Raw genomic sequence first — 230,686 nt, 5'->3', positions numbered from 1 at the left:
GGATATTCCTTTATATCTCATGTTGGAATTTATTTAGCTAAAACATCCAAAACTAAGCAAGTTGTAAGAGATTTGAAGAAAATTCCAAACATTACAATTGCTTATATTACAGCAGGTAAATACAATATATTTTGTAAAATAAGAGCAAAAGACACCAATCATGCAAAAGAAATAATTTTTGAAATAGATGACATTGATGGAGTTTCAAGAACAGAAACGATGATTTCATTAGAAGAAAGTATTAATGATAAAACACGTTTAATGCATTCCATTTTTAGAGAAATCTAAGCATCTTATTTTTAACGATTAAATACCTTATCATTTTTTATGATAAGGTATTTTTGTTTTAACGCTTTATTAGTACATTTGAGTTTATTTAAAATCTATGAAATCAACCCAAAATAACCCTTCATTGGTTTTCAATAGAAAGGGATACACAGATAAGCAGCTAATAGACCTCTATAAAGCAATTTTAAAACCTCGATTAATTGAGGAAAAGATGTTGATTCTTTTAAGACAAGGTAAAATTTCCAAATGGTTTTCAGGCATTGGTCAAGAAGCAATTTCTGTTGGTATAACTAAAGCCTTAAATTTTGATGAATATATTTTACCAATGCATCGAAATTTGGGTGTTTTTACAACTCGAAATATTCCATTGCATCAACTTTTTTCACAGTGGCAAGGTAAAAAGGGTGGGTTTACCAAAGGAAGAGATCGTTCTTTTCACTTTGGAACGCAAAAACACAAAATTATTGGAATGATTTCTCATTTAGGGCCTCAATTAGGTATTGCTAATGGAATTTCTTTAGCCAATTTATTACGTAATGAAAAAAAATTATGTGCCGTTTTTTCTGGTGAAGGAGGTACTAGTGAGGGTGATTTTCATGAAGCACTAAATGTTGCAGCAGTTTGGAGTTTACCCGTTCTTTTTTGTATTGAAAACAATGGTTACGGTCTTTCTACCCCTTCAAACGATCAATTTAAATGTAAAAACATTGCAGATAAAGGGATAGGCTATGGCATGGAAAGCCATATTATTGAAGGAAACAATATTTTAGAAGTTTATTCAAAAGTAAATGAAATAGCTAAAAGTGTTCGCAAAAGTCCTAGACCCGTACTTTTAGAGTTTAAAACCTTTAGAATGCGTGGGCATGAAGAAGCAAGTGGTACTAAATACGTTCCAAAAGAAATGTTAGATTTTTGGGCTTCAAAAGATCCTATTGAAAATTACCATGCCTTTTTAAAAGATGAGCAGATACTTTCTGAAAAATTAGACGTAATTATTAAAGAAGAATTGCTTCTAGAGATTAGCGAGAATTTAAAAGAAGCCTTTTCAGAGCCTGAAATACATTCAACAATTGAAGAAGAACTTGCTGATGTTTACACGCATACGAACTTTATAGAAATTACTCCTTCAAATAAAACTTCAAATATTAGATTTGTTGATGCCGTTTCTCAAGGACTTAAACAGTCTATGGAGCGTTTCAATAACTTGGTGGTTATGGGACAAGATATTGCTGAATATGGTGGGGTTTTTAAAATTACTGATGGCTTTTTAGAAGCATTTGGAAAAGAAAGAGTTAGAAATACTCCCATTTGTGAATCTACCATAATTGAAACTGCATTTGGATTGTCAATCAACGGCTATAAATCGGTTGTAGAATTACAATTTTCAGATTTTATAACTTCTGGGTTTAATCCTGTTATTAATTTATTGGCAAAATCTTATTACCGTTGGGGTCAAAATTCTGATACCGTTTTAAGAATGCCTTGTGGAGCAGGTGTAGGAGCAGGGCCATTCCATAGTCAAACCAATGAAGCTTGGTTTACTAAAACTCCAGGGTTAAAAGTTGTATACCCAGCGTTTCCATACGATGCAAAAGGTTTATTAACAACTGCAATTGAAGATCCTAATCCGGTGTTATTTTTTGAGCATAAAGCCTTGTACAGATCTATATATCAAGAAGTTCCTGAAGATTATTATACCATTCCGTTTGGTAAAGCTGCAATTATAGAAAAAGGTCTCGATTTAACAATTATTACTTATGGAGCAGGAGTTCATTGGGCACTTGATGAAGTTAGCAAACACCATATTTCTGCAGATATTATTGACTTAAGAACCCTACAGCCTTTAGATACAGAAACGATTTATACTTCTGTAAAAAAAACAGGTAAAGTATTAGTTTTACAAGAAGACACTGTATTTGGAGGTATAGCTTCAGATATCTCTGCTTTAATAACTGAAAATTGTTTCCAATTTTTAGACGCCCCAGTTAAACGCGTTGGCAGTATTGAAACTCCCATTCCATTTGCTAAAAACTTAGAAAATTTATATTTAGCTAAAAGCAAACTTTACACTGAAATTTTAGATTTATTGAATTATTAAACTTTTATTTTTTTAGGCTGATTAAAATCATATAAAACATAATGGAGAAGTTTTAATTTTAACATAAGATGTTAAAAGAAAAAAAAGAATTTTATAAAGTTTGTTTCGATACCATGCAAGTTGGGATACTTGTTTGTAATGAGCAAAAAGAAATTGTACTAGAAAACAACCCTTTAAATAGTATTTTCGGCTATCAAAATAATGAACTACATGGATTAAGTACTACCGATATACTTAAAGACATTGCGTTGTTTAATGACTTTATACAACATCCTAAAAATCAGAAATATAAAGTTCCAATTGAATCAATAGGAGTTAAAAAGAATGGTCAAGAAATTCCTATAGAACTTACTTTTGGAAAATTAGAATATGAAAATCAGTTTTATTATAAAGCTTTGATTTCAGATATTAGTGAACGAAAAGAAAAAGAAAAAAAAATAACCACCTTAAACTATCAATTAGAAGAGGAGGTTAAAAATCGTAACAATGAGCTTGAAAAAGTTGTAGAGCAACTAAAAAAATCTTTAAACAAAGAAATTGAACTAAATCATCTAAAAACTAAATTTATTGCGCTGGCTTCACATGAATTTAAAACGCCGTTAAGTGCTATTTTGTCATCTACAGAATTAATTGTTAAATATACAGAATTAGAAAAGTATCATAAACGAGATACTCATGTAGCTAAGGTTAAAAGTATGATCCATCATTTAAATGGAATGTTAGATGATTTTTTAACTTTAGAAAATATAGAATCAGGAAATATAAAACCTTGTTACACTCCCCTAAATTTAAATAAGTTAATTAAAGAAATTACCAAATTTACCAAACCTTCATTAAAAAAGGGACAGGTTTTGATTTTTGAAAATCAAATTGATGAAGAAATATATCAAGACCCAAAATTATTGAAAATTATTTTAACAAACTTATTGTACAATGCCATTAAATATTCTGATGAAGAAAGTGAAATTCATGTAAAAATTAGTCAAAATAAAAATAACATTTATTTCAGTGTAAAAGACTATGGTATAGGAATCCCTGAAGCAGAACAAAATTTAATATTTAATCGTTTTTTTAGAGCTAAAAACGTGTTGTATTATCCAGGAACTGGGATAGGGCTAAATATTGTAAAAGGATATGTTACAAGTTTGAAAGGTACTATTTCATTTGTAAGTAAAGAAAATAAAGGAACTAGCTTTAAAATTCAATTACCAAAAATTACGATTCAATGAATAAAAAAGTATTATTAATTGAAGACGATCCTGCTGTTAGAGAAAATACAGCAGAAATATTAGAATTAGCTAATTTTTCAGTCCAAACGGCTAACAATGGTAGGGAAGGAGTCACAGTCGCTAAATCTTTTATTCCAGATATTATAATTTGCGATATTTTGATGCCTGAATTGGATGGGTTTGGAGTGTTACAAATACTATCTAAAACACCAGTTTTAGAACATATTCCTTTTATTTTTTTAACTGCAAAAACAAACCATGAAGATTTAAGGAAAGGCATGGAGTTAGGCGCTGATGATTATATAAAAAAACCTTTTGAAGAATCTGAACTTTTAAGAGCCATAGACAGTAGATTAAAAAGAGTTGAAGCCTTTGAAGTTAAAAAAAAGTTTAAGTTTTCAACAAATAACACAAAATATAAAAGTTTAGGGAATATTAAAAACATTGAACATTACTTAGCTAAGAAAAAAGTATATACATATAAAAAAAACGAAACTATTTATTGTCAAGGAATCCAAAGCAATCATTTATATTTAATTAAAAATGGTTTGGTTAAAACCTATAAATCTAATGAACTAGGAAAAGAATTTATTACAAGTTATTATACAAATATGCAGTATTTTGGCTACGCATCATTTGTAAAGCACACTCCTCATTTTGAAAATTCTAAAGCCATTGTAAATACTCAATTATATAAAATTAGTAAAGAAGAAATTATTGCTGTAATAAATGACAACAACCATATACTTTACAATTTTATTGATTTGTTAGCTAGTGATTTAATTGATATAAAAAAACAGTTAATTACAACTGCTTATAGCTCTGTAAGAAGAAGAACAGCTTTAACCTTAATTAAATTATTAGATAAATATCCTACAAAAAGTACTAATGAAATTAGTATAAGTCGAATTAATTTGGCCAATTCTATTGGTATAGCAAAAGAATCATTGATAAGAACTTTGCATGATTTTAAAGAAGAAAAACTAATAAAAGTAACTGCAAAAAGTATTACCATTATTGATATTCCTAAGCTTCTTAAAGTAAATTAATCAAATTTATATTGATGAAAATCATTTTTTATATTGATGTGCATCATTGCAATTTGAACTATCCACCCGTAATTTTGATTAAATAATTAAAGCCACTTTTATATAAAAGAAAAAGAAGTGATGCTATTATAAGTGAGCCTAAAAAAGGTTTATGCTAAAGAAAACTTTAAAAAGATTTTTTAAGAATTAAAAAATGTTTGAAAACAAAAATTAAAAAATCTTTTTTATTAAAATAAAATCTAATAAAGTGAAAAGGTTAATCCCAAAACAAAATAAATTAAAGCCTAATTGCAGTATTGAGCATTTACATAAAAACACCCTAAAATGGATTTCCGAATTTCAGTTTATAAAAGTAGAAGAGGAGTTCTTAAAAGAGTTGTTAGCTGAACACATTATTGAGTTTTGTTCAGAAAAACATTATAGTAAAGCAAAATTACTGTTTAACGGAATAAGTCATGAAACTGTTCTTAGAGAAGAATTGATTAATGATATTAAAGAACATAAAATAAATTTAGCCTTATTATTAGAAAATATTTATCTAAAAAAAGAAGGTGTTTTTAGAAAAACACATGAAATATTAAAAAAAGAAGTACAAAATTATTTTGAAAATTTTAAATATATAAAACTAGAAATATTTGAACTGGTATTAACTATTTTGAAAAATGAAAAGCAAAAAAGATTAGTTATAAATATTTAAATAAATCTAAATTTTTATATACAGAATTAAGTTGTTTTATTGGGGGTAAAATGCTTAGCAAATTAAATATATTTATAATAAATTTTAAAAGATTAATTAGGTATTTGTTTTATATATAACTAAAAAGTTCAATTATTTCACCGTTTTCGAATTATAGTTCTTTCATATTTTGTATGATATCATAAATTGTAATTGATCAACCATTACAAATAAAATATTGTGGACGTGACAATTTAAATGGGAGGTTGCTCAATTGTAAAAGAAAAAGTTTTAATAAAAACTATTTATTTTGAGGTGAAAGTGGTTTTTATTTAACCAAATCGTATTTATCATCATATAAATATTTAAATTCAGCAAAAAATAGCTTAACTATAATTCGAAAACGGTGTTTTTAAAATTCAAATTGCCAACTAAATTTTTCAAATATTTTCAACCAATTGAGTGGTAAATCAGCATATAAATCTAATTTTTCTTTTGTTAATGGGTGCTCAAAATGTATGGAGTGTGCATGCAAAAATAAATTATCACAATTCAATTCATTTTCAAACATCCTATTATGAAACCGATCTCCGTATTTATAATCACCCACAATAGGATGACTAATTTTATTCATATGAATTCTAAGCTGATGCATTCTTCCTGTTGCTGGCTTTAATCTAACTAAACTATATCTTGATGTTTGGTAAGGATGAACAGCAATATCTAATTGTTTGTTAAGTATTGGTTCACATAAAGTTTCTGCATCTTTATAAAGTTTAGTATCAGGGTGTTTTACAGGAGACTTAATTGTACAGGGAGTTTCAATAAAACCTCGAACAATGCCTAAATATTTTTTTTGAATGCTATTAGAATTAAATAATTTTTGAAAAACAGCTACATATTTCTTTTGTTTAGCCAAAACCAATACACCAGAAGTTTTGCGATCTAACCTATGAATTGGATAGTAATTTTCTTGAAACTCTTCCTTTAATAAATCAAGTAAAGTAGCTTCTTTTATATTTCTAGCATAGTATGAATTATGAATTAAAATCTTATTGGGTTTATTAACAACAATAATGTAATTATCTTCAAAAAGAATCTCAATTTTCATGCCGCAAATATACTTTTTTTATTATTCTAGGTTAAAGTAAACTCTAAATAATTTAATTGCTAATCTTATAAAATTAGTAGGTCTTTTTTATATCTTTGAATAAAAAAATAATTATATTTAATACTTACAGCTAAAATCAATTAAATAACTTAAAGCTTAAAAGAAAATGAAAAAACTATGCATGTTTGCTGTGGTAATTTTTACCATAATTTCTTGTGGAACTCCCAAAACAGTGATTCAGTCCAAAAAAGTAATCAAAGGCTATTGGAACTTAGATATGGTTACTTATAGTGAATCGGGTGATTTTAAAACGCTACTTCTAAATGACGCTTTAGCAACTTGTTTTGAAGGAAGTACTTGGAGGTTTATACCTAACAATAATACTGGTAATTACACCATTAATAATCAAAATTGTGTGCTAGGAGAAAGATATTTTATTTTTACCATTCAAGAAATTGATCCTAACACTGGTTTGTATGATTTCTTATTAAAACCTACTAACGAAAAGGAGAAATCAGAAGATAATAAAGGTTTTAGATTGAATTTAACTCAATTATCAGAATCTACCATGCAATGGCAACAAACGGTATTATTAGGTGGACAACCTTTAAAAATTAATATGAACTTTTCAAAAATCAATGAATAATGAAAACACTTATAAAAAAAATAACGATAACAATATTTTCAACTATTTTAGTAGTTAACCTAAGTAGCTGTGAAGCAACAAAAAACGCTAGTAATACTCAAAAGGGAGGAGCAATTGGTGCTGCTGGTGGAGCTATTTTAGGAGCCATTATTGGTAATAATGTTGGTAAAAAAGGTGATGGTGGTGAGCTAGGAGCTGTAATTGGTGGAGTAGTAGGCGGGACTGCTGGAGTTCTTATTGGTAAAAAAATGGACAAACAAGCACAACAAATTGAAGAAGAAATTCCTGGAGCTGTGGTAGAACGCATTGATGATGGTATTGTAGTAACCTTTGATGAAAACAGCGGAGTTTATTTTGATACTAATAAATACAATATTAATGATGCTTCGGATGCTTTATTAAATAAATTAGCGAATATTTTAAAAGAATATCCAGATACCAATGTTTTAATTGTTGGGCATACAGATAGTACAGGTGCTGATGCTTATAATATGACCTTATCAAAAAACAGAGCCTATGCAGTAACTAATTTTTTCATTCACAATAAAGGGTTGAATTCTTCGCGATTTACTACAAATTGGTTTGGTGAAGAACAACCTGTTGCTGATAATACTACCGTAGAAGGGCGATCAAAAAATCGTAGAGTAAATATTGCGATTGTTCCTAACGATAAAATGAAAGAAGATGCAAAGAAAGAAGCAGAAAATTAAAAAATAAAAGATCATTTTAAAAAGACTGTCTTAAGACAGTCTTTTTTTATAAAAAAAATTAAAATTTAATGGTGAATTACCTACAAGATTTTACCATACTACCAAAACTAACAATGTTAAACTGGTTTTTTGCAATTCTTGGTGCCTTTTTGTTAGGGGTTGGAAAAGCTGGAATTAAAGGAATAGGAGTTGTTATTGTAACTTTAATGGCCATTGTTTTTGGAGGGAAATCTTCAACGGGAGTACTAATACCTATGATGGTTTTTGCAGATATTTTAGCCGTTATTTATTATCATAGACATACTCAATGGAAATATTTAGGAAAGCTTTTACCAACCATGATAATTGGAGTATTGATAGGAGTGTGGTTGGGAAACGATATTTCCGACGAACTTTTTAGACGTTTAATGGGAGCTTTAATTCTTGTGATTGTAGTTATTATGATTGTAATGGACAAACATACATCTACTCATATTCCTCAAAATAGCGTTTTTTCCAACAGTATGGGATTATTATCTGGATTTACCTCTATGATTGGAAATTTAGCAGGCTCTTTTTCAAATATCTACTTTTTAGCAATGCGCTTACCTAAAAATGAATTTATTGGCACTGCAGCTTGGTTGTTTTTTATTATAAATGTATTTAAACTTCCTTTTCATATGATTGTTTGGAAAACCATATCAATTCAAAGTATTTCAATTAATCTAATTTTATTACCCATAATTATCTTCGGATTTTATACTGGAATTAAGTTGGTAAAACTCATAAATAATCAATTGTACAGAAAGTTTATTATTTTAGTAACTGCTGTAGGAGCTTTGTTAATTTTATTTAAGTAAAAATTATACTAAATGTTAGAACATTTTTTTCAATGTCCATATTGTTGGGAAACAATTTCTATGTTGTTAGATAGTTCAATTGTTGATCAAATTTATATTGAAGACTGTGAAACCTGCTGTAACCCTATTGAAATTCATGTCACTTTTGAAAAAACAAACCTTGTTTTGTTCAAAATCAATAATAATGAATAGAAAGTTTAAATAAACCAAATTAACATATTGATATTCTATTCTTTATATGTTTTAATTTTTTAATGAATTTCTTTTTAAATACATTAAAATTAAGATAGAAGACAAACTACAAACTAAAAACCCAATAAATAGAGGAAGTGCTGTAGAAGTTACAAAGCGACCAATAAAAGTGCTAATAGGGACTGCCATAATTGTAGAAATAAATCCAGTAATCGCAGCACCAATTCCAGCAATATGTCCTACAGGTTCCATTGCTAAGGCTCTTAAATTTCCAAATAAAAATCCAATGGCAAAAAATTGCAAACCAAAAAATACCAATAAAATTTCAATAGGTGGATTGGTATTACCATTAAACAACATAATATAAAGTAATGAAACACTAAAAAATGTTAGGAGTGAAGTAGTTACTAATTTTTCCATTCCAAATTTTAAAACCAATGCACCATTTAAAAACGTTGCTGAACCAATGGCAATGGCCAACCCAGCAAATATAAAAGGAAATTCTTCTTTTAAATCGTATTGAAACTGAAATATTTGTTGCGCTGTACTCAAATATACCATAAATGATCCAGTTACAAATCCTGAAATTACCGTAAAACCAATAGTGCGTTTAGATTTTTTAATTTCTTTTAAACCATCAATAAAAATATGACTTGAAAATTTAACACGCTTTTCAATAGCTAAAGTTTCTGGTTGTCTTAACCAAAACCATCCACTAACTAACACGCTAAATAACAATTGAATATAAAAAATGGCTTGCCAATTATAGTGATCTAACACAAATTTTCCCATGGCTGGTGCAACAATTGGTACTAAGATAAAAACAACAGTTATGAACGACATAATTCTAGCCATATAATCACCACTATAAGTATCTCTAACCATTGCTATACTAATGGTTCTTGGTGCTGAAAGTCCAATACCTTGTAAAATTCTGCCAAAAACCATCATTTCTAAACTTTCAGAATACACACAAATTAAACTTGCAATAATAAACAAACCAAAACCCATATATACAATTGGTTTTCTGCCTAAACTATCAGAAATAGGTCCAAAAAATAAAGGACCTAAACCCAGTCCCAAAAATATCATTGTAATTAGCAGTTGATTATCAACCGTTTGTGTAGTTCCTATAGAAATTCCTATAAAATCAAGTGCTGGTAATAAGGCATCTATAGCTAAAGCAACTATAGACATAAGTGAAGCCATTAAAGCTATAAATTCAAACTGTGATGATTTTTTTTCTAGCATTTAGCAAATGTACTATAATTTATTATTGGGATGTATAGAGTGGAATTTAAAATTCACTATTTAACATAATATAAATTATAGTACAAATGTTCATTTATGTTGTTTAGCCATTGTTTCCATTTGATAGCTATAATGTAGTATTATGTAAAATATCCCAGAAGCATTAGTTTTCATAAGAATAATTTGAACTTGGGTCATTAAACTAATAAGCGGTTTGCTTCGCAGCGTTTAAAAAACATTATGTATCTATAATTAGCCGTTATGTAAAATAGCCGCTAACAAGCGCTCGATTGTTTTATAAAATCAAATTGCTCTGGCAATTTATTTTACACACAATTATCCAACGCTTGCCAACGCCAAAATAAAAGCTAACCTTTTTACTCTTATTAAAAATCGCGTATTCGATAAAATGTACGTAATAAAAAATTTTAGACGATTCTCGTGGATTGCCACAAGAGCATAAATTTTATGAAATCGACTTTTTAGGAGATTCACGAACACCTTTGAAGTTTTTGCAAATAATTAAATATGTGAGTAAAAATAAAATTCTATGCACTTGTTATATTTAGAACTCCAATTAATCTTTTTTTAATGATTCATTATCTTTTGTCTTGAAACAAAAGAAACAAAAATTCAAGGCTGCATATAATTTTGGAAACAATTAACGGTTCATTCGCTATATTTTAGGAAACATTCGAACTCGTTAACATTGCTTTGAAATCCTATATATAATTGAAACTCTTAAGAATATTTATTACTAAACCCCTAAAATATACACGCTCATTTCTCCTATTGTTTTAACCAAAATTTTATGAGGCCAAGTTTAACATCGAAATTCTATTTTACATAATATTTATGAAACTGGAATTAATCTATTCTCAATCATCCAATTATGAGCATTAACTATATTAGTTCTAGTAAACTTCTTTTTTTTCTCTACAGACCAATCAAAAACTTTTTCAATTAGTATTTCAGTAGAAAATTCTTCGTTTTCTTTAATAAATTCATCCAGGCAAGAATATATAGTTGCAACAAGCTCAACTTTTTTAGTTGGCGGTTTTCCAAAAGTTTTTATCAACCATTCTATTCCATTAATGTCATTACTATAGTACTTGTTAAAATACGTTTTATATGACATGATTTTTTCATCTGGAATATATTCATAAGTATTAAAGTTTATTCCAGATTTTACTTTTACATCAAACCATTTAAGCCTTTTAAATTCTCTATCTATTGAATGCATAAATTTAGCATCGAATGGTCCAGCTGCTTGTTTTACATATCTTACAGATAATTCCATATTGGAAACTTGTTCGCACAAGTACATAAGTTTCATAAACTTCACATGGCCAAAGGTTCTTTCATTATGTAAATTATATACTATTTCAGCGCCTAATACTACTCTTTTAAAAAAAAAGGCTTTACTCATTTGCATTTCTTTCTTCTTAAACGAAGATTGGATTTGCTTAAGCCCCTTATTTATAAATTTCTCTACATCAACTCCATTTTCTTCTAAATAATCTCTGGCAGTATCTTCGTTAAAACTAACGGAATCAGCAAAGTCTTTTTCAAATTGCTTTATTTTATTTAGCTTCCTATCTTTATGCATCACTTACTTTTAAGTAATATTTTGATTTCATTATCTAAAAGACGTTTTAGTCTTCTATATCTATTATCGAATTCACTTAATGGAATATCTAAGTCACTACATATTTCAGCTCGCTTTGAATCTTTATAATATAGCAAATCAAAAATTTCTTTCAGATCTGATTTATTCTTAAGTTTTTGCTCCATTTTTTTTACAAAAACCTTCTCATCAATATTATTTTCTATGTATTTATCTTCTTCGTATAAATGCTCCAATGAGAACTCTGAATTAGTTTCGTTTTCATCATTTGTCTTTTCGAAAATAACTCTTTTTCTAATTCCTGCCGAATTCTCAAAATTAGAAATTAGTTGTCGCAAGATATTATATTTTAAATAATTGATTAAATCAGGGTTTCTACTTGGATTAAATTTATCTTTATTCTCAAGATATTTTGTAATTGTCTCCATTGCAAAATCATAAGCAAGTTGGTCTCTCCTATTTGTGAATTTCTTATTTCCTAGTAAACTATACGCAAATGCCATAAGGACAGGAATTACTCTCTCCCACTCTACTTTGTCGTAGTTGTTTTTAATTTCTAGTTTACCAGAATGTATTACTCTCATTAATTAATGCTAATTAAAAAATAAAAATTACCATTCGCATGGTAATTAATTGCATTTGCTTAGCATATATAAATGTAAGCAATGGGTTACAAGGTAATGATAATATAAATTTTAATAGTAAAAGTTATGGCAAAAAACAAGCCGGTTGGAGACAACGCAAGAAAAGGGGCAGTAAAACAACGCTCGCAAGTGTTAAACACTAAAACAAATCTTTATGTAAAGAGAGATACAGAAACTGGAAAGTTTATGGATGTAAAAACATCTGGAGGTAAATTTAAAGGAGTTAGAAAAGAAAAATAATTTTAAATAAATAAGTATGATTAAAAAATTACAATTGAATTCCCAATTATATCCAGCTGATGTAATTGTAGCAAAAAAAAGAAATGGATTAGGTAGAATACTTAATCATTATGTTGTTTATGTTGGAAACGAAACATTTATAGGCAATCTTCAAGATGGCGTTAAAGTTTTATCTGAATCAGAATTATCTGATTTACTAGTAGACTATGAACCAGTAAGAATAGAACCATTTGAAGGTACAGATTTTCAAAGAAACCAAGCGATAAATAGAGCATATCATAAATTAGGTCAAAAATACAGTTTGCTAAATTTTAACTGTGAGCATTTTGCTAATTGGGTACAAAAAGGCAAAGAGAATAGTGTTCAAGTCACAATTTTATTTTCTGTTTTGGTTTTAGGTCTAACATATAAATTAATAAAAGTAAATAATGGGAAAAGAAGGTAAACGACTTCTAGTATACTTTGTAATTCTCATTGTATCTACAATTTATCTTTTTGTTAGATATTTTGTTTTAACTAATGTTTCTGATTTTCACAAAGAAACTCTTGTTGGATTAGCAGTAGCAGGTGTTACATCATCTGTTGTTGGTTTTTATGAAATCATTAATTCATATGGACGTTATTTTTGGAAAGCTTTGAACTGTTCTGTTTTCATTCCTAATAAAAAAGTATATGTGTCATTAAGCTACCTTTTACGAATAAAACTTCACGGAAGTGAAAAGTATTTATTGGTAAGAGGTAGTAAAATTGATCAGTATCAACCAGTTGGTGGTGTATACAAATTAGTAGGTAATAAATGCATTATTAAAGAATGGGAAACTGAACCAAAATCGGATAAGAAAAACCAAAAAGACTTACGCTTTTTTGTTAAAGCTAAATATTTACCGAAAATCATTAAGTGGTTTAAATCTGGGAAAGACAGAGAAGTTGGAATTTGGAGAGAATTTTTTGAGGAACTTGTAGAAACTAAAATTGTTAGTAAAAAGAATTTCATCACTATAAATGCTGAACAAATAAAAACTGTAGATAAGCTATTAGTTAAGGAAAATCGCTTTAAAGATGAAACTTACCATACTTTAATCTATAATATTTATTCGGTTGAATTAAATAATAAGCAGACTAAGGAATTAGTGAAATTAATGACGAGCAATCCTATCACAAATGATTACGCTTTTGTGACTAGAGATGAAATTAAGAAGGAATGTTTTAATAATAATAAAACAAGAATTGGACAACACACTAAATACATTATATAAAAATGAATTTACAACAATATTTACATGATAATGGTCTTCAAAGAGAAGATATATTAACGCGAATTGCAGTTTCATTAGAATTAGATGAAACGAGAAAACAGAGAATGGAATCGGCTTACAATGCTGTATATGATATACTTGAAAAAGATGAATTATTTTTTTCAAAAGTTGATTTTTTAGTATATCCTCAAGGGTCAAAAGCAATAGGAACAACAGTAAAACCAAGAGGTAAAGAAGAGTTTGATTTAGATATAACTGTTGAAATAAGAGATCCTTATTATAACTATACTTCATCAGAGATATATAATCACTTAATTCGAGTTTTAAGTAATAATGATATTTATAAAGAGAAGTTAGTTAAGAAAAATAGATGTGCACGTATTGATTATGTAGGAGATTTTCATATGGACGTGCTTCCTGGTTGTATTGTAATTAATGGTGATAGCAAAATTATGGTTCCAGACAGAGAATTAAGTTCTTGGACATCGTCAAATCCAAAAGGCTATGCAAATTGGTTTACTCAAAAAGCAGAAACAATATCTAGTTCAAACCTTAACAAAGCGTTTAGAACATTCTCCGCTTTAAATGAGGCAAAAGCTGAGCAAGAAGAATTACCAAATGATGATATCTATAGCAAAGAACCTCTTAAAAGAGCTGTACAGTTAACAAAGAGATATCGAGATATCTATTTTGAAAAAAATCCAAAACATAAAACTTCAAGTATTGTTTTAACTACAATTTTTGGTGAATTATATGATGGAGAACCATCAATTTATCAAACTATAGATAGTATTTTAAATAAAATAGTAAAGCGATATACAGATTATCAATATTTATTTGAAAGTCAAGGTGTATACAAAAGAATAAAAGTTTTAAACCCAGTAAATTCAGATGAAGATTTTACTGAAAAATGGGACAAAGAGAAAGAATATTACAATCAATTTATTGCTTTTGCTAAAAGCTATAAGGAGAAATGGGAAAAGCTAAAAAATGGAAATTTTGGAGTTGCTGAAGAATTATTTGGAAGTGATAGAATTAAAGGAATCCTTACAGAGCAATTAAAAGAGTTATCAAAAAATGAAGGAAATCAATTGGAAGCTGCTGGTGTGACAATAATGTCTGGAAACACTTTTGTAGATAAATCTGGAAATGTAAATAATTCTACAGGATATAAAAGCAAAGAAAATAGAAATTTTGGAGGTATTGAGTAGTATTAATATAAATAAAAAATATAGACTGCCAGATATAGCAAAAGACCTCATTAGTGCACACATTCAGCAAAACTTAATTGAGGATAACTTTGATTGGATTAAATCATTTGTTAAAGACGGAAAACTTATTGGAGGTGGAAAAATTAAGCCTAAAGGTTGCAAAAACAATTATGAAATAGTTTTCGAGTATGACCCAAACAAAAAAGGCAGAAAAGAAAACATTTTTGTGATAGATAAGGCAATTAAATTTGGGAAAGTTCCACATTTATACAATAACCATAGCCTTTGTTTATATCATCCAAGTGATTTGTCTCCATATATGCAATTTAATTTTGTAGATGCAATTCCTTGGATTTCAAAATGGCTTGTTACTTATGAATTGTGGTTAAAATATGGTATTTGGTTGGATAAAGAAGTTAAGCATTAAATAAAAAACATTAAAGCCTTTACATTTCTATTTATTAAAGTATATTTATAAGAAGTAAGATCTTTTCATAGACCTTGATTTAGGGTTATTAGTAATTAGGTCACTAGTTGCAAGTGTTATCAGCTATTTAGTAGAATTATTATCAAAATTAAAAAGCAATATTATGAGAACATATGTAATTACATTATTCAAGTCGTTTATTGTGCAAACAGTTTTATTTGCACTAACATGTTTAATTCAGTTTGTCGGAGGAGAGCCCAACTTCCTTTCCGCCTGATGCTCCCGAGTTAATTGGTGACTTTTACTACCTAAATCAAACTATGTTTTAAAAAGGGAAAAGGGAGGTTCGACTCCTCCGTCAGGCTCTAAAAAACCAGCTCTTTAAAAGCTGGTTTTTATTTTGTCTAAAACTTATATTCTTTAATTGTAGAGGTAATTTTTGTCAATACAAACCTTTTGCCTTTATCATAGCTAAGTGTTTTTTTAAATTTTTATCATCTTTAAAATGAGGATGCTTTTCCAACTTTTTATATTCATCAATGACATTTTTTGAAAAACCTTCCTTTTCTACCATTGAAAAAACTCGTTGCATCTCTTCTGCTCTATATTTAGCCTTTTCAAAAGTCTCTTCTCCATTTTTATCATCCGCATAATAGTCTTGTATTTTAAAATGAATATCTATATGTCCTGATTTGCTTAATATCCAGTTTTCAGCATTGGATTGTGTTATTTCATTTGTAGTAAATGCGAAATCTTTGTCGTGTATTAATCTATTTATAACAGTATCTCCATCTTCGTAAGTATTAGGATGAATCTCTAAAAAATGATATGAATCTAATGGTAGTGTTATTACTGAATCGACATCAAAAAGACCTGCAAACTGATTAGTTTTCATATGTCTGATAGAAACAGGATTATCACAAGTTATTAAAGGTGCAGTTTTATCTTCAATTTCAATTACGTTAATTACACAACCATATTTGAAATGAACAAATTTCATCCATTGTTCAAGATGCCTAACGTGAAATATAGTTTTATTCTCTTTTTGAAAATCCTTTTTAATACTTTCAATTTCATCTTTATGAAATTTTACTTGCTTACCAAAATAATTTAAGGTTACAACTCCATTTTTATCTGCATAAGGAATGGCGTTATCAAAGATTTCATCAGTAATTTTATTATGTTGATTTAGATAATGTGGTGTTCTAAAATATAAAGATAAGCAGACGTATAATATTTGAAACTTCTGATTTTTATCAACTCTTTTTATAGATTTGTCAGTAAGGATTTTATAGACATTAGGATATTCAGAATCTACATTATCAGCATAATACGTTTCTAAAGCAAATTTTTTTGATTCATCATTGGTTTCTATGGTATAGATATGCTTCTCTAGACAAATATCTTTAGTACTTAAATCCTTTAGTAAAACTTCATCATCTAATCTGTAACCGTCAACAACAAAAGTTTTTTTTCCTTTTTCCGTAGCAAAGTTCTTTAAGTATGAACGAGGTATATAGTGTTGTCTTACGGGTTTTGACATTATTATAATTTTTTAAGAATATGGTAATAATAATTCATTCTTTAAATTTAATTTTAGATATCAAAGATAATATTATTAGTATTAATCCATTTCACACACATTCCACTACTTTCCTACCGTCGCTTCGTAAAAAGAGTGTTCCATTAACATTGTAAAAGAAACTTTTTAGAATAAATTTTTTAAAGAAACTGTAGTAATAACTTTCGCTTTTAACCAAAGCTCAAGTTACATAACGCAGAACATTATAGTACAAATGTCAATATTTATTATTGTTGTATCTTTTATTTGTACTTCCTCAATTAAAACCATATATGACACCAATCTAAATTCTAAAAGTGTAAAGCATTTATAATATTATCATATTATTTAAATTGCTACCAAATGTATTGATTACTTTTGCAAGGCAATTAATATAGCTAAGCATCCATAAAAAATGAATCAACTTTTCAACTATCTTAATATATCATGGTACAAATCTTTTAGAAATACGTTTTTAAGCGATCCAGATAGATTGTTGGCTTTTAAAGCTACCTTTGTTATTGGCACACTTGTTATTTTAATGGTGATTTTTGGCTATCCGTTTTATGGAGTAAGTTTGGGTTTAGGTGCTCTGGCTGGTACTTTATCTGAAACTGATGACCACCCTAATGGACGTTTAAAATCAATGGTACTAAAAGTTTTAAGTTTTGCCATTTCAAGTTTTTCTGTAGAGTTATTACAACCTTATCCAATATTACTAGCTATAGGACTCTCATTTTCTACCATTATATTTATTTTAATAGGCGGAATTAGTGAACGATTTAGAGGTGTAACTTTTGGAGCGCTACTTATAGGTATCTATACCATGATTGGAGCTGACATAAGTCCTAATTGGTATGTTCAGCCTATTTTATTAACCACTGGAGCATTTATTTATGGTGTTTTATCCTATATTTTATTAAGCTTAAAGCCATACAGTTTAATTGAAGAGCAATTAGCAAGAGGCTTTACAGCTCTTTCGTTGTATTAGAACGAAAAATCTAAATTATTTCCAAGTGATGAACCTACAGAAAAAGAAATACGTGCCAAGCTAGCCTTACTAAATGTACAAACTGTTGAAGCCTTAGATAAATGTAAAGCAGTATTGAATAGTTATGGAGAGTCACTTTCTAATCAGCAACCGCTTCAACCATACCTACATTATTTTATGGTATTACAAAGCTTGCATGAACGGGCTGCATCAAGCCATGACCCTTACAATTTATTAAGTGCAAATCCTCTAAATAATGAATTAATTGGTGGAATTCGTCAATTATTACATGAATTGGCTCATGCCACCCAAAATTTTTCTAAAAGTTTACTTACTGGCATTTCTTACAAACATCCAATTGCGTTAGATTGGTTGGTGAAAACTACCAATAGTTTATTACAAAATAATAAATTAACAATATCTCAACCTATTAAATTGCTCATCCTTAATTTAAGTAAATCTCATATCACTTTAAAAAATATTCATCAAAATAACCTGTCTAATTTACTTCCAAGATTAGAAAAAGATTCACGCACTTATTTTGAACGTTTAAAAGCACAGTTAAATATAAATCATCCAAGAATGCGGCATGCTTTAAGGTTAAGTGTTTCTTTTTTAATTGGTTTTACCTTGTCAGAATATTTTCATATTGCTAAAGGAGAATGGATTGTGCTTACCATTTTATTTGTTTTACAACCTAGCTATAGTGAAACAAGAAGAAGGCTATTTCAAAGAACTGTTGGTACATTGGCTGGTGTGATAATTGGTGTCTTAATTATACAACTATTTTCATTTTCAGGACAAATAGTTTTAATGTTAGCTTCCTCTTATTTATTTTTAATTTGGATGAAGCGACGCTATTCTATCAGTGTTATTTATGTTACAATTTTTGTACTTTGTGCCTTTAATATTATTGCTAATAAAGGAGTTGATGTAATGGCTCCTCGTTTAATAGATACAATTATTGGAGCAATTATTTCATTTGTGGTAGTTCGATTTTTATGGCCGGAATGGCAATATAAAAAATTACCAAACTTGTTGAGTGAAGCCATTCTTAAAAATACAACTTACTTTAAGGCAATTTTAGAAGAATATAAAAAACCAACAACTGATGATTTAGAATATAGAATTGCTAGAAGAGAAGCACATAGAGCTGACAATGCGTTAGTTACTGCCTGGCAAAATATGCAGTTAGATCCTCAAAAACAACAACAATTAAAAAAAGTAGCATTTAAACTAACTTATTTAAATCACGCTTTACTTTCTTATGTTTCTGCATTGGGTGCACATAGAAATCAAAATCAACAAGAAAAACTATCCCATCAAGTCTTTGAAATTCACATTTTAAAAGCATTAGAAGAATCGCATCATTGGTTGATAACCCAAAGCAATAACAAAATTGAAAACATTGAAGATACTTTAGAAAAAATTAGTAATCAATTGCTAAATACGAACAAAGAAATCACACAAATTCAATATATTTTACTATTTAATATTGCTGAAGTAACTTTACAAATTCTTGAGCAAGCTAAACTTTTTAAACTAACATCAGTTGCTACAAAACCTTTAAAATAGTATAAAATATTATAATTATGAATTGTAAACAACTGTAACCATATTTTTTAAAAAATAATTTTTTTATTTATATTCAAATATTTCTTTTATACATCTTATTTCTGCAATAGTTCTAAACCTTGGTTGACTCCTTTTTCTATTGCTGGAACACCTTTTTCCATCCATACAGGTTTTGGAGCGTTTTTTAAATAATAATCAAAAAATTGTTGCATTCTAATATTAAAATCCTTCCTATTTTGGAGTTTTAATGGCCAATGTGGCTCTCCGTTATAATTTAAAAACCAAGATGGTTTACCCAATCTTCTTAAAGCGGTAAAAAATTCAATACCTTGATACCAAGGCACATGCCCATCTGCATCATTATGCATTATCAACAGCGGTGTGTTAATTTTGTCAATTGCAAAAATGGGTGAATTTTCTATATATCTCATTGGAAATTCCCAAGGAGTTCCCCCTATTCTGCTTTGAGTATGTTCATACTGAAATTGTCTACTTAAACCTGTCCACCATCTAATTCCTCCATAAGCACTAATCATATTTGGTACAGGTGCACCAGATTCTGCAGCCTTAAAAATATTTGTTTTAGTAACTAAATAAGCAATTTGATAGCCTCCCCAACTATGTCCTTGCACACCTATATTGTTTTTATCGACAAATCCTTTTTCAATAAGAGATGTAACTCCAGGAATAACGCAATTATAAGCGCTTTCTCCTGGATATCCAACTCTATAATAAATATCTGGATTAAAAATTATATAGCCTCTGCTAGCATAAAAACTATAGTTAATAGTGGATCTTCCAGCTGATGGAGCCTTATGATTATGCAATCCATCAGAACTAGTTTCATAAAAATTAACAATCATTGGGTACTTTTTTGAAGCATCAAAGTTTTCAGGTTTAATAAGCATTCCTGTTAATTTAATACCATCTAATGAAGTCCAATGAACTAATTCGGCTGTTCCCCAGTTGTAGTTTTTTTGTTGAGGGTTTGCATTGGTGATTTTAATTGGCGATTTAAAATTTAAATTTGAGAGCCATAAATCTGGAAATTCTTCAAAAGACTGTCGTGTAAATAACAGTTGATTTTCATTTACTGCTTTAAGGGGTCTTGAAAATTTAAAGTCTCCATTTAACAACTGTTCACCTTTATTATTTTTTGGATTATACTCGTAATAACCAGCACTTTTATCTATTTCATTGAACGTGCTTAACAGCCATTTTTTATCTTTATTTATTGAAACTTCTTCTGCATCTAATTTAAGATAACGATAAACCGTTTTAGTTTTTCTTCCATTGGTTAGTTGTTTACTCTCACCATTGGAAGGGTCAAATTCCCAAATATCATACCTATCATATAAAATAACTGTTTCATCATTATTTGTCCAACCTGCAACTCCATAAGATCCTGGATAATTTGGGCTATCATTTAATTCATCATAAAAAACTCTATTTTTTGTTAAATTAATTAGTTTATTAGTTAAAATATGGTAAGAAAACCAAGTACTATCAACTAAGTTATAACCATAAACATAATTAGCTTTTGGACTTAAGCGTACCCTGCCCTTTACATTAGTAAGCATGTTTTTGGTTTCTCCAGTTAGGGCATTTACAAGTGCATAATCACGAGCTGTACTTCCCTCCCATTGACTTTGAAGTTGGTAAGGCTTTGGGTTATTTACTAATGCATAATTAGCATCTCCTTTAGCACCAATTTCTGTATTAGGATATTTTTTTGAAGCTAATTGAACCAGTTTATTATTGTTTAAGTGTAAAACGGCTGTATATGATTTTTTAGCATCATTTTTAGCTTGCATTTCTTGAACTGTATACAATTGAGGCTCATTATAAGTCCAAACTTCTACATTTACAATATCTTCATCAAGTAACGTCGTATCTTTCACAATTGGTGGTAATGACAAACCAAAATATAATTTAGAATTATCTTCAGAAAATGAAATTTTAGCATCAGAAGAAACCAAAAAACCCTTTGGTGTAGTTGTGTTGTCTATTAATTTAGTAGCTTTTTCTTTAGTTGTATTCCAAGTGTAAAGTTCATTGGGTCTAATTTGTGCTTTTGTTGTATCAGCATCCACAACAAAAGCTGCCTTTTGTCCATTATTACTGAATGTAAAATTATAATAATTTCCTTTTTTAGTTGAATGAATATTTTTTAAACCACCTGTTTCTATATCATAAATATAAACTCCAGATTTAAAAATATCCTCTACACCAGTTGAAATAAATGAAAGCTTTTTTCCGTCCTTTGCAAACGAATAATTGGTAACAAATTTGAAAGTATCTTGTTTTGAAGTTAATAAGTTTCTAAGGATTAAATGGTAGCCATTTTTTTTACTTACTTTTTTACTTTTTTTAGAGATAGATTTTTTAGCTAAAGAATCCGATTTTTTATTAGAATTTTCTTTTGGTGTTTCATCTAATACATAAGCGACTACACCTGACCATTTTTCTGGTATTTTATACGATTTAACATTTCCAATTTTAATAAAATCATTGGTGTTTAAATTAAAAATGCCCAAAGTATCTTTTGGTAGTTTATCTTTTTTTACTTTCTTTCTTTTTAATTCTTTAATACTGTCTTTCCATGGCTTTATTGAAAAAAAGGCATTATTTGAATCGTAAGAAAACTGACCATATTCGGCTCTTTCATATTCTAAAACTAAAGAACCATTAGAATTCTTAATTTTTAAATAACTATCTTTCTCTCCCTGCTTCAAAGAGTAAATTATAAAATCTCCATTGGAAGAAATACTAGGTTTTTCAATGGTATTCCAAAGATCAACATCTTTATGATCCAGTATTTTTTTTTGAGCAAAAACGCTTATTGTACATAAAATTAAAAAAGTAGTAAAAATAGCTTTCATTGTTAAATGATTAAATTAAGCTATAAATATACTTGAATTGAATGAAACCTTTTTAAGAATTTACATAAAATGGCTATTTTCTTTTAAACCTATAGAATCTAGAATATAACGTAAGTTTTTTCTTAGTATTTATAAAATAAACACCTGTAAGTAAAATTATTGCTGCAATTATTGATTGTAACGAAATTTGCTCATTTAAAAAATACCAACCCAACGCCAAGGCAATTATTGGGTTTACATACGTTGAAGTAGCCACTTTTTCTGGTGAAACAACTCTTAATAAGTAATTAAATGAAGTAAACGCTACAATACTTCCAAATACTATTAGAATAATCATTGAAAATTGTACAGATTGTGTCCAATTTGCTGGAGACGTCCAAACTTCACCAAAAGTAAAACTTCCTATTAAGAGAATAATACCTCCAGTTAACATTTGATAACCTGTGTTAATAAAAAAATTTGATGGTAGGTTTGCTTTAGAAACAAAAATACTTCCATAACTCCAACTAACCATACAAACAAACACCATTAACATTCCAATTACTGTATTTTCATCTCTTATCAATTCTTTTTGACTTACCAATAAAAAAATACCAATAAAGCCTAGTAAAATTCCAATTAAAGACATTGCGTAAATCTTTTTTCTTTCAAATACACGCATCATTAATAAAACAACTAATGGTTGTGCAGAAATTTCTAAAGCGGCTAATCCACTATCTACATATTTTAAAGCCCAAACTACAACACCATTTCCAAAAGCTAAAAATAAAAATCCTGCTATTGCAGTGTTTAGCAATTGCCTTTTTGTAATACGCAAACTAATTTTTAAAATTCGAGCAATACTAAAAATTAAAATACTGGCAGAAATAAATCTAATGGAAGCCAACATTAAAGGTGGTAACTCCGTTACTGCAATTTTGTTTAATAAATAAGTAGATCCCCAAATTACATAAATGGAAAAAAAGGCTAAAACAATTAAAATAGGATTGGGTGTTTTTTCCATTGTAAGGTAATAAAATTAATAGGCCAATGTTATGAAAAATATTTTACATAGAAATGTGCCTAATGCTACATTTCCATAATTTTAAATTCTAAAAAATAATTCAATAATAAAACTTTGTTAATCAATACATTATAATGGTTTATGGGAAGTTAAAAATCAATAACAAAGCCAATACTTGGAATTAATTTTCCGTTATCAGTCTTAATTTCTACTAGGTTTTTAGGAGTAACTTGTTCGCCTTTGTCATTTCTCTCTAAACCATATTCTGGAGGTTGTGGTGCATTATGTGTTAAAAGATTTTGAAATTCAATATATAAATCAATTGCATATTTTTTTAGATTCCATTTTTTATCAATTCTAACATCTAATTGATTAAATGTTTTTAGTTTAAGCTCTCCTAACCTACTATAATCAAGCACAATATTAGGATAGCTATTTAGTGTTTCTTCTTTATTTATAGGAACGTAGGGTGTTTTTCCTGAAAATCTAAAGCGTGAACTTAACTCCCAATTTTTTTTCAATTTATATCCTCCTGTAAATGATATTAAATGCCTGCTATCCCAAACTGAAGGAACATACTTTGAAGTTTGAAAACCAGTAAATTCACTATAAAAAAATGTGTACGAAAAAATTCCATAAAAATTATTTGTTAATTTCTGTTGGTACAACAGCTCTGTACCAAAAGTACGTCCTTTTCCAATGGTTTCAATTTCTTCATTACCCAATACTTCAAAACCTGCTCCTTTATTTGCTAGCGATATTCCGTCTAAAACTGAAATGGGATACTTATCATATTTTTTATAAAATCCTTCAAAAGTAATTGAAGAAGCTGGGCCAAGAATACGTTCAATTCCAACTACGTAATGAATGCTTTGTGTATAATCTGCGTCTTTATTTATTAAATTATTTGAAGCATCTCTAAATCCTAAACTTGTATAAGGCAAAATTTTATAATAGATACCTAAGGATGCATTTAATTTCCAAACCTCATTTAAATTGTATGATAATGACATCCTTGGAGAAAAGTTGGCACTACGTGAATTATTTTTTGTAAATGTATCAGCATCTAACCTAAAGCCAAAAGAAAAATCTAATTTATCATCAAAAAAAGAGGTAGTTGTATTGGCAAAATATCCATATTTATAAAAATTTATTTTAGTATTATAGTCAATATTTGAACCTACATCAATAGTAGAATTTGAATAGTTAGAATATTGTGTATTAACACCTGTAGAGAATTTCCAATTACTTAAAAATTTTGTATACTGAAATCTAAACTTTGTTTCAGTTTCTTTAGAATTATTACTAAAATACACATTGCTTTTAGTTTCATTATCTTGATAACGAGTAAATTGATTGGTTAAGGAGTTGGTACTTAATGTTGTTTGAAAAAAACCACTTCCATCTTTAAATCTACGTTTCCAAGAAACACCCATAGTATTGGTTTGCTGTTCAATAATTGGAACTTGTTCTAATGTAGCCTGTTGCTCTTCATCATATTCTTTGGAAGCTTCTATAGAAAAATCATCAACTGACCCAATTCCTAAAACAGAAATTTCATTATAGTCATCAACTTTATGAGCTATTTTATATTGATAATCCCAATAATCTGGTCTAATTGGCAACCCTATCAATTCAAACAAAAATTTCAAATAACTTCTTCTAGCGGAAACAATAAAACTTGTTTTACTTTCTTTGGCATTATTTTTAAATAAAGGCCCTTCTAAGGTTAATGCTGTTTCACTAGCTCCTAATCTAAAATTTCCATTAAACTTTCTATTATTACCCTTGCGCTGTTTAAACTGTAAAACACCTGATAAAGGATTGTCATATTGTGCACCAAAAGACGAAGATGACAAAGTTACATCATCAATAAAAGCTACATTGAGCATACCAACAGGACCGCCAGAACTACCTTGTGTACTAAAATGATTAATGTTTGGAATTTCCATTCCATCCAAATAATAAACCGTTTCATTAGGGGCTCCACCGCGAATAATTAAATCGTTTCTAAAACCTCCAACTGACGGAGAAACACCAGGTAAAGATTGTGCTACATTAACTACATCATTATTTCCTCCAGGATAAGTAGCTATTTCATTTGCTGATAAAGTTTGGGTTGACAATGGAGTTTCTTTTGGCCTGCTAATTTTTCGATTCGTAATTACAATTTCTTGCAGTTTTTCTGAAGCTACAGTTAAAAAAAAATTATATTGTTGGTTTCCTTTTGATTTAACAATAATATTAAATTTGGTTTGTGGTTGAAATCCTAAATAACTAGCAGTTAAATTATAAGAATCTGGTTCAATCCCTTTTAAAATAAAAAAACCATCTTCATTTGTAGTTATTCCTATTTGTGTATTTTCTAAATAAACGGATGCTCCAAATAATGGAGTGCCCATTTCATCTTTTACATACCCTGTTAACTCACCAAAAACTTGAGCTTGAATAGTTATTGAAATAAATGTTAAAATTAATAGGAATCTATTTTTCATAAAAAGAGTTATGATTACAAATATAAAAAAAGCCACCTTATTGAAAGTGGCTTTTAAAGCTTGATTAACTAATAATTGTCTATTCTTTTAATCTTATTTATTTAAGTACATTTTAACAGCTCCTAATTTACTATTTACATGAAGTTTTTTATAAATATTTTTAGCATGAAATCTTACAGTGTCTATAGTTATAAATAATTTATTGGCTATATTTTTAAAAGGCAAACCTTCAGAAAGTGCTTGTAAAACTTCAATTTCTCTAGCTGATAGTTTTTCAAAACCATCAACTTTATGTGATTTTTGAGGATTAAAGTAATGAATTATTTTTTTAGCTACTACAGGAGAAATTGGCGCACCTGCTTCTAAAGTTTGTAACACTCCATTTTTTATAGATTTTAATGGCGTATTTTTAAGTAAATAGCCATCTGACCCAGCTTTTAAAGCATCAAAAACATGTTTATCATCTTTATAAATAGTCAACATTATAATATAAACATCAGGATATTGATGTTTGATATGATGAATTCCTTCTATACCAGACATGCCTGGAAGATTTATATCTAAAAGTATCACCTTTAAATCTGGGCTGTTACCAATGCATTTTAGAAATTGTTCAACAGAATCGACAGCAATTTTACAAGAAAAGTTAGGATCACTATTAAAATATAATTCAATTCCTTCTCTTATAATTTTATTGTCTTCAATTATGGCAACATTTAAAACTTCCATTTTTTTAAAATTACATTAAATTTAAATATCTAAAAATAGTAAACAACTACATTTTCATGTAGTTATTTATTTAAATAATCTATCCAAAGTTCTATTGTAAACCCATCCTTTGTAAAAATTTCAAGATGAGATTTCATTTTAACTGCACGTAGGCGCATATTATTTATACCGTTTCCATTTAATTTATCTCTAGTCAAACTGATATTTTTACCATTATCCTGTATTCTTAATCTTATACTTTTTTTGTCTTTAAAAAAAGAAACTGAAACATGTGTTGCGTTAGAATGTTTAATAATATTTGTAATGGCTTCTTTAAATATTAAAAATACATGTTGCCTATAATCTTGTTTCAATAAAATTGATTTTTTTTCTTCAATAGCATCTAAATTAAATGTAATATTTTTTGGTGTTAACAACAAGTACATCACATTATTCATTCGGTCAGATAAGTTTTGTAGGCTATTATTCCTTGAATCTATTGCCCAAACTATATCACTAAGGGTATCAACTGCTTCTCTGCTTTGAATTGAAATTTGACTTAATACTTTATCTTTAGCTTTTATTGTTAGCTTCTCACTTAATAATTCTGCTCTTATTGCAATCCCTGTTAAAGCACTACCTAATTCATCATGTAAATCTCTTGAAATTCTTAATCTCAACTCTTCCATTTTTTTGATGTGTCCTAACTCATACCTCCTTATAGAAAACCCTATTAGAACCATAAACCCTCCTAAAAAAGTTATAAACCACCATCTTTTATAATATATTTGCTTTACTGTAATTGGGATTTTGATACTTTGTTTACTCCATTTTCCATAGTTTGTAGAAGCCATAACTTCTAAATTATACTCTCCAGGAGGTAAATTTGTAAAAGATAAAACATTTGTTTTACTCAATAGCCTCCATTCGTTTTGTAAACCTGAAAATTTATATTTGTACTTATTATTTTCTGGCTGTAAATAATCTGAAACAGAAAATTCGAAATTAACAAATGTATTATCATATGGTAAAGTTAAAGATTTAAGGTTATTATTATCAACATTAATAACCATTGTTGAATCTTTTGTTGAACTGTACCAACTTACTTTTGTTATATTTAATTTGAAGTTGGTAATATCTGTATCAAAATCTTCTGGAAAAAAACTAGAAATCCCATTTTGACCTCCCATAAATAACTCACCGTTTTTAGACTTTAATTGCGATGATGAATTGAACTCATTATCTGCTAAGCCATTAAAATCATAAAAATTAACAAATAAATTATTTAAGGTATCTAAACGAGAAAGCCCATGTAAGGTTCCAACCCAAATATCATTTTTAAAACCAGGCAATATAGAATAGGTAGTATTATTACTTAATCCTTGAAATTCATTAAATATTTTAATCCTATGAGTATTAATATCATATTTTAAGATTCCATTAGATTGTGTTGCCAACCATAATGTTCCCTTGTTTATTAAAATTGTGCGAATCTCATAGAAAATACTTCTTATTTTTGAAACGTTAACCATCATTAAGTCATTGTTATTGTTATAGATAACCTTAAGATGAAACAAACCTGTACTAGTTCCTATCCATAAACTTCCTTTTTTGTTACTTTTAATATCGTAAATTATATCTTTATTTAAATTATCATTAGCTAAACTTTCAATCTCTCCTTTTTGGGAATTGTAATATTTTAATCCATTTCTTGTTCCAAACCAAACAATATCATTTTCATCCTTAAATATTTTAAAAATATGATTGTTGTAATTGTTAAATTTATTTTTTTTAAAATAAGGCCTTAGAACATTTGTTTTTTTATTATAAATTCCTAATCCTCCTCCTTGTGTACCAACAAAAAGATTTAAAGAGTCTAATTCTAATAATGAAAAAGGGCTTGAATTTATTTTGTTCGTCCAATTTAAATTTTTAAAAGTTTTAGATATTGAATCATATTTAAATAAATCAGTTTGATTTACCGTATAAATATCATTATTCACATCTTGAATAATAGACCTAATTTTATTGGCTTTTGAAAGTTCTAAAGAGTGTAAATGATTTCTAAATAAATTTTGCTTTTGCTTAAATTTATATAGCCCTGTTGCAGTTGCAATCCATAATAAACCTGTACTATCTACAAAAAAAGAATTTATCCAGGTTTCACTTTTTCCAATATTAATTTTTAAAAAAACATTATTTGTTTCTAAACTAAATAGATAAAAAGTACCGTTATTTGTTCCTAAATAAACTTTATTATTTTTATCAGTAAATGCTAGACCTTGCAAATTTTCTTTTTCATTAAATTTAATACCTGCATCAACAAAGCTTTGTGTAGTTAATTGGTATTTTAAAATTTTATTTTCTGTCGCTAAATAGGTTACAGAGTTTTGCTGGAATAATGTTTGAGGGCTTTCTTTTGATGTTCTAATTATTTTTACTGCAGATGAATTTATAAGTGCTATTTTTTTTATATTAGATTCTAACTCTGTAGCCTCAATAATTAAATTATTATTTGGCATCTCTAAAATTTCATTAATTGTTGAATTTGTTGAAACATCTTTTATTTTAAAATTTTGAAAATGATTATTCCCTAAATATTTACTTATTGAATTGGTATTATAACCTATCCAAATAGTATTATTTTTATCTTTAAATAATTTTGTTACATAGTTGTTTGGAATAGATCGTTTATCATTTTCCAAATGAATATAACTTTGCATTACTTTTGTATTTAAGTTTAATACATTAATCCCTCCTTTAGAGGCAATCCACAAATTATTATTATCAATTAATAGGCTTCTTATATTATTATCTAAAAGGGATGGATTTGAAGTTATATTATATGCTATAAAATTGTAGCCATCATATCTGTATAAACCTAAATTTGTTCCAATCCATAAAAACCCATTTGAGTCTTGCTCAATACTTATAATATTATGGTTTTGGAGTTTAGTGCTAATCGTTACATTATCAATAAAACTAAATTCTTGAGCTTTTAAATTTATAAATGAATTTAAAAACAATAAGAAAAATAGTAAATATCTAATAATCAACATCACGGTAAAAGTTTAATAAGTAACAATTATTTAACTTCTATGAAAGGTACTATATTTTTTTACACACAAATATAAAACATCTAAAAAAAAAGTCTATTTAATTGAAAACTACATTATTATGTAGTTGTACTCACCTCTATTAAGGTGTAGTTTTACAAAACTAATTATGATATAGCTATAAAAGTTAGTAAAACCAATAATCAAACAATTACTAAAATTTAAATTAAAAACTATCAATTATGAAAAATGTTAAAGTATTATTACTAGCCTTCGCCTTTACTTTTGGAACACTTGCTTTATTCGCTTTTGAAACTACACCTGACATACCAGTAAAAGAAATTAGAAGCCAAATTATTGAACTTTTTGATACTCCTGAATTTTATGTTGCTGAAGATATCAATGTTCAAATTAAATTTTCCTTTGATTCTGAAGGTAAAATAGTCATTTTATCTGTAGATTCAAAAGATCCAGAAATTTTAAAATATGTTCGTAAAAGTATGAATCATAAAGTTATATATACTCCAGGAGAAACGGATAGAGTATTTACAATGCCGTTGAGAATAACCAAATAACAACCACTAATTAAAACAAAAAAACTTAAGCTGATAAAGTTTAAGTTTTTTGTTCTACTAACTAAAAACTACATTTATATGTAGGTGACTTATAAAATTACTATTGTAACTTTATATGACCAACGAATTAAAATCTATTATTATGAAAAATATTAAACTATTATTATTGATTCTAGTCTTTGGAACTTCAAGTATTTACGCTTTTAATTCTGATTCAAAAAAACCTAAAGATAAATTTAAACCAATGACTCAAATTATAGTTTCATACTCCAACGGTTTTAGCGGAATGGAAGGAAATAATATATTATATTTTAATCACAATTTCAAAGGGCATTTATTCACTGAAAAAGTGGTTTCAAAAAAATATTCTGTATTAACAATTATAAAAGAAAAATTGAATTATAAAAAGTTTGAAAAGCAAGCAATAAAAAATTATTCTTATTTACTACCTGAAATTGTTTTAAAAGAATAAAAACTATGAAAAAAAACTTAATTAAAACTTAAAAAGACTCAAATTTATTGGTTTGAGTCTTTTTTAATTTATATTTTCTCAGCGGATTATATTTTTTTAACACGAACAGCATTCATCCCTTTTAAACCCTTTTCTAATTCAAAAGAAACTTTATCATTTTCTTTAATTTCTTCAGTTAAACCGCTCACGTGAACAAAATATTTTTCTTGCGATTGGTTATCAATTATAAATCCAAAGCCTTTAGAAGTATCAAAAAATGAAACTTTACCTTTATAATCAGTAGCTTCATCCTCTCCTCTATCTTCTTTCTTAGGAATTCCAATTTCTATACTTGAAGCATCCACTTTTACTTTTTTGGAAGGATCTGGAGGTGTACTTGTAAGTTGTCCGAATTCATCAACATAAATAAATTCACTATCTTGACCGCTTGCTTTTCGTTCCTCTTTTCTAAGAAGTTTATCTTTCTTTTTCTTTAATCGTTTTTTTTCTCTTTCTTTTTTCCCAAAGGTTTCTTGTGATCCTGCCATTAATTTAAGTAAATTATATTTTTAGTTATACTACCAAATTTTTATTAAGGTAATTTAGTTGTTATTATAACACTAATAAAATGTTTGCTAACTTAATTTATTTAACTTAAATTTTACAAAAACAAACCAAGTGAAGGTAATAACTTGTTTCAACTTTATACATTGAAAATAAACGCTTCTAAGTGAAACTTTTGCAAATATAGTATTTTAATTTATTAAACATTTAAATTATTTTAACGACTTTAACAAACCTTTTTGCTTTATTAAACTTTAGAATCTTATTTTTGCTGACTAATTTATAAAATTAACAAATGTCATTTTTAACTATTTTTAGATCAATCGCATTTTTAGAAGGTCTATCCTATCTATTACTTTTATTCATTGCAGTCCCTATTAAATATTCTATGGGCAATGAAAGTTATGTTAAAATGTTAGGTATGCCTCATGGTTTTTTATTTATTGGTTATGTTGTAGTAGCATTTTTAATAAAATCTGATTATAAATGGACTAATAAAGAGTTTTTATTTGTATTGGCAGCTTCAATAATTCCTTTTGGCACATTTTATATTGATAAAAAATATTTGAAATAATTTATTTGCTACTTTTAGGTTTTACCTAAGTTTTATATAACTTTAAAACTTTTTATAGGTCATTTATATGCAAAATTTAAAAAGTAAAGAAGCATTAATTAAGTTATTTAATAATCAGCAAAAAAATCAATTTTATGTTGGAAATTCCACATATAAACAACGTTTAAAAAAATTAAACGTCTTAAAAAAAGCTATTGAAAAAAAGTATAGAACAAAAATACAAGAAGCCTTGTATGCTGATTTTAAAAAGCCATTTACTGAAACCGATTTAACCGAAATTTATCCTATTATTAGTGAAATTAAGCATGTAAAATTTCACTTAAAATCTTGGATGAATAAACAAAGAGTTGCAACTCCAATTGCACTTTTAGGTGCTTCATCTTATGTAAAATACGAACCAAAAGGTGTGTGTTTAATTATTTCTCCATGGAATTTTCCTATCAATTTAACATTTAGTCCATTAATCTCTGCTATTGCTGCTGGAAATACGGTAATCATTAAACCATCAGAACTTACACCAAATACTTCGCATTTAATGAAGGAGATTGTTGAAGAGCTATTTGATGAACAAGAAATTGCCTTAATAGAAGGTGAAATAGAAACTTCTCAAGAGCTTTTAAAATTACCATTTAACCATATTTTTTTTACAGGCTCTCCATCTGTTGGAAAAATAGTTATGAAAGCAGCAGCAAAAAATCTAAGTTCTATAACTCTTGAATTAGGTGGTAAATCTCCAACTATAGTTGATAAAACTGCCAACATTAAAACAGCCGCTAAAAAAATCATTTGGGGAAAATTTATAAATAACGGACAAACTTGTATAGCTCCTGATTATATTTTAGTACATCAAACCGTAAAAAGTGAACTTTTAAAAGAGTTGAAAAAACAAATCAGTAATTTTTATTCAAACAATCCAGCTGCTTCAAGTTCCTACTGTAGAATTGTAAATGAAAAACACTTTAATAGGTTAAAAGATCACATTTTAAAAGCTAAACAATCAGAAGCTTCCATTGAATTAGGTGGAAATTTTAATAAGGATGAAAATTATATAGAACCCACAATAATTAGCAATCTACCTATAAATTCAGATTTATTACAAGAAGAAATCTTTGGACCCATTTTACCAATTATTAGTTTTCAAAATTTGAATGAAGCTATTAATTATATAAATTCTAAAGAAAAACCTTTAGCACTTTATATTTATACTAAAAGCAATAAAACAGCCAATTTTATTATTCATAATACAAGAGCTGGTGGTACGTGTATCAATCATAATATCATCCATTATTCAAATCACAACCTCCCTTTTGGTGGATCAAATAATAGCGGAATAGGTAAAAGTCATGGGTTTTATGGTTTTCAAGAATTTTCTAATAAAAGAGCCATTTTAAAACAACACACAAAAGGAAGCATTGAGTTTTTATTTCCCCCTTATTCAAAACTTAAACAGAAACTTATTAATTTTACAATTAAATGGCTTTAATTTTAATAAATGTATAATTAAATATGTTAATTTTATGAATAGTAATTTATTTTAATTAATTTGGTTGTCATATAATCATCTAACTTTTAAACTATTTATTATGACAAGTTCAAAAAAACCAACAACTGTATTTTGGATAATTAGTGTTTTAGCCCTTTTTTGGAATATTATGGGGGTGGTTGCTTATTTAGGGCAAGCTTATATGACTGATGAAGTTTTAACAATGTTGCCCGAAGCTGATCAAGCATACCACAATGGGGTTCCAGCTTGGGTAACAGCTGCATTTGCTTTAGCTGTCTTTTCTGGTTTACTCGGATGTGTAGGATTATTAATGAAGAAAAAATTTGCCACTACGCTTTTTATGTTATCACTTATAACAGTTATAATTCAATTTATTTACAATGCATTTATCCAAAATTTTGTAGAAGTCACTGGATCAAAATTAATGATGCCTATTGCAATAATTGTAATTGCAATATTTTTAGTTTGGTTTTCCAAAGACGCTACTAAAAAAGGTTATTTATCCTAAATTAATGAAAAAGAGTAACTCAAAAAGCTTGAAATAAATTTCAGGCTTTTTTTATCCTTAAATTCAAATTTAAAATACAAATTGTTTATACATTTGAATTTGTATGAAAAAAATAATAATTATAGGATTTGTATGGCCAGAGCCTAATTCAACAGCAGCAGGTAGTAGAATGCTCCAGCTAATCCAGCTATTTTTAAGTAATAATTATAAAGTTACATTTGCTAGTGTAGCTTCACAAAATGAAAAATCGTATAAATTAGAAGCATTAGGAATTGAAACTAATTCTATTCAACTCAACAGTGCTAGTTTTGATACATTTATAAAAAAAATAAACCCTGAAATTGTTTTATTTGATAGATATATAACAGAAGAACAATTTGGATGGCGAGTAGCAGAAAATTGTCCTAATGCACTTAGAATTTTAGATACTGAAGATTTACATTTTCTTAGAAATGCACGTTTTGTATCCTATAAAAAGAAATGCGAACTCACACCAAACTTGCTAATTAATGACATTACTAAAAGAGAAGTCGCTAGCATTTATAGATGTGATTTAACACTAATTATTTCAAAATATGAATTGAAATTGTTAAAAAAAACATTTAATATTCCTAAGCAATTACTGTTTTATATTCCTTTTCTATTAGATTCCATCTCTGAAAAAGCATTTAAGCTCTACCCTTCATTTGAACAAAGAATAAACTTTATGACTATTGGAAATTTTAAGCATGAGCCAAACTGGAATGCAGTTGTATATTTAAAAGAAACTATTTGGCCATTGATCAGAAAAGAACTTCCTAAAGCAAATTTAACTATTTATGGGGCATATAGCTCTCAAAAAGTAGAACAACTCCATAATAAAAAAGAGGGTTTTTTAATTGAAGGCTGGGTTGAATCTACTGAAAAAGCATTTTCAAATGCTAAAATTTGCTTAGCCCCATTGCAATTTGGAGCTGGTTTAAAAGGTAAATTAATTGATGCTATGAAGTATGGAACTCCAAGTATTACGACTACTATTGGAGCTGAAGCAATGCATCAAAAATTACAGTGGAATGGTTGTATTGAAGATGATCCAAAGAAATTTGCTGAAAGAGCAGTTGAGTTTTATAAAAATAAAATGTTGTGGAAACAAGCACAGCAAAATGGTGTTAAAATAATTAACCAGTGCTATCTAAAAGAAAAATTTGAATCTAAATTTATAAACCAACTTGAGTATGTACTAAAAAATATTGAGTTACATCGGTTGAATAACTTTATAGGAGCTATGCTAACACATCATACATTAAAAAGTACTAAATATTTATCTAAATGGATTGAAGAAAAGAATAAGATTTAAATTATTTTTTTACTTCGTTTAATATTTTTAGTATTTCTTTTGGAATTCGTATGGGCTTCATATTTTTCTTATCTAATAAACACCAAATAGTTTTAGCTTTTGCAATTACTGTTTCATTTCTAAAAATCTCCACAAATCTCTCAGACTTTACTCCGTATGAATCGCCCACCCAAGTAGTTATCTCTATTTTATCATCTAATACTGCTGAAGCTAAATAATCTATTTCATGTCTTAATACTACCCATACAAAACTATTTTCAAAAGCGTTGTTTGTTAAAAAACTCCAATGTTTTTCAGATGCTTTTTGAACCCATTTTACATAATTTATGTTATTTACGTGATTCAAATTGTCTAATTCTTCTTCTTTCACAAAAAATAAAAAACTGTAAATATTTTTCATAAAATACATTTTTAAATCATTTATTAACAATAAATTACAAATAAAATAAAAATAATACTATAATATTTATTGTTTTTATTAATCTTATATTATAAATTTACTGACCTTAAAAAGTTCAAAAATATTTTAAACTTTTAACATTATTCTCAAATATGGTTAAAAGATTTACAGTCGTAATGCTTGTATTTAAAAAAATTTTCGTGGGGACGACAGTTTTTTTCAAGATTTTGCGGCTGTTTTAAAGTAAACACATGTGTTATCTAAAAACAGTTGTAAATTAAAATCTTACTATACTACCGTTGTGGGGACGACAATTAAAAGATTTTTTACAACTGTTTTTTTGTGGGAACAACAGTTTTCTTCAAATTGTTAGAGCATTACGCAACAATTTACCGGCTTTATTAATTTCCCTTTTTTGCTTTCAAATTCAAAATAAGGAGTTAATGTATTTACATAAATTCTTTTTAATTTTTTTGAAGATTTATAACTTCTAATTTGTTCAATTTTTTCTTTGAATGATTTCATAATTCATTTTTTTATCGTTTAATGAATATTTGTGTAAAATAATTTTTCCCACTAGCATTTTTAGCGGTTGAAATTCCAAAATGTGTAAAACTTGCATTCTCAATTAAAGCCCTATGAGAATCACTATCTAGCCAACTTGCTAAAACTCCTCTAATAGTGTTATATCTATAAGCAATATTTTCTCCAACAATTTTGGCATTAGCTAATGAAGGCAATTGTTCTTGCCTTTCATTAAAATAAAGACCTTCTTCTTCTTTTGAACATGAGGTCAAAATAATTGCCGTAAAGACTAGCAATATCATTCTAATTTGAATAATTTTCATTGGGGTTAGGGTTTTATTAATAATATTTTCAATAAAATACAGCCGCAACAATTATCTTCTTACTAACCGTTGTGGGGAGGTTGGGTGTTGATAAATATGCTGCGACTGATTTTATAAATACTTATAAATTCAACTAATTTTCGTTTATTCATAATAAAATAATTAGTTAAATCGATAGTATTTATCTTTACCATAGATTTTGATAAAACTCTATGATAAAACCTACTATAGAACATAGCAGAGTAGGAAATAATTATTAATAGGGTTAATAATAGGGAGTTCATGCTTTTGGGGTTTTGGGCTTGTTTGGGTTGATTTATTTACTCTTCAATATGTCTTTAATTTTTAAAAAAAGAGGTAGAATCAAGGGTCTTACTAACCATCTAACTTTTATATAAAGCATTTTCGGATTGCTTTATTGAAGTATGTGATTCCAGAGAAACTACCTCCTAAGGGTTGATTTACTTTTTCATAAATTCTTACTGTTCTTACTATTTTTAATTTAAAACTTACTTAATCACTAATTATGGGGTAATAATTAGATGTTTAAAATAAATTATCTTTTGTCTTTGGGCGTTGATTTTATTTATTCCTTATTTTTTCCAATAATTTATTGAGTGTTAAAATTTCATTATTTGATAAATTTTCAACAACACTATTTTCAAAATCTGTGTGTATTGCATCAATCTCATCTAATAATTTTAAACCTTCTTCAGTAATGCTAATATCAACCTGCCTCCTATTCTCTTCATTTTGCACTCTTGATATCAATCCTTTTAATCGTAATTTTTCAACTAAACGTGTTGTATTACTGTTTTTACTAACCATTTCAGCTGATAACGCTAAAAGATTTGTTGGTTTACCATTTAACTTTCTCAAAGAACGTAAAACTTGATATTGTTGAATAGATAAGGCATATTGTTTTAAATGATCTGAAAATTTCTCATTCATCCAGTTACCTGTATGCAATATGTTATCAATTGTATAAGCAGGTAAGTTTAACTCATCCTTTTTATCATTTTTATTCAACTTCGGGGGGACAACAATTATCTATACTACTATTGTATAGACATCAAATGTATATACAATTATTTTAACAAACAAATTTTTTGATAAAAAAATTAAAATAATTACTTCATTTTTAATTCAATATTTTATTGATTTTAAGTAATTTAGAATCTTAAAACCTTTTAAACACTAGGGATTTAAAAGGTTTTAAGTAATTTTAATTAGAAAATTAAAATTTTAAAAATTGAATTATAGATTCAAAAAAAGAAAGCTTTCTGTACATATAAATTTTATTAATAAATGGAATTTAATTATAAAATTAAGTATATTTTTATTGAAAAGCGTACTATAAACAACCCAAAAAGCTCTTCCAATTATTTTGAAAGAGCTTTTTATATTTTTGATATTAGATAATTATCTAAATGTTATTTTACGCATACGTAAACTTTGTGGAGTTACTTCTAAATATTCATCCTCTTTAATGTATTCCATACATTCTTCTAATGAAAAATCAACTTTAGGAGCAATTTTAACACTATCATCTGTACCTGATTTACGTACATTTGTTAGTTTTTTTCCTTTAATAAGATTAACAGACATATCTTCTTGCTTATTATTTTCACCAACAACCTGTCCTTTATAAATTTCTTGATTTGGGTCTATAAAAAATCGACCTCTATCTTGAAGTTTATCTATGGAATAAGCAGTCGCTTTTCCTGTTTCAGCTGAAATAATAGCGCCATTATTTGAAGTTGCAATTTCACCTTTAAAAGCATCAAAACCACGTAATCTATGATTAATAATAGCTTCTCCTGCAGTTGCAGTTAATATTTTATTTCGTAAACCTATTAAACCTCTAGATGGGATATCAAATTCTAAATGCTGTAAATCTCCTTTTGGTTCCATTACTAATAAATCCCCTTTTCTAAGACTTACTAAATTAATGGCTTTGCTTGCTGATTCTTCAGGCACATTAATTACTAAAGTTTCATAAGGCTCACATTTCACTCCTTCAATTTCTTTAATAATAACTTGTGGACGTCCAACTTGTAGCTCATACCCTTCTCTCCTCATTGTTTCAATAAGAACAGACAGATGAAGAATTCCACGACCAAATACATTAAATTTATCTTCAGTATCAGTTTCTTCAACTCTTAAAGCTAGATTTTTTTCGATTTCTTTAAATAATCTATCACGTAAATGACGAGATGTAACGTATTTACCTTCCTTGCCATAAAATGGTGAATTATTGATGGTAAATAACATACTCATTGTAGGTTCATCAACTTTTAATCTAGGTAATGCTTCTGGATTTTCTATATCGGCTATGGTATCCCCAATGTCAAATCCTTCAATTCCAGTAATAGCACAGATATCGCCACTTCTTACTTTAGCGGTTCTATCTTTCCCTAAACCTTCAAAAGTGTGTAACTCTTTGATACGAACCTTTTTAGTACTCCCATCTGCCTTACAAAGCATATAGTCTTTTCCCTCCTCTAAATCTCCTCTGTAAACACGTCCAATTGCTATACGACCTACAAATGATGAGAAATCTAACGATGTTATTTGCATTTGAGGAGTTCCTTCTTTATATGGGGCTTCTGGAATATTTTCTAAAATAGAATCTAATAATGGAATAATATTATCTGTTTCTTCGTTCCAATCATAATTCATCCATCCATTTTTAGCTGAACCATAAATAGTCTTAAATTCTAATTGTTCTTCCGTTGCATCTAAAGCAAACATAAGATCAAAAACTTTTTCATGAACTAAATCTGGTGTACAGTTTGGTTTATCAACTTTGTTTACAACTACTATTGGAGTTAAGCCAAGTTCGAGAGCTTTCCCCAAAACAAAACGAGTTTGCGGCATTGGACCTTCAAAAGCATCAACTAGTAATAACACTCCATCTGCCATTTTTAAAACACGCTCTACTTCTCCACCAAAATCCGCGTGACCAGGGGTATCAATAATATTTATCTTAACGTCTTTATATTTTACTGAAACATTTTTAGATAAAATAGTAATACCTCGTTCACGTTCTAAATCGTTATTATCTAATAATAAATCGGTACGCTCTTTACGCTCGTCTAATAACTGAGCTTGGTCAATAAGTTTGTCAACTAAAGTAGTTTTTCCGTGGTCAACGTGCGCTATAATAGCTATATTTCTGATAGATTGCATGTTCTGATTTTTAAAGCGCTGCAAAAGTAGTTGTTTTATTTTGTTTTACACTATAAAAAATAAAGAAACATTCTTACTATAATTAATTGATTTACAGTTAAATAAAAAAAGAGCTGTTAAATAGCTCTTTTTAAATGAAAATTTTAAGTTTTAAATTTTACGCCTTTCTCTTTCTGTTTTAAGTAAATTAAGCTCTCGAGTTGTTTGTCCAGCAACAGAAGTATTTTCTTCTGCTCTTCTAATTAAATAAGGCATTACATCTCTAACAGGTCCAAAAGGAAGGTATTTTGCAACATTGTATCCATGAGCGGCTAAATTATAACTTATATGATCACTCATGCCATATAATTGTCCAAACCAAACTCTAATGTCATTTTTATCTAAACCAGATTTTGCTATTAAATCCATTAATAAATAACTACTTTCCTCATTATGAGTTCCAGCAAAAATAGCCATATCATCAATATTTTTATACATATAGGTTAAAACATCATTATACATTTTATCGGTAGCAGCTTTATTTTCACAAATTGGATCTTTATAACCTTTTTCTTCAGCTCTTTCTCTTTCTTTTTCCATATAAGCTCCTCTTACTAGCTTCATACCAATTTTAAAACCTTCTTCTTTAGCTCTTTTATGTAAATTTTTAAGATAATCTAATCTATCCCAACGATACAACTGTAAAGTACCAAATACAATCACTTTTTCTTTATTGTACTTTTTCATCATTTCTTCAATCAAGTCGTCAGCAGCATCTTGCATCCAGGTTTCTTCTGCGTCAATTAATAATGGAACGTCTCTTTCGTAAGCTGCTTTACTAACAATATTGTAGCGTTCTTTAATTCTTTTCCATTCAATTTTTTCATGAGCATCTAATTCTTCACCTTCCGTGATTTTTTGATAAATTTTAAATCGTCCAAACCCTGTTGGTTTAAAAACCGCAAATGGAATACTTTCTTTTTCTGTGCCAAATTTTATGGTATTTAGCGTTTTTTCCATAGCTAAATCAAATTGTTCTTCAACTTCTTTTCCTTCAGCTGAATAATCTAACACAGAATGTACATTTTTAGTATACATTTTATCAATTGTAGGCATACAATCTACCTCTGTAACTCCACCACAAAAATGATCAAAAACTGTGGCTCTAATAATACCTTCAACAGGTAAGTGGGTTTTCAGTGCAAATTTGGTAACTGCTGTACCAATTTTAACTAATGGTTCTCTCTTAATCATTTCAAACAAATAATAAGCTCTATCTAGCTCAGCATTTGTCTTTAAAGCAAAAGCAACCTCTGTATTATCAAATATTTTTTCCATTGTAAATTTGTTGTTTAGACAAAGATACTTCCTAAGAGTTTATTTTTTCATTATTTTACCTTTAATTTGCACATCAAAATTATCCAAAATGCAACCAATTTTATCCAATAATTACTTTGTTCAATTTGAAGCTCAATCTTATATTGAATTAAACCGCTATTTATCTGAAAATTTACCATCAACCATTTTTATTTTAGTTGATGAAAATACTAATAAATATTGCTTACCAATTTTATTACAAGAAATTGAAACTACCAGTAATATTGAAATTATTGAAATTGAAGCTGGGGAAATTTATAAAAATTTAGATACTTGCATTGGTGTATGGGAAGCCTTAACTGAATTAGGGGCTGACAGAAAAAGTTTGCTTATAAATTTAGGAGGTGGAGTAATTACAGATTTAGGTGGCTTTGTAGCTTCGTGTTTTAAACGTGGTATTTCATTTATAAATATTCCTACAACACTTTTAAGTATGGTGGATGCTTCTGTTGGAGGAAAAACAGGTGTAGATTTAGGAGTGCTAAAGAACCAAATTGGATTGTTTTCTGATCCTGAAATGGTACTTATTGATCCTAGATTTTTAAATACCGTTATAGTTCGTGAAATTAAATCTGGTTTGGCTGAAATTATTAAATACGGCTTAACTTATGATGTTAAATTATGGAGTGAAATAAAAGATTTTAAAGAATTGAATATTAATAATATAAGCAATCTAATTTATCGCTCTATAGAAATTAAAAATGAAGTGGTTACCACCGATCCAAAGGAACAAGGTTTACGGAAGGTTTTAAATTTTGGACATACTTTAGGACATGCAATTGAATCTTTTTTCTTAGAATCTGAAGACAAAGAGAATTTAACACATGGTGAAGCTATTGCAATAGGAATGATTACAGAAGCTTATCTATCAAACAAACTTCTTAATTTTTCAGAAAATAAAGTTCAAGAAATTAAAGAAACATTATCAACTATATACGATAAAGTAGCTATTAATCCATCTGATTTTGAAGCGATACTTGCTCTTTTAATTCATGACAAGAAAAATATAGGCGGTCAAGTAAATTTTGTGTTACTTACTGATTTTGAAAAATTTAAACTTGACTGTAAAGTTGATAAAGCCTTATTAATTGAAGCTTTAAATTTTTATAATAATTAACAACAGTCAGCAATTACTTCTCTATACACTTCTTTGTAAGAAGGAAGGATGTTTTTTAAACTAAATCGTTTTGCTTGTTTTAACGCATTTAGTTTAAATTGTTGCAACCTATCCAAATCTTCCAAAATATAGACTCCATTTTTTGCCATATCATCCGTATCCCCTACATCGCTTAAAAAACCTGTAACGCCTTGTATATTAACTTCAGACAACCCTCCTGCATTGGTTGATATTACAGGGGTTCTAGCTGCCATAGCTTCTAAAGCCGCTAATCCAAAACTTTCTGTTGCTGAAGGAAGTAAAAATAAATCAGAATAACATAAAAGCTTATTGACTTCATTACTATTTCCTAAAAACAATACTTTGTTAGAAATACCCAATTTTCTAACTTGTATTTCTAAATGTTCTCTATCTGGTCCTTCACCAACTAATAACAGCTTAGATGGTACTTCTTGTTGAATTTTATAAAAGACATCTATTACGTCAGAAGCTCTTTTTACGGGTCTTAAATTACTTACATGTGCAATAATCCGCTCATCTTCCCTTGCAATAGTATGTCTTTGACATTCAGGTGATTTAATTTCGGGATATTTTTCAAAATCAATAAAATTATGAATTACTTTAATCTCCTTTGTTATATTAAACAATCTTAAAGTATCTTTCTTTAAGCTTTCAGAAACTGTTGTTACTACATCAGAATTATTAATACTAAATTCAACTGCTGTTTTATAATTAGGATGACTCCCAACTAAGGTAATATCTGTTCCATGCAACGTGGTTACTACCTTAATATCTATTCCTTTTTCTTTTAACATTTGCTTTGCCATGTAAGCTGCATACGCATGTGGAATGGCGTAATGCACATGTAATATTTCTAAATTATACTGTTGCACAACTTCAACCATTTTACTCGACAAAGCCAATTCATAGGGTTGAAAATGAAATAATGGATACTCTTCTACAAATACTTCATGGAAGTGAATATCGTTAGATATAAAATCGAGACGCACTGGTTGTTTATACGTTATAAAATGAACATGATGCCCACGTTGAGCTAACGCCATTCCTAACTCTGTTGCCACTACTCCGCTTCCTCCAAAAGTTGGATAACAAACAATTCCTATTTTCATTTAATTAGTTTAAATTATTTTTTTGAACAGACGTAAAGATAAATGTAATCTTACAAATTATTAAATGTAAAACAATAAATAAATCATAAAAAAATCCTGCATAAAGCAGGATTTTGTTTTTTAATAATCTCCTAAAGTTTCAGGATTTTGATTTAAAGCACTTTCTAATTGAGCATCACTTGGTGGTTTTCCATGCCAAGCGTGGGTATGCATCATAAAATCAACTCCATTACCCATTTCAGTATGTAATAATATACAAACTGGTTTTCCTTTACCAGTAATTGCTTTAGCTTCTTTTAAGCCTTGTTTTATAGCTTCAATGTCATTCCCCTTTTCAACTTCTATTACAATCCACCCAAACGCTTCAAATTTTGCTTTTAAATTACCTAATGGTAATACATCATCAGTTGCGCCATCAATTTGCTTTAAATTGTAATCTATAGTTGCTATGTAGTTATCAATATTTTTACCAGCAGCGTACATTGCCGCTTCCCAAATTTGACCTTCTTGCATTTCACCATCTCCATGTAAAGAATAAACTAATTTATCATCTCCATTTAACTTCTTTGCTTCAGCTGCTCCAATTGCAACACTCATACCTTGTCCTAATGAACCTGAAGCAACTCTTACTCCTGGTAAATTTTCATGTGTAGTAGGGTGTCCTTGCAAACGTGTATTTAATTTTCTAAATGTAGCTAATTCACTTACTGGGAAAAAACCACTTCGTGCCAATACACTATAAAAAACTGGAGAAATGTGTCCGTTAGACAAAAAGAATAAATCTTCGTTTTTACCATCCATACTAAAATTAGTAGAATAATCCATGACCTCTTGATATAGAACCGTTAAAAATTCATTACAGCCTAATGAGCCTCCTGGATGCCCAGACTGTACATCATGCACCATACGAACGATATCTCTTCTTACTTGTTGTGCAAAATCTTGCAGTTGTTGTGTAGTTGACATTTTTAATTATTTAATTTTAAAGTTGCAAAAATACTGTTTTTGATAGTTGAAACCATAAAAAAAGTTGGGAAAGTTATTGAACTGTTATTAACAGCTTAGGTTTTTTGCTTTTTTTTCTTTGCGGCTGGAAACAATACGTTGTTTAATATCAATCTATATCCTGGTGAATTAGGGTGTAAATCCAACTCGGTTTTAGCATCTCCTACTCTATGCTGATAATCTTCGGGATCGTGTCCTCCATAAAAGGTAAACATACCTTTTCCTTTTACTCCATGAATATAACGTGCTTCTTTATTGGTTTTATTTTCGCCCATTATTAATACACTTGATTTTATTGCTAGTCTATCAAATGAAGTAGTTTGCCCCATAAATCCTTTAATTAGCTGAGTATGATTTTGACAGAGCATAGTTGGTATTGGATCCCATTTTGCTGAATATTCTTGTAATGAAAAATAATCGGAAGTACGTTTAATGCTTTGGCGCTTACGAGTCATATCAATAGATGAAAACTCATATTCCATAGGGTTTCTAACCAGCGTAAAGTCTTTAAAAGCAAACGTTTTATTATAATCAATTTTTTGCTGATAATTGATTTCTGAAGGATCTCCATCAAACATGACTTCACAAATATCAACTCCTTCAGCAGCTAAAGCAATATCAAAACTATCTGTAGCTGAACACATTGCAAACATAAATCCACCTCCTATTACAAAATCTCTTATTTTTTTGGCAACTTCTAGTTTCTCTTGTGAAACTTTTGAAAACCCTAATTTATTAGCTAATTCTTCAGCATCATTTTTTTGTTCTATGTACCAAGGAGCCGTTCTATATGCACCGTAAAATTTTCCAAATTGACCAGTAAAATCTTCATGATGAAGATGCAGCCATTCGTATAACAATAATTTTTCTTCTAACACTTCGGTATCGTACACTACATCGAAAGGAATTTCAGCATAGGTTAATACCATAGTAACAGCATCATCCCAAGGCATTTTATCTTTTGGCGAATAAACTGCTATTTTTGGTGCTTTTTCTAAATCAATAGCTTCCATATTTTTTGATGGACTGCTAATTTCTTTTAAAATAGTTTCAGCTTGTGTATCTGAAATTATTTCAAAAGTTACCCCTCTTATTTTACATTCGTTTCGTGTAGCTTCATTATCTTCTAATAAAAAAGAACCGCCTTCATAGTTAAGTAACCATTTAGCTTTATTTCCTTGTTGCAAAGACCAAAAAGTAATTCCGTAGGCTTTTAAATGATTGGTTTGGGTTACATCATCCATCGGTAATAATATGAATGATGCAAACATATTTTGAGTGAATATTAACATTACACTCAACAGCAGTATTTTATAAACTGAAACTTGTTTTGTATTCTTTTTATTTTTAAAATGGTACATCGCCATCATCTAAACTATCAGGAGTTCCAAATGCATCTTGAGGACTTATCATACTAGAAGACGAAATGCTACTATTCATTTTAGATTGAAACTCATTTCCAAAATCTTCATCTAAATTACTAAATTGTGCTAAATGCCCCGTGAATTTCAATCTGATATTCTCCAAACCACCATTTCTATGTTTTGCTACAATAAACTCAGCCTGTCCTTCACAAGGTGTTCTTTCTTCATCATCCCACTCAGTTAATCCATAATATTCTGGTCTAAAAATGAATGAAACTATATCAGCATCTTGCTCAATTGCACCTGACTCTCTTAAATCTGATAACAACGGTCTTTTGCTTCCACCACGTGTTTCCACTGCTCTACTTAATTGAGAAAGTGCTATAACCGGAATGCTTAACTCTTTTGCCAATGCTTTTAAATTTCGAGAAATCGTAGAAATTTCTTGCTCTCTATTTCCTCCTGAAGAATTTCCTGCAGTCATTAATTGTAAATAATCAATGATGATAATTTTAATTCCATGCTGTGAAGCTAAACGACGAGCTTTAGCTCTTAAATCAAAAATTGATAATGAAGGTGTATCATCAATAAATATAGGAGCTTTTGATAAGTTTTTAACCTTTACATTTAATTGTTCCCATTCGTGAGGCTCTAAGTTTCCTTTTCTAAGTTTTCCAGAAGAAATACCTGTTTCACTCGAAATCATACGTGTAATTAATTGTACTGATGACATCTCTAAAGAAAAAATAGCTACAGGTGTATCAAAATCTATGGCCATATTTTTTGCCATAGACATGACAAATGCTGTTTTACCCATACCAGGACGCGCTGCTAAAATTACCAAATCTGAAGGTTGCCAACCTGAAGTAAGCTCATCCAAACGAGTAAAACCTGTAGCAACACCGCTCATCCCTTTTTTATTTGATATTTCTTGAATTTTATCAATCGCTTGTTTTACAAGTCCTTGCGCATCTTCCGATCCCTTTTTAAGATTTCCTTGTGTAACTTCAAATAATTTTGTTTCTGCATCATCTAATAAATCAAAAACATCTATGGTTTCATCATAAGCTTCTTCTATAATTTCAGAAGAAATAGAAATCAATTTACGTTGTATGTATTTTTGAAGAATGATTCGTGCATGAAATTCAATATGAGCAGAGGAAGATACTTTTTGTGTTAAACTCACCAAATAATAATCGCCCCCAATTTGGTCTAAATTTCCAGTTTTTCTAAGTTGATTGGCTACAGTTAATAAATCTGTAGGTTCAGAATTTTGAAACAACGTATAAATTGCATCGTATATTAATTGGTGAGCTTCCTTATAAAAAACTTCTCCATGCAAAATATCAATAACATCATCAACCCCTTTTTTATCTATCATTAAAGCTCCCAAAACGGCTTCCTCTAAGTCAATGGCTTGTGGTGGTAATTTTCCTTTTTCAAGACTTATAATGGTGCTTTTTTTAAAACTTTTAGATGGTATGGGTTGTAAATTTTTCACGCGTTTATTTATTTGTATTTAACTAACTATCAATTATTTATTAACTATAACAAAGATAAATAAGAATTATTACTCTTTATTTCTTAATTTATAAATTATTTTCAAAGAAAACAATCATTTACTGCAAATTAATCGAAAGCAAATGTAATTTTTTCATCTTCAAATTTTAGCTAAATAAGCATTTTTATTTTTGCACATTTGTTGTTAACAACTAACTATTTTGTTAATAACTATTTAAATTCATTCAACTGACTTTTAATTTTTTATTTTTGTGACATGGAGCGTCAAAAAACATATAAAATTTTAACTTTATTATTGCTTATGCAATGGGCATTTGTGCAAATTCTCTCACAGTATCCATCTTTTATTGAAAAATATTACTCAAATGGTTTATACCTTTATATTTCAAAATTTATGAGGTTGATTTTAGGTTGGCTTCCATTTTCTTTTGGAGATTTAATATACATAGCTTTAATTGTTGTTATTTTATATTCAATATTCAAACTTTTTAAAAAGAAAAAAATAGCTTTAAAAACTGCTTTTTTTAAAATTGGAGCTCTTGCATCCATCCTTTTTTTTGTTTTCCATTTAAACTGGGGATTAAATTATTTAAGACCTTCGTTAAGTAGTCATTTAAAAATTGATAATAAGCCATATACTGATGAGGAATTGATAACTTTCACTAAAAAATTGATTCATAAAACAAATCAAATTCATTATTCAATTACCAACAACGATACCATTTTAATTCAAAAAAATATTTCAAAAAAAGAAATACGAGAATATTCTTTCGAAGCTTATAAACAATTAGCAACGATATATCCTCAATTTAAGCACCAAACATCATCTTTAAAAAATTCTTTATTTAGCGTTCCTTTAACATATATGGGATTTGCTGGTTATTTAAATCCTGTAACTAATGAGGCACAGGTAAATTATTTAATTCCTAAAAACTCTTACCCTGCCACCGTATGTCATGAGTTGGCTCATCAAATAGGTATTGCTCCAGAAAGTGAAGCCAATTTTGTAAGTTATTTAGCTACTAAACATTCTAAAAACCCTTTTTTTAACTATGCTGGTAGCACTATGGCTTTACGTTACTGTTTAGCTGATATCTATCGAAAACAGCCTGCACAATTTGAATTGCTTAAAAAAGAACTAAATAAAGGAATTTTAAAAGATTTAAAAGAAAGTCAAGAGTTTTGGCAGTCTTACCAAAACTGGTCTGAAAAATACTTTAAATTATTTTACGATTCTTTTTTAAAAGCAAACAAACAAAAAGACGGAATTAAAGGGTATAGTAAAATGGTTACTTTATTAATTAATTACTATAATATTGAAGAACATCAATTATAATTCTTCAAATAGCGTATCTTTTTTATTTTAAATCTTAATTCAAATCAATTTCATAAGAAATAGCTAGAATTAGTATCTTTGCAATTAACTTTAATCTTTATGAATAAACAGATTACGAGCACACAAAATACTTATATTAAAGAATTAATTCAACTTAAAGAAAAATCAAAGCAACGCAAAAAAACTCAAACTTTTTTAATTGAAGGGTTAAGAGAAATTTCTTTGGCTATTGATGGGCAATATAAAATTGAAAAACTTCTTGTTGATACATCAATCATATCAGATAAAACTCTTGAAAAAATAATACATTCATTCACTTATAAAATTGACTGTATTGAAATTTCAAATGAAGTATATCAAAAATTAGCTTTAAGAGGTTCTACTGAAGGTATTATTGCAGTTGCTAAAAGCAAAGATTTGTCGTTAAACTCTATACAATTTAAAAATAAAAATCCGTTAATTTTAGTAGCCGAAGCTCCTGAAAAACCTGGTAATATTGGAGCATTACTTCGTACCGCAGATGCTGCAGGAATTGATGCTGTTTTAATTGCTAATCCTAAAACAGACATGTACAATCCCAATATTATTAGATCTAGTGTTGGTTGTGTATTTACCACAACAATTGCAACTGGAACAAGTTCAGAAATAATCAACTTTTTAAAACAACATCAAATTAATATTTATGGTGCAGCTTTAACTGCTTCGGTTGAATACCAAACTATAAATTACACCAATGCAAGCGCCATAGTTGTTGGTACTGAAGCTACTGGGTTAACTGAGAATTGGCTACAAAATACCACTGCAAATATTATTATTCCAATGAGAGGTAAAATAGATTCTATGAATGTGTCCGTTAGCGCTGCGATTCTTTTATTTGAAGCGGTTAGACAAAGACAATTAAGTAATTAATTACAACATTTTTTCAATGACTCCAACTATCGTATTCTATATTTTAATCAGTATTATTTGTATTAAATTTATTTTTGATACCGTACTCAATTATTTAAATTCTAAGCATTTTAATGATAAAATACCCGATGAACTCAAAGGTATTTATAATGATGAAGAATATCTAAAATCTCAACAATACAAAAAAGAAAATTATAAATTTTCATTCATTTCAAGTACTTTTTCTATAATTGCCACACTCTTATTTTTTATAGTTGATGGATTTGCTTTTGTTGATACTTTGGCAAAAAGCATCACTAGTAATTCCATTTTAGTAACGCTCGTATTCTTTGGAATAATTGCATTGGCAAGCGATATTTTTTCAATCCCTTTTTCATATTACAAAACCTTTGTAATTGAAGAAAAATTTGGATTCAACAAATCTACTAAAACTACGTTTGTTTTAGATAAACTAAAAGGCTGGATGATGTTATTAATTATTGGGGGAGGAATTTTAGCTTTAATCACTTGGTTTTATCAAATTACTACAAATACTTTTTGGTTATATGCTTGGCTTTTAATAAGTGTTTTTACAGTGTTTATGAATATGTTTTACTCTAAATTAATTGTTCCGTTATTTAATAAACAAAAACCATTAGTTGAGGGAGAACTAAAAACCGAAATTGAGAATTTTGCCAAAAAAATTGGGTTTAAACTTCAAAATATATTTGTAATTGATGGCTCTAAACGTTCAACTAAGGCAAATGCATACTTTTCTGGTTTTGGTTCACAAAAAAGAATTACCTTATATGACACATTAATAAATGATTTAGAAACTAATGAAATTGTAGCGGTGTTAGCTCATGAAGTAGGACATTATAAACAAAAACATATTATTTACAATCTTATCGCATCTATACTTTTAACAGGCTTTATGTTATATATTTTATCATTAATGGTAAGTAATCAAGTTTTATCTCAAGCTTTGGGAGTTGAACAAGCTAGTTTTCATATTGGTTTAATTGCATTTAGCGTTTTGTATAGCCCTATTTCTGAATTTACCAATTTTATTATGAATATTTTATCTAGAAAATTTGAATATGAAGCCGATGATTATGCCAAAAAACATTACAATGCCAATGCTTTAATTTCATCTTTAAAAAAACTTTCAAAAAACAGTTTAAGTAACTTAACGCCTCATCCACTATATGTTAAATTTCATTATTCACATCCAACATTATTGCAAAGAATTTTAAATTTAAAAAAATAATAATTTACAATTGCATAGTTAAATTTTAAATGTAATTTTAATCAATGACATACAATTTATCAACAGAAGAAGAAAATAAAGAAATAGCTAGACGCTATAAAGATTTACTAAAAGGCGCCTACCAAACATTTACAGATGCAGACAAAAAAGAAATTAGAAAAGCATTTGACTTATCGGTAGAAGCGCATAGTAGTCAGCGTAGAAAAACTGGCGAACCTTATATTTACCATCCCATTGCAGTAGCTAAAATTGTAGCGTATGAAATTGGTTTGGATACCACCTCTATTGTTGCAGCCCTTCTTCATGATGTGGTAGAAGATACAGAATATACTATTGAAGATATTGAGCGTTTGTTTGGCGAAAATGTGGCTCGAATTGTAAATGGATTAACTAAAATTTCTCACTTAAAAAAAGATCAAGATGCCTCTGTACAAGCCGAGAATTTTAGAAAAATGCTACTAACCCTTAACGATGATGTTCGAGTTATTTTAATAAAAATAGCAGACCGTTTGCATAATATGCAAACAATGGATGCTATGCCACATGAAAAACAAGTTAAAATTTCCTCTGAAACACTATATATCTATGCTCCCTTAGCTCATAGACTTGGTTTATACAATATAAAAACTGAACTAGAAAATTTAGGTTTAAAATATACCGAGCCAGAAGTTTATAGCGATATTGCCAAAAAAATCACCCAAAGTAAGGAAGAACAGAATAAATATATTGAGTCCTTTTCAAATATTATAAGTGATACTCTTGATAAAGAAGGTTTTAAATATTACATAAAAGGAAGAAGAAAATCCATCTATTCTATTAGAAAAAAGATGCTTTCACAAGGCGTTACTTATGATGAAATTTATGATAAATTTGCCATTAGAATTATTTATAAATCTACTTTAAAAAATGAAAAGTTTGATGCTTGGAAAATATATTCGATAGTAACAGATCACTTCATTCCTAACCCAAGTAGGTTAAGAGATTGGATTAGCCAACCAAAATCTACGGGCTACGAATCTCTTCATATAACCGTAATGGGACCAAAAGGGAAATGGGTGGAAGTTCAAATTCGTTCAGAAAGAATGAATGAAATTGCAGAAAAAGGTTATGCCGCACATTATAGATATAAAAATAAAAATGAACGTGAAAGTGGCTTAGATGATTGGTTGAATAAAATTAAAGAAACTCTTGAAAATTCAGATAGTAATGCTGTTGATTTTGTTGAAGACTTTAAATTAAATTTATACTCGAAAGAAATTTATGTGTTTACTCCTAACGGAGACTTAAAAGCACTTCCAAAACATGCCACCGCATTAGATTTTGCATTTGCTATTCACACACAAGTAGGTATGACCTGTCGTGGAGCAAAAGTAAACGGAAAATTAAAACCCATAAGCCACGAGTTATTTAGTGGAGATCAAGTAGAAATTATTACCTCAAAAAGTCAAAAACCAAATATTGGTTGGTTAGACTTTGTTGTTACTGCAAGAGCTAGAACACGTATTAAAAGTGCTTTAAAAGAAGGACAAAAGAAAATAGCTGAAGAAGGAAAAGAAATTTTAGCCAGAAAACTGAGACATCTTAAAATAAACCTTAATGAAAAAGTTGTAAATGATTTAGTAACCCATTTTAAACTTAAAACCAGTTTAGATTTATTTTATAGAATGGGTAACGGGTCTATTGATAACAACCAACTTAAAGAATTTATTTCTAAACGAAATAATGCTTTTGTAAATTTCTTTAAAAATAGGATAAAAAGAAGTTCTAGCAATCCAGACTTTATAGAAAAAGATGAAATTGTAGATAAATATGATTCGCTAGTTTTTGGCAAAGAAGAAGAACGATTAGACTATAAAATGTCACAATGTTGCAATCCAATACCAGGAGATAAAGTATTTGGCTTCATCACAATTAATGATGGTATAAAAGTTCATAAACAAGACTGCCCAAACGCTATAAGCCTACAAGCAAATTATGCTTACAGAATTATGAGCGCAAAATGGATAGACTCTTCTAAACAAGAATTTAAGGCGATTTTGAAAATTTATGGTGCAGACCATGTAGGAATGGTAAATGAAATTACACAAGTAATTTCTAGAAATATGAGTGTAAATATCCATAGCTTAAACATTTCTGGCAACGATGGCATTTTTGAAGGAAAAATAACGGTGAGTGTAGTCAATCAATCTCAACTTCAAAAATTAAGTGATAGTATTAAAAAAATTGAAGGAATAGAAACTGTTGAAAGAATATACAAACACTAGTTTATTCACAATAAAAGTTAATAAATAAGAAAAAAATCAGGTTAAATATTTAAAAAATAGAAGTAACTTTGTCGTTTAGGTTTAAACTCAAATTTAGTGATTTATGAGTAGCGAAAATCAAAAAATTGTAAAAACTGTTTTTGTTAATTTTTTAGAAGCAAATAGCCATAGAAAAACACCAGAACGTTTTGCAATTCTTCAAGAAATTTATGATTTAGATGATCATTTTGACATTGAATCTCTTTACATTCAAATGAAAAATAAAAACTATAGAGTTAGTAGAGCAACACTTTACAATACTATAGAATTATTATTAGAGTGTGGGTTGGTAAGAAAACATCAATTTGGTCAAAACCAAGCACATTATGAAAAATCTTATTTTGATAAACAACATGACCATGTAATTTTAACCGATACTGGTGAAGTTATTGAATTTTGTGATCCTAGAGTTCAAATTATCAAAAAAACTATTGAAGACACCTTTAATATCGATATTCACAATCACTCGCTCTATTTTTACGGAACAAAAAAACAAAACAACAACTAACATATATTAAACAACATGGCTGTTAACTTATTACTAGGACTACAATGGGGAGATGAAGGAAAAGGAAAAATTGTAGATGTCCTTACAAAAAATTATGATATTATTGCACGTTTTCAAGGAGGTCCTAACGCTGGACATACCTTAATTTTTGATGGACATAAACACGTATTGCACACTATTCCTTCAGGGATATTTCACAAAAATGCAGTAAATGTTGTTGGAAATGGCGTAGTAATTGACCCCGTCATTTTCAAAAAAGAATTAGAGAATTTGGCGCAATTTAATTTAGATATCAAATCTAAATTACTTATTTCAAGAAAAGCACACTTAATTTTACCAACACATCGTCTTTTAGATGCTGCTAGTGAAACTTCAAAAGGAAAAGCTAAAATTGGTTCTACACTTAAAGGTATTGGTCCAACTTATATGGATAAAACTGGAAGAAATGGAATGAGAGTTGGAGATTTAGAATTAGAAGACTGGAAAGAAAAGTACCAAGCACTTACTGAAAAACACATTAAAATGATCGATTTTTTTGATGTTGATATTGAGTATAATTTAGAAGAACTTGAAACGGAATTTTGTGAAGCTATAGAAGTGTTAAAACAACTTACCTTTATAGATAGTGAAGAGTATTTAAACAATGCCATAAAAAATAAAAAAACCATTTTAGCTGAAGGTGCACAAGGCTCTTTATTAGATATTGATTTTGGAACCTATCCTTTTGTAACTTCATCAAATACAACTGCTGCTGGTGCTTGTACCGGTTTAGGAGTAGCGCCAAATAAAATTGGGGAAGTTTTTGGAATATTTAAAGCCTATACAACTCGTGTAGGATCTGGTCCATTTCCAACTGAATTATTTGATAAAGATGGAGAATTAATGGCTAAAGTTGGTCACGAATTTGGAGCTACTACTGGCAGGCCAAGACGTTGTGGCTGGTTAGATTTAGTAGCCTTAAAATATGCTGTGCAAATCAATGGTGTTACACAATTAATGATGATGAAAGGAGATGTTCTTTCTGGGTTTGATACTTTGAAAGTATGTACCTCATACAACTATAAAGGAACCGAAGTAAATCATTTACCATACAACATTGAAGAACACAACGTAACACCCATTTATACTGAACTTAAAGGTTGGAAAGAAGATTTAACTTCTATGACAAGCGTAGAAACTTTACCAAAAGAATTAAACGATTATATTAAATTTATTGAAGATTTTGTTGAAGTCCCTGTAAAAATTGTATCTGTAGGTCCAGATCGAAAACAAACTATTTTAAAATAAATTTAAAAGCTTCTTTATTGAAGCTTTTTTTTTAACGAATAGTTATCAATTAAAAAAAAACTTTTTCATTAGTTTTGCTATTAAATCTAAAAATTTGAAAAATATCTTATTCATACTTATTGCTTTTATTAGCATTCAAAGTTTTTCTCAATCTAAAAGAGTTAAAATTTTAAAAGCAGATAATACCTTTGTTAAGCCTGAATATCCTGGTGCTACCATAGTTTTAGGAAATGTTTTTGTGGAGCATGAAGGCGCAACGCTTAGGTGTGATAAAGCCTATATTTACCAAGATATAAAATTGATAAAAGCCATTGGTAACGTAATTATGAACCAAGGTGATACGGTTTTTCAATATAGTAAGTATGCCGATTATGATGGTTTAAAAAAAATGGCTACTTCTTGGGGTGATGTTCTTTTAAAAGATGAATTAATGGAGTTACGTACCGATACTCTTCATTTCGATAGAATTAATCAACATTTATACTATAAAAGCGGAGGAACTATTAAAGACACCACAAATGTTTTAAAAAGTAAAATTGGTAATTATTATTTAAGAACCAATAAATTTCAAGCATTTGACAGAGTTGATGTGTTAAATAAAGATGGTAGCACTTTAGTTTCCAACCATTTGGATTATTATACAAGTACTGGAATTGCAGATTTATACGGTCCTTCAACAATTACTACAGATGGCAATAAAATTTATACCGAAAAAGGGCATCATAATTCTAAAACAAACATTTCTCACTTCTTAAAAAATTCCAAAATATTTTATGGAGATAGAACTATTGAAGGCGATAGTTTGTATTACAACAAAAATATTGAATATGCTTCAGCAACTGGAAATATAAAGGTTATTGATACCACAAATAATTCGTTCATCAAAGGAAATTTTGCTGAATATTTTAAATTAAAAGACTCTGTTTATATTACCGATAAAGCAGAAGCCATCACAATTATGGAAAATGATTCAATTCATATTCATGGTGATATTTTAATGGTTACAGGCAAAGTTGAAGATAGAATTGTTAAAGCTTATAACCATGTAAAAATTTTTAAATCTGATTTACAAGGTAAATGCGATTCTTTAATCACTTTTGAAAAAACTGGATTAACAAAATTACTTACTAATCCAGTTTTATGGGCGCAAGGAAACCAAATTACTGGAGACACTATACATTTAATTTCAAATACAAAAACTGAACAACTTGATTCTTTAAAAGTATTAAATAATGCCTTTATGATACAAAAAGATTCAGCTGGATACAGTCAGTTAAAAGGTAAAAATATGTATGGCAAATTTTTAAATAATCAACTAAAAACATTAGATGTAGTTGGAAATAGTGAAGTGGTATTTTATATCCGTGATGAATTTAACGTATTAGTAGGTATTAATAAAATGATGAGTAGTAAAAATATTTTTATTACTCTTGGAGACAATCAAATTGAACAGGTTGATTTTATTCAAAAACCTGAAGGAAAAACCTACCCTCCTTCCGAATTTGAAAAATTAAATGAAAATGAAAAACTTTTAAAAGGCTTTATTTGGAGAGAAGATGAGCGACCAAAGAAAAAAGAAGATATCTTTATCAAAGACGTAACTGCTGAAGTACCAAAAAAAGATAAATTGGAAAAACCTTTACCTAAAGAAAGAATTAAAGATTGAAAAAGGACTTTTTAAAATATCAAGCACAAACTGGTAGTCATCCACTTGCCTTAGAAATTTCTCATGCAAATGGTAATTATGTTTATGATTCTGTAGGGAAAAAGTATTTAGATTTTATTGCTGGAGTATCTGCAAACACCTTAGGTCATAATCATCCTAAAATTTCTGAAGCAATTAAACAACAGGTTGATAAATATACTCATGTAATGGTTTATGGAGAGTTTATACAACAACCTCAAGTTGAGCTTTGTAAATTATTAGTGGAACATCTACCTAAAAGTTTAGAAACTGTTTACCTAACCAATTCGGGTACTGAAGCTACCGAAGGTGCTTTAAAATTAGCCAAGAGAATTACTGGTAGAAGTGAAATTATAGCTGCAAAAAACGCTTATCATGGAAATACGCAAGGAGCTATGAGCGTTTGTGGAAAGGAGGAACAAAATAGTGCTTTTAGACCTTTAATTCCTGGAATCAAATTTATTGAATTTAACAATGAATTTGATTTAATTCAAATTACTAAAAATACTGCAGCAGTAATTTTAGAAACTATACAGGGCGGAGCTGGTTTTATTGAACCTCAAAATAATTTCCTAAAAAAAGTTAAAGAACAGTGTTTAAAAGTTGGAGCACTATTAATTTTAGATGAAATTCAATCTGGAATTGGAAGAACAGGAACATTTTTTGGATTTGAAAATTACAATGTTATTCCTGACATTATTGTTGCAGGTAAAGGTTTAGGAGGTGGAATGCCTATTGGAGCATTTATTTCTTCAAATAAAATAATGAGTAGTTTAAAAGAGAACCCCAAATTAGGACACATAACCACTTTTGGAGGGCATCCTGTTATTGCAGCTGCAGCACAAGCTACATTATTAGAACTTTTTAATTCTACTTTAATTCAACAAACACTTGAAAAAGAAGCCTTATTTAGAAAATTACTAGTTCATCCATTAATTACAGAAATACGAGGAAAAGGCTTAATGCTTGCTGCTATGGTTGAAACAAGTGAAATTGCTTCAAAAGTTATTTTAGAATCCTTAGATAAAGGTTTGTTATTATTTTGGTTGCTTTTTGAAGATAGAGCCATTAGAATTACGCCTCCTTTAACAATATCAGAAAATGAAATTTATGAAGGCTGTAATATAATTATTGATATTTTAAACAATATACTCTCTGATTTATAGATTTTTACTTAACTATAAATTAACAAATCTCCTACTTTTAAATTCTACAAAGTTAAATATTTGTTAATATAGTACTATGCATTGCATAATAGCGTAACAATTTGATTTTTAGGACGTCATTTAGTAACGACAACTTTAAAACTCAATATTATGAAAACTTTAAATTTAAACACACTGCAAGAACACAAAAAGAAAGTTCACTTTATCAACTTCACAAACACTAAAAGATTACAATGGGATAAATTTAGAAGATATGGATTGTATGCTTCATAACCATAAAACTATAAAATTATGATTTTAGGTAACTAAGCCTGTAGCAAAGTAAAATCTACAGGCTATTTTTTTACCCAAAAATTATTTATTTGTCCATTTAAATGATTTAATAGTAACACCAATATAACAATCATCCATACAATTATTAGGAACAAAACCACACATTTTCATTAAACCATCTTCATCGGTTTCAAAATATATCCGATTGTCTTTTTCACTTACCACTAAATATTCTGCGGCACAAGTTGTATATAAATCATCTATTGTTTGTGGAATTGCACCTTTTGAATGTTCTCCTAAATTATCAATTGTTTCAAAATAACTAATTAGCACTTCATTTTCTCCATTTTGAAGATTAAATCTATACTCTTCATAAGCTCTTGAGACTATCTCACCATCTTTTATTTCTAACTCTGTGCTACTTCCAAATCCTGTCCAAGAGACAAATGATAATTTATAGACATAGGAGTTATTATTAACTTCTTTTAATGCATTCCATGTTTTTAAACTTTTGTTATAACTATACCCCTCTTCTCCTACTTTATCAAAAATGTCATTATTTTCACTACAAGAAATTAGTAAAAAAAGAAGTACTAAAACTATGGATATTTTGTTACTCATTATTTTTAAAAATTTAAATTTATTTTGTTCCACATAATGCTTGTCTTTGGTATTCAAGTGCTGGACCATCACAAGCATTCCAAGTTCCAATTAATTTATAGTCTTGAACTAACAAGTATTCTTCTAATGTTGAAGTGCAATTTGCAATTAATTCATTTTCTTCAAAATAAGTGAATACTATAAATTCTTGTTCATTTATCGTTTTATAAGAATAACTACCTTTTACCTCAGTATTTACATCATTTCTATATCTAGATTTTAAAAATGTTCCATCAAAATTTAGCATATAAAATTCTTGCCATTCCATAGCTGTTCCTGTAGTTTCAGAACCTTCAACATTCCCTGTCATTTTAACTAATTGCCAAATTTGAGAGCTGGTTTCTTCTATAGCTTCTTCATTGTTTGAACAGCTAATAATTAATAGGTAACAGCAACATAAAACTAAATATTTTCTCATAATATCTCTTTCAAAAAAATTAAGGATCTGAAAGCATTGATAAGTAAAATCTCAGCTTATTCTAAATGAATAAGCATTGAGATTCTACAACCAAAACTATAAATTGTAATCATAAAAATTTATGAACCTATATTAACTAATACGTTGTAAATAATTGAAACGCTACAACAAAAGCGAATTATTTTTTTTGAATATTAAAATTGTAACGTAGATGCATCCCAAAACTAGAAAAATCTAATTTTTCTACTGTAGTCGGTTTTAATGAATATTTAAAATAAGGCTCAATTATAAGTGATTGCTGTTGTTTATTAATAGGTACTTCAAGTCCAAAAGAAAAGTTTAAAATATTAGCAAAATTAAACTTATTAGCATCATTAGGAGTGATTACTTTCTCATCTTTTTGCACCAATTCATACTTTACAATATTATTTCCATAGCTATCTTGCATAATAGTTGCTGATCTATCATTTACAATAAAATTTTCTTCTATGGATTGTTTTATATAAGATGTTGAAGAAAAACCTGTACTAACAAAAATATTCTTTTTATTTATTTTAAAGTTATACTTTACATTTAGTGGGATTTCTACTCCTTTAATAACTGCTTGTTTATTAATTAATTGACTACTACTCCTATAACTAACAACATCCGAAGCGTATTTTGGAGACGTATTTAAACTTAAAGTTTGATCGGAATAATAGACACCCATATTGATATCAAACTTTTTAGAAACTGGTATTTCCACCAATACACCAGCTAAAAAACCTACATCCGTACTCTCATTCGACTGATTATAATTAATTAAAGGAGATAAATTAACCCCTAATTTTATAGATTTTTTATCTATTTTATCTTCAGTAGCTACTTTTGTTTCATTTTCGAGAAGTACGAGTAAATCTTTTTTCTGAGTAATAGAATCTTCTTTTTTATTTAAGTTTAAATTGTTATCCGCTAGTTTTTCATTTAAAGATATTGAATCATTTGTTTTAAAAATTTCAATATTTTGAGCAATAATATTATTTTGTTTATCTAATTTTTCTTTAATTAATTGCTGTTGTGTAGTTTCTTTTAAGCTATTAGAACTCTTAATCTTTTTGTTTAAAACAATAGCAGCTTTACTTTTAGTAGATTTATTTATATCAATTTTTAAATCTAGTGAATTTAAACTATCTATTGGACTTGTAGTTATAAAAATCTTATTATGTTTTGTAATACTATCAATTCTTAATGAATCATTGATTTTATCTAAAATAATTTCAGGTTTATATTTTTCTTCATAGTTCGTTTTAAAGAAATAATTTCCAATACTTCCAGCCAATAATGCTATAATTAAAAAAGCAGCAACTTGCCAATAAAAAAGAATTCTTTTCTTCTTCTTTTTAGCCATGAGCTTATCCCAATGTTTTGGGTTGTAAGGATATTCATGATTTTTGGTAACATCCTTAATTTTATTTGCTAATATTTTATCAAAATTATCTTCCATATTTTAAAAGTTTTTACCTATTAAAACTCTTAATTTTTTTTTGGCTCTAGTTAAAAAAACTCTTGAAGAACTTTCACTTATTAGAAGCTTTTCAGAAATTTCATTGTGTTTAAACCCTTGAATTTCATATAAATTAAAAACAATACGCTGAATTTCAGGCAATTGATCTAATAAACTTAAAATATCTTCAACATTTAAATTATCAATAACATTTATATCTGCAAAAACCTCATTAGATTCTTCAATATCTAGATGATTTAAATGCTTTATATTTTTTCTATAATGGTCTATTGCTGTATTAATTAGTATACGCCTTAACCAGTTTTTAAAAGGGATGGTGCGGTTATATCTTTTTTTTTCTATAGAGGTAAAAACCTTTAAAAAACTATCATTCAAAATACTAACAGCTTCATCATTGGAATATGTATATAACCTACAAACAGTTAATGCATAGCCATAATACTTTTTGTACAACATTTCTTGATGTACAACACTACCTCTTTCACATTTAGAGATTAGTTGTTCTATAGCTATGTTTTTATCTAGTTCCTTTTCCAAATTGAACGACATTAATTCAATGTATGTTATTTTTTAAAAGTACTTAAAATTAATTGATACTTTCCACAATAACATCGGCTAAATCTGTTGAATTATAGGTGCTAAAAATACGATACTCACAACTATCTTTATAAACTACATCCCCCACTAATTTTTTTAAATCTACAACAAGTGTTTCTGTTATTAAAGCCTCACAGGAATCTTCACTTTCTTTATGTATTAGTAATAAATTCATATGGCTAGGCTCATCTGTATACACTAAACCATCCCATATAATTTCAAAATTATGTGGTAAACAACCTCCCGAATATGATAAATTTATTTCTATAAAATCGCCTTTACGTTTGGCATTATTTATTATATAAGAATCTCCACTACTTATATCATTTACACGATTATCATTAATTTGTTTAAAAGCTTCTTCATTTATGCGTAATACAACATTTCCATAAGAAACCAATAAACTTGAATTTTCACTATCTAATGAAGTTGAATACATTGCTGTATCGGTTTCATTTACACATGACATAGTGAGTATAATTATAATATAAAGTGACAACCGTGTAAATAATATTTTTTTCATCTAATTAAAATTTAGAGTATAATCGCAAATCATTTAGTTAAAATAAAATATGGATTTGTTCCATTAATTGATTCCCAAATTAAATCTCCATTCAACCAAATTTTTTTTTGAATAATAGCGTTCGAAGACCTGTAATAAGCCGCTTCAATTGTATCTGTTTCACTTTCGTTCCATTGTATATAAGTTAGTGGCTTATCCTCATTTTCTGAATGATTTTGAAAAATACCAATTCTAAATTCATTCTGGTGTTCATATATTCTAAAATTTCTTGGAAAATCATAGTTTGGATTATAAACCTCTTTTTTAATTCCATCAATAAGGTAATACAATTTAATATCAGATTCTTTAATACAATCTGGATGGCTTGGATTTAAAATATCTTCTCCATTAGAATTTACAATAGAAAACTCTAGTCCAACATCTAAAGTAGAGTTAAGTTCTTCTACAGACTCTTCATTACAACTAATAATGGTTAAACTAATAATTAAAACAATATACTTTTTCATTTTTTATTTTGCCTATATTTTAACTTGAATTATTCCTGTTGTAGGTGACTCAGAGAACTCATAAGTAGGTATTAAAAACTCAATTACCTCAAAATAGGTACAACAATCTCCTTGTTTTTTATCCATATCTAGAAAAAAACCTACTGAAACATCATCACTTAATTCAACTGTATAGGTTTTTGGTTCTAACTCCCATCCAATTGTATTAAGGGACAGTATTTTACGATCATTGTAAGGCACTAATTGAAATTCAATTTCTTCGTCGTTTTCGTCATACACTTTTAAATCATCTTCTTCAAAAGTACCATTTGTAAAAAGATTCTCTTCAGTATCTTTATCAGCAAAATCAAAATTAAATTGTCTAGGAGGAGAAAAACAGTCTCCACAGTCATTATTATCTAAATCACAAGAAATTAACGTTAATGATGCAACTACTAATACTAAAATTTTTTTCATTCTTTTGTTTTTTAAATTAAACTTATTTTAAATTAATTGAAATCAACTTTTAATTGAAATCTATAATATCAATACGTTTATTTATATAAGAACGCTACATCTGTTGTAAATTATTTTAGAAAAATTTTATTTTAGGCTTATTCTAAAATTAGCTCATCTAATAATTTTCTTATTTTAGTGCTATTCCAATCTGCAGCTCCAACTTTTGAAATACGAATATTCCTTTGTTTATCAACCAAATAAGTAGCGGGAATACTATTAGTTTCTAAAAAGGCATTTGGAGGTGTAGATAACGAATTATAAACGGGTAATTGGTAATTATTTTTTTTAAAAAATAAATCTACTGTTTCCCAATCTTCATTTGTAAGAAATACAAATTCAATTTTGTCTTTATAATCGTTATATAGCTTTTGAATCATTGGCATTTCAGCTCTACAAGGAGGACACCAAGTAGCCCAAAAATTAACAAAAACTACTTTATTTTCAAATTCCTGAAAATTGATGGATGTGGTATTTAAACCTTTAAGTTCCCAATTATAAGTACTTAATTTTTTACTATCTTGCTTAGTTTCAACTGATGGGGAAAAAGCAATTTGTCTCATAAACCATTCTCTCGAAGGAGGATAAAGTAAAACCAGTATGGCTATCACAAAAACTATATTTGATATCGACTTTTTATTTAATTTAAAATTCATCATAAATATTTTATCGTTTTTAGTAGGTAAATTTAAATAACCTTACAAGTTTAAACTAAAAAAACCTTTGAATTCAAAGGTTTTTTTTATTACAATTTAGAACCTATAAATTGGTTCAATTCAATTTTATCCTAACACTTCAGCAACTTTATCTCCAATTTTAGCTGGAGATTCTACTACATGAATTCCATTTTCTTTTAAAATAGCCATTTTTGCTTGAGCAGTATCATCTTTTCCTCCTACAATGGCTCCTGCGTGTCCCATGGTTCTTCCTTTAGGAGCAGTTTGCCCAGCAATAAACCCAATAACCGGTTTTTTATTTCCTGTTTCTTTTACCCAACGTGCTGCTTCAGCTTCTAGCTGTCCACCAATTTCACCAATCATAACAATACAATGAGTTTCATCGTCATTCATTAATAACTCTACAGCTTCTTTTGTTGTAGTTCCTATAATTGGATCTCCTCCAATACCAATAGCTGTTGTAATTCCATAACCTTTTTTTACCACTTGATCAGCTGCCTCATAAGTTAAGGTTCCAGATTTAGAAACAATACCTACATTTCCTTTTTTGAAAATGAAACCAGGCATAATACCCACTTTAGCTTCTTCTGGAGTAATAACACCTGGACAATTTGGACCTACAAGTCTGCAGTCTTTATTGTCAATATAGGCTTTCACTTTAACCATGTCTGCAACAGGAATACCTTCAGTAATACAAATAATTACTTTTATTCCAGCAGCAGCAGCTTCCATAATTGCATCGGCTGCAAATGCAGGTGGTACAAAAATAATTGAAGTATCTGCTTGTACTTTGTCAACTGCATCTTGAACCGTATTAAAAACAGGTTTATCCAGGTGAGTTTGTCCTCCTTTACCTGGTGTAACACCTCCCACAACATTGGTTCCATATTCAATCATTTGAGATGCGTGAAAAGTACCTTCACCACCTGTAAATCCTTGTACTATAATATTTGAATTTTTATTAACTAAAACGCTCATTAGTGTGATTTTATATTAAAATTATAAACTAATTACAAATGTAATTTTTTATATCTTCTATCTGAAAAAAATTAGATTTTTTTTTGATTTTTTATTAGCTGCTTTATTTCAGCCATTTCTTTTAATTTTTTTCTTGATTCCTCGATAGGAGTTCCAAAATAGCTAGTACCTCCTTTTATGGATTTAGTAACTCCTGTTTGACCTAAAATAACTGCGCCTTCACCTATTTTTATTCCACTATTGGTTCCTACTTGTCCCCAAAATGTTACATTGTCTTCAACAACAACACAGCCAGCAATTCCAGTTTGTGAAGCAATCAAACAGTTTTCTCCAATAATAGTATCATGACCTATTTGAACCTGATTATCAATTTTAGTTCCTTTTTTTATAGTGGTGTTTCCTGATACTCCTCTGTCAATAGTACATAAAGCTCCAATATCAACATTATTTTCAATGATTACAGATCCACTTGATAATAATTTATCATAACCACTAGGTCTTTTTTTATAATAAAATGCATCAGCTCCTAAAATACTTCCAGAATGAATGGTCACATTATTCCCAATTACCACATCATCATAAATAGTTACATTGGGATGGATGACACAATTTTCACCTATTATAACATTGTTTCCTAAAAATACATTTGGTTGAATAATAGTATTAGCACCAATTTTAGCTGAAATAGCTATCGAAGAATCTGTTGATTTGAATGGATTAAAATATTTTGTCAATTTATTAAAATCTGAAAAAGGATCATTTGAAATTAACAAGGCTTTACCTTTTGGGCAATCTACTTTTTTATTTATTAAAACCACTGAAGCTTTTGATTGTAGCGCTTTATCGTAATATTTAGGATGATCTACAAAAACGATATCACCTTCTTCTACTACGTGGATTTCATTAAATCCTAAAACAGGAAAATGTGATGAGCCTACAAAGTCAACATCAATTAATTCTGCGATTTCTTGTAAACTGTATTTACGCGGAAATTTCATAAATACATTACTCTTTTACACGCTCTAAATAAGCGCCTTTAGCGGTATCAATTTTAATTTTATCACCTTCATTAATAAATAAAGGTACATTGATATTTGCTCCCGTTTCTACCGTAGCTGGTTTTGTTGCATTGGTAGCTGTATTACCTTTAACACCTGGTTCAGTATGTGTTATTTCTAGTATTACACTCGAAGGCATATCTACAGAAAGGGGCATATTATCTTCCGTATTTATTATAATCGTTACTATTTCACCTTCTTTTAAAAGTTCTGGAGCATCTAAAGCTGACTTTTGAAGTGTTATTTGATTATAATCTTGAGTATTCATAAAATGATACGAATCACCTTCAGGATACAAGTATTGAAATTTTTGAGTTTCTACTCTAATATCATCTATTTTTCTACCAGCTGGAAAGGTATTATCTAATACTTTACCAGTAGATAAACTTTTTAATTTAGTTCTTACAAATGCAGGTCCTTTACCTGGTTTTACGTGTAAAAATTCAACAATTTTATAAATATCATTGTTATATTTAATACACAATCCGTTTCTAATATCTGATGTTGTTGCCATGTTTTTTATTTATATTTTTAACTACCTGTATATCCTTTCATAATTCCTCTTTGAGAGTTTTTAATGAATAGAATAATTTGGTCTCTTTCTTTTGTTGCTTCCATTTCAGCTTCTATAATTTCCAAAGCTTGTGTGGTATTGTAATTCTTTTGATATAAAATTCTAAAAATATCTTGAATTTCTCTAATTTTTTCTGTTGAAAAGCCTCTTCTTCTTAATCCTATTGAATTTATTCCAATATAAGATAAAGGTTCTTTACCAGCTTTACTATAAGGTGGAACATCTTTTCTAACCAATGAACCTCCAGAAACCATTGCATGTTCCCCAATATGGATAAATTGATGAACTGCAACCAAACCACTTAAAATAGCAAAATCTCCTATAGAAACGTGACCCGCAATTACAGATCCGTTAGCTAAAATGCAGTTATTTCCAATCACACAGTCATGGGCTATATGAGAAGTAGCCATAATAAGGCAATTTTTTCCAATTTGAGTTTTACCCAAGGCTTTGGTTCCTCTATTCACAGTAACACACTCTCTAATTGTAGTGTTATCACCAATTACAGCTAAAGAATCTTCACCATCAAATTTTAAATCTTGTGGTATTGCTGAAATAACTGCTCCAGGAAAAATTCTACAATTTTTACCTATACGAGCACCTTCCATAATAGTTACATTAGATCCTATCCAAGTTCCTGATCCAATAATAACATTATTGTGTATAGTTGTAAATGGTTCAACAACAACATTGGTTGCTATTTTGGCTCCAGGATGAATGTAGGCAAGTGGTTGATTCATTATTCTTTTGGTTTTTTTGCGATTTGTGCCATTAACTCTGCTTCTACTACTAACTTACCATTTGCATATCCATAGGATTGCATATGGCAAATTCCTCTTCTAATTGGCGACATTAATTCAGCTTTAAAAATTAACGTATCTCCAGGCAATACTTTTTGTTTAAATTTAACATTGTCCATTTTCATAAAATAGGTTAAATAATTATCTGGATCTGGTACGGTGCTTAATACTAATACCCCTCCACATTGTGCCATTGCTTCTATTTGCAATACGCCTGGCATTACTGGAGAATCTGGAAAATGACCAACAAAAAAAGATTCATTCATTGTTACATTTTTCATTCCAACTACATGTTTATCAGATAGTTCAATAATTCTATCTATCAATAAAAATGGGGGTCTGTGAGGGAGAATATTCATAATTTGATGAATATCCATCAATGGTGGTTGGTTCAAGTCAAACGTTGGTACATTGTTGCGTTTTTCTTGTTTAATTATTTTTTGAAGTTTTTTTGCAAAAACAGTGTTTACTAAATGCCCAGGTTTATTGGCAATTACTTTTCCTTTAATTCTTGTTCCTACTAATGCCAAATCTCCAATTACATCTAATAATTTATGACGAGCAGCTTCATTAGCCCAACGCAATGTTAGGTTGTCTAATATTCCATTAGGCTTTACAGTTAAAGATTCTTTATTAAACGCTTTCTTCAATTTTCCCATTGTATTTTCAGAAATTTCTTTATCAACATAAACAATGGCATTATTTAAATCTCCTCCTTTAATTAAATCATTATCAAGTAACATTTCAAGTTCATGTAAAAAACTAAAGGTACGTGCATCGGCTATTTCATTTTTAAAATCTGTAAGCGACTCTAATGTTGCGTTTTGTGTTCCTAAAACTTTGGTTCCAAAATCAACCATTGTGGTAATTTTGTACTCATCACAAGGCATTAAAATAATTTCACTTCCGGTTTCTTCATCTCTATATGAAATTATATCTTTAACTACATATTCTTCTCTTTCAGCATCTTGCTCCTCAATTCCAGCTTTTTCGAGTGCCTCAATAAAATGTTTAGATGAACCATCCATAATTGGAGGTTCTGGCGCATTTATTTCAATGATAATATTATCAATATCTAAAGCAACAACCGCTGCAAGTACATGTTCTGAGGTGTTTACTGTTACGCCTCTTTTTTCAAGATTGGTTCCTCTTTGAGTATTAATTACATATTCGGCACTAGCTTCAATTACTGGTTCTCCTTCTAAATCAATTCGTACAAAAGCATAACCATGATTTACTGGAGCAGGCTTAAAAGTCATTGTGACCTTATTTCCTGTATGCAAACCTACACCTGAAAGTGTAACTTCTTGTTTAATTGTTTTTTGATGTCGATTCATTTTCATTTTTTTAATGCTTTTATTTCTTTTTGTAAAGTGTTAATAGTTGCAACAAGTTCTGGTAATTTTTTAAAATAAACATACGATTTATTAAAATCTGAATAACCAAATGCAGGTGTTCCTTGAATTACCTCATTATCTTTTACATTTTTAGCAATACCTGTTTGTGCTTGAACTTTAACATTGTTTCCGATTGTTAAATGTCCTACAATACCTACCTGACCTCCAATCATACAATTTTCTCCAATTTTAGTAGAACCAGCTATTCCAGTTTGAGCAGCTATTACTGTATTTTTTCCTATTTCAACATTGTGAGCAATTTGTATTTGATTGTCTAATTTTACTCCTTTTCTAATAATAGTAGAACCTAATGTGGCTCTATCTATGGTAGTTGCAGCTCCAATATCAACATTATCTTCAATAACAACATTTCCTATTTGTGGAACTTTGCTGTAAATACCTTCTTCACTAGGTGCAAAACCAAAACCATCCGATCCAATAACTGCACCTGCATGTATTACACAATCACTACCAATGGTAGTTTCAGAATATATGTTTACTCCTGAAAAAATAGTTGTATTATCACCAATAAACACATTTTCTCCAATAGTTACATTGGGATATATTTTTACATTATTTCCTATGTTTACATTATCACCTATAATAGAAAATGAACCTAAATATAAATTTTCTCCTATGGTTGCCGTTTTACTTATAAAGGTATATTCTTCTATACCAGATTTATTGAGTTTTACTTGGTTGTAAAATTCTAACAAGGTTGAAAATGCTTTATACGCATCTTCTACTTTAATTAAAGTAGTTTCAATTTGTTTTTCAGGTACAAAATCTTTATTCACAATAGCAATGGTTGCTTTTGTTTCATAAATATAGTGAATGTATTTTGGGTTGGACAAGAATGTTAATGAACCTTCTTCTCCTTCTTCTATTTTAGAAAGTTTATAAACTTCAACATTTTTGTTTCCTTCTATCTCCCCTTCTAAAATACCTGCTATTTGAGTTGCTGTAAATTTCATCAATTGCAAAAGTAAAAAAAAACTTCAACTCTACCTACTTCTTAGGATAGCAGATATAATACTTATCTACTGGTTTTGATAAGGTTTGAATATTTAAATGGTCTGAAGCCTCGGTAACGTCTTTTAAATCTCCGTTTTTAAATAAAATTTTTATGGTATTTTTAGTTGCATCGTAGGCTTGATTAGATATTTTACCATAATATACAAAATAATCAAGTTCATTATTAGATAACTCAAGACTTCTCTTTATATCTTGTTGAATTTGTTTTAATTGTTTTTTATCAAAAGAGTTATTTTGGATCATCACTTTTGGTAAGTTCCTATTAATCAAACTTTCAGATAAATTGGCTAAAATTTTATCATCGCAAGAAATCCATTCTTTAATAGAGGATAAAACATCATAATCATCTAATTTGGCAAAAGTTTTAAGTGTTTCTTTTGTAAAATTTGTTTCATCTATTGCATTCTTTAAAAAATATGAAAAAGCTTTTGTTGCTGGTAATTTTTTACCTGTAAAAGATAGTTCATTGGCTCTTTTTAATACTTTTTCAAGTAGTTTTTCAGCTGCTAAACCAGTTTTATGTAAATAAACCTGCCAATACATAAGCCTTCTCGCCACAATAAATTTTTCAACTGAATAAATGCCTTTTTCTTCCACAACTAAATGATCATTTTTTACATTAAGCATGGTTAATAGACGTTCTGAGTTGATATTTCCTTCGGCAACACCTGTGTAAAAACTATCTCTTTTTAAATAATCTAGCCTATCCATATCTAACTGACTAGAGATTAATTGGTATAAAAATTTTCGAGGATACTCTCCTTTAAAAATGGTAATTGCCAATGAAAGTTGTCCGCTAAATTCTTCATTTAAAGCTTCCATAAACTTTAAAGAAATAGTTTCATGATGAATTCCATTTGCAATACTACTTTCCAAAGCATGTGAAAACGGTCCGTGTCCAATATCGTGTAACAAAATAGCAATATACAATGCATTGGCTTCATCATCAGAAATTTCCACTCCTTTAAATTTTAAAATTCTCACAGCCTTTTGCATTAAATGCATACAACCAATGGCATGATGAAATCTTGTATGATGAGCACCTGGGTAAACTAAATGCGACAAACCCATTTGTGAAATTCTTCTTAATCTCTGAAAATAAGGGTGTTCTATTAAATCGTAAATTAACGCATTTGGAATGGTAATAAATCCGTAAATTGGATCGTTTAATATTTTGAGTTTATTCGTTTTTTTTTCGGTCAAAATTCTTATTTTATTAATATAAAGTACAAAGATAACAATATGAGCAATATAAACATTTTATGGGTTGATGATGAAATTGATATTTTAAAACCACACATTTTATTTCTTGAAAAAAAAGGATATAACGTTGCAACTTGTAATAATGGTGCTGATGCTATTGATATGTGTATTGAAACCAATTATGACATTGTTTTTTTAGATGAAAACATGCCTGGGTTAAGTGGTTTAGAAACTTTGATTAAAATTAAAAGCAAACGACCAAACATTCCAATTGTAATGATTACCAAAAGTGAGGAGGAATACATTATGGAAGAAGCAATTGGTAACAAAATTGCAGACTATTTAATAAAACCCGTAAACCCCCACCAAATACTATTAAGCCTAAAGAAAAACTTAGACCATTCTCGTTTAATTTCAGAAAAAACTACTTCAAATTACCAACAAGAGTTTAGAAAAATTGCAATGGATTTGGCTATGGTAAATTCTTATGAAGAATGGATTGATATTTACAAAAAATTAATTTATTGGGAATTAGAACTCGAACATATTAGTGACACCGGTATGGTTGAAATATTAGAAAGTCAAAAAAAAGAAGCCAATTCACTTTTTTTTAAATTTATTAAAAAAAATTATAAAGATTGGATTTTTGAAGAAAATTCACCTGTACTATCAAATACTTTATTTAAAAAAATCATATTACCTGAAGTTACTACCTCAAAAGGTACACTTTTAGTTGTTATTGACAATTTACGATATGACCAATTTAAAATTATTGAACAAACCATTAATAAATATTATAAAAAGAAAGAAGAAATCCCTTATTTAAGCATATTACCAACCGCAACACAATATGCAAGAAATGCCATCTTTTCTGGGTTAATGCCTTTAGAAATGGAACAACAGCATCCAAATTTTTGGAAAAATGATACCGATGAAGGTGGAAAAAACTTATATGAAGAAGAATTTTTACAAGCACAACTTACTAGATTAAAACAATCTATTAAACTTGGGTTTCATAAAATAACAAACCTTAAAAATGGTAAGCAATTAGTTGAAAATTTTAATAGCTTAAAAGAAAACGATTTAACGGTAATTGTGTACAATTTTGTTGACATGCTTTCACATTCTAAAACTGAAATGGAGGTTATTAAAGAATTGGCAAGTGATGATAAAGCTTATAGATCTTTAACTAACAGTTGGTTTTTAAACTCACCATTGTTAGAAATGATTCAAAAAGCACAAAATTTAAGACTCAAACTTATTATTACAACAGATCACGGAACCATTAACTCTAAAGTCCCTTCAAAAGTTATAGGAGATAAAAATATCAGCTCTAATTTAAGATATAAAACTGGGCGTAGCCTATCGTATGAAGCTAAAGAAGTGTATGCAGTAAAAGACCCTAAAGAAATTATGTTGCCATCCTTAAGTATGAATAGTTCATTTATTTTCGCAAAAGAAGATTTCTTTTTTGCGTACCCTAATAACTACAATCATTTTGTAAAATATTATAAAAACACCTATCAACATGGAGGGATTTCACTAGAGGAAATGATAATTCCATGTGCTATATTTGTACCTAAATAAAAAATTAACAAACTAGCAGCCTATATGAAAAAAAATTACGCTCTAAATCAGTTATCTGAAATTGCCAAAGATGTAATCAATACTTCAAAACACAAAGTATTGCTTTTTTATGGAGAAATGGGCGTTGGAAAAACAACTTTAATCAAAGAAATTGTAAAACAACTTCATGTAATTGATAATGTTAGTTCTCCAACTTTTTCTTTGGTAAATGAATACCTTTCAAAAGATGGAGATAAAGTATATCATTTTGATTTTTATAGAATTAACAATGAAGAGGAAGCTTTAGATATGGGAGTTGAAGAATATTTTTACAGCAATTGTTGGTGTTTGGTTGAATGGCCCAACAAAATAGAAAATTTACTACCTTTAAATGCTGTTGCAATTACCATAACTGCCAACGATAATCAATTACGAACCATTGAATTAAAAAATAATGAGTAAAAAAGCTTCTTCTCCATTTAGTCAACAAGAGTTAATTCCTCAAGAAGAAACCTTAGAAGTTGTAAAGCAAAAAGGGAAACTTATGATAGGAATTCCAAAAGAAACTCATTATCAAGAAAAACGTGTTTGCTTAACACCCGATGCTGTAGCTGCTTTAACTGCTCAAGGTCACAAATTTATTATTGAAAGTGGAGCTGGAGATGGTGCAAATTTTTCTGATAAAGACTACTCCGAAGCTGGTGCCAAAGTTTCTTATGATACTAAAGACGCTTTTGGTTGTCATATTATTTTAAAAGTAGAACCACCTTCTTTAGAAGAAATTAAACTTATCAATCCACAAAGTGTATTATTTTCTGCCTTACAATTAAAAACTCAAACTAAAAAATATTTTGAAGCTTTAGCCAGCAAACGAATCACTGCTGTTGCCTTTGATTATATTAGAGATGAACACGGAGTTTATTCCGTAGTAAAATCTTTAAGTGAAATTGCAGGTACAGCCTCTATACTTATTGCTGCTGAAATGATCAGTAAAGATAAAGAAGGCTTTGGTGGACTATTATTAGGAAACATAAGTGGGGTTCCTCCTACTGAAGTGGTCATTTTAGGGGCTGGTACAGTGGCTGAATTTGCTGCAAGATCTGCTATTGGTCTTGGAGCCAATGTAAAAATATTTGACAATTCTTTAACCAAGTTAAGAAGTTTACAACATAATTTAGGAAGACCTATTTATACTTCAACCATACAACCTAAAACCTTACAAAAAGCTTTAATGCGCTGCGATATTGCTATTGGAGCTGTAAGAGGAGTTTCACGGTCTCCAGTATTAGTAACAGAAGAAATGGTTCAGCAAATGAAATCTGGTGCTGTAATTGTAGATGTAAGCATCGATAGAGGTGGATGTTTTGAAACTTCTGAAGTAACCACCCATAAAAACCCTACTATCGATAAATACGGTGTCATACATTATTGTGTACCCAATATTCCTTCTAGGTACTCTAGAACTGCTTCAGTATCAATAAGTAATATTTTTACACCTTACCTTTTAAACATTGCAGAAGATGGTGGTTTTGAAAATGCTGTTCGTTTTGATAAAAGTTTGCAAAAAGGTATGTACTTTTACCACGGAATTTTAACCAATAGAACTGTAGCCGATTGGTTTAATTTACCTTATAGAGATATCAATTTATTGTTTTTGTAGTATGACTTTTAAAGAGCGTTTACCTTTTTTTTTGGGAGGTTTAGTTATTGGAATTATTGTCGTAATTTTCTTTTTTGGAAAAAAGAATACCTCATTTGACTATGGCCCGAATGCAAGGGTTTTAAAAAATATTAGAACTAAAGATCGAGTTTTTTCTGAAAAGGCTATAACTGTTTTAAATTCAAAAAAAATTGATACTGCTGCAATTTCTCAAATTTTAAAAAGTGGTAACGTTGATATGTGGAATAAACTAAAAAAAGATTCCTGTACACAATATGAAATAAAAGGAACTAAAGACTTACAAAATATAACGCTAACAATTAAAAACTGTGATTCAACTGCTTTTATTGAAAAAATTACAATTGAGTAGCAATTTGAGTATAATAATGCTCTTTAATTTTTTGAATACTTTTAATAGATTTTTCTAACCATTCTTGGTATTTCTCCTTTTTCTCTTCTTCGGTTAGTTGCCAATGAATAGCTGATTTTTTCAGTCTTTCATTTAAATTTTGAAGTATAATTGCTGCAGCAACAGAGATGTTTAAACTTTCGGTAAAACCAACCATAGGAATTTTTAAAAAACCATCGGCATTGTCCATCACATGCTTAGATAATCCCTCTTTTTCAACACCAAAAAAGAATGCCGATTTTTGAGTAATATCAAAATCTTGTAACATACAAGATTCATTATGAGGTGTAGTTGCAATTATTTGATAGTCTTTTGCTCTTAAACTATCTATACAAATTAAAGTATTATTTACCCCTTTTTGGTTATGCAATGAAAAATCCAACCATTTTTGAGCTCCTTTTGCTACACGATTAGAAGCATAGAACCTATATTTATTTTCAATCACATGTACATCTTGAATACCAAAAATATCACAACTTCTAACTACTGCACTTGCGTTATGAGGTTGAAAAATATCTTCAATTGCAACCGTAAAATGTCGCGTTCTTTCATTTAAAACTCTATGAAATAAATTTCTCCTTTTTTCAGTTACAAACTGTTCTATGTATTCAATGTATTTTTCATCCACCCTTTAAAAAACTTTTTTTTCAAAGATAAAATTTTACTTTTGAATAAATATTAGATATGAAAAAAATTGTAGTGCTTACTGGTGCAGGAATGAGTGCCGAAAGCGGACTGAAAACATTTAGAGATGCTAACGGATTATGGGAAGGTCATGATGTTATGCAAGTAGCATCACCTAAAGGTTGGAACACCAATAAACAATTGGTGTTAGATTTTTACAACCAACGAAGAGCTCAATTATTACAAGCAAAACCTAACAAAGCACATCAAGAGTTAGTAAAATTAGAACGTAATTTTAAGGTTGAAATTATCACTCAAAATGTAGATGACTTACATGAACGTGCAGGTAGTAGTAAAGTTCTTCATTTGCATGGCGAATTACTAAAAGTAAGAAGTACTAAAAACTCAACTTTAATTTACGATTGGAAAAAAGATCTTTGTTTAGGTGATACTTGTGAAGAAAATTCACAGTTAAGACCTCATATAGTTTGGTTTGGAGAAGAGGTTCCGCTATTAAATGATGCAATTAATATGACTGCTTCTGCAGATATTTTAATTATTATTGGTACATCTATGCAAGTATATCCAGCGGCTAACTTAATCAATTTTATTAACTATAATACGCCCATCTATTTTATTGACCCTAAACCAACAATTCAAAAAAATTACTTTCCAAACTTGACCATTATTCCTAAAAATGCTAGTGACGGTGTAACCGCTATTGTTGGCCAATTAATGGGCTAATTACCGAAAACAGTTCACCTTTAGAAATAACACTTCCCTTTTCAATTAAATCAAACAGTTCTAAATTTCTTTCGTTTGAGTATGTTTTTATAGCTTTAAAATATTCAAAACTATCATCTAATGCATTTTTTTGAAACCACTCAAAATCACTTACTTTTAAAAAGCTTTTATTCTTATCATTCCATTTGATTAAAATTCTGATAATTTCTTTTGAAGAACACTTGAATAAATTGATGTGGTTTGATGATATATGATCTAAATATGCTACTTTAGTAAGCACATCTTCCCATACCAAATCACTAAAAATATTTAATTCCTCTTCGGCCATTTTTGGTTTTTCAGCTTTTATTTGCTCCCACTCCTTAACATCAATTTGCTGAGTTGCTAAAAATTTAGCAAATTCTTTATGTAGCGCCGAAAATTGTTCTTTTGTTAGTTGTCTATATTTCATAATTAATAAAAAAACCGCTCAAATTGAGCGGTTCAAATATACTATTTTTTAAAAATTTAAAAACTGTAACGCAATACAATTGTACTTGCCATCTCAACAATAAAGTAGCGTCATATACAAATGTGTTTTTTAGGTTGGGACTAAAAAGCATAGGTTGGTGTTCCTCGAGAATACCTTCCACATACTAAAATCATAGTACCTGTAATAGTACCTATTAGCACAGGCGTTGCAACTATATTTGCACCATACAAATCTGTTGAAATTTCATTGTTAATTACACCTTTAGTTTTTGAATTGATTAACTCAAACATAAAAAAAAGCTCACTTTACAGTGAGCTTTTTTTTATGTTTATTAACTTTAAAGTGTAAATTACTTTGCTTCTGCAATAACTTCAATAGGTAACTCAAAAATTACTTCTCTATGCAATCTAATGCTTACATTGTATTTACCTAGTCTTTTAATAGTACCACCTTCAACTTTGATGTACTTTTTGTCAACTTCTTGACCAGCAGCTTTTAATGCTTCTGCAACATCTGCATTACTTACAGAACCAAATAATTTAGTTCCATCACCAGTTTTAGCAGTAATTTTTATTTCTAACTCTTTAATTGCATTTGCAATTTTAGTAGCATCTTTAATTAATTTTTCTTCTTTAAAAGCACGTTGCTTTAAGGTCTCTGCCAATACTTTTTTAGCTGAACTGGTTGCTAGAACTGCATATCCTTGAGGAATTAAAAAGTTACGAGCGTAACCATTTTTTACAGTGACAATATCATTAATGAAACCTAAGTTTTCAACGTCTTGTTTTAATATAATTTCCATAATTCCTTCCTCTTTTATTTTAACATATCGCCAACATATGGCATTAAAGCTAAGTGACGTGCTCTTTTAATAGCAACGGACACTTTACGTTGAAATTTTAATGATGTTCCTGTTAAACGACGAGGTAAAATTTTACCTTGTTCGTTCACTAAGTACAATAAGAAATCAGCATCTTTATAATCAATATATTTGATACCGTTCTTTTTAAAACGACAGTATTTTTTTACTTGTTTAGTGTCAATATCTAATGGAGTTAGGTAACGAACATCACCTGATTTTCCTCCTTTTGCTTGTTGTTCTATAGACATAACTCTTATTTTTTAGTTGCTTTATTTCTTTCTCTTCTCTTTTCAGCCCAAGCAATAGCATGTTTATCTAACTTTACAGTTAAATAACGCATAACGCTATCATCTCTTCTAAATTCAAGTTCGAATGGTGCAATTACTTCTCCAGCAACTTTATATTCGAATAAGTGGTAAAAACCACTTTTTTTGTTTTGGATTGTGTAAGCTAATTTTTTAAGCCCCCAATCTTCTTTAGCGATCATTTCGGCACCTTTAGAAACAAGATAGTCTTCAAACTTCTTTACTGTTTCCTTTATCTGAGTGTCAGATAAAACGGGATTCAAAATGAAAACAGTTTCGTAATGATTCATAATTAAATATTTAAGTTTTACTTTTAAGGCTGCAAATATACTGTTATTTACTTAATTGACAATAAATTTTGATTTAAAATCTTATTTTGAATTTCCTTTATGACATCCTTCCAAATTTTATTTAAAATTTTCATATAAAATTTAATAATTATCAACATCAATATTTAATTTTATGGAACGAAATTCTTTAATGGCTTGAAAGGCATTTTTTACTCGTATTATATTTTTTTTTGTGAGTTCTAAATGTTGATTTTGAGGAATTTTAACTATAATATGTCGTATATAGTAATTTCTGATTTTTGAAATTGCTGGAGTTGTTGGTCCTAAAACCTGCTCCTTAAAAATACCTGTTAACGACTTTCCTAACCAATGAGCACCTTCTTCAACTCTATTAAAATCTTTGTGCCTTAGCGTAATTTTTATAATTCTGTAAAAAGGAGGGTAATGGTATTGCCAACGCTCATCCAATTGTTCTTTATACATTTCTGCATATGCGTTGGTAGAAACTTGTTGCAAAATTTGATGATACGGATTAAATGTTTGAATAGCCACTTTTCCTCTTTTGTTTGCACGTCCTGCCCTACCTGCCACTTGAACCATAAGTTGATAGCTGCGTTCGTGTGCTCTAAAATCTGGAAAGTTCAACATGGTATCAGCATTCATAATTCCAACTAACGATACATTCGCAAAATCTAAGCCTTTTGAAAGCATTTGAGTCCCTACTAAAATATCAATTTCTTGAGCTTGAAATTGTCCTAATATTTTTTGATAACCATATTTTCCTCTTGTAGTATCTAAATCCATTCTACCTATATTGGCGTCAGGAAAAAGTTGGTGTAGCTCCAACTCTATTTGCTCAGTTCCAAATCCTTTGGTGTTTAACTTTTCACTCCCACACGCACCACAATTATGAGGCATTGTTTGCCTATAACCGCAATAATGACAACGCAACTCTTTTCTAAAACTATGGAAAGTCAAACTAACATCACATTGTGGACACTGTGGAGAAACGCCACAGGTTTCACACTCCACTACAGGTGCAAAACCACGTCTGTTTTGAAATAAAATTACTTGTTCTTTTTCATTTAAAGCTTCAGAAATCATTTCTAACAATCTATCAGAAAAATGACCCGTCATTCTTTTTTTTCTATATTTTTCTTTGATATCCACCAATTCAATTTCAGGTAATAAAACATCACCATAGCGTCTATCAAGTGTAACTAATCCATATTTTTGTTGCGTTGCATTGTAATACGATTCAATACTTGGGGTGGCAGAACCCAATATTACTTTTGCTTTGTGTTGATGCGCTAAAACAATAGCTGCATCTCTTGCATGATATCTTGGAGCGGGATCATATTGTTTGAAAGAAGGCTCATGCTCTTCGTCAACAATAATCAACCCTAAATTTGAAAAAGGTAAAAATAAACTCGAACGTGCTCCTAAAATTAATTGCGCTTTTGCTTTACTTTCTAAAACATTATTCCAAACTTCTACCCTCTCATTCATTGAATATTTGGAATGAAAAACAGATAAGTATTCTCCAAAATAATGTTGCAATCGTTCTATAAGCTGCGTAGTTAAAGCAATTTCTGGTAATAAAAATAATACCTGCTTATTATTTTCAAGTAATTGTTTAATTAATTTAACATATATTTCTGTTTTACCGCTACTTGTTACCCCTTTTAATAAAGCAACTTGTTTGGTTTTAAAAGTTGATTCAATTGCTTCAAATGCCTTTTGTTGATGAATGGTTAGTTCTTTTATTTCAGAAGATTTACCATTAAAAGTGATTCGGTCTTTTTGAATATAATAATAAGATAAAATATGTTTATCTATTAAAGATTTTATAACTGCTGTAGAACCATTTGATTGCTCTTGAAGTTCAGATGCTTTTATTGGTTTTTTTTGCGCTTTTAATTGAAAATAAGTTAAAATAACATCGCGCTGTTTTTTTGCTCTTCCTAATTCGTTTAATAGTTCTGAAAGTTTATCGGCAGCTTCCCACTCTTTTGTAAGTTGAATATATTTAACCAACTTAGGCTTATATTGTTCATAAATTTGCTCCTTAACAACAATTACCTTTTTTTCAATCAATTGTTTAATGATTGGAAACACCTTTTTTTTATCTAGAATTTGAATAACTTGATGAATGGATAACTGCGGCTGATGTTGCAACGCTTCAAATACTAAAAACTCTTCATTTGTAAGTGATTTTTCATCATTAAAACCTTGCTGCAATAAAATAGCGGTTTCACTTTCTAATAAAAAAGCAGATGGCAAAGCTGCTCTAAATACTTCGCCTAAAGAACACATATAATAGTTGGCAATCCATTCCCAATGCGTTATTTGGGTTTCATTAACAATAGGTATTTCATCTAAAATTTGATAAATATCTTTGGCTTCATACCCTACAGGTGCTTCTGTATGAATCCTATAAACTAAAGCTGTGTAAATTTTAGACTTTCCAAATTCTACTGCCACACGCATCCCTTTTTTTAAAAAAGAAGCTTCTGCAACTGTTATTTTATAAGTAAATAATTTTTGCAAAGGAATGGGCAATATGACACTTATATAATGAATAATATACTTTTTTGTTTATTAAAATTGATTCACACAAAATTAATTATTTGAAATTTTAAACAACGTTAAATTCCATAAATTCCATTAAATTTATTTAAATAACTGATATACAATTGTATACGTCTATTTTTATTTTTTTGGCACGTTGTTTGTGTTGTTGAGTTTGTATAATGCTAACCAACAAATTTTAGTATTAACATTTAAAATTCCCAATTATGAAAAACAAATTATTAATATTCGCAACATTTGTATTGGTAAGTTTTGGTGCAATTGCTTCAACAACAACTAAAAATACGACTACTTTAAATCCTTATTACAATAACTACGGAGATTCATTTACTTTTGTAGAAAGTGGTGTAACATTTGCTGTTTTTCAAAATGGTGAATTTGATTTTTACATCAACCCTAGAAGAGGAGTTAGCTTTGGCTATCAAGGAAACGGTGTAAATATAAGTTTCAACTCTGGTTACAACTATGATGCCTATGTACAGTATGATAATTATGGAGCCATCATTCAAATTGAAAATATTCCAATTTATTACGATTATTACGGTCGTGTTACTCAAATCGGAAACATCGATATTGATTACAATTATGGAAGATTAGTTAGATTAGGTAGGTTATATGTACACTATGATCGCTATGGACACTATGTAAACTATTCGGGTTACATTAATAGATACAACAGACATTATGTGTATCATCCATACCATGATTATTTTTCTAGACCTTTATTTGATTTTAGAATTGTAAGTTATAAACCTTATAGAACACATTACAAACCTATACGACATAAATATTATAGAGATCATTCAAGAAATAAATATTACAATAAATACAACAATAGATACTCTTATAAAAAACGTGACACTTACAATACTAGACAACGTGTAGCTACAACAAATATTCCTAAAAGAAGAAGTGATAACATCGCAAAAGTTGAAAGAAAAAATACTAGAACTAATGATCAAGTTTATAGAAATAAAAACACTCGCAATAATTCAATAAATCGTTCTACAGGAAAAAAAACAGCTAAAAATTATAAGAGAAATAATACCGCTACTCGAAGTCAAACTAATAGAGCATATACTGTTGAAAAACGTTCAAAAGCTAATACTCCAACAAAAATAGATAGACGTATAAAAACTGATAAAACCCCTAAAAGAGTAGTAGAAAGAAGAAATACCGTTAAACAAAAACAAACTGGAGATAAAACAGTTAAAACTAGAAAATCTGTAACCGTAAAAAATAGAAAAGGTACAGCTGTAAATAAAAAAAGAGACGCTGTTAAAAGAGAACAAAGATCAGATAATACAAGAAAAAGAAGAGGATAACTAATTGAATTGTTAGTTAAAATTAAAGCTTCACATTATTGTGAAGCTTTTTTTGTTTTTCTACTTCCTTCATACATATCATAACGTACAAAACGACAATCTAAATCACCATTTTTTAAAGGTATTTTTTTAGAAGTTCTTAAACCAACATATTTTAACCCTTCTAAATTAGAGGTAATAAACCACACCGTAGAATCAGGATATCCATTTTTTAAAGTGTCTCCTATTTTTTTATAAAACTCTTGAATATCTATATCTAAGCGTTCTCCATATGGAGGATTAAATAAAATAGTTGTTGGACCAAATACTTCTTTTACAGAATTGAAAAAATTAACATGGTGTACACCAACAAAATCAGTTAAATTGGCATTTTCAATATTTTCCTTAGCTTTTCTAACCGCTGATGGTGCTTTATCAAAGCCCATAATTTTAAAATGACAACTTCTAATTTTTTTCAACAAAGAATCTTGGATTGTAAAAAATAAATCTTCGTCATAATCACTCCATTTTTCAAAACCAAATTCTTTCCTATTAATATTGGCAGGAATGTTATTTGCAATCATTGCAGCTTCAATTAAAATAGTTCCTGAACCACACATCGGATCTATAAAATTACAGTCTCCTGTATAGCCTGATAACAATACCAATCCTGCTGCCAACACTTCATTAATAGGTGCAATATTGGTTAAGTTTCTATACCCTCGCTTGTGTAAAGAATCTCCTGAACTATCTAAAGAAACGCTGCATAAATCTTTTTGAATATGCACATGTATTTTAACATCAGGGTGTTTTACATCTACATTAGGTCTTTTATGGTATTTATGTCTAAAATAATCTGCTATGGCATCTTTAGATTTTAAGGAAATATAATGTGAATTGGTAGTAAAATTTTTAGAATTCACTACAGCACCAATTGCAAAGGTACTATCTACATTCATAATACGTTCCCAATCTATTTGTTGGAATTTTTTATACAAATCATCTTCATCAAAAACTTTAAAGCGTTTGATAGGTTTTAAAATTCTAATGGCAGTACGCAATGCCATATTAGCCTTATACATAAAACCTTTATCTCCAGAAAATGAAACGTTTCTAATTCCAATTTCTACATGTTGCGCACCTAAATTTCTCAATTCAGTAGCTAAAACTTCTTCTAACCCAAATATCGTTGTGGCAACCATCTTAAAATTATGACTCATTTCTTCAATTTTACTTTGGTGCAAAAGTACTTAAATTTAAAATGATAGCTTATTAAATACCCTATAATTGAAAATTTATCTTATAAACAACGCTTCAAAACCTCAATCAATTCATTCAATTCCTTATTTTTGTAGCTATTTATTTAATTATGACGAAAAACAAAGAATGGTTTGCTTCGTGGTTCAACACTAGCTATTACCACATTTTATATAAACATAGAAACGATTCCGAAGCTCAGGAATTTATGCAAAACTTAGTAAACTATTTAAATCTAAAAAAAGGTGATTTAGTGTTAGATTTGGCTTGTGGAAAAGGTAGACACTCCATTTATCTTAACTCACTGGGATTTGATGTTATAGGCGCCGATTTATCTAAAAATAGCATACAACAAGCCAAAAAGTTTGAAAATGAAAGTTTGAAATTTATTGAACATGACATGCGCAATCCTTTCACTAGAACATATGATGCTATCTTAAACTTGTTTACAAGTTTTGGTTTTTTTGAAGATGATAACGAAGACATTACCGTATTAAAAAATATAAAAAACGGGTTAAAAAATAATGGTGTTGCTATCATCGATTTTATGAACTCGAAAAAGGTAATTGCCAATTTAATTCCTCAAGAAAGTCAAACTATTGAAGGTATTACTTTCAATATTACTCGCTATGTTGAAAATAATTTTATTGTTAAGGAAATTAATTTTATAGCTGATGGAAAGCAGCACACCTATTTTGAAAAAGTTAAAAATTTAGATTTAACAAAAATAAATACCTATCTCAATTCTGTAAATTTTAAAATTAAACATACCTTTGGAGATTACCAATTAACAAATTTCAATGAAGAATCTTCTGATCGCTTAATTTTAGTTTTAGAATGACATATATCGCATTAATTTTATCGGTTTTAATAGGAATTAGTATTGTTTTTGGCTTAAAACCTAGCGCAAAAACAGTACAACTTTTATTGGCTTTTAGTGGAGCCTATTTACTTTCAATTACTATTCTTCATTTATTTCCTGAAGTTTACAATATTGGCAATGTCAATGTAGGACTTTATATTCTATTAGGCTTATTATTACAGTTAATCTTAGATTTCTTTTCAAAAGGTGCTGAACATGGTCATATTCACATTCAAGAAAATATGACCTTTCCTTGGGCTTTATTTGTAAGCATTTGCTTACACGCTTTTATGGAAGGTATTCCTTTAGCACATAACCACCATCATGAACATTTACTATGGGCCATTGTAGTACATAAAGTTCCAATAGCAATTATTTTAGGAACTTTCTTTGTCAAATCTGGAATTGCTAAAAATAAAGCCGTACTTTTTTTACTGGCCTTTTCATTGATGTCTCCATTAGGTAGTTTGGCTGGAGAAAATATTTCATTATTAATTACTTATAAAACTGAAATTACAGCTATAATTATTGGAATTTTCTTACATATTTCAACTATTATTTTATTTGAAACATCTAAAGACCACAAATTTAATTTACTCAAATTTATTGCAATTATTATAGGAATGCTTGTGGCATATTTGGCATAATTAAATAAAATAGTAAACTGCAGTATAACAATAATGAGCAACTACCCCTGCAAAAATACCACCAATGGTGTGTGATAAAAGTGCTTTTGAAGTTAGCTCTCTAAATTTCAAAGTATCTAACATTGCTGTATGGGTGCTTAAGTAACCACTCCAACACATTCCCATTGCAGTAAATACAGCGATAGTATCTCCTGTTACAATCCCATCTGCTATAAATGCTTTTACTAAAGATAGAGAAGCTCCAACAGCACCTAATGAGGTTATTGGAAATGCTATTAATTCAGGACTTTCAAATCCAAATAACCCTTCAAAAAGCCACCAAATTTTACCAGCTAGTTCAGGTAGTAATGGTACTCCCTCATACGCAAGACCTTGGTAGCCAATTGCGGCATCTTTAACTCCAAAAGTAAGCATCATTACCATGGTAGAAATTATCAACACGCCTGGTATAATTGCTAGTCCTAGATTAACTCCTGATTTTCCTCCATCTAAAATTGAATTTAAAAATCTTATAAATACACCTCCTTCAGATTTAAAACTGATTGTTTCATCTAACTCAACTGTTTCATCAGTTGAAGTTTGACCAATTTTATTTTTAATTAAAAATTGCATTAACCTAGTAGAAATAATAGCTCCTGTGATGGCTCCAAAAAGACCAATCATGGCTGCTAAAAATAAATTTTCAGTATTACCTGGTATCTTTAAAGTAGACATAAAGGTAATCACTATCAACCCCATTCCAAAGGCTGTTCCAAAATTTGTTAGTGAAATTAATTCAACTTTTTTAAAATATTTATTAAAACTTTTATCGTTAGATAAACTTATAATGGCTGGATTATCCGATAAAAAAGTTAACACCCCTGCCAATGAAGCTACGCCTGGTAAATTAAATAAAGGTCTCATTAATGGTGCTAAAATTATTTCAAGCAAACGCACAACTCCAAATTCAATTAATAGTTTCCCTAATGCTCCAGACAATACCGTAATTCCCATAATATAAAACACGGTGTTCATTAATAAATCCCATGCAGTGTTCATAATTGTATTGAGCATATTTGTTACACCCATTATGGAGCCTATGTATCCAAATATTCCAAAAAATACTGCTAAAAACAGGATAGCTTCATAGCGTCTTTGTTGTAAAAAATTTGATTGTTTTATTGATTTTAGAGCGCTCATTCTAAGTTAAATTAATTTTTAAAAATGCGTAAATTTACCATTAATTCTATATAGGAACACTAAAAAAGCCCTCAAAATAAAGGGCTTGGTATATTTTATAAAATATAAAACTTAATTTTAAAATTGCTAAAAAAATAGTGAATTAATGAATTAAACTCTGTAGAATATTAGCTATAACTCATAATTCTATGCAAATAATAAATTCTATTTTAATTTGCTACTTGACTAATGAACTTAATTCTCATTAAACGAAGTTCTTCATCATCATATTCCCCATCAAATTCATCTAAAGCATCTTGAATTCTATCATTTTCAGATTCCATAAAATACTCAAAAATTTCTTCTTGTTGATCTTCATCTAACAATTCATCAATACAATAATCAATATTAATTTTAGTACCACTATACACAATGCGTTGCATTTCTTCAATTAATTCACTAAATGTTAAACCTTTAGATTTAGCGATATCTTGCAATGGAATTTTACGATCTGTATTTTGAATAATAAATAGCTTAAGTCCAGAATTTACACCCGTACTTTTAACTACAAAATCATCAGGTCTCATTACATCGTTTTCTTCAACGTATTTAGAAATCAGCTGAATAAAAGGCTTTCCAAATTTACTAGCTTTTCCCTCACCTACACCATAAATATTCTTGAGTTCATCCATGGTAATTGGATATTTTAAAGCCATATCTTCTAAAGACATTTCTTGAAAAACTGCGTATGGAGGTACTCCATGTTTTTTAGCAACAGATTTCTGTAAATCTTTTAATAACTTAACTAAAGTTTCATCTGCAGCAGCTCCTCCTCCTTTTTCATTAGTAACAACATTTGTAGTATCATCTTCTTCATATTGATGATCTTCAGTCATTAAAAATGAAACTGGATTTTTAATATAATCCAATCCTTTGTCCGTTATTTTAACAACACCGTATTGTTCAATTTCTTTTCTAATATAACCAGCTACTAGTGCTTGTCTAATTAAAGCCATCCAATAAAAACCTTCATGGTTTTTTCCAGAACCAAAAAATGGTTGTGTATCTGTTTTATGCGATTTTAAAAGTGCATTTACTTTCCCTATTAAAGTATTTACCAATTCTTTAGCTTTGTATTTTTGATTGGTATCACGAACTACCTCTAGTAATTTTTTAAGTTCATCCTTAGCTTCATGTTTTTTCTTAGGGTTTTTAACATTATCATCCATCTCAGCACCTAAACCATTTACTTCATCAAAATCTTCTCCAAAATAATGAAGCAAATATTTTCTTCGAGACATGGAGGTTTCTGCATAACCCACCACTTCTTGTAGCAAAGCGTTTCCTATTTCTTGTTCAGCTATAGGTTTTCCAGATAAGAATTTTTCTAATTTTTCAATGTCTTTATAAGCATAATACGCCAAACAATACCCTTCACCACCATCACGTCCTGCTCTACCTGTTTCTTGGTAATAACTTTCTAAACTTTTAGGAATGTCATGATGAATTACAAAACGCACATCTGGCTTGTCTATTCCCATACCAAAAGCAATGGTAGCTACTACCACATCTACATCTTCCATTAAAAACATATCTTGATGCTTGGCTCTTGTTTTGGCATCTAAACCCGCATGATATGGTACAGCTTTTATACCATTTACTTGTAATAGCTGAGCAATCTCTTCAACTTTTTTACGACTTAAACAATAGATAATTCCAGATTTACCGGTATGCTGTCTAATAAACCTAATAATATCTCCTTCAATGTTTTTTGTTTTAGGGCGTACATCATAAAATAAATTGGGTCTGTTAAATGATGCTTTAAATGTTTTAGCATTAGACATTCCCAGTGTTTTTATAATATCATCTTGTACTTTTTGGGTAGCTGTAGCAGTAAGTCCAATTAAAGGAACATTATCAATCTTTTCAATAATAGCTCTTAAATTACGATATTCTGGTCTAAAATCATGTCCCCATTCTGAAATACAATGCGCTTCATCAATGGCTACAAATGAAATGTTTTGAGATTTTAAAAAATCTATATATTCCTCTTTTATAAGTGATTCTGGGGCAACGTATAATAATTTAGTAATCCCATTTTCAATATCACTTTTCACTTGCGCTACTTCAGTTTTATTTAACGAAGAATTTAATACATGCGCTATTCCTTTGTTGTCTGAAATTCCTCGTATGGCATCAACCTGATTTTTCATCAAGGCAATTAATGGTGAAACTACTATAGCAGTTCCATCTTTTACTAATGCCGGTAACTGATAACATAAAGATTTTCCTCCTCCGGTAGGCATAATAACAAAAGTATCACTTCCTTGAATGATACTTGTAATAACATCTTCTTGTAAACCTTTAAAATTATTAAATCCAAAGTACTTTTTCAAAGCCTTGTGTAAATCAACTTCTTTACTATTCATGGTCTTTTCTGTATAGTTGTTTCTATTTTAGAATTTAAACTATTTTTAATTTTTAGTGAATATTTAATTTTACAAATTTCTGACTTTCGCTTTTTTTTCGGCAGTTTATTCAATTTCTAATTAAATAAATTTATTTTTGTTAGCTAATAAAGATAAAACATTTTTTTAATAGAAAACCTAAATCAATTGAAAAATAAAAGTACAATTATTGAGACTGCTAAACAAACAATTAAAGCCGAAAGTAAAGCAATTGCGAATTTAATAAATTTTTTAACGGAAGATTTTGAAAATGCAGTAAATTTTATTCAAGAGTCTAAAGGAAGAGTTATTATTACAGGTATTGGGAAAAGTGCTATTATTGCTCAAAAAATTGTGGCTACTTTTAACTCTACTGGAACACCTGCAATTTTTATGCACGCTGCAGATGCTATCCACGGAGATTTAGGAACTATTCAAAAAAATGATGTAGTAATATGTATCTCTAAAAGTGGAAATACCCCTGAAATTAAAGTTTTAGTACCATTAATTAAAAATTACGGGAACAAAATCATAGCCATTACTGGAAACATCAGTTCTTATTTAGGCACAAACTCCGACTTTGTTTTAAACTCATTTGTTGAAAAAGAAGCCTGTCCTAATAACCTCGCTCCTACAACAAGTACTACAGCCCAATTGGTAATTGGTGATGCGCTGGCAGTGTGCTTGTTAGAATTAAATAATTTTTCAAGTAAAGATTTTGCGAAATATCATCCAGGTGGAGCTTTGGGTAAAAAATTATATTTAAGAGTTCATGATTTAATTGATAAAAATGAACTCCCTCAAGTACAACCTTCAACTCCAATTAAAGATGTTATTATTGAAATTTCAAAAAAGCGTTTAGGTACTACAGCAGTTATAGAAAATAATAAAATTGTTGGTATCATCACCGATGGTGATTTAAGAAGAATGTTAAAAGACAATACAGATATTAGTAAATTAACAGCTTGTGATATTATGAGTAAAAGTCCTAAAACAATTCAAGTAGATGCCATGGCAATCGAAGCTTTAGAAACGATGGAATCAAATAATATTACACAAATATTAGTTGTGGATGATTTAAAATATGTAGGAGTTGTACATTTGCATGATTTATTAAAAGAAGGAATTTTTTAAAATGGCAAAAAAAGAAGAAAAAGACATGTCGTTTTTAGACCATGTTGAAGAGTTAAGATGGCATTTAGTACGTTCAACTTTTGCAGTAATGTTGGTTGCTATTATTGCTTTTTTAATGAAAGATTTTATTTTTAACAAAATTATCTTTGCACCTAAAAATGCTGATTTTTTCACCTACCAATTCTTTTGTAAGGTGTCTAAATTCTTTGGAACCGATGGTTTGTGTATTGATGATATTCCTTTTACGTTTCAAAGTTTAGCAATGGCTGAACAGTTTAGTGTGCATATATGGACTTCAATTACAGCAGGTTTTATTATTGCCTTTCCATTTATTATTTGGGAATTTTGGAAATTTATTAGCCCTGGTTTGTATGAAAAAGAACGTAAAGGAGCTAAAAGCTTTATCATTATTTCCTCCTTTTTATTTTTCATTGGAGTATTATTTGGATACTATGTAGTTACACCGCTTTCAGTGAACTTTTTAGGAAATTATTCCATCAGTGATATGGTAGAAAGAAACATAAAAATTGGTTCTTATATTGCTTTGGTAAGATCCTCAACACTAGCTTCTGGCTTAATTTTTGAATTGCCAATTATTATGTACTTTTTAACCAAAATGGGCTTGATTACTCCAGAATTTTTAAGAAAATATAGAAAACATGCCTTGGTATTAGTACTAATTTTAGCTGCGGTTATTACACCACCTGATATCATTAGTCAAATAATTGTAGCTATCCCTATTTTATTGTTGTATGAAGTAAGTATATATATCTCAAAAATAGTACTAAAACGCGAACGTAAAAGAGAACAAGAAAATGCCTAATCAAATAGAAGAATTCAATGCTTATCGTCAAAAAATGAACGATAAAATTTTATCTGATGATAATAAAGTTATCAAAAGAATATTTAATTTAGATACCAATGCCTACAAAAGTGGTCATTTAGACGTAAAAACAAAAGAATTACTAGGCTTGGTTGCATCCGCAGTACTTCGTTGTGATGACTGCATAAAATACCATCTAGAAACGGCTTTTAAACAAGGTGCTTCTAAAGAAGAAGTGATGGAAACACTCTCTATTGCTACTTTGGTAGGTGGAACCATTGTAATTCCACATTTAAGAAGGGCTTATGAGTTTTGGGAAGCATTAGAGTACAATCATACAAATCGCTAAAAAGTAAAACAACAATGATATTAAGAGCCGAAAATATTAAAAAAAAATATGGAAGCCGCTATGTAGTGAAAGGCATTTCATTAGAGGTTGAACAAGGACAAATAGTAGGATTACTAGGACCTAATGGAGCAGGTAAAACAACCTCCTTTTATATGATTGTTGGTATGATTAAACCCAATGAAGGAAGCATTTTTTTAAATGATAAAGAGATTACCGATTTTCCAATGCATAAAAGAGCACAACAAGGGGTTGGATATTTAGCACAAGAAGCCTCTGTTTTTAGAAAATTATCGGTAGAAGACAATATTATGTCTGTATTACAATTTACCGACCTTTCAAAAATTGAACAAAAGAAAAAATTAGAATCTCTAATTGAAGAATTTAGCTTAGGTCATGTACGTACCAATCGCGGTGATTTACTTTCAGGTGGTGAACGACGTAGAACAGAAATTGCTCGTGCCTTGGCTTCCGACCCAAAATTTATTTTATTAGATGAACCTTTTGCTGGTGTTGACCCCATTGCCGTAGAAGATATTCAAAGTATTGTAGCACACTTAAAAGATAGAAACATTGGTATTTTAATTACCGACCACAATGTTCAAGAAACTCTTGCCATTACAGATAAAACTTACTTAATGTTTGAAGGAGGTATTTTAAAAGAAGGAACCCCTCAAGAACTTGCTGAAGATGAAACTGTTAGACGTGTTTATTTAGGAAAAGACTTTGAACTTAAAAAGAAAAAGTTTTCATCATAAAATAATTCAACAGCTATGAATTATAAACCTATAATAGCTAGAGTTGTTAAGCAGTTAGAAAATTTCAATAACTGTGGCGAAGTTGCAGATTATATTTCTGAGCTTCGTTTGGTAGATCCTCATAAATTTGGAATTCATCTAACTACAATAAAAAATAAGCAATACAGTTTTGGAGATGCTCATGAAAAATTTTCTATCCAAAGTATTGCCAAGGTATTGTCTTTAGTTTTAGCTTTTAAATTAGAAAACAATCATTTATGGAAACGTGTTGGTGTTGAACCTTCAGGAACTTCCTTTAATTCATTGGCTCAATTAGAGTTAGATGGTGGTATTCCTAGAAATCCACTAATCAATTCAGGCGCTATTGTTATTTGTGATGTATTGATTTCTCATTTAAAAAATCCAAAAAAAGATTTTATTGAATTTGTACGAAAAGTTTCTGGAATTGAAACCATTGATTATTGTCCAAGAATTGCTGAATCTGAAAAATTAACAGGGTATCGAAATACTGCTTTGGTAAATTTAATGAAAGCCTATAACAATATCCATAATGATATTGATGAAATTATGGATTTTTATTTCAATTTATGTTCTATTGAAATGACGTGCCAAGAACTTTCTCAAACATTTTTATTTTTAGCAAATCATGGCATTTGCCCTGCTACTCAAGAAAAAATTATCTCCAAAAGTAAATCCAAAAGAATCAATGCTATTATGCAATCATGTGGATTTTATGATGAAGCTGGAGAATTTGCTTTTAAAGTAGGTTTACCAGGTAAAAGCGGTGTTGGTGGAGGCATTGTTGCCATTTATCCTCATAAATATAGCATTGCTGTATGGAGTCCAAAATTAAATAAAAAAGGAAATTCAACCAAAGGAGTTCAATTTTTAGAATTGTTTACTACCGAAACGCAAACTTCAATTTTCTAATTAGTAGCATCCTTAAAAAGTGCTGCCATAAATACGTATAATAAAATAACCATAGGGATGGCTACAAATTGAAAAAATACACACAATACTGCAGTAAAACCTACAAATACATACTTAACTTTATTAGATTTCCAAGTGTAATCTTTAAACTTTAAAGAAAATAACGGAATCTCAGCATTCATTAAAAAACTTAGTAAAAAGGTAAGTACTATTAAAAACCACTTATTTTCAATTAAATTTACAGCAAATTCTAAAGAACTATAGGTTAAAATTAATGGTAGCGACAATACAACTAAAGCTGCTGCTGGTGTTGGTAAACCTATAAAAGAAGTTGTTTGGCGTTCATCAATATTAAATTTTGCTAATCTGTAAGCTGCTGCCAATGTAATTAACAAACCTACATATGGCAAAAGTTCAACCTCTGAAGTTTTCCAAGATATAATTTCTGTATTAAAAATTTCTAAACTATTTTTAGTTTTTAATAGTTGAAACATCACAATACCTGGCACCACCCCACTCGTAACTACATCTGCTAATGAGTCTAATTGTTTTCCTAACTCGCCTTGAACTTTTAATAATCGTGCTGCAAATCCATCAAAAAAATCAAAAAATATTCCTAAAAACACAAAATAAGCAGCCAAAATTAACTCCCCTTCTACTGCAAAAATAGCAGCAATAGTTCCTGATAATAAATTAAGTAAGGTAAGAACATTGGGAAGGTGATTTTTATAGATCATAAAGTTAAATTTTCGTAAATTTAATAAACTATTTATTTAATAAGATTTAATTATATTTAAATTTTTAAAAACTTTTAAATGCCCATCATTAAATCGTCTTATACTCCTCCTTTTTATTTTAAAAACACCCATTTCAATACTATTTATAAAACCTTATTTATAAAAGGTCAAATTGCCTACCGTAGAGAACGAATACCAACACCTGACAATGATTTTTTAGACTTAGATTTTTCTACTGTAGGTTCCAAAACTTTGGTAATTGCCTTGCACGGTCTCGAAGGAAGCTCACAATCTAAATACATAGTTTCGGTAGTCAATTATTTAAATTCAAAAGCAATAGATTGTTTAGCCGTTAATTTTAGGGGTTGTAGCGGTGAAGATAATTTGAATTTATATTCTTATAACAGCGGAAAAACAGATGATGTAAACGCTATTATTCATCATGTATTAAACAAGTATTCTTATACAAATATTTTATTATTAGGCTATAGTATGGGAGGAAATATCACCTTAAAATACATGGGAGAAACTCATAATATTCCTTCCGAAATTAAAGGAGCTGTTGCTATTTCAACGCCTTGTAATTTGGAAGGTTCTTCTTTAGCCTTGTCAAAGTGGGAAAACAGGATTTATTTAAAGCGTTTTTTAAGAAGTTTAAAAAGTAAATCACTTCAAAAACTAAAAAAATTTCCTCACAATATTTTAAATAAAGAAGCGATATTGAAAGCTAATAATTTTATGGAATTTGATAATGCTGTTACTGCGCCAGTGTTTGGATTTAAAAATGCACAAGATTATTATGCGCAATCTAGTTCCATTCACTTTATTCCAACTATACAAAAGCCAACGCTTTTAATCAATGCTTTGGATGATACCTTTTTATCTGAAAATTGTTATCCATTTGCATTGGCGAACAAACACCCTTATTTAAGCTTAGAAACCCCAACTTATGGCGGACATGTTGGTTTCAACACTGCTCTTGGTAAAACTAAATTATATTGGAGTGAACATCGAATTTTTGAATTTATACAACATATTATTTCTTAAATTTAAAACATAACTTCTAAAGTTTTTTTACATTCGTAGCTTTATAATCATACTTATACTTTAAAAAAGTAAGTAGTAACATTTAAATTCATTCACTAACAAGCAATAGACTCTCTTAACTAATTATAATGAAAAAATATGTATTTATTTTTAGCCTCCTGTGTTGTTTTATCATAAACAGTACTGCCCAAAATAAACTTTCAGACAAAGCAACAGTAAGTGTGGTAACGTGTGGGCCTGGTTCAGAGCTATTTACAGCATTTGGTCATAGTGCATTTAGAGTTTATGACCCTTTAATTGGTTTTGATAAAATATACAATTATGGTACGTTCGATTTTAATGCGCCTAATTTTTATTTAAATTTTGCCAAAGGAAAATTAACCTACTTTTTATCAACCACTCGTTTTAATTACTTTTTACAAGTATATCGATACGAAAATAGGTGGGTAAAAACACAAGAACTCAATTTAACACCAAACGAAGTACAAGCTGTTTTTAATTTTTTGGAACAAAACGCTAAACCTGAAAATAGAGACTATCAGTACGACTTTTTTTATGATAATTGCTCCACTAAAATTGAAGAAGTACTTACCACTGTTTTAAAGGATAAAATTGTTTTTAGCAACCAACATATCACTACACAAAAATCGCATAGAGATTTGATTGCAGATTACACCAAAGCAAATTACAAATGGGGTAAATTTGGAATAGATTTGGCATTAGGGTCAGTTATTGATGATAAAGCAACCAAAGATGATTATAAATTTTTACCAGATTATATTTTTCAAGCTTTTAACAACGCGAGCATCCAAAAAAATGACCATCAAGAACCTTTAGTAAAAAAAACTACTACTATTTTAAATGAAAACAACTCTAAAAAAGAAACATTGTTCTTTCAACCTTTGATTGTTTTTATATTGTTAAGCATCGGTATTCTTTTTATCACTTTCAAAAACTATAAAAACCAATCCCGTACTAAGTACTTAGATTTTTTACTTTTTTTTAGTACTGGAATTATTGGAATAGTTGTTTTATTACTATGGTTTGCTACTAGCCATACAGCTACCTATAAAAATTTAAATTTTTTATGGGCTTTTGCACCTAATAGTATTATTGCTTTTTATTTTTTAAAATCAAAAATACCTACGTGGTTACAGTTTTACATCTTGTTTTTACTACTTTTATTACTGGGTATGGGTATCACTTGGATATTAAAAATTCAAATCTTTAATAGTGCTTTGTTACCATTTATACTAGCATTAGCCGTTAGATATAGTTATTTAAGTTATCGTTTGAACTAACAAGTATTATTTATTTGTGAGGGTGAACGTAAATAATAACGTGTTAATTTTCATATATTGTTTGGAGGTACTATTTGGTAAACTGCTTCATTTTGTTTGCAATAACGGTTTGATACGTCTTTGCAAGAAGTTAAAAACAACGAAGCAAACTTTTGCGATTGCTTCACTGTAAAGTTTTAAAAAGAGCAGAGTAAACGCATCGTAAAACGCTAAAAATTAGACACAAACAATTTTAAGTCCCTCTAAAAAATAACACCGTACTAATGGTTTTTATCACTATTTTAAAATCTAACAATAAATTACGTTCTTTTATATAGTACAAATCGTACATTAATTTTTTTTGCTGATCATCTACAGAACTCGCATATGGGTGCATTACTTGAGCCCATCCTGTTAAACCTGGTTTAATCACATGTCTAATGGAATAAAACGGAATTTCGTTTTCTAGTTGTGTTACAAATTCTGGTCGTTCAGGTCGAGGTCCTATCAAACTCATTTCTCCTTTAAATACATTGATAAACTGAGGAACTTCATCCAATCGTGTTTTTCGCAATAAACGACCAAAACGAGTCACTCTAACATCATTTTTTTGTGCCCATTCAGCACCATTTTTTTCTGCATCAACCACCATAGACCTGAATTTAATAATCTTAAATTCTCTACCTCTTTTTCCAACTCTAGTTTGTTTATACAATAAACTTCCTCTATTTGCTATCAAATTTCCCAAAGCTACTAAAGGTGTTAGGGCTATAAAAAAAACAATCCCCACCAAGGCACATACTACATCTAACATACGTCTAAATGCTAAATACAAGTTATTTTGATGACTTTTACTAAAGGTAAAATAATTATAAAAATTAGGATTTAGTTGATTTTCTGAAACTCTCAATGTTTCTTCTTCTAAAAAGCTATCAAAATTTTTAATACTCATTCCTTTTTCAAACAAATCAATTAACTGTTTATTGATCGCTCCTTTAATAAAATTTAAGTTATTAGCAGATACCAAAATTTCATTGATATTTTTGGTGAGTACTAATTTTTCAATTTTGGTAGTTGTACTAGAAATAAACAACGCTTCACCTAAACTATCTATTGGGTGTTCAGAAATATAGGCAACTGTTTTAATTGCTTCATTATCAGTTATTGAATTTACCAATTTTTCTATTTCATCTCGATTGCCAATTAGTAAAATATTCTTTAAAAATCTAGGAGAAAATATAAATTGTATGTATAAAAACCTATTCAGTAAAATAGCGAACAATAAGGTAAGTGTAAAATAGACTATCTGTATCCTATTTTGAGGAAGTTCAGGAGAAATAATTGGGGTAAATACATAAAACAATACGGTAAATACTACAGTAATTAAAGTACTTCTAAGTGTTAAATATTGGTCGCTGGCCACTTTTAAATCGTACATTTCAAAAATTTCACCAAAAAACCAAACGTACACCGCTAACAAAAAAATCCAAGAGATATTTTTTGAACTAGCAATGTTAAAATATTGAAAGTTGAAATAGTAACTTACAACTAACAATCCTGTTAACGCAAAAATAACATCAAAAAAACGCAAGTATAGTTTACGTTCAGAAATACTGAAATGTAAGGTATCTTGGGGCATGTTAGCTTGTTAATTTTTAACAAAAATAACTACTTAGATCTAAATAGCGCTATTATTTTAACATTTTATTCATAAATAGCCTTGTAAAGTAAAAGGCAGATTGTATCAAATTTAGCTTTTCCAATGTTCTATATACTTTCCAATTATAAGTTAACAATTTTAATTTATTACTAGAAAGAGACGACTTTCTTTTGGTATAATACGCCAATGGCTGTTCAATACCTCTTGCAATGTTATTGTTTTTGGTAATTTTCAACCATAAAGCCCAATCTTGACGCTTTTTTAATAATGGAAAATATACTTTACCTATGTGTGGTACGCTATACATGACTGTTAAACAGCCTAAAAAATTATTCTTTAGCAAGTCATTATAACTCACTTGTTGTTTTGCCTTCAATACTTTTATGCGATCTCCAAATTCATTTACAACAACGTAAGAAGTAAATGACAACGCACAATGATGTTGTTGCATAAAACGAACTTGAATGGTTAACTTCTCTGGATGCCAACGATCATCACTGTCTAAAAAAGCAATAAACGTACCTTTAGCAATGTCAAGTGCTTTATTTCTAGCAACAGCTGTACCAGAGTTTTTAGATAGTTTAATTAATGTTATTCTTATATCCTTAGTTATCAATTTTTCAATACTAGCTATAGAGTCATCCGTTGAAGCATCATCCACTATAATCAACTCCCAGTACGGATAACTTTGAGCTAAAACACTTTCAATACTAGCTTTTATAAAAGCTGCTGCATTGTAGTTAGGCATAATAATACTTACCAGTGCTTCTTTCATTTCTTAAATTGTAGATATAAAACCTTTTAATTTACCATTTTCAGCGATAATGGTTTGCGCTGTTTTAATGGTTATTTCAATATCATTTTTAAAGTAGTTGCCAATTTCACTTTTTAAAATACTTAACTCATCAGCTGATAACGTTTGTTCAATTAAAAAGATTAACGCTCCTTTTTTTATTTGATGTACTTGATAGGTTAACAATAGTTGATGAGTTTTCGCTAAGTTTTTAAAAATATAATAAAAATACAAGCTTGGGTAGGTTTCTTTTTTTCCATACACCAGCTCACCCACTCTCCCTGTAACTTCCTCAATGATACGATGTTGCATTCCGCAAGTACATTTTTTACTTTTTGGAGCTAGTTTGATATAATCACCTAGTCGATACCTGATTATTGGAAATGATTGCATTTGTAAATTGGTAACCACTATTTCATGATTCCATTCTTCAACAATCACTCCTTCCATGTTGATATGCATATTTCCATTTGGACATTCAAAAGCAATAATCCCCGTTTCTGCTGCACCATATTCACTAATCATTTTAACTCCAAACGCTTGTTCAATTTCATTTTGATAGGTGCCATAAATCTTTTCAGAAGTTCCCTTTACCATTTTTAATAAACCAGGTTTTTCTATCTGTTGGGTATTAATGTATTTAGCCAATTCATAAATTAAAGAGGAATACCCATGTAAAAAATGTGCTTTTTTTAATTTTTTAGCAAACCTTTGAAGTGCCTGTTGTTGAAGTTTAAATAAACGAAACCTATTTTGTAAAACATCTAAAAACTTGGTTTTTAATTGTGAGAACATTGAAAAATTGTATCCCCAAAAATAGCCATTACGTTCCCAAGGTTGAACTTGATACCAAGTATATCCTCTAAAAATTGCTGCTCTATTAAAGGAATCTGCTTGCTCTTCTCTTTTAAAGTTTAAAGTACTTCCTGTAGTTCCAGAAGTAGTTGCCTTCACATATTTTTTTAATTTTTGTTGGCTATGCAGCTCTTTATTATAAGTTATCAATTCTTCTTTGGTGATGATTGGAATTTTATTCAAATCAGCCAAACTCGTAATCATAGAAGGAGTTATTCCTAAACTTTCCAACTTATTTTTATAATAAGGAGTATGATTGAACGCATTATTCACCAATTTTTTTAATTGTTGCAGTTGATAAGCTTCCAATTCTTTTAGGCTCCATTTTTCAGTAATCTTTAAAAACTGTAACTGTTGGTTTAACGAAGGATTTCGCAGTTTTTGCCCTAATTTAAAAATGATTTTATACCACATCAACTTAAAATTTTCTTCCACGATTGTTTTACGGTTTCCAAATCAAATTTTGAAATCATTGCTCTTGCATTTATCGTTAATTGTTGTCCTACACTTTCATGATTTAAAAGATACAAAATTTTAGCTACCATCTGCTCAACATTTTTTGATTCCACTAAAAGCCCTGTTTCTTCATGTGCTATTAAATAAGGAATTCCCCCTACATTAGTTGAAACTACTGGTAAGCCTAATGCCATAGCTTCAATGACACTTACAGGAGTGTTATCTATCGTTGTGGTATTGATAAAAATATCAAAATTTTTAGCTTTTTGTAACCATTCTTCTTTAGTTAAATAGCCTGTAAATTCAATGTTATTGGTTAATTTTTTTAGTCTTACCAAAGCTTTTGCCTGTTGCAAAGAGCCATCTTTATCTGGACCTACCATACAAAGTTGTGCCTTTGGATACGTTTTTTTTAAGGCTTCCAATACGGCTATCGCCATGAAAGGATTGTATATTTGATCAAACGCACGTACCCATAGTAATTTAGGGGCTAATTGCTTTCTTTTTTTAAATGAATAATACTGTAAATCAATTCCATTGGCAATAAATTCAGTCTTAAAATTATAGGATAAAAACACCTCTTTTAGATACTTAGATGGAGCTATATTTATAGTAGCATTTGAAAATATTAACCGACTTAATCGTGGATGCTCTTGGAGTCTTTTAGGCAAGTTTCCTCCATGTAAAATTGGAATATAACTTATATAAAATAACCTAGCCAATTGAGATACAATTAAAGCATAATAAAAATTAAGTGTACTGTAGGTGTCAATTAAAACTATGGAAGCTTTTCGATGTTTTAACAGTCCCCAACACATATGCAACAATCGGAAAATTTTGCTTTTTTTATCCGAGTAGCTAACTACTTCCATCCCTAACTCTTTTAATACAAGACTTAATTGATTAGAAGTGGTTGGGTTCCCTCCTTTTAAATGATTTCCTATGTAAAGAACTTTTTTCATTCGGTACTGGCAACTTTAGGAATTTCCAACTCTTTAAAAGTAATTTTTGCAACACTTAGTCCATAAATAAAAGCAGGAAAAGCAATACGCATTGCTGAATGGTTAATGGTTAAAAACCAAAATAATAAAAATGCTCCTAAAAAACCTCTTGCTAAAAAAGGTTGTTTTAATATATGCCTTGTTGGAATCGCTAATAAAATAATCAATATCAAAACCCCTACCATTCCGTGTTCAGAAATCAATCTACCAATTTCATTGTGTGAGGCTGCCAACTTATCCAATTTGTCTAACCTATAAAATTTGCTACCTCCAACACCTAATCCAAAATAAGGATTATCAAAAAACCCCTCTAATTCAGCTTTTAAAATATCTAACCTCCCTGTAGTAAAATCATTTTTAGCAATCCCAGCAGCATTTTTATTTGTGTACCTATTAATAATCATGCCATCTGTAATGTTAGCTGTATAAATCATTAAAAAAATTCCAAATAAAAATGTTAAGCCCAAATATTTGAAAAGGTTTTTTAATTGATTTTTTGTAACCAAAACATAGTAAAAAATAAAAACACTAAGCGCTATTAAGGCAGTCAACATACCTCCCCTTGAGAAAGTCAATACCCCACGATACGTAATATAAACTAAAAAGAAAAAATCTACTCCAAAAAAAGAGAAAATACGCCTTTTAAAAACCAAATGTATTGCAAAAACAAATACTCCTAAACCTAAAATAGTTGCTACTTGATTGGGTCCAAATCCACCTGAAGCTGCAAAATTAGCTTCACCTCCAAAACGAATATTTTCAATATCAGGGGTTTTAAAATACAACAAACTTAACATCGAAATAATAGGCAAGCCCATCACAAACAACAGGTTTAAAAGTGCTGTTAACGAGATAGGACGCTTGTAAAAATAAATAGCGCTTAACCCCAATAAAACAGGACCACTCAAATTAAAGGCAATCGCCTTTCTAATAGATTCATCAAAAGGAATATCTATAAAAGCTATACCTATTAATAGTAATAAGATATAAATTAAATAACCAACAGATATATGATGCCTTCGTTTTTCCACCCATAAGCCAACTCCTAAAAATAACAATACCGAATATTTAGGCAATTCATGAAAAACCATCCCTCCAGACATCCTAAACAACACTTCAGCACCAATCATATAAGCACTCCAAAATATGGCTTGGTTTTCATCATTTTTAGCACGTATAATAAACAGCACCCCAAATACAACTATCAATGCAGAGTATATTTTAGTAATCATCCCTGACAGTAACAACACTCCTAATACCAAATGGAAAGAAGCTAGCAAAAAACGCGTATTTAAAATGTTAACTTTCATCTTTGTAGATTTCTACTAGTTTATTCATATAAACCTCTTGGCTATAATTTTGTTGAATTCGTTGCTGTAAAGCCACTCCCCATGCATCTCTTTTATGGGCATTCTCAATTAAAAATTGCAGTGCATTAGCTAATTCATTGCTATTTTCTGCTGGAACTACCAACCCACATTGCTGATGTTTAACTACAGAGCTACATTCCCCTACATTAGTCACCACCACTGGTAATTTTTCCAAACCATATTCTAATAAAGCTACTGGCAATCCTTCAGATTTAGAAGCCAATACGCCTATAGCAGCTTGTTGCAATACCTCAGCGACATTTTTAATACTTCCATACAAAAATACATGGTTATTTAAGTCATTAGCCACTATAAAAGAATTAATTTGAGAAGCATAGGTATCTTTAAAATCCATCCCCACCAAATGCAAACTCCAGTTTGGATGACATTGTTTAATTTTTGTAAAAGCTTCAAGTAAATTTAAATGATCTTTTTGTGGCCTTAAATTCGCCAAACAGACGATACGTTTTCCTGTGATGCCTTTTAAAAAAATGATGTCATTAGATGTTTTTGTTAACACTGCAAAATTAGAAAGATAGGTTACTTGAGGAGCTTTTAAATTTAAACGCGCCCAATCAGCTAATTTTTTATTGACTGAAAGAATTGCTTTAAATCTTCTTGAAATTAGTTTTAATGGAAAAATACTTCTATTAGATACCTGTTCACTATTACCATAATGATCGTGCCAAATAAGCCGAACGTTTGGACAAAAAAGCGTGACCAAATACGCCATAAAGTAAGAAGATGAATGCGCATGAATCAAATTTATTTGATGCTTTTTTACATACGTTATCAATTTTTTAAGTGCAACAATGTCTAAGGCATATTTTTTGTTTAAAAACACATAAGAAACATTGGGCGCTATTTTTTCTTTTAAATCTCCTTCTTTTCGGGTAACTCCTATGTGTGACACCACACTCAACTCCGCCAAACCATTGGCGATGTTTACAGCCATCATTTCTGCCCCACCTGCCTGTAAGGAATCTATAAGTTGTATGACGTTTAGTTGTTTGATAATACTATAATTTTTAATGTCATTGCGAGCACAGCGAAGCAATTCCCCACGTCATTGCGAGCACAGCGAAGCAATCCCCCAGTCATTGCGAACGAAATGAAGCAATCCCCCCCAGTCATTGCGAGCAACGCGAAGCAATCCCTCACGTCATTGCGAGCACAGCGAAGCAATCCCCTGTTCAAATTTTTCCAACGTAAAGTTTCGTGACCACTCTAACGCATTTTTTGAATGCATCTTATACATTTCAATAGTTGTTAAATATCTTTTAATTACAATACAAATTTCATTCACATTTGGAACTACTATAGTTCCTCTACTTCCTTCACCTAACATATATGGGATGCAAGATACGTTACTTGTAATAGGTACGCAACCCCAAAACATGGCTTCTGCAACCACTTTAGGCCACCCTTCTGATTTAGATATAAACACCAAAAAATGCGCTTTTTGGTAGGCTTTTTTTACCATATCTTTAGCTGTATTTCCATGTAAAATTACTTCTTGTTGCAATTGCTTAGTAGCTATATAGTTTTCAAGCTTTGTACGTTCTTCTCCATCGCCATAAATATCTAATTGTACTGCATATCCCATGGCCATTAATTGTTCTGCCACTTGAACACTTACTAAGGGTTGTTTTCCTATTGTTAAACCACCTACATAAATTAAGTAGAGCTTTTGAGTATCAGATTTTTCTTCAACTATTGAGTAATCTAACTTGCCAAAATTGCGAGGAGTGTGCAACAAAGCAATCTCTTTATTCTTTAAAAGAGTTTTAGATGCTATTTCCTCCAACTCCGTTTCCGAATAACTTGCTGTAAAAAATGGAACAATATTTTTAGGTTGGTTTGGCCATTCTCCATAAACCAATACCTTGCAATTTCTGGTTAAAAATGAATTAGACAGTAGCCATTTTTGAATTCTATAACTTAGGGGTTGTTTACTTTTAGGATCCCAATTTCCAGCATACTTTATCGTTTTAGGTTTGGTTGGAAAAACAATTTGAACCAAACAGCCTAACAACCCTACGTTTCCAGGACAACGCAAATGAATATGATCTGCCCAATACATGGCTTTAAAAATTTGATAACATATCAAAGGTAGTTTAAACAAAGTCTTTAGGCTGTTTTTAAATGAAGTGATATTAAATGAAGGAATAGGATTTAATTGAATAGCCTCCATTTTCTTAAACGCATAAGCACTCTCAATAGTACTCACCTTTTTAGATGAAATTGGTGCTACAATATTAACTGCGTCCACATATTTTAGCCATAAGTTCATTTCACGTACATAAGGCTCATAAGCAAAAATACCTTGCTTCGTTAATTTATGTACAGCATGTGTTATAATGACGAATTTCAATGTATTGCGTTGTAAAAATTAATATTCTCTTGTAAACTATTCTCTAAATTAAATTTTTGGTGTACAGCATCAAAAGCGTTTTGAGCCATTGCAGCAGCTTGCTTTTTTTCTGTTAATATAAAAATTATTTTCTCAGCAATATCACTTGGTTTAAATGGATCACATGCCAATCCGTCTTTTTGATCTCTTATAATTTCTTTAAATGGTGGAATATCACTAAAAACTATTGCTTTCTTTGTTGCCATAGCCTCAATAACAGTCAACCCAAAAGATTCCATATGTGAAGGATATACGCAAACTTCTGATTGAGCAATTAATGTTGGTATCTGTTCATAAGATACCGTTCCGTAAAATGTAACATCTTGCAAATACATTTTAGGTATTCTTTTTTTTATATAGGAAGTGTACGATGGTATTTCTTCACTTTTCCAATCTCTTCCAACCAAGTGTAAAGTAGCGTTTGGTATGTTGTTTTTTACCAATAAAAAAGCTTCAATCAATTGTTTTACTCCCTTTTTTTCACAAATTGTACCAATAAATAAAATAGCATTGGGTTGTATTTCTACATCGCATTTTTTATTGAAATGCGACACATCAATAAAATTATAAATGGTTGTATATGGTTTTTTAAATTGAAGCAAGTGTTGGGTTGTTTCTCCAACAAAATTACTTACAGCTATCAATGCATCGGCTTTTTTAAAAGAAACTCTTTCTTGAAATGAACGCCATAATGCAGGCTTCTTGTTTAAAGTAACCGCAAAAAAATGATGTCCTCCATGCATTCGAATTACTTTTTTATACCAGGTTTTTTTGGGTAAAAAAGCAAATGATAACTCCGATCCTTCAACAATGTTAATGGGAGTTTGTTTGTGAATTTCTTTTATTTTTTTTCGAATACGAAAAGAATTAAAAATAAATTTTCCTAAAGATGCTTTAGATTGTGGAATTCTATATACTTGAACTCCTTTATCATTTATAAAACTTTCTTTAGAAGCAGTCATGCTAATTCCTATTACAGAAACTTTAATTTGTTGCTGTACTAAATTTCGGGCAATATTTTGAACAAAAGTTCCTATACCACCATGTGCAACTTGTTGAGTTGGATATTCATTTGTTAAATAAACTATGTGCACGATATTAATTTTTTAGCAATACGAGTTGAAGCTGTTTTTTGATGTTCTGCAATTAGGTTTAACCAAGCCTTCTGCTCTAATTTAGGGCTTTCAAAAACACAATTTAACACTTTTTTTATTTCTTTTTTGGCATCTAACCATAAAACAGGATTTAAACCTTGCATACTTCTAAAATGTTGAAATTGATAAATGGTTTCAATATTCCATTCTTTTGATACAATCGAATTATAATTTAAATAAATAGCAGGTTTCCCAAACATAGCAAAATCATGCGCCATCGTAGATCCAACATTTACTACGGCATCTGCATAATAAACCGTACTTACTAATAATTCAACATCCTTAAATGTTGGATAAATAATTTGCCAATTTGTACGGTTATTTGCATCAAAATTCCATAAAGGTGCTATTTCTTTTATGATAGATGGATACTTTAAAACTACTTCTTTAAACCTTCCAGACACATCTACAGGGGCTCTTCTTAATACAATTTGATACGGTAAATTTTCCTTTTCTATAGCGGAGGCTAAATCATTTAAATATACTGGATCAAAAGGTGAAGTACGCACATCATCTCCCGAAAAACATAGTATCTTTTTTGAAAAATCTAACGCATATTTTTCATAAAAATATTTTTTAGGAAGTATGAATTTTTTATTAAAATAAAATTCAAATTGCGGTGTTCCAGTAATCGTAATGGCTTTTGTATCAATTTCAGGATAATATAACTGCAGTTCTTTTTTCATATAGGTAGACCACACCACATAGCTATCCGTTTTTACCGTTAATCGTGCCTTAGGTAAATTATCCCAAGAAAAAATTGCCCCAACTGTTTCAATCCCTAATTGATGGGCAGCTAAAATTAATGGCAATGCATTCATTGCTCGTTGATGTGTAGAAAAAATAACATCTGGTTGTATTTGTTTTAAAAGTTCTTTTTGTAGCGTAGTACTTTTATGCAACACCAATTGCAATTGTATTTTTTCTAATGATACCACCCAAGAATATTTATTTGAAACTAATTTACCTAAAAACTGGACCAGTTTGTAAAACATTTTTTTTGCAATACTTTTGGTATTAGGTTTCCATGCATTTAATAGAGTAGCATTATTTACCAACTTTTTATAATACACCAATCTAGCATAACAAACGGTTTCACGTAAAAATTTTTGGAACGCTGTTTCCTTATAATTTGGTAATTTATAAACTTCAAAGGGTTGCTTATGAACTTTTTTAATTTCTGCAATGGCTTTGGAAGAAATATTATGCAACAAAACAATTTCACACTTATTTTTAAACAAGTGCTTCATTAAATTGGAATACAAATAATTTCGAATCCCAGTTCCGTCAGGAATTACTATGCAAACTTTTTTCATTGACATTATTTTATGGCTTCAAAAGTTTCTCAACTCTTTCCCAATCTTCCATACTATCAATATTTATATGAGTTGCTGGATCCGACTTTATATAACCAATACTAGTTCCATACAACGAATGTTCATTCAATACTATGTTTATTCGAGTTAAATAAATTGCTCCATCTCTGTAATAGCAGGCTGGTAATTCTTGTCTTCTTGTAATAATTTGTGATTCTCCTGTACTTAATTTTAATGTATTTGTTTTTGTAGGTTCAAATACCCAATGTGGGTTGTATTGGTGTGGTACTTCTAAAACAGATAGTAATGAATCCGTATTAGTTTCTTTAAATTTTAAAATTGCCGCATCTATAAAATTGGAGGTTCTCAACGGATTGGTAGGCTGTAATAAACAAATTGCATCGTATTCTTTTCCTTGATTTTTTAAAGATTCAAGGGCATGTACCACCGTTAAAATTGTTGGACTTTCATCGGTTGCAAACTCACTTGGTCGTTTTAAAACGAGTAAAGATTGAAAACTTTTAGCCAACGCTAACAAAGCATCATCATCGGAGCTTACAAGTACATCAGTAAGTAATTTACTTTTATTTGCCGCTTCAATAGTATAACTAATTAAAGGTTTTCCAGCCAATAATTTGCTGTTCTTTTTTGGAACTCCTTTCGAGCCTCCTCTTGCTGGTATAATTCCTAATACTTTCATTAATAAACAATGGTTTTATGAAATTGTAAAGGTACCGTGGCCAATGCTTCAGCAATTTTTAATCCAGCTGTACCATTTCCATAAATGGTTTCTGAAGGCAATATTTTTAAGGTTAAACAATGTTCAATTGCTTGGGTAATTTGTTGTTTATCATATCCTACATCGGTCACATTTTTTCCTCTATGACGTCTGTGCTGTCGAGTTCCGATATTCACCACAGGAACGCCTAAAAAAGCACATTCTCTAATCCCAACACTAGAGTTTCCTATCAAACACTTTGAATTGACTAACAACCTTAAAAAGTCATTAGGTTCCATATTTTTAAAAAAACGAATATTTTTAGGCTGATGCAATTCTCTAAAAGTTCGTATTCCACTTGAAGTACCATCAGAACCAGCATCTACATTGGGCCAAAACCAAAAGGTTGGAATGTTTAATGCTGCAACCACTTCTAATGTAGTTGTTACATCTTTTTTAGCTTGTTGATATTCATTGGTTACAGGGTGTTGCATCACTACCATATAACCTTGTTTCCAATCAATCAATGTACCAACTCCACCATATTTTTCAATAGGATCAAAATTTAGTGTTGGTGACTCCAATACTTCCTTTGCCAAATCAATGGATGGGCATCCCGTATTAATCACCATTGCTGGTTGTTCTCCCAATTTTAAAACGCGTTGTTTGGCATCTTCCGAAGCTACTAAATGAATATCTGCTAATTTGGTATTGGCATGGCGTACTTTTTCATCAATATTTCCAGTAACTTCTCCTCCTTGAATATGTACTAAAGGAATGTTTTGATAAGCTGCTGCTATGGAGGTTGCAATGGTTTCAAACCTATCTGCAATAGTCACTACCGCATCGGGTTGCAACTTATAAAATACATTGCTTAATTCCATCACTCCCAAACCCGTTGTTTTTGCCATAGCTGTAGGGTTTTCTCCTTCTAATACCATAAACACCTTTTCCGCTACTTTAAAGCCATCTTTTTCTATATAATCAACTGCATTGCCATACCTCCCTAATAAAGCTGCACCAGCCACTACTAATTGTAACTCTAAATAGGGATGATTTTTAATAGCTGTTAAGGCAGATTTAATTCTACTATATGAGGGTCTTGCTGTGATTACAACACAAATTTTTCTTTTCGTCATACCACCAATTTTATGAGGTTTTAAAAGTAGTTAAAATTTAGCAAGGGTAAAAGTGAATGTGATAAGAGTTTTTGGATTGTTTTAAACCACCACGTCATTGCGAGCGCAGCGAAGCAATCTGTCAATCATTGCAAACCGTCATGTCATTGCGAAAGAAGCGACGCAAGCTTTTACCATATACCTTAAAACATGATTCATTACTTAATTGCTTTAAACTAATTCATTACTTTTTTCCATGGATGAAAAAAGTAACCAAAAAAATCTAGACTTCTGATATTTTTCTGTAATGGAAATAGAAAATAACACCTACGCATCCAGACCATTGCATTCTTTGGATTGCTACTACAGCCAACACTTTATTTTCTATACATTACAACAAAAAATTTCATAGGTCATTGGTAGTTTTTGAATACCGTCATGTCATTGCGAGCAAAGCGACGCAATCTCCCAGTCATTGCGAACCGTCATTGCGAGCAAAGCGACGCAAGCTCCCAGTCATTACAAACCGTCATTGCGAACGAAGTGAAGCAATCTGTCAATCATTGCGAGCGCAGCGAAGCAAGCTGTCAATCATTGCGAGCGCAGCGAAGCAAGCTGTCAATCATTGCGAGCGCAGCGAAGCAAGCTGTCAATCATTGCGAGCGCAGCGAAGCAAGCTCAATAATTTACTTCAAATCTTCTTTCGTTAAAAAATCCCACTGCTGTAAATCTCTAGATAACTTTTTACCCATTACCTCCTTAAACTTACAAGCATCTATGCCATAGCCTTTGGGTTTTTTGGCTTCTAAGTCTTCAAATGTTAATACATGTCCTGCTGCCAGATCTTTATTCACTGCCAACGATTTTTCAAAAATATTTTTTAAGGCTTGGTACTCGGAATGATCCGATTTATCTACTGGATATTGCAATGCGGTTTCAATAAGTCTTACTGATTGTACCAAGGTTGCTACTTCTTTAAAATTTAAAGACGAGCTTACATCGGGTCCAAATTGTTGTTTGTCAAAAACTACATGAAATTCCAATAGTTCTGCCCCTAAAGTTGCCGCCGCTATGCAAGCTGCAATAGAAGAAGAATGATCTGAAAAACCTATTGGCACTCGGTATCGTTCTTTTAATTCTGCTAAAACATTGAGACCGTAATTTTTAGGGGAGGTTGGATAGGCTGTGGTGCATTGTAATATTGAAAAGTCAGCCTTTTTGTTGGCTAAAAAAGCGACTGTAGCATCCAATTCTTTATAAGAACTCATTCCTGAAGAAAGAAGTATCGGTTTTTTGGTTTGTACTATGCGCTCTAACAATAAAAAATTAGTCACTTCACCCGAGCCAATTTTATAACGTTCAACACCTACCTCTTCTAATAAATCAACAGCTGCATTGCTAAAAGGTGAGCTCATAAACTCTACTCCTAGCTCATCGCAATGCGCTTTTAATTCTTTCCATTGCTCCAAACTAAATTCCATACGTTTCCAATAGGCAAAACGAGAGGCATCTTGTGTGGTAAATGGTATTCTAAAAGGCTCGTAATTACTACTTTCTGCATTGGCTATATGGGTTTGAAACTTAACCGTTGTTGCCCCTGCTTTAGCAGCAGCAGCAATGTATGCATGTGCCATTCCTAAACTTCCTTCATGGGCTTGTCCTATTTCAGCAATTAGTTGTATCATATATTTAAAATTTCTTTACTCCAATCAGAATAATCATAAATATTCTCAGGTATATTTTTTAAATAAATATTTTGATAATTATTAGTTTTATACTTAATAATTTCTTTATGAATTGCATCTTCCCATGATTTTGAATCACTTGGATTATTAACCAACTTACCATACAATTCACTATTTAAAATTTCATCCATAGGTGTTATATTTGAAGCAATACAACTAACCCCGCATTTGAGAGCTTCACCCAAAGTCAAACCAAACCCTTCATGGCATTGCGTAGAAAATAAATAAAAATCTGCTAACTGATAATATTCTGGTAACTTGTAATTTTTAACTTTACCCAACCACCTTACATTTTTATAATTTCCTTTTTTGGTACAACCTATTACAAATAGTTCAATATTTAAATACTTTTCTATTAGTTTATTCCAAGCATCTAAAATTATGGATAACCCTTTTTTAGGTCTATCTTGTGACACCCACAAAAAGATCATTTTTTCAGGTTGTACCCCATATTTATTTCTTAAAATTTGTTTTTGATCTTTAGATATTCTAAAAAACTTAGTTCCATCAATTCCATTATATACTTGTTTAACATTGCATACAACATTGTCTAATTGTTTGTTTTGAAGCTTTAAAGATGAATTTGTTTGTACAACTAATGTATCAATTGCATTGTAAAAAATGTTTTTTTTAAATTTATCAAATTTATAACTATATCCACACATATGGAAAATTATTCTAATTTGATTATCCAATCCATTTTTTTTCGAATAATAATTAATTGCAAATAAAATATTAGGGTTATCTATAATATGTACTGTAACCTTGTTATGCTTTATAATAATTTTTTTTAATGAATTCCAATAAACTTTATGCTTATAAAAAGGTATTATTCTTACAATTTTATACGTAAATAAATTAGGCTCAGTAATCGTACAATAATCTACACTTTTTATTTTTTCTTTTCCTTTTGGTGCAATTATATAATCAAAACTTCTTGTATTTTCCTTAATTAATTTTGTATATCGATTCGTCCAACTTGCTATTTTTGGATTTGGAATAGGTAAATGGGAAATAAATACAGTTTTAGAAGTCATCATTTTAATCAACATTTAAAAAAGCTCCATATCGTTTACATACTCTCCTACTAAAAGTAATACGTTTCAAATTTAATATTGCATAAATTAATATTTTACAATACATTAAATTAAAATGACCACTATTTTTTTTTATCCTTTTATATAAATAAATTAGATATTTTATAAATAAACTAATTAAATTGGTGTTGATATTTTTAAAATGTACTAATGTCCATACTTTTAGTTTATAATACAATATATCTTTATTAAAATTTTCAAATTGTTGTCTATTATGAACAACTTTAAAATTTGGTAAAACTCCAATTTTAAAATTATGGAATTTAAGTCTATTAATATAATCCGTATCCTCACCATAGTGATGAAATATAGGATCGAATAAACCTACCTTAACAATGGTTTCTTTAGATACTAACCAAGCTGCAGCATTTATAGATTTAGAAGCATAAACTTTACTTAACTCATTTTGATTTTCTAAATCTTTTAATAAATGTGGGGTGTTCTTACTCGAAATATAATCTTTAAATTTAAAATCAAAATCTTTTTGATTTGGTGCTAAATGGAATGGACTTATTATTCCAAAATAATTATTTTTAAAATTATCAAAAGCTATTTTTATAAATTTATTAAAATTCCCTGAAAAAAAATATACGTCTTGATTTATTAAAAAAAATAAATCTGCTTTATAAGATATGGCTCTTTTAAAAGCTATATTATTAGCTTTCCCAAATCCAATGTTATTTTTTAAAAGTATTACATCATCAATAGGTAATTTTTTTAAAATTGACCTAGTATCATCTTCAGAATTATTATCTACAACTATTATTTTCGAATCCTTACAATAATTTTTAATACTTGAAATACACTTCTCTATATACTTTTCTCCGTTATATGTAACTATTAAAAAAACAATATTATACATATCCTAAAATATATTTAATTGCATTAAATTTTTTTGAATAATTAAAATTTTCAAAATCTTCTTTGTAAATTTCATTAATAAGTTTAATGTTCCTATTTGTAAAGAATTTAACCAATTTAATTTTCGCTTTTTTATTTTTTTTAAAGTGATGTTTTAATTGATAATTTGAATTATACTCTTTTATATCTTTTTCTAAAGTTTCAAATCTTAAAATATTTTTTATTTTGATTTCATCTTTTAATTTTATAAAATGTGACTGAGTATAAAAATGATCTTCCACATACCTTAAAGTTTTTTTTAATTTTAAAGGTGTAAATTCTCCCTTTCTTAAAAGAAAATTAGTAAACGTATCATTTATCTGTAAATCTTTCATTAACCAAATGTAACCTGAAATAGCTCTAGAAAATGGGTTTCTGACTACTGCAAACGAATTATAATCAGATAATAATTCTTTTGTAATAAACTTAAATCTTATCATTTGATTTAAAGTAAGATGTTGTAAATTTATTCCTAATTCATTATCAAACCCAAAAAGGTACTCTTTAGAGTATTTTAAATTAAAATCAAAATTATTAAAAACAGTCCTTTCAATACTTGTACCAGCATTTTTAGGTATATGTATAAATATAACTTTATTTCTATGATCAATCATTTTCTGTAAAATAAATATTGAATTATTAATCCAAAATAATAATATAGCTTTAAAGGCTTACTTACATTGAAGTCATAATCACTATCTTTAGAAATATTTCCTTTATTCAAAACATTTGAAAATTCATTATACATCCAACATTCATATTTGTTACCTAAGTGATAACCATAATTATCAACTGTAGCTAGTTTTAAAAACCCAGATTTGTCATTAGGAGAATCTATGTATTGTTTTTCACTTCCTCCAACAATTTTATATTTTGAAGGCTCTTTAGGGCTATTATTAAATACAGAAGCTTTCAAAGTAACCATAAAATGACCACAACCTAAAACAACTTTTTTTTTGTTTTTCTCTGTTGTATAATATTTGGTCGTTTCTCTGTCTAATTTATTTGTTTTTCCGATACTATTTTGAAAATTTTTAATGGCTTCAAAATTTTTAACTTTTTCTAACTTAATACTTCTATTTAAAAAAGCAAAACCTAACGTTGATTTCAAAAACTTCCCTTTAAGTGAACCTATTGAAGGAACAGGAGAAACCATCCCAGCTTCGGGGTAAAATCTAAATATATCTTCTACTTGATTTTGCCAATCATTTAAAAAAAGTACATCTGCATCTGCCACAGTAATTAATGGTTCTAAATTACTTTTTATTGCTGAATACAGCGCATTTACTTTGCCTAAATTAACTTTTGAGTTTAATAATTGATCTATTTGACTGTTTTGCTCATACATCATATTTAAATAGAATGTAACCTCATCGCAACAAGCATTATTTATTAATGATACTCGTGTTTTTTTATGTATGGTTGTTAGTAATGACTCTATACATAATTTTAAAATTTTTAAACCATCCTTAAAATATGCCTCTTCTAAATTTGGAATGTAAACAGGTATCACTACCCTATGGTAAGATTCAATACTTATTTCTTTATTTTCTTTAGCTGGGTTAATTCCAATCCTCATACTAGTTCATAAATTTTATATATTTTTCAATCCCTTCTTCAACACGTACTAAATCTCTTTCTAAAATAGCTTTCATTTTCTTTATATCTGGGCAGCGTCTATTCATATCTCCTTCTTTAAGCGCTGGTAAGTGTACTATTTTAGAAGAGCTTTTAGTTAGCTTAATTATCAATTCGGCCAATTCAACCATCGTATATTCAACATCGTTTCCAATATTAATAACATCGTTATTTATTAAATTATTGGAATGAATTTTTAAAATGGTATCAATGGTATCATCTATATAGCAAAAAGTTCTTGTTTGCAAGCCATCTCCATATATAGTAAGGTCTTTATTTTTTAGTGCCAAATTGATAAATTTTGGAATCACAAAATCTTTACTTTGATTTGGCCCATAGGTGTTAAAAAATCTAAATATGGTATAATTTAAATCAAACTCTTGTTGGTATGATTTTAAGTACGCTTCTCCCACATTTTTAACAATTGCATACGGCAATTTAGAATTTAAAGGTGTTGTATGCTCATTTTGAGGTATTTCAAAAGGTTCTCCATACACTTCTGAAGAGGAAGAAAAATATACTTTTTTTACATGGGTGTTTTTAGATAAATTTAAAATATTTTCAAACCCTTTGATATCTTCTAGTACCCATAAAGGGTTGTTAAGAGTTCTTTGAACCCCAACAACTGCTGCTAAATGAAACACATAATCAAAATGAAATTTATGAAAAATAGCCGAAATATCATGATAGTTATTCACATTTCCCCTAATAAAAATAACATTTTCATTTGTTGGAATTTTCGCTTTTTGTCCTGTTAATAAACTATCCACTACAACAATGCAATAATTGTTGTTTTCTGAAAGCTTTTTTACCAACGAACTCCCAATATTTCCAGCTCCACCTGTTACTAATATATGTATCATGCTATTTTGTAAGTAATTTTATTTAAAGGTATTTAATTTAAAAGTTTAGACGCTAAAAATAGCTGTTTAATTAAATTATATTTTCTTTTATTATTTGGATATATCTTATTCCATCTATCTAAATCCGACTTTAATAATTTAAACGCTATTCTTTTTTTTAATATTACATTATAAACCCCCATTTTTAAAAAATTTGCATACATCTTTTTTTCAATTCCAATGTACTTTTCTTGCTGAGTTGATAATCTTCCAATTGCTGCATGTTCTCTATAAAATGCTAATGGCTTATTTATATAATATACTTTATGTCTATAAAATAAACGTTGGTAAAAATCAATATCCTCGCCTACTTTAATAGTTTCGTCAAATAGTAAATCGGGTTTAAAAACACTTTTTCTAATTAAGGGTGTAGGAGATTTTACTACCCACACTCCTAAAGCATTCCAAAACACATACCCCGATCGTTTGTTAACTTTATTTTGTGCAGCACCAATTACTTTTCCAACTCTCAACCCTTTTTCATCCACAACTTCCGCTGCTGAATGTACTAAATCTATAGATGATTTCTTATTTAAAACAGCTACCTGTATTTGTAATTTGTCAACTCTCCAATAATCATCATCATCTAAAAATGCAATATACTCTCCTTTTGCTTTTGAGACACCATAATTACGTGCTGAAGAGAGTCCACCATTTCTTTTGTAATAATACTTACAATTTTTTATTTTTTCACATATTTTTTCTGCATAATTAATATCTGAGCCATCATCTACTACAATAATTTCTAAATTGGTATAGGTTTGGTTAGCTACACTATTTAAGGCTTGTAATAGATATTTTTCCCTATTATAAGTTGGAATTATAACACTTACTAATGGTAATTGATTCATTATAGTTTAAGCCTTTTTTTAATTCTTTTTAAAATTCCTTTAATGGTGCTACGTTTTAAAGCTGCTAGCTCTTTTTCAAGTTTTAAATAATGCTTATAATCTGAATAAAAAATTCCATAATACTTTTTAAAAATAGTCTCATCTTCAGCTTCCTTTTCTTTTTTAAACCTTAAGTTATTACTAATACCCGATAAATCAAAAATGGTTAAAGGGTATTGAATATGAGTAAATGAATATTTTTCACTTAAAAAACATTTAATATAAAAAGCTCTGTCTGCTGCTATTTTATAAGTTTCATCATAACTTCCCATTTCATCAAAAATGGTACTTTTAAAAAAGGTACTTTGATGCGGCAAAGATGACTTTACAAAAAATAGCGGAGTTAATCCATCGGGGTATATTTTTTGACCATTTTCAAATACATAATCACCATAAATAATATCGCCTTTAAAATTAGGATGCTTTATAAAATCAAGCAAAGCTGTTGCCCCATTTAATACATCACCACTATTTAAAAACAACAAATAATTGCCCGTAGCTTTTTTTATACCTTTATTCATGGCATTAAAGATACCTGAATCTTTTTCACTTACCCAGTAATCTATATGCTTTTCATTTGCCTTAATAATAGGAATACTTTCATCTGTTGAGCCTCCATCAATTACTAAATATTCAAAATTTCTCCATTGCTGTGCTAACACACTATCCATTGTTTTTTGCAACCCTAATTGGTTGTTGTAATTAATGGTTATTATAGACACTATTTTTGCCATATTATTAACTTATTAACTCATTTTTTTGTAAGTACTACTACCTATTTTTTTTTGATAAATAGTACTTCCATTATTTGGGCTTTCGTATTCCCATAAATCATCAGCTTCTTTATTCTTAACTTTTTGATATATCCAATGATATGTTTTCTCAACACCTATACTCAAAGGTTGTGTAGGCTTCCAACCTAAAGATTTAAATATTAAATTATTATCTGAATTTCTTCCTCTTACACCTTCTGGTCCCTGAATATTTTTTATTTGAATATTTTTAGTGGATATTTTTATAATCATTTTAGCAAAATCATTGATAGAAATCATTTCTTCAGAGCCAATATTAACAGGTCCTTCAAAATTAGAATTCATTAATTTTCTAATTCCATCAATACATTCATCAATATATAAAAATGATCTAGTTTGTAAACCATCACCCCATACCTCAATAGTACCATTATTAGGCGTTTCTGCAACCTTTCTACACAATGCAGCAGGAGCTTTTTCTTTACCGTTATTCCAAGCGCCATCAACTCCAAAAATATTATGAAAACGCGCGATTCGTACATCTAAATTGTAATTTCTTTTATACGATAAATACAATCGTTCAGAAAACAACTTTTCCCACCCATATTCACTATCTGGGCTTGCAGGATATGCAGTACTTTCCTCACATTTTGGATTATCCGGGTCTAATTGATTATACTCGGGATAAATACAAGCAGAAGATGAATAAAATATTTTTTTCACCTTTTTTTTAACTGATTCATGAGCAACATTTAAATTAATCACTGCAGAATTATGCATAACGTCCGCATCATGTTCTCCTGTAAAAACATATCCAGCTCCCCCCATATCTGCAGCTAATTGATAGATCTCATCTAAATTTTCATCAATTACTAATTCAACTACTTTTGGATCTCTTAAATCACCTATAATAAATTCATTTGCTGGTATATAGGAGTAAGGGTGCCTTTTTAAATCAACACCTCTCACCCAGTAACCTTCAGATTTTAATCTTTTAACTAAATGCCCTCCAATAAAACCTCCGGCTCCTAGAACTAATGCTTTTTTCATTTTATAATTTTATTTATTTTTTTAACTTTCTTAAAACTTCTCTTTTAAAATTAGTTTAAACATTTCATATATATTACTCTCATAAACTTTTATAAAGTTTTATATATTTTTCAGCTTGCAAGCTTTCATTAAATTTTTTTAAAAAATAATTTCTAATTTTAACTTCATTAAACTTTTCTTTTGAATTATAATATTTACGTAATGCCTTAGCTAAAGACTTTGCATTTATGTGCTCCGCAATAATTCCTGTTTCAAAATTATGTATGTGTTCTGAAATACCTCCAACATTAAACCCAACAACTGGTTTCCCACAACTAAATGATTCTAACATTACATTTGGTAAATTATCCTCTCTACTAGGTAAAACAAACACATCAGATAGTGCATACATTTCTGCCATTTGAACTTCAGTAGTAATGGAACCCACATTTATTGATTTTAAGGTTGTTTTTAATTCAAGTTTCCCCTTTCCAACACTTACAATAACAATAGGCAAATCTTCTAAATATTTTAATGATTCAATCAAAATATCTAAGCCCTTTCTTTTATTATTTAAAGAATCTGTAGCAAATAATAGTACAAATTTATCTATAGGTAGTTGATACTTTTTTCTAAATATATTTTTATTTTGAGGTTTAAAAATATGATGTGGAATGCTATTTGCTATTTGTTTAAATTTAAAATTTTTAAAAAATATAGACGTAACAACTTCATTAAACAACCACTTAGAAGGTGTTACAATTACTCCTTTCTCTATATTTTTTATGGCTTCTTTCTTTATTTTTTCTAATTCTAAATCTAATTTATTACTTATGTTAAAGTTTTCAACTTTATCATTTTTATAATGAAATAACCCTTGAATAGGATTCATATCATGCAAAGTCCAAACTATAGGTTTCTTACACTTTTTAAAAAAAGTAGGATAATCTATGATACCAGAAACCCAATGTAAATTTATAATATCGGCTTCTTTAACTAATGGGTGCTTATGTAATTTATAATTACTAAATGGTAAAGAGACTATTTCAAAATTTAATTGAGGTTTTATTTTTGTAAAACTTCTAACAACCCTTTGTTTCTTTGTTAAAAGTAATACCCTTTTTAACTTATTAAATAAACGATTTACTATAGATGGCTTTTTATACTTCAAAAAAGGGTCTTCTATTTGTTGTCCCGAAAAATCTGTAGTTAAATTAATTGATATAAAGGAAGATTTAATCTCATTATTTATCAACGATTTATGCAATCTATACGCTGCTATTCCTGCTCCACCTGTAGCACTATATGTAATATGAACAATTTTCATTTTATGCCTTTTAACACATAATAAATTTTTCTTAAAAACCCTCTTGTATAACGCATTAAATATGCTTTTGAGTACCCATAAAACAAATAATCAATCCATACTTTTTTTAAATTCACTAAATAATAACTTATTGAAGTTGTACTTTTCTCTTCCTCATTCCAACTATGATTCCATAAATGAACCGCATAACTTTTAGAAGTACAATAACTTTTAAAACTCTTATCTTTATGCTGGTAGGGCAATGCATAAAAATACACTGTATCAAAAATAATATCCTTTTCTTTTAAACTTTTTTTAGTCACCAAATTTTTAAATGTATGAGTAATAACGGGTAATGAAAACTCATTAAATTCATTACAATCATAAAATTGATTCATTTTTTTTAAAATAGGGTGTTTAGAAATAGCTCCAAACAATCCAAATGCAGGTCTGTTTGCTACCTCTAAACCAGTAAAAAAATTATACTCCAACAAATCATCTAACGGTTTTAAAAGTAACATATCTGTATCAATATAAATTCCACCTAATTCATATAAAATTTTAGTCCGAACACTATCCGCTGCAAAAGCATATTTTTTTTTTCGAATGGCATCTTTATAAAATTTGTTTTGATAAGCTTTACTATTTAGTTCATTCCATTCTATAATTTCAAAATTAGGACAATACTGTTTCCAACTTTTTAAACATTGTTTAAAAAGAGTAGGTTTTGGTTGGCTACCAAACCAGCAGTAATGTAGTTTTTTGGGAATCATATTTTTTTTAATCAATTATTTTATATTTATAATAACCACTAGTTTAAAATACTTATATCAAATAAAATTATTATAGATATTAGCTAAATTTTCAGAGTATTTATGCATACAATGCTTCTCTTTAATTCTTTTAATAGAATTTACCCCCTTAGTTTTAATGATTTCAGGGTTTTCAAGAATCTCAATCATAATTTTTTTAAGTTGATTTTCTATTATTTCTTGTATATGAATTAATTCCTCAATTTCATTTGAGAATGGTTCACCTAAATCACTTTTAGGAATATCTATTAACCAACCACAATCTTCATCATTTATTTCAGGCAATGCTCTTATATTTGTGGTAATAACTGGACATCCTGCTGATTGAAATTCTAAAACACTATAGCCATAAGTGTCTGCATGTGTTGGAAGCAAGCCAACATGAGTTTCATAAGTCATCATTTTTAACACCTCATCATTGGGTAAGGATTTTAAAAAAAATATCCTATCTTCATTATTATTGATTATTGATTGTAATTCGTTTAATTCTTCGTCAACAAGAAAATACCTACCTTTTGACTTTTCAAAATCACCAATCAAAGTTAGAGTGAAGTTCTTATAATCATTTTTAATAGCATTAAAAACACGTAAAATTTCAATTCCTCCTTTTCGTAGAATTTCATTCCCTACAAACATAAAATTTATACCTTCATTAAAATTTGGTTTTTTATAATTATACATTAATAATTCTTGAGGAGGATGCATTACATGCATTTTATTTAAAATATCATTTTTTAATGATGGAAAATAATTTAAATATTCACTTTGAATTTTAAAACTGCATTCAGATAAGGCAATTATAAACTTACAATTTGGTTTAGCAAGCTTTTTTACTGCCGATTTACTTTTAAAAAGAACTTGCTTATCTCTCAAAAAATCATTTATAATATCTTCCTCATGAAAAGGGACTAAAGTTTCAAATGTAACCCCCCAATTATTTTTACCATATAAAATAGAATTAAAAAAATGAAAAAAATCAACTTCATTAGTATAACCAATATTTAAAGAATAAATATCTTTTACAGTAATGCTTTTTTTTATTCTTAATATCTTTTTTATTTTTCTTAAAACCTTTGAAGTTAATTTGTTTTCTTTTTCAATTTTTAAATATTTACCATTTTTAATAATATCAATAATATTTCTTTGTTCAGGATAATAATTATATTGTATACCTATTCTATACATTTATTAAAATTTAAGTTGATGATTTTTTAAGTATTTTTCCATTTTATAACTACTTCTCTGCAATAATATTAAAAAGCCCCCTAAAAAAATTAATTTAAAATTTAAGTTCCAATTTTTTTTATAAAGTATTTTATTCAAACCATGTAAAATATAAATTGAATTTTTTAAATCATTATTTTCGATACACCTAAAATGAAGGTTAATTAAATTCTTATAATTATTATATATCAATTCTTTATCTTTTAATTTAAAACTTCTTGATAAATTTTTAAGATTTATATAAATCTCAGATTTTTTGTATTTACCTATGTAATTTATACTTTTTGAAGTTTTAGTTTCTGTATGTTGCCTATATAAGAATAAAGGTTTATTAATAATTAAATAAGAATTGTTCGATAGTTTATAAAAAAGTCTCGAAAACAATTCTGTTTCTTGCCCCCTTTTTATTTTAATTAAAAATAATTCTTTATCTTCTAAAAAACTTTTTTTAAATAAAACTGAAGGTGTTAAAATATGCTGTTTCCATAAAACATAATCTTTAAATAAATTAGTATTTTCTATAAGGTCTATCCTTTTCCAATTTTCTAAATTTTCATCAACATGATGCCCAGAGCAAATAACTAATTTTATATCATATTTAAATGCAGCTACTTTAGAACCTAGAAAATTATCTAACATTATATCATCATCATCAAACCAATTGATATATTCCCCTTTACTCAACTCAAATCCATAATTTCTGCAAGCATTGGCTCCTTTAGGCCTATCTAAAGGTCTTTGATGGTATTGAAAACGAATATCATTTTTGCAATAGGTAGCTACTACTTTCGTGGTGTGATCACTACTGCCATCATCAACTACAATACATTCCCAATTCGTATAGGTTTGTGCCAATACACTATCTAAAGTTTCCCCTATCAAATGGGCTCTGTTATAGGTTGGGATAATAATAGAAACTAAGGGTTGGCTCATAAATAACAATTCTGTTGTAAAAATAGCAATTAATATGTAGGGTATAAAATATATGCTCTAAAATATAATAGTAAGTCTTAACTTTTAATTCTTATTTTTTTTACAAACACTAATCATAAATAACTGACTAAGTGCTACTTAATAAATACGTTCTTTAAACTTAAAAAAGTATGCGCATGTTTTAATAAATACCTGCGCATCAATTTATTTTTTCATGCGCATATTTGTGGTTGTAGATGCGCATCATTTTCACAAAGTATGCGCATGTTTTTTAAATACCTCATATAAACACTATTAACTTTGTAATAAAAATTTCTTTATAATAAACCGTTAGTTTATAAAAAAACTCATTTTTCACATTTAGATATTCACTATAATTTGTGTACTAATTCCCCATAAAAAAAGGTTAAATAGCTCATTAGTAAACTTTTCAACAAAAAAATGTCAATAACTAATTCAAATAAAAGAACTTTTTGATTTCAGAACCATTTAAATTTGTAGTATCATACAAAGTGTATGTGTTATTTAATAATTTTTAAAATTTTATACCAATGAGTATTAAATTCAAAGCGGTGCAAGTGGTGAATCCGCAAGACATCACTGCTCCAAGAAGGTTTTATGCTAGAGTTACTGATGCTAGCATAACAGATTTAAATGAATTGGCTGAATTAGTTGCTTTTAATTCATCCATGAGTAAAACAGATTGCTATGCAGTTTTAATGGGGTTAGAAACCTTTGTAATTCGCGAATTAGAACGTGGCAGAAATGTACGTTTAGGCGAACTAGGTACCTATAAAATAGGCATCCAATCTGAAGGTAGAGATACCGAAGAAGAAGTAGATAGCTTTGCTATTAAAAAAGCTAAAATTAATTTTAGACCAGGTCCAGGGCTTCGTAAAATGCTGAAGCACTTGGAATACAAAAAAGCCCAAAATCAATCCGCATAGATTTTGAGCTTCGTTTGTTTCAAAACTCTGAGTGTACACTCAGAGTTTTTTTATTTAATAATTTTACTCAAAAGTACTGTATAAATTTTAAAATTGAAAGAAAATTATACCTTAAAATTAGTGAAGTACCACAAAAAATGTTTGTAAAAAATTAGCTACAAGCCTTATTATATAGCATTTTTATTTTTTTTAACGTTTATAACTTTTGGATTTTATGTATCATTTATAAGTATAACAATGTTATAAAAACATAGAAAGTCTAACATACCTAATAACATTCCATACGTCCTGTCATTGCGAGCACAGCGAAGCAAGCTGTCAGTCATTGCGAGCGTAGCGACGCAATCTCTATCTAGTCATTGCGAACGCAGTGAAGCAAACTCAACAGTTTACTTCGTCGTTTACAACTCCTCGTAAATACGTTCCACTCGTCATTGCGAGCGTAGCGACGCAAGCTGCCCCCAGTCATTGCAAACGCAGTGAAGCAAGCTCTAACTTGTCATTGCGAACCGTCATTGCGAGCGTAGCGACGCAATCTCTAACTAGTCATTGCAAACGCAGCAAAGCAAGCTCAACAGTTTACTTTATTATTTTTTTGCTTCATTTATACACTGTGTTATAGTAGCTATATGTTTTTCTAAAGTGAAATTTTCTTTGATAAATGCTCTTCCCTGTGCTCCCATTTCTTTAGCTACTTGTTTGTTTTTCAGCAAATAAATAATGTGTTCAGCCATCTGCTCTATATCATATTCAGGCACCAAAAAACCTGTTTTATTTTGAATTACAACATCTGGTATGCCTGCATGTAACGTTGAAACTATTGGTAAACCTGAAGCTGATGCTTCTAAAATAGCAACTGGAGTTCCTTCACTATCACCATTATCAGCTATTTTGGAATGTTGAACAAATAGTTGAGATGCTTTTAATAAATCTATATGTTGTTGAGGTGTAATTTTACCTATAAATTTCACCGAATTTTCTAATGTCAGGGTTTTCACCAAGTCTTTACAAGTATTTAATAAATAACCATCACCTGCAAATACTAATTGTGCTTGAGGTACTTTTTTAAGTACTTTTTGAAATGCCAAAATGGTTAAATGAGGTGCTTTTTTATCTACAAACCTACCAACCGCCAATACTTGATTTGATTGAAAACTTGGTTGATTTTTAAAAAATTTAAGGTCTGGAGCGGCTGGAGAATATACTATTTTATTAGGTTTACACCCCAACGTTAATAGATTTTCTTTCATATGCTTTGATACTATAATAATATTTTTAGAATAGTTAAAAAGAGCTTTATACTTGTTGGTATATTGTTTTATGATTGCATATGTTGAGATGTCATATCCTAAAGCAATGGGTACTATTGGAATATTTAATAATTTACCAACCTTTAAAATTTCAGCACCTGTAATTAAATATTCGGTAAATATAACTTCAACCTTTTCTTTTTTTATGATTTTTGCCAAATAATATTCATTGAAATGATCCCATTTAACATTGGTAATTTTTTTAAAAATATTACGCAGCCTAAAAAATCTTCTATCCCAAATAGTTGGTTGATGCTTATCTGTTAAATACGGAAAAACACCTCCATAAATCACCACTTTATCAAAAGGTAAGTTATTGATATGATTTTGAATAAAAGTTTCTGCTTGTTCTGTTTTTAAAGGGGATGCTATAGCTATTTTCATTTATGAATAGTATTTATGCAATAAGTAATTTAAATAATGAATCCCTTCTCCTTTATTTTGTGCTATAGTATTTATATAGTGCTGAATACAACTTGTGTTTATGTTAATTGGAGCTCCTTTCTCAACAAATACTAATATCGCTTTTTTTTGTAAATATACTTCAATTTCTTTTACAATGGCTACAACTGGTAATGCCTTACTGCTTGCAATATTGATAGTGTTATTTTCCATAGGCTGCTCTAACAGGTTACTTATTATAAAAACTACATCCTCAATATCAATTAAATTTCGTTCGGCATATTTCCAAACAGCTAGTTGTTTTCCAGTTTTTACGCCATCTACCAAATAATTAAGTATGGTATTGTTGTTACCCAAAGCACCTACCACGTTACTAATTCTAAAAATTATATATTTAGAAGTAGCACTTTTAATAAATGCTTCCATCGCTAATTTATGGTGTACATATGCACTGTTATTAACAGCACTGTCGGTAATACTTGTAGTACTAAAATAAACTAAAGTACTTTTAGGATTTTGATCTATTGTTTTTTGAAGTAGTTTTTTTTCTCTAGCAAATTCTACAGACTTTGTTTCAGAAGAATTGGACACTCCTGATGCAAAAATAATTACATCTCTTCTATCTTTATATGCACTAAACGCTTGTGCTAGCAAACCATTCCCTACAACCATCCTTTTTTTATTAATTGATATTTTATAAAAAACCAAATATACTGTAGCCAAGAGGTATTCATATTTTTCACTTTGTATAGTTTGGAATTAAATAATTTCTTTAAGGTAAAATATTGAAACCATTTTGTATATAATTGCTGGGTACTATTTGCATTATAAATGGCTGATTTACTCAAAATATTTCTAAGCCTCGCTTCTTCTTCTAACCTAAGTTGTTGTGTTTTAAGGGTGGTATGATTTCTACTTATAGTAGGATGGTTTCTAAAAAAATTCAATTCTTTAGCTACAAAACCAACAGAAGTTTTCAAAGCTATTTTACTCCAAAACAACCAATCTCCACAAAGTTTCATAGCTATTAAATCTTTAGAAAATACAGCCTTATTAATAAACTCATTTTTAAACAAAACAGCGCTTGCATTGGGTATTACATTTTTTACAATTAAATAGTTTTGTAAAAATTGCTTCCCTACCATCGTAAAATTGGCATTCCAAATGTTAGGTTTAAATTGTTGGGTATAATTTATTCTATGGTACACCATTTTTCCTTTTTCATTAACATCTACTGATTGACAATAAACCAAGCCTAGCGTAGTATCTTCATTAAAAAATTGTAACAGGGTTTCTAAAAAAGTAGGTTCACAATAGTCGTCGCTTTCAGCTATCCAAATATACGTTCCTTTTGCCAAAGCTATCCCCTTTTTCCATTGTTTAAAAGTACTTCCAGAGTTTTTGGCATTAATGCTAAAGTATGAAACCTTTGGATGTTTACTATAATTCTTTAATATAGTTACACTACCATCAGTACTACAGTCATCCAATAAAATTACCTCGAAATTTTGAAAAGTTTGATTAAAAATACTTTCCAAACGCTGTTGTAAAAACGGGGCATGGTTGTAATTGGGTACTATGATACTTACAGCTGGAGTCATGAGGTTAATTTTGCTATTTCATTAACAATTATTCTAGCACTTTTTTCAATATCGTGCCACTGCAATGACTTTTGTTGAATGTATTTTGCATTTTTTTTTGAATTATTTCCTTCTGAAAAATATTTAAGTTTTTCACTTACAAAGTCAATGTCTTCAAAAGGCGCTATAAACCCAATTTTATCATCAATAAATTCTTGAGTTCCTCCTGCTCCGTCAAAACAAATAATTGGAATACCATAAGCACTTGCTTCTGCCATAACCAATGGATAAGGGTCTTCACGAGATGATAAAAACAATACATCAATTAAACTGTAGTATTGATGATAATTTGCACTCGAAACTAAGATACTGCTATTTTTATTATTAATGTTCAATTCAGTTAATTTAGAATTCAATTCCTGCTTATTGTTTGCTCCCACCCAAACAAAATGAAACAACTGCTCACTGCATTTAGCAGCTGTTTTAAAAAATAAATCGGGACCTTTTCTATTAATTAAAGAGCCCAACATACCAACAACGGTTGCATTTGGATGTATATCTAATTCTTTTCTTAGCTCAATATTTAGATTTTCCTTTTTTTGATACAATTCATTTTTGAAATTTATAAATGAATACATCACTTTAGTTTTTTGGGTAGCTATATTAAATTTTTCTGTCAATGTTTGTTGAACCATTTGCGAACCACAAAAAAATAAATTGGCAAGCTCTAAAGTTTTGGCTGCTTTTCCTCTTTTTATAAATAGATTAATACTATCTTCCAATTCATGTACATAAGCTATTTTTGGAATAGACTTATTTGTAAACTGCTGTAAAATATGGCCGTTAACAATGGTATTTGAAAATATTAAATCCCAATTTTTATTAAAAATGCGCTTTTTTAAATATTTAGCATATACTTTATTGGCTATATTATTTATGCGTTTATTTATAAAATTATATTTTTTGTTTAGCAAAAACGTTTTAAAATTATTTGAAAAATCTTGTTGTAACTCACCTCCATCACCAAGTAATACTGTTATATTATAATTTATATTTTTTGTGTTTTTTAACCAAATTAATAAATTAAATAAAAGCATTGGTGCCCCGGTCCTTGAGGCATCGTGCGATATGAATAGGATTTTTTTCAAATTAATAGGCCAATTTTAAAAGTTGATTATAAATTTTCTCAGTTTTGGGTGATATTTTTAAATCGGTTTTATTGGTTCTGCTTATTGTTTTCTCAGGAAATGATACATCAATTTTTGCATCAATAAAACGCTCAATTTCCCTTATTTTTTCTATATCAAACATTTGGTCAAAATGAACAAATAACCATTTATCTTTTTCAGTACTTTTATTATATATTTTTAAAATATAATTATACATAGCGTTCCAAACCTTTAGGGCTCTTTTGGGATTCATTTTTAAAGTATTTAGGGCTACACTTTCTTTACATTCTCTATCAATACTAACGGCTGTTTTAAATGGCTCTCTAAAAATAACTATGAATTTAGTATTATCATTAAAAAAATGTTGCCATATAGGCAAAGTATAGCTAAATCTTGGGTCTTTAAAACAAAATGGCTCGGTTTTAATTACATCAATTATGCGCTTATTTATGCTAGCTGTCGATTTAGGTTTTAAAAATGTAGGTAAAATTGCTAACCAACGTGCCCGATAAAAAGTAAAAGATGGAAATATATTCTTTCTTATTTTTTCAGAAAATTGAATTGGAATTGTAGCTTTTAAAATATCTTCATTAATGGTATTTACTTCATAATCTTCAAAAAAACCTTTTGGATTGGCTTTGTTTTTCCCTAAATAATTTGAATTATCACCTAAGTTATAACCAGTATTTGCCAAAGAACCTGTTAGCATACTTGTACCACTTCTACCTGAACCAAGAATTAATAAATTTTTCATTATTTGGAATTACTTATTATTTAAAAAATCTAGTTATAAAATTATATTTCGATTTTTTTGTTGGTTGATTAAAATTTACTTTTAACTGTTCTAACAAATTATGTTTATTATAATCCTTACCGCTTAAATTTATAAATTCAAACCCCTTTTGGCTTTTATCAATCAAAAACTGATTAAAAGGTAATGCAAAAATTTTAACATTCATTGCCTCAGCAAAATAAATCGCATATGGGAAAATTAAAGTAGGTTCAAAACTTTCGTTATGCTGCCATATTGATGGACAAAAATCATCACCTCCAATAAAACCAGTTTTTTTTATTTTATTCCAAGAAGTATTTAAATCTATTGTAATTCCTTTAAGGGTATGGTCTCCATCAATATACATAAAATCTAAGCTTTTGTCTTCAATTTTATCAATAACTTCAGTTGTTTTCCCTCTTAATACTATTCTCTTTTCAGATGCGAAATTTGTTTTTTGCATCGTTTCTTGATAAAATTTTTCAAATTCTAAATTATTAGTATTTGCAGGTTTATTCCAGTCTTCTAGATTTCTCCAAGGATCAAGCATAAAATACTTTTCTATAGCATTTTCATTTTCTAATATATACTTCGAAAAATCTCCTTTATAGACTCCTAATTCAGCAACGACTCTTAATTCTTTAGATGTTAAAAACTCATTCCAAAATTGAAATCTATTTGTTGTATTATTTATAATGTTAATTAATTCTTTCATAGTTATTTATTATACCAAGAACTTAAATTTTTGTTAATTAGTACTTCCAATTCCATTATATCCTTTTTATAATAATTTAATGCTATTTTTTTATTTGAAGAAGACAAAGTTTCACAAATTATATCTCTTATCATTTTCATTTGTCAAATCAATAAATTCTGATGATAAAAGAAAAGGAGGATAAATATCATAATTGTTTAATATTTGAAAATTAAGTGCACCTTTAACTCTTAAATATGGTTCTTTTGTTTCCAACTTATTCACAGAAACATCAACAGAATATACCCCTTTAGACAACTCTAATCTATAGTGTTTAACCTTAAATTCAATGCATTTATTAAACTCATTGTATGTTAATTGCTCTTCGTTATACTTAATATATGCTACTTCCCGTTGTTCCTTATCGTAAATAACAATAATAAATATTATATTATTCTTTACTTCATTTAATTTAAATTTCAAATAAATTTCAAAATCATTTCCCCAAGCCAATTGTGGTATTTCTGAATTATTTTTTACAACATTTAAAATTCTTATATCTTCTAATATTATACTACCATCCGTAAATACTACATTAGTTTCATTTTGAATAAACCTATTATAATACAAATCGATAGCTTTCCCTACCTCTTTCCCTTGGAATTGCGTAGTTCCATTTTCTAATAAGATAATTTGGCTACAAATACGCGATACCATAGGCATACTATGGCTTACAAATACAATAGCCGTATTGGGTAAAATGGTGTCAATAGTTTTAAAGCATTTAAGTACAAAGCCTAAATCTCCTACTGCCAATACCTCATCAATCAACAATACATCCGGTTCTAGTTGTGCGGCTACCGCAAAGCCCAAACGCACTTTCATACCGGAGCTGTAATTTTGTACCGGCATATCAATAAACTCACGGAGTTCTGCAAAGTCTATAATGGCTGCTACTTTGGTATCTATTTCTTTACGGGTAAAGCCTAAAATAGCACCATTATTGTAAATATTTTCTCTTCCAGATAATATAGGGTTAAAACCAGCACCTAGCTCTATTAAAGCCCCTACGCGCCCTTTGATAGTTACTTTACCTTCATCGGGGTTAATGAGTCCGTTTAATATTTTTAATAAGGTACTTTTTCCAGCGCCATTATGTCCTATCAGTCCTAAACACTCGCCTCGGCGCAGCTCAAAATTAATATCTTTTACCGCCCAAAACTCTTTAGGACGTAGGTTTCGAGGCTGCGTATTGCCCAACACATTGCTATACAAGTCTTTTACCCCATACCATAAGCTGGTTTTAAGGTCTTTACAAAACTTTTTAGACAGGTGTTCTACTTTTACCAATACCTCGTTTTCTTTCATACTTTTTATTTTAGTCATTGCGAGCCGTCATTGCGAACGTCATTGCGAACGCAGTGAAGCAAACCCGAGCGAAGCGAAGCAATCTGTCAATCAGTAACTCCACAGCAAAAGCTTGCTTCGTCGTCTGCGGCTCCTCGCAAGGACGACCCCTTAAGCACTCATCCGCTCCACCAGTATAGGAATGGAAATTCTATACAATAGCAAACCCACTACCAACAAAGGAATACAAACCGCCAATACCCACCCATAATACGCTAAATACTCCGGACTTTGTCCAACTATAAACGCTCTTGTGGTACTAATAATGGGGGTAAACGGATTGAGTTCCATTAAGGTTTTCATCAATCCCTCTTTTGGAATGGCATATACTACTGGGGTGGCATACATTAAAAAGCCCAATCCCAAACTGATTATTTTTTTAATATCGTTATACAACATACCTATAGGGGTAATAAATAAGCCTATGGTAGTTCCAAATAAAATAGCACCTAAAAATGCAAAAGGAAATAATAACAAACTGCTATGAAATCCCACACCAAACACCACTAAAAATACCAATAATATGATAATTTTTACCAAACTATTAAACAATAATTTGTAAATACCAGATACTAATAAGGCTTCTTTAGGAAAGTTTATTTTGGATAACAACCCCTTGGCTGCTGTAGTACTGCTCATAGGAGCATCTATCGCTTCTTTAATAATAGACCATAACAAAGTACCTGAAAACGCATATACTGGATAAGGAATTCCGGTATCTGTTAAGCGAATAGTACCTGTAAGGTTTAAAAAAATCCAAACAAAAGCGGTGGTTAAAGGAGTGATAAACGCCCAAATAATGCCTAAAAACGATTGGCGATATTGCGCTTTAATATCACGTACTGCCAACTGTTTAGATAAAAACCGAGAGTTGTAAATATCTTTAATACTGTCTTTTAACAGTTTTGCAATGTTGGTGTTATTTTCCTTTTGATATATCTTGGTTTCTAATGCCATTTAAAAATAAATCTCCTATCCTGCTTTTTGAAACGTATGTACAGTTATTTTGTTGTTGTAATTTTTAACAAATGTTTCAATAATAGCTTTTTAGGACGTGCTTGAATTTTGGTTGATTTTGTTGGTAAATATAGGACTTTTTAATGGAAATGGAAGTAGTTTTTTGTCATTACGAACGTCATTGCGAACGTCATTGCGAACGCAGTGAAGCAATCTGTCACTTGTCATTGCGAGCGCAGCGAAGCAATCTGTCACTTGTCATTGCGAACGCAGCGAAGCAATCTGTAACACCTTTACTACCAATCCCCCTCAAATAAATCCTCCCAACTTGGATTTTTTAAAGCAATCAACTGTTCCTTTTTAGCACGACTCCCAGCCTTCAATTGTTTTTCTCTTAAAATTGCTTGTTTGATATCATCAAACACTTCAAAATAAACCAATTTATTACAATTATATCTTGCAGTAAAACCTTTATAAAACTTTGTTTTATGTTGTTGTATGCGCTTTTGTAAATTACTAGTAACCCCTGTATAAATTACCGTATTATTTTTATTGGTGATTAAGTAAACATAGCCCTTTTTCATAGTTTAAAGATAGTAATTTAGTCATTGCGAGCGAAGCGAAGCAATCTGCCCCAGTCATTGCGAGCGCAGCGAAGCAATCTGTAACTTGTCATTGCGAGCGTAGCGAAGCAAACCCGAGCGCAGCGAAGCAATCTGTCACTACACCACCATCCCAGCAGCTACAGTTTCATTGGTAGCCGCATCAATTAAAATAAAACTTCCTGTGGTTCGGTTTTTAGAATAACTATCAATAATCAACGGTAAGGTAGTTCTTAGTTGAACTTTGCAAATGGTATTCATCTCAATTTCTTTAGCTTCTTCATTGCGCTTTAGCGTATCAATATCTACTTTATAATACACGTTTTTAAGAATAGCTTTTTGTTCGTTAGTAGTATGTTTTATGATATATTTAGCTTTGGGTTTGGCGGGTTGATGATGCAACCAACAAAGCATCGCTGTAAGGTCTTGTGTTACTTTAGGAACATTATTCGATTTCACCAACATATCGCCTCTACTAATATCAATTTCATCTTCCAAAGTAAATACCACCGACATATCTACAAAAGCTTCTTCTAACAATTCATCGTACTGATTGATGGTTTTAATGGTAGATGATAAGCCTGATGGATAAACTGTAACTTGATCTCCTGTTCTAAAAATACCTCCAGCTATTTTGCCTGCATACCCTCTAAAATCTGGAAAATCATTGCTTTGCGGACGCAATACAGTTTGCACTGGAAAACGAGCATCTACCTTATTGGTATCACTACTGATATGAATGGTTTCTAAGGTATGTAACAAAGGCGCATTTTGATACCAAGGCATCTGCTGTGAACGTATAACTACATTATCTCCTTTTAATGCACTAATTGGAATATAACGTACATCTTTAATCATCATTTTAGATGAAATTTCTTCATAATCTTGTACAATATTGGTAAAAACTTCCTCGCTATAGTTTACCAAATCCATTTTATTAACACATACAATAATATGAGAAATTTGTAATAATGAAGCTATATAAGAATGTCTTTTAGTTTGTTCAATCACTCCTTTTCTAGCATCAATTAACACAATAGCTACATTGGCGGTAGAAGCACCTGTAACCATATTACGAGTATATTGAATATGACCAGGAGTATCGGCAATGATAAATTTTCGTTTAGGTGTAGTAAAATAACGATACGCTACATCAATGGTTATGCCTTGTTCACGTTCGTCGCGTAATCCATCGGTAAACAATGCCAAATCTAAATGTTCAAAACCTTTCTTTTTACTAATGGCGGCTACATTGCTTAATTGGTCTTCAAAAATGGATTTAGAATCGTATAACAAGCGACCTATTAAGGTGCTTTTTCCATCATCTACACTTCCTGCAGTGGTAAAACGTAATAATTGATTTTTATCTATTTGCATGTTTTTATTTTTTTTATTTACGTCATTGCGAACCGTCATTGCGAGCGCAGCGAAGCAATCTGCCAGTCATTGCGAACCGCCATTGCGAGCGCAGCGAAGCAATCTCTAACTCGGCACTAACAGTTTACTTCGTCATTTCCAACTCCTCGTAAAGACGTTCCCCACGTCATTGCGAGCGCAGCGAAGCAATCTGTCAGTCATTGCGAGCGCAGCGAAGCAAACCCCTTACACAATCTAAAAATACCCCTCCTTTTTACGATCTTCCATCGCAGTTTCAGAGCGTTTGTCATCGGCTCTATTTCCTCGTTCTGTTTCTCTCATGGCAGCAACTTCTTTTACAATTTTTGCTATATTATTCGCTTCGCTTTCAATACCACCACTAATGGTAATATCTCCTAAGGTTCTAAAACGTACTTTTTTGGTAACTACTTTTTCATTTTCAAGGGGAATTAAAAATTCCGATACTGGAATCCAGCTATTATTTCTCCATACCACCTCTCGTTCATGAGCAAAATATAACGAAGGAATTTCAATACCTTCACGTAAAATATAATGCCAAACATCCATTTCTGTCCAATTGCTAATAGGAAATATTCTAAAATGTTCTCCAAGATGCATTTTTGCATTGAATAAATTCCACAACTCCGGACGTTGATTTTTAGGAGTCCACTGCCCAAAATCATCTCTATGTGAAAAAAAACGTTCTTTAGCTCTCGCTTTTTCTTCGTCACGTCTACCGCCACCAATAGCACCATCTATTTGATGCGTTTCTATAGCATCTAACAAAGTGGTAATTTGCAATAAATTTCGAGTGGCTTGGTGCCCTTTTTCTTCCACTACGCGTCCTTCATTTATAGCTTCTTGAACGCTTCCTACAATTAAATTTACATCTAATTTAGCGGCTAAATAATCTCTAAATTTAATTGTTTCAGGAAAATTATGTCCGGTATCTATATGCAATAATGAAAAAGGAATTTTACTTGGGTAAAAAGCTTTTTTTGCCAAATGAGTGAGTACAATAGAATCTTTGCCTCCTGAAAATAAAATTGCAGGGTTTTGAAACTCCGCAAACACTTCTCTCAACACAAAAATGGCTTCAGATTCTAGTTCATCTATATAATTTTGATAGTATTTAGACATCGTTTTACTTATAATTTTGATTTTAAAACTTCTAAAATTTTGGCAACAGCCTTCTGTGGACTTTCTTCAACCGTTTTAATTTCTATTGTTGGATGAGTGGGGTTTTCAAAAGGTGCACTAATCCCCGTAAAATTTTTAATTTCACCTGCACGTGCTTTTTTATACAAACCTTTTACATCGCGTTGTTCACAAACCTCTAAAGGGGTATTTACAAACACTTCAATATAATGCTCGCTTCCAACTATGTTTTTAATTTCTTCTCTAATTTTAGTATATGGGCTTATAAACGCTGCAATAACTACCACACCAGCATCTACAAACAATTTGGCAACTTCTGCGGTTCGTCTTAAATTTTCTTCACGATCTTCTTTTGAAAAAGTCAAATCTTTGTTCAACCCCCTGCGTAAATTATCACCATCTAAACTATAGGTATGTATGTGTTGTTGGTACAATTCTTTTTCTAATAAATTGGCTATGGTAGATTTTCCTGAACCCGATAAGCCGGTAAACCAAATTAAACAAGAGCGGTGTTGATTTATTTGCGCTCTGTCTTGCCTATTAATGGTATAATCTTGTTTTTTTATATGTTTCATCATTTTATTGAACTATAAAATAGGGATTCAACAAGTTTTTTTTATTATAGTGCAATTCTTCAGCTTGCTGCTGTTGCATTACTTTTAAACCCACCGCACTGCAAATTGCATGTCCTGCTGCAGTATCCCATTCCATGGTGGGTGCAAATCTAGGATATATGTTGGCATTTCCCTCAGCAACTTCACAAAATTTTAAGGAACTTCCTTTTGAAATAAGGTTAATTTCTTTACCCTGAGCTTTTAAGCTATGAATAAAATCTGACGTTTCTTTACTGTGATGAGAACGACTTCCCACAATAGTAAGTATTGAATTATTAGTAGTTTGAGGGTGGATTTCCATACAATCTTGAAACAGTTGGTTTGTAAACTGATGCTTACTTAACTCAATTTTATAGGCTTTAGTATCTGAAACAATGGCATAATATAAAGTTTTAGTCACTGGCACATAAATAACTCCAAGTACGGGTTTTCCCTGTTCAATCAATGCAATATTTACGGTAAACTCACCATTTCTTTTAATAAATTCTTTGGTACCATCCAAAGGATCTACCATCCAACAACGCTCCCATTGTTTTCTTGTAGCGTACGATACTTGTTTATTTTCTTCGCTGATAATAGGAAATGGTGTTGTTTTTAAATAGTTATTGATAATGGTATTGGCTTGCTCATCAGCAATGGTTAAAGGAGAACTATCCGATTTTAAGGTAACAGCTATCTTTCCAGCATATACATTCATAATTTCTGCACCTGCTGCAATTGCTGCTTTGATAGCTATTTGTAGGAGTTCTTTCATATATTTTGAAGATGATTTTTTTTGAGGTTTCTTGTCTTTTTTTAGATTTGGTAAATATAAGGCATTCTCCATGAAGATAAAAGGAACTCCGTCAGTCATTGCGAACGTCATTGCGAACGTCATTGCGAGCGTCATTGCGAACGCAGTGAAGCAAACCCCGTCATTGCGAGCGCAGCGAAGCAAACCCCGTCATTGCGAACGCAGTGAAGCAAACCCGAGCGCAACGAAGCAAACTCAAAAATAAAAGTGTTAATTCTAATAATTTAATTAAATTTGCATTTTCTAACATTTCTCTAAAAAAATCGATATATGATTCATTTCTTTGGAAACAAAAACAGCAAAATTTATGCTGTGCAAACGTCAAAAGAACTTTCGCAAGAAGACACTTTAAAATTAAACTGGCTTTTTGGAAACCAAGAAAAACTAACAGAGGCATCTATCGATGCTTTTTTTATTGGTCCTCGTGCCGCTATGATTACGCCTTGGAGTACCAATGCTGTTGAAATTACACAAAACATGGGAATTGAAGGCATTCTAAGAATAGAAGAATTCAATGCTTCCAATGCACAAGAGGAATTTGATCCTATGATTTTTCAAAAGTACCAAATCTTAAATCAAACTACTTTTGATATTGATATAGATCCAACACCAATTTTAGAAATTGAAGACATTGCCGCCTACAACATTCAAGAAGGTTTGGCTTTAAATGAAGAAGAAATTGAGTATTTAAATGAATTGAGCAAGAGAATTGGTAGAAAACTAACCGATTCTGAGGTATTTGGATTTTCTCAAGTAAACTCTGAACACTGTCGTCATAAAATATTTAACGGAACTTTTATCATCGATGGCGAAGCAATGCCAACCTCCTTATTTAAGCTGATTAAAAAAACATCGGAAACCAATCCTAATAGCATCGTATCTGCATATAAAGACAATGTGGCATTTGTAAAAGGACCTACCGTAGAACAATTTGCTCCAAAATCAGCTGACAAACCAGATTTTTATGAAAAAAAGGAGTTCAATTCAGTCATTTCACTAAAAGCGGAAACGCACAACTTCCCTACTACAGTAGAACCTTTTAATGGAGCTGCTACAGGGTCAGGTGGAGAAATTAGAGATCGATTGGCAGGTGGAAAAGGCTCGTTACCTTTGGCGGGTACCGCAGTGTATATGACTTCTTATTCTCGTTTAAACGAAAACCGTCCTTGGGAACAAGGGATGAAAGAAAGAGCGTGGTTGTACCAAACTCCTATGGATATTTTAATCAAAGCCTCTAATGGAGCTTCTGATTTTGGAAATAAATTCGGACAACCTTTAATTACGGGTTCTGTATTGACCTTTGAACACGAAGAAGATGCACGTAAATTAGGCTTTGATAAAGTGATTATGCAGGCGGGTGGTATTGGCTATGGAAAAGCAGAACAAGCCATTAAAGATACCCCTAAGGAAAGTGATAAAATTATAATTCTAGGAGGTGAAAATTATCGCATTGGTATGGGAGGTGCAGCAGTGTCTTCTGCTGATACAGGAGAGTTTGAAAGCGGTATTGAATTAAATGCTGTACAACGTTCCAATCCTGAAATGCAAAAAAGAGCCGCCAATGCCATACGTGGAATGGTAGAAAGTGATATCAATCCTATTGTTTCTATTCACGATCACGGCGCTGGAGGTCATTTAAACTGCTTGTCTGAATTGGTAGAAGAAACCGGAGGATTGATTGACTTAGATCAATTACCTGTTGGCGATCCTACCCTATCTGCAAAAGAAATTATAGGAAATGAATCTCAAGAACGCATGGGATTGGTAATTGGTAAAAATGATGCCGAAACTTTAAAGCGTGTGGCGGAAAGAGAACGTTCTCCTTATTATGAAGTAGGTGAAGTTACCAACAATCAACGTTTTACGTTTGAATCTAAAACCAAAGGCGATAAACCTATGGATTTAGCGTTGACCGACATGTTTGGAAGCTCTCCTAAAACGATTATGACAGATACTTCCTTAAAAAGAAATTATGCGGAAGTTCCCTATTCTGAACAAAACATTCCCAACTATATCAAACAAGTTTTGCAGTTAGAAGCGGTTGCTTGTAAAGATTGGTTAACCAATAAAGTAGATCGTTGTGTAGGTGGTAAAGTAGCCAAACAACAATGTGCAGGCCCTTTACAACTGCCATTAAATAATGTGGGGGTAATGGCATTGGATTATCAAGGAAAAGAAGGAATTGCTACTTCTATTGGACATGCACCTGTAAGTGCTCTTATCGATCCTGCTGCTGGAAGTAAAAATGCCATTGCAGAAGCCTTAACTAACATTATTTGGGCGCCGTTACAAGATAATTTAGCATCGGTTTCTTTATCAGCAAACTGGATGTGGCCTTGTAAAAATGAAGGTGAAGATGCCCGTTTGTACCAAGCAGTAAAAGCGGTTTCAGAATTTGCCATTGAATTAGGCATCAATGTACCTACTGGAAAAGATTCTCTTTCTATGAAACAAAAATATCCTAATGAAGAAGTTATTTCTCCTGGAACAGTGGTTATTTCAGCTGCTGCGCATTGTAATGATATTTCTAAAGTAGTAGAACCCGTACTTCAAAAAAGAGGTTTAAATAAAGTATATTACATCAACTTATCTAACGATTGCTTTAAATTAGGGGGCTCTTCTTTTGCTCAAATTCAAAATAAAATTGGAACAGAAACGCCAACCATAAAAGATGCAGCCAAATTTAAAAATGCTTTTAATACCGTACAACAACTTATTAAAGAAGGTAAAATTTTAGCCGGACACGATATTTCTGCTGGTGGAATGCTTACTACCTTATTAGAGCTGTGTTTTGCACAAGAGCAAATAGGTTTAAACATTGATATTTCTTCTTTAGGTGAAGCTGATACTGTAAAAGCGTTGTTTGCCGAAAATAGCGGTATCATTTTCCAAAGTGATTCGGAAGATATTGCTTCCATACTCACTGAAAACCAGGTAGAATTTTTTGAATTAGGAAATGCGGTTAGAAGCAAATCTGTAAAAATTACAAACAACGGAAAAGTAATAGAATTTAATATTCCTGAATTGCGTGATGTTTGGTATGAAACTTCGTATTTATTAGATCGTAAGCAAACTGCAAATGATTTGGCAAAAGAACGTTTTAACAATTATAAGGTACAACCTTTAACTTTTAAATTACCCAATCATTTTACAGGAAAACTTCCAGTAATAGACCCTACAAAACCACGACCAAAAGCGGCGATTATTCGTGAAAAAGGAAGTAATAGTGAGCGTGAAATGGCACATGCCATGTATTTGGCTGGTTTTGATGTAAAGGATGTACATATGACCGACTTAATTAGTGGCAGAGAAACTTTAGAGGACATTCAATTTATCGGTGCTGTTGGTGGTTTCTCCAACTCAGATGTACTAGGCTCTGCCAAAGGGTGGGCTGGAGCATTTTTATACAATGAAAAAGCCAAAACAGCTTTAGATAACTTCTTTAAACGTGAAGATACGCTATCCGTTGGTATTTGTAATGGTTGTCAATTATTTATGGAATTAGAAGTTATCAATCCAGAACACAAGGTGCATGGTAAAATGCTTCACAACGATTCACATAAACACGAAAGTAATTTTACCTCGGTAAACATTCAAGAAAACAACTCGGTAATGTTATCTAGTTTAGCAGGAAGCACTTTAGGAGTTTGGATTTCTCACGGAGAAGGTAAATTTAATTTGCCAATGGAAGAAAATGACTACCATATTGTTGCAAAATATGGCTATGACACATATCCTGCCAACCCTAATGGATCTGATTATAATGTAGCGATGATGAGCAGTAAAGATGGAAGACATTTGGTAATGATGCCACATATTGAACGTTCTATTTTCCAATGGAATTGGGCGTATTACCCAAGCGAAAGAACAGATGAAGTTTCTCCTTGGCTAGAAGCTTTTGTGAATGCAAGAAAATGGTTGACTAAAAACTAATCACTATTCAATTCCATAAAAAAACCTCTTTTAAATTTAAAAGAGGTTTTTTTATGCTTGTTGGTTTTGTACCTAAGAAGCAGTTGCTAATTTTAGAGAATTTGTTTTATTTTTATGTGCCTTTGTGATAGAAAATTTCATGACAATAGCCACAATTAATGCCACTATAAATAAGCTAGCAAATACATATAAGGTAGCATCTAACGAACCTGTTTTTGCTTTTACAACATCATAAATAGTAGGTCCTACAACACCTGCCAATCCCCAAGCTGTTAAAATCAATCCTTGAATGGCTCCTAATTCTTTTGTCCCAAATAAATCACTAATAAAAGCTGGTAACATGGCAAAACCACCACCATACATTGAAATGATGGTAAATAAGGTAGCTAAAAATAAAAGTTCATACGCAAGCGCTGGTAACAGGTAAAATGCCACTATTTGAAAAGCAAAAAATAAGATATAAATGGTAATACGCCCTAAATAATCTGATAAACTAGACCAAAAAAGTCGACCTAAACCGTTAAAAATCCCTATAAATCCAACCATAGCAGCGGCTTCCATAGGGGAATAGTTTAATTTTTCTTGCAGAATAGGACTTGCAGAAGAAATCAATGCAATTCCGCAGGCAATATTGATAAACATCATCAACCATAAATAGTAAAATCTAGGTTTTTTGATGGCTTCTTTGGCACTTATATTTTCAAGATCTTGCTGTTTTAAGGTGTTGTTTTCAGGATAATAACCTTCTGGAATATACTCTTTAGGGGGTTGTTGCATATACCTTGCAGATCCCACAATTAATACCATAAAAATACTTCCCAATACATAAAAAGCATTGGCAATACCTACTGTATTAAAAAGGTATTGCATGAAAGGCCCAAAAATTAATGCTGAAAATCCAAATCCCATAATTGCCATCCCTGTAGCCAGTCCTTTTTTATCAGGAAACCATTTTACCAAGGTACTTATAGGCGAAATATAACCTAAGCCCAATCCAATACCACCAATAATTCCATAACCTATATAAAATAGCGGTAAAGAACCTATATGAATGGCGATACCAGTAGTCACAATTCCAATTCCGTATAAAATTCCTGCGGTAGTTCCACTTCGTTGGGGACCCACTTTTTCTACCCATTTTCCTAAAAAGGCTGCAGAAAAGCCTAGCATTAAAATGGCTAGCTTAAAAGCCCATTTGATAGCGCTTCCTTCTACTTCAAAAATATCTTTTACGGGATTGGTCATTACCGAATAAGCATATACAGAACCGATGGAAACTTGTATTCCTACTGCTGAAGCAGCTATGAGCCATCTGTTTTTTAAGTGTTGTGTGTTCATTATTTAGATAGGATATTTCCTTTTAATTTGTTTTTACTTCTTTAAAATAGTTTTGTAAAATGGCAACCGCAGCTTGTAATTCATCAGGAGTATTTTCACGTGCATCTTTTAATTGATATTCCCAACCTAAAGCTTCCCATTTATGAATTCCCAATTTATGATAAGGTTGTAATTCAATTTTCTCAATGGTCGTATAGTTTTTAAAATACTTTCCCATGGCATGCAATAATTCGGGCTTATGGGTAATTTCAGGAATTAACACATAGCGCAACCACATTGGTTTACCTGAAGCTTCTCTATAAGCTGCAAAATTGAAAGTGGTTTCTTTACAACTCTTCCCTGTTAAAGCTACATAGCCTTCTTCAGTCATATGCTTAATATCTAGCATGACTAAATCTGTATAATCATCTAACAATTGTTTGGCATAACTATTTAATATTCTACCATTGGTGTCAATATTGGTATGAATACCTTCTTCTTTTAATCGTTTAAAAAATGGGATGAGTTCTTTGGCTTGCAATAAAGGCTCTCCACCTGAAACCGTTACGCCTCCTTTTTTTCCAAAGTAAGGTTTCATTTTTAAAGCAATTTCAACAAGTTGTTCAATGGTATATTCCATACCTCCTGAGGTTTCAATGGTATCAGGATTATGGCAATACAAACATTTCAGTTTACACCCTTGCAAAAAAATTACCAACCGTATTCCTGGTCCGTCATGAGTACCAAAAGACTCTATAGAATGAACTCTCAATATGTTTGCTGTTGTTTTGATAATTTTCTTTTTTGTGGCTATTGAAGGGCTATATATAGCCCTTCAATAGAAATATTAATTGGGGTTGGTTACAAAGATTCGTGGAACGAGCGTGTAATCACTTCTAATTGTTGTTCTTTGGTTAAACGAACAAAATTAACCGCATAACCAGAAACACGAATGGTTAATTGAGGATATTCATCAGGGTTTTCCATGGCATCTAACAACATTTCTTTATTTAATACATTCACATTTAAATGCTGAGCGTTTCTATAAAAATATCCATCTAAAGTAGTCGCCAAATTTTCAATTTGTTCTTCTTCAGTAGCACCTAATGATTTTGGTACAATTGAAAAGGTATTTGAAATTCCATCTTTAGAGTCGGCATAATTAATTTTAGATACTGAATTTAAAGAAGCAATAGCACCGTTACAATCGCGACCGTGCATTGGGTTTGCTCCTGGGGCAAAAGGCACTCCTTTAGCTCTACCATCAGGGGTTGCTCCAGTTTTTTTACCATAAGAAACGTTAGAAGTAATGGTTAAAACCGACATGGTAACTTCGGCATCTTTATACACTGGTAATTTTTTTAACTCATTATTAAATTCAGCAACCGCACCACTTGCTAATAAATCTACCCGATCATCATCATTACCATACATAGGAAACTCCCCTTCAATTTCAAAATCAACAGTCAAACCTTGCTCATTTCTTATCGGTTTTACTTTGGCATATTTGATGGCTGACAACGAATCTGCTACAATAGATAAACCAGCAATACCATACGCTATATTGATACTTGGGTTGGTATCTATTAAAGACATTTGAGCTTTTTCGTAATAGTATTTATCGTGCATATAGTGGATAATATTCATAGAATCGTTATACACTCTAGCTACTTGCTTCATCGCAATTCTAAAATTAGCCATCACTTTATTAAAATCTAAATATTCGTCGGTATATTCAGGTATTCCTTCTACAATTGGGGTACCTGTAAATTCACAACGACCACCATTTAAAGCTAGTAATAATGTTTTTGCCAAATTGGTACGTGCGCCAAAAAACTGAATAGATTTTCCAAGTTCTTGGTAAGAAACACAACAAGCAATGCCATAATCATCAGACCCACGACTTTTAAGCATTAGATCGTCATTCTCAAATTGAATAGATGAAGTATCTATGGCTACTTTTGCACAGTAGTTTTTAAAGTTTTGAGGTAAATGTTCAGACCATAAAATGGTAATATTTGGTTCTGGTGAAGGTCCTAAATTATATAAGGTATTTAAAAAACGGAATGAAGTTTTGGTTACTTTGGTTCTACCATCAGCCAACATTCCTCCGATAGCTTCAGTTACCCACGTTGGATCACCAGCAAAAATTTCATCATAGGCTTCCATACGTAAATGGCGTACCATACGAAGTTTCATCACAAATTGATCGATGTATTCTTGTGCTTCCACTTCTGTAATCAGCCCAGCTGCTAAATCTCTTTCTATAAAAATATCTAAAAAAGAAGACACATTTCCTAAAGACATGGCTGCTCCATCTTGTTCTTTCACCGCTGCTAAATACGCCATATAGGTCCATTGTACAGCTTCACGAGCGTTTTCAGCAGGTCTGGATAAATCTAAGTGATAAGATTTCCCCATTTCCACCATTTCTTTTAACGCTTTAATTTGCTCAGAAACCTCTTCACGCAAACGAATAACCTTGTCACTCATTGGCCCTACAATAGTCGCTAAATCTTGTTTTTTAGCGGCAATCAATCTATCAATCCCATACAATGCAATACGGCGGTAATCTCCAATAATTCTTCCTCTGGCATAATTATCTGGCAAGCCTGTTAAAAACCCTAATGAACGGTATTTTTTAATTTCATCGGTATAGGCATCAAAAACACCATCGTTATGTGTTTTTACGTATTTTGTAAACAATTCTGAAAGATGGTCGCTTGGCTTTAATCCATGTTCAGAAAGTGCTTTTTGAACTACTTTAAAGCCGCCAAATGGTTTCATCGCTCTTTTTAAAAGCTCATTGGTTTGTAAACCAACAATTACTTCATTTTTTTGATCAATATATCCCGCTTCAAAAGCATTGATTCCAGAAATGACTTCGGTATCTACTGAACGTACGCCATTACGCTCTCTTTCCTCTTTGGTTCCTTGTTTACAAGCTTCCCATAATTGTTGAGTTTTTTCACTCGGCCCAACTAAAAAGTGATGCGTTCCATGATAGGGTGAAATATTTTTGGCAACAAAGTCTCTTAAATTAATAAATTCATTCCAAACACCTTCATTAAATTTCTTAATTTTCATATATTTTAATTTAAATTTTAATCCTAATTTTCTTGAATTCTGGTACAAAATTAGTCCAATTAAATAGGTAAAATATGACAAAAATCATTGAATAATTAAGCCTTTTAAGTCTAGTGTTTTCAAGGCTTCACTAAAACGTTTGAAAATGTATTCTATGAAAAAACAGCTTCTTTTCAAAAAAAGAAAAAAAATATCATTTTTTTAAAAACGTATGTTTTTTTGATGCTTTTATTTAAAATTGAAGACAAAAAAAGGGATGCTTTTGGCATCCCTTTTTATATCATTCAAACTTTTTATTGTTTAACCGTTTCTAAAGGCACTTCTTCTCCTTCTTTTGAAACTAATTTTACTTCATCAAAGCCCATAGACTTGAATTGTGCAAATTGAGTAGCAGCATCACCAACCACTAAATACAACATTTTAGATTCATCTAAATATTTATTGGCTAATTTTTTATGCTGTTCTAAGGTCATATTATTAATAATACTTTCTTCATTTTCAATATAATTTGCTGGTAAATTATACGTACTCATTTCTTGTAACATTCCTAATAAAGATCCTTGAGTTTCAAAACGACGTGCATTGGATTTGATCAAAGCATTTTTAGTAAATTCCAAATCTTCAGCGCTTATTCCTTCTTTATATGTTGCTATTTCATCTTTAAAAATTTGAACAGACTCTCCTGTAGTATTGGTTCTAACACTTGAGGAAGCTGAAAATGTTCCAGGTATTTTAGATCCACTAAAGCCAGTACGAGCTCCATAAGTATAGCCTTTTTCTTCACGTAGTACTAAATTCACATTTCCAGAAAAAGAACCGCCTAATTTATAATTCATCACTTCTACTGGATAAAAATCTTTATCCGTTCTTGGCAATGCAATATAACCAATATTGATTACAGACTGTTTGGCGTTTGGAATGTCAACAAAAAATAAGGAAGATTTATCACGTGTATTTGCTATTGGATACGTTGGTATTTCAACCTCTTTGGCTTGCCAATCATTTTCTAAGCCTTTTAATACTTCTAAGGTTTTTTCTTTGGTGATATTACCAACCATATGAAACTTGCTAATTGATGGACTGAAATTTTTAGTGTAAAAATCTTTTAAATCATCAATGGTAATGGCTTCAACAGAAGCTACTGTACCACTTGCAGGATAACTAAATATATGATCTTTACCATACAACGATTTGTTAAACACACGATTTGCCACTTGATTTGGGTTTGAATTTGAACGTGTAATTTGATTGATGGTACTTGTTTTTATACGAGCAAATTCTTCTTCATCCCAACGTGGTTCTAATAAAATTTCTTTGATCAACTCCATTGTTTTTGGTAAGTTTCTCACTAAAGTATTTCCTCTAATAACTATAGATTCGTTGGTGGTGTACATATTGATATTAGCTCCTAATAATTCTATGGCCTCTTCCAATTCTTCAGGTGTTTTGTTAACTGTACCTTCCATCATAATATCAGTCATTAAATTTGCTACTCCATTTTTTTCGATAGCATCTAATAAATGACCACCTTCTATAACCAAGCTAAAGTTCACCAACGGAATTTCATTTTGTTCAATACCATAAACTTGTATTCCATTTGCTAATTCCGCAGTCCAGCTTTGTGGGATACTTAGTTTAGGGGATTCTCCTTGTGCTGGAGCTACAGAACGATCAATTTTTGAAGGTGTTTTTACCACCTCATCGTTTTTATCTACAACCGTTTTAGTGACATTTTCTTTTATTTCTTCTTCAACCACTTCAGCTTTTACAGAATTATCAGCAACTAAATCTAACTGTCCCTTAGGTACAAAACTCGTCATTACAAAAGGTTTTCCTTTAAGGTAGGTTTCATACACACGCATCACATCTTCTTTGGTTACCTTTTTAATATTTTCAATGTCTTGTTCAATAAATTTAGGAGTTCCTGCAAATACGTTGTATTGTGCCAATTGAAATGATTTTCCTAAAACACTGCTAATTCCATTATAAAAACTAGTTTCTAAACCAGCTTTGATACGTTCAATATCTTTATCTTGAATGCCTTCTTTTTCAAATAGCTCAAATGCCTCAAAAATACCAGCTTCTACATCTTTTAAGCTTTTACCATTGTTGGCAGTAATTGAAATATGAAATTCTCCAGCCAATTCTTGGGCTCTATTATATGCAGTAGTTCTAGAGGTCAATTCTTTTTCTTTAACTAAAACTTTGTACAATGGTGCTTTTTTTCCACTTGAAAGTAGTTCCGCTAAAAAGTCTAAAGCATACGCATCATCTACATATTGTTGAGTTGTTGGCCATACAATATTTAATTGTGGAGCTGAAGCAAAATTATCTTCATGATACAAACGCTTGGTTTCTGAAATAGTAATTGGTTGCGCAGGTAATGGTGTTACTTCTTGTCTTTTTTTAATTTCTCCAAAATATTTTTCAATCAAAGCTTTAGCATCTTCCAATTCAAAATCTCCGGCTAAAACTAAAGTTGCATTATTTGGTCCATAAAACTTGTCGTAAAATTCTTTTACATCAGCAACGGTAGCATTTTGTAAATCTTCTAATTCACCTATTACTTGCCAACTATAAGGATGTCCTTTTGGGTATAAATTTTTATCCAATACCCAACTTGTATGACCATATGGATTGTTATCTACACGTTGTCTTTTTTCGTTTTGAACCACTTCTTGTTGGTTGTAAAAAGCAGATTCTGTAACGGTATTGATTAAATATCCCATTCTATCGCTTTCTAACCATAGTACGGTTTCTAAAGCATTGTTTGGTACCACTTCATAGTAAATAGTACCATCTTTCCAAGTACCTCCATTAAGTGTTCCTCCTAAATCTTGAATTTTTTTAAAAAATTGATCTTGAGGTACATTTTCAGATTCTTGAAATAACATGTGCTCAAACAAGTGAGCAAAACCAGTTCTTCCAGTTTTTTCCCTATTAGAACCTACTCCATATTGTATGGCTACCGATACAATTGGATCACTTTTATCTTGATGTAAAACTACATCTAGACCATTTTCTAACTCATATTTTTCAAAATCTATTGAAAATTGAGTTTCATTACTAGCAATTTTTGTGTCTTCTTTTTTACATGAAGTCATTAAAAAAGGCAACAAGAATAGCGTAAAAATTAAATTTTTTAAATTCTTTTGAAGCATATTTATGTGTTTTTTTAGAATTGACTAAATATACACAAGATTATTTAAATAAGTCACCTTCTTTTAAAAACTTAATTTTAAGGTGTTTACCATAGTTGTTTATTTGATAGATAGTTCATCAACAAAAATCCAAGCAGCTCCTTTTCTTATATGCCATTCTGGAAGTGTTCCTCTGTTTTTAGCGACTATTTTTATAAATCCTACCTTTTGTTTTTCAAAATTAGTTTCTATTCTTTTAATAAAAGGATCTCTTTTTTCTATAGTTTCAATGGCTGAATTAAGTACTGGAAGATAATTTTTCCCATCTTTTGAAATTGCTATAGAAACATTAGTTGGCAACATAACCGAAGTTGAACCTATGTGTTGAAAGAAATTTAAGCCTATATAAGAAAGTTCACTTACACTTCCTAAATCAATGGTAACCTCAAAGTCATCTTTTTTAAATCCTTGCCAATGAGGATCATCACCTCTAGAAATGGCAAATTTTTGATCGAACAAGGCTTCAGCACCACCTCCACTATACGCATCATTATACGCATTTGTATAGGTGATAGTACATTGATCACTAAAACTGGTAGAAAACATTTTTATCAACGGATACCCTGTTTGTTCTCCATTTCTAAAACATACCGCATGTAAATGGATAGGTGAAGTATAACGAATAGGCTTAGTATATACGGTTGAATTTAATGTTGGTTCAGAACCATCTAAAGTATATCTAATTTCATAACGATTGAGTTCATTGGCTAATCTTAAATTAAATTGTTGGGTAGTTTTATCATAGCTCACTTGGTAATTAGGTGTTAATGAACTTGTTGCATACTCATAACCTAATTCTTGAAACCTATCAAATTGAACATCGAGTTTGTCTATAAATTTTTCTTTATTTTTTTGAGTTGAAGGAGTCCACAAAGCTTCAGAAAGTGCACTAATTCGAGGTAAAATCATATATTGAATATGGTTTAATGAAGTAATTTGCTCTGTCCAAAGGTTTGCTTGTCCTCCTAAAATATGATGCTTTTTATCTGCTGCAATTTCATTTGGAATAGGATGAAACTCATACACTTTTAAAAGATTGTTATACCCACCCCAAGATGGTGGTTCAAACTCGCTACTCCCTTGACTGTGGTCAAAATAACAAGGTGAACCTGGCGACATTACTACATCGTGCCCCTCATTTGCTGCTTCAATTCCACCTTTAACTCCACGCCAAGACATTACGGTAGCTCTTTCAGGCAAACCACCTTCTAAAATTTCATCCCAGCCTATTAATTTTTTATTTTTTGAATGAATAAACTGCTCCATTCTTTTAACAAAATAACTTTGCAATTCATCAGCATTTTTTAAGTTTTCTGTTGCCATACGTTGTTTACAATCGCTACATTGCAACCAACCTTCTTTACCTACTTCATCTCCTCCAATATGTAAATATTGACTAGGAAATAATTCAACCACCTCTGTTATGATATTTTGTAAAAAAGTAAAAGCACCATCGTTACCAGCACAATACACGCCTGTACTTTCAACACCCTTGCACATAAACTCTGGATAACATTGTAAGGCAGCTTCCGAATGTCCTGGCATTTCAATTTCTGGAATTACTTCAATATAACGTTCAGCCGCATAAGCTACAATCTCTTTAATATCTTCTTTGGTATAATAACCACCATATACCTCTCCATCAAAATTTTGCTCACAAACTTCAAATTCTTCCCAAGGCTTTCTATTTTCTTTTACTTTTCTCCAAGCGCCTTTTTGAGTTAACATTGGATACTTCTCAATTTGTATGCGCCATCCAATACCATCAACTAAATGCCAGTGAAATTTATTCATTTTATGCATTGCTAAAATATCTATCACCTGTTTAACTGAATCTTTTGGTAAAAAATGTCTTGATACATCTAGCATCATTCCTCTCCATTTAAATTCGGGAGCATCTTTTATGGTTACTAAGGAAAGTATTGGTTTTTGAATGCTATTTTTAGGACTTAATAGTTGCTTTATAGTTTGAACTCCGTAAAAAATTCCTTGATAAGTTCCGGCTCGAATTGCAATTCCTTTTTTTGAAACCGTTAAATCATAAGCTCCTTCTTTTATTTGTTCACCTACTTTTGTTAGAAAAATAGCATTGTTTTGAGCTGTAGTTGAAACTTCTATACTTAAAGAAAATTGATTTTTTAAAAAAGTAATCAGTTCATTAGCTATGCTTTTAGCATCTTCAGATTCATCAATTACTATAACTGTTTGCTCATTGATTTCAAAATACCCATCTTGATATTGAATATGAGCTGGTTCTGGAATAATTCCAAGACGTTTTGGTGGCTCTTGCTGACAAGAAATAGTAATTAATACTGCTGCTAATACAATAATTTTAGAGATGTTCATTGGAGCTTATACTTTTAAATGGAAGTTTTTAATTTGTACAAATAACTATTATTTAAATAGTTATTTTTGAAGTCCTTTAGCTTTGAGATATCTAGTTAAATTTGTTTGGGTTAAAGCATCACTATCACCATATTTTAACCTGAGTTCTTTTAGCTGTTGATGCATTTTCTTCTGAACTTTTGCATACGATGGGTTATTGTATAGATTTTTCATTTCTGAAGGGTCTTTTTCCAAATCATACAATTCCCAAGCATCTATATCATAATAAAAATGAATGAGTTTATAACGAGCTGTTCTAATTCCGTAATGCCGCTTTACATGATGTTCTCCTGGAAATTCATAATAGGTATAATAAATCGCATCTCTCCATTCACTTACTTCTCCATTCACCAATTTTCTAAACGATTCTCCTTGGACATCTTTAGGTATTTCAACACCTGCATAATCTAAAAAAGTAGGTGCAAAATCTAAATTTTGAACTAATTTATCAATGGTAGTTCCTGGTTTTATTTCTTTAGGATATTTCATAAGTATGGGAGTTCTAAAAGACTCTTCATACATAAAACGTTTGTCGAACCACCCATGCTCTCCTAAATAAAAACCTTGATCTGAAGTGTAAACTACTATGGTATTTTCTGAAAGCCCTTGTGTATCAAGATATTCTAAAATTTCACCCACCCCATCATCTACAGATTGTATGGTGCGTAGGTAATCTTTTATATACCTATTGAACTTCCACTTGGCTAAGTCTTTTCCTTGATAATTTTTCTCTTTAAAATCTTTTATGATAGGTGTATAATATGCATCCCAAACCTTTTTTTGAAGCGAATCCATTCTATTATACTGATTTTCAAACGCTTTTCTGTACCTTGTTTTTAACGCTCCTTCTACATCTAACATTTTTAAATCGTACACCACATCCATATCTTTATAAATTCCCATTTCATGTTTAGAGGCTGCCAATCTACCCGAATAATCATCATAAAAGTTCGCTGGAAGTTCAAACTCTTTATCCTCAAATAAAGTGAAATACTTTTCTTCTGGCATCCAAGTTCTATGCGGTGCTTTTTGATGATACAAGAGCAAAAAAGGGGCGTCTTTTTTACGTTTGTTTTGTAACCAATCTAACGCAATGTTAGTCGTTACCTTAGTCACATATCCTTGGTATTGTTTTCGAACTCCATTTTCAATAAAATCTGGGTTGTAGTATTCTCCTTGCCCTGGCAAAACATTTGAATAATCAAAACCTTGTGGTAAGCCTTTTAAATGAATTTTTCCGACCAAAGCTGTTTGATATCCTGATTTTTGAAGCTGCTTGGCAAAATTATCTTGATCCCAATTATAAGGTAATATGTTATCTACTTTACCATTGATATGACTGTGTTTTCCAGTAAGCATTACTGCTCTGCTTGGAGCACAAATAGAATTGGTTACAAATCCTTGATTGAAAATGACTCCTTCTGTTGCAATTCTATCAATATTAGGTGTATTGTTAAGACCGTGACCATAAGCGCTTATTGCTTGATATGCATGGTCATCACTCATAATAAAAACAATATTTGGCTGTTTAACTTCAACAATTGCTTTAGTTACTTTGCCTTTAGACTGTTGACAACTACTCAAAGTTAACACACAGCTAAAAACACCTAGAAAAAGTGAAATTTTGTTAAAATATCTAGATTGCTTCTTATTTTGAAATTTTATCTCCAAGTTCTTTAATTTTAAATTTTTCTATGTCTGCAGGAGTATGTTCTTCTTTCATAATAGTCGTAATTTTCTCTACAATTTCCGGATATTCATCAGCCACATTTATAGCTTCAGTTGGATCTTCTTTTAAATTGTACAACTCAATATCCATATTTCCTTTAAAAATATTTTTACGAATTCCTTTCCAATCTCCCATTCTTACAGCTTGCTGACCTTGATAGCTTGGAAATTCCCAATATAAAAATTGATGAGTTGGTTGATCTCCTTTTTCTAATAAAGTTGGTAAAAAACTAATTCCATCAATATCTTTAGGTAACTCAGCATTTACTAAGCTACTAAAAGTTGGTAATACATCCCAAAAAGCCGATACATGATTGGTGGTGCTTCCTGCCTTAATTTTTCCAGGCCAACTTGCAATCATTGGAACTCTAATTCCTCCTTCATAAGTAAACCCTTTGGTTCTTCCATATTCATTTGAGAAAGGTTTGGCACTATTAAAATATTCAGCATCTACTCCCCCTGTGTATGTGGGTCCATTATCGCTTGTAAATACAATAATGGTATTTTCATACAAATCCAAATCCTTTAACTTTTGAACGATTTCTCCAACTTGGTCATCTAAATAAGTAATCATTCCTGCATAAGTGGCATTTGGATATCTTGTTGGAAAATAACCTTTATCGCCCACATAAGGTGCTTCTTCTCCAAACAGTTTTACGTATTTATCTACATATTGATGAGGTACTTGCAACGGTAAATGAGGTAAAGGAGAAGCATAGTACATAAAAAATGGCTGCTCTTTGTTTTCCTCAATAAATTGAAGAACCTCTTGTTGCATTAATGCTGGAGCATATTCATGTTGTTCATATTTTTGATAACTTTCAGAAGCCATGATATCAGCTCCCTTATCTAATTTGGTATTTGGAGCAATCAACTCGTTTGTTAACCAAACTTTTTCTTCATTTTTCCATAAATGTTTTGGATATAATTGATGTGCTTGACGTTGACAATTATACCCATAAAAAAAGTCGAAACCACTTTTAGTAGGTATCCCTTCCGTTAATGGAGCTCCTAGTCCCCATTTTCCAACCACTGCAGTTTTATAGCCTGCTTTTTGCAATACCTTTCCTAAAGTTGTTGTACTGTTTAAAATTGGACGCTGCCCTTCCAAATTTGGATCTTCTACTGTTTTTTTATAATTCCAAACATCACCACGCTCTGCCCATTCATCATTCCCTCTAATACGCGCATGTCCAGCATGTTTACCAGTTAACAACATATACCTTGAAGGTGCACAAACTGGGGCACCTGCATAATGCTGTGTAAATAACATACCGCTAGAGGCCAAAGCATCTATATTTGGAGTTTGAATTTTTTCTTGTCCATAAACACCCAGTTCACCATAGCCTAAATCATCTGCTAAAATGTATATAATATTGGGGTTCTTAACTTCATCTTTGTTAGGTAACTCTTTACACGAATTAAAATTAAGTGCTAAAATTAGGATAAATACTATTTTTTGAAGGCTTTGCATTGATTGTTAAATTTAAATGACCTATAATTTTGCTTTATATTAGTTGTAAAAATAAACCATTTTACATTAAATGTGTTATTTACAATTATTAATACTGAATATTTAAATCGTTAGTTCTAATTTCTTTTAATTTGAGTCGTAATTTCAATTTCATTTCAGCTACTACGTTGTTATAATTTGGGTTATTTGCTAAATTGGTAAATTGTTGAGGATCATTTTCCATATCAAATAATTCTATACCAGAACCTGCATCTTCATCGTACTGAATATAAGCCCATTTTTTTGTTCTAATTAAAAATGATTTTCCTCCTTGACTTACCGAAAATGCCATATCTCTTACTTTAGCATTTGGATTGTCGAGTGTTTTAACTAAACTTTTCCCTTGTAGGTGTTTAGATGCTTTTAATCCTGCTAATTCCGCAATGGTAGGGTATAAATCCAATAGTTCTACAAAAGAATGACATACAGATGCTTTTTTACCTGGAACTTTAATAATCATAGGAACTCTAACAGATTCTTCATGCAAGCTTACTTTCATCCAAAAATTGTGTTCTCCTAAATGAAAACCGTGATCAGAGGTAAAAATTACAATGGTATTATCTTCTATACCTTCTTCTTTTAAAGCGTTTAACACTTTCCCTACTTGGGCATCCATATAAGATACTGCAGCATAATACCCAGCTACTGCTTTTTTTTCTTGCTCAAGATTCATTTGAGCATTTACACTGGTTACATAATTAATTCCTCTTTTTGGAATATCATTCCAATCATCTTTAACTTTTGGAGGCATTTCAATCACTTCAAATGGGTAGTCTTTAAAGTACTTTTTTGGGGCAACAAATGGCACATGTGGACGAACAAACCCAACTGCCATAAAGAAAGGTTCATTTTTGTGTTGTTTAATTAACTCTATAGCTTTTAAGGCTGTTTTTCCGTCAGAATGTACAGTGTCATCTCCTTCAGCTTTTACAATAGTCATAACATTTCCACCTTTTCTTTCTATGCTTCCATCAGGATTTCCTTGTACAAGTTCAGCTTCACCTTCAGCTTTCCATTCAGGACCTTGACTATTAAAACGCTCCGTCCAAGAAGCTTCATCATCTTCACCATTAGAGCCTGTTTCAATATCAATTGGAACTCCCATATGAAAAATTTTACTCACTCTAGCCGTATAATAACCATTATTTTTAAACAATTGTGCCCAAGTATTTCTATCATTTCCAATATTTTTTCGTCCGCTAACATATCCGTACGTGGTAGTAGCATTTGGATAATAACCAGACATTAATGAAGCTCTAGAAGGTCCACATACAGGGTATTGGCTATATGCTTTAGTATATTGAACCCCTTCTGAAGCTAATTGGTCAATATTTGGTGTTTTACAAGCCTTGTTTTCATAGGAAGAAACTGCAGTAGCAGTTAAATCATCTGCAATAATAAATAAAACATTTGGTTTAGTTGACTTTTGAGCTAGTATGTCATCAACGGTTAGGAATACCGTTAATACTAAAACATATTTAAAAAATTGTTTGCGACTAAAATTTATGAATGGCATTATTTATTTATTTAAAAAAATTAAGTTCTGAAATAGTGGCTGTACTTTTATTTCCAGCAATGGTATTGGTAACTATTTTAACAAATCTAAAACTAGACTTTGTATTAAAATAATGTGTTCTTGGTGAAGGGTCATTAATTAAATTTCCAAATTCAAAGGTATCCAAATACTCCCAAGAAGATCCATCAGTACTGGTATAAATTGTTCCTTTTTCTATCATCCCTAAAATATTATTTTTTGGAGGAAGATATTCAAAACCTTTCAATGCTATTAACTTTCCTAAATCTATACTTATACTGTGATTGGTTCCAGAAGTTGATTGCCAATAAGTTGTTGGGTTTTCATCAAAAGCAAAATAAGCTTGATGCTTTTGTTGTTCACTAGAGACTTCTAAAACTTTCCAAGTATTTTTTAAAATTCCTAAAGTTTTAGCACTTATACTTCCTTGATCTGAATTTACATAAGCAACCGCTTTTATGATTCCTGATTGGTATTTAAATGGCACTGTGTATAATTTTGATTTTTTAGTGGGGGTACTACCATCAATTGTATACCTAATTTCAAGATTGCTTTGTAAATTTTTACGACTATTTTCTCCATGAGGTTTCCAGCTAAAGTTCGTAGTTTTTGGTTCAATTTTTACCATTCCATTAAGCGTTCTATGTATTGTTAATTGAGGTGGTGTAGCTTTGTAATAATGTGCTGAGATTAAAGAGATGGCAGGAGTAAATCGATTTTTTAGAATTCGAAGTCTAAATTTAGTAGAAGTTACCTCTTTAAATCGAAGAATTTTTTTATAGCCAACATTTGTTCCTTCTGCTATAAGCGTCCATTTATTGTTTAACCAGGCATCTACTGCATATTTTTCAATTCTCTCGCTATGAGTAGCAATAGCCTCTTGAAGTACCAAACGATTGATAGTAACTGGTGTTGGTGTTGATATTACCATACTCTTATTATTTTCATCAAACAGTTTATAGGTAGTATCATTTAAATCTAACACTTCTTTTGGTCCTGTTGCATATTGAAATAAATTAACGGCATACGTTTCTTTAATTCGTTTTCCAACTTCTTGTAAAACTGCAACATCTTTTGATGAAAATTTACCTTCTTTATTAGGAGGGATGTTTAATAAAAAAACAGTGTTTCCTCCAACAGCTCTTTCATACATATCAAAAACATCGTCTGCATTTCTTACTTGCTGATGTTCATCATCTCTATAAAACCACCCTGATCTTATAGAGGTATTAACTTCAGCGAATTGATAATGTAAAAAATTAGCATTATAGAGTTGAGGTCTTTCACCAATTTCATCTGAGGTTATATCATCAAACCTAGTCAGTTTATTAGGATTATCTTTATATGGAATAATATTCCACTCCGTTTTTCTTGTTTTTCCTGCTTCATTACCACACCACCTAACATCTTCTTTTCCAAAAATAACAGCTTCTGGAGCTAATGTTTTTATAAGCTCTTTCCAAGCCTGGTAATTGTATTGCTGATTTCCTTTTCTTTTAGGATGTGCTCCATCAAACCATACTTCGTGGATAGGGCCGTATTCTGTTAATAATTCAAATAATTGATTTAAAAAATATTCATTATAATCATCTACTTCAAAAGTAAACGTAGTTGTATTTTTAAACGGCCTATTTGATACTGTTTTTGGAATGATTCTTTGAGTAATTTTGCTTCCATTACCATACAAACCTTTGGGGTTTTCAATTTGAAACAAATCTGCTGGAGACAAATAAACTCCCAGCTTAAGCCCATATTTTTGACAAGAAGCCGCTAAATTTTTAAGCACATCTCCTTCACCTTTTTTAAAATTTGTTGACATAATTCCATGCTTGGTGTATCTCGTTTGCCATAAACAAAATCCATCGTGGTGTTTGGCTGTAAAAATAACCTTGGTCATACCTGCACTCTTCATAGCTTCACACCATTGATCGGTATCTATTTTTTTTAACTCAAATAATTGAGGATCCTCCATCCCTGAACCCCATTCTTTTCCTGTAAATGTATTAGGCCCAAAATGGATAAATGCAATAAATTCATCCTTTAAAGCATTAAATTGTTGCTTTGTAGGAATCACATGGGCAGCTTTTAAAATTATAGACTCTTTAGTATCATTTTGTGTAATTTCAATTGTATTTGTAGGTTCAATTTTAATCTTTTGTTGAGCCGTACTCTTAAAAAAAGTGAAGAAACAAATTGCTATTTTGAAAATCATTTTTATATGAAGTCTCATAATTTATTAATTTATTTAGCTTTAAAATTAAATGAATTCTATTGATATCAATATTAATTTAGATAAAGAGCGTCAATTTTCAATTAAATGACAGATTTTAAAGAACATCTTAACAAAATAATTATTTAAGCTAAAACCAAAATTGAACATTAGTATGTAAACTTAGAACCTTCGTCTAAAAATATAGTAAAACCCTAAGTAAATTTTTAAATTTAACTGTTTTTTAATTTTTAAAATAATTATACGTGAGATTTATAGCTTGTATATATGCACACAAAACTTCTACTTTTTATAAAAACTATATGTTCTTTTGGTTGTTGACATTTATCTTTACCAATCCTCATACCGTTTCTAGTCAACAACATAAACTCCCAAATATCATTTATATTTTAGCTGATGATCTTGGGTATGGTGATATTTCTCATTTAAATGAAGCTTCCAAAATAAAAACTCCTAATATCGATCAGTTAGCTGCCGAAGGAATTTCATTTACAGATGCACATAGCAACTCAGCTGTTTGTTCACCAACAAGATATGGTATTTTAACTGGAAGGTATGCTTGGAGAACTTGGATGAAAAAAGGAGTTCTTTGGAGTTATGATGAGCCATTAATAAAAAAAGATAGAGCTACTGTAGCCAGTATTTTAAAAAAGAAAGGCTATCAAACAGCTTGTATTGGAAAATGGCATTTAGGTTTAGAATGGGCAAAAAACATAGACGGTTCAGTAAATTTTAAGCAACCTTTAAAAAGTACTCCAAATGATGTAGGTTTTGATCTATTTTATGGAATTAGTGCTTCTTTAGACATTCCTCCATACTTCTATATAGAAAATCATAAAATTACAGCTACAAAAATTGACACTATTGAGGCTACTACCGGAAAAGGTTTTTGGAGAAAAGGCCCTATCGGAAACGATTTTAAACACCAAGACGTACTTCCTCATTTAACAAATAAAGCAATCACATATATTCAAGAAAGCACTCAAAATAATAACCCTTTCTTTTTGTATTTTCCTTTGCCTGCACCCCATACTCCAATTTTACCCTCCGCTAAATTTAAGGGAAAAAGTGAAGCTGGTGATTATGGCGACTTTGTTTTAATGGTTGATGATGTAGTAAAACAACTAGAAAACACCGTTAAAGAATTAGGTATTTCTGAAAACACTTTAATTATTTTTACAAGTGATAATGGCTTTGCTCCAGCAGCTGATACTAAAGAACAACTCCGTTTTGGACACACCCCAAGTAAAAATTTTAGAGGATATAAAGCAGATATTTACGAAGGAGGTCATCGTATTCCTTTTATTGCAAAATGGCCTGCTAAAATTAAAAAAGAAACTTCTTCAAATGAAATTATATGCCTCACAGACTTAATGGCAACAGCAGCTGCTATAGTTGATGAAAAATTAGCTGATAATGAAGCCGAAGATAGTTATAACATACTACCCGCTTTATTGAGTGCACCTTATGATACACCTATTAGAGAAGCAACTGTGCATCATTCTATTGAAGGAATGTTTTCCATTAGACAAGGAAAATGGAAGTTAGTTTTTGGTGCTGGCTCTGGAGGTTGGTCTTATCCCACTCCAAAAGAAGCTGAAGAAATGAAATTGCCAAACTATCAACTATACAATTTAGAAAAAGATATTTCTGAGACCGTTAATATTGCAAAAGAACACCCTGCTATGGTCAAAAAACTTACCTTACTCATGAAAAGCTATATTGAAAAAGGAAGAAGTACTATAGGAAAACCACAAAATAACGATACAAAAACTTCTTTTTTACCAAAAACACCTTAGCATGAATACCCATTACTTTTATACGAGCATTAAAATTTTAATTTTAGGAATTGTGCTGGTTTATAACCTCAACCTAAATGCACAGTCTAAAACAAAACCCAATGTAATTATTATTTATACAGACGATCAAGGTGCTGTAGATTTAGGAAGTTATGGGGCAAAAGATATTTATTCACCAAATATAGACCAACTAGCTAAAGAAGGAACACGCTTCACCCAAGGGTATGTTGCTGCTCCTGTATGTGCACCTTCTAGAGCGGCTATGTTAACAGGAAAGTATCCTCAAAATGCAGGTGTTTCTGGAAATACTTCAGCAACTCCAAATTCCAAAGGGTTGCCTGCAGAACAATATACCATGGCTGAACTATTTAAAGACAATGGATATGCTACTGGTCATATAGGAAAATGGCATTTAGGAATGGATGAAGCTAGCAGTCCTAACAAACAAGGTTTTGATTATTCTTTTGGGCATTTAAGAGGTTGTATTGACAATTATTCTCATTATTTTTATTGGGAAGGTCCTAATGTGCATGACTTATATGAAAATGGCAAAGAAGTTTTTTATGATGGTACTTATTTTCCAGATTTAGCTTCTGAAAAAGCAATTAATTTTGTGGAAAATCAAAAAGATCAACCATTTTTCTTGTATTATGCCATAAACATGCCTCATTATCCATACCAACCAACTGAAAAGTGGAGAGAATTTTATAAAAATACTCCTAAACCTAGAGGAGATTATGCCGCATTTATATCTACCATTGATGAAAGAATTGGTTTTTTAGTTGACAAATTGGAAACATTAAATCTTTTGGAAAACACCATTATTATTTATCAGTCAGATAATGGTTATTCAACGGAAGTAAGAGCATTTAATGGTGGAGGAAATTCTGGGCCTTACAGAGGTGCAAAAAGTAGTCTTTTTGAAGGTGGAATTAGACTTCCTACCATTATTCAATGGAAAAATCACCTTCCTAAAAATACCGTAAACCATCAATTTTTAATGAATCTTGATTGGATGCCAACACTTGCTAGCCTATGTGGATTTACAACTCCTTTAAAAGATATTGACGGAATGGATCTTTCCCAAATGATTAAAAATCCAGCCACAAACTCCCCTAGAACCAGTGCTTTTTGGAAATATGGAAATCAATGGGTTGTTAGAAAAGGAAATTGGAAACTGATTGGAAATCCGAAAGACACTTCACATAAAGGAATCTTAAATTTTGAAAATGATGCCTTGTTTTTAACCAACTTAAAAATGGACCTTTCTGAAATGGAAAATTTGGCTAAAAAATATCCAGAAAAAGTGAAAGAACTTATTCAAGAATATATTGATTGGGAACATGGAAACGAAAAAGACATTCCTAAAAAGATAAAAACAGTCAGTCATATAGCAGTCCATAAATTAATTACTACTCAAAGTAAATTAAATGCCAACTATCAAAATATTGAAGTTTTAATAGATGGTAAATTTGGATATGCTGATTTTAGCACTGGTCAGTGGATTGGTGTTGAAGGAAAAAATGTAGAACTCATCATTGATTTAAAAAATTCTGAACCTATTTCTGAAGTAGGTATCAATTATCTTTCATCTGCTGGTAATTGGATTTTTCCTCCCCAAGAATTTGAAGTTAGTTTTTCTGAAGATGGTAAAAAATTTAAAAATTTAAAATCTGTAAAAATTAAACAAACCAAACAGCAAAATAGTATCGACTATGCCTCTTTAAGTACCTCTCAAAAAAGTAGGTTTGTAAAAATAACCATAAAAGGTATTGGAGTTTGTCCAGATTGGCATACTGGAGCTGGTAACCCTGCTTGGTTTTTTATTGACGAATTAATCATAAAGTAATGATTAAAAATATTTTTATAAGTTTATGTCTTTTCATTTCAACGATAGGATATAACCAAAATAAACCTAATATTGTATATATCAATATTGATGATTTAGGATGGACAGATCTCTCATGTTATGGAAGTACATATTATGAAACCCCTAATATAGATAAACTCGCTGCTAAAGGCATAAGGTTTACCAATGCATATGCTTCAGCTGCAAATTGCGCTCCCAGTAGAGCTGGCTTACTGTCTGGCATGTACAGCCCAAGACATGGAATTTATACCGTGAATAATTCTGATAGAGGAAAAAGTAAACATCGTAAATTAATTCCAATTAAAAATACCACTGTACTTCATGATTCTATAATAACTATTGCTGAAGCTTTAAAAAAATCAGGATATACAACCGCTTCTATTGGTAAATGGCATTTAGGTAAAACTCCAAAAACACAAGGTTTTGATTATAATGTTGGAGGAACTCATGCTGGGCATCCTCAAACCTACTTTAGTCCTTACAAAAACCCGAATCTAAAAGATGGACCTATTGGTGAGTATTTAACGGATAGGTTAACCAATGAAGCCATAACATTTATCAATAAAAACAAAAGCGCTCCTTTTTTCTTGTATTTAACTTACTATACAGTTCACACACCAATTCAGGGGAAAAAAGAGCTCATTGATAAATACAACCAAAAGAAGCCAACTAAAAATCATTTCAATTCAACTTACGCTGCAATGGTTGAAGCGATGGATAGCAATATTGGTAAATTAATGAGTGCTCTCAAAAATTTAAATCTAACTCAAAAAACACTTATTATTGTTACATCAGACAATGGCGGCTTGTACTCAGTTTCCAAGCAAACCCCTTTAAAACATGGGAAGGGCTCTTATTATGAAGGAGGAGTTCGTGTTCCACTTATCATTAATTGGGAAGCTAAAATTAAACCAAATACAATTTCCGAAACTCCAGTTAATAATATTGATTTTTATCCAACATTTTTAGAAATTACAAACACCAAAGCCCCTAAAACCCAACCACAAGATGGTCAAAACTTAACTCCTATCTTATTTAATAAAGGAACCTTCAAAAAACGCCCTTTATTTTGGCATTTTCCGATTTATTTACAAGCCGAAAAAGGTTTTAATAATGACACAGGAAGAGATCCTTATTTTAGAACAAGACCAGGTTCTACCATAAGATATGGAAAATGGAAGTTGCATTACTATTATGAAAATAACGAAATTGAACTTTACAATTTAAAGGATGATATTTCTGAAAATCATAATTTACTAGAAAGCCATACCAAAAAAGTAAAGAAATTATTAATCTTATTAAATGATTTAAGGATACAAACAAAAGCACCCATTCCTACTAAATTAAATCCAACTTATAAAAACGAACATCAAAATGAGTCTAAAAACTAACTACATTACTTTTATAAATTTACTACTTCTACTTTTTATAAGTTGTACCCCTGAAAAAAAAGAAGTTGTTAATGTATCACCAAATATCGTATTTATAATGTCTGATGATCATACTTCTCAAGCTTGGGGTATTTATGGTGGTGTTTTAAAAGATTATGTAAAAACTCCAAATATCACACAATTAGCTAATGAAGGTGTGGTTTTAAATAATGCCTTTTGTACCAACTCTATATGCGTACCTAGCAGAGCAACCATTTTAACTGGACAATATAGTCATAAAAATGGGGTATACACATTAAATGATGCGTTAAACCCTGATAGTTTAAACATTGCTAAAGTGCTACAAAAAAATGGATACCAAACAGCAATTATTGGAAAATGGCATTTAAAAAAAGAACCTAGCGGCTTTGATTATTACAATATTTTACACGATCAAGGCAGGTATTGGGATCCTATTTTAAGAACTTCAGAAAACTTTTACAAACCTGCTGAAGAATGGGATATCCATAAAGGCTTTTCAACTGATGTAATTACAAATTTATCAATCAAATGGTTAGAGCAAAGAGATCATAGCAAACCTTTTATGTTAATGACTCATTTTAAAGCAACTCATGAACCTTTTGATTTTCCTGAAAGATTTAAAGATCTATATAAAGATATTGAAATTCCAGAACCAACTAACTTACTAGATTTTTATTCAAAAAATTCTGAAAGAACCTTTGAGGGTCAAACTCTAGAAAATTTGGGGTTACGATGGGAAACAGCTTCAGCTGATCCAGATAGTTGGTGGTGTAAATATCCTGAACTTCCATTTTCAGTTAAAGGAATGGATTCCATTACTGCTAGAAAACATATTTATCAAAAACTTGTCAAGGATTTTATGAGATCTGGTGCAGCTATTGATGATAATATTGGAAAGTTATTGGACTATTTAGAAAATTCGGGATTGGCAGAAAACACGGTGGTTATTTATACTGCCGATCAAGGATACTTTTTAGGAGAACATGGCTTTTTTGACAAACGTTTAATTTATGAAGAATCTCTTAGAATGCCTTTTGTAATTAGATACCCTAAAGAAATAAAAAGCGGTAAAAGAATTGATGATCTTATTTTAAATATTGATTTTCCAGCATTAATGGCTGACTATGCAGGAGTCAAAATTCCTGCCTCTATACAAGGAAAAAGTTTTAGAGAAAATTTAAAAGGGAACACTCCTAACAATTGGCGAAAATCAGCCTACTACCGTTATTGGCAACACTATCCAGTAAGACCGGGTCATTTTGGAATTAGAAATGAACAGTACAAATTGGCGTTTTTCTATGGTCAAGCATTAGATATGACTGGTTCTTCCAATGAAACCACAGCTCCAACTTGGGAGTTTTATGATTTAGCAAATGATCCACATGAAAATCATAATCAATACCAAAACCCTAATTATGCTGAGATTATTAAAGATATGAAATTAGAATTGGTAAAGCAACGAAAAGCTTATGGCGATACTGATGATAATTACCCTATAATAAATGAACTCCTAAACACCTATTAGAACAATTAAAAATTAATAATAATATTATAGAAATTACTGTAATACTTTTGATAACATCTGAATTCAAACTATATTTGTGTGTTCGAACACATTATTTTGAGTAACTAAAAAGCAAAAAGTGATAGCTTAAAAATGACTAGCAATATGATTACTTCGTTTAAAATACACAATAAGCTAAAAAATACTAAACGTATTTTACTATTTTGTTTGTATATAGGATCCGTTAACTTTATTTTTTCACAAAACAAAATCAAAACAACTGACAGACCAAATATTATCTTAATTATGGCAGATGATTTAGGTTGGGGAGATGTAGGTTTTAACGGAAATAAAATCATTAAAACCCCTAATTTAGATCAACTCGCAAATAATGGCATTACTTTTAAACGATTTTATGCGGCTGCTCCAGTTTGTTCACCTACAAGAGCAAGTTGCTTAACTGGTAGAAATCCTTATAGACAAGGCATTTATACTGCAAATACAGGAAAATTAAAAAAAGAGGAAATTACACTATCTGAGATTTTAAAAGATGAAGGATATCAAACAGGAATTTTTGGGAAATGGCATTTAGGAACACTTACAACAAAAGAAAATGATGCCAACAGAGGAAAACCTGATAATTATAAACACTACTCTACCCCAGATATGCATGGGTTTGATGAGTATTTTGTAACCGAATCTAAAATACCAACTTTTGATCCTTTAGTGTATCCTGAAATTTTTGATGAAAAGCAAGGTGAAAGTTGGAGATATGGTTGGTCTGCAATAGAAAATAAAAAAACCAAAAATTACGGTACATCCTATTGGACAGGTAAAGACGAAAAAGCATTAGTAAAAGATATTGAAGGAGAAAACACTAAAATTATCATGGATAAAGCCATTCCTTTTATAGCTAAAGCCATAAAAAGCAACACTCCTTTTTTTACAGTAATTTGGATACATACCCCACATTTACCAGTGGTAACTGATAAAAAAAATAGAGATATATATTCTAAATATACCCATCAAGAACAATTGTATTATGGAAGTATCACCGCAATGGATACTCAAATTGGGAGGCTCTATGATTTTTTAAAAAAACAAAAAGCAGCAAATAATACAATGATTTGGTTTGCTTCAGATAATGGTCCTGAAGTAAACACTCCAGCTACCGCTGGAATCTACAGAGGAAAAAAAAGAGATTTATATGAAGGCGGTTTGTTAGTTCCTTCATTTTGTATTTGGCCTCAACAAATACCTTCAGGAAAAACCACCAATATAGCTTCGGTAACTAGTGATTATTTTCCTACAATTTTGGCTATGTTAAATATAAAAAATAAGAGTACCTATCCTATTGATGGAATTGATTTAACCAATGCCATTTATGGAAATCAAAAAGAAAGATATTCTGGCATAGGATTCCAATACCCAGATAAAATGTCATGGGTAAATGATACTTATAAGCTAATTAGAAATGGGAAGGATAAGGCTTTCGAAATGTACCATCTTATAAATGACCCCAAAGAAAAAAATAACATTATTAATAAATACCCTAAAATAGCCAACCAATTAAAAAAAGAACTATTTGATTGGGTTAAATCTTGTGAAAAAAGTGAAAAAGGTGCTGATTATCATAATCCTAAAACCAAAAATTAATGATGAAATATTACCTCCTTGTTTTAAGTTTTGTTTTCTGCATTTTATGTAGCTCATGTAGTGAAAAAAAAAGAGAAACCAATTTAGTGAATAAATCACCTAATATTGTTCTAATAGTTGTGGACGATTTAGGCTTTGCTGATATGAGTCATACTGGTTTAGCCACAGATGTAAAAACACCCAATATTGATGAACTTGCTAAAAATGGGGTATATTTTAACAATGCATACGCTACTTCATCCATTTGTAGCCCTTCAAGAGGTGGATTAATCACTGGAAGTTATCAACATCGCTGGGGAACTTTTTGGTACGGAGGAAAAGGTATTCATAATAACAATTATAAAACCATTCCAGAACTATTGAAACAAAAAAACTATACTACTGGCTATGTAGGAAAAGTTCATTATGGTTCTAATGACTATCAGACTGATAATAGAAGCTTCCCTTTAAATCATGGGTTTGACTATTATTTTGGAAATACTTCTGCCCGTAAACATTATTTAAATCATACAGACTCAATAGAAACGGCTTTTCAAAAAGTTAAGGAAGAACATCATAAAAAAGGACAAAGTTTAAGGCAACAAGCTTTTTGGAAAAATAAGTCTAAGTTTGATACCATTGGATTTTCTACAGAAATCTTTGGAACAAAAGCTCGAAATTTTATTCATAAAAACAAAAACAATCCGTTCTTTTTACAAGTATCTTTCAATGCAGTTCATAACTTTACACATCAACTTCCTAAAGAATATTTAGAAAAAAAGGGATTAAAAGGCTTAGAAGATTGGGATCCTGCTAAAGAAGAATATTACGATTGGTATCAAAAAGCACGATACCCAAACAATCCTGAAGGTAGAGCTTTATACTTAGGTCAACTAGATTATTTAGATACTGAAATTGGGAAAATAACTAGCTATTTAAAAGAGGAGCATTTATTAAAAAATACTATTCTAATCTTTATAAGCGACAATGGAGGCTCCACTCCTATTTATGCAAATAACGCCCCATTTAAAGGTTCAAAATATACTTTATATGAGGGAGGTATTCGAGTTCCACTAATAATTACATATCCACAAAATTTTCAAAAAGGAAAAACATTAAATAATGTTGTAAGTGCTATGGATATTTTACCAACTATTTGTGCAGCAACGGGTATTGACATTCCTTCTAATATTGATGGAATTAACATGTATGATGTATTAAACGGAACTAATAATAAGTTACAACACGAGTTTTTAGTATGGGATAATAATGCCCAAACAGCAGTAAGAAAAGGCTCATGGAAATTAAGAACTGCCAGTGACAAAGCCAAAAGCAATTCTGAATACGAAATGGTTGAAATGGAGTATGGAACGTATTTATACAATTTAGAAAACGACCCAGGCGAAACTACCAATTTGGCAAAACAGTATCCAAAAATTATGAATGAATTAAAAAATATTCATCAAGCTTGGAGAACCGAAATTAACGAAACCAATCAATAAAAAATACAGAACCCATGAAAATTAAAGTAGTTCTCTTAATTCTAACATTTTGGTTGCCAACTATGGCACAACAAACAGAGTTTCATATCATTCCAAAACCCAATCAAATAGAAATATTTAATGGATTTTTTGAAATTCATAAAAACACTCAAATTGTAGCTTCGGAAGCTACTCTAGAAACCGCAAAACAGTTTCAAAGTTTTATATTCAATCGCTATCACTTAAAATTAGCTATTGGAAATACGCAACAAAAAAATAAAAATAATATTGTTCTAAAATTAGCTAATAATCTTGCTAAAGAAGCATACCAATTGTCCATTACTAAAAATCAAATACTTATTACAGGTGGTTCACTTACAGGTATTTTTTATGGATTTCAAACGATACAACAATTTTTGCTTCAACAACAAACCATAGAGCTTCCAATAAAACTTCCAGTATTAAAAATTGAAGATGCTCCAAAATTTGGTTGGAGAGCATATATGTTAGATGAATCTCGTTATTTTCATGGAAAAGATTTTGTAAAATTAATCTTAGATGAAATGGCTTTATTAAAAATGAATATTTTTCATTGGCACTTAACCGATGACGCTGGCTGGAGAATTGAAATAAAGAAATATCCTAAACTTACCGAAATTGGAGCTACAAGAGCTGATTCAGAAATTGAAACTTGGGGAAGTGGTAAAACTTCTGGCAAACCACATAGTGGTTATTACACACAAGAAGAAATAAAGGAAATTGTTGCCTATGCGGCTGCTAAACATATTACTATAGTTCCCGAATTTGAAATGCCTGGACATTCTAGCGCAGCAATTGCAGCTTATCCTTGGTTGGGTACTTTAGGTAAAAAAATTGAAGTTCCAGTTAAATTTGGTCGCCATTATGACAATTACGATGTTACCAAACCAAAAGTACAACAATTTATCAAAGATGTTTTAAATGAATTATTTGAATTATTTCCATCAGAAGTAATTCATATTGGAGGAGATGAAGTTGGTTATAAAGTATGGGAAGAAGCCGAGCATGTACAAAAATACATGAAAGAAAAAGGCTTGAAAACACCAGCCGATTTACAAATTTATTTCACAAATAATATCTCCAAATTTATTGAAAGTAAAGGAAGAAGAATGATGGGGTGGAATGAAATTATGGGAAAAAATATTCATAAAGGATTTGAAGAAAAAAAACACGACAAAGAAGCTGAAACATCTTTAGCGCAAAATGTAGTGGTTCACTTTTGGAAAGGAAATTTAGAATTGGCTACCGAAGCTGCAGAAAAAGGTTATGGTATTGTAAATTCTTTACATAGCAACACGTATTTAGATTACAGTTACAAATCAATTAGTTTACAAAAAGCTTATAACTTTAACCCTATTCCTGAAGGGTTAGAAGAAAAATACCACAAAAACATTTATGGTTTAGGCTGTCAAATGTGGAGTGAATGGACACCAACTAACAATGAAGTAGCATACCAAACCTTCCCTAGAATTGCTGCTTTTGCTGAAGTTGGATGGACCAATACAACTGCTAAAAATTTTGAAACTTTTAAACAAGCCTTAAAATTATTGCAGCAACATTGGAAAAATAAAGGGATTAACTATGCTAATAAACTTTAATTAAAATATAATTCATTCCTAAAATAAATTATGAAAAATCTACTTTTTTTACTCCTAATTTCAACTATTTTTAGTTGTACCCAAAAAAATAAAACATTCCAAAACTCTGAAATTTCAATTATACCAGAGCCTACAAACCTAATTTTAGAAGACGAATCTTTTTTATTCACTTCCACAACTCAAATTTCAATTGAAGAGGATAATCAACTAATGGCTGCTACGTATTTAAACGATTTATTTAAACAGGCGGCTGGCTTTAATTTTACAGTTAAAAAATCCAATTCAGCTGCTTCTATTACTTTTAAAAAAGTAGAAAATTTAGCACCAGAAGCTTATATTTTAAAAATTTCTTCTTCCAAAATTGTAATTAGTGCTAATGATGCTGCAGGTTATTTTTATGGAATACAAACGCTTAGACAATTGCTTCCTGCTGAAATTGAAAGCAAACAACCTATGGATGTAGAATGGTTGGTTCCTTGCGTAACTATCCAAGACAGCCCTCGTTTTTCTTGGAGAGGAATGCATATGGATTTCAGTCGTCATTTTTTTAGTTTAGAAAATGTAAAAACTTTTTTAGACTATATGGCAATGTATAAAATGAATACCTATCATATGCATTTAACCGATGACCAAGGCTGGAGAATTGAAATAAAAAAATACCCATTATTAACCCAAAAAGGCGCTTGGAGAATTGAAAGTTCTCATGATAAAGAATGTAAAGAATTGGCCAAAACAAACCCTTCATTTACTATTGATGAACAACATTATCATGAAATAAATGGGCAAAAAATGTACGGAGGCTTTTTTACTCAAAATCAAATCAAAGAAATTATTAGCTATGCTTCTGATAGAAATATAGAAGTGATTCCTGAAATTGATATGCCTGGTCATTTTAAAGCTGCTATCGATAATTATCCTTATTTATCTTGTACAGGCAAGGCTGGTTGGGGCAATCACTTTTCAATACCTGCCTGTTTAGGGAAAGAAACCTCGTATCAATTTGCCAAAGATATTTTAAGTGAAGTTGCAGCGTTATTTCCTTCAAAATATATACACATTGGTGGTGATGAAGTAAATATTGACTCATGGAAAAAATGTCCAAACTGCCAAAGAGCCATCCAAAAAAATAAGCTAAAAAATGAACATGAACTACAGTCTTTTTTCAATAAGGATATAGAACAATTTTTACATTCAAAAGGAAAAAAATTAATAGGTTGGGATGAAATTGTAGATGGAGGCTTATCTAGAGATGCTACAGTAATGTGGTGGAGAAACTGGGCTCCAAAAGCAAGATACATAGCTGCAAATAATGGTTCTAATATGATTATTTGTCCTGATTTTGAATATTATTTCGACTTTACTAATGAAGCAACTCCAATTGACAAAGTTTATAATTACGAACCTGTTCCTGAAGATTTTACCAAAGAGCAAGAAGCCCATGTACTAGGAGTACAAGCCAATTTATGGTCCGAGAGAATTCCAAATTTTAAAAGATTGCAATACCAAACTTTTCCAAGAATTTTGGCTTTGTCAGAAACTGCCTGGAGCTCAAAGTCCAATAAAAACTATGATGATTTTCAACAAAAACTATTAAATCATTATCAAAGATTAGATTTTTTAGATATACAATATTACATTCCTACTGTAGAAGGTTTAGCTGATAAAATTGCATTTTTAGATGAAGCTAAAATAACCTTAACTACCCCATTAAGTGGTATGGATATTTATTATACTTTAGATGGTACACAACCAACTAAAAATTCTTTAAAATATACAGCTCCTTTAACTATTTCAAAAAATACAACTATAAAAACAATTGCTTACAGAGGAAACAACGCTAGTGAAGTTAAAACTGCAGTTATTGAAAAGCAAACCTATAAAGAGCCTTTAAAAATTGAACCTAAAATAGGAAGTATCCAACAATGGGTTGCTTTAAATAAATTTAATGTAGTTGAAGAAGTAAAATTACCAACTCAACCAATTTGGAAAACCACACAAAAAATTGATTTAACCGGGTATGAAACTAAAGACCATGTTTCAATGGTTTTTAAAGGTTATTTTAAAGCTGAAGAAGATGGTTTGTATCAATTTTCTACAAAATCAGATGATGGTAGCTTACTTTACCTTCACAACAAGTTAGTAGTAAACAATGGTGGCAACCACGCAGCCATACTAAAGGATGGAATGATCGCCTTAAAAAAAGGATGGCATCCAATAAGTATATATTTTCACGAAGCTAGTGGTGGTAACGAATTAACTGTTTGGTACAAAAGTCCAACTCAAGCGCAAAAAAAATTAGAAGGCTCAGTTATAGCCTATTAAAAAATACTGGTGATTTTGAAAATTTATTCTAAATACTTTTATCTTATACTCGTACTACTATTTACAAATATATTTATAGCTTGTAAAAGTAGCTTCAATAAGTTTAAAAAAACAGCAACTACTCAACCCAATATTATTTTATTTATGGTTGATGATATGGGATGGCAAGATACCTCTGTCCCTTTCTGGAAAGAAAAAACCAATTTCAACAAAACGTATCACACTCCCAATATGGAACGCTTAGCTAGTGAGGGAATGAAATTTACTCAAGCCTACGCCACACCCGTTTGTACGCCAACTAGGGTGAGTTTAATTTCAGGGATGAATGCCGCTAGACATCGAGTGACTAATTGGACATTCAAACGAGGAGTTTCTATGGTGGCCCCTCCTAAAGAATTACAAATGCCTCTTTGGAATTTAAATGGAGCACAACCAACCGACACTATCGAACGTTCTGTTCATATAACACCTTTGCCACAATTATTAAAAAATAAAGGGTACAAAACTATCCATGTAGGAAAAGCTCATTTTGGAGCTATTGGTACTCCTAGTGCCAATCCTTTAACCCTAGGATTTGATATAAATATAGGAGGACACGCTGCTGGACAACCAGGAAGTTATTATGGAACAGACAGCTTTAAAAATAAGCGTAGTAAAGAAAAAATTTGGGATGTTCCAGGTTTAGAAAAATACCACGGAAAAGATATTTTTTTAACTGAAGTACTAACCATTGAAGCTATAAATGCTGTTGATAAAGCAGTAAACCAAAAAAAACCTTTTTATTTATATATGTCTCATTATGCCGTACACACCCCTCTACAAGGAGACCCAAGATATGAGTCAAAATATCTAGCTCAAGGCTTACATCCTACTGAAGCTAAATATGCTTCATTAATAGAGGGAATGGATAAAAGTTTAGGTGATCTTATGGATTATTTAGATAAAAAAGGAATTGCCAATAATACCATCATCTTATTTATGTCTGATAATGGAGGCTTAAGTGCCGTTGCAAGAGGTGGTACTAAGCATACACATAATAAACCATTGTCAAGTGGAAAAGGAGCTGTTCACGAAGGTGGAATTAGAGAACCCATGCTTGTAAAATGGCCTGGCGTAACCAAAGAAAATTCTACCACAAATAGTTTCGTAATTATAGAAGACTTTTTCCCTACTATTTTGGAGATGGCACATATTTCAAATTATCAAACCATACAGAAAGTTGATGGTCAGAGTTTTACTCCTATTTTAAAAGGAAATAATTTAAATACAAACTCTAGAGCTTTATTTTGGCATTACCCTAATAATTGGGGGCCAACAGGACCCGGTATTGGAGCTAGCAGTACTGTAAGAAAAGGCAACTGGAAACTAATTTATTATCATATAAACCAACAATTTGAGCTTTTTAATATTAAAAATGATATTGGTGAAACTACCAATTTAGCCTATAAAAATAACCGTAAAACAGTAGAATTAGCTAAACTCTTAGGAAATTACTTAAGAAGTGTAAATGCACAAACGCCTAGCTACACTAAAACAGGAAATAAAGTGCCTTGGCCTGATAATACAATTGTTCTACAAAAATTAAATAAATGAAACATTTAAATTTACTTTTCTTTATCATTGTTAGTGTTATAATAATTGGATGTCAACAAAAGAAACCACTTCAAATAAGTGCTACGTATCTAGAACCTTTAGACCCTGCCCCTAACTCTCTTGAAAATTGGAATGTTATTGAAAATGGTTTGCATGCTTCTATAGTACCCATATCAAAACGATTTGTAAAAAGTGATTTACCCAAAATTCCAATTGAAAAAAACTGGACTACAAATGTTTGGAAAGGCGAACGTGCTTCTTTACAATTAGCTCTTTGGAGTAAAGATTCTATCACAAAAGTAGTTGCTGAAATTTCAGATTTTAAATCGGAAACTGGAGAAAAACTACCTTCATCCATTGCCCAATCTCGCTTTGTTAAGTATGTAATTACTGATGAATTTGCACAAGGATGCGGTTATAGAAAACCTGAAGATTTTAAAGCTTCTCTTGTTGCAGATGCGCTTGATACCGTTAGTTCTTATGCTGTTAAACAATTTGAAACAAGACCCCTTTGGATTACCATAAATATTCCTGAAAATGCAACTCAAGGCACTTATGTAAGCACATTAAAACTACTAATAGAAGGTCAAAAAACGCAATCTTTTACTTTATCATTCAATGTTCTACCCAAAACATTACCTCCTCCAACAGCATGGAAATTTCATTTAGATTTATGGCAAAACCCCTATGCTGTTGCTCGCTATCACCAAGTTGAGCCATGGTCAAAAAAGCATTGGGAATTACTTACCCCTTTAATGAAGGAACTGGCTGATGCAGGGCAAAAAGTAATTACAGTTTCACTCAACAAACGTCCTTGGGGAGGACAAACTTTTGATCCTTTCGATAGTATGATTAAATGGAAAAAGAAAGTTGATGGTACTTGGGAATATGATTTTACAATTTTTGATAACTGGGTTGAATTTATGATGAACCTTGGTATTAAAAATCAAATCAGTTGTTATTCTATGGTTCCTTGGGGAAATGAGTTTTATTATTTTGATGAAACTACCAACCAAGAACTAAAAGTTAAAGCTCCTCCAGGCTCAAAAGAATATGAACAATTATGGATTCCTTTTTTAACTAAATTTAAAGTACATTTAAAAACAAAAGGGTGGAATACTATTACCCGTATGGCTATGGATGAACGTAAACCAGATGAAATGAAAGCCATGTTTAACTTACTTAACACCTATGCACCAGAATTTGGAGCTTCGTTTGCAGACAATCATAAAAGCTACAAATTATATCCAAATCAGTTAAAAGATTTGTCAGTTGCCTTTGGAGCAACTATCGATGAAGAAGATTTACAACTTCGTAAACAAAATGGATATATAAGCACACATTATGTTTGTTGTTCAGACAAGTTTCCAAATGTATTTACATTTTCCGATCCTTCAGAAGGAGTTTTTATAGGCTGGTACTCTATAGCAGCAGGTTTTGATGGGTTTTTAAGATGGGCTTATAACAGTTGGGTAGAAAATCCGTTGCAAGACTCAAGATTTAGAACTTGGCCTGCAGGAGATACCTATTTGGTGTATCCAGATGCACGTAGTTCTATTCGCTTTGAAACTTTAAGAGAAGGAATTGAAGATGCTGAAAAAATTAGAATTCTTAGACAATACCTAAGCGAAAATAACAAAATTGAAGAATTAAAAGAATTAAACAAAATGGTTGAAAAATTTAACATTACTACAAAACCCCCTCACCTCGATCATTTAATTCTAGAAGGAAAAAGTACCTTAACACGCCTTTCAAAACTATAAAAACCGATTTAAAATTATAACTAAGGATTTCATTTTTGTGAAATCCTTTTTTATTTCTATTTTGCATCTCTGTAAAATTAACCTATGCCTACTGAAATATCTCGATTATTTGATTTTGCTTATCAGCAACTAAATGTCAATCCTAATGCTAAATGCTTCAATACAAAAATTGGAGAACAGTGGGTAAGCTGTTCAACTAAAAATTATTTAGAACAAGCTAATACTATAAGCAGAGCGTTATTAAAATTAGGTGTACAACCTAATGATAAAATTGCTGTTGTAACTTCAAACAATAGAATTGAATGGAGTATTTTAGACATTGCTGTGCTTCAAATTGGTGCGGTAAACGTTCCTTTATACCCTACAATATCTTCTAAAGATTATAAATTTATCATCAACCATTCAGATGCTGTATTGTGTTTTGTATCAGATGAAGAATTGGCAAAAAAAGTAGATCAAATAAAAGAACATACTCAATTAAAAAATATTTATTCTTTTGATGAAATTTCAGATGTACCAAGTTGGAAATCCCTTTTAAATTTAGGAAAATCCACTAGCAATCAACATGAGGTAGATGATTTAAAAGCTAAAGTCCAACCTAAAGATTTGGCAACAATTATATACACCTCTGGTACTACTGGTATTCCAAAAGGTGTTATGCTATCACACCAAAACATTGTTGAAAATACAATTGTAAGTGCTAAAGCGCTAGATTTAGAACCTAGTAACTATAAAGTACTAAGCTACTTACCTGTTTGCCATATTTTTGAAAGATTTGCTTTATACTATTACCAATATATGGGTTTTGAAATTTATTTTGCAGAATCCGTAGATAAATTAGGAGATAATTTAAAAGAAGTACAACCCCACTTTATCCCTGTTGTTCCAAGATTATTAGAAAAAATTTATGATAAAATTGTAGACAAGGGAAGCGATTTAAAAGGTCTCAAAAAATTAATGTTCTATTGGGCGTTAGATTTAGGAAAACACTATGAACCTTACCATAAAAATGGTTGGTGGTATCATTTTCAGCTTAACATTGCTAAAAAAATTGTTTTTAGCAAATGGAGAGCAGCATTGGGAGGAAATATCAAATTTTTAGTTTCAGGTAGCGCACCACTTCAACCCATACTCATTAAAATTTTTACCGCAGCAGGTATTCCAGTTTTTGAAGGTTATGGCATGACAGAGACTTCTCCCGGAATTTCCATCAATGATTTTAGACATCGAAAATTTAAAATTGGTACGGTGGGAAAAGCCCTAGAAGGCATTTCAATAAAAATTGCTAGTGATGGAGAAATTTTAGTAAAAGGCTCAAATGTAATGATGGGATATTATAAAAATGAACAACTTACAAAACAAACTATTATTGATAATTATTTGCATACAGGTGATATTGGTGAATTGGATTCTGAAGGTTTTTTAAAAATAACAGACAGAAAAAAAGAAATGTTTAAAACCTCTGGTGGAAAATACATTGCTCCTGCTGTTTTAGAAGGGAAACTTAAAGAATCTCGTTTTATTGAACAGGCTATGGTTATTGGAGAAAATGAAAAAATGCCTGCAGCAATCATTCAACCTCATTTTGAATTTTTAGTTGAATGGGTGAAACGAAAGAAAATTAAAACTGACGGATCTTTTAAGGCAATCATCTCAAAAAAAAGAGTAAAAAAACGCATTCAAAAAGAAATTGATAAAGCAAATGAAACTTTTGGGCAATGGGAACAAATAAAAGCTTTTGAATTAACTTCTGAAATTTGGTCTGTAGAAAACGGGTTACTCACCCCTACTATGAAAATTAAACGCCGCTCTATAAAATCAAAATACAAAAATTTATTTGGCAAAATATACAAAAAATAATTTTAAACTATTCCAAATTCCAAACTTGTAAATTCATATTATTTTTATAATTTGCGATATTACACTTAACCAAAACTATACCATGTCAATAAAAGTTACCAGAATATTCGATTTTCCTCAATATCAATTAGAAACATTCAACCTTAAAAATGCTTTCAACACTAAATATAATGGTGAATGGGCTGCAACTTCAACTAAAGAATATATTGATAAAGCCAATGCTGTAAGTAGAGGTCTTTTAAAATTAGGGATAAAACCTGGTGATAAAATTGCGGTAGCTTCAACAACCAATAGAACAGAGTGGAATATTTTAGATATTGGAATTTTACAAATTGGAGCAATCGGAGTTCCTATTTATCCAACTATTACAAAGGATGATTTTGAATATATTTTTAATCATGCTGAAGTAACACTTTGTTTTATTTCTGATGAAGAGTTATTTAAAAAGGTTTCAAAAGTAAAAAAGAAAGTGGCAACACTCAAAGAAATCTATTCATTTGAACACGTTGATAAATGTAAAAACTGGGAAGAAATAATTGAATTAGGTAAAGATGAAACTTTACAACCTGAAGTACAAAAAATAATGGATAGTGTAAAAACCGAAGACTTAGCCACAATTATTTATACATCAGGTACTACAGGAAGACCAAAAGGAGTTATGCTTTCGCATAGCAATATAGTAAGTAACGTACTTGATAGTATGCCACGTTTACCATTAAAAATTGGAGACTTTAAAGCCTTAAGCTTTTTACCTGTTTGTCATATTTTTGAAAGAATGTTATTGTATTTATATCAATATTCTGGATGCTCTATTTATTTTGCGGAAGCTATCGATAAAATTGGCGACAACTTAAAAGAAGTAAAGCCAAACTTTATGACTGTAGTGCCTCGCCTGTTAGAAAAAGTTTATGACGGTATTATAAACAAAGGATCAGAACTAAAAGGTATTAAAAAAGCTTTGTTTTTTTGGGCTGTAGACTTAGGCTTAAAATGGGAACCTTACAACAAAAATGGTTGGTGGTACCACAAAAAATTAGCAATTGCAGATAAATTAATCTTTAGCAAATGGAGAGAAGCCTTAGGAGGAAATATTGAAACTATGGTATCTGGTAGTGCTGCGCTTCAACCTCGTTTAGCAAAAGTATTTTCTGCCGCTGGAATGCCAATTATGGAAGGGTATGGCTTAACCGAAACATCTCCGGTAATTTCTGTAAACATGCTAAAAGATCATATGATGAAAATTGGAACTGTTGGAAAAACAATTGACAATGTTGAAGTTAAAATTGCTGACGATGGTGAAATTTTAGTTAAAGGCCCTAATGTAATGATGGGGTATTATAAAGATGAAGAAAAAACAGCCAGTGTAATGACGGGTGAATATTTTCATACTGGAGATAAAGGAGAAGTTGACCAAGATGGTTTCCTAAAAATTACTGGTCGCAAAAAAGAAATTTTCAAAACTTCTGGAGGTAAGTATATTGTTCCGGCATTATTAGAAAATTCCATAAAAGAATCTCGTTTCATTGAACAGGTTTTAGTTATTGGAGAAGGACAAAAACTACCCGCTGCAATTATCCAACCCTCATTTGAATTTTTACGTGAATGGGCAAGAATTCACCATGAACCAATTTCAGGTAGCAACCAAGACTTAATTGAAAACCCTCACATTATTGAAAGAATTGAAAAAGAAATTAAAAAGGGGAATAAAGGATTTGGAAAGTGGGAGAAAATAAAGAAGTTTGAATTAACTCCTGATGTTTGGGGAATTGATAATGGCTTGCTAACTCCTACTATGAAACCTAAACGCGATGAAATCATAAAAAAATATTTGTATTTATATAATAAAATTTATTCTGAAAATCCAAGAGAATAAGTATTCAATTAAAAGTTTAAAAAACCTACATCATATGGTGGTATTCAACTTAGGTTTTTTTATTTTTGCATAAATTCATATTAAAATTAATGGAACATTTTATAGTATCAGCTCGAAAATACAGACCTCAAACTTTTGAGGAAGTCGTTGGGCAACAAGCCATTACAAACACGCTTGAAAACGCTATAAAAAATAATCATTTAGCACAGGCGTTATTATTTACAGGACCTAGAGGTGTAGGTAAAACAACATGTGCCAGAATATTAGCAAAAAAAATCAATCAAGAAACTTCTGAACAAACAAATGAAGATTTTGCTTTTAATATTTTTGAATTAGATGCAGCATCTAACAATTCTGTAGACGATATAAGAAATTTAACCGATCAAGTTAGAATTCCTCCTCAAACTGGAAAATACAAAGTATATATTATTGATGAGGTTCATATGTTATCTGCTTCTGCATTTAATGCTTTCTTAAAAACGCTTGAAGAACCTCCAAAACATGCTATTTTTATATTAGCTACTACTGAAAAACACAAAATAATTCCAACCATTCTATCTCGTTGTCAAATATTTGATTTTAAAAGAATTGGAGTTTTAGATGCTAAAAAATATTTAGAAAAAATAGCTAAAGAAGAACAAATTACTGCAGAAGACGATGCCCTGCATATTATTGCACAAAAGGCAGATGGAGCCATGCGTGATGCCTTATCTATTTTTGATAGAGTGGTAAGTTTTTCTGGTAATCAATTAACTAGAAAAGCTGTAACCGAAAATCTAAATGTTTTAGACTACGATGAATATTTTAAAACTACCGATTTACTTCTTGCAAATGATATTCCAAAAGTATTGATTCATTTAAACAATATTTTATCGAAAGGATTTGATGGGCATCATTTTATAAGTGGTTTAGCTTCTCATTTTAGAGATTTATTAGTAGCTAAAGATAAAATTACCATTGATTTGTTAGAAGTTGGAGACAATGCTAAAAAAAAATACCTAAGTCAATCTGAAAAGGCAGACTTACGTTTTTTACTTCAAGCCATAGATGTAGCCAATAATTGCGACTTAAAATATAAAAGCAGTAAAAATCAACGGTTATTGGTTGAACTTACTTTAATGCAATTAGCCTCTATCACTTTTGATGGAGAAAAAAAAAATGACAAGCCCTACATCATAGCCGCATTACATTTTCAAAAAAACAAGGTTATTAAGCCTAAAAAGGCATCAAAAAATATAACTGAAGTTAAAAAAGCAAGTACAGAAATTGCTGTACAAAGCCCTAAAAAAGAACAACCTAAACCTATTTTAATTACCAATAATCGTAGGCGTTCTGCACTATCATTAAATAGTGTTCATCGTAAAAATGAAATTTCAAAACTTGATGTTGAATTTGAAGAGGTTGAAGGTTTACCTACTGATGCATTCACCAACCAAAGTCTTGTAAAATTTTGGGATAATTATAAAAAAAATTTAATTAAAAGAGGAAAAAAAAGTTTAGCATCTATAATGAGTGCTAGCATTCCATCAAGCAAAGGAAATAATATACATTATAAGCTTCCAAACTTATTAATGAAAGATCAATTTGAGAGAGATAAGCCTAATGTAATGAAATATTTACGTGAAAAGCTGAACAACTTTAAAGTTGATATTATTATTGAAGTTAATGAAGAAGAAGCTAAAAAATACGCCTACACACCTCAAGAAAAATATCAAAAATTAAAAGAAAAAAATGAGGCAATAGAATTACTCAAAAAAACCTTTGACCTAGACCTATAATAATGTTTATAAATTTCTTTCTTAACTTAGATTATTATAATTTAGATTTAAAATTATTAATCACATTTTTAATTGGTTTTTTTATTGTTGCCATTGCAGCAAACCAAATTGCTAAAGTTTTTCAAAAAATAAAATTTCCGTTAATTACTGGATTAATAATTACAGGAATTATTACTGGTTCTTCTTTTTTAAATTTTATTATACCAGCTTATTTAGAACGCTTAAATTTTTTAAATGAATTAAGAAGTCGTGTTAAAAATATCAAATGGATGACTATTGGTCAGCTTTTCATCACTTTTTTTATGAGTTCAACAGTCATTTATTCCATTGCAAGTTATATTCCATTTATAAAGCAAATGGAATATACTCATAAAGTTGCAGTTGCGATACTGGATGATGGACAAGATTCTATGGATCTTGAAATAAGAAATGAAGACATCCACGGTATACGCTTAAGAAATTTACGACTTTTACCTGATGTGTTAGTGCTCTCGGTAAAAAGAAAAGGTCAACTCTCAGTATCACTCGGTTATACTCGCTTAAGATTAGGCAATATCATCACACTAGTTGGTACTATAACTAGCTTAGAAAAACTTAAATTTAAATTTGATACATAATGTTAGGATTGAAACTTCCAACTGACCCAAGATGGGTTAATATCGCAGAAAAAAATATTGATGAAATTTTAATTGACCATGCACATTGTGAATTAAAAGCCGCCTCAACTGCCAATTCATTAATTATGAGTTTTCCTGAATACTCTGAATTAGTTTCAGAAATGGTTTCTTTAGTAAAAGAAGAAATGAGTCATTTTAAAATGGTTCATGAAAAGTTGTTAAATAGAGGAATTAAGCTTGGGCAAGATAGGAAAGACAGTTATGTAAACAACCTATTAAAATTCTTTCCAAAAGGTGGAAGCAGAACTACACAATTGGTTCATAGATTATTGTACGCAGCGTTAATTGAAGCTAGAAGTTGCGAACGATTTAGATTGCTTTCTGAAGGAATAGAAGACCAAGAATTAGCGAAGTTTTATCGTGATTTAATGGCCTCAGAAGCCAATCATTATACGTTATTTTTAAATTTCGCACGTAAGTTTGGAGTTCGTAAAGAAGTTGATAAAAAATGGAATGATTTGTTAGAATATGAGGCTGAATTAATGAAAAATTTAGGAACCCAAGAAACCATTCACGGTTAATGTTTAGTAAAGAAGAAGCTGCTCAATTAAGAAAAGAATTTTGGACCAATTTTGGAAAATCGTTTCCAAGAAAGTGGCTGTTATACAATACGAAAATTAAAGGGTTTAGTTTTAAATTTGTAGCTGATAAAAAACAAGCTTTAGTGTGTTTAGATATTGAATCTTATGACCCCATCAAAAATGAGCTTTTATACGAACAACTCGTAGATTTAAAAAGTGTATTAAAAGAACAATATTTACCATCTATTATTTTTGATAAACAATACCAATTAGAAAATGGTAAAATAATACATCGAATTTATGTAGCTCATAATCAAATTTTTAACATTCATAATAAAAATACTTGGCAAGCTGCATATGAATTTTTTTATAAAAACATGCATCAATTTGAAGAATTTTATGAAGATTTTGAAGACTTTATAAAAAGAGCTATTTACGAATAAAATATATAGATTGCATTTAAAATAATTTTTAACACATTTTAAAATACTGTATTTTTGTATTTATGGATAACGCTGTTACAAATGATACTATTATAGCTTTAGCAACTTCATCAGGTGTTGGTGCTATTGCAGTTTTAAGACTGTCAGGAAAAAATGCAATTGAAATTGTAAACAACCATTTTAAATCTAAGTTTGGTCAAAAAGATTTAACACAAGTTAAAACACATACCATTCATTTGGGTAATATTGTAGATAAAAACCGAATTATTGATGAAGTATTGGTTTCTGTATTTAAAAATCCTAACTCATATACAGGTGAAAATGTGGTAGAAATTAATTGCCATGGCTCTGTTTACATTCAGCAAGAAATACTACAGCTTTTTATAAAAAATGGTGTACGAAACGCCAATCCAGGAGAATTTACCTTACGTGCTTTTTTAAATGGAAAAATGGATTTAAGTCAGGCTGAAGCTGTTGCCGATTTAATTTCATCCAATTCAGCAGCATCACACCAAGTTGCCTTACAGCAAATGCGTGGTGGATTTAGTACAGAAATTGAAAACCTACGCCAACAACTACTCAATTTTGCAAGTTTAATAGAACTAGAATTAGATTTTTCTGAAGAAGACGTTGAATTTGCAGATAGAACTGAGTTCAAGAATTTAATTGATAAAATTAGTGCGGTTTTAAAGCGTTTAATAGATTCTTTTGCTTTAGGGAATGTACTAAAAAATGGAATTCCAGTTGCCATTGTTGGAGAACCCAATGTGGGAAAATCAACCTTACTTAATGCGTTACTAAATGAAGAAAAAGCTATTGTAAGCCACATAGAAGGAACCACAAGAGATGCCATTGAAGATGAAATTACGATTGATGGTGTTGCCTATAGATTTATAGATACCGCAGGAATTAGAAACACCGAAGATTTTGTTGAAAATATTGGAATTCAAAAAACTTTTGAAAAAATTGAACAAGCTCAATTGGTTATCTATTTATTTGATTTAGAAAAGGTTAAACACAAAAAAACATTAATTAATAATAGTTTTAGTGAAGTTAATAAGCTAAAAGAAAAACACCCTAATAAACATATTTTAATTATTGCAAATAAGGCAGATACTATAAATAACACCCTAAAAAATGAGGTGAAAAAGGTATTTAAAAACAATGACATCCTATTTTTATCAGCAAAAGAAAAAACCGGTATTTATGAACTTACCTCTACCCTAACTCAATTAGCCAATAAAGGTGCTTTAAGCAACAATGAAACTATTGTCAGTAATTCACGTCATTTTGAAGCACTTACTAATGCTTATAGTTCAATAAAAGAAGTTCAAAAAGGAATAGAATCAAATATTAGCACCGATTTATTTGCCATTGATATTCGACAAGCATTATTTCATTTAGGTGAAATCACAGGAGAAGTAACTACCGATGACCTTTTAGGAAACATCTTTGCTAACTTTTGTATTGGGAAGTAACTTACTTTCTTTTTTCTTCTTGATGCTAAAGATAAATTATAGTTTTTGTAGAATTAACTAGTAAAATAATTTAGTAATGGCTTTAAATAATATAAACAAAAAATCTATTGCAGTATTACCATTTCAAAATATGAGTAATAGCTTAGATAATGAGTATTTCTGTGATGGATTAACAGAAGAAATTATTAATGCGCTAGCTAGAATTAAAGCCCTTTCAGTTACTTCCCGTACATCCTCATTTTATTTTAAAAACAAAAAAGTAACAGCAGAAGAGATTAGGGAGAAATTAAAGGTGGCTACCTTTATTGAAGGTAGTGTTAGAACATCAAAAAATAAAATGCGCATCACAGTGCAAATGATTGATACTTTAGACGATTATCATTTCTGGTCAGAAACCTTTGATAGAAACCCTCAAGATGTTTTTGAGATTGAAGATGAGATAAGCTTGTTTATTGCAGAAAAATTAAGAGAGCATATAGGTCATCTTGAAATAGAAGATAAGCTAGTAGAACCTATTGATGTTCCTGTAGATATTTACAAAGAATATTTGAAAGGTAGGTATTACATTATGAAGTTAGATATTGCTAACTCACTGAAAGGCATAGATATTTTAAAAGGTATTACAGAAAAAGCACCTAATTTTTTAAATCCTTATTTAGACATAAATCTGAGCTATATTTATATGGGAACGCTTGGATTATTACCAGCTTATGAGGCTTTTCAAAAAGCACAACCTTTTTTTGACAAAGCTATAGAGCTTAATCCCAATTCATCAAGAGTACAATTAAACTTATCTTGGGTAGAATCTTGGCAAAATTGGGATTTAAAGAAAGCGTATGAACACGCAAATAGAGCCCTTGAAATTCAACCAGCAGACGATATTTACTTAACCATTTCTAACTATTTAACCGTTGAAGGGAAATTAGATTCAGCGCAAAATTACATAGATAAAGCGTTACAGCTAGATCCTTTCTCTGCAATGAATCATCATTACAAAGGATTTTTACTGTACCTTCAAGAAAAGTACAACGAAGCAATACCCTACTTACAAAAGGCATTAGAATTAAATCCTGATTTACCTTTTCCGCCATTATACATAGGAGAATGTTTTTTGCTCACAGGGAAACATCAAGAAGCTATTAATTATTACGATGATCTAAAAGGTGTTCCAATAACCGATTTAACACAATTAGGTGGCTTGGCAATGTGTTACGCAAAAATAAATGATCTTGAAAAATGTAATGAAAAGGTAGTAGAACTTGAAACCTATTTACAATCGAACCATATAGATAAGGCTTTCAACTTCTTAATTTTGGTAAATGTACTATTGAATAACTACGATAAGGCATTAGATCTTATTGAGCAAGCTTTTGAGAACCATTTACCTTTAATCTTATTGCTGAATACAGAACCCATAATAAAACCAATAAAAAACAATAAACGCTTTAAAAGCATCATGCTAAAAGCCATTCCTGATAACGTCAACTATAAACAAAAGAAAAAGTACAAACAAACACTATTAAATAGAGACGAAATAGAGAAGTACACAAAAGAACTTGAGCAGATTATGATAGACTATAAACTGTACTTAAACCCAGATTTATCATTAAAAGATTTAGCCTCTTATTTAGAACTGCCAACCAATTATGTATCTCAATTACTAAACCAAGGCTTCGATAAAAACTTCTCTGAATATATCAATACTTATAGGATTAACGAGTTTAAAGAACGTATTCTTTTAGAAGAAAACAAAGATCTAACTATAATGGCTGTCGCTTATGATAGTGGCTTTAATTCTAAAACTGTGTTCAACACCTTCTTTAAAAAAATAGAAGGTATTACACCAAATTCTTTTGTAAAGAGTAATACTTCAAGTTAGTTCTGATTTTTAAAATAGAACTTTTAAGCCCTTATTTAAAGTTATTTTTGCTGTGTTATTATGTAATCAATTTATTCGAAATGAAACTATATATCAAATTATTTATTGCGTTAGTGCTTTTTAGCGCTTGTAAAGGTCAGCTAAATTCTAATGTAACGACACAACCAATTTTATCTGATTACAAAGCAGGAGAAAAATGGGTGTGGAAGTATAAAGGTGTAACCACAAAAGGAGAGACGAGGTCTGAAGGAACAGATACACGAGAAATCATAGATGTTGATGGTGAATTGCGAATAACAATTGGTAAAGACACCATTCCGGTTACAGATATTGTAAAACCTAAAAAAAGTAAAACACCAAAGTACCATTGGCCTCTTAAAGTAGGTAAAAAGTGGATTTATAAAGAAAACTGGACAAGTCAAGATGGTACAACAGGAAAACAACAACTAAAAGCTGAAGTTTTATCTTACAAAGAAGAAAAAGTAGAAGCAGGAACCTTTATGGCATACACAATTCACTACAATGGTAACATCACAAATTCCAGAGGCTATAATGCGGTTGTAGATGAAGTTTGGCTGTATGCACCAAAAGTTAAAAATTTCATTAAACTAACTCAAAAACAAGATGATTTTGTTTATAACGAAGAGCTAATTGAGTATTTTGATAAACCATCAAAAAACAAAGTTCAGTTAGGGAATCATATCATTGGAAAAGTGAAGTTTTTAGAAGAGCCTGAGAACTTTAGTACCATAGCAAATAAAATGGCCGACTATAAAATACCTGCTCTCTCGCTTGCAGTTATCAATGATGGTAAAATAGAATGGACTGATACTTATCAAAACCCAAGTTTTTTAGGCCAAAATTTAAACGATAATAGCAATTTTCAAGCGGCATCTTTATCTAAACCAGTAACTTTTTTTGCAGCCTTACGTATGCATACGGCAGGAAAAATAGATTTAGATGAGAATATTGAAAACTACTTGCAGCGTTACCAATTGCCACAAGGCAAACAAACCGCTGAAAACCCAGTAACCTTCCGAAATATATTTGCGCATACTTCTGGTATTACTTCAGGAGGTTACCAAGGCTATGCTAAAAACCTTGATATACCAACTGATATTGCTATTTTAAAAGGTAGTGAAGGCGTTAATTCACCAAAAATAGAAGTAATCTCGGTACCTAATGAAATGTTAGCGTATTCAGGAGGTGGATATACTTTAGCAGAGGTGGCAATTCAGGATATTTTTAATGACGAGTTTTCTAATATTATGAACCAATGGATACTTAAACCCATTGATATGAAGAATTCCGAATTTACGCAACCATTGCAACCAACAGATTCAAGCAAAATAGCAAAAGGATACACGTCAAATGGGGTTGTTTTAGATGGAGGTTGGAGAAATCACCCAGAACAAGCAGCAGCTGGGCTTTGGAGTAATGCAGTTGATATGGCAAAATTTTTAATTGAAATTTACAAAGGATTTCAAGGTAAAAGCTCAATTTTTTCAAAGTCAGAAATTCAATCGATACTCAATCAAGAACGTGATGGACATATTTATGGGTTAATAGTAGATAAATCAGAAAAAGGTTTTGCAATCACCCACTATGGAGGTAATGCTGGGTACCGAACTGGTATGACCATAGACCTTAATACAGGAAAAGGATTGGTGTATTTAATCAATTCGGATAATGGTGGCGCTCTTGGCAATGAATTGCTGTTATCAGCTTCACAATTATACAATTGGAATCACTTTAAACGCACATCTGTTAAACGAAATCATTTAGATACAGCATTTTTAAAACAGCTTATAGGTAAATACAAATGGAATAGTCAGGTTGATCTTTCTATAAGTTTTAATGATGAAATAAACCAACTTTCATTGTACTTTCCAAATGGTGACACCTATAACCTCATTCCAATAAAAGACGAAGAAATAAGTTTCATCAATCCAAACACTGGAGTCAATGTCAAATTTTTAAAGTCGAGTAATTATAATTCATTTGTCTTGTACGGACAAACGGCAGTTAAGCTGAATTAAGCTTATGTTTTGTGTAATTGCTAAAACTGAAAAATACGTTTTCCTATGCGACAAATTAGTTTGAATACCATTGACAATACTTATTTCTATTCAGCTTGGAAACTTTATGAAGAAGCCTTTCCGATTTATGAAAGAAGGACATTAAAGGCCCAAACTAAACTGTTTGGTAACCATAGCTATAAATTTGATCTCTTTGTACAAGATGATGTTTTTATTGGATTTATCTTGTGGTGGAATTTTAAAGATTTTCAATATATCGATCACTTTGCTGTTTCAAAGCTTCTTAGAAATAAAGGATATGGCGCCAAAATTTTACAAGAGTTTATAAAAAGTAATTCTAAACCTACTTTACTAGAAGTTGAATTACCTGATAGCCCACTTAATAAAAGACGAATCAAATTTTATGAACGATTAGGTTTCAAGTTGAACTTACATAATTACAAAGTGCCTTCAAGCATTGATAATCGTAAAATTGATTTATTGGTAATGTCTTATCCAGAAGTTATATCCAAAGAAAAATTAAATCAATTTGTTGTTAATAACCACCCAACGATATTTAATTCTTAAACTTAGTTCTGATTCTTAAAATAGAACTTTAAACCCAATCATTCATCCTATTTTTGAAAGTAATTAATACAATCAATAAAAATGAAAAAAAATGAAAACTAAAAAAAGTAAAAAAGGAGTAAAATTAGGAATAGGAATTATACTAGGTATTATTATAGGTTATTTAACCTCAAATATGCAATTATGGTTTGTTCTAGGCATTGCCATAGGTGCTGCGTTAGAATATGGTGGTAAAAAAAAATCATAAAATGAAATCGTTTACTAAAACACTATTTTTTGTACTTATTACGCTTTCAACCTTCAGCGTTTTTTCTCAAAACACGAATAAAAAGCTCTTTAATAACATTGACGCTTATTTAAAGGCAAGCGAAACAAATGGCTTTTCTGGAGTTGTTTTAGTTGCTAAACAGGGAGAAGTTATTTTGTCTAAAGGATACGGATGGGCAGATCGAAAAAATAAAATTCCCAACTCACCAGCAACTGTTTTTAATATTGGTTCAGTAACTAAACAATTTACGGCATCTGCAATTTTAAAATTGGTAGAACAAGGGAAAATTAAAACATCAGATAAAATAAGCTCATATTTTACCCAAACACCTATTGATAAGAGCGATATAACGATTCATCAATTACTTACGCACACATCAGGAATTTCTAATAGAACAGGTGGTTTTAGATATGATGAAGCTAGTAAAGAACAATTTTTAAAAGAGTTTTTTGAATCTGAATTACACTCTAAACCTGGCACAAAGTACCAATATGCAAATGCAAACTACATTATGTTAACTGTTATATTAGAGTTGGTTTCAGGCCAAACCTATAATGCTTTTCTAAAGGAACACCTATTTGAACCTGCTCATTTAAAAAGTACAGGTTATAAAAGCTTTAACTTTAATAGCGAAAAGCTAGCACATGGGTACTACTATAATAGAACTGATGAGAAATGGGCAGATTGGGGAACAACCCAACAACATCTGCCTTACAATAACAACCATTGGTATAGTATAGGTAAAGGCGACATTCATTCTACTATTGAAGATTTATACAAATGGCATGTTGCTTTAAAAAACAATGTCGTTTTAACATCAAAAACTAGAGAAATCCAAGAAACACCATATGTAGCCGAGAATGATAAAATGACATCGTATTATGGTTATGGCTGGGCAATATCTAAAAGTGATAAAGAAACTAAAATCGTTGCTCATAATGGTAGTAATGGATTATATTTTGCGGATTTTGTGAGGTTTGTGGATGATGATGTAGTTGTTATATACATAACAAATGCGTTTTTAGGAAATGAATCAGAATACGTTGCCAGAGAAATTGGTAAGATGGTTTTTAATACAAATTATACCCCTACCCCAATTTCAAAAAACATTTATGAATTGATTCATGAATTTATGAAAACCAATTCATCTAAAAATGCAGAAAAACTACCAGCATATTTAAAAAAAGAACTTAAAGATGAATTTAACGACCATGCCATACTAAACCGACTTGGCTATAGCCGTTTGAAAAAAGAAAAACAACCTGGTTGGGCTTTAGCATTGTTTAAACTTAATGTGAAATTATTCCCTGAAGATGGTAATTTATGGGATTCATTGGGTGAGGCTTACTTAAAATATAATCAAAAAGATAAGGCTGTAAAGTGTTATACAAAAGCAGTTGAATTAGGCAGTGAGGATTCCAAAAAAACATTAAACAAATTATTGAAAGAAGACGAATAATACATTTGACATGATAAACATAAAGGATCAAATTAAAAAATTGCAATCCTATTATTCACCAAAAATAATAGCTGAGGTAAATAACGAATATGTGAAAATTGCCAAAATTAAGGGCGATAAAGTTCCTTGGCATATGCACGAAAAAGAAGATGAGTTATTTTACATTTTAGAAGGTTCATTAGTTATGGAATTAGAGAAACAACCAAGTTTTACTATGCAAAGAGGAAATCTATTTGTGGTTTCCAAAGGCGTATGCCATAAAGTATCATCAAAAAAAGAATGTGTCATACTATTGATTGAAAGTAAAACAACCTTACATACAGGAAATGTAAAAACAGAGATTACAAAATTAATCAAAGAACAAAAAAATGAGAAAAATCAACTTTAATCGCATTAAAACAGCAGTAGTTATTGTTGCCTTATTTATAATAGGTACACTGCTAAACATTCCCTTTAGTAGAGAATTAAAACGATTAAAAATTGAGGCAGGAGATGCAAATGTAAAGCTATCAGATTCCATATTTAGTGATGTAATACAAACAGGGATTTATGGCCTTATTTTAGGTATTATCTTAGTTTTTGTTGGCTTATGGTTATCAAGAAAAGCTAAATTGGGAGCACCAGTAATAGAAAGTTTTTTTTCAAAAGAAAAAAACACAAAAAACTCTTTTTCGTTTAAAAAACTTCTGTACCCTATTGGCTTTAGTGTAATCTTAGCATTAATAATACTTGTATTTCATAAGTTAGTTAGAAATTACTATCCAGTAACAACTATCATGGACAGGCCTTCTAAGTTGTATTATGCTATTGTATCTTTTTCAGCAGGAATTACAGAAGAAATTATTTTTCGTTTAGGGTTGATGTCTCTTGTAATAGCAATAATTCAACTTTTTAGAAAAGTAGATAGACCATCAGCAAAAGTAGTTTGGTTGGGAATAATTATAACTGCAATATTTTTTGGTTTAATTCATCTACCATTATCAAAAAACTTTTCAAACTTCACTTTTGTTACTATTAGTGCTACCATGATTGGTAATCTTATTACAGGGTCTTTCTTTGGTTGGGTGTATTGGAAACGTGGCTTATTAGCAGCAATAATTGTGCATATTGTTTGGGATTTAGTTTTTCACGTAATAGGCTCACCATTTTTATAGAAACCTAGTTCCGATTGTAAAACACGAACCTTCAATAGCTTAATTAAGTTCAACTTTACAATAAATAAGAGTAATATGAAAGTAGCAATTTATACAAAATACGGTTCCCCAGAAGTTATTCAGATAATTGACACTAAAATTCCATCACCAAAACCTAATGAGATTTTAGTGAAAATTAAAGCATCTTCTGTAACTAGAGCTGATACTATGATGCGCCAAGGAAAACCAAAGTTTGGGAGATTATTTTTAGGGTTATTTAAACCAAAAAACACGGCTTTAGGCACAGGGTTTTCAGGCGTTGTAGAGGCTGTAGGTTCGCAAATCACAAAATTTAAAATAGGTGATTCTGTTTTTGGTGAGAAATTATTTAGCAATGGAAGTAATGCAGAATACCTATGTATTGCTGAAAATGTAGTTATAGAAAATAAACCAAGAAACATTTCTCATATAGAAGCTGCTCCAATTTGCGATGGGTTTTTAACCTCTTATAACTTCTTAAAAGATATTGCAGATTTAAAACCAGGGCAACATATTTTAATCAATGGTGCTTCAGGAAGCCTAGGTTCGGCAGCAGTTCAATTAGCAAAAGTAATGGGAGCAAAAGTTACAGCAGTTTGTAGCACAAGAAATATTGATTTTGTAAAATCTATAGGAGCAGATAAAATAATAGATTACACAAAAACATCTATAACTAATATTAATGAGATGTATAATGTAATTTATGATTCTGTTGGAACCTTATCATATAAAGACACTAAAAATCTAATAAGTTCTAACGGTATTTTTATGACACCAGTATTAAGTGGTCAAATACTTTGTCAAACGTTATTTAATCCAAAGAAAGTAAAATTTGCAGCTACAGGCATAAAAAAGACTGAGGAGTTAAAACGATTATTTTTAGAATTGGTAGACTTTTTTAAACAAGGTAAACTTTATACAAATATCGATAAAAGCTACAAGCTTCCAGATATCGCAGAAGCTCATCACTATCTTGAAACTGGTCGTAAAGTGGGTAATATAGTAATCGTCAATCCATAAATCGTCATCAATCAAAAAACGAACAGTCTATGTTTTTCAAATCACAAGAAGGAAAATCTAAAATTCTACACCTTTACAATCAAAAGCTAAAAGAGTTATCAGTAAATTATTCTGAAAAATTACTAGACACCAAATTTGGTAAAACCAATGTAATTATCGTTGGGGATACTAACTTACCTCCGCTTATACTGATTCACGGAACAGGAGGTTGTGCGCCACAAATCTTAGAATCTTTCCTCAATTTATCATCAAAGTATTGCGTTTTTGCGGTAGATGTGTTAGCACAACCCAATAAAAGTGCAGAGAATAGATTAGATATGAAATCTTTGGATTATGGAAAATGGCTTATTGAAATCATTATAAAACTTAGGCTTAAAGAAGTAACTCTTGTAGGCTTTTCCTTTGGAGGTTTCATTAGTTTAAAAGCACTAGAGTTTAATGAAACGCCAATTAGACAGGCTTTCTTAATCGCTCCAGTCTATATCGTAAATGGTAATCCTCTTGTAGGTTTATTCAAAATGTTCCTACCATTAAAAAAGTTTATAAAAACGAATAACCAAAAGTATATTAAGAAAGTTATGGGTTCTTTATTTTCAGACTACGATGATTTTGCATTAAACTTCATGTCAACTACTTTTCAATATTGCAACATGGATTTTTCACCACTTCCAGTAATTACTAAAGATTCAGCTAAAAATATAAAAAAACCAATCAGTATTTTCGCTGCTGAAAAAGACATCCTTTTTCCTGGGAAAAAAATGATGAGACGAGCGAAACAACTATTTCCTTCTTTAGAAAAAGTTATTTTACTAGAAGATTCCAAACATGTACCAAATGTACCTGATTTTAAAAAAATAGAAGAAATAATTCTATATAAAAGCGAATAGAATAATGAAAACAATAAACGAAACCGTAATCTTTCCTGAGCCAACTATGATTCCAATAAATGATTTTGAGTTAGAAGTATTTGAAGCAGGCAACTAAAATTCAGGAAATCCAATTTTATTATGTTATAGCTTCCCTAAACAGGCATCCTCTTGGACCATCAAATTCCAACATAGTAGAAGCAGATTTCTATTTTGTTCATTTTAACAAACAATCTGGAATCGTGGATAAAGATGTTAGCAATTTGTAAAAAAGAATCATAGTTATAAAAACTATTCAACCAAACAAATTACAAAACTAGTTTTATTTTCTTCATTTTGATACACCAAATATCCACCATGAGCTTCAATTATGTTTTTTGATAAGGTAAGTCCAATCCCCGCTCCTTGTTTTCTTGTTGTAAAAAATGGTAAAAATATTTTATCTTCTATTTCTTTTTCCACTCCCTTTCCTGTATCAGAAATTGTAATAAAAACTCTTTTATCTTTAACCTCTGAAGAAATTTCTATTTCTTTTTTTGTTTTATTTTTTAAAGCATAAATGCTATTTGTTAGTAAGTTGATAAGTACTTGTTCTATTTGTAATTTATCAACATATAACCATCTATTGTATGAAATCGTATTGTTTACAGAAATTCTGGCTTCCTTAAAAAGAGGATTCATAAAATGTAAGCTATTTTTTAAAAGTTTATTTAAAGCAACTTTTTCCTTTTTTGGAGATGGTAGCATGGCCAATTTTCGGTAATTTTCAACAAAATTTTGGAGGTGGTCACTTCTATTTAAGATGGTGTTTACACTTTCCTTTAAATCTATAATATCTTCTTTTGATAATTCATCTTGCTGTACCAAATCGTTCATATTTTGTGTTAATGAGCGAATAGGTGTTAATGAATTCATAAGTTCATGAGAAATTACTTTCATTAAATTTATCCACGCTTCTTTTTCTTTTTTCTCAACAACTCGCTGTATGGAATCTAATAAAATAACGTAATAATCCTGTCCGTAAGTTTTTGTTAATGATGTCTGTAAAATAAATGTTTGTAAATCTTCTTTACCTACTCTAACTTGTATTGAAGCTTTTACTTCCTTAAAATCATAATTTTCTATAAGTTCGCAAAGTGAAGGAAGTTGTTTTTTTAAATAATGCCATTTAGAAACTTTAGGAACTTTAAAATGATTTGAGAAATAATCATTCATTAAAAAAATATTCCATTCTGTTTCTTGCTTTTGCAGCATTAATACTCCTGTTTCAACATTATTTAATATAGACCTAAATACCAACTCTTTAGATATCTGATCTTTTTGTTTGTTTTTTAATTTCTCATATAATTTATAGAGATTTTTATAATTTTTTGATTGGTATTGTTTTGAAAAATCGGCCGAAAAATCATTGTGCAAAATGGCATTAATGGTTTTGTCATAAAAAATAAATATTCTTTTTACAAAAAAATACACTTCAAAGAGCGCTAATATGATAACAAAACCACAAAATATTGCACTATACTGCATATTTTTAGAAAATAACCAAAAACACAAACCTGTTAATAATAGAATCAATACAAGTCTAATAAACAGTTGATTGTATAATTTCCATGAGTTCATAATTATAATTTTGCGTCTTAATTATTTCCAATTCCATATTTTTCCATCCTTCTATATAAAGAAGCCCTAGAAAGTTTTAATTCTTCTGCTGATCTGCTGATGTTGAAATTATTTTTTATCAATACTTTTTCAATGGTGTTTTTTTCCAATTCTTCTAATGGAGATTCTTCTAAAAAACTATCTCCAGAAACAGTATCTAGATCTAAATCTGAAACTTTAATACAATTGTTTTCACAAAGAATAACAGCTCGTTCAATTTTATTTTCCATTTCTCGAATATTTCCATTCCAAGAATATTTTTTTATAAGCTCCAGTGCATCTTTCTCAAAAATGATCTCATTTCTATCATATTTCAAAGCCATTTTATTCAATAAAAATTGAGCTAAAGGAACTATATCTTCAATTTGTTCTCGTAATGGAGGAACTGTAATTTCCATTGTATTGATACGGTAATAAAGATCTTCCCTAAACTTTTTTGATACCACTTCTTGTTTTAAATCGGTATTAGTAGCCGTAACAATTCGCACATCTAATGGTCTTTCTTTAGATTCACCCAACCTAGTAAACGCTTTTGTTTGAATAACCTGTAATAATTTAGATTGTAAATGGATTGGTACGTTTCCTATTTCATCTAAAAAAATAGTTCCCCCTTGTGCAGTTTCAAATCTACCTGGGGTGTCAGCTTTTGCATCTGTAAAAGCTCCTTTTGCGTATCCAAAAAGCTCACTTTCAAATAAATTCTCATTTAATGAGCCTAAATCAACTGCTACAAAAAGTTGCTGTTTTCTACTTGATTTATCGTGAATATACCTTGCTAATATAGATTTACCTGTTCCATTTTCACCCAAAATAAGCACATTCGCATCTGTTTTAGCCACTTTATCTGCTAAGGAATATACTTTTTTAATTACGGCTGAATTTCCTTTAAATAAGGTAGTGTCTTTTGTAAAATTTTCTAGATGCTTCTTTTCTTTTCTTCCTTCCTTAACAGCAGATTTTACAACTGAAAGTAATTTTTCATTATCCCAAGGCTTTAATATATAGTCAAAAGCACCTGCTTTTAATCCTTCTACCGCCGTTTCTACTTTTCCAAAAGCTGTCATTAAAATAACTGATGTGTGTGGTGATAATGTTTTAATTTCTTTTAACAAATAAATTCCTTCTCTTCCATCTTCAAAACCAATTCTATAATTCATATCTAACAAAACAACATCAATGGCATTTTCAGACAATATTTTAATCATATTTTTAGGATTATTCACTGTAAAAATTGTCTCAAAATACTTTTTTAACAACATTTTTGCTGAAAATAATATATCATCTTGATCATCTATAATTAAAATATTGGATTTTATTTTTTTCATTCTCTGTTCAGTTTTGTACAAAAGTGTTCATTATCGGTCACTTACAATTTTTAATCACTTTAAAAAGTATTGAAAACCATCTAATTACAAATTATAAATAAATGGCACGAAATTGCATTTATATTAGGTAAATAAAATGTGTAATGGATACGATCATCACTCGTAAAAGTAAAAAAAATAAATACTTAATAACTGCTTTGTTGCTTTTTTTGATTTTAAGCTTTATTAGTTATTTCTCATTTACTAAAAAGCAAAGCTTAAATGTAAAACGAGGCGAAATAATAATTAAAACTGTTGAAAATAGCTACTTTGAAGACTTTATTGTTTTTCAAGCTAAAGTTGAGCCTTTAAATTCTATGCTTATAAATGTTATTGAAGGTGGAGCAGTTCAAGAAATATTTGTTGAAAATGGAGCTTATTTGGAACAAGGGCAACCTTTAGTAAAATTGTACAACCCAAATACCGAGTTAGGTTATGTAACTCAGGAAACTTCAATAATTGAACAAATCAACAATTTGAATAAGGCGCGTTTAGATATTAGAAATCAGGAGTTAAATTTAGCTAAAGATTTGGTTGCTATTGAACATGATTATATAGATGCAAAAAATAATTTTGAATTGAATAAAAAATTATTCGAGCAGGAAATTTTATCTAAAAATGAATGGAAAACCTCTCAAGAAAATTATAGATTTCAACAAGAACGAAAAAACATTATTCAAGAAAGTATAAAAAAAGAAAAACAAACCAATCAAGTTCAAATAGCACAAATAAACCAATCTATTGCTTTTATGCAAAAAAGTTTAGAAATTTTAAGAACTAACAAAAAGAATTTTTTGGTTACTGCTCCTTTATCTGGAAGACTTTCTTCTTTTGAGCCTATTTTAGGAAAAACATACTTAGCAGGTGAAAGTATTGGGAAAATTGATGTAATGTCTGGCTATAAACTTATTGCTCTTGTAGATGAATATTATTTAGATCGTGTTTCAAAAGACCAAAAAGGAAATGTGGAATACAAAAATGAAAAAGTTGAAGTGGTTGTTTCTAAAGTACTTCCAGAAGTTAAAAATGGTAGATTTCAAGTTGAGTTAAATTTTGTTCACAACAAAGAACTAGATCTTAGACAAGGATTAAGTTTTGGTGTACAATTAATTCTTTCTGAAAAAACAAAAACAAAAGTAGTATCAAAAGGTAGTTTTTATCAGGAAACTGCTGGTAAATGGATTTTTGTTGTTGAAGATAATAAAGCATTTAAAAGAAACATTAAACTTGGTCGAGAAAATCCTTTGTATTATGAAATTTTAGACGGATTAAAAGAGGGTGATAAAGTAATTACCTCTAACTATAAAGATTATTTAAACATCGAATTACTAAACATAGAAGATTAAAACCATATAATTATGATAAAAATTGAAAATCTTTCAAAAATATTTAGAACTGAGGAAGTAGAAACCAAAGCCTTAAATGACATTTCTTTTCAAATAAAACAAGGAGATTTTGTAAGTGTAATGGGGCCTTCAGGTAGTGGAAAATCTACTTTATTAAATATTGTTGGACTTTTAGACAGCGTTTCAAATGGAAGTTACCAATTATTTGGTAAAGAAATGGTTGGACTAAAAGAAAAAGACAGAGCCAAGGTAAGAAAACAGAATATTGGCTTTGTTTTTCAAAATTTTAATTTAATTGATGAACTTTCTGTATTTGCAAATATTGAATTGCCATTGATTTATAATAATGTAAGTAGTTCTGAAAGAAAGAAAAGAGTTATTAAAATTGCTGAACGACTAAACATTTCTCACCGTTTAAAACATTTTCCACAACAGCTCTCTGGTGGTCAACAACAACGTGTAGCCGTTGCTAGGGCATTAATTAACGATCCCAAAATTATTTTGGCAGATGAGCCCACAGGAAATTTAGATAGTAAAAATGGCAATGAAGTAATGGAATTACTTACCGATTTACATGCAAATGGCGCAACCATTTTAATGGTAACTCATTCAAATTATGATGCTTCTTTTTCTCAAAAAACAATTTTAATGAAAGACGGAATGATCTTATCAGAAAAACTAAATCAAAGAAACGTTGACATTCTTGTAAATAACTAATAAAAATCCTTCATTATGCTTAAAAATTGGCTACAAATATTTTTACATCATATAAAAAACAATAAGTTATTTACTAGTCTTAACATATTAGGGTTAAGTGTAGGAATTGCCGGATTAATTTTTGCAACACTCTATTGGAATGATGAACAATCGTACAATGCTTGGAACCCTGAAAACGAACATGTATTTCAAGTAATTAACGATGTTGGTGAAGGAAATATTTGGAATACAAATCCTGCTCCTCTTAATGCTTTTTTAAAAAGTACATTTTCAGAATTAGAAAATCATTGTTATTTAAACACTTGGTATTTTAATGAAATTATTGAATATAATGGAAGAAAAGAGCTTATCGATAGGATATTGGATTCTCAAAATACGTTCTTTTCTTTTTTTCCTTTTGAATTTATTAAAGGAAATGCCGAAACAGCTTTACAAGACAATACTAGTATTGCACTCTCTGAAACAACTGCTAAACGTATATTTAAAGATGAAGATCCGCTTGGAAAACAAGTGCTATATTCTGGAAGGAATTTAGTTGTTAGAGGGGTATATAAACTCAATAAAAAATCATCGTATGCTCCTAAGGTTGTAACCAATTTAATACATAAAAGGTTAGATCAAAATAAAGATCTATGGGGAAATTACAACTTTGGATTATTATTAAAATTAAAAAATCCATCAGAATCTGAACACGTTTCTAAAAAAATTGAAAATTTATTTATAGAACATAAAACTAAAAATGATGCAAAAAATGCTGGTTTAACGCTAGAAGAATATATAGAAAAATATGGTCCAGCTAAAGTAATACTTGAACCTTTAAAAACAGCTAGATTACATTCAATAATGGATGGTTACCCAGAAGGCAAAGGTAATTACCAATTTCTACTAATTATGGTAGGTTTATCTATTTTAATTTTAATATTATCAATTGTAAATTACGTAAATTTAGCCACCGCAAATGCTATAAAAAGAGCTAAAGAAGTAGGTGTACGAAAAATTATTGGCGCTTCAAAAGTTAACATTATTAAGCAATTTATTTTTGAAACAATTCTTTTAGGTTGCTTTTCAATACTGTTGGCTCTTGTTATTGTAGAATTATCACTACCCTATTACAATAATTTTTTAAATAAAGAATTGCTTATGAATGGTAGTCAGTTTTACCTTCAACTAATAGCCATTTTTATTACTGTAATAATTGTAGCAGGCATATTACCATCTATTTATGTATCTAATTTTGAAACCCTAAAAGTACTTAAAGGAAATTTTGGAAGAAGTAAAAGTGGCGTTTGGTTACGTAATGGAATGCTAATTCTACAATTTGCTATTGCTAGTTTTTTTATTATTGGATCTTATATTGTGTATCAACAAGTAGATTATATGAATACTAAAAAGTTGGGGTTTGAAGGTAAACAAGTTTTAAGTATTAATTTTAGAAGAACAAATGATGAACAAACTTTACTTAGGTACTACACTATAAAACAAGAACTTTTAAAAATGAAAGGTGTAAAATCCGTTTCTACAGGTGTTTTTACATTTGGAGAAGGGGCAAGATCTTCTTCAAGTTTTAGTTATAACGACATAAGTATACAAGGGGAAAATATGGCCGTAGATTTTGAAATGCTTGATATGATGAAAATTAAAATTGCTGAAGGAAGAAATCTATCTCCAAATTTTTCTTCAGATACAATTAACACCATGTTAATTAACAAAACAACTGCTAAAATGATGAAAGAACCAAATCCAATAGGTAAAGAAATTAATTGGAATGATAACAAATTAAAAATTGTTGGTATTGTTGAAGACTTTCATATATATGGCCCTCAAATAGAAATTCCTCCAATGGTATTTTTTCATATGAAAACTATTGACTGGATGATGTATAATATGAATGAAGTATATGTAAAAATAGAACCAGAAAATATGAAAGAGACCATAGCTAATTTAGAGGAATTTTGGACAACTAAGGTAGATACAAAATATCCTTTTAGTTATGATTTTGTTGACAAAAAGTTTGCTAGAACATATGAAACATATGTAAAACAAAAAGATTTGTTTTCTCTCTTAAATATAGTGGTAATAATTATTGCACTTTTTGGACTTTTTGCTTTGGCAACATATTCTATTGAAAGACGTATGAAAGAAATTGCAATAAGAAAAACACTAGGTGCAGAAACACAAACCTTACTTAAAGAGCTATCCAAACAATACATTATATTTTGTGTAATTGGTTTTTTAATAGCTTTATTTCCAGCTTATTATTTATTGCAAAAATGGCTCGAAAATTTTGCATTTAGAATTTCAATTTCAATAATTCCTTTTACTATTGGTTTTGTTGTATTGGCAATTTTAACACTTATAGTAGTGCTCTCAAGAGCCTACGAAGCAACCAGAGTTGACGTTTTAACTTACTTAAAATATGAATAGTAGAAATTATTTAATAATACTCCTTTTTACAGTTAGCAATTTTGTTAGTGGTCAAGAAATTATTTGGCCACTACAAAAATGCTTTGATATTGCTTTGGAAAATAGTTTAGATGTTAAAATGAAACAACTAGAAATTTCTAAAGCTCAAAAAGAGTATTACAACCCTTTATTAAATTTGCTACCCTCAATTAGCTTGGTTGGTTCTCATAGCTACGATTTTGGTTCAACAATAGATCCATCAACCAACGGAAGAGTGAGTTCAGATATTCAGTACGATAATTTTTATCTTAATGCTGATATAAGTATATTAGATTTCAATATGTTGGCTACAGCCAAAAAAAATAAAATTGCTATTGAAAAATCAAAAATAAGTAAAGCTGTGGTTGCTTATGAATATAAAATGCAGCTATTGGAAAGATATTTTGAAGCCTTATATACTCAAGAATTGGTAAAAATTCAAAAAGAGCAATTAATAAATACAAAATATAACCAAGAAAGAATAGAAAAGGAAGTGATATTGGGTAAAAAGCCAAAAAGCGATTTGTATGATATTCAACTAAGTTATTCACAAGAAGAAAAACGAATTTTAGAAACTGAGCAATTATTTGAGCTTCAAAAAATACAACTTTTTCAACTAATGAATATTACGGATGAATCCATTGTAAATGTAGTTTTTCAACCATATTTTTTAAATGAAAATCCAGAAGAAATTGAACTTTTTCAAAATCAAAATTTAATTAACAACCCAACAATTCGATTAGCAGAATTAGCTTATAAAAGTAGCCTCAAAGATATTACTATACAACAAGCTTCAAAACTACCATCTATATCAGCGTATTACACTTTATCATCGTTTTATTACAATCCTTTAAACCAACCTGATGCAGCTGTAACGAATTTTAAAACTCAAATAGACAATAATCAAAGTCAACAAATAGGGTTTCAATTAAGAGTCCCTGTATTTAACGGATTTAAAAACAACAAAAAAATAACATCTACAAAAATAGAAAGTGAAAGAATTAAGTTAGTTGTCGAACAAGAAAAAATAAAAATCCGTAAACAACTAGAACAAGAAATAGCAAAAAAGAAGCAATACCTTCAAATAAAGGAAAATTTAAATACAAACTTATTATTAGCCGAAAAATCATTTAAAACTACTCAGGCTAAATTTTTACACGATAAAGTTAATGCTTTTGAATATACTTCAGTAAAAAACCAACTACTCTCAGCTGAATATAATATATTGAAAAACAATTTATTATTACAATATACATCCTTAAAAATAAATCTTTTAAAAAATAATACATTATAAAAATAGGTCTTCAATATACATTATCAGTAGAAAGTGAACTGATTTAGATAAAATTATAATTTAAAAATGTTTCTCCTTACTGGAGTGTTTATAATTTTGAAAAATCTTATTGATCTACTCTTAAAATTTTTTCCATTTTTCTTCCTTTTGCTAACTCATCTACCAATTTATCTAAATACCTTACTTGTTTTGTTAAAGGGTTCTCAATTTCTTCAATTCTATAACCACATATTACTCCTTTAATTAAATGAGCATTGGGATTTAGCTCAGCTTTTTCAAAAAAAGTTTCAAATGTTACTTTTTCATCTATTAACTTTTGTACTTCTATATCATCAAACCCTGTTAACCACTTTATTACTTGATATAGTTCTTGTTTTGTTCTATTTTTCTTTTCAATTTTAGTTACGTAATGAGGAAATACAGAGGCAAATGTCATTTTGGCAATTCTTTCATTATGTTTAGCTGTTACTTTCATTTATTTTTAGTTATTTTTAATTCAATCATCAAATCCGTATTTTCTAAAGGTAAGATTTATCCTTGGATTTTTATATTTAAAATCAATTGGCAAACTGTGTTCATACCTACTTTGGCAATGCTCCCCCATAATTATTAAGCTTCCATCTTCTAATAGTGTAGAAAACTCATTTCCATTTTCTTTATTTCTAAATTTAAATACTCGTTCTTCTCCCAAACTTATTGATGGAATTATTGTTGTATCTCCAAAAGCCATAAAATCTGAATGATAATCAACTCCAGCACTACCATCTGGATAAAAAATTAACACACATACCTGAAATTGTTGTTTTGTAAAACTTTCAATTTTAACTTTTAAATTCTTTAATTTGTTCGTCCAAATTCTTGTTGGTCCCCATTGCTCCTCAGGAAATATATTTTTACCTATTAAATCTTGATCTAAGAACATTATTTTTTTAAAATTAACTTCAAAAGATGTCCCACTTTCAATCTGGGGAATATAGTTCAACTCTTTAACTAGTTCACTTAATTCTAAATATAAACCTTTTGCATCTTCTAAATCTAAAAAATCTCTAAAATAATCTACTTCGCAGTTTATAGGTAATTTCATATAATTTGATTGTTTTCACTTTTGAAAAAATAAGATAATTTTTAAAACTTCTAAATTACTAAAAAAGTAACAACACTAAATAGATTTAATTTTAGGGAACCAAAAAGTTAATTATATATTTAACTGCACTAATTTTAAAGTATAATAATGTTAAATTTACCACCTTTAATGAAAAAATAACAGGTACAGGTTTTTATTTAACCTCTCTAAAAGATGCTTTTGAATTTAATAACTACCACGAAGGATTACATTTGGGGTATATGATGAATTTAAGAAAATTTTAAAACAAAACTAAAAATGTCAATCACAAAAGAATCCGAATTAATTGGAATGAAAAAAATTAGTGAAGTTGTTGGTACAACTCTCAAACTAATGATAGAACATGCTAAAATTGGAATGTCAACCAAAGAGCTTGATGATTTTGGAGGTGAAATTTTGAAAAGTTTTGGAGCAAAATCTGCTCCATACGAAACCTATGGGTTTCCAGGCTATACCTGTATCAGCGTTAATAAAGAAGCTGCACATGGAATTCCATCTAAAAATAAAATATTAAAAGAAGGTGATTTGATTAATATTGATGTTTCAGCTGAACTGAATGGCTTTTGGTCAGACAATGGAGGGTCATTTGTTCTAGGTAAAGATATTTACAACCATCAACCACTTGTTGATGCTTCAAAACATATTTTAAAAAAAGCAATAAACACTATTAAGGGTGGCGTTAAAATTGCAGATATTGGGTATTTAATTGAAAGTGAAGCTAAAAAATATGGTTTTAAAGTTATTAAAAATTTAGCAGGTCATGGAGTTGGAAAAAGTTTGCATGAGGAACCAGAAAATATTTTAAATTACAGAGTTAAAAGTAATAAAGAACGATTTAAAAAAAATACAACTGTTGCTATTGAAACTTTCATTTCAACAAATTCAACAATGGCAATTGAATTAAATGATGGATGGACTTTAGTTGGAAATAAAGGAGGTTATGTTACTCAACATGAACAAACTATATTAATTACTGATAATAGCCCTATTATTTTAACTAGATCTAACCGTCTTTGGGATTAAAAATCAACTTTAATAAAATATTCTACTAATTTATTTAATTAAATCCACCACTATTAATGGGCAAAAAATTAAACGCTATTACAAATGATTTAAAAGAATTTATTGAACAACAAAAAATATTTTTTGTAGGTACAGCAGCTAATGAAGGTAGAGTTAATATATCTCCTAAAGGAACAGATTCTTTTAGAGTACTTGAAAAAAATAAAATTGTATGGCTAAATTTAACAGGTAGTGGAAATGAAACTGCAGCCCATTTAATAAAAAATAACAGAATGACAATTATGTTCTGTGCCTTTGAAGATAAACCATTAATTTTAAGACTTTATGGAATTGCTCAAATTTATCATCATGAAAATGAAAAATTCCAACAATACATCAATTTATTTCCAAAAAATGCCGGAGTTAGACAAATTATTGAAATGGATGTTGATTTGGTACAAACTTCATGCGGTTTTGCAGTTCCTTTTATGGATTTTAATAAAGAACGTACCACTTTAAATAATTGGGCCACCAAACAAGGAAAAGAAAAAATTAAAGAATATTGGAAAAAGAAAAATAACACAAGTATTGATGGATATAAAACAAAGTAAATTAATGTAAAAAAATCTTAAGATACCTTACAAAAGTTTATTTAACAATTAGTACAAAAAATTGCATGTATAAGAACCAAAAAAAGCCTAATAAGGTATTTTATTTGAGTTTTTTTTGGTTAAATCAAAAATTTATATTCCTTAAAGCTTTCATCAAATTTAATAATGTTATAACTAATTTTTGAAATTGTTACCAAACAAAAACTGAAGTTCTCCAAAATAATTATTTAAAAATTAATGCAAAACTAAAATTCTATTTATTCCATTTCACTGACTTAATTTAAGAAAAAGAGAATTTAATTATAATCTATACAAAAAGGAACTTTTCTACTACTCTAAACCCTAATTATTTTAATTAAAATAGCTTTAACAAATTATTAACTTCATTTAGTTCGCTTTTTACCGAACTAAACATATATTTGCATTTTAAATTTAAAAATATGAAAGTTCAAGATTTAATTAAAGAGCAAAAAAACTTAGTTGAAGAACTAGGTGTATACTTCCATAACCTAGAAGATATGTCTCCATTATCTGCAAGAATTTTCTCTTTATTAATATTAATTGGAGAAGAAGGTACTTGTTTTGATGAATTAGTAGAAAATTTAGGAGCAAGTAAAAGTTCGATATCCGTTAATTTAAACCTTTTACAAACAAAAGGAGTAATTAGATATTTTACCAAAACTGGAGATAGAAAAAGATATTTTATTATTTCAGAAGATTATATTATTAATAGACTTGAATCAAAAATAAAAGAATGGAAAGTAGAAAAAACACTTCATGAAAGAATCTTAAGTTTTAAACTAAAAAAAACAAATTCCAAAATAGACAGAATTAAATTTAATGAAAATTATATTCAATTAATAAATAATGTCATATCAAACTTTGAAAATCTAAAAAAATCATACATATCAAATACACTAAAAGAAAACAATGAAAAAAATAATTAAATCAGTATTTATTTTATCCTTAAGCTTCGTGTTATATAGTTGTAATAACAATGAAAATAAACAAGTTCAAAACCAACAAAGAGCTATGCCTTTTCCAGTTTCAATTATTGAAAATAAAACTGTAATTGGTTATGATACTTACCCAACAAGTATAGAAGGAATAATAAACAGTGAAGTAAGAGCAAAAACTACTGGATATATAAGTAAAGTCTTGGTTGATGAAGGTCAAAAAGTAAAAAAAGGACAAGTTTTATTTCAATTAGAAACTGAAAGTTTAACACAAGATGCAAAAGCTGCAGCTGCTAATGTTAATGCAGCTCAAGTTGAGGTTAACAAATTAAAACCTTTAGTTGAAAAAAATATAATAAGTGAGGTACAATTAGAAACTGCTAAAGCCAAGTTACTACAAGCCAAAAGTAGCTATAACAGCTTATTGGCTACTATAGGGTATGCTCAAGTTAAAAGCCCTATTGACGGTTGGGTAGGAAGTATTAATTATAGGGAAGGGTCTCTAATTAGTCCTTCTAATTCTACTCCACTTACTGTAGTTGTAGATACAAAAAAAGTGTATGCTTACTTTTCAATGAATGAAAATGAATATTTAAATTTTCTACAAAAAACAAAAGGAAATAATCTTCAAGAAAAAATTAAAAACTTTCCAAAAGTAGAATTAAAACTTGCTAATGGAACCATTTTTTCTGAAAAAGGAAAAATTCAAACTGTTAATGGGCAGGTTAATAAAGTTACTGGAACAGTTAACTTCAGAGCTTTGTTTAACAATCCAAATTTACTAATTAGCAATGGAAATAGTGGTCAAATTCGTATTCCTATTGAGTATAAAAATAAACCTGTTTTACCAAAATCAGCAACTTTTGAACAACAAGGTCAAGTATTTACATATAAAGTAGATAACAATAATACAGCTAAAGCTAAATTAATAAATATAAAAGCTAGTGTTGATAATTTATATGTCATTGAATCTGGGTTAACTGCTGGTGAAACAATTGTTACTTCAGGTATTAATAAGCTACGTAACAATACTGTTATTTCTCCCCAAGAAGTAGCATATGATTCTATTGTTAAACCTATTAAAGTTTTATTTTAAATAATTATAAGATTACCAACAATGTTAAAAACTTTTATTGAAAGACCTATCTTATCAACCGTTATTTCTATAATTATAGTAATTCTTGGTGTTTTAGGGTTAGAAACTTTACCTGTAGAACAATATCCAGATATTGCACCACCTACAATTAATGTTACTGCAAGCTATCCTGGGGCTAATGCAGAAACTGTATTAGAAAGCGTAATTGTTCCTCTTGAAGAACAAATAAATGGTGTAGAAGGAATGACCTATATAACATCTACAGCTACCAATAATGGTACTGCAGAAATAAATGTATTTTTTGAACAAGATGTTGATCCAGATATTGCTGCTGTTAATGTTCAAAATAGGGTTGCTAGAGCCAACTCTTTATTACCTCAGGAAGTAAAACAAATTGGGGTTTTAACTCAAAAGAAACAAACAAGTGCCTTAATGTTTATGACGGCTTATACAAAAAATGAACATTATGATGCTACATATCTACAAAACTATTTAAAAATTAATGTTACTCCCGTACTTCAACGTGTTAAAGGTGTAGGTGAAGTAAATGTATTTTCAAGGCAAGATTATGCAATGCGAATTTGGTTAAACCCAAGTAAACTTAAAGCTTACAACCTTATTCCAACTGATGTTACTAGTGCCTTACGTGAACAAAGTTTAGAAGCTGCTGCAGGTGCATTAGGTGAAAATAATGGAGAAACTTTTTCTTATGTAATAAAATATAGTGGGCGATTTAAAACAGAAAATCAGTATGAAAATATTATCATTAAAACATTGGATAATGGAGAATATCTATATCTAAAAGATATTGCTGATATTGAACTTGCTTCACAATCTTATGCCACCAGTTCTAAAACAAAAGGTTTTCCAAGTGTTGCTATGGCCATTTATCAAACTAAAGGTTCCAATGCGCAAGAAATTATTAAAAATATCAAAACTGAATTATCTATTCTTGAAAAAGATTTTCCTGAAGGGATAGAAGTTTATATTCAATATGATACAAACGAATTTTTAACAGCTTCTATAGATAAAGTTACAAGATCTTTAATTGAAGCTTTTTTATTAGTATTTGTAGTGGTTTTTATCTTTTTACAAGATGTTAGATCAACTATAATACCTGCAATAGCTGTTCCTGTATCCATCATTGGTACATTCTTTTTCCTGAATCTATTTGGGTATTCAATTAACTTACTAACTCTATTTGCTTTAGTTTTAGCTATTGGAATTGTAGTAGATGATGCCATTGTAGTTGTAGAAGCTGTACATGCAAAATTAGATGAAGGTAATACTAGCAGAATGCACGCAACAAAAAGTGCAATGGGTGAAATTTCTGGGGCAATTATTGCCATTACATTAGTGATGGCTTCAGTATTTATACCTGTGACTTTTGTTCAAGGACCAACAGGTGTTTTTTATGAACAATTTGGGGTAACATTAATTGTTGCCATTGGAATATCAGCAATTAATGCACTTACTTTAAGTCCAGCTCTTTGTGCTGTTTTTCTAAAATCTCATAAAGATAAAAAGGTGAAATCATCATTAATGGAGCGTTTTCATACAGCCTTTAACACATCGTTTAAAGCATTAATTGAACGCTATGGAAGAGCTTTATATTTTCTTTCAAAAAATAGATGGATTCCTGTTTTAACATTAATCATTACTGTAATTGGTATTTGGTGGGCAGCAAGTACTACTAGAACTGGGTTTGTTCCAAATGAAGATAGAGGCTTTGTATTTATTAATGTAGAATTGCCTGCTGGCTCATCTTTAGATAGAACCAATCAAGTTAATGAACAATTATATAATAAAACTAAAGATTTACCAGGTGTAGAAGGTGTTTCAGTAATTAATGGTGTTAGTTTATTAGGAGGACAAGGTAGTAATTATGGATTAGGATTTATTAAACTTAAAGATTGGTCTGAACGAAAAGAAGACTCATTAAAAACTACTACAATTATTAAAAAATTGTTTGGTATAGCAGCTACTATTCCAGATGCTAAAATTATCTTCTTTGAACCACCAAGCATCCCTGGATTTTCAATTTCTTCAGGATTTGAAGTTAACTTATTGGACAAATCTGGAGGAAGCTTTAAAAATTTAGATGCTACACAAAAAGAATATATCAATAATTTAGTTAAACACCCTGAAGTACAATATGTTCAATCTGCTTTTAATGCTAATTATCCTCAATACGAAATGGAAATTAATATGCCACTTGCAAAAAAATTAGGGGTACCTATTAACAGTATATTTTCAACTTTACAAGGATATATTGGTGGAGTGTATGCCTCGGATTTTTCAAGATTTGGAAAACAATATAGAATTTATATTCAAGCTTTACCTGAAGATAGAGCTGATGAAAAATCTTTACAGCAAATGTATGTTAGAACCGCTAGTGGTGAAATGACTCCAATAACTCAGTTTGTTAAATTAAAACGTGTTTATGGTCCACAATCTGTTACTCGTTTCAACCTTTATAATTCAACTAAATTAAATGGGGCTGTTAATGCTGGTTTTAGTTCTGGTGATGGAATTTTTGTTGCTAATAATGAAGCTAAAAACTTACCTAGTGATTATGATATTGCATATTCGGGTCTTTCAAGAGAAGAAATTAATGCTGGAAATCAAACCATCCTTATCTTTATATTATCATTAGTATTTGTGTACTTTTTACTAGCAGCACAGTATGAAAGTTATCTACTTCCGCTATCTGTAATATTTTCAATTCCATTAGGTGTTTTTGGAGCGTTTATTACTACAAAATTGAGTGGATTAGAAAACAATATTTATTTTCAAATTTCTCTAATTATGCTAATTGGTTTACTTGCTAAAAATGCAATTTTAATTGTAGAATTTGCAATACAACGAAGAAGAAAAGGTGAAAGTTTATTAGATGCTGCCATTAACGCTGCAAAAACAAGATTAAGACCTATTTTAATGACTTCTTTTGCTTTTATTTTAGGCTTAATGCCTTTAGTAACATCAAGAGGTATTGGTGCCGTTGGAAATAATTCAATTGGAACTGGTGCTGCTGGAGGTATGCTAATAGGTACTTTTTTAGGGATATTTATTATTCCAACTTTATTTATGTTTTTCCAATGGATTCAAGAAAAATTTACTGGAAACCCTTATGAAAAAATTCAAAAAAAATTACAAGAAAACAATTAAAAAATGAGAAAACCAACAATTGTTAATTTTGCAATATTAATAGGCGTTTCTTTATTATTATCATCTTGTTTTGTTAGTAAAAACTACCAAAGACCAGATTTAAAAGAAACACAAGGCTTATACAGAACAGATCATATATCAAAAGACAGTTTGTCTATGGCAAATATCTCTTGGAAAACCTTGTTTACAGATCCTTTTTTAACAAAATACATTGAAGAAGGTTTAGCCAATAATATTGATATTAGAGTAGCTATTCAACAAATAGTAATGTCTGAAGCTTATTTAAAACAAGGAAAGGCAGGGTACTTACCCAGTATCAACCTGAAAGGCTCGGCTATGCATCAAGAAACTTCTAAAAATAGCACTTCTGGGAAAATATCATTTGATCAGTTTGACTTAACTACCTCACTATCATGGGAAGCAGATATTTGGGGTAAAATTAGAAGTAATAAAAGAGCTTATGAGGCTAATTATCTTCAAAGTGTTGCTGCTCACCAGGCTGTAAAAAGTAGATTAATTTCAAATATCGCCACAACTTATTACCAATTATTAGCTTTAGATGCACAATTAAATATAACAAGGCAAACAATTAATGCTAGAGAAAAAAGTGTAGAAACTATTATTGCTTTAAAAAATGCTGGTCAGGTAACTCAAGTTGCTGTTGACCAAAATATTGCACAATTAAATAGTGCTAAAGCGTTACAAGTTGATATTAAAACTGAAATTTTTAGAACAGAAAATGTTTTGAGCATTCTTTTAGGGAAAAAACCTCAGTCCTTTGAAAGAAGTAGCTTAGAAAGTCAATCTTTAAACACCAATATTAACGTTGGAGTTCCTTCAATTTTATTGAGAAATAGACCCGATGTAATGTCTGCTGAATATGGTTTAATTCAAGCCTTTGAATTGACTAATGTTGCTAAAAGTAACTTTTATCCATCATTAACTTTAACAGCTAACGCTGGTTTTCAAAGTATAGATTTTAATAATTGGATTGATTCTAACTCTTTATTTTCAAATTTAATAGGAGGTCTTGCACAGCCAATTTTCAATAAAAAGAAAATAAAAACCCAAAATGAAGTTGCTTTAGCTCAACAAGAACAAGCATTATTAAATTTTAAACAATCTTTATTAAATGCTAGCAGTGAAGTTTCAAATGCTTTATTTGCGTATACATCTGAAACAGAAAAATTTAATTATCGAATAAAAGAAGTAGAAGCACTTAGAAATGCAGAGTTAAATTCTGAAGAGCTATTAAAAAATGGGTATGCTACTTATTTAGACTTGTTAACTGCAAGACAAAGTGCTCTAAATGCAGAATTAAATGTAATTAATAGTAAACTACTACAATTAAAAAATATAGTGTATTTATATGAAGCTCTTGGTGGTGGTTGGCAATAAATTTATAACTCATGAAGAAAGATCAAATTATAATACATGCCATTCAAAAATTTACAAAATTTGGTAGCAAAAGTTTTACACTTGATGAGCTTGCTAGTGGATTAGGAATATCAAAAAAAACTATTTACAAATATTTCAATACTAAAGAAGAACTAGTTAGAGAAAGTGTTCAATATTTATTAGAAAAATTTTTAACTGAAATAAGTGATTTAAATACATCTAGCAATGATTCTATAGAAACCATTATTTTAATCTATAAAAAAGGATTTGAGTACCTAAAACATTTTAAACCATCTTTTTTATTTGGTCTAAAAAAATATTATCCTAATGCCTTTAAAGAATTTTATAGTTTTAGAAACTACCTAGTAACTAAATTAATTTTTGATTTATTAAATACTTCTAAAAATAATGGTGATATTAGAAAAGATATAAATATTCAATTAGTTTGTGACATCTTATTTTTACGTATTGATGATGTCCTTTTTTCAGAAACTAGCTTGTTTAATAAGTACTCCGAAAGTGAAATTTTAAATCACTTAATTATTAACAGTTTAAGAGGAATTACTTCAAAAAATTATACTAATAAATTTTTTATAGAATAATTTAAATAACTGAAACCTTCAAAGTTTTAGCCTTGGAGGCTTCGGTTAAACTTATTTAGTGGGAAATTAAACTAATTCTTTTTTTCTGATAAGCATAAAACTTCCTGTATCCATCGTTAATTGTAATTCTTTTATTTTAAATGATTTTATAAAGCTTTTACTCTTTTTGAACTTTTAAAATTAAATACAGTCTTTTCTTTTTCAATTACTTCAATCAAAATAAGTAATGAGATAAATCATGCTAACCTTTAATTTTCAACAACTTATATTAACGACTCCTTAACAAATAGCCTGTTTAAATTATAGCTTTCGTTAAAAATTTGTTAATATAGTACTATGTTATGCAAAATACCGTAACAATTTTGAGCTAAAGACGTCTATTTATAGTCTATTAACAATTAAAAACATTTATTATGACAACTCAAAATTTAACATCAGAAACTAAAAAAAGAACCTTTATTAACTTTTCAAATACGAAAAGAAATCAATGGACAAACTATAGAAGATACAGTCTTTAATTAATAACACTTAATATTTAGAATTATGACAACTCAACACATAACCACAAATCACAAAGAAAATACCCTATTTATATCATTATCAAATTCAAAAAGATTACAATGGAATAACCACAGAAGATATGGCTTTTAAACAGATAATCCTTTAAAACAAAACATATGGAAAATTTTTGTTAACCTGTAAAAGAATAGCATTTACAGGTTTTTTTTTTAAAAATTAGCTAGGTATTCAAAAAAATATTAATTTAGCTAAAAATAATAGCATTTAATGATTGTATTTTTAGCAAATGAATAATTTATCAAATAATATTAAACATTTAAGAACCCTAAAATCTTTAACTCAAGAACAATTTGCTAAAGATTTGAAAGTTTCGCGCTCTAGGATAAGTTCTTATGAAGAAAATAGAGCCATCCCTCCTATTGATTTTTTAATTGAATTATCCGAATATTTTAATATTTCAATGGATATTTTAATAAAAAATGATTTAACCTCAGCTACCGAAACTTCGTTTATTAAACTCAACAACCAAAGAATTTTATTTCCTATTACCATTGATCAAAAAGATGAAGATTTAATAGAAATTATACCTATGGAAGCTTCTGCTGGTTATTTACGAGGATATTCAGATCCGGAATATATTGAACATTTATCAAAAATTAAATTACCTTTTTTACCAACAGGCACTCATCGTGCATTTCCTATTAAAGGAGATTCTATGCTACCCGTTAAGAGTGGATCATATATTGTAGCTCGTTTTATTGACGATGTTAGAAATGTTAAAAATGGTAAAACCTACATTGTTTTAACCTTAAATGATGGAATTGTTTACAAACGTGTTTATAATAAAATTGAAGAACATCAAATGTTGTTATTAGCTTCTGATAATAAAAAATACGACCCATATTTCGTGCCAATTGATGAAGTTTTAGAACTATGGGAATTTACTTGTAGCATAAATACACAAGAATATGATGAACATGAGTTGAAAATTAGTAGCATTGCAAATATGCTAACTGAGTTAGGAGTTGAATTAAAAGAACTTCAAAAATCTTTTAACTAATGTATTCAATTGTTGATATAGAAACCACTGGTCAAGGAGCTAAAATTACTGAAATTTCAATTTTGGTATTTGATGGTAAAAAAATAATTGACGAGTTCACCACACTAATTAATCCAGAATGTCATATACCTCCTTTTATAACCAATTTAACAGGAATTACCAATGCAATGGTAGGTAGTGCTCCAAAATTTTATGAAATTGCAAAAAAGATAGAAGAAATTACACTAGACACTATTTTTGTGGCACATAATGTAAATTTTGATTATCATATCATTCAACAAGAATTTAAAAACCTTGGATTCAATTTTAAAAGAAAAAAATTATGCACTGTAAGGTTATCCAGAAAATTAATTCCAGGATTAAATTCCTATAGTTTAGGTGCTCTCTGTGCTTCTCAAAATATTACTATTAAAGACAGACACAGAGCTAAAGGCGATGCTGAGGCTACCACTATATTGTTTAAAAAACTACTAAAATTAGACACTTATGGAAGTGTATTTCATTCATTTTTAAATCCAAAATCTCGTCAGGCTACCATTCCTCCATTATTACCAAAAAAAATTGTAGATGAACTCTCTACTAAAACAGGCGTTTATTATTTTAAAAATAGTAAAAATGAAATTATTTATATAGGAAAATCAACTAATATAAAGCAACGTGTTTTAAGTCATTTTTATGATAAATCTAAAAAAGAAGTTGCCATGTGTTTGGAAATTGAGAACATTACTTTTGAAGAAACTGGAAGTGAATTAATAGCACTTTTACTTGAATCTGCAGAAATCAAAAAACATTATCCAAAATTTAACCGAGCTCAAAAAAGAGCCAATGAAAGCATTGGTTTATTTAGTTATGAAGATAGAAATGGAATTGTACACCTAGCTTATAATCGCTTAAAACTTATATCTAATCCACTTATGAAGTTTTATAATGAAACTGAGTGTAGGTTATTTCTAGAAAAGCTTTGTGAAACATTTGAATTATGCCCAAAATACTGCCATTTGCAATCTAATGTAAGTAGTTGTTTCCATTTTCAATTAAAAAAATGCAAAGGAATTTGCAGAAACCAAGAATCAACATCAAGCTATAACAAAAGAGTACAAAATGCCGTAGCATCCATTAAATACAACACCGAAAATTTTATCATCAAAGAAACTGGTAGAACAAAAAAAGAAGCGGGGATTGTATTAGTTGTTAATGGAATTTACAAAGGATTTGGGTATATAAATAATACTAAAAAAGCAACATCGATTACCGATTACTACAACCACATTGCTGCCCAAAAAGACAATAACGATGTGAAAAAAATTTTAACGGCCTATCTTAAAAAAAATTCAGAAACCACTATCCCTTTGAAAAGTAGTTTTGTTGAAGTTGCACCAAACTTATTATTTTAAAAAAAAGTATGCTATCCTTTTTTAAAATAGTGTATTAAAGAATTTAATGAAATAAGTGCCCAAACACCTTCAAGTATGATAAAAGGAAGATACTTTAACAATATCGACGCTAAACAAGCTAGAGACGCTCCTATTAAATTCAATAAAATAAATGATAAATGAGTACTTTTAACCATATTTCTGACATTTAAAAAATAGGCTACAAGTATTAATGTAACCCCTACAAACCCCAGCCAATCAGTTCCATTCATAAATGTACAATTTTTAAAGCCTTAAATACTGTAGTATTTAAGGCTTTAATTTACTTTATAAGGTTTCTTTTAACCATTTAAAAAATTCTCGTTGCCAAACGATACTATTTTGACTATTTAGTACCCAGTGGTTTTCATCTGGGAATAATAATAATTTACTTTTAATTCCTTGAAGTTGTGCCGCTTGAAAGGCTTCTAAACCTTGTCCTATAGGAACTCTATAATCTTTTTCTCCTTGAATTATTAAAATTGGTGTATCCCATTTTGAAACGAAGTTTACTGGGTTAAATTTTGTGAATGATTGTTGAGCTGCTTTATTATTTTTATCCCAATAAGGTCCTCCTAAATCCCAGTTCACAAAAAATAATTCTTCTGTGGTACCATACATACTTTTTAAATTAAAAAGTCCGTCATGTGAAATAAAACTTTTAAATCTACCATTATGAATTCCTGCTAAATAAAACACAGAATAACCTCCATAACTAGCTCCTACACATCCTAATCTATCATTATCAACATAAGGCTCTTTTGCTACATCATCAATTGCCGCTAAATAATCTTCCATATTTTGCCCTCCATAATCTTTACTTATTTGTTCATTCCATTCAACTCCATGACCAGGCATTCCTCTTCTATTTGGTGCTACAATTATATAACCATTTGCAGCCATAATTTGAAAATTCCATCTAAAAGAATAAAACTGGCTCAATGCTCCTTGAGGACCTCCTTGACAATATAACAATGTAGGATATTTTTTAGACGGGTCAAAGTTTGGAGGATAGATAACCCAAGTTACCATCTCTTTTCCGTCAGTGGTTTTAACCATTCTTTTTTCAACTTTTCCTAAATCTAAAGAATTGTAGGTTGCATCATTTTCATGAGTTAATTGCATCATTTTTCCATCCTTTAAATTAACTGTATAAAGCTCTGGAGCATGATTCATATCTCTTCTAGTTACCACCATGGTATTTTTAGATTGTCCTACCATACCACTTACATCAAACTGTCCATCAGTAAGTTGCTTAGGTTCACTAATTTTGTTAGCTGAAGAAGGAACTTTTATTTCAAACATTTGTACGGTTCCAGCTATAGGAGCGATAAAATAGATTTTTTCTCCTTTTTCATCCCATAAAAAACTATTAACTGTACCATCCCAATTAGCTGTTAAATTAATAGTTTTATCATCTAATTTTACAATAATATCATTTTTATCTGCCTCATAACCATCGCGCTTCATTTGTAACCATGCCAATTGTCCTTTTGATGAAAAGGCTGGTTGGGTATCGTAACCTTTATTTTCTTCGGTAAGGTTTTTAGTTACTTTAGTCTTCAAATTATATTCATAAATATCCGTATTTGTACTAACAGCATAAGCCGTTCCATTTAATTTTTTAGTAACATATAAAATACTGTTACTATCTGGACTCCACAAATAATCTTCAGCTCCTCCAAATGGTTTTTGAGGGCAATCAAAAGGTTCTCCTTCCATAATATCAATTCCCTTTGCATCGCTGTTTTTAGTTTCATAATAAAAAATATGACTATATGCACCATCTTCCCAAGTATCCCAATGACGGTAATTAAGGGCATCATAAATTTTTACATTTGAATTTTTAACATCTGAATAAAAATCTTGACCAGTTACTTTTTTTAGCTTAACATCTGAAGCAATTATTTTATAGGTTCCATCAGGTGAAATGCTGGCATCATTTAGTAATGCACTATCATTAGTAATTACTTCTGCATTACCTCCTATAATTGGAATTTTATAAAGAGTTGTAGATTTACTGTCGCTATCTAAATGGTATTTCGAAACACTATAAATTACACTTTTTCCATCTTTGGTAATTCCTTTTCCAGAAACCTTGTTTAATTGGACTAAGAGTTCTGGTGTCATTACATTTTGAGCTTTGATCCCTAAAAAAGAGATGAAAAGTACGATACTAAAAAGAATTTTTTGCATACGAGTTTAAAATTGAATTAATAAATTAAGAAAACAAATTTATCAATTAATTCTAATTAATGTTTAAGATTTCTTTCTTTTTCTGGGTAAAACTTCTTCAGGAAATGGGAATAAAATGGTTGAATTTTTCTCTGAAGCAATATTTGCTAAAGTTTGGTACAATCTTAACTTAATTGCCGATGGAGACTGATCTATTAATTTCCCTGCTTCTAACAGCTTTCCTGCTGCTTGTTCTTCTGCTAATGCTAAAATAATACGTGCGCGTCTAGACCGTTCTGCTTCAGCCTGATTTGCCATCATTCTTCGCATATTTTCAGGTAATTGAATGTCTTTAATTTTTACATCAATTATTTCAATTCCCCAATCTTTAGTTTCGTTTTCAACAATAGACTTGATATTTTTTCCCATCTCTTCTCGTTTAGACAGGATGGTATCTAACTCTACCTTACCACAAACATCTCTTAAAGCTGCTTGTGCCAATTGTGTAATGGCAAAATTATACTCTTCAACTTCTAACACTGCTTTTTCCGGATTATTAACTTTAAAAAATACCACACCATCAATACTACAAGGTACATTGTCTTCTGTCATTACTTCTTGAGAAACAATATTAATTGTAATTACTCTAATATCTACAATTTGAACCGTTTCAATTACTGGAATTACCCATCTAAATCCAGGCTGTAAAGTTGTTATGTATTTACCAAATCTAAATTTTAAGGCGCGTTTATATTCAAAAACAATTCGAATTCCGCTTAGTAAAAATACTATTAAAAGAACGCTTATAAATAATGTTGGATTCATAATAAATAATTTAAATTGAAATTTTTCAGATAATTTGTTCAAACAAAATGTAAAATTTGCAAATGTTTGAATAGTCTACAACTCTTTTAAAGTTACAAATAATTTACTGAATATGAGAGGTTTGGACAATAATTGTTTTTATTTAAATCTTTCAAAAAATAAAAAAATGTTTTTTTCAGTTAATTATTTAGAATTCAGTAGTTTTGTCAAAATTTGATTCTTTTCAACAAAATTTATAACAACTTTTAATTAAAACAATACTATAATGAGTATAGCTAATGAATTGCATGAACGCAGTGGATCTAAATGTGAATTATGTGGAGCTTCAGAGAAATTAACCATTTTCCAAGTTCCTCCTGTAAGCATTGGTGGACTTGACGAGAGTTTACTTGCTTGTGAAACCTGTATATCTCAGATTGAAAACCCTGAACTTATGGATAGTAATCACTGGAGATGTTTGAATGATAGCATGTGGAGCGAGTTTGATTCTGTTAAGGTAATAGTTTGGAGAATGTTAAATCGCTTAAAATCTGAAGGATGGCCTCAAGATTTATTAGAGATGATGTATTTAGATGATGACACTTTAAAATGGGCTGCTGCTATGGGTGATGGAAAAAGTGAAGATGAAATTATTAAACATTTAGATTGTAATGGAGCATTATTAGAAGCTGGTGATACTATTACTATTACAAAAGATTTAGATGTTAAAGGTGGTGGAAATTTTACAGCCAAACGCGGAACTGCAGTTAGAAATATTTCATTGGTACATGACAATGCAGAACAAATTGAAGGAAGGATAAATGGTGTACAAATTGTTATTTTAACAAAATTTGTAAAAAAATCTACTTAATCAACCATATTAATGAATGAATTTATACCCCTTTTTAAAAAGGGGTTTATTGAATGATGTCAAAAAAAGGGAAAGCTAAAAATACAGTAAACAAAGCAAAGCATTCAAAGCTAATAAACCGTAAGAAAAATAAATTACGAACTTCAAAAGAGCTAACAAAACAACGTTTAAAATCTATAATTTCAAAGCATCAAAATCAATTGAAAGATTCTTAAATTATTAGATTAAATTCTACTCTGGTAAGTATATAAGTCATAATATCTTCCTTTTTTAGCTAACAATTCTTGGTGTTTTCCACGTTCAACAATATTTCCCTCTTCAATTACCAATATTTGATCAGCTTGTTGAATGGTACTTAATCTATGAGCTATTACAAACGTAGTTCTATTATTCATTAAACCACTCAAACTTTTTTGAATATAAGATTCACTTTCTGTATCTAAATTTGAAGTTGCTTCATCTAAAATAATAATTTTAGGAGCTGCTAAAAGTGCTCTAGCAATTGAAATTCGTTGACGTTGTCCTCCTGAAAGTTTTACACCACGCTCACCTATAATGGTTTCTAAACCATTTTCAAACCTGTCTGTAAATTCATTTACATAAGCTCCTTCAACAGCATGTAATAATTGATCTTCTGTTGCATTAGGTCGTGCAAATAAAATATTTTCTTTAATAGTTCCTTCAAATAAAAAATCATCTTGTAGAACTACTCCTAAATTACTTCTAAAACTACTTAAATTTATTTTTGATAAATCTTTTTGATCTAAAAAAACAGTACCATCAGTGGGAGTTAAAAATGTAGCTGCTAAACTTGCTATGGTAGTTTTTCCAGAACCAGAAGAACCTACTAAAGCTGTTACACTTCCAGCTGGAGCTTTAAAAGAAATATTATGAAGTACCTCTTTTCCTTTCTCATAACTAAATGAAACATTTTTAAATTCAACATTACCTATAATATTATCAAGTTTTATAGTTCTTATTGCTGAATTATTTTCTTCTCTCATTTCCATCAATTCTTGAGTCCTATCAAGTCCAGCCATTGCTTCTGTCAACTGACTTCCAATATTGCTCATTTGAACAATCGGTGCAATCATAAAACCCAAAAATAACGTAAATGACACAAATTCTCCATAGGTCATTGAATTATCCATAATAAAATATCCTCCAATTCCCATAATTCCAGCGGATGCAAGTCCCAAAAGAAAAGTAGAAGAACTTGTAATTAATGCGGTGGATGTCAAACTCTTTTTAACATTTAAAAACAAAGCTTCTACTCCTTTTTCAAAAGTAATATTTTCTTGTTCTTCCGCATTAAAACCTTTAATAACACGAACACCATTCAATGTTTCTGTAAGTCTTCCAGTGACTTCAGCATTAATTTTTCCCCGATCTCTAAAAATTGGTCTGATATACCCGAATGCTTTTAATGCAACAAAAGCAAATATAGCTACAGGCAACAGTACAAAAAGAGTCATGGTGGCATTTATTTTGATTAAAATAATCAAAGATATGATCGCTGTTAAACTTCCTCCAATTAATTGAACCAATCCTGTTCCTACCAAATTTCTAACACCTTCAACATCTGTCATTACTCTAGAAACCAATGCTCCAGACTTATTATTATCAAAAAAGCTGACAGGAAGTGTTAATAATTTACGTTGAACTTGTGCTCTTAATAACGATATTAAATGTTGAGCTTCAACACTTAATAGCCTCGTTAATAAAAAAGAACTTACAGCTTGAAGAAAAATTGAAATACAAACAATGAGTAATAAAATTTTTAAGGCATTTAAGTCTTTAGAAGGTATTACTTCATCAATTAAATTCTTGCTTGCATAAGGCAACACTAAGCCCGATAAACTTTTAATGATAATTAAAATTAGGCCGATTAAAACAATTTTTTTTCTAGGCCAAATAAATTCTTTAAATGCCCAAGTAAACGATACTTTTCTTTTATTCATATTAATTGAAAATCTACTGTAATGGTTGTAATATTAAATTTAGAAATTTAAGTCAAAAAAAGTATTAACAACTTACAAAAAATAAAATATTTAAGCACACAAAACCCATTTTATTGGTTTATAAAATGGGTTTAAAGAACATTAATTCAAATGTAATTCAATATAGTTTTTGTTGGTTTTTACCACTCTCAATTGCTTAGAGTAGTTAAGTAAATATTGAATTATTTCTTGGTTGGGTTGCTCCTTTACAGGAGTCTTTTCTGAGTAAAGTTTCATCATAAATAATTGGTTTATATACAACTATGAACGATAAAATTTTACGTTTAGTATTAATTGACTAAAATAATATTATGTTTTTCTATTAACTTCCTTAAATTTATAAGTGCATAGCGCATTCTACCTAATGCTGTATTAATACTAACATCGGTATTTTCCGCTATTTCTTTAAAACTCATATCTCTATACATACGCATAAGTAATACTTCCTTTTGATCGTCAGGTAATTCATCAATCAACCCTCTAACATCATTTAAAATTTGATTTTTTATCAATTGTTTTTCTACATTTAATACTTCATCACTTATTACAGAAAAAATATCAAATTCATCTGTATTATTAAATGTTGGGATTCTTTTATTTCTTCTGAAATGATCAATTACCAAATTATGAGCAATACGCATTACCCAAGGCAAAAATTTTCCTTCTTCGTTGTAAGCACCTCGTTTTAAAGTTTTAATTACTTTAATAAAAGTGTCCTGAAAAATATCTTCTGCAATATCTCTATCTAAAACTTTAGATAATATAAAGCTAAATATTCGTTGTTTATGACGAACAATAAGGATTTCTAAAGATTTTTCGTTACCGTTAATGTAATTGCTGACTAGAACGCCATCAGCCATAAGTTTACTTTCCATAGTTAAATACTTATAGGGGTTAGTGTAAATTTGTATTTATTAATTTATAAAAAGTAAAGGTGTTATATAGGCGTTTGTTTACGAATTAATTATCAAATATGCAGTATTTTTTTTAAAATACCAAACTTTAAAGATATTAATTCAATCTTTTTAAGATTCCCAATTTTAGAGACTGCTGTTTTAAGGAAATGTAATTATCTTTGCGTTCATTTACTTTTTCAATTCAAATGACAAACAACATAGCATCACTAAATCCTAAAGAGTACATATTAATTAAAGGAGCAAAACTTCATAATTTAAAAAATATTGATGTTGCCATTCCTAGAAATAAATTAGTAGTAATTACAGGGCTTTCAGGTTCAGGAAAATCAAGTTTAGCATTCGACACCTTATTTGCTGAAGGACAAAGAAGATATGTTGAAAGTTTATCGTCCTATGCACGTCAATTTTTAGGCAGATTAAACAAACCAAAAGTAGATTATATAAAAGGAATAGCTCCAGCAATAGCCATTGAACAAAAAGTAAATTCAACCAATCCAAGATCTACAGTAGGTACTTCTACTGAAATTTACGATTACTTAAAATTATTGTATGCCAGAATTGGGAAAACATTCTCTCCTATTTCAGGAAATGAAGTTAAAAAACATACCGTTTCAGATGTTATAAATTATGTAAAAACACTTGAGCTAAACACCAAATTACTACTCTTATCTCCTGTACATATTCCAAAAGAAAGAAATGTTTTACAAACTTTAAAAATTTTAGCGCAACAAGGATATTCTAGAATAAAATATAAAAATAAAATTGTAAGAATTGAAGATATTACAACTGAAATTGATCACGATTTTTATTTAGTAATAGATCGTATTGTTGTTAATACTAATGAAGATTTTTACAATCGATTAGGTGACGCCATCCAAACTGCATTTTTTGAAGGAAAAGGCGAATGTATTATTGAAGATAATTCCACCAAAAAACAAACCTTATTTAATAATAAATTTGAATTAGACGGACTTCAATTTTTAGAACCTAACAGCCATTTATTTAGCTTTAACAATCCTTATGGAGCTTGTCCTTCTTGTGAAGGTTATGGAAATGTAATAGGAATAGATGAAGATTTGGTAGTTCCCAACACCTCGTTATCTATCTACGAAAATGCTATTTTGCCTTGGAAATCAGATTCCTTTAAAAAATATAAAGATGCTTTAATTAATAACGCTTACAAATTTGACATTCCCATACATAAGCCTTGGTTTGAACTTACAGAAGAACAAAAGCAATTGATATGGGATGGAAACAAATCCTTTAAAGGACTGCACCATTTTTTTAATCATTTAGAAGAAAAAAGCTATAAAATTCAGTACAGAGTCATGCTTTCTCGTTATAGAGGTAAAACAAAGTGTACTACTTGTAATGGAAAACGTTTACGTAAAGAAGCTAATAATGTTAAAATTAATGACAAAAATATTAGTGAATTAGTTGATTTGCCTTTAAATGAATTAATTATTTTTTTTAAAAACATTCAATTAAACCCTTACGAACAAAAAATTGGAAAACGTTTATTAACTGAAATTAACAATCGTCTACAATTTTTAAATGATGTTGGCTTAAATTATTTAACCTTAAATAGAACCTCAAACACGCTTTCTGGAGGAGAAAGTCAACGAATTAACTTAGCTACCTCATTAGGAAGTAGTTTAGTAGGCTCAATGTATATTTTAGATGAGCCTAGTATTGGTTTGCATCCAAAAGATACCGAACGTTTGATCAAAGTTTTAAAAGATTTAAGAGATTTAGGAAACACCGTTATTGTTGTTGAACATGATGAAGATATTATGAAAGCTGCAGATCAAATAATTGATATTGGCCCCAAAGCTGGCACTTTTGGAGGTGAAATTGTAGCAGAAGGCACTTATCTACAACTCTTAAAAAGTAGTTCTTTAACAGCTCAATATTTAAATCATCAACTTAAAATTGAAATTCCAAAAGTTAGAAGAAAAATAACCAAAACTATTGACGTTATTGGAGCTCGAGAACATAATTTAAAAAATATTGATGTAACTTTTCCTTTAAATAGTTTAACTGTAGTTACTGGAGTTTCGGGAAGTGGAAAAAGTACTTTGGTAAGTAAAATTCTCTACCCAGCAATTCAAAAAAAGATAGGAGGTTATGGAGAAAAAGTTGGACAATTTACAGAGCTTAAAGGTGATATTTCAGCTATTGAGCATATTGAGTTTATCAATCAAAATCCTATAGGACGTTCAAGTCGATCTAACCCAGTAACCTATATTAAAGCTTATGATGATATTAGAACTTTATTTGCTTCAGAAAAATTATCGAAAATAAGAAATTATCAAGCCAAACATTTTTCATTTAATGTTGATGGAGGAAGATGTGAAGTTTGCAAAGGTGAAGGTGAAGTTACCATTGAAATGCAATTTATGGCAGATGTGCATTTAGAATGTGAAACTTGTAAAGGAAACAGGTTTAAAAAAGAAATTTTAGAAGTCACATTTCATAACAAATCTATCAATGATATTTTAAACAGTACCATTGATGATGCTATCAGCTTTTTTAATGAACACAAAGAAACTAAAATTGTAAAAAAATTAAAACCCTTACAAGATGTAGGTTTAGGGTATGTTACTTTAGGGCAATCTTCTTCTACGCTTTCAGGAGGTGAAGCTCAACGAATAAAATTAGCTTCCTTTCTGGTAAAAGGCACTCGCCAATCTAAATCTCTATTCATTTTTGATGAACCCACAACAGGTTTACATTTTCATGACATTAAAAAGTTATTAAAATCATTTAATGCATTAATCAAAAATGGGCACTCTATAATTGTAATTGAACACAATATAGATTTGATTAAATGTGCGGATTACATTATAGATTTGGGTAAAGAAGGAGGTAAAAATGGTGGTTCCTTAGTTTTTCAAGGTACTCCTGAAGAACTAGCCACTATTAAAAATTCTTATACAGCACCCTATTTAGCTGAAAAACTATAAATTTTAATTTGTTGTTTTAGCTTCTAAAGTGGTTAATTTGCTCTTAGCTAAAACAAATTCAGGAAAAAGTTGTACCGCTCTTTCAAAACTAGCTTTAGCTTCTTTATCCTTTTTCAAATTTAAGTAGGTCAACCCTTCTAAATAAGCTATGGCAGCTTTCAAACTTACATTTTGATTGTAATTTTTATTTACTTGAAAAGTTACAGAAAGTTTACCATCATCAGGTAATTGATCTGCTTTTTTTATAGAAACTAAGGCTTCTTCAAATTTGTTAAGTGCTAGCTCTAACCCTGCTATTTTATATGCGTGAAAGTTATTATTGGTTTTGGTTAGTAAACTGGCATAAGCCTCTTTTGCTTTATCTAAAGCTCCCATGTTCTCTAATGAGACAGCTTTCATCTCTAACAACTCTAAATTATTTTCTTTATAACTTAAAATATCATTTGTTACCAAAAAACAAGAAACAAAATTTCTAGCATTAAAATATAAGTAAGCTAAACTATCTTTATACGTACTTTGAGGACCTTCCATAGCAACTATTGAATACATAGCATCGGCAGCAATAATTTTATCTCCATAAGCTAAAGCTTGTTTAATTTTTTGTTTTTGTAATTCTGTAGAAGTTGTATTTTGTGCTATTGCATTGGTTGCTAACACAAAAGAGAAAATATAAAGTAATTGTTTCATGTGTATACGTTAATTTTTAAGAATGTAAAGCTATTAAATTATAATTAAAAAAAACCTTAAAAGAATCCTAAATTCTAAGACAAAAAGTGCTACGCAATATTTTGTGTTAATTGGCTAAAAAATCACTAATTATGATTTCATATTTCATAAACTTTAACATTCATTAAAACTCTATGAATCAATTTTATAAAACAAAAAAAGGTCTGTTTTTACAGACCTTCTATTTTGGGTGGAAGACCGGGTTCGAACCGGCGACCTCCGGAACCACAATCCGGCGCTCTAACCAGCTGAGCTACAACCACCATTTATTAGAGGTTGCAAATGTAAAACATTTCTCTTTTTTTACAAACATTTTTTTAGAATAAATTTTCTAAAGATTTTACGGCAACGTAACGTTCTGAATTAAAACCTTCTGCAAATTCAGTTCCAACCAACCTTCCCAAATCTTGGGCTCTATAAGTAACACTATCAATAAAATTTTTACTTGAAATTGGAGAACTTGGCTCTTTACTGTTTGGATTATAAAATTGTGAACTATATGCCTTAACCGCTTCTATTTTAGCATCAATAAATCCAGTTATATCTACCACAAAATCTGGTTCTATATTTTTCCATTGAATATAATGATATACTTGTTTCGGTCTCCAAGCTGGTTGCATTTTGCCGTTCAATTGAGTTTCTATTTTAACCAAACCTGATAAAAAACAAGCGTCAGAAACCAACTTACTTCCTTTAGAGTGATCTATATGTCTATCATCTATGGCATTACATAACACAATTTCAGGCTGATATTTTCTTATTATTTCAATAATTGCAAGTTGATGTTTTTTATCATTGGAGAAAAATCCATCAGCAAATCCTAAATTTTCTCTAATTGAAACACCTAAAATTTTAGCTGCGTTTGAAGCTTCTGTATCTCTAATTTCAGCTGAGCCTCTAGTTCCTAATTCTCCTCTTGTTAAATCTAAAATTCCAACTTTTTTTCCTAATGAAATTTCTTTTGCAATAGTTCCTCCACAACCTAATTCAACATCATCTGGATGTGCTCCAATGGCTAAAATATCTAATTTCATAAAATATTCTTCTTATTTACAAACACAAATATATAATAAATATTATACGCAATTTGTGGAAACATTAATATTGAAAAACGCATTTTAATTTTTAATAAACAAACCTTTTAAATACAATAAATGGTATGTTTTTTAAAATAAATGGTATTAAATATTTGGTAAATTGTAAAAAATAAATTACATTTACTTTAAGATTTAAGAAATACAAACCCCTAAATCCCCAAAAACAATGAAAAAATTAACCCTAATAATCGTTTTTTTGTTAGCTATTGCTCCTAATACTTTCTCTCAAATTTCCGATTTAGAAAAATCAGCTTTAATTGATTTGTATGAATCAACAAATGGAAAAGATTGGAATTCTGTTTGGGATTTAGAAAGTGATGTTAATAATTGGCATGGTGTAACTATTGAAAATAACACTGTAACAGCTCTTAATTTAAGTATGAATAATTTAGTTGGTACAATCCCTAATACCATACAAAACTTAACTTCTTTAAAAAAATTAAATTTAGGTTTTAATAAAATTAGTGGTATTATCCCTTCTGAAATTACTTCAATTAAAAGCTTGGTATCTATAGAATTATTTATGAATCAATTAGAAGGTAATATTCCTTCAAATATTGGCAATTTAACTAATCTTAAAAAACTAATATTATTTAATAATTTAATTAGCGGAAATTTACCTGAATCAATTTATAAATTAGCCAATCTCGAAACTTTACATATTAGTAGTAACCGTATAACAGGTATGTTATCTCCAAAAATTAAAAATATGTCAAGTTTAAATACACTAAGCTTATTTGACAATGCGATGTTTGGTTTTATCCCTTCTGAAATTGGAGCTTTAGAAAAATTAGAAGAATTAACATTAGCAAATAACTCATTTGAAGGAGAGGTACCATTAGAACTTAATAAACTTTTAAACTTAGAAACTTTACTTTTAAATGATAACCGATTTATAGGAAGTATTGATAAAAGTATTTCTGAGTTACCAAACTTAACAACCTTTGAATTTTCAAATAATACTACAAAAACAAAAAGTTTATATGCAAGTAGTGTAAATGAAGACTAAATAAATAGTTTTTTAAATTTTTACATTCAAAAATCACTCCATGGAGTGATTTTTTTTATTATTTTCATTTTTTTAACATAGTTGCATATACAACTAAAATTGATAAAACTATATTTGCAATAAAATTTATACAATGCAAAAAGACTTTGAAAAAGCAGATTTCAATAAAACTGTAGGTCCAAGCATAGGTAAAACCTATAAAATGATGAGCATTTTTATTTGTGATCAATTTTTAAAGAATGATATTCAAGTTACTAAAGAGCAATGGATAGTTTTAAAAATTTTACACGAACAAAATAAGAGTATTTGTCAAAATGAGCTTGCATTTATCACCAATAGAAATAAAACTACGTTAACAAGATTAATTAACGTAATGGAAAAAAATCAATTAGTTGAGCGTTTAACTTCAAAAAAAGATGCTCGAAAAAAATTAATACTAATAACTGCAAAAGGTGAAAAATTATTTTTAAAAATGAAGCCAATTATGTTTCAAATTATGAACATCTTTCAAAAAGGAATCTCAAATCAAGAAATGGAAACCTTTATAAAAATTACTAATCAAATTCAAAACAACATAAAAAATCAATCTTTATAGTCAATTACTAATCAAATTTAAAAAATGAGAAAAACGGTATCAATCATATTAGCTCTACTTCTTTTAACAGGTGCTATTTTTTTAGCTAAATATCTTATAGACAATAAACAAAAACCTAAAGCTAAAGTAGAAAAAAATATAAAAACAGTATTTGTAGAAACGGTAACAAATACAAATATTCCTATCATTATTTCTACCAATGGTAATTTAATTGCTAAAAATAAAATTGAATTATTTTCTGAAGTTCAAGGTGTTTTAGTTATTACTTCAAAAGAATTTAAACCTGGTACAACTTTTAAAAAAGGAGAAACTATTTTAAAAATTAATAGTGATGAATTTTATGCCAATTTACAAGCTCAAAAAAGTAATTTCTACAATGCTCTAACAGCCATAATGCCAGACATTAGATTGGATTTCCCTAATGAATATGGTAAATGGCAATCTTATTTACAAAAATTTGACATTCAAAAACCTCTTGAAAAACTACCTGAAACTGTTTCTGAAAAAGAAAAATTCTTCATTTCTGGTAGAGGTATTTTAACAAATTACTACAATGTTAAAAACTTAGAGGTAAAATTAAATAAGTACAATTTAAAAGCTCCTTTTTCAGGAATTTTAACTGAAGCATTAGTTACCCCTGGTAGTTTAATTAGACCTGGACAAAAATTAGGAGAGTACATCAATCCTACAGTTTATGAAATGAGTGTTTCTGTAAAATCTGAATATAAAAATTTACTTCAAATTGGAAAACCTGTAAAACTATACAACTTAGAAAAAACAGCTTCTTGGACAGGAAAAGTTGTTAGAATTAATGGAAAAGTAGATACAGCTACACAAACCATTAAAGCTTTTATTGAAGTAAGTGGTGAACAATTGAAAGAAGGACAATATTTAGAAGTAGCATTAGAGGCAAAAAACGAAGAAAATGCATTTGAAGTTTCACGTAATTTACTAGTTGAAAATTCTAAATTATATATTGTAAAAGATTCTGTATTAGATTTAATTCCTATAAATTTAATTTATGAAAATAAAAACACTGTAGTAATTAAAGGTTTAAAAAATGGAACTCAACTATTAGCCAAACCTGTACCTGGTTCTCATGTAGGAATGCCAATTAAAGTTTTTAACGAAAATACACAGGACTAATGAGAAAGATAATTACTTATTTTATTAAATTTCCTGTTGCGGTTAATATTTTTATAATTGCTTTTGTAGCTTTTGGGTTAGTTGGGGCATTATCTATGAAATCTTCATTTTTCCCATTGACTGATTCTCAAAACATTTCAATTAATTTAGCCTACCCTGGAGCTTCTCCACAAGAAATGGAAGAAGGAATTGTTCTAAAAATTGAAGATAACTTAAAAGGCATTATCGGAGTTGATAGGGTTACTTCAGTTTCTAGAGAAAATTCTGCAACAATTAATGTTGAAATTATTAAAGGAAAAAATATTGATGTTGTTTTATCTGATGTAAAAAATGCTGTAGATAGAGTTCCTTCTTTCCCTTCTGGTATGGAACCTCCAATTATAGCAAAAATTGAAAATATTAGACCTACTATAAGCTTTATAGTAAGTGGTGATGATATTCCTTTAGCTACCTTAAAACAATATGCACGTGATATTGAAAATGATTTAAGAAATATAGAAGGTATTTCTCAAGTCAGTCTTTCAGGCTTTCCAGCGCAAGAAATTGAAATTGCTGTACGTGAAAATGATTTAAGAGCCTATAATTTATCTTTTTCAGAAGTTGCCAATGCCGTCAGTAAATCAAACCTATTAATCTCTGGCGGAAATATTAAAACAAACGATGAAGATTACTTAATAAGGGCTAGAAATAAAAATTACTATGGTAACGAACTGGTAAATTTAGTTGTAAAAGCCGAACCAACAGGAAACATTATTAGGTTAAGAGATATTGCTGATGTTACCGATACTTGGTCTGAAAATCCAGATAGAATATTTTATAATGGTCAAAAATCTATCAACATAACCGTTAGCAATACTAATAGTGAAGATTTAATATCTACAGCAGATAAAATTAAAGATTATATTAAAACCTTTAATGAGCAAAATGAAAGTATTCAAATAAACATTTCGAGTGATGCTTCTATAACCTTAAACCAACGTACAGAACTATTGGTTAAAAATGCTATTATGGGTATTGGTTTAGTATTGTTTTTTTTAGCATTATTTTTAAATGTTCGTTTGGCTTTTTGGGTAGCTGCAGGTTTACCAATAGCATTTTTTGGAATGTTTATTTTTGCTGCAAATTTAGGGGTAACCATTAATGTATTATCGCTTTTTGGGATGATCATAGTTATTGGTATTTTGGTAGATGATGGAATTGTAATTGGTGAAAATATATACCATCATTACGAGAAAGGAAAATCTCCAATTCAAGCAGCAGTAGATGGTACTTTAGAAGTAATTCCTCCTATTGTTTCAGCCATTTTAACTACAATAATTGCATTCTCTACTTTTTTCTTTTTAGATGGTAGAATTGGAATGTTTTTTAGTGAAGTTTCATTAGTTGTAATGTTAACTCTTGGAGTTTCACTAATTGAAGCCTTAATCATTTTACCTGCTCATATTGCACATTCAAAAGCGTTAGAAAAAAAGGAAAAGAAAAGAAACAAGTTAAACACCTTCTTTTTTAACGTTAACCAAAAAGCTGAAAAAATACTCTTTTATATAAGAGATAATTGGTATGCTCCTTATTTAAAATTCTTTTTAAAAAATAGAGCTTTAGGTTTTGCAATTCCGTTAGCCTTATTAATCTTTAGCATTGGAGGTTTAGGTGGTGGAATTGTTAAAACATCTTTTTTCCCTTCTATTGCAAGTGATCGAGTTTCCATTAATTTAAAAATGCTACAAGGTACCAATGAAATGATAACTGACTCTATCATATCTGAAATTGAAAAAGTAGCTTGGCAAGTAAATGAAGAATTTACCAAAAAACAAACAGGCAATGAACCTGTTATTCAAAATATCATTAAAAGAATTGGTCCTGGATCAGCCAATGGAAGCTTGACTATAAACTTACTTCCTGGTGAAGCTAGAGATTTCTCCTCTCCAGAAATTACCAATGCTATTAGAGATAAAGTTGGTAAAGTATATGGGGTTGAAAGTTTAACATTTGGTTCTGGTGGTAACTTTGGGGGAAGTCCTATTGCTGTTTCTTTATTAGGCAATAATATCAATGAGTTAAAGGCTGCTAAAATTGAATTAAAAGAGGTTTTAAGTAAAAATCCATTGCTTAAAGATATTTCTGACAATGACCCAGCAGGGATAAAAGAAGTGCGAATAAAACTTAAAGAAAATGCATATTTATTAGGATTAAACCTTCAAATGGTTATGAGCCAAGTTCGCTATGGGTTCTTTGGATTACAAACTCAACGTTTTCAACGTGGACAAGATGAAATAAAAGTATGGGTTCGATATAAAAAAGAGGACAGATCTTCTATAAAAAATTTAGATGATATGTGGATTACTACACCTAATAATCAACGTGTACCTTTTTCTGAAATTGCTACTTATGAAATTGAACGAGGCGATGTTGCCATTAACCACTTAAGTAGTAAACGAGAAATTCAAGTTACTGCCGATATGAAAACTCCAGGTGAAAGTGCAACAGATATTTTAAATGAAATTAAGACAACTATTATGCCGCAAATTTCATCAAAATACCCTACTGTGAGTGCTGCTTACGAAGGACAAAATAGACAAGCAAATAAAACTATTACTTCATTTAATAAGGTAGGTTTAATAATTTTAGGACTTATTTACATAGTTATTGCATTTACATTTAGATCTTACGAACAACCAATTCTTCTAATATTATTAATTCCTTTTAGCTTAATTGGAGTGGTTTGGGGGCATTTTTTCCATGGGTTTCCAATAAACATTCTATCATGGCTGGGTATCATAGCATTAGTTGGAATAATGGTTAATGATGGGTTGGTACTTATAGAAAAATTTAATGGATATTTAAAACAAGGTATGAAATTTGACGAAGCACTTATCAACGCAGGTATTTCAAGGTTTAGAGCTATTTTGTTAACTTCTTTAACAACTATTGCCGGTTTAGCTCCACTATTGTTAGAAAAAAGCAGACAAGCACAATTTTTAAAACCCATGGCCATTTCTATCTCTTATGGAATAGCTATTGCTACGGTTTTAACACTTGTAATGCTACCTTTACTCCTATCCGTTTCCAACTCAATTAAAGTTTTCATCAAATGGTTAAGTACTGGAAAAGAAGTTACAAAAGAAGAAGTAGAAAGAGCAATTATTGAATTAAAAAATGAAGAAGATGAAACATATTAACAAGCTTATCATATTATTTTTTAGCTGTTGCATATCTGCAAATTACGGACAAGAAATTCTCTCAAAAGAAGCTGCAATTAATATTGCATTAGAGAATAATTATGGAATTTTAATCGCTAAAAATAACATGAAAATTGCTAAAAATAATGCAAGTATTTATAACAGTGATTATTTACCTAAAATAACTGCTAATGCTGGAGCAAATTATAATAATGACACCAACGAATTTACGCTTCAAAATGGAGAAAAAACAACGGTAAATGATGTTGAATCTAAAGTTTATAATGCTTCTATTGGATTGAATTATACATTATTTGATGGGTTAGGCCGTACTTACAACTATAAAAAATTAAAAGAAACCTATAATTTATCTGAACTAGAAGCTAAAGCAATTATTGAAAATTCATTATTGCAAATTTTTAGTAAATATTTTGAAATTGCTAATTTAACTGAGAATAGTAAAATATATTTAGAATCTTTAAACATTTCAAAACAGCGTTTGACTAGAACAAAATATGGCTTTGATTATGGACAAAACACAAAACTTCAAATGCTGAATGCTGAAGTTGATGTAAATAATGATAGCATTAGATACATCAATACTCAAAGAATTTTAGCTAACTCTAAAAGAGATTTAAATTTATTATTAGGTAGAGAAGTTTCAACCAATTTTAATGTTGATACCAATGTAAAGTTTGAACAGTTTTATCAATTAAACTCTTTATTAGAAAAAGCAAAAGTATACAATATTGAAATTCAAAAACTATCTAAAAGTATTTTATTAAGTGATTTAGATATAAAAATTAACAAATCTAATTGGTTTCCTACCCTCAACTTAAATAGCTCTTACGGATTCAATAAATCTGATAACGATGCTACTTTTAATTATGCAGAGCAATTATCAAAAGGTCTAAACGCAGGATTTAGTTTAAATTGGAATATTTTTGATGGTGGAAACACCAAAACTAAAGTCCAAAATGCCAAAATTATTGCTGATAATTTACAAGTTCAAAAAACGCAATTGTCTAACGAGTTAGAACGCAATGTTACCAATGCTTTTGAAGTATATAAAAATGCTTTATTTATTTTAAAAGCTGAAGAAAAAAATGTTGAAACCAATA

At 29.9% G+C, this 230,686-nt stretch carries 200 protein-coding genes, 1 tRNA gene and 1 pseudogene (2 of these 202 only partly in view); 96 read left to right on the top strand and 106 right to left on the bottom strand.

Features of this window, described 5'->3' with window-relative positions; genetic code table 11:
• The 5 genes from ACFQZW_RS09075 to ACFQZW_RS09055 all read left to right on the top strand — a co-directional run.
• Positions 1 to 288 carry the 3' portion of an Lrp/AsnC family transcriptional regulator gene (locus ACFQZW_RS09075; protein ID WP_298262547.1) on the top strand. It extends 192 nt beyond the left edge of the window, so only the last 288 of its 480 coding nucleotides appear in the window; its start codon lies beyond the left edge, outside the window; the stop codon is at positions 286 to 288.
• 97 nt (positions 289 to 385) lie between these two features.
• Positions 386 to 2,386: an alpha-ketoacid dehydrogenase subunit alpha/beta gene (locus ACFQZW_RS09070; RefSeq protein ID WP_386782524.1), complete on the top strand. Its 2,001-nt coding sequence runs from the start codon at positions 386 to 388 to the stop codon at positions 2,384 to 2,386.
• A 68-nt stretch (positions 2,387 to 2,454) separates the two neighbouring features.
• Positions 2,455 to 3,615 (top strand): PAS domain-containing sensor histidine kinase, encoded by a 1,161-nt coding sequence (locus tag ACFQZW_RS09065; protein ID WP_298262546.1) that lies wholly within the window; start codon positions 2,455 to 2,457, stop codon positions 3,613 to 3,615.
• Positions 3,612 to 4,664 (top strand): response regulator, encoded by a 1,053-nt coding sequence (locus ACFQZW_RS09060; RefSeq protein ID WP_386782521.1) that lies wholly within the window; start codon positions 3,612 to 3,614, stop codon positions 4,662 to 4,664. The genes ACFQZW_RS09065 and ACFQZW_RS09060 overlap by 4 nt, the downstream gene beginning before the upstream one ends.
• 247 nt (positions 4,665 to 4,911) lie before the next feature.
• The gene (locus ACFQZW_RS09055; protein WP_298262544.1) at positions 4,912 to 5,361 is read left to right on the top strand and encodes a hypothetical protein; all 450 of its coding nucleotides are present in this window, start codon (positions 4,912 to 4,914) and stop codon (positions 5,359 to 5,361) included.
• A gap of 391 nt (positions 5,362 to 5,752) precedes the next feature.
• On the opposite strand, the gene ACFQZW_RS09050 is transcribed toward ACFQZW_RS09055, so the two are convergent.
• The gene (locus tag ACFQZW_RS09050) at positions 5,753 to 6,451 is read right to left on the bottom strand and encodes a pseudouridine synthase (RefSeq protein ID WP_386782519.1); all 699 of its coding nucleotides are present in this window, start codon (positions 6,449 to 6,451) and stop codon (positions 5,753 to 5,755) included.
• Positions 6,452 to 6,617: 166 nt separating this feature from the next.
• Here ACFQZW_RS09050 and ACFQZW_RS09045 point away from each other — a divergent pair, with 166 nt between their 5' ends.
• The 4 genes from ACFQZW_RS09045 to ACFQZW_RS09030 all read left to right on the top strand — a co-directional run bounded on the left by ACFQZW_RS09045 (position 6,618) and on the right by ACFQZW_RS09030 (position 8,838).
• A complete protein-coding gene (locus ACFQZW_RS09045; RefSeq protein ID WP_298262542.1) occupies positions 6,618 to 7,097 on the top strand; it encodes a lipocalin family protein in 480 nt (159 codons plus the stop codon).
• Positions 7,097 to 7,807: an OmpA family protein gene (locus ACFQZW_RS09040; protein ID WP_298262541.1), complete on the top strand. Its 711-nt coding sequence runs from the start codon at positions 7,097 to 7,099 to the stop codon at positions 7,805 to 7,807. The genes ACFQZW_RS09045 and ACFQZW_RS09040 overlap by 1 nt, the downstream gene beginning before the upstream one ends.
• Positions 7,808 to 7,875: 68 nt before the next feature.
• Complete coding sequence (locus ACFQZW_RS09035) at positions 7,876 to 8,646, top strand: sulfite exporter TauE/SafE family protein (RefSeq protein WP_298262540.1); 771 nt, start codon at positions 7,876 to 7,878, stop codon at positions 8,644 to 8,646.
• 12 nt (positions 8,647 to 8,658) lie between these two features.
• A complete protein-coding gene (locus tag ACFQZW_RS09030; RefSeq protein ID WP_372802620.1) occupies positions 8,659 to 8,838 on the top strand; it encodes a CPXCG motif-containing cysteine-rich protein in 180 nt (59 codons plus the stop codon).
• A 51-nt stretch (positions 8,839 to 8,889) separates the two neighbouring features.
• Here the strand turns inward: ACFQZW_RS09030 and ACFQZW_RS09025 are convergent, their stop codons facing one another.
• The 3 genes from ACFQZW_RS09025 to ACFQZW_RS09015 all read right to left on the bottom strand — a co-directional run bounded on the left by ACFQZW_RS09025 (position 8,890) and on the right by ACFQZW_RS09015 (position 12,300).
• Positions 8,890 to 10,089, bottom strand: coding sequence for a multidrug effflux MFS transporter (locus ACFQZW_RS09025; RefSeq protein ID WP_386782514.1), 1,200 nt, complete (start codon positions 10,087 to 10,089; stop codon positions 8,890 to 8,892).
• 853 nt (positions 10,090 to 10,942) lie between these two features.
• Positions 10,943 to 11,698 (bottom strand): hypothetical protein, encoded by a 756-nt coding sequence (locus tag ACFQZW_RS09020; protein ID WP_386782512.1) that lies wholly within the window; start codon positions 11,696 to 11,698, stop codon positions 10,943 to 10,945.
• Positions 11,698 to 12,300 carry an RNA polymerase sigma factor gene (locus tag ACFQZW_RS09015; protein WP_386782510.1) on the bottom strand — a complete coding sequence of 201 codons (603 nt, stop codon included), beginning with the start codon at positions 12,298 to 12,300 and terminating at the stop codon, positions 11,698 to 11,700. The genes ACFQZW_RS09020 and ACFQZW_RS09015 overlap by 1 nt, the downstream gene beginning before the upstream one ends.
• 126 nt (positions 12,301 to 12,426) lie before the next feature.
• Between ACFQZW_RS09015 and ACFQZW_RS09010 the strand changes: the two genes are divergently transcribed.
• The 5 genes from ACFQZW_RS09010 to ACFQZW_RS08990 are packed head-to-tail and all read left to right on the top strand — an operon-like array spanning position 12,427 to position 15,494.
• Positions 12,427 to 12,600, top strand: a complete 174-nt coding sequence (locus tag ACFQZW_RS09010) for a hypothetical protein (RefSeq protein WP_171946636.1) — start codon at positions 12,427 to 12,429, stop codon at positions 12,598 to 12,600.
• A gap of 34 nt (positions 12,601 to 12,634) precedes the next feature.
• Positions 12,635 to 13,045, top strand: a complete 411-nt coding sequence (locus ACFQZW_RS09005) for a lecithin retinol acyltransferase family protein (protein WP_386782507.1) — start codon at positions 12,635 to 12,637, stop codon at positions 13,043 to 13,045.
• A complete protein-coding gene (locus ACFQZW_RS09000) occupies positions 13,029 to 13,856 on the top strand; it encodes an SMODS-associated NUDIX domain-containing protein (protein ID WP_386782505.1) in 828 nt (275 codons plus the stop codon). The genes ACFQZW_RS09005 and ACFQZW_RS09000 overlap by 17 nt, the downstream gene beginning before the upstream one ends.
• A 2-nt stretch (positions 13,857 to 13,858) precedes the next feature.
• Positions 13,859 to 15,067 carry a nucleotidyltransferase domain-containing protein gene (locus tag ACFQZW_RS08995; RefSeq protein WP_386782502.1) on the top strand — a complete coding sequence of 403 codons (1,209 nt, stop codon included), beginning with the start codon at positions 13,859 to 13,861 and terminating at the stop codon, positions 15,065 to 15,067.
• Positions 15,060 to 15,494, top strand: a complete 435-nt coding sequence (locus tag ACFQZW_RS08990; RefSeq protein ID WP_386782500.1) for a hypothetical protein — start codon at positions 15,060 to 15,062, stop codon at positions 15,492 to 15,494. The genes ACFQZW_RS08995 and ACFQZW_RS08990 overlap by 8 nt, the downstream gene beginning before the upstream one ends.
• A 442-nt stretch (positions 15,495 to 15,936) precedes the next feature.
• Here ACFQZW_RS08990 and ACFQZW_RS08985 read toward each other — a convergent pair whose 3' ends face one another.
• Positions 15,937 to 17,037, bottom strand: a complete 1,101-nt coding sequence (locus ACFQZW_RS08985) for a DUF4238 domain-containing protein (protein ID WP_386782498.1) — start codon at positions 17,035 to 17,037, stop codon at positions 15,937 to 15,939.
• Positions 17,038 to 17,470: 433 nt separating this feature from the next.
• Here ACFQZW_RS08985 and ACFQZW_RS08980 point away from each other — a divergent pair.
• Positions 17,471 to 18,448, top strand: a pseudogene (locus tag ACFQZW_RS08980) (FUSC family membrane protein); the annotation flags it as partial.
• Between the two features lie 180 nt (positions 18,449 to 18,628).
• Positions 18,629 to 19,621 carry an FUSC family protein gene (locus ACFQZW_RS08975; RefSeq protein WP_386783055.1) on the top strand — a complete coding sequence of 331 codons (993 nt, stop codon included), beginning with the start codon at positions 18,629 to 18,631 and terminating at the stop codon, positions 19,619 to 19,621.
• A gap of 95 nt (positions 19,622 to 19,716) precedes the next feature.
• Here ACFQZW_RS08975 and ACFQZW_RS08970 read toward each other — a convergent pair whose 3' ends face one another.
• The 5 genes from ACFQZW_RS08970 to ACFQZW_RS08950 all read right to left on the bottom strand — a co-directional run bounded on the left by ACFQZW_RS08970 (position 19,717) and on the right by ACFQZW_RS08950 (position 29,768).
• Positions 19,717 to 22,503, bottom strand: coding sequence for a S9 family peptidase (locus ACFQZW_RS08970; RefSeq protein ID WP_386782496.1), 2,787 nt, complete (start codon positions 22,501 to 22,503; stop codon positions 19,717 to 19,719).
• Positions 22,504 to 22,576: 73 nt separating this feature from the next.
• Positions 22,577 to 23,506: an EamA family transporter gene (locus ACFQZW_RS08965; protein WP_298262535.1), complete on the bottom strand. Its 930-nt coding sequence runs from the start codon at positions 23,504 to 23,506 to the stop codon at positions 22,577 to 22,579.
• Between the two features lie 149 nt (positions 23,507 to 23,655).
• Positions 23,656 to 26,001, bottom strand: a complete 2,346-nt coding sequence (locus tag ACFQZW_RS08960; RefSeq protein ID WP_386782493.1) for a TonB-dependent receptor — start codon at positions 25,999 to 26,001, stop codon at positions 23,656 to 23,658.
• 93 nt (positions 26,002 to 26,094) lie between these two features.
• On the bottom strand, positions 26,095 to 26,730 hold the full coding sequence (locus tag ACFQZW_RS08955; protein ID WP_298262533.1) for a response regulator transcription factor: 636 nt from the start codon (positions 26,728 to 26,730) through the stop codon (positions 26,095 to 26,097).
• Between the two features lie 62 nt (positions 26,731 to 26,792).
• On the bottom strand, positions 26,793 to 29,768 hold the full coding sequence (locus tag ACFQZW_RS08950; protein ID WP_386782490.1) for a ligand-binding sensor domain-containing protein: 2,976 nt from the start codon (positions 29,766 to 29,768) through the stop codon (positions 26,793 to 26,795).
• A gap of 239 nt (positions 29,769 to 30,007) precedes the next feature.
• Here ACFQZW_RS08950 and ACFQZW_RS08945 point away from each other — a divergent pair, with 239 nt between their 5' ends.
• Together ACFQZW_RS08945 and ACFQZW_RS08940 are read left to right on the top strand one after the other, a co-directional pair.
• The gene (locus tag ACFQZW_RS08945; protein WP_298262531.1) at positions 30,008 to 30,340 is read left to right on the top strand and encodes a hypothetical protein; all 333 of its coding nucleotides are present in this window, start codon (positions 30,008 to 30,010) and stop codon (positions 30,338 to 30,340) included.
• Positions 30,341 to 30,482: 142 nt separating this feature from the next.
• Positions 30,483 to 30,812, top strand: a complete 330-nt coding sequence (locus ACFQZW_RS08940) for a hypothetical protein (RefSeq protein WP_386782487.1) — start codon at positions 30,483 to 30,485, stop codon at positions 30,810 to 30,812.
• A gap of 86 nt (positions 30,813 to 30,898) precedes the next feature.
• Here the strand turns inward: ACFQZW_RS08940 and ACFQZW_RS08935 are convergent, their stop codons facing one another.
• Complete coding sequence (locus tag ACFQZW_RS08935; protein WP_298262529.1) at positions 30,899 to 31,339, bottom strand: cold-shock protein; 441 nt, start codon at positions 31,337 to 31,339, stop codon at positions 30,899 to 30,901.
• A gap of 311 nt (positions 31,340 to 31,650) precedes the next feature.
• On the opposite strand from ACFQZW_RS08935, the gene ACFQZW_RS08930 reads away from it, so the two are divergent.
• The 4 genes from ACFQZW_RS08930 to ACFQZW_RS08915 all read left to right on the top strand — a co-directional run bounded on the left by ACFQZW_RS08930 (position 31,651) and on the right by ACFQZW_RS08915 (position 35,277).
• Positions 31,651 to 31,929: a DUF3817 domain-containing protein gene (locus ACFQZW_RS08930; protein ID WP_298262528.1), complete on the top strand. Its 279-nt coding sequence runs from the start codon at positions 31,651 to 31,653 to the stop codon at positions 31,927 to 31,929.
• A gap of 67 nt (positions 31,930 to 31,996) precedes the next feature.
• Positions 31,997 to 33,412: an aldehyde dehydrogenase family protein gene (locus ACFQZW_RS08925; protein ID WP_386782484.1), complete on the top strand. Its 1,416-nt coding sequence runs from the start codon at positions 31,997 to 31,999 to the stop codon at positions 33,410 to 33,412.
• Between the two features lie 100 nt (positions 33,413 to 33,512).
• The gene (locus ACFQZW_RS08920; protein WP_298262526.1) at positions 33,513 to 33,941 is read left to right on the top strand and encodes a hypothetical protein; all 429 of its coding nucleotides are present in this window, start codon (positions 33,513 to 33,515) and stop codon (positions 33,939 to 33,941) included.
• Positions 33,942 to 34,044: 103 nt separating this feature from the next.
• On the top strand, positions 34,045 to 35,277 hold the full coding sequence (locus ACFQZW_RS08915) for a glycosyltransferase family 4 protein (protein WP_372800412.1): 1,233 nt from the start codon (positions 34,045 to 34,047) through the stop codon (positions 35,275 to 35,277).
• A 1-nt stretch (position 35,278) separates the two neighbouring features.
• Here the strand turns inward: ACFQZW_RS08915 and ACFQZW_RS08910 are convergent, their stop codons facing one another.
• The 6 genes from ACFQZW_RS08910 to ACFQZW_RS08885 form a co-directional block, all read right to left on the bottom strand.
• Positions 35,279 to 35,677, bottom strand: a complete 399-nt coding sequence (locus tag ACFQZW_RS08910; protein ID WP_386782481.1) for an acyl-CoA thioesterase — start codon at positions 35,675 to 35,677, stop codon at positions 35,279 to 35,281.
• Between the two features lie 369 nt (positions 35,678 to 36,046).
• Complete coding sequence (locus ACFQZW_RS08905; protein ID WP_298262523.1) at positions 36,047 to 36,202, bottom strand: hypothetical protein; 156 nt, start codon at positions 36,200 to 36,202, stop codon at positions 36,047 to 36,049.
• 11 nt (positions 36,203 to 36,213) lie between these two features.
• Positions 36,214 to 36,525: a CAP domain-containing protein gene (locus tag ACFQZW_RS08900; protein WP_386782478.1), complete on the bottom strand. Its 312-nt coding sequence runs from the start codon at positions 36,523 to 36,525 to the stop codon at positions 36,214 to 36,216.
• 582 nt (positions 36,526 to 37,107) lie between these two features.
• Positions 37,108 to 37,554: a MarR family winged helix-turn-helix transcriptional regulator gene (locus ACFQZW_RS08895; RefSeq protein ID WP_298262521.1), complete on the bottom strand. Its 447-nt coding sequence runs from the start codon at positions 37,552 to 37,554 to the stop codon at positions 37,108 to 37,110.
• A 393-nt stretch (positions 37,555 to 37,947) separates the two neighbouring features.
• Positions 37,948 to 39,717 carry a translational GTPase TypA gene (gene typA / locus ACFQZW_RS08890; protein ID WP_298262520.1) on the bottom strand — a complete coding sequence of 590 codons (1,770 nt, stop codon included), beginning with the start codon at positions 39,715 to 39,717 and terminating at the stop codon, positions 37,948 to 37,950.
• A 150-nt stretch (positions 39,718 to 39,867) separates the two neighbouring features.
• Entirely contained in the window at positions 39,868 to 41,034 is a 1,167-nt protein-coding gene (locus tag ACFQZW_RS08885) for a proline dehydrogenase family protein (RefSeq protein WP_298262519.1), read from the bottom strand.
• Positions 41,035 to 41,122: 88 nt separating this feature from the next.
• On the opposite strand from ACFQZW_RS08885, the gene aroB reads away from it, so the two are divergent.
• Positions 41,123 to 42,190 (top strand): 3-dehydroquinate synthase, encoded by a 1,068-nt coding sequence (gene aroB / locus ACFQZW_RS08880; protein ID WP_298262518.1) that lies wholly within the window; start codon positions 41,123 to 41,125, stop codon positions 42,188 to 42,190.
• Here the strand turns inward: aroB and bshA are convergent.
• The 4 genes from bshA to dnaB form a co-directional block, all read right to left on the bottom strand.
• Entirely contained in the window at positions 42,187 to 43,320 is a 1,134-nt protein-coding gene (gene bshA / locus ACFQZW_RS08875) for an N-acetyl-alpha-D-glucosaminyl L-malate synthase BshA (RefSeq protein WP_298262517.1), read from the bottom strand. The genes aroB and bshA overlap by 4 nt on opposite strands.
• Before the next feature lie 120 nt (positions 43,321 to 43,440).
• Positions 43,441 to 44,286, bottom strand: coding sequence for a transketolase (locus ACFQZW_RS08870; protein WP_298262516.1), 846 nt, complete (start codon positions 44,284 to 44,286; stop codon positions 43,441 to 43,443).
• A 95-nt stretch (positions 44,287 to 44,381) separates the two neighbouring features.
• On the bottom strand, positions 44,382 to 45,596 hold the full coding sequence (locus ACFQZW_RS08865) for an asparagine synthetase B (protein ID WP_386782474.1): 1,215 nt from the start codon (positions 45,594 to 45,596) through the stop codon (positions 44,382 to 44,384).
• A gap of 76 nt (positions 45,597 to 45,672) precedes the next feature.
• Positions 45,673 to 47,190 (bottom strand): replicative DNA helicase, encoded by a 1,518-nt coding sequence (dnaB, locus tag ACFQZW_RS08860; RefSeq protein ID WP_298262515.1) that lies wholly within the window; start codon positions 47,188 to 47,190, stop codon positions 45,673 to 45,675.
• A 276-nt stretch (positions 47,191 to 47,466) separates the two neighbouring features.
• Between dnaB and ACFQZW_RS08855 the strand changes: the two genes are divergently transcribed.
• The 9 genes from ACFQZW_RS08855 to ACFQZW_RS08815 all read left to right on the top strand — a co-directional run bounded on the left by ACFQZW_RS08855 (position 47,467) and on the right by ACFQZW_RS08815 (position 57,925).
• Positions 47,467 to 48,546, top strand: a complete 1,080-nt coding sequence (locus ACFQZW_RS08855; protein WP_386782471.1) for a DUF3810 domain-containing protein — start codon at positions 47,467 to 47,469, stop codon at positions 48,544 to 48,546.
• Between the two features lie 99 nt (positions 48,547 to 48,645).
• Positions 48,646 to 49,455 carry a TrmH family RNA methyltransferase gene (locus ACFQZW_RS08850; RefSeq protein ID WP_386782469.1) on the top strand — a complete coding sequence of 270 codons (810 nt, stop codon included), beginning with the start codon at positions 48,646 to 48,648 and terminating at the stop codon, positions 49,453 to 49,455.
• 16 nt (positions 49,456 to 49,471) lie between these two features.
• Positions 49,472 to 50,704 (top strand): M48 family metallopeptidase, encoded by a 1,233-nt coding sequence (locus ACFQZW_RS08845; RefSeq protein WP_372800401.1) that lies wholly within the window; start codon positions 49,472 to 49,474, stop codon positions 50,702 to 50,704.
• 44 nt (positions 50,705 to 50,748) lie between these two features.
• On the top strand, positions 50,749 to 52,968 hold the full coding sequence (locus tag ACFQZW_RS08840) for a RelA/SpoT family protein (RefSeq protein ID WP_372800399.1): 2,220 nt from the start codon (positions 50,749 to 50,751) through the stop codon (positions 52,966 to 52,968).
• Positions 52,969 to 53,071: 103 nt separating this feature from the next.
• Positions 53,072 to 53,515 (top strand): Fur family transcriptional regulator, encoded by a 444-nt coding sequence (locus ACFQZW_RS08835; protein WP_298262511.1) that lies wholly within the window; start codon positions 53,072 to 53,074, stop codon positions 53,513 to 53,515.
• Positions 53,516 to 53,530: 15 nt separating this feature from the next.
• Complete coding sequence (locus ACFQZW_RS08830) at positions 53,531 to 54,802, top strand: adenylosuccinate synthase (protein WP_372800398.1); 1,272 nt, start codon at positions 53,531 to 53,533, stop codon at positions 54,800 to 54,802.
• Between the two features lie 94 nt (positions 54,803 to 54,896).
• Positions 54,897 to 56,468 (top strand): OstA-like protein, encoded by a 1,572-nt coding sequence (locus ACFQZW_RS08825; RefSeq protein WP_372800396.1) that lies wholly within the window; start codon positions 54,897 to 54,899, stop codon positions 56,466 to 56,468.
• A complete protein-coding gene (locus ACFQZW_RS08820) occupies positions 56,465 to 57,652 on the top strand; it encodes an aspartate aminotransferase family protein (protein ID WP_386782464.1) in 1,188 nt (395 codons plus the stop codon). The genes ACFQZW_RS08825 and ACFQZW_RS08820 overlap by 4 nt, the downstream gene beginning before the upstream one ends.
• 150 nt (positions 57,653 to 57,802) lie before the next feature.
• Entirely contained in the window at positions 57,803 to 57,925 is a 123-nt protein-coding gene (locus ACFQZW_RS08815) for a hypothetical protein (RefSeq protein ID WP_298262507.1), read from the top strand.
• Positions 57,926 to 58,006: 81 nt separating this feature from the next.
• Here ACFQZW_RS08815 and ACFQZW_RS08810 read toward each other — a convergent pair whose 3' ends face one another.
• The 15 genes from ACFQZW_RS08810 to ACFQZW_RS08740 form a co-directional block, all read right to left on the bottom strand.
• Positions 58,007 to 58,546: a hypothetical protein gene (locus tag ACFQZW_RS08810; protein WP_386782462.1), complete on the bottom strand. Its 540-nt coding sequence runs from the start codon at positions 58,544 to 58,546 to the stop codon at positions 58,007 to 58,009.
• 19 nt (positions 58,547 to 58,565) lie between these two features.
• Positions 58,566 to 59,003 (bottom strand): hypothetical protein, encoded by a 438-nt coding sequence (locus tag ACFQZW_RS08805; protein WP_298262505.1) that lies wholly within the window; start codon positions 59,001 to 59,003, stop codon positions 58,566 to 58,568.
• Positions 59,004 to 59,181: 178 nt separating this feature from the next.
• Positions 59,182 to 60,486 carry an outer membrane beta-barrel protein gene (locus tag ACFQZW_RS08800; RefSeq protein ID WP_386782459.1) on the bottom strand — a complete coding sequence of 435 codons (1,305 nt, stop codon included), beginning with the start codon at positions 60,484 to 60,486 and terminating at the stop codon, positions 59,182 to 59,184.
• 3 nt (positions 60,487 to 60,489) lie between these two features.
• Positions 60,490 to 61,044: an RNA polymerase sigma factor gene (locus ACFQZW_RS08795; protein ID WP_386782456.1), complete on the bottom strand. Its 555-nt coding sequence runs from the start codon at positions 61,042 to 61,044 to the stop codon at positions 60,490 to 60,492.
• 49 nt (positions 61,045 to 61,093) lie between these two features.
• The gene (locus ACFQZW_RS08790; RefSeq protein ID WP_386782454.1) at positions 61,094 to 61,627 is read right to left on the bottom strand and encodes a hypothetical protein; all 534 of its coding nucleotides are present in this window, start codon (positions 61,625 to 61,627) and stop codon (positions 61,094 to 61,096) included.
• A 29-nt stretch (positions 61,628 to 61,656) separates the two neighbouring features.
• Entirely contained in the window at positions 61,657 to 62,133 is a 477-nt protein-coding gene (locus ACFQZW_RS08785; protein ID WP_298287611.1) for a hypothetical protein, read from the bottom strand.
• Positions 62,134 to 62,145: 12 nt separating this feature from the next.
• The gene (locus tag ACFQZW_RS08780) at positions 62,146 to 62,589 is read right to left on the bottom strand and encodes a hypothetical protein (protein ID WP_298287609.1); all 444 of its coding nucleotides are present in this window, start codon (positions 62,587 to 62,589) and stop codon (positions 62,146 to 62,148) included.
• Between the two features lie 137 nt (positions 62,590 to 62,726).
• Positions 62,727 to 63,287 carry a TlpA family protein disulfide reductase gene (locus ACFQZW_RS08775; RefSeq protein ID WP_386782451.1) on the bottom strand — a complete coding sequence of 187 codons (561 nt, stop codon included), beginning with the start codon at positions 63,285 to 63,287 and terminating at the stop codon, positions 62,727 to 62,729.
• 123 nt (positions 63,288 to 63,410) lie between these two features.
• On the bottom strand, positions 63,411 to 64,283 hold the full coding sequence (sucD, locus tag ACFQZW_RS08770; RefSeq protein WP_298262498.1) for a succinate--CoA ligase subunit alpha: 873 nt from the start codon (positions 64,281 to 64,283) through the stop codon (positions 63,411 to 63,413).
• A gap of 71 nt (positions 64,284 to 64,354) precedes the next feature.
• Entirely contained in the window at positions 64,355 to 65,281 is a 927-nt protein-coding gene (locus ACFQZW_RS08765; RefSeq protein WP_386782448.1) for a UDP-3-O-(3-hydroxymyristoyl)glucosamine N-acyltransferase, read from the bottom strand.
• Between the two features lie 7 nt (positions 65,282 to 65,288).
• On the bottom strand, positions 65,289 to 65,855 hold the full coding sequence (gene efp / locus ACFQZW_RS08760; protein WP_298262496.1) for an elongation factor P: 567 nt from the start codon (positions 65,853 to 65,855) through the stop codon (positions 65,289 to 65,291).
• Positions 65,856 to 65,872: 17 nt separating this feature from the next.
• A complete protein-coding gene (gene lpxA / locus ACFQZW_RS08755; protein WP_298262495.1) occupies positions 65,873 to 66,655 on the bottom strand; it encodes an acyl-ACP--UDP-N-acetylglucosamine O-acyltransferase in 783 nt (260 codons plus the stop codon).
• Entirely contained in the window at positions 66,655 to 68,052 is a 1,398-nt protein-coding gene (locus ACFQZW_RS08750) for a bifunctional UDP-3-O-[3-hydroxymyristoyl] N-acetylglucosamine deacetylase/3-hydroxyacyl-ACP dehydratase (RefSeq protein ID WP_298262494.1), read from the bottom strand. Before ACFQZW_RS08750 ends, lpxA begins: the two co-directional genes overlap by 1 nt.
• 2 nt (positions 68,053 to 68,054) lie before the next feature.
• Positions 68,055 to 69,086 carry a UDP-3-O-(3-hydroxymyristoyl)glucosamine N-acyltransferase gene (lpxD, locus tag ACFQZW_RS08745; protein ID WP_386782444.1) on the bottom strand — a complete coding sequence of 344 codons (1,032 nt, stop codon included), beginning with the start codon at positions 69,084 to 69,086 and terminating at the stop codon, positions 68,055 to 68,057.
• Between the two features lie 34 nt (positions 69,087 to 69,120).
• Entirely contained in the window at positions 69,121 to 70,350 is a 1,230-nt protein-coding gene (locus ACFQZW_RS08740; protein ID WP_298262492.1) for an HD domain-containing protein, read from the bottom strand.
• Between the two features lie 39 nt (positions 70,351 to 70,389).
• Between ACFQZW_RS08740 and porX the strand changes: the two genes are divergently transcribed.
• From porX to ACFQZW_RS08720, 4 genes are read left to right on the top strand one after another with little or no spacing between them, the layout of a single operon-like run.
• Entirely contained in the window at positions 70,390 to 71,937 is a 1,548-nt protein-coding gene (gene porX, locus ACFQZW_RS08735; RefSeq protein ID WP_298262491.1) for a T9SS response regulator signal transducer PorX, read from the top strand.
• Between the two features lie 24 nt (positions 71,938 to 71,961).
• A complete protein-coding gene (tsaE, locus tag ACFQZW_RS08730) occupies positions 71,962 to 72,378 on the top strand; it encodes a tRNA (adenosine(37)-N6)-threonylcarbamoyltransferase complex ATPase subunit type 1 TsaE (RefSeq protein WP_298262490.1) in 417 nt (138 codons plus the stop codon).
• Entirely contained in the window at positions 72,371 to 73,576 is a 1,206-nt protein-coding gene (locus tag ACFQZW_RS08725; RefSeq protein WP_298262489.1) for an alanine dehydrogenase, read from the top strand. The genes tsaE and ACFQZW_RS08725 overlap by 8 nt, the downstream gene beginning before the upstream one ends.
• Position 73,577: 1 nt before the next feature.
• Positions 73,578 to 73,946 carry a hypothetical protein gene (locus ACFQZW_RS08720; RefSeq protein ID WP_298287597.1) on the top strand — a complete coding sequence of 123 codons (369 nt, stop codon included), beginning with the start codon at positions 73,578 to 73,580 and terminating at the stop codon, positions 73,944 to 73,946.
• Here ACFQZW_RS08720 and ACFQZW_RS08715 read toward each other — a convergent pair.
• A complete protein-coding gene (locus ACFQZW_RS08715; protein WP_386782439.1) occupies positions 73,933 to 74,613 on the bottom strand; it encodes a TrmH family RNA methyltransferase in 681 nt (226 codons plus the stop codon). The genes ACFQZW_RS08720 and ACFQZW_RS08715 overlap by 14 nt on opposite strands.
• A 56-nt stretch (positions 74,614 to 74,669) precedes the next feature.
• On the opposite strand from ACFQZW_RS08715, the gene ACFQZW_RS08710 reads away from it, so the two are divergent.
• On the top strand, positions 74,670 to 75,353 hold the full coding sequence (locus ACFQZW_RS08710; protein WP_386782437.1) for an SIR2 family NAD-dependent protein deacylase: 684 nt from the start codon (positions 74,670 to 74,672) through the stop codon (positions 75,351 to 75,353).
• Here the strand turns inward: ACFQZW_RS08710 and ACFQZW_RS08705 are convergent.
• From ACFQZW_RS08705 to priA, 6 genes are all read right to left on the bottom strand, one after another.
• Entirely contained in the window at positions 75,328 to 75,804 is a 477-nt protein-coding gene (locus ACFQZW_RS08705; RefSeq protein WP_298262485.1) for a DUF6495 family protein, read from the bottom strand. The genes ACFQZW_RS08710 and ACFQZW_RS08705 overlap by 26 nt on opposite strands.
• A 140-nt stretch (positions 75,805 to 75,944) precedes the next feature.
• A complete protein-coding gene (locus ACFQZW_RS08700; protein WP_372802238.1) occupies positions 75,945 to 76,115 on the bottom strand; it encodes a hypothetical protein in 171 nt (56 codons plus the stop codon).
• Between the two features lie 59 nt (positions 76,116 to 76,174).
• The gene (rplI, locus tag ACFQZW_RS08695; protein WP_298262483.1) at positions 76,175 to 76,627 is read right to left on the bottom strand and encodes a 50S ribosomal protein L9; all 453 of its coding nucleotides are present in this window, start codon (positions 76,625 to 76,627) and stop codon (positions 76,175 to 76,177) included.
• Between the two features lie 14 nt (positions 76,628 to 76,641).
• Entirely contained in the window at positions 76,642 to 76,935 is a 294-nt protein-coding gene (gene rpsR / locus ACFQZW_RS08690; protein WP_298262482.1) for a 30S ribosomal protein S18, read from the bottom strand.
• A gap of 5 nt (positions 76,936 to 76,940) precedes the next feature.
• A complete protein-coding gene (gene rpsF, locus ACFQZW_RS08685; RefSeq protein WP_298262481.1) occupies positions 76,941 to 77,282 on the bottom strand; it encodes a 30S ribosomal protein S6 in 342 nt (113 codons plus the stop codon).
• A gap of 141 nt (positions 77,283 to 77,423) precedes the next feature.
• A complete protein-coding gene (gene priA, locus ACFQZW_RS08680) occupies positions 77,424 to 79,868 on the bottom strand; it encodes a replication restart helicase PriA (RefSeq protein WP_386783053.1) in 2,445 nt (814 codons plus the stop codon).
• A gap of 212 nt (positions 79,869 to 80,080) precedes the next feature.
• Between priA and ACFQZW_RS08675 the strand changes: the two genes are divergently transcribed.
• Positions 80,081 to 81,199, top strand: coding sequence for a hypothetical protein (locus ACFQZW_RS08675; RefSeq protein ID WP_386782432.1), 1,119 nt, complete (start codon positions 80,081 to 80,083; stop codon positions 81,197 to 81,199).
• 35 nt (positions 81,200 to 81,234) lie between these two features.
• Here the strand turns inward: ACFQZW_RS08675 and ACFQZW_RS08670 are convergent, their stop codons facing one another.
• Positions 81,235 to 82,398 (bottom strand): THUMP domain-containing class I SAM-dependent RNA methyltransferase, encoded by a 1,164-nt coding sequence (locus ACFQZW_RS08670; protein WP_386782429.1) that lies wholly within the window; start codon positions 82,396 to 82,398, stop codon positions 81,235 to 81,237.
• Between the two features lie 149 nt (positions 82,399 to 82,547).
• On the opposite strand from ACFQZW_RS08670, the gene ACFQZW_RS08665 reads away from it, so the two are divergent.
• Both ACFQZW_RS08665 and ACFQZW_RS08660 read left to right on the top strand, forming a co-directional pair.
• Positions 82,548 to 83,276, top strand: coding sequence for an SAM-dependent methyltransferase (locus ACFQZW_RS08665; protein ID WP_386782427.1), 729 nt, complete (start codon positions 82,548 to 82,550; stop codon positions 83,274 to 83,276).
• Complete coding sequence (locus ACFQZW_RS08660) at positions 83,273 to 83,944, top strand: ZIP family metal transporter (RefSeq protein ID WP_372801529.1); 672 nt, start codon at positions 83,273 to 83,275, stop codon at positions 83,942 to 83,944. The genes ACFQZW_RS08665 and ACFQZW_RS08660 overlap by 4 nt, the downstream gene beginning before the upstream one ends.
• Here ACFQZW_RS08660 and ACFQZW_RS08655 read toward each other — a convergent pair whose 3' ends face one another.
• Positions 83,945 to 85,123: a CD0519/CD1768 family membrane protein gene (locus ACFQZW_RS08655; RefSeq protein WP_372801531.1), complete on the bottom strand. Its 1,179-nt coding sequence runs from the start codon at positions 85,121 to 85,123 to the stop codon at positions 83,945 to 83,947.
• A 209-nt stretch (positions 85,124 to 85,332) separates the two neighbouring features.
• Entirely contained in the window at positions 85,333 to 87,531 is a 2,199-nt protein-coding gene (locus ACFQZW_RS08650) for an ATP-dependent DNA helicase RecQ (protein WP_298262475.1), read from the bottom strand.
• 186 nt (positions 87,532 to 87,717) lie between these two features.
• Between ACFQZW_RS08650 and ACFQZW_RS08645 the strand changes: the two genes are divergently transcribed.
• From ACFQZW_RS08645 to ACFQZW_RS08625, 5 genes are read left to right on the top strand one after another with little or no spacing between them, the layout of a single operon-like run.
• Entirely contained in the window at positions 87,718 to 88,683 is a 966-nt protein-coding gene (locus ACFQZW_RS08645) for a KpsF/GutQ family sugar-phosphate isomerase (RefSeq protein WP_372801533.1), read from the top strand.
• Between the two features lies 1 nt (position 88,684).
• Complete coding sequence (tatC, locus tag ACFQZW_RS08640; RefSeq protein ID WP_298262473.1) at positions 88,685 to 89,506, top strand: twin-arginine translocase subunit TatC; 822 nt, start codon at positions 88,685 to 88,687, stop codon at positions 89,504 to 89,506.
• The gene (locus ACFQZW_RS08635; RefSeq protein ID WP_298262472.1) at positions 89,499 to 89,855 is read left to right on the top strand and encodes a carboxymuconolactone decarboxylase family protein; all 357 of its coding nucleotides are present in this window, start codon (positions 89,499 to 89,501) and stop codon (positions 89,853 to 89,855) included. The genes tatC and ACFQZW_RS08635 overlap by 8 nt, the downstream gene beginning before the upstream one ends.
• Before the next feature lie 14 nt (positions 89,856 to 89,869).
• Positions 89,870 to 90,610 carry an LPS export ABC transporter ATP-binding protein gene (lptB, locus tag ACFQZW_RS08630; RefSeq protein WP_298262471.1) on the top strand — a complete coding sequence of 247 codons (741 nt, stop codon included), beginning with the start codon at positions 89,870 to 89,872 and terminating at the stop codon, positions 90,608 to 90,610.
• 15 nt (positions 90,611 to 90,625) lie between these two features.
• A complete protein-coding gene (locus ACFQZW_RS08625; protein ID WP_386782420.1) occupies positions 90,626 to 91,540 on the top strand; it encodes a glutaminase in 915 nt (304 codons plus the stop codon).
• On the opposite strand, the gene ACFQZW_RS08620 is transcribed toward ACFQZW_RS08625, so the two are convergent.
• Positions 91,537 to 92,277, bottom strand: coding sequence for a CDP-alcohol phosphatidyltransferase family protein (locus tag ACFQZW_RS08620; RefSeq protein ID WP_386782418.1), 741 nt, complete (start codon positions 92,275 to 92,277; stop codon positions 91,537 to 91,539). The genes ACFQZW_RS08625 and ACFQZW_RS08620 overlap by 4 nt on opposite strands.
• Positions 92,278 to 92,355: 78 nt before the next feature.
• On the opposite strand from ACFQZW_RS08620, the gene ACFQZW_RS08615 reads away from it, so the two are divergent.
• Complete coding sequence (locus ACFQZW_RS08615; RefSeq protein WP_386782416.1) at positions 92,356 to 93,324, top strand: YheT family hydrolase; 969 nt, start codon at positions 92,356 to 92,358, stop codon at positions 93,322 to 93,324.
• A 128-nt stretch (positions 93,325 to 93,452) separates the two neighbouring features.
• Positions 93,453 to 94,625: a lipoprotein N-acyltransferase Lnb domain-containing protein gene (locus tag ACFQZW_RS08610; protein WP_386782414.1), complete on the top strand. Its 1,173-nt coding sequence runs from the start codon at positions 93,453 to 93,455 to the stop codon at positions 94,623 to 94,625.
• Positions 94,626 to 94,857: 232 nt separating this feature from the next.
• Here ACFQZW_RS08610 and ACFQZW_RS08605 read toward each other — a convergent pair whose 3' ends face one another.
• The 24 genes from ACFQZW_RS08605 to ACFQZW_RS08490 form a co-directional block, all read right to left on the bottom strand.
• A complete protein-coding gene (locus ACFQZW_RS08605; protein WP_386782409.1) occupies positions 94,858 to 96,243 on the bottom strand; it encodes a sugar transferase in 1,386 nt (461 codons plus the stop codon).
• Between the two features lie 52 nt (positions 96,244 to 96,295).
• Positions 96,296 to 97,039 (bottom strand): glycosyltransferase family 2 protein, encoded by a 744-nt coding sequence (locus tag ACFQZW_RS08600; protein ID WP_386782407.1) that lies wholly within the window; start codon positions 97,037 to 97,039, stop codon positions 96,296 to 96,298.
• Positions 97,040 to 97,042: 3 nt separating this feature from the next.
• Positions 97,043 to 98,326: a phenylacetate--CoA ligase family protein gene (locus ACFQZW_RS08595; RefSeq protein WP_386782405.1), complete on the bottom strand. Its 1,284-nt coding sequence runs from the start codon at positions 98,324 to 98,326 to the stop codon at positions 97,043 to 97,045.
• Complete coding sequence (locus ACFQZW_RS08590; RefSeq protein ID WP_386782403.1) at positions 98,326 to 99,330, bottom strand: glycosyltransferase family 4 protein; 1,005 nt, start codon at positions 99,328 to 99,330, stop codon at positions 98,326 to 98,328. Before ACFQZW_RS08590 ends, ACFQZW_RS08595 begins: the two co-directional genes overlap by 1 nt.
• A complete protein-coding gene (locus ACFQZW_RS08585; protein WP_386782401.1) occupies positions 99,327 to 100,679 on the bottom strand; it encodes an O-antigen ligase family protein in 1,353 nt (450 codons plus the stop codon). The genes ACFQZW_RS08590 and ACFQZW_RS08585 overlap by 4 nt, the downstream gene beginning before the upstream one ends.
• Complete coding sequence (locus ACFQZW_RS08580; protein WP_386782399.1) at positions 100,669 to 101,796, bottom strand: glycosyltransferase; 1,128 nt, start codon at positions 101,794 to 101,796, stop codon at positions 100,669 to 100,671. Before ACFQZW_RS08580 ends, ACFQZW_RS08585 begins: the two co-directional genes overlap by 11 nt.
• A 105-nt stretch (positions 101,797 to 101,901) precedes the next feature.
• A complete protein-coding gene (locus ACFQZW_RS08575; protein ID WP_386782397.1) occupies positions 101,902 to 103,113 on the bottom strand; it encodes a glycosyltransferase in 1,212 nt (403 codons plus the stop codon).
• A complete protein-coding gene (locus tag ACFQZW_RS08570; RefSeq protein ID WP_298262459.1) occupies positions 103,110 to 104,246 on the bottom strand; it encodes a glycosyltransferase family 4 protein in 1,137 nt (378 codons plus the stop codon). The genes ACFQZW_RS08575 and ACFQZW_RS08570 overlap by 4 nt, the downstream gene beginning before the upstream one ends.
• Positions 104,237 to 105,622, bottom strand: coding sequence for a hypothetical protein (locus ACFQZW_RS08565; protein WP_386782395.1), 1,386 nt, complete (start codon positions 105,620 to 105,622; stop codon positions 104,237 to 104,239). The genes ACFQZW_RS08570 and ACFQZW_RS08565 overlap by 10 nt, the downstream gene beginning before the upstream one ends.
• Positions 105,623 to 105,632: 10 nt before the next feature.
• Positions 105,633 to 106,322 (bottom strand): acylneuraminate cytidylyltransferase family protein, encoded by a 690-nt coding sequence (locus ACFQZW_RS08560; RefSeq protein ID WP_386782393.1) that lies wholly within the window; start codon positions 106,320 to 106,322, stop codon positions 105,633 to 105,635.
• Positions 106,322 to 107,479 carry a UDP-N-acetylglucosamine 2-epimerase gene (gene neuC, locus ACFQZW_RS08555; RefSeq protein ID WP_386782390.1) on the bottom strand — a complete coding sequence of 386 codons (1,158 nt, stop codon included), beginning with the start codon at positions 107,477 to 107,479 and terminating at the stop codon, positions 106,322 to 106,324. The genes ACFQZW_RS08560 and neuC overlap by 1 nt, the downstream gene beginning before the upstream one ends.
• 665 nt (positions 107,480 to 108,144) lie before the next feature.
• Entirely contained in the window at positions 108,145 to 109,143 is a 999-nt protein-coding gene (locus tag ACFQZW_RS08550; RefSeq protein WP_386782388.1) for an N-acetylneuraminate synthase family protein, read from the bottom strand.
• Positions 109,140 to 110,243: a glycosyltransferase family 4 protein gene (locus ACFQZW_RS08545; RefSeq protein WP_386782386.1), complete on the bottom strand. Its 1,104-nt coding sequence runs from the start codon at positions 110,241 to 110,243 to the stop codon at positions 109,140 to 109,142. Before ACFQZW_RS08545 ends, ACFQZW_RS08550 begins: the two co-directional genes overlap by 4 nt.
• A gap of 1 nt (position 110,244) precedes the next feature.
• Positions 110,245 to 111,162, bottom strand: coding sequence for a glycosyltransferase family 2 protein (locus ACFQZW_RS08540; protein ID WP_386782384.1), 918 nt, complete (start codon positions 111,160 to 111,162; stop codon positions 110,245 to 110,247).
• A complete protein-coding gene (locus ACFQZW_RS08535) occupies positions 111,155 to 111,814 on the bottom strand; it encodes a sulfotransferase family 2 domain-containing protein (RefSeq protein ID WP_386782381.1) in 660 nt (219 codons plus the stop codon). Before ACFQZW_RS08535 ends, ACFQZW_RS08540 begins: the two co-directional genes overlap by 8 nt.
• The gene (locus ACFQZW_RS08530) at positions 111,811 to 112,779 is read right to left on the bottom strand and encodes a glycosyltransferase family A protein (RefSeq protein WP_386782379.1); all 969 of its coding nucleotides are present in this window, start codon (positions 112,777 to 112,779) and stop codon (positions 111,811 to 111,813) included. The genes ACFQZW_RS08535 and ACFQZW_RS08530 overlap by 4 nt, the downstream gene beginning before the upstream one ends.
• 1 nt (position 112,780) lies before the next feature.
• Positions 112,781 to 113,701, bottom strand: coding sequence for an NAD-dependent epimerase/dehydratase family protein (locus tag ACFQZW_RS08525; RefSeq protein ID WP_386782377.1), 921 nt, complete (start codon positions 113,699 to 113,701; stop codon positions 112,781 to 112,783).
• 32 nt (positions 113,702 to 113,733) lie between these two features.
• Positions 113,734 to 114,591 (bottom strand): glycosyltransferase family 2 protein, encoded by an 858-nt coding sequence (locus ACFQZW_RS08520; RefSeq protein WP_386782375.1) that lies wholly within the window; start codon positions 114,589 to 114,591, stop codon positions 113,734 to 113,736.
• On the bottom strand, positions 114,591 to 115,364 hold the full coding sequence (locus ACFQZW_RS08515) for a glycosyltransferase family 2 protein (RefSeq protein ID WP_386782373.1): 774 nt from the start codon (positions 115,362 to 115,364) through the stop codon (positions 114,591 to 114,593). Before ACFQZW_RS08515 ends, ACFQZW_RS08520 begins: the two co-directional genes overlap by 1 nt.
• A 12-nt stretch (positions 115,365 to 115,376) precedes the next feature.
• Positions 115,377 to 116,432 (bottom strand): NAD-dependent epimerase/dehydratase family protein, encoded by a 1,056-nt coding sequence (locus ACFQZW_RS08510; RefSeq protein ID WP_386782371.1) that lies wholly within the window; start codon positions 116,430 to 116,432, stop codon positions 115,377 to 115,379.
• A 79-nt stretch (positions 116,433 to 116,511) separates the two neighbouring features.
• Positions 116,512 to 117,738: a glycosyltransferase gene (locus ACFQZW_RS08505; protein WP_386782369.1), complete on the bottom strand. Its 1,227-nt coding sequence runs from the start codon at positions 117,736 to 117,738 to the stop codon at positions 116,512 to 116,514.
• Positions 117,735 to 118,490 (bottom strand): glycosyltransferase family 32 protein, encoded by a 756-nt coding sequence (locus ACFQZW_RS08500; protein WP_386782367.1) that lies wholly within the window; start codon positions 118,488 to 118,490, stop codon positions 117,735 to 117,737. The genes ACFQZW_RS08505 and ACFQZW_RS08500 overlap by 4 nt, the downstream gene beginning before the upstream one ends.
• 57 nt (positions 118,491 to 118,547) lie before the next feature.
• The gene (locus ACFQZW_RS08495; RefSeq protein ID WP_386782365.1) at positions 118,548 to 119,714 is read right to left on the bottom strand and encodes a glycosyltransferase family 4 protein; all 1,167 of its coding nucleotides are present in this window, start codon (positions 119,712 to 119,714) and stop codon (positions 118,548 to 118,550) included.
• Positions 119,715 to 119,717: 3 nt separating this feature from the next.
• Positions 119,718 to 120,686 (bottom strand): glycosyltransferase family 2 protein, encoded by a 969-nt coding sequence (locus ACFQZW_RS08490; protein ID WP_386782363.1) that lies wholly within the window; start codon positions 120,684 to 120,686, stop codon positions 119,718 to 119,720.
• Positions 120,687 to 121,237: 551 nt separating this feature from the next.
• Between ACFQZW_RS08490 and ACFQZW_RS08485 the strand changes: the two genes are divergently transcribed.
• Positions 121,238 to 121,633 (top strand): HU family DNA-binding protein, encoded by a 396-nt coding sequence (locus ACFQZW_RS08485; protein ID WP_372938264.1) that lies wholly within the window; start codon positions 121,238 to 121,240, stop codon positions 121,631 to 121,633.
• Positions 121,634 to 122,220: 587 nt separating this feature from the next.
• On the opposite strand, the gene ACFQZW_RS08480 is transcribed toward ACFQZW_RS08485, so the two are convergent.
• The 13 genes from ACFQZW_RS08480 to cysQ form a co-directional block, all read right to left on the bottom strand.
• The gene (locus tag ACFQZW_RS08480) at positions 122,221 to 123,327 is read right to left on the bottom strand and encodes a glycosyltransferase (protein ID WP_386782360.1); all 1,107 of its coding nucleotides are present in this window, start codon (positions 123,325 to 123,327) and stop codon (positions 122,221 to 122,223) included.
• The gene (locus ACFQZW_RS08475; protein ID WP_386782358.1) at positions 123,328 to 124,017 is read right to left on the bottom strand and encodes an NAD-dependent epimerase/dehydratase family protein; all 690 of its coding nucleotides are present in this window, start codon (positions 124,015 to 124,017) and stop codon (positions 123,328 to 123,330) included. It lies immediately after the preceding gene.
• Complete coding sequence (locus ACFQZW_RS08470; protein ID WP_386782356.1) at positions 124,008 to 124,946, bottom strand: glycosyltransferase family 2 protein; 939 nt, start codon at positions 124,944 to 124,946, stop codon at positions 124,008 to 124,010. The genes ACFQZW_RS08475 and ACFQZW_RS08470 overlap by 10 nt, the downstream gene beginning before the upstream one ends.
• Positions 124,943 to 126,073, bottom strand: coding sequence for a glycosyltransferase (locus ACFQZW_RS08465; RefSeq protein ID WP_386782354.1), 1,131 nt, complete (start codon positions 126,071 to 126,073; stop codon positions 124,943 to 124,945). Before ACFQZW_RS08465 ends, ACFQZW_RS08470 begins: the two co-directional genes overlap by 4 nt.
• A gap of 1 nt (position 126,074) precedes the next feature.
• Complete coding sequence (locus tag ACFQZW_RS08460) at positions 126,075 to 126,848, bottom strand: hypothetical protein (RefSeq protein WP_386782352.1); 774 nt, start codon at positions 126,846 to 126,848, stop codon at positions 126,075 to 126,077.
• 16 nt (positions 126,849 to 126,864) lie between these two features.
• The gene (locus ACFQZW_RS08455) at positions 126,865 to 127,581 is read right to left on the bottom strand and encodes a class I SAM-dependent methyltransferase (protein ID WP_386782350.1); all 717 of its coding nucleotides are present in this window, start codon (positions 127,579 to 127,581) and stop codon (positions 126,865 to 126,867) included.
• A 111-nt stretch (positions 127,582 to 127,692) separates the two neighbouring features.
• A complete protein-coding gene (locus tag ACFQZW_RS08450; RefSeq protein WP_386782348.1) occupies positions 127,693 to 128,928 on the bottom strand; it encodes an ABC transporter ATP-binding protein in 1,236 nt (411 codons plus the stop codon).
• Between the two features lie 150 nt (positions 128,929 to 129,078).
• Entirely contained in the window at positions 129,079 to 129,924 is an 846-nt protein-coding gene (locus ACFQZW_RS08445) for an ABC transporter permease (protein ID WP_298262428.1), read from the bottom strand.
• A gap of 296 nt (positions 129,925 to 130,220) precedes the next feature.
• Entirely contained in the window at positions 130,221 to 130,508 is a 288-nt protein-coding gene (locus ACFQZW_RS08440; RefSeq protein WP_298262427.1) for a GIY-YIG nuclease family protein, read from the bottom strand.
• 138 nt (positions 130,509 to 130,646) lie between these two features.
• Positions 130,647 to 131,903: a sulfate adenylyltransferase subunit 1 gene (locus tag ACFQZW_RS08435; protein ID WP_386782345.1), complete on the bottom strand. Its 1,257-nt coding sequence runs from the start codon at positions 131,901 to 131,903 to the stop codon at positions 130,647 to 130,649.
• 234 nt (positions 131,904 to 132,137) lie between these two features.
• Complete coding sequence (gene cysD / locus ACFQZW_RS08430; RefSeq protein WP_386782343.1) at positions 132,138 to 133,043, bottom strand: sulfate adenylyltransferase subunit CysD; 906 nt, start codon at positions 133,041 to 133,043, stop codon at positions 132,138 to 132,140.
• A gap of 8 nt (positions 133,044 to 133,051) precedes the next feature.
• Positions 133,052 to 133,639 (bottom strand): adenylyl-sulfate kinase, encoded by a 588-nt coding sequence (cysC, locus tag ACFQZW_RS08425; protein ID WP_386782341.1) that lies wholly within the window; start codon positions 133,637 to 133,639, stop codon positions 133,052 to 133,054.
• A gap of 1 nt (position 133,640) precedes the next feature.
• The gene (gene cysQ / locus ACFQZW_RS08420) at positions 133,641 to 134,540 is read right to left on the bottom strand and encodes a 3'(2'),5'-bisphosphate nucleotidase CysQ (RefSeq protein WP_386782339.1); all 900 of its coding nucleotides are present in this window, start codon (positions 134,538 to 134,540) and stop codon (positions 133,641 to 133,643) included.
• 198 nt (positions 134,541 to 134,738) lie between these two features.
• Here cysQ and purL point away from each other — a divergent pair, with 198 nt between their 5' ends.
• Positions 134,739 to 138,401 (top strand): phosphoribosylformylglycinamidine synthase, encoded by a 3,663-nt coding sequence (gene purL, locus ACFQZW_RS08415; protein WP_386782337.1) that lies wholly within the window; start codon positions 134,739 to 134,741, stop codon positions 138,399 to 138,401.
• Positions 138,402 to 138,473: 72 nt separating this feature from the next.
• On the opposite strand, the gene ACFQZW_RS08410 is transcribed toward purL, so the two are convergent.
• The 9 genes from ACFQZW_RS08410 to ACFQZW_RS08370 all read right to left on the bottom strand — a co-directional run bounded on the left by ACFQZW_RS08410 (position 138,474) and on the right by ACFQZW_RS08370 (position 155,395).
• Positions 138,474 to 139,739 carry an L-lactate MFS transporter gene (locus tag ACFQZW_RS08410; RefSeq protein ID WP_386782335.1) on the bottom strand — a complete coding sequence of 422 codons (1,266 nt, stop codon included), beginning with the start codon at positions 139,737 to 139,739 and terminating at the stop codon, positions 138,474 to 138,476.
• 22 nt (positions 139,740 to 139,761) lie between these two features.
• Positions 139,762 to 140,490: a pyruvate formate-lyase-activating protein gene (pflA, locus tag ACFQZW_RS08405; protein ID WP_386782332.1), complete on the bottom strand. Its 729-nt coding sequence runs from the start codon at positions 140,488 to 140,490 to the stop codon at positions 139,762 to 139,764.
• An 89-nt stretch (positions 140,491 to 140,579) separates the two neighbouring features.
• Positions 140,580 to 142,805: a formate C-acetyltransferase gene (gene pflB, locus ACFQZW_RS08400; RefSeq protein ID WP_386782330.1), complete on the bottom strand. Its 2,226-nt coding sequence runs from the start codon at positions 142,803 to 142,805 to the stop codon at positions 140,580 to 140,582.
• A 293-nt stretch (positions 142,806 to 143,098) separates the two neighbouring features.
• Positions 143,099 to 145,909, bottom strand: coding sequence for a M16 family metallopeptidase (locus ACFQZW_RS08395; protein WP_386783051.1), 2,811 nt, complete (start codon positions 145,907 to 145,909; stop codon positions 143,099 to 143,101).
• 156 nt (positions 145,910 to 146,065) lie between these two features.
• Positions 146,066 to 148,351: a glycoside hydrolase family 20 protein gene (locus ACFQZW_RS08390; RefSeq protein WP_386782328.1), complete on the bottom strand. Its 2,286-nt coding sequence runs from the start codon at positions 148,349 to 148,351 to the stop codon at positions 146,066 to 146,068.
• Positions 148,352 to 148,411: 60 nt separating this feature from the next.
• A complete protein-coding gene (locus ACFQZW_RS08385) occupies positions 148,412 to 149,983 on the bottom strand; it encodes a sulfatase family protein (RefSeq protein ID WP_386783049.1) in 1,572 nt (523 codons plus the stop codon).
• A 55-nt stretch (positions 149,984 to 150,038) separates the two neighbouring features.
• Positions 150,039 to 151,592 carry an arylsulfatase gene (locus ACFQZW_RS08380; RefSeq protein WP_386782326.1) on the bottom strand — a complete coding sequence of 518 codons (1,554 nt, stop codon included), beginning with the start codon at positions 151,590 to 151,592 and terminating at the stop codon, positions 150,039 to 150,041.
• Positions 151,593 to 151,680: 88 nt separating this feature from the next.
• Positions 151,681 to 153,147, bottom strand: coding sequence for a sulfatase (locus ACFQZW_RS08375; protein WP_386782323.1), 1,467 nt, complete (start codon positions 153,145 to 153,147; stop codon positions 151,681 to 151,683).
• Between the two features lie 7 nt (positions 153,148 to 153,154).
• Positions 153,155 to 155,395 (bottom strand): alpha-L-fucosidase, encoded by a 2,241-nt coding sequence (locus ACFQZW_RS08370; protein ID WP_386782321.1) that lies wholly within the window; start codon positions 155,393 to 155,395, stop codon positions 153,155 to 153,157.
• 245 nt (positions 155,396 to 155,640) lie between these two features.
• Here ACFQZW_RS08370 and ACFQZW_RS08365 point away from each other — a divergent pair, with 245 nt between their 5' ends.
• The 26 genes from ACFQZW_RS08365 (at position 155,641) to ACFQZW_RS08240 (ending at position 190,332) form a co-directional block, all read left to right on the top strand.
• Positions 155,641 to 157,194 carry a sulfatase family protein gene (locus ACFQZW_RS08365; protein WP_386782319.1) on the top strand — a complete coding sequence of 518 codons (1,554 nt, stop codon included), beginning with the start codon at positions 155,641 to 155,643 and terminating at the stop codon, positions 157,192 to 157,194.
• Between the two features lies 1 nt (position 157,195).
• A complete protein-coding gene (locus tag ACFQZW_RS08360; RefSeq protein ID WP_386782317.1) occupies positions 157,196 to 159,043 on the top strand; it encodes a sulfatase-like hydrolase/transferase in 1,848 nt (615 codons plus the stop codon).
• Positions 159,043 to 160,455 (top strand): sulfatase, encoded by a 1,413-nt coding sequence (locus tag ACFQZW_RS08355; RefSeq protein ID WP_386782315.1) that lies wholly within the window; start codon positions 159,043 to 159,045, stop codon positions 160,453 to 160,455. The genes ACFQZW_RS08360 and ACFQZW_RS08355 overlap by 1 nt, the downstream gene beginning before the upstream one ends.
• Positions 160,439 to 162,001, top strand: a complete 1,563-nt coding sequence (locus tag ACFQZW_RS08350; RefSeq protein WP_386782313.1) for a sulfatase family protein — start codon at positions 160,439 to 160,441, stop codon at positions 161,999 to 162,001. The genes ACFQZW_RS08355 and ACFQZW_RS08350 overlap by 17 nt, the downstream gene beginning before the upstream one ends.
• 132 nt (positions 162,002 to 162,133) lie before the next feature.
• Entirely contained in the window at positions 162,134 to 163,636 is a 1,503-nt protein-coding gene (locus tag ACFQZW_RS08345; protein ID WP_386782310.1) for a sulfatase-like hydrolase/transferase, read from the top strand.
• Positions 163,636 to 165,117: a sulfatase family protein gene (locus ACFQZW_RS08340; protein ID WP_386782308.1), complete on the top strand. Its 1,482-nt coding sequence runs from the start codon at positions 163,636 to 163,638 to the stop codon at positions 165,115 to 165,117. Before ACFQZW_RS08345 ends, ACFQZW_RS08340 begins: the two co-directional genes overlap by 1 nt.
• A 14-nt stretch (positions 165,118 to 165,131) precedes the next feature.
• On the top strand, positions 165,132 to 166,733 hold the full coding sequence (locus tag ACFQZW_RS08335; RefSeq protein ID WP_386782306.1) for a beta-N-acetylhexosaminidase: 1,602 nt from the start codon (positions 165,132 to 165,134) through the stop codon (positions 166,731 to 166,733).
• A gap of 30 nt (positions 166,734 to 166,763) precedes the next feature.
• Positions 166,764 to 169,055, top strand: coding sequence for a family 20 glycosylhydrolase (locus ACFQZW_RS08330; protein WP_386782304.1), 2,292 nt, complete (start codon positions 166,764 to 166,766; stop codon positions 169,053 to 169,055).
• 15 nt (positions 169,056 to 169,070) lie between these two features.
• Positions 169,071 to 170,648, top strand: coding sequence for a sulfatase (locus tag ACFQZW_RS08325; protein ID WP_386782302.1), 1,578 nt, complete (start codon positions 169,071 to 169,073; stop codon positions 170,646 to 170,648).
• Positions 170,645 to 172,411: a DUF4091 domain-containing protein gene (locus tag ACFQZW_RS08320; protein ID WP_386782299.1), complete on the top strand. Its 1,767-nt coding sequence runs from the start codon at positions 170,645 to 170,647 to the stop codon at positions 172,409 to 172,411. Before ACFQZW_RS08325 ends, ACFQZW_RS08320 begins: the two co-directional genes overlap by 4 nt.
• A gap of 84 nt (positions 172,412 to 172,495) precedes the next feature.
• Positions 172,496 to 174,271, top strand: a complete 1,776-nt coding sequence (locus tag ACFQZW_RS08315; protein WP_386782297.1) for an AMP-dependent synthetase/ligase — start codon at positions 172,496 to 172,498, stop codon at positions 174,269 to 174,271.
• 82 nt (positions 174,272 to 174,353) lie between these two features.
• Positions 174,354 to 176,144, top strand: coding sequence for an AMP-dependent synthetase/ligase (locus tag ACFQZW_RS08310; RefSeq protein WP_298262403.1), 1,791 nt, complete (start codon positions 174,354 to 174,356; stop codon positions 176,142 to 176,144).
• 89 nt (positions 176,145 to 176,233) lie between these two features.
• Complete coding sequence (gene dnaX, locus ACFQZW_RS08305) at positions 176,234 to 177,922, top strand: DNA polymerase III subunit gamma/tau (protein ID WP_298287443.1); 1,689 nt, start codon at positions 176,234 to 176,236, stop codon at positions 177,920 to 177,922.
• A 2-nt stretch (positions 177,923 to 177,924) separates the two neighbouring features.
• The gene (locus ACFQZW_RS08300; protein WP_386782295.1) at positions 177,925 to 178,539 is read left to right on the top strand and encodes a hypothetical protein; all 615 of its coding nucleotides are present in this window, start codon (positions 177,925 to 177,927) and stop codon (positions 178,537 to 178,539) included.
• Positions 178,539 to 179,120, top strand: a complete 582-nt coding sequence (gene miaE / locus ACFQZW_RS08295) for a tRNA-(ms[2]io[6]A)-hydroxylase (RefSeq protein ID WP_298262400.1) — start codon at positions 178,539 to 178,541, stop codon at positions 179,118 to 179,120. Before ACFQZW_RS08300 ends, miaE begins: the two co-directional genes overlap by 1 nt.
• Positions 179,120 to 179,563, top strand: coding sequence for a DUF4268 domain-containing protein (locus ACFQZW_RS08290; protein WP_298262399.1), 444 nt, complete (start codon positions 179,120 to 179,122; stop codon positions 179,561 to 179,563). Before miaE ends, ACFQZW_RS08290 begins: the two co-directional genes overlap by 1 nt.
• 62 nt (positions 179,564 to 179,625) lie before the next feature.
• Positions 179,626 to 181,041 (top strand): tRNA uridine-5-carboxymethylaminomethyl(34) synthesis GTPase MnmE, encoded by a 1,416-nt coding sequence (gene mnmE / locus ACFQZW_RS08285; protein WP_298287437.1) that lies wholly within the window; start codon positions 179,626 to 179,628, stop codon positions 181,039 to 181,041.
• Positions 181,042 to 181,117: 76 nt separating this feature from the next.
• Positions 181,118 to 182,920, top strand: coding sequence for a tetratricopeptide repeat protein (locus ACFQZW_RS08280; protein WP_298287435.1), 1,803 nt, complete (start codon positions 181,118 to 181,120; stop codon positions 182,918 to 182,920).
• Between the two features lie 80 nt (positions 182,921 to 183,000).
• Positions 183,001 to 184,959: a serine hydrolase domain-containing protein gene (locus tag ACFQZW_RS08275; protein WP_386782291.1), complete on the top strand. Its 1,959-nt coding sequence runs from the start codon at positions 183,001 to 183,003 to the stop codon at positions 184,957 to 184,959.
• Between the two features lie 45 nt (positions 184,960 to 185,004).
• A complete protein-coding gene (locus ACFQZW_RS08270; protein WP_298262369.1) occupies positions 185,005 to 185,526 on the top strand; it encodes a GNAT family N-acetyltransferase in 522 nt (173 codons plus the stop codon).
• Between the two features lie 91 nt (positions 185,527 to 185,617).
• Positions 185,618 to 185,773 (top strand): hypothetical protein, encoded by a 156-nt coding sequence (locus ACFQZW_RS08265; RefSeq protein ID WP_298262368.1) that lies wholly within the window; start codon positions 185,618 to 185,620, stop codon positions 185,771 to 185,773.
• A gap of 1 nt (position 185,774) precedes the next feature.
• Complete coding sequence (locus tag ACFQZW_RS08260; RefSeq protein WP_386782288.1) at positions 185,775 to 187,253, top strand: serine hydrolase; 1,479 nt, start codon at positions 185,775 to 185,777, stop codon at positions 187,251 to 187,253.
• A 10-nt stretch (positions 187,254 to 187,263) separates the two neighbouring features.
• On the top strand, positions 187,264 to 187,641 hold the full coding sequence (locus tag ACFQZW_RS08255; RefSeq protein ID WP_386782287.1) for a cupin domain-containing protein: 378 nt from the start codon (positions 187,264 to 187,266) through the stop codon (positions 187,639 to 187,641).
• On the top strand, positions 187,622 to 188,407 hold the full coding sequence (locus ACFQZW_RS08250; protein WP_386782284.1) for a CPBP family intramembrane glutamic endopeptidase: 786 nt from the start codon (positions 187,622 to 187,624) through the stop codon (positions 188,405 to 188,407). Before ACFQZW_RS08255 ends, ACFQZW_RS08250 begins: the two co-directional genes overlap by 20 nt.
• Before the next feature lie 75 nt (positions 188,408 to 188,482).
• Entirely contained in the window at positions 188,483 to 189,445 is a 963-nt protein-coding gene (locus ACFQZW_RS08245; protein WP_386782282.1) for an NAD(P)-dependent alcohol dehydrogenase, read from the top strand.
• 29 nt (positions 189,446 to 189,474) lie between these two features.
• Positions 189,475 to 190,332, top strand: a complete 858-nt coding sequence (locus ACFQZW_RS08240; RefSeq protein WP_298262363.1) for an alpha/beta fold hydrolase — start codon at positions 189,475 to 189,477, stop codon at positions 190,330 to 190,332.
• Positions 190,333 to 190,602: 270 nt separating this feature from the next.
• On the opposite strand, the gene ACFQZW_RS08235 is transcribed toward ACFQZW_RS08240, so the two are convergent.
• Together ACFQZW_RS08235 and ACFQZW_RS08230 are read right to left on the bottom strand one after the other, a co-directional pair.
• Positions 190,603 to 191,931 (bottom strand): sensor histidine kinase, encoded by a 1,329-nt coding sequence (locus ACFQZW_RS08235; RefSeq protein ID WP_386782279.1) that lies wholly within the window; start codon positions 191,929 to 191,931, stop codon positions 190,603 to 190,605.
• A 17-nt stretch (positions 191,932 to 191,948) separates the two neighbouring features.
• On the bottom strand, positions 191,949 to 193,295 hold the full coding sequence (locus tag ACFQZW_RS08230) for a sigma-54-dependent transcriptional regulator (protein WP_386782277.1): 1,347 nt from the start codon (positions 193,293 to 193,295) through the stop codon (positions 191,949 to 191,951).
• A gap of 143 nt (positions 193,296 to 193,438) precedes the next feature.
• Between ACFQZW_RS08230 and ACFQZW_RS08225 the strand changes: the two genes are divergently transcribed.
• The 4 genes from ACFQZW_RS08225 to ACFQZW_RS08210 are packed head-to-tail and all read left to right on the top strand — an operon-like array spanning position 193,439 to position 199,133.
• Positions 193,439 to 194,680 (top strand): efflux RND transporter periplasmic adaptor subunit, encoded by a 1,242-nt coding sequence (locus ACFQZW_RS08225; RefSeq protein ID WP_386782274.1) that lies wholly within the window; start codon positions 193,439 to 193,441, stop codon positions 194,678 to 194,680.
• A gap of 12 nt (positions 194,681 to 194,692) precedes the next feature.
• Positions 194,693 to 195,397, top strand: coding sequence for an ABC transporter ATP-binding protein (locus ACFQZW_RS08220; RefSeq protein WP_298287416.1), 705 nt, complete (start codon positions 194,693 to 194,695; stop codon positions 195,395 to 195,397).
• A gap of 15 nt (positions 195,398 to 195,412) precedes the next feature.
• Positions 195,413 to 197,821, top strand: coding sequence for an ABC transporter permease (locus ACFQZW_RS08215; RefSeq protein ID WP_386782271.1), 2,409 nt, complete (start codon positions 195,413 to 195,415; stop codon positions 197,819 to 197,821).
• Positions 197,814 to 199,133: a TolC family protein gene (locus ACFQZW_RS08210; RefSeq protein WP_386782269.1), complete on the top strand. Its 1,320-nt coding sequence runs from the start codon at positions 197,814 to 197,816 to the stop codon at positions 199,131 to 199,133. Before ACFQZW_RS08215 ends, ACFQZW_RS08210 begins: the two co-directional genes overlap by 8 nt.
• A gap of 106 nt (positions 199,134 to 199,239) precedes the next feature.
• On the opposite strand, the gene ACFQZW_RS08205 is transcribed toward ACFQZW_RS08210, so the two are convergent.
• Both ACFQZW_RS08205 and ACFQZW_RS08200 read right to left on the bottom strand, forming a co-directional pair.
• On the bottom strand, positions 199,240 to 199,608 hold the full coding sequence (locus tag ACFQZW_RS08205; protein WP_372802789.1) for a DUF2200 domain-containing protein: 369 nt from the start codon (positions 199,606 to 199,608) through the stop codon (positions 199,240 to 199,242).
• A gap of 21 nt (positions 199,609 to 199,629) precedes the next feature.
• Positions 199,630 to 200,217, bottom strand: a complete 588-nt coding sequence (locus ACFQZW_RS08200) for an alpha-ketoglutarate-dependent dioxygenase AlkB (RefSeq protein WP_298262355.1) — start codon at positions 200,215 to 200,217, stop codon at positions 199,630 to 199,632.
• Positions 200,218 to 200,514: 297 nt separating this feature from the next.
• On the opposite strand from ACFQZW_RS08200, the gene map reads away from it, so the two are divergent.
• From map to ACFQZW_RS08155, 9 genes are all read left to right on the top strand, one after another.
• The gene (map, locus tag ACFQZW_RS08195) at positions 200,515 to 201,279 is read left to right on the top strand and encodes a type I methionyl aminopeptidase (protein ID WP_386782266.1); all 765 of its coding nucleotides are present in this window, start codon (positions 200,515 to 200,517) and stop codon (positions 201,277 to 201,279) included.
• 56 nt (positions 201,280 to 201,335) lie between these two features.
• Positions 201,336 to 201,869, top strand: coding sequence for a pyridoxamine 5'-phosphate oxidase family protein (locus ACFQZW_RS08190; RefSeq protein WP_386782264.1), 534 nt, complete (start codon positions 201,336 to 201,338; stop codon positions 201,867 to 201,869).
• A 440-nt stretch (positions 201,870 to 202,309) separates the two neighbouring features.
• Positions 202,310 to 202,816 carry a GbsR/MarR family transcriptional regulator gene (locus tag ACFQZW_RS08185; protein WP_298262352.1) on the top strand — a complete coding sequence of 169 codons (507 nt, stop codon included), beginning with the start codon at positions 202,310 to 202,312 and terminating at the stop codon, positions 202,814 to 202,816.
• Positions 202,800 to 203,921 (top strand): efflux RND transporter periplasmic adaptor subunit, encoded by a 1,122-nt coding sequence (locus ACFQZW_RS08180; protein WP_298262351.1) that lies wholly within the window; start codon positions 202,800 to 202,802, stop codon positions 203,919 to 203,921. Before ACFQZW_RS08185 ends, ACFQZW_RS08180 begins: the two co-directional genes overlap by 17 nt.
• Before the next feature lie 21 nt (positions 203,922 to 203,942).
• The gene (locus tag ACFQZW_RS08175; protein WP_386782261.1) at positions 203,943 to 207,089 is read left to right on the top strand and encodes an efflux RND transporter permease subunit; all 3,147 of its coding nucleotides are present in this window, start codon (positions 203,943 to 203,945) and stop codon (positions 207,087 to 207,089) included.
• 3 nt (positions 207,090 to 207,092) lie between these two features.
• Positions 207,093 to 208,487, top strand: coding sequence for an efflux transporter outer membrane subunit (locus ACFQZW_RS08170; protein WP_386782259.1), 1,395 nt, complete (start codon positions 207,093 to 207,095; stop codon positions 208,485 to 208,487).
• A gap of 11 nt (positions 208,488 to 208,498) precedes the next feature.
• Positions 208,499 to 209,089 (top strand): TetR/AcrR family transcriptional regulator, encoded by a 591-nt coding sequence (locus tag ACFQZW_RS08165; protein ID WP_386782257.1) that lies wholly within the window; start codon positions 208,499 to 208,501, stop codon positions 209,087 to 209,089.
• Positions 209,090 to 209,894: 805 nt separating this feature from the next.
• Entirely contained in the window at positions 209,895 to 210,668 is a 774-nt protein-coding gene (locus tag ACFQZW_RS08160; protein WP_386782255.1) for an XRE family transcriptional regulator, read from the top strand.
• Positions 210,668 to 212,062: an exonuclease domain-containing protein gene (locus tag ACFQZW_RS08155; protein ID WP_386782253.1), complete on the top strand. Its 1,395-nt coding sequence runs from the start codon at positions 210,668 to 210,670 to the stop codon at positions 212,060 to 212,062. Before ACFQZW_RS08160 ends, ACFQZW_RS08155 begins: the two co-directional genes overlap by 1 nt.
• An 11-nt stretch (positions 212,063 to 212,073) precedes the next feature.
• Here ACFQZW_RS08155 and ACFQZW_RS08150 read toward each other — a convergent pair whose 3' ends face one another.
• From ACFQZW_RS08150 to ACFQZW_RS08140, 3 genes are all read right to left on the bottom strand, one after another.
• Positions 212,074 to 212,313 carry a CBU_0592 family membrane protein gene (locus tag ACFQZW_RS08150; protein WP_386782251.1) on the bottom strand — a complete coding sequence of 80 codons (240 nt, stop codon included), beginning with the start codon at positions 212,311 to 212,313 and terminating at the stop codon, positions 212,074 to 212,076.
• 55 nt (positions 212,314 to 212,368) lie between these two features.
• Positions 212,369 to 214,276, bottom strand: coding sequence for a S9 family peptidase (locus tag ACFQZW_RS08145; protein WP_386782249.1), 1,908 nt, complete (start codon positions 214,274 to 214,276; stop codon positions 212,369 to 212,371).
• A gap of 63 nt (positions 214,277 to 214,339) precedes the next feature.
• A complete protein-coding gene (locus tag ACFQZW_RS08140) occupies positions 214,340 to 215,080 on the bottom strand; it encodes a slipin family protein (RefSeq protein ID WP_298262341.1) in 741 nt (246 codons plus the stop codon).
• Between the two features lie 265 nt (positions 215,081 to 215,345).
• Here ACFQZW_RS08140 and ACFQZW_RS08135 point away from each other — a divergent pair, with 265 nt between their 5' ends.
• Positions 215,346 to 215,930, top strand: a complete 585-nt coding sequence (locus ACFQZW_RS08135; RefSeq protein WP_298262340.1) for a PhnA domain-containing protein — start codon at positions 215,346 to 215,348, stop codon at positions 215,928 to 215,930.
• A gap of 53 nt (positions 215,931 to 215,983) precedes the next feature.
• On the top strand, positions 215,984 to 216,145 hold the full coding sequence (locus tag ACFQZW_RS08130) for a hypothetical protein (RefSeq protein WP_298262606.1): 162 nt from the start codon (positions 215,984 to 215,986) through the stop codon (positions 216,143 to 216,145).
• Positions 216,146 to 216,154: 9 nt separating this feature from the next.
• Here the strand turns inward: ACFQZW_RS08130 and ACFQZW_RS08125 are convergent, their stop codons facing one another.
• The 3 genes from ACFQZW_RS08125 to ACFQZW_RS08115 form a co-directional block, all read right to left on the bottom strand.
• The gene (locus ACFQZW_RS08125; protein ID WP_298262339.1) at positions 216,155 to 217,891 is read right to left on the bottom strand and encodes an ABC transporter ATP-binding protein; all 1,737 of its coding nucleotides are present in this window, start codon (positions 217,889 to 217,891) and stop codon (positions 216,155 to 216,157) included.
• A 141-nt stretch (positions 217,892 to 218,032) separates the two neighbouring features.
• Entirely contained in the window at positions 218,033 to 218,170 is a 138-nt protein-coding gene (locus ACFQZW_RS08120) for a hypothetical protein (RefSeq protein WP_298262338.1), read from the bottom strand.
• A gap of 50 nt (positions 218,171 to 218,220) precedes the next feature.
• On the bottom strand, positions 218,221 to 218,805 hold the full coding sequence (locus ACFQZW_RS08115; protein ID WP_298262337.1) for a sigma-70 family RNA polymerase sigma factor: 585 nt from the start codon (positions 218,803 to 218,805) through the stop codon (positions 218,221 to 218,223).
• 227 nt (positions 218,806 to 219,032) lie between these two features.
• On the opposite strand from ACFQZW_RS08115, the gene uvrA reads away from it, so the two are divergent.
• Positions 219,033 to 221,813, top strand: a complete 2,781-nt coding sequence (gene uvrA, locus ACFQZW_RS08110) for an excinuclease ABC subunit UvrA (protein WP_386782244.1) — start codon at positions 219,033 to 219,035, stop codon at positions 221,811 to 221,813.
• A 3-nt stretch (positions 221,814 to 221,816) separates the two neighbouring features.
• On the opposite strand, the gene ACFQZW_RS08105 is transcribed toward uvrA, so the two are convergent.
• From ACFQZW_RS08105 to bshB1, 3 genes are all read right to left on the bottom strand, one after another.
• Complete coding sequence (locus ACFQZW_RS08105; RefSeq protein ID WP_386782242.1) at positions 221,817 to 222,500, bottom strand: hypothetical protein; 684 nt, start codon at positions 222,498 to 222,500, stop codon at positions 221,817 to 221,819.
• 227 nt (positions 222,501 to 222,727) lie between these two features.
• Positions 222,728 to 222,803, bottom strand: a tRNA-His gene (locus ACFQZW_RS08100).
• Positions 222,804 to 222,856: 53 nt separating this feature from the next.
• Positions 222,857 to 223,573 (bottom strand): bacillithiol biosynthesis deacetylase BshB1, encoded by a 717-nt coding sequence (gene bshB1, locus ACFQZW_RS08095; RefSeq protein ID WP_298262334.1) that lies wholly within the window; start codon positions 223,571 to 223,573, stop codon positions 222,857 to 222,859.
• Positions 223,574 to 223,802: 229 nt separating this feature from the next.
• Between bshB1 and ACFQZW_RS08090 the strand changes: the two genes are divergently transcribed.
• The 5 genes from ACFQZW_RS08090 to ACFQZW_RS08070 all read left to right on the top strand — a co-directional run.
• Positions 223,803 to 224,645, top strand: coding sequence for a leucine-rich repeat domain-containing protein (locus ACFQZW_RS08090; RefSeq protein WP_298287386.1), 843 nt, complete (start codon positions 223,803 to 223,805; stop codon positions 224,643 to 224,645).
• A gap of 133 nt (positions 224,646 to 224,778) precedes the next feature.
• On the top strand, positions 224,779 to 225,240 hold the full coding sequence (locus ACFQZW_RS08085; protein ID WP_372801826.1) for a MarR family winged helix-turn-helix transcriptional regulator: 462 nt from the start codon (positions 224,779 to 224,781) through the stop codon (positions 225,238 to 225,240).
• 24 nt (positions 225,241 to 225,264) lie between these two features.
• The gene (locus ACFQZW_RS08080; RefSeq protein ID WP_298287382.1) at positions 225,265 to 226,386 is read left to right on the top strand and encodes an efflux RND transporter periplasmic adaptor subunit; all 1,122 of its coding nucleotides are present in this window, start codon (positions 225,265 to 225,267) and stop codon (positions 226,384 to 226,386) included.
• Positions 226,386 to 229,565 (top strand): efflux RND transporter permease subunit, encoded by a 3,180-nt coding sequence (locus ACFQZW_RS08075; RefSeq protein ID WP_298287380.1) that lies wholly within the window; start codon positions 226,386 to 226,388, stop codon positions 229,563 to 229,565. Before ACFQZW_RS08080 ends, ACFQZW_RS08075 begins: the two co-directional genes overlap by 1 nt.
• Positions 229,552 to 230,686, top strand: the 5' portion of a protein-coding gene (locus ACFQZW_RS08070; protein ID WP_372801823.1) for a TolC family protein. Its footprint extends 185 nt past the window's final position; 1,135 of the gene's 1,320 nt are visible here — the first part of the coding sequence; its start codon is at positions 229,552 to 229,554; its stop codon lies off the right edge, out of view. The genes ACFQZW_RS08075 and ACFQZW_RS08070 overlap by 14 nt, the downstream gene beginning before the upstream one ends.

Origin of the sequence: Lutibacter aestuarii, from assembly GCF_042676885.1 — a bacterium.
In the GTDB taxonomy this organism is placed as follows: Bacteria; Bacteroidota; Bacteroidia; order Flavobacteriales; family Flavobacteriaceae; genus Lutibacter; species Lutibacter aestuarii.
This window is presented reverse-complemented; position numbering and strand designations above follow the sequence as displayed.

What these genes read in the sequence shown, in the direction of transcription:
- ACFQZW_RS09070 (WP_386782524.1), top strand. Translation starts at nt 386, where the DNA reads ATGAAATCAACCCAAAATAACCCTTCATTGGTTTTCAATAGAAAGGGA.
- ACFQZW_RS09065 (WP_298262546.1), top strand. Translation starts at nt 2,455, where the DNA reads ATGTTAAAAGAAAAAAAAGAATTTTATAAAGTTTGTTTCGATACCATG.
- ACFQZW_RS09060 (WP_386782521.1), top strand. Translation starts at nt 3,612, where the DNA reads ATGAATAAAAAAGTATTATTAATTGAAGACGATCCTGCTGTTAGAGAA.
- ACFQZW_RS09050 (WP_386782519.1), bottom strand. Translation starts at nt 6,451, where the DNA reads ATGAAAATTGAGATTCTTTTTGAAGATAATTACATTATTGTTGTTAAT.
- ACFQZW_RS09045 (WP_298262542.1), top strand. Translation starts at nt 6,618, where the DNA reads ATGAAAAAACTATGCATGTTTGCTGTGGTAATTTTTACCATAATTTCT.
- ACFQZW_RS09040 (WP_298262541.1), top strand. Translation starts at nt 7,097, where the DNA reads ATGAAAACACTTATAAAAAAAATAACGATAACAATATTTTCAACTATT.
- ACFQZW_RS09035 (WP_298262540.1), top strand. Translation starts at nt 7,876, where the DNA reads ATGGTGAATTACCTACAAGATTTTACCATACTACCAAAACTAACAATG.
- ACFQZW_RS09030 (WP_372802620.1), top strand. Translation starts at nt 8,659, where the DNA reads ATGTTAGAACATTTTTTTCAATGTCCATATTGTTGGGAAACAATTTCT.
- ACFQZW_RS09025 (WP_386782514.1), bottom strand. Translation starts at nt 10,089, where the DNA reads ATGCTAGAAAAAAAATCATCACAGTTTGAATTTATAGCTTTAATGGCT.
- ACFQZW_RS09020 (WP_386782512.1), bottom strand. Translation starts at nt 11,698, where the DNA reads ATGCATAAAGATAGGAAGCTAAATAAAATAAAGCAATTTGAAAAAGAC.
- ACFQZW_RS09015 (WP_386782510.1), bottom strand. Translation starts at nt 12,300, where the DNA reads ATGAGAGTAATACATTCTGGTAAACTAGAAATTAAAAACAACTACGAC.
- ACFQZW_RS09010 (WP_171946636.1), top strand. Translation starts at nt 12,427, where the DNA reads ATGGCAAAAAACAAGCCGGTTGGAGACAACGCAAGAAAAGGGGCAGTA.
- ACFQZW_RS09000 (WP_386782505.1), top strand. Translation starts at nt 13,029, where the DNA reads ATGGGAAAAGAAGGTAAACGACTTCTAGTATACTTTGTAATTCTCATT.
- ACFQZW_RS08995 (WP_386782502.1), top strand. Translation starts at nt 13,859, where the DNA reads ATGAATTTACAACAATATTTACATGATAATGGTCTTCAAAGAGAAGAT.
- ACFQZW_RS08985 (WP_386782498.1), bottom strand. Translation starts at nt 17,037, where the DNA reads ATGTCAAAACCCGTAAGACAACACTATATACCTCGTTCATACTTAAAG.
- ACFQZW_RS08975 (WP_386783055.1), top strand. Translation starts at nt 18,629, where the DNA reads ATGCGGCATGCTTTAAGGTTAAGTGTTTCTTTTTTAATTGGTTTTACC.
- ACFQZW_RS08970 (WP_386782496.1), bottom strand. Translation starts at nt 22,503, where the DNA reads ATGAAAGCTATTTTTACTACTTTTTTAATTTTATGTACAATAAGCGTT.
- ACFQZW_RS08965 (WP_298262535.1), bottom strand. Translation starts at nt 23,506, where the DNA reads ATGGAAAAAACACCCAATCCTATTTTAATTGTTTTAGCCTTTTTTTCC.
- ACFQZW_RS08960 (WP_386782493.1), bottom strand. Translation starts at nt 26,001, where the DNA reads ATGAAAAATAGATTCCTATTAATTTTAACATTTATTTCAATAACTATT.
- ACFQZW_RS08955 (WP_298262533.1), bottom strand. Translation starts at nt 26,730, where the DNA reads ATGGAAGTTTTAAATGTTGCCATAATTGAAGACAATAAAATTATAAGA.
- ACFQZW_RS08950 (WP_386782490.1), bottom strand. Translation starts at nt 29,768, where the DNA reads ATGTTGATTATTAGATATTTACTATTTTTCTTATTGTTTTTAAATTCA.
- ACFQZW_RS08945 (WP_298262531.1), top strand. Translation starts at nt 30,008, where the DNA reads ATGAAAAATGTTAAAGTATTATTACTAGCCTTCGCCTTTACTTTTGGA.
- ACFQZW_RS08940 (WP_386782487.1), top strand. Translation starts at nt 30,483, where the DNA reads ATGAAAAATATTAAACTATTATTATTGATTCTAGTCTTTGGAACTTCA.
- ACFQZW_RS08935 (WP_298262529.1), bottom strand. Translation starts at nt 31,339, where the DNA reads ATGGCAGGATCACAAGAAACCTTTGGGAAAAAAGAAAGAGAAAAAAAA.
- ACFQZW_RS08930 (WP_298262528.1), top strand. Translation starts at nt 31,651, where the DNA reads ATGTCATTTTTAACTATTTTTAGATCAATCGCATTTTTAGAAGGTCTA.
- ACFQZW_RS08925 (WP_386782484.1), top strand. Translation starts at nt 31,997, where the DNA reads ATGCAAAATTTAAAAAGTAAAGAAGCATTAATTAAGTTATTTAATAAT.
- ACFQZW_RS08920 (WP_298262526.1), top strand. Translation starts at nt 33,513, where the DNA reads ATGACAAGTTCAAAAAAACCAACAACTGTATTTTGGATAATTAGTGTT.
- ACFQZW_RS08915 (WP_372800412.1), top strand. Translation starts at nt 34,045, where the DNA reads ATGAAAAAAATAATAATTATAGGATTTGTATGGCCAGAGCCTAATTCA.
- ACFQZW_RS08910 (WP_386782481.1), bottom strand. Translation starts at nt 35,677, where the DNA reads ATGAAAAATATTTACAGTTTTTTATTTTTTGTGAAAGAAGAAGAATTA.
- ACFQZW_RS08905 (WP_298262523.1), bottom strand. Translation starts at nt 36,202, where the DNA reads ATGAAATCATTCAAAGAAAAAATTGAACAAATTAGAAGTTATAAATCT.
- ACFQZW_RS08900 (WP_386782478.1), bottom strand. Translation starts at nt 36,525, where the DNA reads ATGAAAATTATTCAAATTAGAATGATATTGCTAGTCTTTACGGCAATT.
- typA (WP_298262520.1), bottom strand. Translation starts at nt 39,717, where the DNA reads ATGCAATCTATCAGAAATATAGCTATTATAGCGCACGTTGACCACGGA.
- ACFQZW_RS08885 (WP_298262519.1), bottom strand. Translation starts at nt 41,034, where the DNA reads ATGGAAAAAATATTTGATAATACAGAGGTTGCTTTTGCTTTAAAGACA.
- aroB (WP_298262518.1), top strand. Translation starts at nt 41,123, where the DNA reads ATGCAACCAATTTTATCCAATAATTACTTTGTTCAATTTGAAGCTCAA.
- bshA (WP_298262517.1), bottom strand. Translation starts at nt 43,320, where the DNA reads ATGAAAATAGGAATTGTTTGTTATCCAACTTTTGGAGGAAGCGGAGTA.
- ACFQZW_RS08870 (WP_298262516.1), bottom strand. Translation starts at nt 44,286, where the DNA reads ATGTCAACTACACAACAACTGCAAGATTTTGCACAACAAGTAAGAAGA.
- ACFQZW_RS08865 (WP_386782474.1), bottom strand. Translation starts at nt 45,596, where the DNA reads ATGTTTGCATCATTCATATTATTACCGATGGATGATGTAACCCAAACC.
- ACFQZW_RS08855 (WP_386782471.1), top strand. Translation starts at nt 47,467, where the DNA reads ATGGAGCGTCAAAAAACATATAAAATTTTAACTTTATTATTGCTTATG.
- ACFQZW_RS08850 (WP_386782469.1), top strand. Translation starts at nt 48,646, where the DNA reads ATGAATAAACAGATTACGAGCACACAAAATACTTATATTAAAGAATTA.
- ACFQZW_RS08845 (WP_372800401.1), top strand. Translation starts at nt 49,472, where the DNA reads ATGACTCCAACTATCGTATTCTATATTTTAATCAGTATTATTTGTATT.
- ACFQZW_RS08840 (WP_372800399.1), top strand. Translation starts at nt 50,749, where the DNA reads ATGACATACAATTTATCAACAGAAGAAGAAAATAAAGAAATAGCTAGA.
- ACFQZW_RS08835 (WP_298262511.1), top strand. Translation starts at nt 53,072, where the DNA reads ATGAGTAGCGAAAATCAAAAAATTGTAAAAACTGTTTTTGTTAATTTT.
- ACFQZW_RS08830 (WP_372800398.1), top strand. Translation starts at nt 53,531, where the DNA reads ATGGCTGTTAACTTATTACTAGGACTACAATGGGGAGATGAAGGAAAA.
- ACFQZW_RS08815 (WP_298262507.1), top strand. Translation starts at nt 57,803, where the DNA reads ATGAAAACTTTAAATTTAAACACACTGCAAGAACACAAAAAGAAAGTT.
- ACFQZW_RS08810 (WP_386782462.1), bottom strand. Translation starts at nt 58,546, where the DNA reads ATGAGTAACAAAATATCCATAGTTTTAGTACTTCTTTTTTTACTAATT.
- ACFQZW_RS08805 (WP_298262505.1), bottom strand. Translation starts at nt 59,003, where the DNA reads ATGAGAAAATATTTAGTTTTATGTTGCTGTTACCTATTAATTATTAGC.
- ACFQZW_RS08800 (WP_386782459.1), bottom strand. Translation starts at nt 60,486, where the DNA reads ATGGAAGATAATTTTGATAAAATATTAGCAAATAAAATTAAGGATGTT.
- ACFQZW_RS08790 (WP_386782454.1), bottom strand. Translation starts at nt 61,627, where the DNA reads ATGAAAAAAATATTATTTACACGGTTGTCACTTTATATTATAATTATA.
- ACFQZW_RS08785 (WP_298287611.1), bottom strand. Translation starts at nt 62,133, where the DNA reads ATGAAAAAGTATATTGTTTTAATTATTAGTTTAACCATTATTAGTTGT.
- ACFQZW_RS08780 (WP_298287609.1), bottom strand. Translation starts at nt 62,589, where the DNA reads ATGAAAAAAATTTTAGTATTAGTAGTTGCATCATTAACGTTAATTTCT.
- ACFQZW_RS08775 (WP_386782451.1), bottom strand. Translation starts at nt 63,287, where the DNA reads ATGATGAATTTTAAATTAAATAAAAAGTCGATATCAAATATAGTTTTT.
- sucD (WP_298262498.1), bottom strand. Translation starts at nt 64,283, where the DNA reads ATGAGCGTTTTAGTTAATAAAAATTCAAATATTATAGTACAAGGATTT.
- ACFQZW_RS08765 (WP_386782448.1), bottom strand. Translation starts at nt 65,281, where the DNA reads ATGAAATTTCCGCGTAAATACAGTTTACAAGAAATCGCAGAATTAATT.
- efp (WP_298262496.1), bottom strand. Translation starts at nt 65,855, where the DNA reads ATGGCAACAACATCAGATATTAGAAACGGATTGTGTATTAAATATAAC.
- lpxA (WP_298262495.1), bottom strand. Translation starts at nt 66,655, where the DNA reads ATGAATCAACCACTTGCCTACATTCATCCTGGAGCCAAAATAGCAACC.
- ACFQZW_RS08750 (WP_298262494.1), bottom strand. Translation starts at nt 68,052, where the DNA reads ATGAATCGACATCAAAAAACAATTAAACAAGAAGTTACACTTTCAGGT.
- lpxD (WP_386782444.1), bottom strand. Translation starts at nt 69,086, where the DNA reads ATGAAATTTACAGCAACTCAAATAGCAGGTATTTTAGAAGGGGAGATA.
- porX (WP_298262491.1), top strand. Translation starts at nt 70,390, where the DNA reads ATGAGCAATATAAACATTTTATGGGTTGATGATGAAATTGATATTTTA.
- tsaE (WP_298262490.1), top strand. Translation starts at nt 71,962, where the DNA reads ATGAAAAAAAATTACGCTCTAAATCAGTTATCTGAAATTGCCAAAGAT.
- ACFQZW_RS08725 (WP_298262489.1), top strand. Translation starts at nt 72,371, where the DNA reads ATGAGTAAAAAAGCTTCTTCTCCATTTAGTCAACAAGAGTTAATTCCT.
- ACFQZW_RS08720 (WP_298287597.1), top strand. Translation starts at nt 73,578, where the DNA reads ATGACTTTTAAAGAGCGTTTACCTTTTTTTTTGGGAGGTTTAGTTATT.
- ACFQZW_RS08710 (WP_386782437.1), top strand. Translation starts at nt 74,670, where the DNA reads ATGAAAAAAATTGTAGTGCTTACTGGTGCAGGAATGAGTGCCGAAAGC.
- ACFQZW_RS08705 (WP_298262485.1), bottom strand. Translation starts at nt 75,804, where the DNA reads ATGAAATATAGACAACTAACAAAAGAACAATTTTCGGCGCTACATAAA.
- ACFQZW_RS08700 (WP_372802238.1), bottom strand. Translation starts at nt 76,115, where the DNA reads ATGTTTGAGTTAATCAATTCAAAAACTAAAGGTGTAATTAACAATGAA.
- rplI (WP_298262483.1), bottom strand. Translation starts at nt 76,627, where the DNA reads ATGGAAATTATATTAAAACAAGACGTTGAAAACTTAGGTTTCATTAAT.
- rpsR (WP_298262482.1), bottom strand. Translation starts at nt 76,935, where the DNA reads ATGTCTATAGAACAACAAGCAAAAGGAGGAAAATCAGGTGATGTTCGT.
- rpsF (WP_298262481.1), bottom strand. Translation starts at nt 77,282, where the DNA reads ATGAATCATTACGAAACTGTTTTCATTTTGAATCCCGTTTTATCTGAC.
- ACFQZW_RS08675 (WP_386782432.1), top strand. Translation starts at nt 80,081, where the DNA reads ATGAAAAACAAATTATTAATATTCGCAACATTTGTATTGGTAAGTTTT.
- ACFQZW_RS08670 (WP_386782429.1), bottom strand. Translation starts at nt 82,398, where the DNA reads ATGAGTCATAATTTTAAGATGGTTGCCACAACGATATTTGGGTTAGAA.
- ACFQZW_RS08665 (WP_386782427.1), top strand. Translation starts at nt 82,548, where the DNA reads ATGACGAAAAACAAAGAATGGTTTGCTTCGTGGTTCAACACTAGCTAT.
- ACFQZW_RS08660 (WP_372801529.1), top strand. Translation starts at nt 83,273, where the DNA reads ATGACATATATCGCATTAATTTTATCGGTTTTAATAGGAATTAGTATT.
- ACFQZW_RS08655 (WP_372801531.1), bottom strand. Translation starts at nt 85,123, where the DNA reads ATGAGCGCTCTAAAATCAATAAAACAATCAAATTTTTTACAACAAAGA.
- ACFQZW_RS08650 (WP_298262475.1), bottom strand. Translation starts at nt 87,531, where the DNA reads ATGAATAGTAAAGAAGTTGATTTACACAAGGCTTTGAAAAAGTACTTT.
- tatC (WP_298262473.1), top strand. Translation starts at nt 88,685, where the DNA reads ATGGCAAAAAAAGAAGAAAAAGACATGTCGTTTTTAGACCATGTTGAA.
- ACFQZW_RS08635 (WP_298262472.1), top strand. Translation starts at nt 89,499, where the DNA reads ATGCCTAATCAAATAGAAGAATTCAATGCTTATCGTCAAAAAATGAAC.
- lptB (WP_298262471.1), top strand. Translation starts at nt 89,870, where the DNA reads ATGATATTAAGAGCCGAAAATATTAAAAAAAAATATGGAAGCCGCTAT.
- ACFQZW_RS08625 (WP_386782420.1), top strand. Translation starts at nt 90,626, where the DNA reads ATGAATTATAAACCTATAATAGCTAGAGTTGTTAAGCAGTTAGAAAAT.
- ACFQZW_RS08620 (WP_386782418.1), bottom strand. Translation starts at nt 92,277, where the DNA reads ATGATCTATAAAAATCACCTTCCCAATGTTCTTACCTTACTTAATTTA.
- ACFQZW_RS08615 (WP_386782416.1), top strand. Translation starts at nt 92,356, where the DNA reads ATGCCCATCATTAAATCGTCTTATACTCCTCCTTTTTATTTTAAAAAC.
- ACFQZW_RS08610 (WP_386782414.1), top strand. Translation starts at nt 93,453, where the DNA reads ATGAAAAAATATGTATTTATTTTTAGCCTCCTGTGTTGTTTTATCATA.
- ACFQZW_RS08605 (WP_386782409.1), bottom strand. Translation starts at nt 96,243, where the DNA reads ATGCCCCAAGATACCTTACATTTCAGTATTTCTGAACGTAAACTATAC.
- ACFQZW_RS08600 (WP_386782407.1), bottom strand. Translation starts at nt 97,039, where the DNA reads ATGAAAGAAGCACTGGTAAGTATTATTATGCCTAACTACAATGCAGCA.
- ACFQZW_RS08595 (WP_386782405.1), bottom strand. Translation starts at nt 98,326, where the DNA reads ATGTGGTATAAAATCATTTTTAAATTAGGGCAAAAACTGCGAAATCCT.
- ACFQZW_RS08590 (WP_386782403.1), bottom strand. Translation starts at nt 99,330, where the DNA reads ATGAAAAAAGTTCTTTACATAGGAAATCATTTAAAAGGAGGGAACCCA.
- ACFQZW_RS08585 (WP_386782401.1), bottom strand. Translation starts at nt 100,679, where the DNA reads ATGAAAGTTAACATTTTAAATACGCGTTTTTTGCTAGCTTCTTTCCAT.
- ACFQZW_RS08565 (WP_386782395.1), bottom strand. Translation starts at nt 105,622, where the DNA reads ATGAAAAAAGTTTGCATAGTAATTCCTGACGGAACTGGGATTCGAAAT.
- ACFQZW_RS08560 (WP_386782393.1), bottom strand. Translation starts at nt 106,322, where the DNA reads ATGAAAGTATTAGGAATTATACCAGCAAGAGGAGGCTCGAAAGGAGTT.
- neuC (WP_386782390.1), bottom strand. Translation starts at nt 107,479, where the DNA reads ATGACGAAAAGAAAAATTTGTGTTGTAATCACAGCAAGACCCTCATAT.
- ACFQZW_RS08550 (WP_386782388.1), bottom strand. Translation starts at nt 109,143, where the DNA reads ATGATACAACTAATTGCTGAAATAGGACAAGCCCATGAAGGAAGTTTA.
- ACFQZW_RS08545 (WP_386782386.1), bottom strand. Translation starts at nt 110,243, where the DNA reads ATGATGACTTCTAAAACTGTATTTATTTCCCATTTACCTATTCCAAAT.
- ACFQZW_RS08540 (WP_386782384.1), bottom strand. Translation starts at nt 111,162, where the DNA reads ATGTATAATATTGTTTTTTTAATAGTTACATATAACGGAGAAAAGTAT.
- ACFQZW_RS08535 (WP_386782381.1), bottom strand. Translation starts at nt 111,814, where the DNA reads ATGATTGATCATAGAAATAAAGTTATATTTATACATATACCTAAAAAT.
- ACFQZW_RS08530 (WP_386782379.1), bottom strand. Translation starts at nt 112,779, where the DNA reads ATGAGGATTGGAATTAACCCAGCTAAAGAAAATAAAGAAATAAGTATT.
- ACFQZW_RS08525 (WP_386782377.1), bottom strand. Translation starts at nt 113,701, where the DNA reads ATGATACATATATTAGTAACAGGTGGAGCTGGAAATATTGGGAGTTCG.
- ACFQZW_RS08520 (WP_386782375.1), bottom strand. Translation starts at nt 114,591, where the DNA reads ATGAATCAATTACCATTAGTAAGTGTTATAATTCCAACTTATAATAGG.
- ACFQZW_RS08515 (WP_386782373.1), bottom strand. Translation starts at nt 115,364, where the DNA reads ATGGCAAAAATAGTGTCTATAATAACCATTAATTACAACAACCAATTA.
- ACFQZW_RS08510 (WP_386782371.1), bottom strand. Translation starts at nt 116,432, where the DNA reads ATGAAAAAAGCATTAGTTCTAGGAGCCGGAGGTTTTATTGGAGGGCAT.
- ACFQZW_RS08505 (WP_386782369.1), bottom strand. Translation starts at nt 117,738, where the DNA reads ATGAAAATTGTTCATATTACATATAGTGCTACAGGTGGAGCAGGAATA.
- ACFQZW_RS08500 (WP_386782367.1), bottom strand. Translation starts at nt 118,490, where the DNA reads ATGATTCCCAAAAAACTACATTACTGCTGGTTTGGTAGCCAACCAAAA.
- ACFQZW_RS08495 (WP_386782365.1), bottom strand. Translation starts at nt 119,714, where the DNA reads ATGTATAGAATAGGTATACAATATAATTATTATCCTGAACAAAGAAAT.
- ACFQZW_RS08490 (WP_386782363.1), bottom strand. Translation starts at nt 120,686, where the DNA reads ATGAGCCAACCCTTAGTTTCTATTATTATCCCAACCTATAACAGAGCC.
- ACFQZW_RS08485 (WP_372938264.1), top strand. Translation starts at nt 121,238, where the DNA reads ATGAGTATTAAATTCAAAGCGGTGCAAGTGGTGAATCCGCAAGACATC.
- ACFQZW_RS08480 (WP_386782360.1), bottom strand. Translation starts at nt 123,327, where the DNA reads ATGAAAATAGCTATAGCATCCCCTTTAAAAACAGAACAAGCAGAAACT.
- ACFQZW_RS08475 (WP_386782358.1), bottom strand. Translation starts at nt 124,017, where the DNA reads ATGGTTGTAGGGAATGGTTTGCTAGCACAAGCGTTTAGTGCATATAAA.
- ACFQZW_RS08470 (WP_386782356.1), bottom strand. Translation starts at nt 124,946, where the DNA reads ATGACTCCAGCTGTAAGTATCATAGTACCCAATTACAACCATGCCCCG.
- ACFQZW_RS08460 (WP_386782352.1), bottom strand. Translation starts at nt 126,848, where the DNA reads ATGAAAAATTTATTAATTCTTGGTTCAGGTAGAAGTGGTACAAGTATG.
- ACFQZW_RS08455 (WP_386782350.1), bottom strand. Translation starts at nt 127,581, where the DNA reads ATGAAAGAATTAATTAACATTATAAATAATACAACAAATAGATTTCAA.
- ACFQZW_RS08450 (WP_386782348.1), bottom strand. Translation starts at nt 128,928, where the DNA reads ATGAAAGAAAACGAGGTATTGGTAAAAGTAGAACACCTGTCTAAAAAG.
- ACFQZW_RS08445 (WP_298262428.1), bottom strand. Translation starts at nt 129,924, where the DNA reads ATGGCATTAGAAACCAAGATATATCAAAAGGAAAATAACACCAACATT.
- ACFQZW_RS08440 (WP_298262427.1), bottom strand. Translation starts at nt 130,508, where the DNA reads ATGAAAAAGGGCTATGTTTACTTAATCACCAATAAAAATAATACGGTA.
- ACFQZW_RS08435 (WP_386782345.1), bottom strand. Translation starts at nt 131,903, where the DNA reads ATGCAAATAGATAAAAATCAATTATTACGTTTTACCACTGCAGGAAGT.
- cysD (WP_386782343.1), bottom strand. Translation starts at nt 133,043, where the DNA reads ATGTCTAAATACTATCAAAATTATATAGATGAACTAGAATCTGAAGCC.
- cysC (WP_386782341.1), bottom strand. Translation starts at nt 133,639, where the DNA reads ATGATGAAACATATAAAAAAACAAGATTATACCATTAATAGGCAAGAC.
- cysQ (WP_386782339.1), bottom strand. Translation starts at nt 134,540, where the DNA reads ATGACGTTCGCAATGACTGACGGAGTTCCTTTTATCTTCATGGAGAAT.
- purL (WP_386782337.1), top strand. Translation starts at nt 134,739, where the DNA reads ATGATTCATTTCTTTGGAAACAAAAACAGCAAAATTTATGCTGTGCAA.
- ACFQZW_RS08410 (WP_386782335.1), bottom strand. Translation starts at nt 139,739, where the DNA reads ATGAACACACAACACTTAAAAAACAGATGGCTCATAGCTGCTTCAGCA.
- pflB (WP_386782330.1), bottom strand. Translation starts at nt 142,805, where the DNA reads ATGAAAATTAAGAAATTTAATGAAGGTGTTTGGAATGAATTTATTAAT.
- ACFQZW_RS08395 (WP_386783051.1), bottom strand. Translation starts at nt 145,909, where the DNA reads ATGACTTCATGTAAAAAAGAAGACACAAAAATTGCTAGTAATGAAACT.
- ACFQZW_RS08390 (WP_386782328.1), bottom strand. Translation starts at nt 148,351, where the DNA reads ATGAACATCTCTAAAATTATTGTATTAGCAGCAGTATTAATTACTATT.
- ACFQZW_RS08380 (WP_386782326.1), bottom strand. Translation starts at nt 151,592, where the DNA reads ATGCAAAGCCTTCAAAAAATAGTATTTATCCTAATTTTAGCACTTAAT.
- ACFQZW_RS08375 (WP_386782323.1), bottom strand. Translation starts at nt 153,147, where the DNA reads ATGCCATTCATAAATTTTAGTCGCAAACAATTTTTTAAATATGTTTTA.
- ACFQZW_RS08370 (WP_386782321.1), bottom strand. Translation starts at nt 155,395, where the DNA reads ATGAGACTTCATATAAAAATGATTTTCAAAATAGCAATTTGTTTCTTC.
- ACFQZW_RS08360 (WP_386782317.1), top strand. Translation starts at nt 157,196, where the DNA reads ATGAATACCCATTACTTTTATACGAGCATTAAAATTTTAATTTTAGGA.
- ACFQZW_RS08355 (WP_386782315.1), top strand. Translation starts at nt 159,043, where the DNA reads ATGATTAAAAATATTTTTATAAGTTTATGTCTTTTCATTTCAACGATA.
- ACFQZW_RS08350 (WP_386782313.1), top strand. Translation starts at nt 160,439, where the DNA reads ATGAGTCTAAAAACTAACTACATTACTTTTATAAATTTACTACTTCTA.
- ACFQZW_RS08345 (WP_386782310.1), top strand. Translation starts at nt 162,134, where the DNA reads ATGACTAGCAATATGATTACTTCGTTTAAAATACACAATAAGCTAAAA.
- ACFQZW_RS08340 (WP_386782308.1), top strand. Translation starts at nt 163,636, where the DNA reads ATGATGAAATATTACCTCCTTGTTTTAAGTTTTGTTTTCTGCATTTTA.
- ACFQZW_RS08335 (WP_386782306.1), top strand. Translation starts at nt 165,132, where the DNA reads ATGAAAATTAAAGTAGTTCTCTTAATTCTAACATTTTGGTTGCCAACT.
- ACFQZW_RS08330 (WP_386782304.1), top strand. Translation starts at nt 166,764, where the DNA reads ATGAAAAATCTACTTTTTTTACTCCTAATTTCAACTATTTTTAGTTGT.
- ACFQZW_RS08320 (WP_386782299.1), top strand. Translation starts at nt 170,645, where the DNA reads ATGAAACATTTAAATTTACTTTTCTTTATCATTGTTAGTGTTATAATA.
- ACFQZW_RS08315 (WP_386782297.1), top strand. Translation starts at nt 172,496, where the DNA reads ATGCCTACTGAAATATCTCGATTATTTGATTTTGCTTATCAGCAACTA.
- ACFQZW_RS08310 (WP_298262403.1), top strand. Translation starts at nt 174,354, where the DNA reads ATGTCAATAAAAGTTACCAGAATATTCGATTTTCCTCAATATCAATTA.
- dnaX (WP_298287443.1), top strand. Translation starts at nt 176,234, where the DNA reads ATGGAACATTTTATAGTATCAGCTCGAAAATACAGACCTCAAACTTTT.
- ACFQZW_RS08300 (WP_386782295.1), top strand. Translation starts at nt 177,925, where the DNA reads ATGTTTATAAATTTCTTTCTTAACTTAGATTATTATAATTTAGATTTA.
- miaE (WP_298262400.1), top strand. Translation starts at nt 178,539, where the DNA reads ATGTTAGGATTGAAACTTCCAACTGACCCAAGATGGGTTAATATCGCA.
- ACFQZW_RS08290 (WP_298262399.1), top strand. Translation starts at nt 179,120, where the DNA reads ATGTTTAGTAAAGAAGAAGCTGCTCAATTAAGAAAAGAATTTTGGACC.
- mnmE (WP_298287437.1), top strand. Translation starts at nt 179,626, where the DNA reads ATGGATAACGCTGTTACAAATGATACTATTATAGCTTTAGCAACTTCA.
- ACFQZW_RS08280 (WP_298287435.1), top strand. Translation starts at nt 181,118, where the DNA reads ATGGCTTTAAATAATATAAACAAAAAATCTATTGCAGTATTACCATTT.
- ACFQZW_RS08275 (WP_386782291.1), top strand. Translation starts at nt 183,001, where the DNA reads ATGAAACTATATATCAAATTATTTATTGCGTTAGTGCTTTTTAGCGCT.
- ACFQZW_RS08270 (WP_298262369.1), top strand. Translation starts at nt 185,005, where the DNA reads ATGCGACAAATTAGTTTGAATACCATTGACAATACTTATTTCTATTCA.
- ACFQZW_RS08265 (WP_298262368.1), top strand. Translation starts at nt 185,618, where the DNA reads ATGAAAACTAAAAAAAGTAAAAAAGGAGTAAAATTAGGAATAGGAATT.
- ACFQZW_RS08260 (WP_386782288.1), top strand. Translation starts at nt 185,775, where the DNA reads ATGAAATCGTTTACTAAAACACTATTTTTTGTACTTATTACGCTTTCA.
- ACFQZW_RS08255 (WP_386782287.1), top strand. Translation starts at nt 187,264, where the DNA reads ATGATAAACATAAAGGATCAAATTAAAAAATTGCAATCCTATTATTCA.
- ACFQZW_RS08250 (WP_386782284.1), top strand. Translation starts at nt 187,622, where the DNA reads ATGAGAAAAATCAACTTTAATCGCATTAAAACAGCAGTAGTTATTGTT.
- ACFQZW_RS08245 (WP_386782282.1), top strand. Translation starts at nt 188,483, where the DNA reads ATGAAAGTAGCAATTTATACAAAATACGGTTCCCCAGAAGTTATTCAG.
- ACFQZW_RS08240 (WP_298262363.1), top strand. Translation starts at nt 189,475, where the DNA reads ATGTTTTTCAAATCACAAGAAGGAAAATCTAAAATTCTACACCTTTAC.
- ACFQZW_RS08235 (WP_386782279.1), bottom strand. Translation starts at nt 191,931, where the DNA reads ATGAACTCATGGAAATTATACAATCAACTGTTTATTAGACTTGTATTG.
- ACFQZW_RS08230 (WP_386782277.1), bottom strand. Translation starts at nt 193,295, where the DNA reads ATGAAAAAAATAAAATCCAATATTTTAATTATAGATGATCAAGATGAT.
- ACFQZW_RS08225 (WP_386782274.1), top strand. Translation starts at nt 193,439, where the DNA reads ATGGATACGATCATCACTCGTAAAAGTAAAAAAAATAAATACTTAATA.
- ACFQZW_RS08220 (WP_298287416.1), top strand. Translation starts at nt 194,693, where the DNA reads ATGATAAAAATTGAAAATCTTTCAAAAATATTTAGAACTGAGGAAGTA.
- ACFQZW_RS08215 (WP_386782271.1), top strand. Translation starts at nt 195,413, where the DNA reads ATGCTTAAAAATTGGCTACAAATATTTTTACATCATATAAAAAACAAT.
- ACFQZW_RS08210 (WP_386782269.1), top strand. Translation starts at nt 197,814, where the DNA reads ATGAATAGTAGAAATTATTTAATAATACTCCTTTTTACAGTTAGCAAT.
- ACFQZW_RS08205 (WP_372802789.1), bottom strand. Translation starts at nt 199,608, where the DNA reads ATGAAAGTAACAGCTAAACATAATGAAAGAATTGCCAAAATGACATTT.
- ACFQZW_RS08200 (WP_298262355.1), bottom strand. Translation starts at nt 200,217, where the DNA reads ATGAAATTACCTATAAACTGCGAAGTAGATTATTTTAGAGATTTTTTA.
- map (WP_386782266.1), top strand. Translation starts at nt 200,515, where the DNA reads ATGTCAATCACAAAAGAATCCGAATTAATTGGAATGAAAAAAATTAGT.
- ACFQZW_RS08190 (WP_386782264.1), top strand. Translation starts at nt 201,336, where the DNA reads ATGGGCAAAAAATTAAACGCTATTACAAATGATTTAAAAGAATTTATT.
- ACFQZW_RS08185 (WP_298262352.1), top strand. Translation starts at nt 202,310, where the DNA reads ATGAAAGTTCAAGATTTAATTAAAGAGCAAAAAAACTTAGTTGAAGAA.
- ACFQZW_RS08180 (WP_298262351.1), top strand. Translation starts at nt 202,800, where the DNA reads ATGAAAAAAATAATTAAATCAGTATTTATTTTATCCTTAAGCTTCGTG.
- ACFQZW_RS08175 (WP_386782261.1), top strand. Translation starts at nt 203,943, where the DNA reads ATGTTAAAAACTTTTATTGAAAGACCTATCTTATCAACCGTTATTTCT.
- ACFQZW_RS08170 (WP_386782259.1), top strand. Translation starts at nt 207,093, where the DNA reads ATGAGAAAACCAACAATTGTTAATTTTGCAATATTAATAGGCGTTTCT.
- ACFQZW_RS08165 (WP_386782257.1), top strand. Translation starts at nt 208,499, where the DNA reads ATGAAGAAAGATCAAATTATAATACATGCCATTCAAAAATTTACAAAA.
- ACFQZW_RS08160 (WP_386782255.1), top strand. Translation starts at nt 209,895, where the DNA reads ATGAATAATTTATCAAATAATATTAAACATTTAAGAACCCTAAAATCT.
- ACFQZW_RS08155 (WP_386782253.1), top strand. Translation starts at nt 210,668, where the DNA reads ATGTATTCAATTGTTGATATAGAAACCACTGGTCAAGGAGCTAAAATT.
- ACFQZW_RS08150 (WP_386782251.1), bottom strand. Translation starts at nt 212,313, where the DNA reads ATGAATGGAACTGATTGGCTGGGGTTTGTAGGGGTTACATTAATACTT.
- ACFQZW_RS08145 (WP_386782249.1), bottom strand. Translation starts at nt 214,276, where the DNA reads ATGCAAAAAATTCTTTTTAGTATCGTACTTTTCATCTCTTTTTTAGGG.
- ACFQZW_RS08140 (WP_298262341.1), bottom strand. Translation starts at nt 215,080, where the DNA reads ATGAATCCAACATTATTTATAAGCGTTCTTTTAATAGTATTTTTACTA.
- ACFQZW_RS08135 (WP_298262340.1), top strand. Translation starts at nt 215,346, where the DNA reads ATGAGTATAGCTAATGAATTGCATGAACGCAGTGGATCTAAATGTGAA.
- ACFQZW_RS08130 (WP_298262606.1), top strand. Translation starts at nt 215,984, where the DNA reads ATGATGTCAAAAAAAGGGAAAGCTAAAAATACAGTAAACAAAGCAAAG.
- ACFQZW_RS08125 (WP_298262339.1), bottom strand. Translation starts at nt 217,891, where the DNA reads ATGAATAAAAGAAAAGTATCGTTTACTTGGGCATTTAAAGAATTTATT.
- ACFQZW_RS08120 (WP_298262338.1), bottom strand. Translation starts at nt 218,170, where the DNA reads ATGATGAAACTTTACTCAGAAAAGACTCCTGTAAAGGAGCAACCCAAC.
- ACFQZW_RS08115 (WP_298262337.1), bottom strand. Translation starts at nt 218,805, where the DNA reads ATGGAAAGTAAACTTATGGCTGATGGCGTTCTAGTCAGCAATTACATT.
- uvrA (WP_386782244.1), top strand. Translation starts at nt 219,033, where the DNA reads ATGACAAACAACATAGCATCACTAAATCCTAAAGAGTACATATTAATT.
- ACFQZW_RS08105 (WP_386782242.1), bottom strand. Translation starts at nt 222,500, where the DNA reads ATGAAACAATTACTTTATATTTTCTCTTTTGTGTTAGCAACCAATGCA.
- bshB1 (WP_298262334.1), bottom strand. Translation starts at nt 223,573, where the DNA reads ATGAAATTAGATATTTTAGCCATTGGAGCACATCCAGATGATGTTGAA.
- ACFQZW_RS08090 (WP_298287386.1), top strand. Translation starts at nt 223,803, where the DNA reads ATGAAAAAATTAACCCTAATAATCGTTTTTTTGTTAGCTATTGCTCCT.
- ACFQZW_RS08085 (WP_372801826.1), top strand. Translation starts at nt 224,779, where the DNA reads ATGCAAAAAGACTTTGAAAAAGCAGATTTCAATAAAACTGTAGGTCCA.
- ACFQZW_RS08080 (WP_298287382.1), top strand. Translation starts at nt 225,265, where the DNA reads ATGAGAAAAACGGTATCAATCATATTAGCTCTACTTCTTTTAACAGGT.
- ACFQZW_RS08075 (WP_298287380.1), top strand. Translation starts at nt 226,386, where the DNA reads ATGAGAAAGATAATTACTTATTTTATTAAATTTCCTGTTGCGGTTAAT.